Here is a 178,280-nt window from a genome sequence, read left to right as displayed (position 1 = left end):
GCAGTGAAACGATGCATCGCCGATGGTAGTGTGGGGTTTCCCCATGTGAGAGTAGGTCATCGTCAAGATTAAATTCCAAAACCCCAATTGCGAAAGCAGTTGGGGTTTTGTTTTGGGCGCTCGAAAAGTGTCCACCTTGTCCCCGTACACCTGTGCGCCCCAACCTCCGACCTGACTGCCCCGACAAATTTGCACAGTTATTTCTGAGCGACACCACTAGAATAGCCACCTAACCATTTTTAGAGTCAGAGCCCTATCTATGCCCGATCCGGTTGATGCCCGCGAGGTATCGGATTTACCGCTGGACGATCTGGTGGCATGCCATGAGTGCGACTTGCTGATGCGCAAACCAACGCTCGCCCTCGGCGAAAAAGCCCAATGCCCACGCTGCGGCTACGAGCTATACGCTCACCGTCACAATGTGGTCGAGCGCAGTCTCGCCTTGGTACTGGCTGCACTGCTGTTGTACGTCCCCGCGAACTTTTTGCCCATCATGCAGCTCAATCTACTCGGGCAGTCTTCGGAGGACACCGTGTGGAGCGGCGTCGTTGGCCTGTTCGATACGGGTATGCAAGGCGTTGCCGCGGTGGTGTTCCTGTGCAGCATGGGCATCCCCTTGCTCAAGCTCCTGTGCCAATTGGCAGTGCTGCTCAGTATTCGCTGGAACATAGGGCGCAATTACGGGCTGCTGCTATATCGCATCTACCACCACATGAAGGACTGGGGGATGTTGGAGGTCTACTTGATGGGTGTGCTAGTGGCGATCGTAAAGCTCGCCGACATGGCCTCCATCACAATTGGCCTGGGTCTGGTCTGCTTCGTCAGTCTATTAATGGTTCAAGTTCTGCTTGAGGTGGTGATGTCGCCCCATCAGATCTGGCAAGCGCTGTCAGGAGAGGATGACCATGCGGGCGATTGATGCAGGTATTCTGATTTGTACCGAATGCCATGAGTTGAACAAGCAGGAAGCGGATAGCGAGGAGCAACTCTGCACCCGTTGCGGTGCGTTGATCCATGCTCGTCGCCCCAATAGCCTCACACGTACCTGGGCGCTGTTGATCACCGCGGCGATCCTGTATATCCCCGCTAACCTGTTACCCATCATGACGGTCAACTCCCTCGGCCAAGGCGACCCCAGCACCATCATGTCGGGTGTCATCCAGCTGGTGCAGCACGGGATGTTTCCTATCGCTGCCGTGGTGTTCATCGCTAGTATCCTGGTACCGACCTTCAAGTTGGTCGGCATTGGCCTGCTGCTGTTCTCGGTGCAGCGTCACCAACCGCTGTCCGCGCAACAACGCATTGTGATGTATCGCTTTATCGAGTTCATTGGGCGTTGGTCCATGCTGGATATCTTCGTGATCGCCATCCTGGTGGCGCTCGTTAACTTTGGGCGGCTAGCCAGTATCGAGGCCAACCTCGGCGCTGCGGCGTTCGCCAGTGTGGTGATCTTGACGATGTTTGCCGCAGTAACTTTCGATCCCCGACTGATTTGGGATAACACGGAGTCGGACGACGACCATGAGTGATTTGCCTAAAGCTAAGACCCGCCCAGCCTCTAACTGGTCGGCCATTTGGGTGCTGCCCCTGATTGCCCTGATCATCGGTGGCTGGCTGGGGTGGCGTGCCTATTCCCAGCAAGGTATCGAGATTCAAGTTCGCTTTGAAAGCGGCGAAGGTATTCAGGTCAACAAGACCGAAGTGGTCTACAAAGGCATGACCGTGGGCAAGGTCAAAACCCTGGCCCTGGATGACGAAGGCAGCAATCGCGGGGTGATCGCCACCATCGAGATGAACAAGGACGTGGAGCAGTACCTCAAGACCAACACCCGCTTCTGGTTGGTCAAGCCCAGCGTCAGCCTTGCCGGTATCACCGGCCTGGAAACCCTGGTTTCAGGTAACTACATCGCCGCCAGCCCCGGTGATGGCGAGCCCACGCGCAAGTTCAAGGCGCTCTCCGAAGAGCCGCCGTTATCCGACGCCAAGCCCGGCTTGCACCTGACCCTCAAGGCCGATCGCCTGGGCTCGTTGAACCGTGGCAGTCCGGTGTTCTACAAGCAGATTCAGGTCGGCCAAGTTAAAAGCTACCTGCTGTCTGAAGACCAGAGTACCGTCGAGGTCAAGGTCTATATCGAGCCAACCTACGCCAACCTGGTGCGCAAGCACACGCGTTTCTGGAATGCCAGCGGCATCAGTATCGACGCCAACCTTTCCGGCTTGAAAGTGCGCAGCGAATCCCTCTCCAGCATTGTCGCCGGAGGTATCGCCTTCGCCACTCCTGAAAACCGCAAAGACAGCCCGCCCACCGACCCGAGCCTGCCTTTCCGCCTATACGAAGATTTCGATGCCGCCGCAGCGGGGATCAAGGTCAAGGTCAAGCTCACCGACTTTGAAGGCCTGCAGGCCGGGCGTACGCCGGTCATGTACAAAGGCATCCAGGTCGGTAGCCTGAAAACCCTGAAGATCGACCCGGACCTGTCCAGTGCCAGCGCCGAGCTGACCCTCGATCCATTGGCCGAAGACTACCTGGTCGAGGACACGCAATTCTGGGTGGTCAAACCGTCCATCTCCCTGGCGGGCATCACCGGCCTGGAGGCTTTGGTCAAGGGCAACTACATCGCGATTCGCCCAGGCGACAAAGGCACCCCGCCACAACGCGAATACGTAGCCCGCGCCAAGGCGCCACCTTTGGACCTGCGTTCCCCGGGCCTGCACATGGTGTTGCTCACCGACAGCCTGGGCTCGTTGGATGTCGGCAGCCCGATTCTGTACAAACAGGTCAAAGTCGGTTCGGTGCAGAGCTACCAGTTTTCACGCAAGAAAAAACAACTGGTGATCGGCGTTCATATCGAGAAGGAATACGAAAGCCTGGTCAACGGCTCGACGCGCTTCTGGAATGCCAGCGGCGTCACCCTCACGGGCGGGCTCACCGGCGGTATCCAGGTCAAAAGCGAATCCCTGGCCAGCCTGATGGCGGGCGGTATCGCCTTCGAAACGCCGGAACCGAACGTGCCATTGAAACATCGCATCCCGCGCTTTCGCCTGTATGCAGACCGTGATGCCGCCAACCAGCACGGCACTCTGGTGACCATCAAAGTCGACCGAGCCGACGGCCTGAGCGCCGGCACACCGGTGCGCTTCAAGGGGCTGGATGTGGGCAAGATCGAGAGTGTCGACCTCAGTGCTGACATGCAGTCGGTGCTGCTCAAGGCGCGTATCACTCAGGTCGCGGACCGCATTGCGCGTACGGGTAGCCAGTTCTGGGTGGTCAAGCCGGAACTTGGGCTGATGAAGACGGCTAACCTGGAGACCCTGGTCACCGGCCAATACATCGAAGTGCAACCGGCCGCGAAAAACGCTGGCCCGCAGAAGAGCTTTGTCGCCCTGGCCCAGCCGCCTGAAACCGTGCATCAGGAAGCTGGCCTGAGCCTCACACTCAGCGCCGCCCGCCGTGGCTCGTTGAAGGAAGGGGTACCGGTGACCTACCGTGAAGTGACGGTCGGCAAAGTCACCGGCTATGAGCTGGGCCAGACCGCCGACCGTGTGTTGGTGCACATCCTGATCGAGCCCAAGTACGCACCTCTGGTACGCAGTGGCAGCCGCTTCTGGAACACTAGCGGCTTTGGCCTCGACTTCGGCTTGTTCAAGGGCGCGACCGTGCGTACCGAGTCTCTGGAGACGCTGGTGGCCGGCGGGATCGCCTTTGCCACGCCGGATGGCGACCGCATGGGTAACCCGGCACGGCCGCAGCAGACGTTCCCGTTGTTCGACAAGTTTGAGGATGAATGGCTGACCTGGGCGCCCAAGATTCCACTCGGTAAATAAACCGAGGCGCGGCTATCGCGGGCAAGCCCGGCTCCCACAGGGATATGCATTTTCAGCAAGTATGCATTCCAACTGTGGGAGCCGGGCTTGCCCGCGATGAGGCCCACAAACACAGCGCAAATCCCAAGCCGAAAAAAAGGCCGCGATCCCAAAAGATCGCGGCCTTTTTGCCTTTCAGTACAGCCCGTCAGACTTCATCCAGCTCCGGCTCGTCCGCCTGCACATTCATCGTCGCCTTCACCACATCATGGCGACGGATGTACTTCCAGTCCGCCTCATCAATGTAGATCCCGTTCGGCCCGCTGCCGCCTTCCAGGTCGATCGCCACCTGGGCGGACACCTGCGGCTTCACACTGGCCAGAATCGGTACAAAGCCCAATTGCAGGCTGGTTTCCAACAGCGCAGCCTGGTTTTTCTCATCGATGTCTGCCGCTTCATCGAGGTAGTACGGCAACCGCACGCGACCGGCCTGGTCGCGGTCCATCAGGTGCAGCAACAAGTACATGTTGGTCAGCGCCTTGATGGTCATGGTGGTGCCGTTGGACGCAGCGCCGTCGATGTCGGTATGGATCACCGGCTGGCCGTTGACCTTGGTGATTTCGAACGCCAATTCGAACAAGTCCTTGAGGCCCAACTGGTTATGGTTGGCGGCTACCAGACGAGCCAGGTATTCCTTGGCTTCTTCGTTCTTGTTGTCCTGTTCGGCGCTCTGGCTGAGGTCGAACACCGAGAGGGTCTCGCCTTCTTCATACTGACCGGCACTGTGGATGATCTGGTCGATATGCTTGAGCGCTTCCTTGTTCGGCGCCAGTACGATGCGGAAGCTTTGCAGGTTGGAGACCTGGCGCTTGTTGATCTCGCGGTTGAACAACGCCAACTGGTGTTCCAGGCTGTCGTAGTCACTACGGATGTTGCGCAGGGTACGGGCGATGTCGGTGACCGCTGCACGGCGCGCCTTGCCGAGGGTCAGCGCCTCGTCGGTACGGTGCGCATAGGCGTTGATCAGCAGTTGCAGACGACGCTCGACATCATCCTCACTGTCGAACTTGGCCACGCCCTTGAGACGCACCTGGGCGTACAGCGCTTCGATCTGGCCATCGGCGCGCAGCAAACCCTGCCAGCTGTCCTGATAGTCATTGAGCAGCGGCAGCAGGTTGTCCATGGAGTCGTCGACCGGGTCCATGAAAGGCGTACCGAACGGCAGGTCCGCCGGCAACAGCTGACGACGGCGCAACGCGTCATCCAGCGTGCGTTGCTTGGCTTCCATATCGCCGATCTGACGGCCGACCAGTTGCAGCTTGGCCGACAGTTGCTGGACACGCTCGGTAAAGGCATCGCTGGAACGCTTCAACTCGTCCTGGGCGGCTTCCATCTGCGCCAGGTTTTCCAGCTTCTCGCCTTCTTCGGCGCTCAGGGTCTGGGTGCGGCGGAAGTCTTCCAGGGCCTTCTGGGCATCCAGTACCTGCTGGTACAGCGCTTCGGTCTGGGTCTTGCTTGCGGCGCGGTCGGACGCCACGGCCTGCTGGGTTTTCAGTTGCTTGAGCTCTTTTTCCAGGCGCTCTTTCTGGTCACGCAACGCGGCGCGATCGGCCAGGGCTTGCAGTGCCGGCGGCTCGATGTGCGAGATGTCGATGGACAGCCCCGGCACCTCAAAGCGCTCGCCCTTGAAGCCATCGAGAATCTGTTCCAGGGATTTGACCCACTGGCCGTCCTCGTCCAGCGTGATGCCATGTTCGCCCAGCGGCAGGCTGAACAGCGAGCTGTTGAACAGGCGCATCAGGCGCTCGACATCCTGCTGCGAAAATTCTTCGCGCAGCTTGGCGTAGCTGTTGTTGTCCGCGTGATCGAGCTGCTGCTTGACCGACTTCAAGCGCTTTTCCAGGTCGCGCAGGCGTTCTTCCAAGTCCTCTGCGCTGAACTGCCGCGACTGCGCCAAGGCGCCCGCCAGTTCATCATGGGCATCCTTGGCTGCGAGCAATTGCTGCTCCAGCATCTTGACGTCATCCACCAGGGCAAAGCGGTGCTTGAGCACCGACAACTCGCCCAACCAACGCTGGATGCCACTGATTTCCCGCTCCAGGCGCATCAGCTCCTGGGTGCCGCCGCGCTGGTCGTTTTGCAGCGCGTCCTGCTCGTTGCGGTAGTGTTCGGCCTGGATGGTCAGCTCTTCCTTGCGCGCACTGGCGTAGTCCGACCAGGTGCCCAGCAACGAATCCAGCAGCGGCGACAGGCGATGCAGTTTGCCGCGCAGGGCGTCGCGCTGTTTCACGCCATTGGCCAGGGCTTCAACCAAGGGGCCGGCAGCCACCAGCGAGTTGTAGTCCTGCTCCATGCGTCGCACATCACGGAAGGCTTCTTCACAGGCCGCGATGTAGTCGACACTGCCCGAACGCAGGCTGTGTTCGAAGGCATCAAGGAACAGTTGCTTGAGCTTGGCCGCGGTGATTTCGCGCATGTGCAGCAGGTTGATAAACAGCGCGCGGAACGTCTTCAGGCTCTGCTCGCTCGTGGAGCGCAGCGGAATCAGCGTCAGGTCCAGCGGGACCGACGTATGCCCGCCCACCAGCAAGCGCCGCAGTTCATCGGGCTTGAGCTCGTAGGCTTTCAGGCCCTCGCGCTCAAGGTTGGTGAACAGCTCTTTCTGGCGCAGGCAGGTGTCGTTTTTCTGGTAGTGGGCAAGGTCCAGCTTGCCGGCGTAGGCAAAGAACTGGTGACCAAAGCCGCCGCCCGGGCCGCGGCCGACCACGCCGATAACGTGCGGGCCGTGGGGCAGAGAGACTTCTACCAGGATGTAGCTGGTGTCGGTGGCAAAGTAGAAACGCCGCGATTGTTCCAGGGTGTACTTGCCGAAGCTCATGTCCGACATGCGTGCCAGGATCGGGAATTGCAAGGCGTTGATCGAGGCGGATTTACCCAGGTTGTTGGCGCCGTACACCGACAGCGGTTCTTCCAGCGGGAACAAGCCCAGGCTGTAACCGGCGGTGTTCAATAGGGCGAAGCGGCGGATGCCGTAGCGTTCCTTACTCATGCGTCGGTCTCCTGTTCTTCGGCAATGGCACGGGCCAGGGCATCTTCTTCGCTTTCTTCGGTGAAGGCGCTCAGATCCAGCGGGTCATCGGTCTTCAGCAGTTTCTCGTCGCTGTCCTCGTCGATAATCACCGGTGCCGGCAGCGGCAGTACGCTGTGTACGCTGGCGGCAAGGTCGCGGTCCTGCTGCACCGACAGGCACACATCCAGGAAGCGGTGCATCGGCGGCAGGAAGCGGTAGATACCGTTGTCTTCGCTGGCAAAACCCAGTTGGGTCATGCGGCGCATGATTTTTTCTTCGAGCTCTTCCTGGGTCTGCACCTCGGCCTGGATAAACAGGTCACGGTATTTCTCCAGCAACGAAGGCAATTCATCACGGCCCAGGCTGCCGCCGTCGAGTACCGCAATCGGGTCGCGACCCTGGTCGGCCAGGTGTTCGACGATGATGAAGGTGAACAGGGCCAGACGCTGGGCGGTTTTGTTCACCTGCGCGGCAGCCACGGCAGTGTCCGGCACGAAGTAATAGAAGCCGCGGGTATCGCACACCAGCTCAAAGCCCAGGGCCTTGAACAGCGTGCGGTACTGGTCCTGGAAGTTCGACAATTGCGCGTACAGCTCCGGGTCGCGACGGCTGACGTGGTAACCCTTGAACAGCTCGCGAAAAATCGGCGCCAGCTGGGACAGTTCGGATAGATCAAGATGCATAAGGCGTGCTCGCAGAATTCTCGGTGGCATCGACGCCGGCCGGGAGCAGGGCGAAGGAGCGCAGGCTGACCTGGTGCTCGTGGGTGTGGTAATCGCGACGTTCCAGGCGCTCGCGCTTGAAGCGTTTTTCCCGGGACAGGCGCGAGAACCAGTACAGCAATTCATCGGTGGCGCCGTCCGGTTCCTGCTCCAGCAGCCAGGTCATCAGGTCGGGCATCGGCAGCGCGTCTTCGCAGCGTTCGAGCATTTCCTTGACCGTACGCGGTGCGCGCGGGGCTTCGCCTTTGTGGGACTTGTGCGCCTTGGGGAAACGCGCCGGCTTGGGCTCGAAATTGGCCAGGGCATACACATAGGCCTCGACCTGGCTCGCACTGCCCAAAAAGGTACTTTGCGGCCGGGTGAACATCGGCATCGCCGCTTGCGGCACCGCGTCCAGGCCTTTGCGGCGAATCGCCGACAGGGCCAGCGCCGCACCGCGAGTCACGGCGTTATGCCGGCGTGCTTCTTCACGCAGCGGCAGCAGCAACTCCCGCGCATGGCGCAAGGTCAACTGGGCGCTGGTTTGCATCTCGAGGATGCGCGCATGGGTGCGCAGCAGCATGTCGTCATCTACCAGGTGGCCAAGACGCTGTTGCTCGGTGAGCATGCGCAGCAGCACGTTTTCCACCTTGCGTACGCCTTGCTCGAAGGCGCCGTCGGCGTTCACCAGCTGGATCATCGGCTCGACGTACTCGTCCCAGGTCGCCAATACCTCGGCGTAGCGCTGGCGCAACGGGATCTGGCGGTCGCTGGTCTTGGCGCGGTCAGCGACGGCGGCGAGGGCCTGTTCGTCGTTGGCGAGTTTTTTCAGCACGTCGCGCACGCGCATATCCAGCAGGCGCAGTTGCCGGGCCAGGTCGTGGCCGTCACGGATGTCGAAGGCATCCTGGATATAACCGGCCAGACGCTCCAGGTGGCGCAGGTAGGCTTCGATTTCCAGGCACAGGCCAAGCCGGTGCTCCTTGCGAAGATAGGCGAGGAAGTCGTGGATCTGCGCGTTGAGCTCGAAACGGTTCGGGCTCTTGGCGACAGGCACCAGGATATCCAGGCGAATCCACACGTCCAGCAGGCTGGTGATGTCCTGGGGCGTGCTGTCCAGTTGTTGGGCGGCCAACTGTGCGCGCAGCTCGGCCAGGCTCAGGGTGCCTTGGTCGAAGTGTTCGCACAGAGGCTCAAGTAAGGCCCAGTGTTCGGCGAGGGCGCGCAGGACGCGCTTGGGTTCGATCATGGGAATGGCCGGCTGGTTGGCGATTAAAAGTCGCGATTGTACTGCATCAGGCGCGGGATTTATCCACAGCCGGTCAGTGCGCAGTGGGCGATTGTTGCCGAACAGCGGTAGAATCCCCACTCTTTACTTATCCACAAGTGGCCGAGCTGTGCTTATCGAGTCCCGACGTCGCGCTTACTTGACCGCCATGCAGGTGGTCAACTGGCTGCCCCGCACCGAACTGCCGTTTGCCGCGCCGTCGCGGCCTGAGCTGTTGCAGGCGCTTGAGCCTTATGAGGCGTTCGAGTCGTCGGGGGAAGAAGCGGCCGCGCCCGTGGCGGTGGTCAAGCCCACCCCCGAGACGCGCCCGGTGGTCGAGCGGGCCAAGATCGAAGTGCCGCGCCCTGCGCCGGTGACCAAGGCTGCCAAGGTGGTGGAGGAGGCTGCGCCGGTGGCCAAGACGCCAGTGGTGCCGCCGCCACGCTTTGCCCTGCAATTGCTGCGGGCCGGGCGTTGCCTGTTGCTGGTGGAACTGCCGACCGGCGAACGTTTCCAGTCCCGCGACCCGGCCTACCTGTTGCTCAAGGACATGCTACGCGCCGCCGGCCTGCCCGACAGCCCGCAAATCGTCGGTGAGCCGGTGCGCTGGCCGCTGCTGGTGCGCGGCACCATGGACCAGGGCCCCGAGGCCGCACGAGATTTCGTCCAGGGGTTTGTCTCGGCGCGCCTGGAAGACGAGCCTTGCGTGTGCCTGTGGCTGATCGGCCTGCCCGCTGTGCGGTTTGCCGGTGAAGCCAACGCCGAGGCCTGGTACCGCGAGCTGCAGGTTGAAGGCCTGGGTTCGGTGTGGGCCCTGCCGGGCCTGGAATTATTAATGGAAGAGCCACAGCGTAAGGCTGATGTCTGGCAAGCCATGCGCCGGCTGATGGCGCGCTGGAAAACAACTGATGAGTGAGGCTTTATCCTTTCGCCCGATGACCGAGGCTGACCTCGACGCCGTGCTGAAAATCGAATACGCGGCGTTCAGCCACCCCTGGACCCGCGGAATTTTTCTCGACGGGCTGGGCAAGTACCAGATCTGGCTGATGTTCGAAGGCGAGCAGCAAGTGGGGCACGGGGTGGTGCAGATCATTCTCGATGAAGCGCACTTGCTGAACATTACCGTGAAGCCGGAAAACCAGGGCCGTGGTTTGGGGCTGGCGCTGCTGGAGCATTTGATGTCGCGTGCCTATGCCGCCAATGCGCGAGAATGCTTCCTCGAAGTGCGGGACAGCAATACCGGCGCGTTTCGCCTGTATGAGCGTTATGGCTTCAACGAGATCGGCCGTCGCCGGGATTACTACCCCGCTGTGGGTGGCCGCGAAGATGCAGTCGTGATGGCGTGCACCCTGGTCGATTAAATACAGAGCCCCCTATGTGCAGAACCTCTGTGGGAGCCGGGCTTGCCCGCGATGCAGGCACCTCGGTCTCTAAGTAACACCGCGGTGATACCATCGCAGGCAAGCCAGCTCCCACAGGCTCAGCGCTTGCCGTTCAGCGGGTCCAGATCAGCCAGTTCCGCCTCATCCAACCCATTCCCGCCACCAATGTCATTTTCTCCCACGACGCTCAAGTCATAGTCGGCGGCGCTATCTTCGCCTTCCTCCTGCGCATCCCGTGCGCCGTCCTCACGGATCAGCGTTTCCGGGCTCATATCGTCATCGGTGGATTCATGATCATCCGTCGAAGCGCCGGTCAGCCCGGCTTCGCGCACCCGTTCGTCGGGCATCAGATGGTCGCGCTCACGGCGGGGCAGCTCGTCGCCGATTTCCGCAGTCTGGTCCTGCTCGTCAAAATCCAGCTCGCGCATCTCACCCATGCGGTCTTCGTTGTCATCGATCGGTTCCGGCTGCGTTGCGCCGTAGGGACGTCGTGATTCAGTCATGGCCAATCCTCATACTGTGGGGCTTATAGTGTGTGGACAGGCATGGCAGCCAAAAAATTCAAGCTAATTAGCGCCTGGCGTGACCTGGACGAGGGCTTGTCAGTCACAAAACTGCGCATCATTCCTGAGGCTTCCCTGATGAACGAACTACAAGACCTGCTTGATAACAACGAACGCTGGGCGGACGCGATCAAACAGGAAGATCCCGAATTCTTCGCCAAGCTCGCCCGCCAGCAGACCCCGGAATACCTGTGGATCGGCTGCTCCGATGCCCGTGTACCGGCCAACGAGATCGTCGGCATGTTACCCGGTGATCTGTTTGTGCATCGCAACGTGGCCAACGTGGTGCTGCACACTGACCTCAACTGCCTGTCGGTGATCCAGTACGCGGTGGACGTGCTCAAGGTCAAACACATCCTCGTCACTGGCCACTACGGCTGTGGCGGCGTGCGTGCGTCGATGCAGGACCGCCAGTTCGGCCTGATCGACGGCTGGCTACGCACCATTCGCGACCTTTACTACGAAAACCGCGATGTGCTGGCCCAGTTGCCGACCGAAGAAGAGCGTGTGGACCGCATGTGCGAGCTCAACGTGATCCAGCAGGTGGCCAACGTCGGCCACACCAGCATTGTGCAAAATGCCTGGCATCGTGGGCAGAGCCTGTCGATCCATGGCTGCATCTATGGCATCAAGGACGGTCGCTGGAAGAGTTTGAACACCACCATCAGTGGCTTCGAGCAACTGCCACCGCAATACCGCCTGCGTCCTTTGGGCGAAGCCTAAGGTCGTTTGTGCTCACGCCACCAGGCCATGAAGGCCTGGCCTTCGGCGTTCAGCGGCTCCTTGCTGCCGGTGATCCAGCCCCGGCAGTTCAGCTCGCCGCAATGGCAAGCGAACTGCCGGGCCAGTGTGTCTTCGGTGGTGGCGTAATCCAGCGTCAGCAAGCTGCCGGCGCCGATGGGTTGCACCGTCCATAGCTCCAGGTACGTCGTGTCTAGAAACACGTTCGGGTTGCAGGAGTGCTGTAACAGGCCGCAGAGCCAACAATCGTACAAGTGGATGCGGGGTGACAGTTGCAGCGTGTACGGGCGCCGTTCGCTCACGGCATAACCGGAAACCTTAGCAATGCGCGTGCGACTCTCAAAGGCCACGCGCGCCGTGACCCTGGCCGCAACCCCTTCAGCCTCTTGCTTGACCTCAAAGTGCTCGGTCGAGGGGTAACCCTGTTCCACGAGCAGCGTCTTGAAGGGATAGAGGCAGTCATTCACAGCCGTTTCAGCCTTATCCATGGCTCGAGTTTTCATCACTCTCCTGAGCGGGGCTGCATGGACCTGCGGGTGTGACAGTCTTGCAGCAAATGGGCGCGGCCCTAGATTCGCCGAAGTGGGATCCGGTTTCTACTGTCAAAGTTGACAGTAGAAACGGTTTCTTCGCCTTAAAGCGCGGGGGCTATGACGGTGGGCGCGGGCGCGGCATTTTTCAACTGTTTCAACTGCGCCTTGATAGGCGCTGTGGCGCACTTGGCGTTGGCCTGCTCGGGCGTCAGGTGGCGCACCGAGGTGTAGAACAATTCACACGTCTGCTCCTTGCGCGTGACTTGCCAAGTGTTCAGGCAGGCCTTGAGCAATACGTTCGCATCGCTGGCGGGTTTCTGGCCCATGCCTGCTTGCCAGCAGGCGGCGCTCAAGTCCTGGCCCATCACTTTCAAACCGGCGTCATCAGCCTTTTGTTCATCACCGTCATAGCTGTCGGGGCTGGCCGCATACCAAATGTAACTTGGGTGGTTGGCGCCCAATACCGCGACGGTTTTGCCAGGCTCCGGGCTGATCTGCGCCAGGCTCAGCACGCCCACGGTTTGTCCGTATTGTTGCTTGATCCAGCTACGCACTGGCGCGCCGAAGGCCACCATCGGCAATGCGCCGCCAGGGCGCAGGCTCAGTTCCTTGACCATGCGGGTCTGGTAGTCGGTGAAATACCCGTAGACGGTTTCCAGGTCTTTGCCGGCATTGGACGGCGCAGCGATGGGCGCGATATCGATGATGGTCTGGTACGCCGGCGTTTCCGTGGCCGGTACGCCATTTTCGCTTAACAAGGTGGCCCAGCGGTCGGTGGTGGCCGATTCCAGGTAATCCTGGGCCTGGGTCAGCGAGTAATCCGGAGGAAAGTGCAACAACTCGATGCTTTTGCGGTTTTCCAGGGCCATGCCCAACGGCAGGAACAGGTACCAGTTGTAGGCCCATTTGCCATCGCTGTTGAGCTGGCTGGCGCTTTGGTAAGCCAGGTCGGCGGTATTGAGCAGCGTGGTCAGTGGCTGGCCGTAACTGTCGGGCACGCCGCTGAAGGTTGCCGTGACCTGACCGTCGTGGGTCTTCACACTGACCTTGGCCCGGCTGTAACCGTCACGTTGCAGGCTCTGGTTCAAATAGTGTTCGGCGGTCTGCTCCAGTGACCATGGCCGGAAGCAGATCACATTGCAGTTGTTGGGGTACGCGAACAACTGGGTAACGCGCTGCGTGCTGCCCAGTGGCACCTCGATGTCGGCCTGTACGACCGCACTCGCCAGTAGTGCGGCGAGGGTGAAGGACAGCCTGGTCGGTTTAAACATAGTCGATTCCTTGTCAGCGAAGCCCGTCTGCGCGGGATGGAAGCCCACCTGCACACAGTAGCGGCTGACCGGGAAAATCGCGTGTTAAATCGCCCGGCATGTCGTTATTGGATAAGCCCCTACAGGCTGAACTGCAAGGCATTGCTCAGATCGCCCATGGGTTTCTGGCCGCGCGCGATCATCGCGTCATCGCGCTGCTTGAGGCCGTCCAGGGTTTCCAACTGGAACACCCGGGTGATCAAACGCAGGATCGATGCCGTGTCGTACACCGTATGGTCCACCGTGCCTTTGCGTGCAAACGGCGACACCACCAGCGCCGGAACCCGCGAGCCGGGGCCCCAGCGGTCACCCTGGGGCGGCGCCACGTGGTCCCACCAGCCGCCGTTTTCATCCACGGTCACCACCACCACCATATTTTTCCACTGCGGGCTTTCTTGCAGCACCTTCAAGGCGCGGGCGATATGGCGGTCGCCCGAGGCTACATCGGCATAGCCGGCGTGCATGTTCAGGTTGCCCTGGGGCTTGTAGAAACTCACCGCGGGCAGCTTGCCGGCCTGGGCGTCGGCGAAGAACCGGTTGGTGCTCGACTCATCACCCAAACCGCCGTCACGCAGGCGCCTGGCACGTTCTGCCGGGTTTTGCGGCCCTTGCTGCTTGAAGTAATTGAATGGCTGGTGGTGGTACTGGAAATTCGGAATCTTGGGGATGCCGCCGGAGTCCTTGAACTGCTCCAGGGTGGCTTGCCACGCACCGGCGTACCAGGCCCAGTCGATGTTCTTCTTCGACAGCTTGTCGCCAATATGCTCGTGGGTTTGCGGCACCAGCACATTGGGCAGGTCGGGCTTGGAATAATCCGGGTTCTGCGGGTCGCGGATCCAGGTGGGCCAGTAGGGTGGGGCCAGGGTGTTTACGCCGTAACCATCGGGTGTCAGTGCGCTGGGGCCGAATTGCGGCGGGCCGGTCATGGCGCTGGCCGGTGACGTGTCCAATGGCTTTAGGCGCGTGCCGCTGGGGTCATCGCTTTGCAGCGTGGCGATCTGCGCTTTGGCCACCGACTGCGCGGCATTGGGATAAAACGGCGCGGTGGCGCTGATCAGGTACTGGTGGTTAAGGAACGAGCCGCCAAACGCGCCCTGGAAGAAGTTATCGCACAGCACAAACTCCTTGGCCACGTCCCACAGGCGCAGGGCATAACGGCTTTGGGCGTAATGGCCCATCACCAGCCCACCGGAATCGCCCCAGGCGACAAAACCATCATTCTTGCCGCCGTTGATCTGCATCTGGTTCTGGTAGAACACGTGCCACAGGTCGCGAGTCACCAGGCTCAATGGCAGGTCTTCGCCCTGCGGGCCTTTGAGGGCGAACGGCGCGTTGGGCAGGTTTTGCTGGAATTGCACTTCGCTGGGGTAAGTCACCCCGTCCACCGTTTGTGGGCCGACCTGCAACACACCGCCCCAGCTTGGTGGCAGGGCAGGCAATACGCTGCCATCGCGGTCGCGCTGCTGGAAGTCCTTGGCGGTTAACGCCGACAGCGGTTTCTCCACCCCGGGGAAATCTGCGAACAGGTTGTTGAAGCTGCGGTTCTCGGCGTAAATCACCACTACGGTTTTCACCTGCTCGCGCAGCGCCTTGTCCAGTTCCTGGGGCGTGAGCGGCCGCGTCACGGGTGGGCTCGGTGCTTCGCTGGTATTGCCGCAGGCACTCAAGGTCGCCCCCACCCCCAACACCGCCGCACCGCCGAGGAAGCGCCGACGGCTGGTGTCTACCGGCGTTTTGGGGGCGCAGTCGTGGGCAGGGTGGTCGTTGTGCTCGTCACTCATTGCGAGGAATCCTTGGCGAGATGTTGCAAGATATTTCTCAGGACGGTAGCAATGGAATGTGACGGAACAAAGACAGGCGTGTGATGGGCGGGGCGTGTCTACACGGCTCAAGCGCTGCTAGACTGCCCTTCTAATGCACATCACTGAGGTGAGTCGTGAGACCTTCAACTGCACTTGATCTGCAACGAACGGCTGTACGAGAAGTGGTCGGACGTTTCCGTATTTCCAATCCCAGAGTATTTGGGTCGGTACTGATGGGGACTGACCAAGAAGGCAGTGATCTTGATTTGCTGGTAGACGCGCCGCCGGGCACAACCCTCTTTGATCTTGGTGGGTTGCAGGTCGAGCTTGAGGACTTGCTCGGCGTTAATGTCGACCTGCTTACGCCTGGCGACTTGCCTTTGAAGTTTCGCGATAAAGTGCTAGCGGAGGCCCGGCCAGTATGACGGAAAGTCGGCTAGGGGATTATCTGGAGCACATAAGGCAAACTGCCACTGACGCGATCACTTTTGTAGAGGGCTTGAGCAAAGAAGAGTTTTTGGAAGACCGGCGAACACAATAAGCTGTGGTCATGAGCCTGATCATCATTGGTGAAGCGTCGACGAAAATCATGGATCAGCATCCGGACTTCGCGGCACGCCATTCACATATTCCTTGGCGCAATATGCGAGCGATGCACAACCGAATCGCTCATGGTTACTTCGATATCAACTTGGATGTTGTTTGGGACACGATACAGAGTGCATTACCTGATCTATTGGCACGCCTTCCTGTAAATCCTTGACCGCAACTGTTCTACCAACAGTTGCGGTCACTCGTTATTCAGGGCATCACAGGCGGCAAATACTTCAACGTCGTCCCCAACGCCCACAGCAAAAACAACACCAGCGGCGTGTGCACCAGCAACTGCACAAACGAAAACCCGATCAGATCCCGCGCCTTCAGGCCCAGCACACCCAGCAACGGCAACATATAAAACGGGTTGATCAAGTTCGGCAGCGCCTCGGCGGCGTTGTAGATCTGCACCGCCCAGCCCAGGTGGTATTGCAGGTCATTGGCCACTTGCATCACATACGGCGCTTCGATGATCCACTTGCCGCCACCCGAGGGGATGAAGAAGCCCAGCACCGCCGAGTACACACCCATCAGCAGGGCGTAGGTGTCGTGGGAGGCGATGGAGGTGAAGAACGTCGAGATATGGTGCGCCAGGGTCTGGCCGTCGCCGCCCTTTACCACCGTCATCAGTGCGGCAATCGAGCCGTACAGCGGGAACTGGATCAGCACGCCGGTGGTGGTCGGCACCGCTCGGGCCACGGCATCGAGGAAGCTGCGCGGGCGCCAGTGCAGCAGCGCGCCCACCATGATGAACAGGAAGTTATAGGTATTGAGCCCCGAGATGGCGCTGATCGCCGGCTTGGTCGAGAACTCATGGAACAGCCAGCCGGCCGCCAGCAACGCCAGCAGAATGGTCAGCAACGGGCTGTGTTCCAGCCATTCACCGGGGCGCGTCGGCGCCTGCGGCTTGGGCAGGTTGAAGGCCGGGTCAATGCCGCAGGCCTTGGCATCCCGGGCGCTGTTGGGGCCAGGCGCGGTGGCGTAGGCGATGATCAGCGACACTACGATCAGCGCCAGCAACAGCACGCCGGATTGCCACAAAAAAATAGTCTCGGTGAACGGGATCATGCCGGTGATCGACAGAATCGACGGCGGCAAGCTGGCCGGGTTGGCCTGCAACTGCGCGGCCGACGACGACAGCCCCAGCGCCCATACGGCCCCCAGGCCCAGGTACGCTGCAGCGCCAGCGGCACGGTAGTCCATGCGCAAATCCGTGCGCCGGGCCAATGCCCGCACCAGCAAACCGCCGAACACCAGGGACAGGCCCCAGTTAAGCAACGACGCGACCATGGAAATCAACGCCACCCAGGCCACGGCCGAACGGCCATTTTTGGGAATGCGCGCCAGGCGGTCGATCAACTTCACTGCGGGTGGTGAGCTGGCGACCACGTAACCGCCGATCACCACAAAGGCCATCTGCATGGTGAACGGGATCAGGCTCCAGAACCCATCGCCAAATGCCTTGGCCGCTTCGGCCGGTGCGGCGCCCATGCCCAGGGTCGCCACGGCGACGATGATCACGGCGAGGGCGGCAAACACCCAGGAGTCAGGAAACCAGCGCTCGGCGAAGTTGGAGCAACGCAGGGCAAATCGGGCATAGCGGCTGTCTTCGATAGCATCGGCCACGAGTCTTTCCTCTTGTAGTTATTATGGGGTTTGGCAGTTTTACGGCATGTTCCTCTACGGCCATTGATTTGGGAATGTTGTTATCTTCAACGATCAATGAGTAAAACAAATATATCCGTCGCGATTGCCATCAATGGGCTCAGCTCATAACCTGCACGCCATTTTGTTTGTCTGCCGAGCCTGCACATGACTGCCACCTTTTCCCCACGGGCGCAGCGTTTTTCCCGCTCCGACTACAAAACCCTGGGCCTGGCCGCCCTCGGCGGCGCCCTGGAAATCTACGACTTCATTATCTTCGTGTTCTTTGCGCTGACCCTCAGCCAACTGTTCTTCCCGCCGGAAATGCCCGAGTGGCTGCGCCTGTTGCAAAGCTTCGGCATTTTCGTCACCGGCTACCTCGCGCGTCCACTGGGCGGCATCCTGATGGCGCACTTTGCCGACCACCTGGGGCGCAAGCGCGTCTTCAGCTTGAGCATCCTCATGATGGCCTTGCCCTGCCTGTTGATCGGCGTCATGCCGACCTACGCGCAAATTGGCTATTTCGCCCCGCTGATCCTGCTGGCGCTGCGCGTGCTGCAAGGCGCAGCGGTGGGCGGCGAAGTGCCCAGCGCCTGGACTTTCGTCGCCGAGCACGCGCCGCGTCACCATCGTGGCTATGCCTTGGGTTTTTTGCAGGCCGGCCTGACCTTCGGTTACCTGCTGGGGGCACTGACCGCCACCTTGCTCGCGCAAATCTTTACCCCCGCCGAAATCCTCGACTACGCCTGGCGCTTCCCCTTCCTGCTCGGCGGCGTATTCGGTGTGATCGGCGTATGGCTGCGCCGCTGGCTCAGCGAGACCCCAGTGTTCCTGGAGATGCAGGCGCGTCGCCAGGCCGCCGCCGAAATGCCCTTGCGCACCGTGCTGCGCGACCATCGCGTCGTGCTGCTGCCGGCGATGATCCTCACCTGCGTGCTGACGTCTGCCGTGGTAGTGCTGGTGGTCATCACCCCGACCATGATGCAGAAAACCTTCGGCATGAGCCCCAGCCACACCTTTGCCCTGAGCGCCCTGGGCATCGTCTTCCTGAATATCGGCTGCGTGCTCGCCGGCCTGCTGGTGGACCGCATCGGCGCGTGGCGCGCCGTATTGGTCTACAGCCTGTTGCTGCCGGTGGGCATTGCGCTGCTGTACGCCAGCCTGATCGCCGGCGGTGTGTGGCTCGGCGCGGCGTATGCGGTGGCGGGCCTGAGTTGCGGCGTGGTGGGCGCGGTGCCGTCGGTGATGGTGGGCCTGTTTCCGGCGCAGGTGCGGGTGTCGGGCATTTCCTTCACCTACAACATCGCCTATGCGCTGTGGGCAAGTACTACGCCGTTGTTGTTGATCGCGCTGATGCCGACCAGTCCGTGGATCTGCGTGGGGTATTGCGTGGTGATGGGGGCGGTGGGGGTGGCGAGTGTGGCGCTGTTTGGCAAGCGCCACAGCCTGGCCGCCTGAGGATCAGGTCAGGAAGTGCCAGAGCAGCAAGGTCCCCACCAACCCAACCACCGAAACAATCGTCTGCAACACCGACCACACCCAGATGGTCTGCTTCAACTGCAAGCCAAAGTACTCACGCACCATCCAGAACCCGGCGTCGTTGACGTGGCAGAAGAACACCGAGCCGGCGCCAATCGCAAGGGCGACCAATGAGCTTTGCGTTGCCGCCAACCCGGCCATCATCGGCGCGAGGATGCCGGCGGTCGTGGTGGTGGCGACGGTGGCCGAGCCGGTGGCCTGGCGCAGGGCCACGGCGATCAGCCAGGCCAGCAGCAGGTAGGGCATGTGCGCGCCTTCGGCGACTTTGCTGATGGTCTGGCTGACGCCGGCGTCCAGTAGGGTTTGCTTGAGGCCGCCGCCGGCGCCGATGGTCAGCAGTAGTACGGCGATGGGCGCCAGGGCTTTGCGCAGGGTGTTGCCGACGTCGGCGCGTGGCATGCCCGCCGCCCAACCCAGGCAGACGACCGCGGCGATTACGGCCAGGCCGAGGGCGACCAGCGGTTCACCGAGGAACTTCAAGGCCAGGGCGAGGGTGCTTTCCGGCGCCAACGCGACTTTAGCCAAGGTGCTGCCGAGCATCAGGATTACCGGCAACAGAATGATCAGCAGCGACACACCGAAGCTCGGCTGGCGCGGGGCCTTGGGCGGTGCGCTGAACAAGGCGCCGATATCGGCCGGCTCATCCACGTGCAGGCGCTTGGACAGCCAGTTGCCATACAGCGGCCCGGCCAGGATCACTGCCGGCACCGCCAGGCAAAAGCCCAGCAACATGGTCAGGCCCAGGTCGGCGTGCAATGCGCCTACGGCAATCAGCGGCCCAGGGTGAGGTGGCATCAAGGCATGCAAGGTGGTCATGCCCGCCAGTGCAGGGATGGCGATCTTCAGCAACGGCTGGTTCGAACGCTTGGCCATCACAAAGATGATCGGCACCATCATCACCAGGCCCACTTCGAAGAACAGCGGCAGGCCGATCACCATGGCGACCAACGCCATCACCCAAGGCAATGACTTGCCTTTGCCCAGCCCGAGCAACGTTGTGGCAATACGGTCGGCCGCGCCGGATTCGGCCATCAGCGCGCCGAGCATCGCACCCAGGGCAATGATGATCCCGGCTTCCCCGAGAATCGCCCCGGCGCCTTTGCTGAACGCCTTTGCCACTTCTTCCGGTGGTAGGCCGGCGCCGACCCCGGCGATAAAGGTGCCGATCAGAATCGACAGGAAGGGCGGCAGTTTGGTCGCGCTGATCAGCACAATGATGCTGGCGATCGCCAACAGGACGCAGAGCATGAGGCGGGTGTCGTGAACCATCCACGCGGCAGTCGATAACTCCAAGACGGAACTCCTTATCGAGCAGGTTGGCTAATATGTTTCTTTTTGTTTCGGCCCGAAAAGCATACCTGATACATCTTCCCCAACGCGTGCATGAACGATTTTGGTGCGCCCGAAGCTAACGACCCTCTGGCGCTCAGATGACAATTTTGCAAACCATGCCCGTGGATCTGGCCTATAGCTCTATGATCCGCCCCATCCCAACCCACGAGGACATTTCATGAGCGCAGGACACAGCCACGCCCAGGTACGCGCCGGCCACGAACGCAAGTTATGGATCGCACTGGGGCTGACCGGCAGCTTCATGCTGGCCGAAGTCATCGGCGCTTTTATCACCGGCAGCCTGGCGCTGTTGTCGGACGCGGCGCACATGATGACCGACGCCCTGGCCCTGGCGATTTCCCTGGTGGCGATCCAGGTCGCCAAGCGCCCGGCAGACCGCAAGCGTACCTTCGGTTATGCGCGCTTCGAGATCCTGGCGGCCGCCTTCAACGCATTGCTGTTGTTCGCCGTGGCGTTCTACATCTTGTACGAGGCTTACCAGAGGCTGCAGGCGCCCGCCGAAATCCAGTCCACCGGCATGCTGGTGATTGCGCTGCTGGGGCTGGTGGTCAACCTGATCTCCATGCGTCTGCTCAGCGCTGCCAGTGGCGAGAGCCTCAACGTCAAGGGTGCCTACCTGGAAGTCTGGAGCGACATGCTGGGCTCCGTCGGCGTGATCATTGCCGCGCTGGTGATCATGTTCACCGGCTGGGGTTGGGTTGACTCCGTGGTCGCGGCCGCCATCGGCTTTTGGGTATTGCCGCGCACCTGGACGTTGCTCAAGGCGAGCATGAACATCCTGCTGCAAGGTGTGCCAGAAGGTGTGGATATCGAGCAGGTAGAGCAGGGCATTCGCGGCGTGCCTGGGGTCAAGGACGTACACGACCTGCATATCTGGGCCCTCACCAGTGGCAAGAACGTGCTGAGTACGCATCTGGTCGCGGATGCGTCCCAAGGCACTGAGCAACAGATCCTCAGCCGAGTGACGGAGTTACTGCACGAACAATTCGATATTTCCCATGCCACGATCCAGGTCGAGGGCGAGGGTTTTCAACATGACGATCACGACGAAGTGCATGCCTGAGCCTGGCTAACGGATTTGTAATCTTTCGCCCACGGCCCTGATAAGTACCGAAAGCTACATTGCCCCCGCTGGGAAACCTCAGCGACTTCATGGGCGTGGAACTCTCGTTATGGCAATTTTCGTTAGAACACTGTTGGGGGCGGCGGCATTGGTAGTGTGGATATCCGCAAACGCCGCCCAGGCACAACCCCTCACCCTCGATGCAGCCTTGCAAACCGCCTTCGCCAACAACCCGGACCTGGCGGCCGCACAATGGGAAATCGACATCGCCCAAGGCGGCCGCCAACAGGCCGGCCTGATCCCCAACCCGGTGGCCTCCTGGGACGCCGAAGACACCCGCCGCAACAGCCGCACCACCAGCATCAAACTCAGCCAGACCCTGGAACTGGGCGGCAAGCGCAGTGCGCGTGTCGAAGTGGCCACCCGCGCCCAGGATGCCGCCGCGCTGACCCTGGAGCAGCGTCGCAACCTGTTGCGCGCCGAGGTCATCGACAGCTACTACGGCGCCCTGCGCGCCCAGGAACGCCTTGACCTGGCGCAACGCTCCATGACGCTTGCCGAGCGCGGCCTGGTGGTCGCCAACGGGCGCGTCACCGCTGGCAAGTCGTCACCCGTGGAAGCCACTCGCGCCCAGGTGCAGGTGTCGCAAATCCGCCTGGAATTGAACCGCGCCCAGATCGGCCTCACTGACGCCTACCGTCGCCTCGCCACCAGCACCGGCAGCGCCGCCACCGACTTCCAGGCCGTCGCCACGCCAAGCCCCTCGGTACCGGCGTTACCCGCCGCCGCGCCATTGCTGGCACGCCTTGAGCAAACGGCCGAATTGCGCCTGGCCGAACTCAACATTGTGCAGAACGAAGCCAGCGTGGGCCTGGAAAAAGCCCAGCGCATTCCGGACCTGGACGTGTCCATCGGCAGCCAATACGACGCCAGCGTGCGCGAACGGGTGAACCTGGTGGGCGTGTCGATGCCGATCCCGCTGTTCAACCGCAACCAGGGCAACATCCTCGCGGCCACCCGACGCGCCGACCAGGCCCGCGACCTGCGCAACGCCGCCGAGCTGCGTCTGCGCACCGAAACCCGCCAGGCCCTGGACCTGTGGCAAACGGCAAATACCGAAGTGCGCGCGTTCAACCAGCAGATCCTGCCCGCCGCACAAAGTGCGGTAGACAGCGCCACCCGTGGCTTCGAGATGGGCAAGTTCAACTTCCTCGACGTGCTCGACGCCCAGCGCACCTTGATCGCGGCCCGCACCCAATACCTTGCGGCCACCGCCCAGGCCACCGAGGCCTGGGTACGCATCGAACGCATTTACGGCGACCTCGCCCGCTTTTGATTTTTCCTGGAGTCTCCTGATGAACAAAAAACATGGCATGGCGCTCGCCGTCGCCCTGGGCCTGATGCTTTCCGGCTTCGCCCACGCCGAGGAAGAAGAAGGCAAGCTCGAACTCACCGAGCAGCAGATTCAAGCCGCCGGCATCCAGTTGGCCCAGGCGCAACCGCGTGCCATCAGCACCGTGCTGACGCTGCCGGGCGAGGTGCGTTTTGATGAAGACCGTACTTCCCACATCGTGCCCCGTGCGGCGGGCGTGGTGGAGGCGGTGAAGGTCAACCTGGGCCAGTCGGTGAAGAAGGGTGAGCTGTTGGCGGTGATCGCCAGCCAGCAGATTTCCGACCAGCGCAGCGAATTGGCCGCCAGTGAGCGCCGGGTCGAACTGGCGCGTACCACCTTCCAGCGTGAGCGCCAGTTGTGGCAGGACAAAATCTCTGCCGAACAGGATTACCTGCTGGCGCGGCAGACCCTGCAAGAAGCCGAAATCGCCCTGAACAATGCGCGGCAAAAAATGACTGCCCTCAGCGGCAGCGCGGTACTGGCCGGCGGCAATCGTTATGAACTGCGTGCGCCCTTCGCCGGTGTGGTGGTGGAAAAACACCTGGGGGTGGGCGAGGTGGTCAGTGAAACCAGTAATGCCTTCACCCTCTCGGATCTGTCCCAGGTGTGGGTCACCTTCGGCGTATTTCCCAAGGACTTGAACAAGGTTCGCGTGGGCAAACCGGTGAAAGTCAGCTCGACGGAAATGGGCACCGAAGTGCTGGGCACCGTGGCTTATGTGGGCAACTTGCTCGGTGAGCAGACGCGCACCGCTACCGTGCGCGTGACGGTCCCCAACCCCGACGACGCCTGGCGCCCGGGCTTGTTCGTGGCCGTGCAAGTGGCTACCGATACTTATCAGGCCAAGGTGGCCGTGCCGCAAACCGCTATCCAGACCGTCGAGGACAAACCCTCGGTGTTTGTGCGCACCGCGGACGGCTTTATCACCCGCCATCTTGAACTGGGCGTCAGTGAAAACGGCTACGTCGAAGTGCGTAAAGGCCTGGAAGCCGGCGCGCAGGTGGCGACGGCTGGCAGCTTCATCCTCAAGTCCGAACTGGGCAAAGGCTCGGCCGAACACGCCCATTGATCCTGCGAGTGATTCCCCATGTTTGAGCGCCTTATCCAATTCGCCATCGAGCAGCGCATCATCGTGTTGCTGGCGGTGCTGTTGATGGCCGGTGTCGGCATCGCCAGCTATCAGAAACTACCCATCGACGCGGTGCCTGACATCACCAACGTACAGGTGCAGATCAACTCGGCGGCGGCCGGTTTTTCGCCGCTGGAAACCGAGCAGCGCGTCACCTTTCCCATCGAAACCGCCATGGCCGGCCTGCCGGGCCTGCAGCAGACGCGATCGCTGTCGCGTTCCGGTCTGTCCCAGGTCACGGTGATCTTCAAGGACGGCACCGACCTGTTCTTTGCCCGCCAATTGGTCAACGAACGCCTGCAAGTGGCCCGTGAGCAATTGCCTGACGGCATCGAAACCGCGATGGGGCCGATTTCCACTGGCCTTGGGGAAATTTTCCTGTGGACCGTCGAAGCCGAGGACGGTGTGCGCAAAGAGGACGGTACGCCTTACACCCCCACCGACCTGCGGGTGATCCAGGACTGGATCATCAAACCGCAGTTGCGCAACGTGCCAGGCGTGGCCGAGATCAATACCATCGGCGGCTTCGCCAAGGAATATCAGATTGCGCCAGACCCCAAGCGCCTGGCCGCTTACAACCTGACCCTCAACGATCTGGTCACGGCGCTGGAGCGCAACAACGCCAACGTCGGCGCCGGTTACATCGAGCGCAGCGGCGAACAGTTGTTGATCCGCGCGCCGGGCCAGGTGGCGTCTATCGACGACATCGCCAACATTGTCATCACCACCTCGGACGGCACGCCGATCCGCGTGCGCAATGTGGCCCAGGTCGACATTGGTCGTGAGCTGCGTACCGGCGCTGCCACCGAAAACGGCCGTGAGGTGGTGCTGGGCACGGTGTTCATGTTGATCGGCGAGAACAGCCGCAGCGTGTCCCAGGCGGTGGCGAAAAAGCTTGAGGAGATCAACCGCTCGCTGCCCGAAGGCGTGGTGGCGGTCACTGTTTACGACCGCACCAACCTGGTGGAAAAAGCCATCGCCACGGTGAAGAAAAACCTCTTCGAAGGTGCGTTGCTGGTGGTGGCGGTGTTGTTCCTGTTTCTGGGCAACATCCGTGCGGCGCTGATCACGGCAATGGTGATTCCGCTGGCGATGCTGTTCACCTTCACCGGCATGTTCACCAACAAAGTCAGCGCCAACCTGATGAGCCTGGGCGCGCTGGACTTCGGCATTATCGTTGACGGTGCGGTGGTGATTGTCGAGAACGCCATTCGCCGTCTGGCCCACGCACAGCAGCGCCACGGCCGGTTGCTGACCCGCAGTGAACGCCTGCACGAAGTGTTCGCCGCGGCCAAGGAGGCGCGACGCGCGTTGATCTTCGGGCAGTTGATCATCATGGTGGTGTACCTGCCGATCTTCGCTCTCACGGGCGTGGCCGGAAAGATGTTCCACCCCATGGCCTTCACGGTGGTGATTGCCTTGCTCGGCGCGATGATTCTGTCGGTGACCTTCGTACCGGCGGCGATTGCGTTGTTCGTCACCGGCAAGGTCAAGGAAGAAGAAAACTTCGTCATGCGCAGTGCGCGCCGGGTGTATGACCCGGTGCTCAACTGGGTGATGGTGCGTCGGCCCCTGGTGTTCGGCCTGGCCGCACTGACGATCGTCGTCTCGGGCCTGGTCGCCAGCCGCATGGGCAGTGAATTTATCCCCAGCCTCAGCGAAGGCGACTTTGCCCAACAGGCGCTGCGTGTGCCTGGCACCAGCCTGACCCAATCGGTGCAGATGCAGCAGCAACTGGAAAAAACCTTACTGGCCCAAGTGCCGGAAATCGAGCGGGTGTTTGCGCGCACCGGTACGGCGGAAATTGCGTCCGACCCGATGCCGCCGAATATCTCCGACAGCTACGTGATGCTCAAACCCAAGGACCAATGGCCAGACCCGAAGAAGTCCCGCGAGGCAATTATCGCTGACATCCAACGGGCCAGCGCGATTGTGCCGGGCAGCGTGTATGAGCTGTCGCAGCCGATCCAGTTGCGCTTCAACGAGCTGATTTCCGGAGTGCGCAGCGATGTGGCGGTGAAGGTGTTCGGCGATGATATGGCGGTGCTCAACCAGACTGCCGGGGAAATTGCCGAGACCTTGCAGAAGCTCAACGGCGCCTCGGAAGTGAAGGTGGAACAGACCTCCGGCCTGCCGGTGCTGACCATCAATATTGACCGCGACAAGGCCGCTCGCTTTGGCCTGAATGTGGGTGATGTGCAGGACACCATCGCCGTCGCTGTCGGTGGGCGCCAGGCCGGTACGCTGTACGAGGGTGATCGGCGTTTTGACATGGTGGTGCGCTTGTCCGACACGTTGCGCACCGATATCGATGGCTTGTCACGGCTGTTGATCCCTGTGCCGGCGCTGGCGAGTAGTACCTCGGGGCAGTTGGGCTTTATCGCCTTGTCCCAGGTTGCCAGCCTCGACCTGGTGCTGGGCCCCAACCAGATCAGCCGCGAGAACGGCAAGCGCCTGGTGATCGTCAGCGCCAACGTGCGTGGGCGCGATATCGGCTCGTTTGTCGAGGAGGCCGAAGCCGCCATCACTACCCAGGTGAAAGTCCCTGCCGGTTACTGGACCACCTGGGGCGGCCAGTTCGAACAGTTGAAGGAGGCTTCTGAACGCTTGCGTATCGTGGTGCCGGTGGCGTTGCTGTTGGTGTTCGGGTTGCTGTTCATGATGTTCAACAACCTCAAGGATGGGCTGCTGGTGTTTACCGGCATCCCCTTCGCGCTCACCGGCGGGATCATGGCCTTGTGGCTGCGTGATATTCCGCTGTCGATTTCGGCGGGTGTGGGCTTTATCGCCTTGTCGGGCGTGGCGGTGCTTAATGGCCTGGTGATGATCGCGTTCATCCGAAACCTGCGCGAGGAAGGCCGCTCGTTATCGGTGGCGATCCACGAAGGCGCGTTGACCCGCTTGCGCCCGGTGCTGATGACCGCGCTGGTGGCGTCCCTCGGATTTATCCCCATGGCACTCGCCACCGGCACCGGCGCCGAAGTGCAGCGCCCATTGGCGACGGTGGTGATTGGTGGGATTATTTCTTCGACCTTGCTGACCTTGCTGGTGCTGCCGGCGTTGTATCAGTGGGCTCATCGTCGCGAAGAAGAGCCCGCCTGACAACCGTGAAAACGCCGCAACCCCCTGTGGGAGCGGGCTTGCTCGCGAATGCGCCGGGTCAGTCGATACCTTTGCTGACTGATACACCGCCTTCGCGAGCAAGCCCGCTCCCACAGGGGGACAGCGGTGCTTCCAGCGTCAGGGGAAAGGCCAGGCTGAACCGCGTAAAACGCCCAGGCTGGCTGGTGACATGAGCATGCCCCTGATGCAAATGCATGATCGATTTCACGATGGCCAGTCCCAGCCCGGTGCCGCCCTCGGCACGGGTACGGCTGCTGTCGGCGCGGTAGAAGCGTTCGAACAGGTGCGGCAGGTGGTGCGCTTCAATGCCTCGCCCCGGGTTGCCCACCGACAGCGATACGCTCTGCTCGTAGGTCTCCACCAACAGCAACACGGTAGAGGCCTCGGGTGTGTGGCGAATGGCATTGGAGAGCAAGTTGGAAATCGCCCGCTGGATCATCAGGCGGTCGCCGGTCACCCAGGCATCGCCGCGCAGGCTCAGGGTGACGCCTTTATCTTCGGCACTCAGGGCAAACAACTCCATCACGCGCTGGGCTTCCTGCGCCAGGGACACCTCGGTGAATGAGGCCCGCGCCGCCGGGTGGCTGACCTGCGCCAGAAACAGCATGTCGCTGACAATCCGCGCCAGGCGTTCGAGCTCTTCGGTGTTGGATTCCAGCACCGCCTTGTATTCCTGCGGCGGGCGCTGGCGCGACAGGGTCAACTGGGCCTTGCCCATCAGGTTGGTCAAGGGCGCGCGCAGTTCGTGGGCCAGGTCATCGGAGAATTGCGAGAGTTGCTGCACCCCGGCATCCAGGCGGTCGAGCATCACGTTGATGCCGTGGGCGAGTTCACCCAGTTCGTGGGGCAGGTTGTCCACGGACAAGCGATGGGTGAGGTCTTGGGTGGTGACTTTCGCCGCCACCTGGCTGAACTGCTTCAACGGTGCCAGGCCCCGTTGCACCAGCCACCATGCGCCCATGCCAATCAGTATCAGCAGTAGCGGCAGCGCAACGAGCGTGGCGCGCAGGTAGGCACTGAGCAATGCCTGGTCGTCCATGCGGTCCAGGGATAGCAGCACCCGCACACGTTCACCGTTGGCCAGGCGCATCAAGCTGGAGGCACTGAGTACCTGGTTGCCGTAGCTGTCGACCCAATTGAGGTAGCCCAGGGTTTCCCGTGGCTTGAAGTCGGTGAGCAGTGGTTCCTGGGGCTTGCTGCCGACGTTCAGCAGCACGCTGTTATCGGGTGCGGTGCCGACGATGGTCAGGTGGAAATTGTCGTGGCCGATCACCAGGTCCATCAGCGAGTGCGGGCGGGCGCGGATGGCATGGGCGTCCAGGCCCAGGGCCAGGCTGTGCTGGATCTGTTCCATCTTGCTTTCCAGGTTTTTTCGCGCGAGTTTTTCCAGCTCATGGGTGAGGGCCAGGTAGGCCAGGGTCGCCAGCAGCAACACCAGGCCCGCGCCCATCAGGCTGACCGTCAAGCCCAGGCGCATCGACAGGCTGCCGGTCTTCATGGGCGCGCTTCCAGCACGTAGCCCACGCCGCGAATCGTGTGGATCAGCTTGACCTCGCTCTGGTCATCCACCTTGGCGCGCAGGCGGCTGATGGAGACTTCGACCACGTTGGTGTCGCAGTCGAAATTCATGTCCCACACCAGGGAAATAATCTGCGTACGGGTCAGCACTTCGCCGGCCTGGCGCATCAGCACTTGCAACAGCGCGAACTCCTTGGTGGTCAGGTCGATGCGCCGGGCGCCGCGATAAGCGCGGTGGCGGCGCGGGTCCAGTTCCAGGTCCGAGACGCGGAACACTTCCGGCTGTGGAATGTGCTCGCTGCGACGCATCAGGGTGCGCACGCGGGCCAGCAGTTCGGGAAACTCGAACGGCTTGACCAGATAATCGTCGGCGCCCATGTCCAGGCCCTTGATCTTGTCAGCCAGCCGGCCACGGGCGGTGAGCATCATCACGCGCTGGGTGCCGTTGCGGCGCAATTGTTCCAGTACTTGCCAGCCATCCTTGCCCGGCAGGTTCACGTCCAGAATCACCAGTTCATAGGCGTGTTGCCCGGCCAGGTGCAGGCCGTCGATACCATTGGCGGCGCAGTCGACCACGTAGCCACTTTCGTTCAGGCCCTGTTGCAGGTAGTCGGCGGTTTTCTGCTCGTCTTCAACCACAAGAATACGCATGGGGGTTACCTCTTGAATTAGGGGAGAGAAGGCGCCCATGTCCCTATGGCGGCGGGTTCGGAAGTGGGAAAAGTCTGAAGGCTAAAGTAGCTTTAGGGTCAACTGCGACCGTCGGTCGCATGTGTCGCAGGCAAAAAAAACGCCCCAAGCGGGGCGTTAAAAATTCATCTCTTTCCAAAGGAGCTACACAAAAGCTTCAGAGATGAATGTGCTCGGGTGAATAAGTTGAAGCGAGTATAGAAAGTTCCACTTAACGAGAAGCTGAGGCCAATATTACAATTTTGATAACTGGCTATTTGTGAACAGATGTTAGTTAATCGCGAGCGAATGTAAGGGCTACAGCACGACCAATGGGTATTCGGCAATCAGACGAACTTCCTCCAGGTCTGATTCAAACGTACTGGAGCGCACGGTGGCCTGGCGCAAGCGCAGGGACAAATCCTTCAAACGCCCACTTTGCACCACGTATTTGGCCTCGATATCCCGTTCCCAGCGGCGTTGATCGGTCAAGGGGTTACCCGCTGCATCGCGGCGCATATACACGGCATTGGCGTTGCTATAGTCGGCGCCGGTGCCTTTGCCGTAGCGGGTCATGAACGACAGGCCGGGAATGCCGAACGCTTGCATGTCCAGGTCGTAGCGCACCATCCATGAGCGCTCCTTGGGCGCGTTGAAGTCGCTGTACTGGATCGAGTTATTGAGGAAGATCGAGTCTGATTGGCGCAGGTAGTCGAAGTCATCGTCGCCGTTGTTACGCTGGTGCGACACGGCCACGCTGTGGGCACCGACCTTGACCCCGAGCCTGGCGCTCCAGATGTTGTTGTCGAACTCGCCGAGCCGTTTCTGGCCTTCGTCCACGGCCTTGTAGTAGTTGAAGTCGCCGAACAATGACACGTCGTCGGTCAATGCGTAATTGGCATTGCTGCCGAAGTAGTACTGGTCCCAGGCGTCCTTCAAGCGGCTGCTGTACAGGCTAAAGCCCAGATGGCTGTTGAGCTGGTAGTCACCGCCGAAGTAGGCGATCCAGGGCGAGTCGACCTTGCCTGCATAGAAGGTGGCAAAGCCTTTGTTCATGCCGCTTTCACTGGGCTGGCTCATGCCGCTCAGGCGCCCGCCTTGCAGGCTCAAGCCTTCCAGGCTGGTGTTTTGCAGGGTGACGCCGCGAAAGCTCTCGGGCAACAGGCGAGAGTCGCCGTAGGCTACCACGGGGGTGAGGGGGAACACGTCGCCGGCCTTGATTACCGTGTCCAGCACGCGCAGTTTCGCCGCGCCGCCGATTTTGCTGTAGCTGTTTTCCGGCTGGTTGTCGCTGTTCACCGGCAGCACGCCGAACGAGCCTTTGCCGCCGCTGCGGCCGCTGCCCGAGTCAAGTGTAAGGCCGTACATGGCGAATGCGTCCAGGCCAAAACCCACGGTGCCCTGGGTAAAGCCGGATTCGAATTTGCCAATAAAGCCCTGGGCCCAGGCTTCGGAGTAACCATTGCCAGTGGGGCTGGACTGGCCTTTGCGGTCATCGCGGTTGAAGTAGAAATTGCGTGCCAGCACGTTGATACGGCTGCCCTCGATAAAACCCTCGGGTGTGTCTTCCACCGCCACCGCGGCCAGGGGCAACGCGGCCATCAATGAAAAGGGAAGGGTGTAATGACGAATGCTCATGATGCGCTCCTCGGTGATGGCAGTTATCAGCTTCTTATAGAGGCGGGCGTTTTTATTGATATGGCCCTGGCTGATAGTTGCAAACGGTGGGTAACAGCCGCATGGCGCGAAGATTACAATTCTGGAAACTAACGGCCATCTAACAAATAAGTAATGTTCTAGTGAACCTGCCGTCAGGGTGGGTTGGTTAATCTCGACACTGAACTTTTCAGTCGAGGAAACCGCGATGAACTTTTATAAAGCAGGTTTGGCTGTATTAACGGCTGTGTTGTCATTTGGCGCACTGGCCGAAGGGGGCGGGGATCGCACTTTTGCCCTGATGATGGAGCGCAATGAGAAAGCCATGGCCGCGTACGCCATCAAAAAAGGCAAGCCGGTGCCTGAGGTCCAGGCGTACCGCTATGGCATGGACCTGGACATTGCCAAGGTCGTCAACGTGACGCCGCCGATCCGCTCGTGCAACGCCGTGCCGTCGCGCATGACCTATGAAGACTCCAGCGGCAAGCTCAATACCCTGGAATATCAGGTCATGGGCGTATGCCGTAACAATGGCGGTTGAAAATATAGTTCGGCCCAGGGCTCAAGCGCTCTTCAGAAAACCCCGACAGCGCCGATGCAAGTAAGTACACCCACCTCACTTGCCTAACGGTGCCCCATGTTCAATACCCGCCTGAAGCAGGAGCTGACCGCTCTGCGCGAAGAATTGTCGAGCTTGCTCCAGGTGAAAGAGAGCCTGGAAAACGAGATGCTCTGCCTGACACTGGACCCTGAAGGCCGTGTTGAGTGGGCCAATGCCAACTTCCTGCAGGAACTGGCTTATTCGCTGGGCGAGATTGTCGGGCGCGCGATCGAAGACCTGGTGCCGGCCCACGTGCGCCAGGACGAGTTCCAGCTGCGCTTCAAGCACGCGCTGGCCCGCGGCGAACACTTTGCCGGCGCCGTACGCCTGATGCGCGGCAATGGCAAGGAAGCCTGGTTGCGCTCAATCGTGCAGCCGGTGCGCAGTTCGGAGGGGCGCATCAAGCAGTTTTCGATTTTTTCTAGCGACCTTACCCGCACCATCGAGAGCTCGCGTGAACATGAAAACCTGATCACTGCACTGATGCGTTCCACCGCGTTGATCGAGTTCGACCTGGAGGGGCATGTACTCACCGCCAATGACCGCTTTCTCGGCGCCATGGGATACAGCCTGGCGCAGATCGAAGGCAAGCATCACCGTATGTTCTGTGAGCCACAGGAATACAACAGTGCCGAATACCAACAGTTCTGGAAGCGCCTGAACGCCGGTGAGTTCGTCGCCGCGCGCTTCAAACGTGTGGACAGCCACGGCCGCCTGGTGTGGTTGGAGGCCACCTACAACCCGGTGCTGGACGCCAATGAGCGGCTGTACAAAGTGGTCAAGTTCGCCACGGTCATTACCGACCAGGTCAACCGCGAGCAGGCAGTGGCCGAGGCCGCCAATATTGCCTACAGCACCTCTTTGCAAACCGACGACAGCGCCCAGCGCGGCACCACCGTGGTCACCCAGGCCGTGGACGTGATGCGCGACCTGGCCCAGCACATGCAACAGGCCGGTGAAGGCATCGAGGCGTTGAATGCCCAGTCCCAAGTGATCGGCAGCATCGTCAAGACCATCAGCGGCATTGCCGAGCAAACCAACCTGCTGGCGCTCAACGCCGCCATCGAAGCGGCGCGTGCCGGTGAGCAGGGGCGTGGCTTTGCGGTGGTGGCCGATGAAGTAAGGCAATTGGCGTCACGTACCAGCAAAGCCACCGAGGAAATTGTTGGTGTGGTGCGCCAGAACCAGGACATGGCCCGCGACGCGGTGGCCTTGATGGCCGACGGTCGTGCGCAAGCCGAGCAGGGCCTGGCCCTGGCGGCCGAGGCGGGTACCGTGATCGTCGAGATTCAGGACGGTGCGCAGAAGGTTGTGAGTGCGGTCGGGCAGTTTGCCAATCAGCTGTCGAGCTAAAGAGAACGTTCGGACGCCAAACCCGCTTTTGAATACAACAGAGCCCAATTGTGGGAGCTGGCTTGCCTGCGATGGCCATAGGTATCTACACAACTTCGGCACGACGCTAAATCTGTGGCGAGGGAGCTTGCTCCCGTGACGGCCTGGCAGCCGACACAGATATAACTGATGCCCCGCGATCCAATGTGGGAGCTGGCTTGCCTGCGAAGACGGCCTGACAGTCAACACAGTTGGACCGTGTAGATATCCATTCCTGCGGTAACGGCCACTTAGGGTTCCGCCCTGACGGCGGCTCACTTTCGAAAAGCCGGAATGCCGGCCCAGACAAAAGTAAGCAAAGCGCTCTTGCCCCACCACTCGGCACCTCGCTTAGGCTCGGTGTGCCCGTAATCCGCCAGTGATTTGGGGGGCCGCCGCCACGCGCCATCCATGGCGCGGGGCGGCTAAACCGGCATCCCTGCCGGTTTCCCCCCCAAATCCCTGTCGAATTCCGGCCAGCGTGGTTTAACGGGGCGCCTAAGATCAAGATCAAGAGCGGCTCGCTTCGCATCGTGGTTACCGTTGAGCTAACAGAGTTATGTAGATACCTATGCTGCGATGGCATCACCTCGGTGTATCTGATGTACCGAGGTGTCTGCATCGCAGGCAAGCCAGCTCCCACAGTTTGAACGTATTCCAACCCGGCACTCAGCGTCCGAGCATTTTCACCCAGCGCGATGGCGGCATGCCGTAGGTGCTGCGAAATTGGCGGGTCATGTGGCTTTGGTCGGTGAAGCCTGCGGTCATGGCCGCATTCACCAGCGATTGGCCCTGGGCCAACAAGTGGCGCACCAGGTCCAGCCGGCGCATGGTCAGGTAGCGGTAGGGGCTGGTGCCGAACAACAGACGAAAATCCCGCGATAACGCCCAGCGGTCGCGGCCGGCGTGGTCGGCTATTTCATCCAGGGTAATGCTGTGGCCCAAGGCGCTATGGATAAATTCACGGGCGCGTTCGGCCGCCACGTAGTCGAAGGATTTACGGCGAATGAGTGCCCCGGACGCAGCGCTCAGCGCGTGGGCCAGGTCGAACATTGCGTCTTGCTCTTGCATCGGGTCTATCGGGCAATCCAGGCTTTGTAGCAACACTTCGCTGGCGCGGTGCAGCCGTGGGTCGGTGGACAAGCCGCCGGGGATAAACGGCAACGGCTGCCCACCGAGGATCTGCTGGATCAGCGCCGGCTCCACATAGATCATCCGGTACTTGAAGCCTTCATCGCTGCCGGCACGGCCGTCATGGGTTTCATCGGGGTGGATCACCATGGTGGTGCCGGGCAGGCTGTGGGTTGTGCCGCCGCGATAATGAAAACTCTGTACGCCGAACAACGTGCGCCCGATGGCGTACGTGTCATGGCGATGAGGGTCGAAGGCGAAGCCGGCAAAGTACGCCTCGATACGGTCAAGGCCACTGGCGTGGGGCGCGCGGTGCAGCCAGTCGAGGGAGTGGATGGGGTTGCCCATGGTGACTTGTCACAAAAGGAAGTGGAAACACGTTAACTGAGTCTGCACCGGTTGTCTGCTGGGGTCTTGTACGATTGTGCAGGTGTTGGGCGAGGCCTATGATCCCTGTTCGTATACTGCGCTGGTGGTGCTCCTCATGGATGTTTTCAACCCTGCCTATGTGGCGCCGCTGGTCTCGCTCGCGCTGCTGTGGACGGTCGCCGTGGTGACCCCCGGTCCCAACTTCTTCAATACGGCGCAGTTGGCCGCCAGCTGTTCGCGGCGTCACGGTGTGGTGGCGTCGGCGGGCGTGGCGACCGGCACGATTATCTGGGGGTTGGCTGGTGGCTTGGGCATCAAGTCGCTGTTTACCGCCGCGCCCATGTTGTACCTGGCGTTCAAGATCATCGGCGGCTGCTACCTGATCTATCTTGGGCTGAGGCTGTTCAAACGCTCGGCGCCGAGCACGGGGCAGACGGTGTTGCCCGATGAGCCGCGACGGTCACTATTTTCCGCATGGCGTTTCGGTTTACTGGGCAACTTGTCCAACCCCAAGGCAGCTCTGTTCGTCGCCACGGCCTTTGCCTCGACGATGCCACCGTCACCCTCGCCGGCGCTGTTGACGCTGGCGGTCATCACCATGGCTACCTTGTCGTTCAGTTGGTATTGCAGCGTCGCCCTGGTGTTTTCCAGCGAGCACATGGCCAACCTCTACAGCCGTTCGCGCAAATGGCTCGACCGCTTTGCTGGTAGTTGCTACCTGTTGTTCGGTGCACATCTGGTAGCGAATCGCTGACCGCCCGTGGTAAGAAGCCTTACTTTCAATAGTGAGGTCGGGTCATGAGCAAGGTGCGGGTAGGGATTATTTTTGGGGGCCGTTCGGCTGAGCATGAAGTCTCGCTGCAATCGGCGCGCAACATCGTCGACGCCCTCGACCGCTCGCGCTTTGAGCCCGTGCTGATCGGTATCGACAAGGCCGGTCACTGGCACCTTAATGACACCTCGAACTTCCTGCTCAACCAGGAAAACCCGGCGCTCATCGCCCTCAACCAGTCCAACCGTGAATTGGCCGTGGTGCCCGGCAAGGCCAGCCAGCAAGTGGTGGAAACCTCCGGGCAGGGCGTGCTGGAACACATCGACGTGATCTTCCCGATTGTTCACGGCACCCTCGGTGAAGACGGTTGCCTGCAAGGCTTGCTGCGTATGGCGGACTTGCCCTTCGTCGGTTCCGACGTACTCGGCTCGGCGGTGTGCATGGACAAAGACATCAGCAAGCGCTTGTTGCGCGACGCGGGTATTGCGGTCACGCCGTTCATCACCCTTACGCGAGCTAATGCGGCGCGCACCTCTTTTGAAACGGCCGCTGGCAAGCTCGGTGTGCCGATGTTCGTCAAGCCCGCCAACCAGGGTTCGTCGGTGGGGGTAAGCAAAGTCGGCAGCGAAGCCGAGTACCGCGCTGCCGTTGAACTGGCGTTGGGGTTTGATGAGAAGGTGCTGGTGGAGTCCGCCGTCCAGGGCCGTGAGATCGAATGCGCCGTGCTGGGCAATGACGAGCCCATCGCCAGCGGTTGTGGCGAGATCGTGGTGAGCAGTGGTTTCTATTCCTACGACAGCAAATACATCGATGGCCAGGCTGCTCAGGTGGTGGTGCCGGCGGCGATCAGTCACGAAGCCAGCGAACGGATTCGCAGCCTGGCCATTGAGGCGTTTGAAGCGTTGGGCTGCGCCGGGTTGGCGCGGGTGGATGTGTTCCTGACGCAGGACGGCGAAGTGCTGATCAACGAGATCAACTCACTGCCCGGTTTTACCCGCATCAGCATGTACCCCAAGCTGTGGCAGGCGGCAGGCATGAGCTACAGCGAACTTGTCAGCCGGTTGATCGAGCTGGCGCTGGAGCGGCATGCGGGGCGCAAAGGGTTGAAGATCAGCCGCTGATTTTTGCGGGTACTCGGCTCAAAGGCTGGTCACCCACTGTGGCGAGGGAGCTTGCTCCCGTTGGGGGGCGAAGCGTCCCTAGCCCCAACCACCTCAGTCGCCCAACGCCTCACCTTCACGCCGAGGATCAGCGCCACCACTGAGCGTCACCTTGCCCTGGGCATCCCGTGTGCGCACGATGGCCTGCACGCCGCTGGTCATCTCGATCTCGCTCAGGGCGTGGCCCTTGTCCTTGAGCACCTGTTTCAGCGCCGGGCTGAACAGCCCCGTTTCCAACTCGGTAGCACCATTGCGACTGCCGAAGTTAGGCAGGCTGATTGCCGCCTGCGGGTCGAGCTTCCAGTCGAGCATGGCCACCAGGGATTTACTCACGTACTCGATGATCTGCGAGCCGCCGGGGGAGCCGACGGTAGCCAGCAGTTCGCCTGTCTTGCGGTCGAACACCAGGGTCGGCGCCATGGCCGAGCGTGGGCGTTTACCCGGTTGTACGCGGTTGGCCACAGGCTGGCCGTTTTCTGCGGGGATGAACGAGAAGTCGGTCATCTGGTTGTTGAGCAAAAAGCCCTGGACCATCACGTGAGAGCCGAATGCTGCTTCAACCGTGGTGGTCATCGACACGGCGCCGCCCTGGTCGTCCACCGCCACCACCTGTGAGGTGGAGATGCGCAGCGGCGAGCGGTCTGGTGCGTACGCCACCTGAATACCGGCGGGTTGGCCGGGCTTGGCGATGCCCATGCTGCGCTCGCCGATCAGCGTGGCGCGTTGTGCCAGGTAACCTGGCGCGACAAGACCGGTAACCGGGACGGGGGTGAAGTCTGCATCGGCCACGTACAGCGCGCGGTCGGCAAAGGCCAGGCGCCCGGCTTCGGCGAGCAGGTGCACGGCCTCGGGTGTCGGCTCAAGCCCGGCCGGCGAAACACTCTTGACCGGTGTCATGGGGGCGATGGCCAGGCGCGGGTCGCGGGTTTCCAGCGCCTGCAATGTCCCCAGGATCTGCGCCACGGCAATCCCGCCCGAGGACGGCGGTGGCATGCCGCAGACCTTCCATTGTTTGTAGTCGGTGCACAGCGGTGCGCGCTGCTTGGCGGTGTAGCCCTTGAGGTCGGCCTGGGACAGGCTGCCGGCATTGCGATGGCCCTGTACCTTGCGTGCGATTTCATCGGCAATCGGGCCTTGGTACAGCGCATCCGGCCCTTCCTTGGCGATGCGCTTGAACACCGCGGCCAGTGCCGGGTTTTTCAATCGTGTACCGGTTGCTTTTGGCGAGCCGTCGGCATTCAGGAAGTACGCCGCCATGTCGGATGATTGCGCGATAAAGCGGTCAGCGGCGATCAAGCTGTGCAAGCGTGGGGAAATGGCAAAGCCTTGCTCCGACAGGCGAATCGCCGGCTCGAACAGCTTGGCCCATTGCAGGTGGCCGCTCTTTTTGTGCGCCATCTCCAAGGCGCGCAGTACGCCCGGCGTGCCCACCGAGCGCCCGCCAATCTGCGCATCCGTGAACGCCATCGGCGTATCGTCGGCCTTCAGGAACAGACGCTCTGTCGCCCCGGCCGGTGCTGTTTCGCGGCCGTCATAAGCCTGCACCTGTTGTCCATCCCATAGCATGATGAACGCACCGCCGCCGATGCCGGACGACTGCGGTTCCACCAGAGTCAATACCGCTTGCATGGCAATCGCCGCATCAATGGCTGAACCGCCTTGACGCAGCATTTCACGCCCGGCTTCAGCGGCCAGTGGGTTGGCGGCGGCGGCCATATGGCGCTCGGCGTGGCGGGTGCTCAGGTCGGTGCGATAGCCCGAGCCCAGCTCTGGCGCCGCAGGCTGTTCGTTGACGGGCGTGTGGCAGGCTGCGAGGGCCAGGGTTGCGGCGATGACTGTCAGGCTGCGGCGGGAAATCAAAAACACGCGCTGAACTCCGTTCATGTTGAGAGGGGGCTGTGGTCCTTGGGCTACTGCGTTTTTTTTACAGGTAAATCGTGCCTTGCATGTACAGCACGGCCTTGCTGGAAATAATCACCCGGTCACCCTGGAGTTCACAGCGCAACTGGCCCTTACGCTGGCCGCCTTGTTCGGCGCTCAATTGCGACTTGCCCAGGCGCTCGGCCCAGAACGGTGCCAGCGAGGTGTGCGCCGAGCCGGTAACCGGGTCTTCATTGACGCCCACATTCGGGCCGAACCAGCGCGAGACAAAATCAAACCGCGTGCTCTTGGCGGTAACCGCAATGCCGCGTTTAGGCAGGCCTTTGAGTCGCGCAAAGTCCGGTGCCAGGGCCGCTACCTGCGCTTCATCCTCCACCAGAACTATATAGTCGTCGGTGCCAAACACTTCGGCGGTTTCAAGCCCCAGGGCACTCAACATGCCGTGGGGCGGCTCGCAGCGTTCAGGTTTCTTTGCCGGAAAATCCATCGCTAGCTCATCGCCGTTGCGCGTTACCCGCAACTCGCCGCTACGGGTGGCAAAGCGCAGAACCTGCGGGGCGTCCGCCAACTTGTGGATCAATACCCACGCGGCGGCCAACGTGGCATGGCCGCACAGGTCCACCTCAACTTCCGGCGTGAGCCAGCGCAACTCATAGAACTCGCCACGGGGTACAAAGAATGCGGTTTCCGAAAGATTATTCTCGGCCGCAATCTGCTGCAGTTGCTCGTCGGGCAGCCACTCGGTGAGCGGGCACACTGCTGCCGGGTTGCCGCCGAAGGGATGGTGGCTGAAAGCGTCGACTTGGTAGATGTCCAGTTGCATCGGGGCACTCCGTGTTCAGGGGAGGCTGGACACTAACAGTGGGGTAGGGGGGCGTCAAAATACAGTTAGGGAGTTTTTTGCGCGCATAAAAAAACGGCCTACCTTTCGGTAAGCCGTTTTTAGTACTTGGTGGCTACACAGGGACTTGAACCCCGGACCCCAGCATTATGAATGCTATGCTCTAACCAACTGAGCTATGTAGCCAAGTGGCGCGCATTATTCGCTTGGAACGGCAATGCGTCAAGCGTTTTTGTAGAATTTTTTTCTACGCTTTCAACTGTTTAAGCCAAAGCACTGGTTTTGGCGACGGGCGGTGACGAATGCGCTGTCGATGAGGGGAGTGGAAGCGCTTGGCGTCTTCGAAGGTTTACTCGCAGGCCATGTCCGACAGTGTTGGGCAGATATCCCTGTCGCCCAACACTAGACTGGCTAACTCAACTTACCGATGCAGTGGGGGGTGGGTGACGCGCTTGAGCTGTTCGCGGGCCCGTGACAAGCGCGAGCGCACGGTGCCGATAGGAATGTCCAGTACGTCGGCGGTGTCCTGGTAACTGCCGTCGGTTTCCAGCGAGGCGTAAAGTGTTCTGCGCATCTCGGTCGGCAAGTGGTCAATCGCACTCAGGGTATTTTCCAAGCGCCGGTTGACTTCGAACTCCCAGTCCAGGCTGTGGTTTTCTTCATGGCCATGCCACAGCGACTCGTCGAATTCGCAATGCGCAGGCTTGGCATACAGGCGTCGGAAGTGATTGCGGATCAGGTTCTGCGCGATGCCGCACATCCAGGTACTGAGTGTCGCGGTACCACTGAAACGTTCGCGATTGCGCCAGGCCTCCAGGTAAGTCAATTGCAAAAGATCATCCGCGTCTTCCGGGTTCAGGACCCGTTTGTGAATGAAACGGCGAAGTTTTTTCTGTTGATCGTCTGTCAGATGGAGCATGAATTGAGGCGAACTGCCACCAAGGTGAACGAGGGCTTCAATAGGGATATTCATGATTTTTCCTTAAGGTAGACGCAGTCGAAATAGTTTCGGCGGCTACCTCTTTTGCACTGCCTGTGCCAAAGGAGAATCATCATGTAACTATCTGATTTATATAAATAAATACGTTATGGTTGCGGTGGTTTTGTGCAGTAATTTGCAAAAGGCACCAGGGACCTGTGCGGGTTTTTTCATCTTGTTGGATGAGTGAGTTTCAGTGGAACCATCTGGGCGGGCCTGACCACATATGGACACTCTCTTCCTGTACTGGCCTGCCCATGAAAGTCGAATCTACCAACGAAGTGCCAATGACCCCGCGGGTGGAACTCCCCACCGCTAGCCCGGCCGCCAAACCTGAGCTAGGCCAAGGTGTCGATGATCTTTCTCTGCACTTCAGTCAGGAGGTGGAATCCAGCAGTCGTACGTTGGATAAGCGTGTAATTGACGTGCGTGTGCCTCCTGTCCAGGTGCTCGCGCAGCTCTATGAGCAGTTGGGGCATCCGGCCCAGGAAAGCTTTGCCGCGGTAGTACGTCGAATCAGGCAGAAATTACTCACGCAACCCAGCACCGATACATTGCTGGGGCTCACTGGCGGTGATCCGGCACGCACCTTCGTAGTACTCAAGGCGGTGTGCGGGCAGGCCGAGGCCGACGTGCGCAACTCCGAAGCCGACCTGGCGCGGGATGCAATTGCCAAGCTGGAGATCCGCTTCAAAGGGGAGATCCAGGCGGGCCTGAATATTGCCATGGCCTTGCATAAGAAGAGTGGCGATCCAGAAGAGCTCCAGGCGCTGCGCGCGCTCTATTACGCCAGTGTGGTGACACGGCAATCCCTGGCGACCATGATGCACGCGCTGCTCGGCATCTACAGTGACGACCGTTTTGCACATGGGTTGAAAATGATGTCCAGCGCCCTGACGGCCGACATTGCCGCCCATGTGTCCTCCGTCCCTACGGCAATGTTGCGCACCTTGCTGACAGGACTGGGCAAATGCGGCGCATTGAGCGGGGTGTTATGCAGCTGTCGTGAGCTGATTCAGAACCTTGCGATCGAAATGCATGCGGTGAGCCTGCTGCGACGCATGCTGGGTTATGCAGACACCGGCATCGTGACAAATGAAGTCATGCGCCTGGCTGAAGAAATGGGGGCCAGCACATCAAAACTCGTGTCTCTCAATGCGCTTTATAAGCTGTTTCAAAAGTTGCCCGAGGCCTTGTGGCCGGATAGCAAATCACGCCAAGAGGCGCTGCACAATTTTCTGCTGGTGATGGACGAACTTGCCCGCCTCGAAGGCATACGCCCTGGTTTTCCTAATTCGACTATCCTGGCGTGAGCGTGCTGTCCACCCTCAACGGTGTACTGCTCAAGGTGGCGCAGCGTGCCGAGGTCTTGGGCGCGGTGGTGATCATGGCCATTGTGTTCATTTTCATCGTGCCGCTGCCTACCTGGCTGGTGGACATTCTGATTGCGCTGAATATCTGTATTGCCTGCCTGTTGATCATGCTGGCGCTTTACTTGCCCGGGCCTTTGGCGTTCTCTTCCTTCCCGTCGATTTTGTTGCTGACCACCATGTTCCGCCTGGCGTTGTCGATCGCAACGACGCGCTTGATCCTGCTCGAACAGGACGCCGGCGATATCGTTGAGGCCTTCGGCAATTTCGTAGTGGGCGGCAACCTGGCTGTTGGGATGGTGATCTTTCTGATCCTGACCCTGGTCAACTTTCTGGTGATCACCAAAGGCTCTGAACGGGTTGCCGAAGTGGCGGCGCGCTTCAGCCTGGACGCAATGCCGGGCAAGCAGATGTCCATCGACAGTGACTTGCGTGCCGGCTTGATTGACGGCGTGCAAGCGCGGGACAAGCGTGAACAGTTGTCCCGCGAGAGTCAGTTGTTCGGGGCCATGGATGGTGCCATGAAATTCGTCAAGGGGGATGCCATCGCGGGGTTGATCATCGTTGTGGTCAACCTGTTGGGCGGCTTCTCCACAGGTATGTTCCAGCACGGCTTGAGCGCCGCCGATTCAATGGCGCTGTATTCGGTGCTGACGATTGGCGATGGTCTGATTGCGCAGATTCCGGCGCTGTTGATCTCTCTCACCGCCGGCATGATCATTACCCGCGTGGCACCGGAAGGGCGCAAGGGCATCACGAACATGGGCGCCGAGATCGCACGCCAGATGACCAGTGAGCCCAAGAGCTGGATGATCGCCTCGGTGGCCATGCTGGTGTTTGCGATCGTGCCTGGTATGCCGACCCTGGTGTTTATTCTGCTGGCGATGATGACCGGCGCCTTGGGTTATTACCTCGACCGTCGGCGCCGACGTGAAGCGCAGCCAGAAGCCGAAGCCGTCGAAGCCGTGCGGCCTGAAGAAAATGGCAAAGAGGATCTGCGCGGGTTTGATCCGTCCCGGCCTTATCTGCTGCAGTTTCCCTCGGCTTTGCGCGGCACGCCTGAGGTGACCGATCTTATTCACGGAATCCGTCAGGTACGAAATTCCCTGGTTGCCAATATTGGCCTGACATTGCCGCCGTTTGAGGTCGAGATCGATGACTCGCTGGACGATGATGAAATGCGCTTCTGCGTCCATGAGGTACCCATGGTCAAGGCGTCGGTGGTCCAGCACGTTGCCGTGGAGCGCAGCGCCCTGACGGTTGAGCCTGAGCATGGCGTACCGGGATTGGCCGAGCGCAATGAACAGGATTGGCTCTGGCTGCCACCCGACGACCCACTGCTCAATGATGCGCAGTTGGAGCGCTTCACCGCGACGAGCCTGATCGTCGACCGCATGAAGAAGGCGATGATGCTCAGCGGGCCGCAATTCCTGGGGATTCAGGAGAGCAAGTCGATCCTCAGTTGGCTTGAGAACAATCAACCCGAACTGGTGCAGGAACTGCAACGCATCATGCCAATTTCGCGCTTTTCGGCGGTGCTGCAACGCCTGGCCAGCGAAGGGGTTCCGCTGCGCGCCGTGAGGTTGATTGTCGAATCGCTGATCGAATACGGCCAGCACGAACGCGAGCCGGAAGCACTGGCTGACTATGCGCGCATTGCCCTCAAGTCGCAGATCTACCACCAGTACAGCGAGGCCGATGGGCTGCATGCCTGGCTGTTGTCACCGCATACCGAAAATATCCTGCGCGAGGCACTGCGCCAGACCCAGACCGGGGTGTTCTTTGCACTCGACGGCGATAATAGCGCTGCGCTGGTCAACCTGCTCAACCAGGCCTTCAGCGCACGGGCAAAAATAAAAAGTGTGTTGTTGGTGGCGCAGGATTTGCGCAGCCCCTTGCGAACCTTGTTGCTTGAAGAGTTCAACCATGTGCCGGTGTTGTCTTTCGCCGAGCTGGGGAGCACTTCCAAGGTCAAGGTGCTGGGGCGTTTTGACCTTGGCCAGGATGAGTTGATGCACGGGACATTGGCATGAACACAGCGCTACTTGCAGAGTACGGGGGGACGTACTGATGTTCGAACTCCGAGTCTTGGATGGTTTGCATCAAGGGGCTGCGCTGCCCCTGTTTGGTGAGCAGTGGAGCCTTGGCGCCAACGCGGACGCTGATCTCTTGCTGGATGATCCCGGTATCGCCGAGCACCACGCGCGCCTGCTATTGCTCGAAGGGCGCTGGTCGGTGCAGGCTGAAGCGGGGCTGCTGAAAAACGGCGATGGGCAAATGTTGGCGCAGATCGGCGATCTGGCACTCAACACGCCGTTTATGATTGGCCCCGTCAGTTTGTGTGTCTGCCCTGCCGATCATCCTTGGCGGCAGGCATCGGTGCTCAAGCCGCCCCGGCCGGCAACGGAGCCCTTGCCCCAGGCGCCATTGCCGCTGACGCTGTCTTCCATTCCCTTGTTGCAGCAAAAACGCTTGGTCAGCCTGGTTCTGCTATGCGCCGTGATCATCGCTGCGGTCGGCATTATCTTCAGCGGTGAGCGTGAGGCCCAGGCATCGCTGATGCCGGCGGTCATTCAGAAACCCGGGTTGGACTCACCCGCTGAGGTGCGTCAGCAACTCATGAAGATGCTCAACGAGCGTGAATTGCTCCAGCGCGTCAGCTTGCAGATCGTCAATGGTCAGATTGCCCTCAATGGTGTTGTTTCCCAGGATGAAGTGGAACTGATTGCGCGCATGCTCGACCGTTTTGCCGAGCAATTCGACACTGTGGTGCCGGTGATCAGTCGCGTACGGGTACGCGAAGGCAAGTTACCGTTCAAGATCTCGCAGATAGTGGGTGGCCCGAATGGCCACGTGGTGCTGGAGGAAGGAAGCCGCTTATTCGTGGGTGATGAAGTGGATGGCCTGCGCCTGGTTTTGATCGATAACAGCAAAGTGGTTTTTGACGGCGAGCAACGTTATGAGGTGGGCTGGTGAAGGGGTCGCTGCAGGAGCGTCTGGAGGCCTGGCAACTGAACCAGTCACAGGCATTGAGCAGTTTCGCACCGGTGACAATGCTCGGTCGTATCCAGCGCGTGAACGGCATGCTGCTGCAGTGCCGGTTGCCGCAGGCCCGTATTGGTGACCTATGCAAAGTCGAAAAAGGGCCGGGCGACTACATGCTCGCCGAGATCATCGGGTTCGATCAGCGCGATGCGGTGCTCAGTGCCCTGGGCAACCTTGAAGGCGTGCGTGTAGGCGCCAGCGTCGAGCGGTTGGGGGTTCCGCATCAGGTCCGGGTCGGTGATGAGTTGTTGGGGCAGGTGCTGGATGGTTTTGGCCGCCCGATTGCGGGCGATGGTGTGAGCGCGTTCGTGGAAGCGGACACCCCTGGGGCGACCACAGTGTTATGCGAGGCGCCTCTTCCTACCGAACGGCCGCGGATCAACCGCGCACTGGCTACGGGGGTGCGCTCGATTGATGGCCTGATGACCCTGGGGGAGGGCCAGCGTGTCGGGCTGTTTGCCGGAGCCGGTTGTGGCAAGACCACCTTGTTGGCCGAAATCGCCCGTAACGTGGAGTGCGATGTGATCGTATTCGGTCTCATCGGGGAGCGGGGCCGGGAACTGCGCGAGTTTCTCGATCATGAACTGGATGAGCAGTTGCGTGCCAAGGCCGTGTTGGTGTGTGCAACCTCCGACCGCTCAAGCATGGAGCGCGCGCGTGCCGCGTTCACGGCAACTGCGCTGGCCGAAGGTTTCCGGCGCAAGGGCCAGCGGGTGCTGTTGCTGATTGACTCTCTGACCCGTTTTGCCAGGGCCCAACGTGAAATCGGCCTGGCTGCCGGTGAACCCTTGGGGCGCGGTGGTCTGCCGCCGTCGGTCTACAGTTTGCTGCCACGTCTGGTGGAGCGTGCCGGCTTGACCCGTGAAGGCGTGATCACGGCCATCTATACAGTGTTGATCGAACAGGACTCCATGAACGATCCGGTAGCGGATGAGGTGCGCTCTCTGCTCGACGGTCATATCGTCCTGTCGCGCAAGCTGGCCGAGCGCGGCCATTACCCGGCGGTCGATGTCCTGGCCAGCCTTTCACGGATTCTAAGCAATGTTGCCGAGCCCGTGCATATCCGTGCCGGTACGGCGCTACGACGCTTGCTGTCGGCTTACCAGCAGATCGAGCTGATGCTCAAATTGGGGGAATATCAGCCCGGCAACGATGCACTCACCGACCTGGCAGTTGACAGTCGGCAGGCGGTAGATGGCTTTCTGCGCCAGGACTTGCGCGAACCTTCGCCGCTTGCCGCCACCATGGATCAATTGGCTGAGCTGACCGCCCATGTCCCATTCTGAAGTGTTACCGGGTGAAATCGATACCCTGCAACGTTTGCGCCGACACCGTGCAGACCGCGCCGAGCGTGCGCTGCGTGAGGCAAAACGGGCGCAGCAAGCGCTGGTCGCGCATATCCGGGAGGCGCAGGAAATCCTCGAGCAAACCCGCCTGGAAGAGGCCCGGCAATGCGCGCAGCTGTTGAGTCAGCACCAGGGGCAGGTGGTGACGTTCAAGGCGCTGAAAAACTGGAGTGCCAAGGAGCGGCAATTATCGGCGGGTACCCGGCGTGAAGAAGGCCAATTGGTGCAACTCCAAGAGCAGCAGCAAGAGCGGGCTGCACAGGTCGGCCAGGCGCAGAAACATGTCACCTTGTGCTTGCGCCAGGTAGAAAAAATACAAGAGTTATCTGAGTTACTGAGGCAGGAGCCGATATGAAACAGGTTTCAGTTAATCCGCCTGAACGTCAGCGTCCGCGCGAGTCTCGCGATGATCGTGCACCTGAATTCGGTGCCCTGGTGCCTTGGGAGCAAGGGCGATTGTTCGCCCGGTTGTTTGACGATGGGGGCCAGGACAGCGGGGGATACGGAGCGTCTCTGAACGGAATCAAAGCCTCGGGCGATGTCGCCATGATCGGGGCACTGACCGAGCAGTTGGCGCCGCGAATGCTCGTTGGTTCGCAATGGCCGTTGATGGCTGTTTTTCACCTGGGCCGCCTGGGGCGGATCAACGCCAGTATCCGCCGGGAGCAGGGGGGCTGGAATGTCGAGCTGCACGCAGAGCAAGACAATACGGTGCACTGGCTCAGTGGTGTACGCCAACAATGTGAGCAACGGTTGGCGCAGAGCCTGCGCCAGCCTGTCAGTTTGTATCTGGCAAAATCGACGTAGGCATGATGCTGCCACCTTTGATACTTCCCAGATTCAAAACCGATATTGCGGTTGCCCGGCAGCGGTTGGGGCAAGGGTTGTGTATGCCGTTCGAGGTCGCTGGGTCGAGTGGCGAGTTGAGAATGGAGCCGGGTACTGCTCCTGTGGGCATCCAGCCGCTCTGCTTCGAAACCGCCTGTGGCGTCTTGGCCTTCAGTGAGCCAGGACCACAGTTCAGCTTGATGGGTGAATGCCCCGTGACGCTCGAGCCGGCCGGGAATGATCCGGACGCCTGGTTCTGGGAGTTGTTCCAGCATCATCTGAGCCCTCAGGTGCAGGCGTTGTTTGGGTACCTGCGTTTGCTGCCAGGCGCTCGCCCCATGAACTTTGGTTGTCGACTCTGCGTGACGCTTGGGGCCTCTCGCGTGGCGGGCTATCTGTGGCTGTCTGTCGAGAGCTTTCTGGCGCTATGCAAGGCGGGGCCGTGGCGATCCAGGGCTGAGCCGATGCCGGCGCAGTTTCGGCTGGCGGTTGACGTAACGCTTGGGCACCTGCGGTTGTCCATGCACCAGCTGCGCGGCTTGCGGGCTGGAGACGTGCTGGTGCTTGAGCGAGCCTTTTTCAGTGCGTCGGGAGCCGGCCACGTGCAGGTTGGCAAACAGCGCCTGGTGGGCTGGATCGACGCTGAATCCGGGCCGATGCGCCTGACCCTTACTTCTATCGAGGATATGTTTGTGGATGAGGATTTTGCAACACAGCCCTACTCAGAGCACGAGGATGAAACAGCGGTGATGGATGTGTTCGGGCATGAACCATTCGACGAGCTCAGTATGGCGCTCAATGTACGGTGCGGTACGTTGAACCTGACCCTCGGCGAATTGCGCAACCTTGCGCCCGGCGCGGTGTTGGGGGTCGCCGGCTATGCTCCCGGCACTGCCGGTCTCTACTACGGCGACCGCCCCCTCGGCCTGGGCCAGTTGGTTGAAGTGGACGGGCGGCTGGGGCTGCAGATGTCTCGCGTGATCTTTTCTCGATGAATAGTTTCCAGGGAATAGATCCGGTCGTCCTGGCAATATTTCTTGGGGCATTGTCGTTGATGCCCATGCTGCTGGTCGTCTGCACGGCGTTCCTGAAGATCGTGATTGTGCTGATGATTACCCGCAATGCCATCGGTGTGCAGCAGGTGCCTCCGGGCATGGCCATCAATGGTATTGCCCTGGCGGCAACCCTGTTCATCATGGCGCCTGTAGGCTATGAGATGGCGGAGATCGTCAAGGTGTCGCCCCTGGACCTGACCAGCGTAGGCGCACTCCAACAGACGGGAGTGGAGGCGATCAAACCATTGCGCACCTTCATGCTGCGCAACAGTGACCCGGATATTCTTACCCACCTGTTGGAAAATGCCATGCGCATGTGGCCGGCGCAGATGGCGCAGGAGGTCCAACGTGAGGACCTGATCCTGCTGGCGCCGGCCTTTGTGCTGTCACAGTTGCAGGCGGGGTTCGAAATCGGCTTTCTGATCTATATCCCTTTCATCGTGATTGACCTGATTGTTTCCAATCTCCTCTTGGCGTTGGGTATGCAAATGGTCTCGCCCATGACCATTTCCCTGCCGCTCAAATTGCTCTTGTTCGTGATGGTCTCCGGGTGGTCGCGGTTGCTCGACAGCCTGTTCTTTTCCTATCTCTGAGTGACCTATGGAACCCATCGTACTGTTCAAGCAGGGCATGTTGCTGGTAGTCATGCTGACGGCGCCGCCGCTGATCGTGGCGGTGGTGGTGGGGGTCATGACCTCCCTGGTGCAGGCACTGATGCAGGTCCAGGACCAGACGTTGCCCTTCGGTATCAAGCTGGTGGCAGTGGGGATCACCCTGATCATGACCGGTCGCTGGATCGGTGTGGAGTTGATCCAGTTGATGAACTTGACCTTTGACATGATCGGTCGATCGGCCCTGCACTGAGGTCTGCCTGTGCTGTTATATCTTGAATATTTGCCCACCCTGCTGGTCGCCATGGCACGTATCTACCCCTGCGCTTTCCTCGTGGCGGCATTCTGTTTTCAACATATACGCGGCATGCTGCGGCATACCATTGTGGTGGTCATGGCACTGCTGCCTGCACCTGCCATTCATGTCATGCTGGAGGGCCAGGAACACTCGGCGCTGATGCTCGCAGGGCTGGTCCTCAAAGAGTTGGCCCTGGGGTTATTGCTGGGCGTGTTGCTGTCGATGCCGTTCTGGCTGTTCGAGTCGGTCGGGGCGTTGCTGGATAACCAGCGGGGCGCTTTGGCCGGTGGTCAGCTCAACCCCTCGCTTGGGCCAGACGCGACGCCGGCCGGGCATCTATTCAAGCAATTGGCGATTTTTTTGCTGATGGCCAGTATGGGCCTCGGGGCGTTGACGCAGGTGATCTGGGACAGCTATCTGCTCTGGCCACCGACGGTTTGGTTTCCACTGCCCGCTGCCGATGGGTTCGATGTATTTGTCGGCCTGCTTGGCGATACCTTCACGCACATGATGCTCTACGCTGCCCCCTTTATTGCAGTGCTGCTGTTGCTGGAGTTCGGCATCGCGCTGCTGGGGGTCTACAGTCAGCAATTGCAAGTGAGTACGCTGGCGCCGCCCCTCAAGAGCCTGGCGGGTATCGGTGTGCTGTTGTTGTATTTTGCGTTGCTGCAGGACCTGATCGTCGGGCGCATGGGCTTGCTTAAAGACCTCAAGCACTCCCTGGGCGTGTTCTTCAAGGTCTCGCTGTCATGAGTGATTCGGGGGAAAAGAAGCACCCCGCATCAGCCAAGAAGCTGCGTGATCAGCGTAAGAAAGGCCAAGTCGCCCAAAGCCAGGATGTGGGTAAGCTACTGGTGCTGACAGCCATCAGCGAAATCGCCTTGTTCACCGCCGAGAGCAGCCTGCAACGTTTCCAGCAGTTGATGCTGCTGCCGATCACGCGTCTGTCCTTGCCTTTCCCGCAGGCGCTGGAAGAAGTGATGGTCGAAGGTTTGATGTTGTTTTTCTCCTTCGCCCTGTTGATGGCCGCGGTGGCGATTATCACGAAGCTGGTCAGCAGTTGGATGCAGTTCGGGATTCTGTTCGCGCCGGACGCCTTGAAGCTCGACTTCAATCGTCTCAACCCGCTCAGCCAACTCAAGCAAATGTTTTCTGCCCAGTCGGTAATGAACCTGTTGATGAGCATCGTCAAGGCCACACTGCTGGGCCTGATCCTGTACGTGGTGATCTGGCCTTCCCTGGGGGCTTTGATCAATATGGCCACCAGCGATCTGCAAAGCTACCTCCTGGGATTGATCGCCCTGTTCCGCTATCTGCTGCATGCCTGTCTCGGGTTATTGCTGGTGCTGGCGCTTATCGACCTGGCGATGCAGAAATACTTCTTTGCCAAGCGCATGCGCATGACCCAGGTCGAGGTCATGAAAGAGTACAAGGACATGGAGGGCGATCCCCACGTGAAGGGGCAGCGCCGCGCCCTGGCGCAGCAATTGGCCCAGGAGGAGCCGAAGGTCAAGCTGCCCAAGCTGGAGGAGTCCGATATGCTGGTGGTCAACCCGACGCACTTTGCCGTGGCCTTGTATTACCGCCCCGGCAAAACGCCGCTGCCCCTGCTGGTGAGCAAAGGGACTGATGATGACGCCCGTGCGTTGATCGCTCGCGCCAAAGCGGCTGATGTACCGGTGATCCAGTGCGTGTGGCTGGCCCGTACGCTGTATACGAACAAGCTGGGGGCGACAATTCCTCGTGAAACCCTGCAGGCCGTGGCATTGATCTACCGCACCCTGCGCGAGCTTGATGATGAGGCCAAGCGTGAAACCCTGGAATTGCCGGAGCTTGATCTGCGTTGATCAGCGCCGGGTACGCGCATCCAGGGTTTCAAGGTTGGCCAACGACAACATTCGGCTGAGGAGCCTGTCGAGCAGGTTGGGCTGTGGGGGCAGTGCATGCCAGATCACCAGCGCGTCCTGTGCGTCAATGTAGATAAAGCAGCCATCGAATGCCACGGCCTGCTCGAAGCGCCGCTCCAGCGCGTTCTGCAATTGTGAAGCTTGCAGCGCCTCGCGAGCCACGTGCAGGGCCAGACCCTGACGGGTTCCGGCTTGCATGTTGCTGGCTGTTACCCCCGGGCCAAGCGTCAGGTGGGCGGCAGAGCCGCCCACCAGGCTGTCGAGGAAGACCTGGCGTTCATCGGCCGGGGTTCCCTGGGCGCTCATCGTTCCAGCGACACCGTCTGATAGTCCGGACGTTCTCCGGCAGGGCCGGGTTCTACGCGCGTTTGTGAGGGCCACCAAATCACCAGCTTGTCCTTGGACGATTGCGGACGTGAGCAGGAGGCGCCCTTGCAGGTGGGCGTACAACCGGCGACGAGCAGCGCCGCGCCGATCAGGGTGACGTACAGCGAGCGATGTTTCATGGCTTGGCCTTTTGAGTTGGAGTGATCAGGGAGGGACGGGGCACGCTGATGTGTTCATCCTTGACCACCGGGCGCATGGCGATAAACACTTCTGCTTCCTCGCCCGGCTTGAGCCAGGCGCGGGGCCAGACACTCACGGCCAGGGTTTGCGAAGTACTGCATTCCTTTTCGTCGATGCGCACATTGCGATTGAACTGGTTGCGCAGCACCACCACGGCTACGTTGTACTGCGGGCCGGCGTACCACTGGCTGCGCTCGGTGTTCAGCGCCAGCAAGTTGCGGGTACTGCACAAGGTGTTCAGCCCCAGGGGCATCGGCGCTACCTTGAAGGCTTTGGGCACTTGCCCGGTGACCAGGTGCGCCAGGGTACTGATAATGTCGCTGCGCTTGATCACTGGCTGGTGAGGGTCATAGCGCCTGGCCAGGGGGGTGAGAGCGGCTTGCAATTCGACCTGGTCTGCCTGGGGCAGGTAGCGTGACGGGTCGGTCTGGTCGCCGATAACGCGGGGCGTGAGGATGAATAGACGTTCGCGCCGATTGTTCTGTCGTTCAGTCGAGGAAAACAACGCCTTGCCCAACAGCGGAATATCCCCCAGCAGGGGTGCTTTGCTGTGCTTGTCGGTGCTTTCGGTGACGTGGAAACCACCGACCACGAGCGAACGTTTTTCGGCCATGATGGCTTGGGTGCTGACTTTGCCTCGGCGTACATCGAAGCTGCCGGGAGTAGGGTTGGCCTCTTCGAAGTTACCGTCCTCGATATCGACCAACAGCTGAATCTGATGGCCACCACGGCTCGTGATGACGCGGGGCACGACCTGGAAGCTGGTACCCACGGTGATCGGTAAAATCGTAGCGTTCTGCCGACCGCGAGTCAGGTATTGGGTCCGGTTGAAATCAATGACCGCTGGCTGGTTTTCCAGTGTCAGGACTGACGGATTGGACACCATGGTTGCCAGGCCCTTGGCTTCCAGCGCGCGTATCTCCGCGTCGAAACGACCGCGGTTTTCAATTGTCAGTTGAGCGTTGCCGGAAATCATGTTGGCTGCGCCACTGAAGCGACTGTTCTGAAAGCCCCATCTCACCCCGAATTCGCGCAGTTGCGTGCGCTCGATGTCGAGGATGATGGCATCGATTTCCACCAGTTTGCGTGCCACGTCGAGCTGGGTGATCAGTTCGCGATACATTGCCTGCCGTTCCGGCACGTCATAAATCAGGATGGCGTTATTGCGCAAGTCGGCTTCGACGCGGATACGGGCAGGGCTGAGGGGGCCCCGCCGGGTGATTGACATGCCCGTATCGGTCGAGTCGTTCAACCCGGTTGTCGCCGTGGAGCCGAGCATTTGCCCCAGCAACGGGTTGCTCAAGCGTGGCACCACCGGAGTGATGAACGGCGGCTGGGTGATGGAGCGTTGAGACTGCGCCGAAGACGTTGAGGGTGAGCGCGGTTCCAGGAGCCCTCTTAGCATGGTGGCTACACCGGGGATGATGATTTTTTCGTTGCGGTATTCCATTTGGCGATCCGCCGCGCTGGCGAATTTCAGTGGATAGCTCAGCACGCTCTGTTTTTCATCCATAGAACGGCGCTGGCTGCTGAAGCGCTTGATCTGTTCGATATAAACCTTCGGGCCGGAGACCAGCACAACACCGTCTTCCGGCAACTCGCCCCAGCCGAAACGACTGTCGAGCAAGCCTATATCGGTCAGCGCTTGTTTGAGGTCCGCGATGGTCTCGGAGGAGACTTCCAGGCGCGCGGATTCTTGCTGGTCCAGGGTGCTGATATAGAGGGTGTTGTTATACATATACCATTGGAAACGGTGTTCGACCCCCAACCGGTCGAGCAATGATTGCGGCGTATTTGCGCGTATCTTGCCGTTGACGTTACCTTCGAGCAGGCCCTCGACCTGGAGCTGAGTACCAAATGTCTGGGCAAAATCCTCCAGCACTTCGCGCACTGGCTTGTGCTGGGCTTCATAAGCGTAGGCCGTGTTCTTCCACTCAGGAGGTATTGCGGCCAGCGCGCTATCCAGTGGTAGCAGCCACCCGGGCAGCATAATGAGCCAACACCAGGCGGCCCGGGGAGTAAAAGCAGGTACGTGAGGGCGCAAGCGTTTGTGCTTGTCGTTTTTATCAGGCATGGGAAAGTCTCTGGTTAGTACGGTGTCGAGCGCAGCGACGTGGATATGAATGTGCGTACAGGCCGCGCCTGGCGCGCGACGACGGCGCGCCAGGTGTCGCGTTGGTTGAGGAGGGACTCGAGGCACTTCGCCAGCGCTTCGCCGTGCCCCCTCTCCACGCATTGAATAAGCCAAAGCGCACCGGTGGTCGGCGCCAATGCAACTGCACCTTGAAAATAGCTCAGGCTAGGGCCTCCCAAGCGCATCCAAGTGCGCAACTGGGCTTTGTGGTCACCCGCCTGGGTCAACTGGACCTTTACCAGCAGTCTGTTCGAAACGCGTTGAAAGATGATTTCGTCGTCGCTCTCAAACAAGGTGAGCTGCTCTTCGTGGCCGTTCAGCCAACCGGCAAGGAGTGCTTGCAACTTATTGCACGCCATCCAGCGCTGTTTTGAGCAGTGTATGTCTGGAGCGCGTGTGTTCGTTGAACGCGATGACAGAGAGCTTCTGTTGTTTCATGAGGTTGCTGAAGTAATCGATATCTGCATCGAGCGCTTCCGGATCTTTATAGGCCGTATTCACCCGCTTGATATCAGCCTGAACTTGCCTCAATAGATGGTTTTTCAGGTTTCCGTGAAAGTCCATGATTTTTGCTCCAGATGTGTCTGAACTGTGTGGCGGGTTGTTTGCCACCAGTTCCATCGGAAGAAATTTTTTTAAAGATATCGCCTGCCTCTACCGCTATGTCCCTACACGTTTGTAAACAATATTTCTCGCATCGAGGCCCAGTCGATCCGAAAATCGCCTTCATCTGTTTCCAGTAGCAGCGATTGAGGTTTGACCTGGTCATCGGGGCGAAGCTTCCAAGGTGTAGAGCCCAGCTGGACCAAGGCTTGGGCTATCTGCTCATGTTCGAGCGGGTTGCAAACCAAGGTGGCCTTCATAGGTGGAATTTGCGTCGTTACCAACTGTTTGACCAATGCCGAAAGGCGCTTTGGGGGAGGCACTTCCTCCAACAGGCAGTGGAAGGCTCGGTTGGCGATGGATGTTGCGTAGTGTTCGAGGTTGTCACACATCGCCTTGCGTTGGCGCTCCCACGCACTGAGTTGCGCGTGGGCGCGTGACCAGAAGTCGAGGCGGGCCTGCTCAAGCATTTCTTCACGATGCTCAACCGCCTGGCGCAGCAGCTCTTCAGCTTGTGCCCGTGCGCTATCTAGCAACTGCGCGGACTGAAAGCAATCGGCGAGCATCTCCCGGGTAATCAGTACTTTTGGCTGCCCGGAAGCACCGTCGTGCAATTCGATTTTGCGTTGGGTCAACATAGACAATGCTCTGGTGTGTTGCCGTTAACGACGAGTTGTTTCACTGCCCGTTGCGTCGATACGCCAGACAATCGCCTGCCACAGCGTATTGAGCCGGCCATGCGCATCGTCAAGTGGCAGGTGTGTGGTTTCAAGTGCCTGCACCCGGTCAGGCGGCAAGCGCAGACGAAGACGTTGCCAGACAGCAGGCTCGACCCAGGCCCTCAGCAATTGCATTGGATCATCCTCCGGCTGCAACAGGGCGTCAGGGTGCAGCGCCTTGGCAAGGCGCTCACACCACTTGCGGTGTTCATCGCACAAGGGGCTGTCGAGGTTGGGATGGCACGTAAGCTCCAGCAGTGCTATCGCTAGATCGAACTGCTCCCGTGAAGCCAGGGCCAAACCAAGCACCGTTGCACAGGGAGGGGGAGGCAGACATGGCTCGATGCCCAACGCTGCGCACGCCAGCGCGGGTTGGCTGCGGCACAAGGCGGGTAATGCGTGGTAGGCGTGAGCGCTGGTCGCGTCCGGGTGCGAAAACTGCCACGGACTGGCCCACCATTGGGCCCAGGCCAGATGATCACTCATTCGCTAGAGGCGTTGGGGCGACAGGTTCCTGCCTTGATCGTTGGCTTCGTATGCGCCAGAACAGCGCTACGACGAGTGTCAGCATCGCGCCGATAACCAGAGAGCTCATAGCGGTACGCCAAAAACCGATGTCTTCCTCGGGGATCAGGAACGGACCGAAGTAGCTCAGGCGTTGTTGTTCCTGGTAAGCCGTTGCCGGTACAAAAACCACCGTGAGCTTCTGAGCGTTATCCAGTGCAGTGGTCATGCCAGGAATACTACTGGATACCATCCTGCGTACGCGCGCGCGGATGCTGTCGGGCTCCAGTCGTGGGTCATGTTTGATGAACACGGAGGCGGAGGCGGGTTGGACGGGCTCACCGGGAGCCACGCGTTCGGGCAGCACCACGTGCACACGAGCGACGATGACCCCATCGATGTTTGACAGGGTCGCCTCCAACTCCTGGGACAGGGCATAGATATACCGGGCACGCTCTTCCAGTGGCGTAGAGATGACGCCCTCCTTGCGGAAGGTGTCTCCCATCGTGGCACGGGCGACCTTGGGCAATCCGACCGCTTCCAGTGTGCGAACGGCGCGGCTGATATCGGCTGCATTGACACGCACCACGACGCCGTCCTTGGCAGGCACTTTTTGTGCGCGTATGTGTTTGTCAGCCAGTTCCGCGATGACCTCATTGGCATCCTGCTCGGAGAGTTGGCGATGCAGTTCGACACTTTCGCCGCAGCCGCCCAGCATCAGCGCCAGCGAGAAAACTAATCCGACGGATAGAAAACGAGTCATTTTTTCCTACTGCAGGTTGCTGATTTTTTCTAGGCATTGCGCGCCCTTGCCGACGCACTTCACCAGGGTTTGGGTCAGTAGAATGGAGTCTGAAAGATTGGGGGTGTAGTTGAGCCGATTTTTTTCTTTGAACTCATTGTTGAAGTCCTTGAGACCTCGACTCATACCACTTTTAGCCTTGTCCAAATACTGCAAAGCGTCGGTCAGTGCGTTCGAGGATGGCGTGGCGGTAACCCGTTGCATCGAGGGGGCCAATAACGCGCTGAAAAAGCTCGCATCTTCGCTGTGGTGCGTAGGTTGGGTAGGGGACCTGTGGGCTGTAAGGCCGTTTTGATATTCGCGTAATACGTCGACTTCTTCTATTTGCATATGGACCTCTAAGGGGAAACCCGCCCTTTGATGACCAAGGGCGGTGAAGCTATTTAACGCAGCGCGTCGTTGTTCTTTTTCTGCTCACTGATCCTGAACGCCTCATTGCTTTCTTTCATGGATTCGCGAAGCAGTTGCTTCCTTTCTGCCTTAAGGTCTGCGTTTTCGCCACCGGTGACCGGGGGGTGGTAGCTTTGCGGGTTGATGCCAGAAATACTCATAGTGATGCTCCGCTATCTAAGAAATGACATTTGAGCCTTGATGCGTAGTTGCAATAGTGTTGCTGCCGATAGGCACTAAATATATCAGGCTCATCCTTGTGTGGTTCAGGCTCGAATATGGTTCCCGCTTTTACTTAAAGGGTGTGTCTGAAGGTGTCTTGGGTGTCGGCTGAGCAGCGGGCTACTGTATATCTAGTTGTTTCATTCGGTAGTAAAGCGTTCTCTTTGCCATGCCCAACTCTACAGCCACCTCGTCCACACAGTAGGTATGACGCCGCAGCGACTCTTCAATCAGAGCTTTCTCGATTTGTTGCAGGCGTTCTTTCAGGTTGGTGGGTTGGTTTGTAGCGTTCGAGGGCGAGCTTGATAATGGCGCCAGACCCAGCACGAAACGTTTGGCAGTCGAGCGCAGTTCACGCACATTCCCCAGCCATGGATGGCACAGCAACTGTTGGACGAGCTCGCTGCAAGGGTTTGGGGCGAGACACTTATAGTGCTCGGCTTCCTCTTGAATCATATTCAGGAACAACGGGACGATTCGGTCACGGCGATTGCGCAGCGCAGGCAGATTGATATTTACGACGTTCAGGCGGAAATACAGGTCGCGCCTGAACTTTCCCTGCTCGACCATCTCATGCAGGGATTGTTGCGCAGAGGCGATGACTCGCATGTCCACCGGGATAAACCGGGTTGAGCCCAGGCGTTCGACGCCGCGTGACTCCAGCACACGTAGCAGTTTGGCCTGCATGGAAAGCGGCATGCTGTCGATTTCATCCAGATACAAGGTGCCCAGGTGTGCGGTTTCGATAAAACCCGCACGTGATTGCACTGCTCCTGTATAGGCGCCGCTGTTGACGCCGAACAGTTGGCTCTCTGCGAGGCTTTCCGGGATGGCGGCGCAGTTCACGGCGACAAAATGACCTCGTCGCCCCGACAAACGATGGATCCGTTGGGCCAGGGTATCCTTGCCAGTACCCGTCTCCCCCAATAACAAAATATCGATATCGAGCGCTGCAGTACTCTTGAGCGTACGTTCGATATCCAAGGTTTCAACAGAAGGGAAGTATGTCTCATTTGTTGTCTTGTAAGAGGCTGACATAGTCAGGGTGCTCCACTATCGCTATCGCTATCACTTCACTGTTGATAGAACGCTGTTGGCGTGCGGTCAGTAGAGCGCAAATAATCAAAAATGTCATCGTGCTTATTAGTATGAAAATACTGCGCGAGAGCGTGTCAAATATTAACTATGTCAGGGCGCTGTATTGTTCAAGTGCATTCTTGATGGTTGTTGAATGTTTAGTGTAGGAGAAGACTTAAGGCTTGAGGGATTCATCGTTTAAATCGATCAAGGGTTATGAGTGATTAAGTTTTCTATGTGTGGGGCTTTTAGTTGGGTGGCAGGTAGAAACAGGAGGCAATAAAAAACCGACGCAATGCGTCGGTTTTTTTGTATCGGGCAGAGGTTCAGCTAACGCTTACACGTTGAAACGGAAGTGCATCACATCGCCATCTTTGACAATGTAATCCTTACCTTCCAGGCGCCACTTACCGGCTTCCTTGGCACCGGCTTCACCCTTGAACTGGATGAAGTCGTTGTAAGCGATCACCTCAGCGCGGATAAAGCCTTTCTCAAAGTCGGTGTGGATCACGCCAGCCGCCTGTGGCGCGGTAGCACCGACCTTGACGGTCCAGGCGCGGACTTCTTCGACACCGGCGGTGAAGTAGGTCTGCAGGTTGAGCATTTCGTAGCCGGCGCGGATCACGCGGTTCAGGCCAGGCTCTTCCAGGCCCAGGGCTTCGAGGAACATGTCCTTTTCTTCGCCGTCATCGAGCTCGGCGATTTCCGCTTCGATCTTGTTGCACACCGGAACAACGATGGCGCCTTCTTCGTCGGCAATGGCCTTGACCACGTCGAGCAGCGGGTTGTTCTCGAAGCCGTCTTCGGCAACGTTGGCGATGTACATCACAGGCTTGGTGGTCAGCAGGTGGAAGCCCTTGATCACGGCCTTCTCATCGGCTCCCATATTCTTCATCAGGCTGCGCGCCGGTTTGCCTTCGGTAAAGTGCGCGATCAACTGCTCCAGCAGGCCCTTCTGGACCACTGCATCCTTGTCGCCGCCCTTGGCGTTACGCGCGACTTTCTGCAGTTGCTTTTCGCAGCTGTCGAGGTCGGCGAAGATCAGTTCCAGGTCGATGATCTCGATGTCGCGCTTGGGGTCTACGCTGTTGGAGACGTGAATCACGTTCTCGTCTTCAAAGCAGCGGACCACGTGGGCGATAGCATCGGTTTCGCGGATGTTGGCCAGGAACTTGTTGCCCAGGCCTTCACCTTTCGAGGCGCCGGCGACGAGGCCCGCGATGTCGACGAATTCCATGGTGGTCGGCAGGATGCGCTTGGGATTGACGATGGCCGCCAGTGCGTCAAGACGCGGGTCCGGCATCGGTACGATGCCGCTGTTGGGTTCGATGGTGCAGAAGGGGAAGTTCTCCGCCGCAATACCGGACTTGGTCAGGGCGTTGAACAGGGTGGACTTGCCGACGTTGGGCAGGCCGACGATGCCGCAATTGAATCCCATGGTGTTTCCCCTCGGATAAGAGTCAAGCCTTCTGGCTGTGCAGGTTTTTCATCGCACGGTTCCATTCACCGGCGAAGATATCCGGCAGCACGCCGAGGGCAAAGTCGATGCTGGCATCGAGTTTTTCCTGTTCGGCGCGTGGCGCACGACCCAGGACGAAATTTGAAACCATACTGGCAACGCCTGGGTGGCCAATGCCGAGCCGCAGACGGTAAAAATTATTCTGATTGCCCAACTGCGCGATGATGTCACGCAGGCCATTGTGCCCACCATGCCCGCCGCCGAGCTTGAGCTTGGCTACGCCGGGTGGCAGGTCCAGTTCGTCATGGGCCACCAGGATTTCTTCGGGTTTGATCCGGAAGAAGCCCGCAAGCGCCGCGACAGCCTGGCCGCTGCGGTTCATGTAGGTGGTGGGAATCAACAGACGAACATCCTGACCCTGATGCGAGAAGCGCCCGGTCAGGCCAAAATATTTGCGATCGGCCACCAGATTGATGCCTTGGGCGTGGGCGATACGCTCAACAAAAAGGGCCCCCGCGTTATGCCGGGTCTGTTCGTATTCGGCGCCTGGATTTCCCAGGCCAACGATCAGTTTAATGGCAGTCACGACAGGGGCCCTTCCTTTGGAGTTGTGGATAACATCGCCGTACCCAGGTGCGGCGAAAGTGGACGACACTACATCATTTACTCAAGAGTAAACGCCGCGTTATCGCCCGCTTTCTCGCTACGTTTCGGTCCGCGATGTTTCCTCAAGCTCCGGCAATACAGAGTGAATTACTCTGCAGCGCCTTCTTCAGCTTCTTCTGGAGCAACGCGTGGAGCGTGAACGTTGGCAACAGCTTTGTCATCACCGTGAGCCAGTGCAACAAACTCAACGCCTTTAGGGGCCTTGAGGTCGGACAGGTGAACGATGGCGCCGATTTCCAGAGCCGACAGGTCGACTTCGATGAACTCAGGCAGGTCTTTCGGCAGGCAGGTCACTTCGATTTCGTTCAGGACGTGAGAGATCTCGCCGCCTTTCTTGACCGGAGCTTCTTCACCCACAAAGTGCACAGGCACGATGGCGGTCAGTTTCTGGCCAGCTACAACGCGAACGAAGTCAGCGTGCATGATGAACTGCTTGGAAGGGTGACGCTGCATTGCTTTAACGATGACGTTCTGCTTGGCGCCGTCGACGTTCAGCTCGATAACGTGGCTGTAGGCAGCTTCGTTTTCGAACAGCTTGGCGATTTCCTTGGCCAGGATGGTCACGGATTCAGCAGGCTTGTTACCACCGTAGACAACGGCTGGGATGTTGGCGGCGTGACGCAGGCGGCGGCTCGCACCTTTCCCCAGGTCAGTACGCGCTTGGGCGTTCAGAGTAAATTCGTTCATGTTGTATCTCCAAAATAGCCATCATCGAGGGGCGTTTGCGACCAGCGCCGAACTCGATATGGGCAAAAAAGCCCCGCCCCAGCGGAATGCTGGGGCGGGGCGCTTTTCGTCAGTGAGGTGATCCGTTGGTTTGACCCTTAACGGAACATCGCGCTGATCGATTCTTCATTGCTGATGCGGCGAACCGCTTCGGCAACGACCGGTGCAATATCCAGTTGGCGGATACGTGCACAGGCTTGAGCTGCGGCGGACAACGGGATGGTGTTAGTCACCACCAGTTCGTCCAGCACGGAGTTCTCGATGTTCTCGATCGCTCGGCCCGACAGCACAGGGTGTGTGCAGTAGGCGAAGACTTTTGCTGCACCGTGCTCTTTCAAGGCTTTCGCCGCGTGGCACAGGGTGCCGGCGGTGTCGACCATGTCATCAACCAGAATACAGGTGCGCCCTTCGACATCACCGATGATATGCATCACTTCAGAGTGATTGGCTTTCTCACGGCGTTTGTCGATGATCCCGAGGTCCACGCCCAGGGATTTGGCAACAGCCCGTGCACGCACGACGCCACCAATGTCCGGGGACACGATCATCAGGTTTTCAAAGCGCTGGTCTTCGATGTCATCCACCAGGACGGGGGAGCCGTAGATGTTATCTACCGGAATATCGAAGAACCCCTGGATTTGGTCAGCGTGCAGGTCAACCGTGAGCACACGGTCGATACCTACCACGGTCAGCATGTCAGCAACGACTTTCGCGCTGATAGCTACACGTGCGGAGCGCGGACGGCGATCCTGACGGGCATAACCAAAGTAAGGGATTACAGCTGTGATTCGAGTCGCTGAGGAGCGGCGGAAGGCATCAGCCATCACGACGAGTTCCATCAGGTTATCGTTGGTCGGAGCGCAGGTCGGCTGAATAATGAAGACGTCTTTACCGCGGACATTTTCATTGATCTCGGCTGTAATTTCGCCGTCGGAGAATTTACCGACAGAGATGTCACCGAGAGGAATATGCAGCTGACGTACGACACGTCGAGCCAGATCGGGGTTGGCATTCCCCGTAAAGACCATCATCTTGGACACGCGCAGTACCTAGAGGCTGAGGGTAACCTGGATGAGTATTAGAAAATGGCAGGGGCGGCTGGATTCGAACCAACGCATGGCAGGATCAAAACCTGCTGCCTTACCGCTTGGCGACGCCCCTGTATCTGTTGCAACGAGTGCCTAACACTCGGTTCCTTTTAGAGCAGACTTTGCAGCTTGCGATGCAACATCGAAACGTTGCTTCCTTTTGCTACAAACCCTGTAAGGGTCTCTGTAAGAAGGGCCGAGACTTTATCAGCTTCAGCTTTGCTTGGGAAGCCCCCAAACACACAACTTCCAGTTCCGGTTAATTTTGCTTCGGTAAATTTACCTAACAAATTCAAAGCGTTACGTACCTCCGGATAACGCCTTGCTACAACCGGTAAGCAGTCATTTCGACTGTTTCCCTTGGGAACGGGGCGCACTTTAATGGGAGAAGAGTTACGTGTCAACAACGGATCTGAAAAAATTTCTGCTGTACTTACAGATACTTGCGGCACCAGCACGACATACCAAGGTTCTTCGGGCTCTACAGGGGTGAGTTTTTCCCCGACGCCTTCAGCAAATGCGGCGTGCCCCCGCACGAAAACCGGGACGTCGGCGCCCAGCGTGAGGCCCAGCGCAGCAAGGCGATCGTGGTCCCAGCCCAGTTGCCATAAGTGATTGAGGCCCAACAAAGTGGTCGCGGCATTTGAGCTGCCGCCACCGATACCACCGCCCATGGGCAGGATTTTGTCGATCCAGATATCAATGCCAAGTGGGCAGCCGGATTGTTCCTGAAGTTTTCTGGCCGCCCGCACAATCAGATTGCTGTCGTGGGGCACACCGTCGAATTCGGTGTGCAACTGAACCACGCCATCGTCACGCACGGCAAAGGTGAGCTCATCGCCGTAGTCGAGAAATTGAAACAGCGTCTGCAACTCGTGGTAGCCATCTTCACGGCGGCCAAGGATGTGCAGCATCAGGTTGAGCTTGGCCGGGGAGGGCAGGGTCAATTTTTGTACGGACACGTTATTGCCCCAGCTTGCGCGGTTGCCAGTCCTTGATCACCAGCGTGACATCAAGGTCGGTGCCATGCAGCTTGATACGTTCGGGCAGCCAATAACCGCTTTGCTCCACGTAGCTCAAATATTCGACCTGCCAGCCATCCTGCTCCAGGGTGGCGAGGCGGCTGTCGCCATTGAGGCTCAGACGGCTCTTGCTGTCAGGTGCCGGCAGACCGCGCACCCACCAGACCAGATGCGAGACGGGCAACTTCCAGCCAATCTGCTGCTCCAGCAGTTCTTCCGGGGAGGTTGCCTCGTAGCGGCCCTGATTGGCCACTTCCAGGCTCACTTGCCCTGGCCGGCCAGTCAGGCGGGCCGCGCCACGGCCCAGGGGGCCCGAGAGGCGAATGTCGTAATAGTCCTGGCGCTGCAGCCAGAACAGCGTGCCGCTGCCAGAGTCTTTCGGCGCACGCACCCCGACCTTGCCCTCGATCTGCCAGCCATCAATGCTGCTGAGCTGGTCCTTGTGTTGTTTCCATTGTGCCGGGTTGCCCTGGCCTTCAACGGATTCACGGCTGCCGATGCCCGCGCAACCGGCGAGCAGGGCGATGAAACTGAAAACGATAACGTGGCGCAAGAACATAAGCTTAAAGGGTCTCGGATCCGGTCAGGCGCTTGATGGTGCTGCGCAGGATGGGGCTGTCGGGTTGTTCCTTGAGGAATTTTTCCCAGATTTGTCGGGCTTCGCGCTGCTTGCCATTGGCCCAGAGCACTTCGCCCAGGTGTGCGGCAACTTCCTGGTCCGGGAAACGCTCCAGGGCCTGGCGCAGCAAGCGCTCGGCCTCGTCGAGGTTGCCCAGGCGGTAATTCACCCAGCCCAGACTGTCGAGCACGGCAGGGTCTTCCGGGTTGAGCGCATGGGCTTGTTCGATCAGCGCCTTGGCTTCGGCGTAGCGCGTGGTGCGGTCGGACAAGGTGTAGCCCAGGGCGTTAAGTGCCATGGCGTTGTCCGGGTCGCGCTTGATGATCAGGCGCAGGTCTTTTTCCAGCTGCGCCAGGTCATTGCGTTTTTCCGCCTGCATGGCGCGGGTGTACAGCAGGTTCAAATCGTCGGGGTATTGCTGCAACGCCTGTTGCAATAGTTTCCAGGCGCGTTCGCCCTGTTTGTTGGCCGATAAGGTCTCGGCCTGGATCAGGTACAGCTGGATGGCGTAGTCCGGTTCGGCATCGCGGGCCGCGGCCAGGCGTTTTTCCGCTTCGTCGGTGCGGCCGTTGCTCATCAGGATATCGGCCTGGCGCAATTGCGCTGGCAGATAATCATTGCCAGGGCCGACCTGGGCGTATTCAAGCAGGGCCGCCTGCGGGTCGTTGCGCTCTTCAGCGATGCGGCCCAGGTTCAGGTGCGCCGAGTCCACGTGGCTGTCACGTTCGATCAGCTCTTGCAGGTAGCCCTTGGCCTCGTCCCAGGCTTTGGCTTCCAGGCACACCAATGCCAGGGAATAACGCAGTTCGTCGTCGTCCGGGTATTGCTGGACCAGGTTGGCGAACTGCACTTTGGCGTCTTCCATACGGTCCTGCTCAACCAGCATACGTGCATAGGTCAGGAGCAGGCGCTTGTCGCCGGGGTATTTCTTGATGCTTTTTTCCAGCAGCGGAATCGCTTCCTTGCCGCGGTTAAGGCTTTGCAGCAGGCGTGCACGCAACAGGATGGGCGCGATTTCACCTTCTTCCGGCGGGTTCTGCTCCAGCAGCTTGAGCGCGGCGTCGGCTTCATCGTCCTGTTGCAGCAGCAGGGCCTTGCCGAAAATCAACTGGCTGTTCTTCGGGTGCTTTTGCAGCAGGCGATCGAAACTCTTCATCAGGCCGTTGCGCGTGTCCTGGTCGGTGTCGGCGGCCGACAGCGCAAGAAAGTCAAAATGTGTGTCGCCTTTGCCCTGCAGGACCTTCTCCATATAAACCATGGAGTCGTCATAGCGCCCGGCACGCGCCAGTTGCACGGCTGCGGCGCGCTGGGCTTCCAGATCATCCGGGGCATTTTTGGCCCAGATCAGCGAGGTGTCCAGCGCTGCCTGGTCGGCGCCCAGGTATTCGGCGATGCGAAACGCTCGCTCGGAAATCCCGGGGTCCTGGGTGTTGATGGCCTGGGTCACGTAATTATCCAGCGCAATATCAAAGCGATTGCGCTGGCCGGCCAGTTCAGCGGTCAGCAGGCTGTAGATCGTTTCTTCACTGAACGAGGAATAAACCTTGGGTTTTTCAGGGGCGGGAGTGCTGTCTTCCACCGGCGACGTAGCGTCCGGCGACACGGGTGCCATGGCCTGGCAGCCGCTGAGGAAGACAAAAGCGAGGAGCAACGCGGAAGATCTATTCATATAGGAAGAGGACGACTAACCTGCGGTCGGATCATCATGACACAAGCCTTCGGCCAAACATAACCGGGGCACTCGGAATACGACTATTGCTGCTTTTTGCCTTTCCTTTGTGGGAGCGAGCTTGCTCGCGAAAAACCTGAGAGCGCCGCTGGGCGCCAGGCTTACCGCGTTATCGTTGACGATTTTCGCGAGCAAGCTCGCTCCTATAAAAGTGCATTGATAGGCATAAGGTATAGGGACAATAGACGACGGTGGTTGTTCTGAATCTTTCGAAGTAGGACAATTGTCGGCTTCCCGACATCATCAGCGATATTGAATGGCCTTCCTCGCACTCGGTATTAACCACAAGACTGCCTCCGTAGACGTGCGCGAGCGCGTGGCGTTTACGCCAGAGCAGTTGGTTGAGGCCTTGCAGCAGCTCTGCCGGCTCACCGACAGCCGCGAAGCTGCGATCCTTTCGACCTGCAATCGCAGCGAGCTCTATATAGAGCAGGAACATCTCTCGGCGGATGTGGTGCTGCGCTGGCTGGCCGATTATCACCATTTGAGCCTCGATGACCTGCGTGCCAGCGCTTATGTGCATGAAGAGGATGCGGCAGTTCGTCACATGATGCGCGTGGCGGCCGGTCTCGACTCGCTGGTGTTGGGTGAACCGCAGATTCTCGGCCAGATGAAGTCTGCCTACGCCGTGGCGCGTGAGGCCGGCACCGTCGGCCCATTGCTGGGCCGCCTGTTCCAGGCCACCTTTAATTCAGCCAAGCAAGTGCGTACCGATACGGCCATCGGCGAAAACCCGGTGTCCGTGGCCTTTGCCGCTGTGAGCCTGGCCAAGCAGATTTTCAGCGACTTGCAGCGCAGCCAGGCCCTGCTGATCGGCGCTGGTGAAACCATCACCCTGGTGGCCCGTCACCTGCACGATCTTGGCGTGAAGCGCATCGTGGTCGCCAACCGCACCCTGGAGCGCGCCAGCATTCTGGCCGAGCAGTTCGGTGCCCATGCGGTGCTGCTGTCGGACATTCCCGCTGAACTGGTGCGCAGTGATATCGTCATCAGTTCCACCGCCAGCCAATTGCCGATTCTGGGCAAGGGCGCGGTCGAGAGCGCGTTGAAGCTGCGCAAGCACAAGCCGATCTTCATGGTAGATATCGCCGTTCCACGGGATATCGAACCCGAAGTCGGCGAGTTGGACGACGTTTACCTTTATAGCGTCGATGATCTGCATGAAGTGGTCGCTGAAAACCTCAAGAGCCGTCAGGGTGCCGCCCAGGCGGCCGAGGAAATGGTCAGCACCGGCGCCGAAGATTTCATGGTGCGCCTGCGTGAACTGGCGGCAGTGGATGTGCTCAAGGCGTATCGTCAGCAGGGTGAACGCCTGCGTGATGAAGAGTTGCTCAAGGCCCAGCGCATGCTGGCCAACGGCAGCGGCGCCGAGGAAGTGCTGATGCAATTGGCCCGTGGCCTGACCAACAAACTGCTTCACGCGCCTAGCGTCCAGTTGAAAAAGCTTACCGCCGAAGGCCGCCTCGATGCGCTGGCCATGGCTCAGGAACTCTTTGCCCTCGGTGAGGGCGCGTCAGACAGCTCTTCGGATAAAAAACCGCAATGAAAGCGTCACTGCTCAATAAACTGGACGTGCTCCAGGACCGTTTCGAAGAACTGACCGCCTTGCTCGGCGATGGCGAGGTCATTTCCGATCAAACCAAATTCCGTGCTTATTCCAAGGAATACGCCGAAGTTGAGCCCATTGTGGCCACTTATAAACACCTGCTGAAAGTCCAGGCCGACCTCGAAGGCGCTCAGGCCCTGCTCAAGGACAGCGACCCGGACATGCGCGAAATGGCCGTGGAAGAAGTCCGCGAAGCCAAGGAAAAACTCGCTGAGCTTGAGGGTGACCTGCAACGCATGCTGCTGCCCAAGGACCCTAACGACGGACGCAACGTTTTCCTCGAAATCCGCGCTGGTACCGGTGGCGACGAGGCGGCGATTTTTTCCGGTGACCTGTTCCGCATGTATTCGCGCTATGCCGAGCGTCGCGGCTGGCGCGTGGAGATCCTCTCCGAGAACGAGGGCGAGCACGGTGGCTATAAAGAAGTCATCGCCCGGGTTGAAGGCGACAACGTCTACGGCAAGCTGAAGTTCGAATCCGGTGCGCACCGCGTGCAACGGGTGCCTGCGACCGAATCCCAAGGCCGTATCCACACCTCGGCGTGCACCGTCGCGGTGTTGCCTGAGCCGGACGAACAGGAAGCCATCGAGATCAACCCGGCGGACTTGCGTGTCGACACTTACCGCTCATCCGGCGCGGGTGGCCAGCACGTTAACAAGACCGACTCGGCGATCCGTATCACACACTTGCCGTCGGGCATTGTGGTGGAGTGCCAGGAAGAACGTTCCCAGCACAAGAACCGTGCGCGGGCCATGTCCTGGTTGTCGGCCAAGTTGAACGACCAGCAGACTAGTGCCGCGGCCAACGCAATTGCCAGCGAACGCAAGCTGCTGGTGGGCTCCGGCGACCGCTCCGAGCGTATCCGCACCTACAACTTTGCCCAGGGCCGGGTTACCGACCATCGGGTCAACCTCACCCTGTACTCCCTCGACGAGATTCTCGCCGGTGGCGTGGATGCGGTGATCGAGCCGTTGCTCGCCGAATACCAGGCCGATCAACTGGCGGCGATAGGTGACTAAATGACCATCATTGCCAGCCTGCTGCGCGCCGCTGACCTGCCCGACTCGCCGACGGCGCGCCTGGACGTGGAGTTGCTGCTGGCCGCTGCCCTGGGCAAATCGCGCAGCTATCTGCATACCTGGCCGGAAAAGATCGTCAGCAGCGAAGACGCCCTGACCTTTTCCGGCTACCTGCAGCGCCGCCGCAGCGGCGAGCCGGTGGCCTATATCCTCGGCCAGCAAGGCTTCTGGAAACTCGACCTGGAAGTCGCACCGCACACTTTGATCCCGCGCCCGGAAACTGAATTGCTGGTGGAAGCTGCCCTGGAATTGCTGCCCGCCACGCCGGCCCAGGTCCTGGACCTGGGCACCGGTAGCGGCGCCATCGCCTTGGCCTTGGCCAGCGAACGCCCGGCCTGGCAGGTCACGGCGGTCGACCGTGTGCTGGAGGCCGTGGCCCTGGCCGAGCGCAATCGTCAACGCCTGCACCTCACTAACGCCACGGTGCTCAACAGCCACTGGTTCAGCGCCCTGCAAGGCCAGCGCTTCGACCTGATCATCAGCAACCCGCCCTATATTGCCGACAATGACCCGCACCTGGTGGCCGGCGATGTGCGCTTCGAACCGGCCAGTGCGCTGGTGGCGGGGCACGATGGCCTGAACGACTTGCGCCTGATCATTGCAGAGTCTCCTGACCACCTGAACGACGGAGGCTGGCTGTTGCTTGAGCACGGTTACGACCAGGCCCAGGCCGTGCGCGATTTGTTACTCAACCAAGGCTTTGACGGCGTACACAGCCGCATCGACCTCGGCGGTCACGAACGCATCACCTTGGGGCGCCGCCCGTGCTGACCGATCAGGAGCTGTTGCGCTATAGCCGACAGATTCTGTTGCAGCATGTCGACATCGATGGCCAATTACGCCTGAAACAGAGCCGCGCGTTGATCGTCGGCCTGGGTGGCCTGGGCGCTCCGGTGGCGCTTTACCTGGCCGCTGCTGGGGTGGGCGAACTGCACCTGGCGGATTTCGATACGGTCGATTTGACCAACCTGCAACGCCAGATCATCCATGACACCGACAGCGTGGGGCAGACCAAGGTCGATTCGGCCATGGGGCGCCTGAGGGCGATCAACCCTGAGGTCACCCTGGTCGCCCATCGTGCTGCGCTGGATGCCGACTCGCTGGCCGCTGCGGTCAACGCAGTGGACCTGGTGCTCGATTGCAGCGACAACTTCTCTACCCGAGAGGCGGTCAACGTAGCCTGCGTCGCCGCCGGCAAACCGCTGGTCAGTGGCGCGGCCATTCGCCTTGAGGGGCAATTGTCGGTATTCGACCCCCGCCGCGCTGACAGCCCCTGTTACCACTGTTTGTACGGGCACGGCAGCGACACTGAACTGACCTGCAGCGAAGCCGGCGTTGTCGGGCCGTTGGTGGGGGTGGTTGGCAGCCTGCAAGCGCTGGAAGCCTTGAAGCTGTTGGCCGGTTTTGGTGAGCCGTTGGTGGGGCGCCTGTTGTTGATCGATGCGCTGACCACGCGTTTTCGCGAGTTGCGCGTCAAGCGTGACCCAGGCTGCAGCGTCTGCGGGGCAAAGCATGGTTAAGGGCGCGCCTGTTGGTGTGTTCGATTCCGGCATCGGCGGCCTGACGGTGCTGGAAGAAATCCAGCAGTTGTTGCCCCACGAGTCACTGCTGTACGTGGCGGACTGCGGGCACATTCCCTATGGCGAGAAAACGCCCGCGTTCATTCTTGAGCGTTCTCGCTCGGTCGCTGAGTTTTTCCGCGAGCGGGGCGCCAAGGCCTTTGTGATTGCCTGCAACACGGCCACGGTCGCCGCGGTGGCCGATTTGCGCCAAGACTATCCCGACTGGCCGCTGGTAGGCATGGAGCCTGCGGTAAAACCTGCTGCCGCGGCCACGCGCAGTGGTGTGGTGGGTGTGCTCGCCACTACGGGCACACTGCAAAGCGCCAAGTTCGCCGCCTTGCTCGACCGTTTTGCCACCGATGTGCGGGTGATTACCCAGCCGTGCCCGGGCCTGGTGGAGCTGATTGAAGCCGGCGACCTCAACAGCCCCGTCTTGCACACGCTGCTGCAAGGCTATATTGAGCCGCTGCTCAGCGCCGGTTGCGACACCATCATCCTGGGTTGCACTCATTATCCCTTCCTCAAGCCACTCCTGGCGCAGATGCTGCCCCCCAGCATCATCCTCATTGATACCGGCGCCGCCGTGGCGCGCCAGCTCAAGCGCTTGCTGGGTGAGCGCGACCTGCTGGCCGTTGGCGAACCTGAACCTGCACAGTTCTGGACCAGCGGCGATCTGTGTCACCTAGGAAATATCCTACCGACACTTTGGAAACATCCTGGAGTTGTGCGAAGCTTTGGCTCGTGAAAATTTCGTGAAATCAGCCTGAAAAAAGCTGAACTTCTGGCTATGCGTCGGCTTCTATAGCCCGTTAGCCTGTACACAACCCAAATTATTCCGTTTGCAAAGGACGTTTCACATGAAGCGCTTGTTCTGTTTGGCTGCGATTGCGGCCGCTATGTTGGGACACTCTGTTTCAGCCCAGGCCGCCGGCCTGGAGTTCGGCTTGGGTAGCACCAGCGATTCGACGCTGACCTACCGCCTGGGCCTGACCTCTGATTGGGACAAAAGCTGGATGCAGAGCAATGTCGGCCGACTGACCGGCTACTGGAGCGGCGCCTATACCTATTGGGAAGGGGATGACCGTGCGGGCGCCAGCAGCCTGTCGTTCTCGCCGGTGTTTGTGTATGAGTTTGCCGGCGAGTCGGTCAAGCCCTACATCGAAGCCGGTATCGGCGTGGCGTTGTTCTCTCGCACTCGGCTGGAAGACAACAACATCGGCCAGTCCTTCCAGTTCGAAGACCGCCTGGGTTTCGGCCTGCGGTTCAACGGCGGGCATGAAGTGGGCATTCGTGCCACGCACTATTCCAATGCCGGCATCAGCAGCAATAACGATGGGGTAGAGAGCTACTCGCTGCACTACACCATGCCGCTGTAATGCACTGTAGGAGCGAGCTTGCTCGCGAAGAACCTCAACGATAACGCAGCGAATCAGGTTTAACGCGGCGTTCTCAGGTTTTTCGCGAGCAAGCTCGCTCCTACAGAATCAGCGGTAGGCCGTGGTAATACCTTCGCGCTCTTCAAGGCATTCCGACGCCCCCATCTCGAACTCCCGGCAAATCAACGGCCGAAGCTCATAGATCGTGCACATCATCGTGTCGCGGTCCAGCGCTGCGCACCAGCCGTCGTCCAGGCGCAGCATCACCTCACCCCCCCAATCGTCGGTATCGATAAAGCGTTGTGGCACGCCGGTGTCGGTGATCAGCATGACTTCCAGCTGGCAGCAACAAGCCGCGCACGTCGAGCACGTGACGGGTTCGGTGATTTGAATGTGAGGGATGTTGGTCATAGGCGCGCAGTGTAAGGCAAGTGCGCTAGACGCGTATGAATGCTCTGACGGGCGTCAGTGTTCCAGCCTCTGCGCAACCCCGTGTAACAGCGGAAAGAGCATGGCCCATAACAGCGCCAGGCCGATCAGTGTTGGGGTGGTGCCGTACGCAAAACTCACGCCTGCCAATTGACTGCCGGCGTAATAAGACAACGGCCCGCCCACCGCGCCTAGCAGGCTGGCCAGCCACCATGGCCGTGCGCTCCAGGCCAGGCAATGGCGCAAGGTGGTGGCCAGCAAGGCCCATAACAGTATCAGCCACAGCGGAATCAGTGGCCCCGGCGTATTGAACTCAAACACGCCAAGCCCTCGCAGCGCCGTATCGACCAGTGTTCCCAGCACCGTCACGGCCAGAATCACTTGCCTCTCCCTGGCCCAGGAACTTATCCACAGCAGGTGCGCGCCCAGCGCCGCGATGCCGATCAGCAGCCAACGGCTATCGCCGCCGAGCACGCAGGCAAACCAGCCGCACTGAAACAGCACGGCATTGGCCAGGGATTTAAGCACTGAAACGCCCGAGCAGCGGCGGATTGATGGCCGCCGGTTTGGCCAGCAGCAACTGCGCGGTGCCGATGGTGCGCTCCATAAAGCCGCCTTCGCAGTAGCACAGGTAAAACTCCCACAGGCGCAGGAAGTATTCGTCATAACCGAGTTCCGCAAGACGGCCATGGGCGCGGCGAAAGTTTTCATGCCACAGGCGCAGGGTGCGGGCGTAGTGCAGGCCGAAGTCTTCCATGTGCAGCAGGTTCATGTCGGTGTCGCGGCTGACGATCTGCAGCATGTTTTGTACACAGGGCAGCGCGCCACCAGGGAAGATGTAGCGCTGGATAAAGTCGACGCTGCGTTTGGCCTGCTCAAAGCGTTGTTCACGAATAGTGATGGCTTGCAGCAGCATCAGGCCGTCGGGCTTGAGCAACTGGGCACATTGTTTGAAATAGGTGGGCAGGAAACGATGGCCCACCGCTTCAATCATTTCGATCGAAACCAGCTTGTCGTACTCACCGGTGAGGTCGCGGTAATCGCTCAGCAGCACGGTCACACGTTCTTGCAGGCCCGCCGCCTGGATACGCTGCGCGGTGTAGGCGAACTGCTCCTTGGACAGGGTCGTGGTGGTGACCCGGCAGCCGTAATGCTGCGCCGCATACAGCGCCATGCTGCCCCAGCCGGTACCGATTTCCAGCAGATGGTCGCTGGGCTTGAGCGCCAGTTTCTGGCAGATGCGCGCTAATTTGTTCAGTTGTGCCTGTTCCAGGGTGTCATCGGGGGTCAGGAACTGCGCCGCCGAGTACATCATCGTGGGGTCGAGAAATTCTTCGAACAGGTCGTTGCCCAGGTCGTAATGGGCGGCGATGTTTTTTTGCGAGCCTTTGCGTGTGTTGCGGTTGAGCCAGTGCAGGCCCTGAGTGAACGGCCGCGCCAGGCGTGCCAGGCCACCTTCCATGGCGTCGAGCACCTCCAGGTTGCTGACCATCACCCGCACGACGGCGGTGAGGTCGGGGCTGGTCCAGTAACCATGGATAAACGCTTCGCCAGCGCCGATCGAGCCATTGGCCGCCACCAGCCCCCATACCGCCGCGTCGAGAATCTGGATCTCGCCCAGCAGGTGCGCTTCCCGTGCGCCGAAGACTTGCCGCTCGCCATCCTCGATGATGACCAACTGGCCATGGCGCAATTGGCTGAGCTGGCGCAACACGCCTTTGCGCAATAGCGCAGCGGTCATGCCGTTGACGTTCAGGCGGTTAGCCTTGACCGATAAGCTAGGGGATTTCATGGTGGCGATCCTTGGTATACCCGACTGCGGTGCGAGAGGCGCCATCGGCGGCCTGGTGGGAAAAAATCGGAGTGCGTTTGAGCAGCAGGCGCAAGGCTTGCCAGTAGATCGCAAGGCCGGTCTTGGCGGTCATCCAGGGAAAGCGCCACAAATAGCGATGCAGGCTGGCGCGGCTCAGTGCCTGTTTTTCCAGGCTCAAGGTGGCGTCGAAGACTTTTTGCGTGCCCTGCCAATCGGCCATATGCACGCCGAGCCTGGCGGCGGGCGGGCTGAAACTCATGCGGTATTCCAGCTCGCGAGGCAAAAACGGCGACACATGGAAGGCCTTGGCCACGGCGAAATGCTGGTGCTCATCGGCGCCCAGTGCCTGGGCGGGCAGCACGTAGTGATAGCGCTCGCGCCATGGGGTGTTGGTCACTTCACACAGGATCGCGGCCAGTTGCCCGTCAGCCTCGAAGCAGTAGAAGAAACTCACCGGGTTAAAAGCCAGGCCCCAACTGCGGGCCTGGGTCAGCAGGCAGATAGCGCCCTGGGGCGTATGCCCTAGGGCCTTGCCGACTTCCTGGCGCACGGCATCGCTCAGGCTCATGCCGTGGCGTGTGAATTCACGCAGGTAATCCTGCTGGCGGAAACCGAAGGGCGCCAGGCGCCCCGTGCCGGCCAGCGGCGAGAGCCCCAGTACTTCGTCCTCTTCGCTGAGGTCCAGGTACAGCAGGCCGATGCGGTAGCGAAAGGCGTGGGCCTTGGGCGTAAACCGCCGATGGGCGATCCAGCCGCTGTAGAGGGCGCTGTTCACAGGGTTTCCCCAAACGCCTGGGCCACGCGCAGAGCGCTGACCACGCCGTCTTCGTGAAAGCCGTTGGCCCAGTAGGCCCCGCAGTAAAAGGTATTGCGCACGCCGTTCAATTCTTCCCAGCGTGCCTGTGCGGCGACTGCGCCCAGGCTGTATTGCGGATGGGCGTAGGTGTAGCGCGCCAGTATCTTCAGCGGGTTGATCATCGGCGTCTGGTTGAGGCTGACGCAAAAGGTAGTGGCGCTGTCGATGCCTTGCAGGATGTTCATGTCATAGGTGACGGCGGCCTGTTGTTGCACGTTGCCCGTCAGCCGATAGTTCCAGCTAGCCCAGGCCAGTTTGCGGTCGGGCAGCAGGCGTGTATCGGTGTGCAGCACCACGTCGTTGTCGGCGTAGGGCAGGGCACCGAGGATCTGCTGTTCGGCCTGGCTGGGGTCATCGAGCAAGGCCAGGGCCTGATCGCTGTGGCAGGCGAACACCACGCGGTCGAAGGTTTCGCTGCCGGACGGGCTGTGGATAACCACACCCTCGTCGCTGCGTTGCACCTTATGCACAGGGCTGTTGAGCCGTATCTGTTCGCGAAAGCTGCGGGTCAGCGGCTCGATATAACAGCTGGAGCCGCCCTCGATAACACACCATTGCGGGCGGTTGCTCACCGAGAGCAAGCCGTGGTTCTTGAAGAAGCGCACAAAAAACTGCAGCGGAAACTTGAGCATATCGGCCAGGGACATCGACCAGATGGCCGCACCCATCGGCACGATGTAATGCCGGATAAACCTGGGGCCATAACCGCCGGCGATGAGGTAATCGCCCAGGGTCATGTCGGCGCTGATGCGCTGCTCTTGCAAGTCCAGGGGCGCCTGGCGATTGAAGCGCAGGATATCGCGCAACATGCCCCAGAACCCCGGCGACAGAATATTGCGGCGCTGGGCAAACAGGCTGTTGAGGTTGTTGCCGTTGTACTCAAAGCCTGTGCTTTGGTCGTACACCGAAAAACTCATCTCGGTGGGTTTGAACCTGACCCCGATCTGCTCCAGCAGACGGATGAAGTTGGGGTAGGTCCAGTCGTTGAACACAATGAAGCCCGTGTCCACCGCATAGCTTTTGCCGTCGACCGTCACGTTGGCCGTGTGTGTATGCCCGCCAATGCAGTCATTGGCCTCGAACAGCGTAATGTCGTGGCGACGGCTGAGCAGGTAGGCGCTGGTCAGCCCGGCGATACCGCTGCCGATAATGGCGATCTTCACAGGTCGTCCTTCTTCGGTGGCGGGCTGCGCAGCATGCGTTTGCCGATGATCAGTTGCGCGCGGTTGGGCAGCTTCGACAGTGGCCACAAGGTGGCAATGAACAGGGCCGGAAAGGCGATTTCCAGCGGGCGTTTTTCCAGCTTGGCGAAGATGTGCTTCGCGGCTTTGTCCGCCGGCCAGCTCAGGGGCATCGGGAAATCATTGCGCTCGGTCAGCGGCGTGTCGACAAAGCCTGGGCTGATCACCGTGACATCGATGTTTTCCGGGGACAGGCCGATACGCAGGGATTCGAACAAGTAACGCAGGCCGGCCTTGGACGCCCCGTAGGCTTCGGCGCGAGGCATGGGCAGGTAGGTCACGGCACTGGCCACGCCCACCAGGTGCGGGGTGCGCCCTGCGCGCAACAGTGGCAGCGCGGCCTCGATGCAATAACTGCTGGCCAGCAGGTTGGTACGCACAACGTGCTCGATGATCGAGGCGTCAAATTGCCGGGCGTCGACGTATTCACAGGTGCCGGCGTTGAGGATCACCGTGTCCAGCGAACCCCAGACCTCGCTGATACGCTCGCCGATCTCGCGCACGGTCTGGCTGTTGGTCAGGTCGCCGGCCACCACCAGAACCTGGCCTGGATATCGAAGGGCGAGGGCATCCAGCGGGCCTTGGGTGCGGGAACTCAGGGCCACGTGGGCGCCGCTGGCGAGCAACTCCACGGCCAGCGCCGCACCGATACCACTGCTGGCGCCGGTCAGCCAATAACGACGGGGCGGTGTAAGGCTCATCCCATTCTCCTTTTCAGCCAACGAATAACGCGACCCAGTAGGGGGACATGTTCATAGAGCAGGGCGCCGGCATCGAAATAGTCGCGATGGCGGTAAACCTTGTCGTGCCACATCAAATGAGAACAGCCTGGCACCTCGATCACCTGGCCGCCGGCCAGGCGTGGGTGGCGAAAACGCATAGTCCAGCGCAGGTAGCCCTCGCCTTCGGCCACGGTATCGAAACCGTGGAAGTCAAAATGCAGCTCGCTGACGTTGCTGTACAAGTCGGCAAAGTAACGCCGCAACGTTGGCAGGCCCTGTACTTCATGCAGGGGGTCGGCAAAGGTGATGTCCTCGCTGTACAGGCGGCCGAGCAGGTGCAGGTTGTGCTTGTCCAGCGTGGCGAAGGTGTGGGCAAACTGGTGCAGGAAGTCACTCATGTTCGGCCATCTCCTGACGCGAAGGCAGCCGGCGAAATGCGGCCAAGGCGCGCTCGCGAGACTGTTTCAAATCGACGATGGCACGCGGGTAATCCGCCACGCCGAACAGGCCCCCAGCCGCTTCGGGGTTGTGCACTTGTTTTTTATTCAGCGCGGCCAGTTCCGGGAGCCAGCGTTTGATGAACACGCCGTCACCGTCGAATTTTTCCGATTGGCTCAGCGGGCTGAATATCCGGAAATACGGCGCCGAGTCGGTGCCGGTGGACGAACTCCATTGCCAGCCGCCGTTGTTGGCCGCCAGATCACCGTCGATCAGGTGGCGCATAAAGAAGCGCTCGCCTTCGCGCCAGTCGATCAGCAGGTTTTTGGTCAGGAACATCGCCACCACCATGCGCAGGCGATTGTGCATCCAGCCGGTTTCCAGCAATTGGCGCATGGCCGCGTCGATGATCGGCAAGCCGGTGCGCGCCTGTTGCCAGGCGGCCAGGTCTTCGGGTGCCTTGCGCCAAGCCAGCGCTTCGGTTTCCGGGCGAAACGCGCGGTGGCGGGAAACCCGTGGGTAGCCGACCAGGATGTGCTTGTAGAACTCGCGCCACAGCAGCTCGTTGATCCAGGTGATGGCGCCGATGTCGCCGCTTTCGAACTCGCCCTGGTTGGTTTGCAGCGCGGCGTGCAAGCACTGGCGCGGCGAAACCACTCCGGCGGCCAGGTAGGCAGAAAGCTGACTGGTGCCGGGCTTGGCCGGGAAGTCGCGTTCATCCTTGTAATAGCTGATCTGCTGATCGGCGAAGGCATCGAGGCGACGGCGCGCCTCGTCTTCGCCAGCGGGCCAGAGCGCACGCAAGGTTTCGCTGGGTGTCTGGAACCCTTCGACTGCCGTCGGCACAGGGTCGCTTTTCACGCCAGGCTCGGCCTGGGCCTTTGGCGTCGGCACCACGCGGGGCAGGGCGCTGTGCAGGCGGCTGTAGCAGACCTTGCGGAACTGGCTGAACACCTGGAAGTAGGTGCCGGTCTTGGTCAGCACACTACCCGGCTGGAAAAACAGTTGGTCCAGGTAGCTGTGGAAGGTCACGCCGTCAGCTTCCAGGGCCTGGGCCACGGCGCTGTCGCGGCGGCTCTCGTGAATGCCATATTCCTCGTTGACGTGTACCGACTCCACCGACAGCTCGCGGCACAGTTGGCTGAGTACCGTCGGCGCCTGGTCCCAGGTCGCGGCGTGGCGTATTAACAGCGGGATGTTGAGGTTGCCCAGTGCCTGGCTCAGGTGCTGCAAGTTGCGCAGCCAGAAATCGACTTTGCACGGCGCGTCATCATGCGCCTGCCATTGCTCGGGCGTGATCAGGTAAACAGCCGCGACGGGGCCGCGCTGGCACGCGGCCGCCAGGGCAGTGTTGTCGTGCAGGCGCAAGTCGGTGCGCAGCCAGATCAGATGCATTTAGACAATTCCACGCTGGATCAATAATTGATGGGCCGCCAACAGGTCCTCGGCCACGAACAACTCAGGGATGTCCTGGGTTAATACGCCCAACTCGGCGTGGTGGATGCACACCGTTGGTCCGGCAATCACGGTTGGGCAATGGATGCCCCCCAGCAGTTTGCTGAGTGCCGGCACTTGCAACGCCTTGCTCGAATACAGCAGCACCGCACGGGGTTGCAGGTGTTCCACCGCCAGGGCCAGTTCGCCGACCGGCAGTGGCCAATCGAATACTTCCACCGGGCAATCGGCACTGCTGGCCAGCCAGGCGCTGAGCCACAGGTGGGGTTCCAGGGGCAGGTCGGAATGATTGACCAGCAACAGGGGCGCGCCGTGGAGTTGACGATTGTTGTGATAGATCCGTGCGCCGAACTTGCTGCGCAACCAGGACAGGAAGAACACCCGCTCCATCTGCGCGCCGAACTGGCCCTGCCAGCGTTGTTCCAGCTCGTTGAGCAGCGGTAGCATCAATTGCTCGCACAACGTGCGTGGCGGGTAGAGCGCCATGGCCTGGTTGAACGCGTCATCGACCCGACGCTCGGCCAGTTCACTGATGGCACTCACCAAATGCTGGCGCAGGCTCTGCCACTCGTTTTCCATCGGCTCCGGGCTGCCTTGTGCGGAGTCGATCAGCCCTTTGACCTGGCTGACCGGCACGCCGCGATTGAGCCAGGTGAGGATGGCCTGGATGCGTTGCACATGTTCGGCGCTGAACAACCGATGCCCTTTGGGCGTGCGCTGGGGCACGATGAGGCCGTAGCGGCGCTCCCACGCGCGCAGCGTCACCGCATTCACGCCGGTCTGGCGCGCCACCTCGCGGATCGGCAGCCAGCCGTTTTCCAGGGCCAGGGCGAGGTCTTCGCCGGGTTCGTCGAGCAGGGCAGGTTTCATGGGTTAGATCGCATTACGCAGGCTGAGGTTTTCCGGGTGCGGTTGCAGGTACGCCTGCTGCGCGATGTAGCGGTCCGGGTGTTGGCGAAAGTGGTGTTTGAGCAGGGTCAGCGGCACTACCAGTGGCACGATGCCGTGGCGGTATTGGCCGATGACGGTCTGCATTTCCTGTTTGTCATCGGCACTGATGGCTTGCTTGAGATAGCCACTGATGTGTTGCAGCACATTGGTATGGGTACCGCGAGTCGCGCATTTTTTCAGGCCCGCCATCAGTTCGCTGAAATAGCCGTCGGCCAAAGCTTGCAAGTCAATGCCCTTGCCCATGCTGCCGAGCAAATGGCCCAGGCTTTTGTAATGCGCCGGGCTGTGGGCCATCAGCAGGTACTTGTAGCGCGAGTGAAACGTCAGCAAGCGGTGACGGGTAAGGCCGTCGGCCAACAGTTGCTGCCAACTGGCGTACACGAATACGCGGGTGAGGAAGTTTTCCCGCAGCACCGGGTCGTTCAGGCGACCGTCTTCCTCCACCGGCAGGTTGGGGTGTCGAGCACAAAACGCCTGGGCGTAAATGCCGCGCCCGCCACCGTCGACGGGCGTGCCGTTGTCGCGGTACACCTTGACCCGCTCCAGGCCGCAGGACGGTGACTTTTGCATGAAGATGTAGCCGCACAGGTCGGTATGTTCCCGGGCCATTTGCTGGCCGTAATCGTCCAGTGGCTGAGTGACATTGAGCGCAGGGTTTACGCTGCCCACGGCCTGCGGTTGGTTGGGGTCCCCGACCAGGCGGATCGCTTGCCGAGGAATGCCCAGGCCGATGGCAACTTCAGGGCACAACGGGACGAAATCGAAATAGTCACTGAGGGTCTGGCTGCATAACAGGGACTGTTTATGACCGCCATTGAAGCGCACGTTCTCACCCAGAAGGCAGGCGCTGATGGCGATCTTCGGTTTCACACGGCTGGACATAAGCAAACCTCTGCAAGAATCCTGTACAAGCTACAAATCTTGTACAACTAAATCTCATCATAGGCTCGATGTTGTACAAGTCAAATAATTTGTACAGGTTTGTGCCGCCGCGTTATTTCCAGCCGATTTTCCAGTCTTCAGCGTTTTTCAGGGTTTGCCAGGGCAGGCGTTCGGCGCGCCGGGTGAGGATGGCCTGCAGTTCGATGTCCAGCACCGTGCCCTCGTCGTCACGGAACAATTCGGTGACCAGGAAGTGTTTTTCCTTGTGGCGGGGATGAGCTGCCGTCCATTTTGACAGCAGCAGTTTGGCGGGGTTGATGCGGTTCATTGCAGGTGCTCAATCAAACGTCGCGCCGCTTCCTGGCCACTGAGCCAGGCACCCTCCACCCGGCCGGAGAGGCACCAGTCGCCGCAGACGAACAAGCCCAGGTCGGCGTCGGCCAGCACCCCGAACTCATGGCTGCTGGATGGACGTGCGTAGAGCCAGCGATGCGCCAGGCTGAATGACGGCGCAGGCATGGCGCTGTGCAGCAATTCGGCAAAGGCGCCGTGCAGGTGTTCGATCACCGCTTCCTTGGGCAGGTCCAGGTGGGCCTTGCTCCAGGCGCTGGTGGCGTGCAGCACCCAGGTGTCGAGGGTGGTATCGCGCCCGGGCTTGCTGCGGTTGCGCGCCAGCCAGTCGAGGGGGCTGTCTTGCACGAAGCAGCCCTCCATCGGCGTATCCAGGGGCTTGTCGAACGCCAGGGCGATGGCCCAGGTCGGGTCCATTTTCACTCCGGCGGCGGCGCTCGCCAGCTTGGGCGCGGCGGCCAGCAGGGCGGTGGCTTGGGGCGCCGGCGTGGCAATGATCACGTGACTGAAAGGGCCGTGATTGCCGCCGTCCGCGTCGAGCAGGTTCCAGTGCTGTGTGCCCTGGAACACCTCGGTGATGCGGCAACCAAACTCCACCGGCAAGTCGTCGAGCAGGGCGCGGGTGATGGCGCTCATGCGCGGCGTGCCCACCCAGCGGATCTGCTCATCAGGGGAAGGCGTCAGTTGCCCGGACTTGAAGTTATACAGCTGGGGCTTCCACTGCTCGGCCCAGCCGTTGCTTTGCCAGCGCTGCACTTCGTTGACGAAGCGTCGGTCGCGAGCGGTGAAGTATTGCGCGCCCATATCCAGCGCGCCGGCGTCGCTGCGCTTGCTGGACATGCGGCCACCGCTGCCGCGGCTTTTATCGAAGAGTTGCACTGCATGCCCAGCGTCTTGTAACGCTCTGGCGGCGGAGAGACCGGCGATGCCGGTACCAATGATCGCGATGGGAACAGTCATGGGAGGCCTCGTTTTACCGTTGGGTACAGACTACGCCGACACCAATAGCTGTACAATATTGTTTTTTGGTATAAGTTTTGGCGTGCCTGATTGTGTGGCGTGACCTATGGTTAAGCTAAGGCTTGAACCCCCGTCACGCTCAATTATCAAATTGATCCCTGCTTATAAAATAGACCAGTGAGCGGCGGCGAACGTTACATGAGGAGAGTCCCATGCATATTTTGCTGACCGGCGGTACCGGCTTGATCGGGCGTCAACTCTGCAAGCACTGGCTCGCGCAAGGCCATCACCTGACGGTGTGGAGCCGGCAACCGGAAACGGTCGCCCGGGTGTGCGGTGCGCAGGTGCTCGGAGTGGCTCGCCTACAAGAGGTGATTGGCACGGTGGACGCGGTGGTCAACCTGGCAGGCGCGCCTATCGCCGACCGGCCTTGGACCCACAAGCGCAAGGCATTGCTGTGGAACAGTCGCATTCACCTCACCGAAACCTTGCTGGCCTGGATGGAAAGCCTGGAGCAAAAACCGGCGGTGCTGATCTCCGGTTCTGCGGTGGGTTGGTACGGCGACGGCGGCGAGCGCGAACTGACCGAAGCCAGCGGCCCGGTGCTGGACGATTTCCCCAGCCAGTTGTGTATCGCCTGGGAGGAAACCGCCCAGCGTGCCGAAGCCTTGGGCATTCGCGTGGTGCTGGTGCGTACGGGGTTGGTGCTGTCTGCCGAGGGCGGCTTTTTGTCGCGCCTGCTGCTGCCTTTCAAACTGGCGCTGGGTGGGCCGATTGGCAATGGACGGCAGTGGATGCCCTGGGTGCATATCAAGGATCAAATCGCCCTGATTGATTTTCTTCTGCACAAGCAAGACGCCAACGGTCCTTATAATGCCTGCGCGCCACACCCGGTGCGCAACCGCGAATTCGCCAAGACCCTGGGCCAGGTGCTGCACCGCCCGGCGTTCATGCCGATGCCGGCATTTGCGTTGAAGGTTGGCCTGGGTGAGTTGTCCGGCTTGTTGCTGGGCGGGCAAAAGGCTTTGCCTGAACGGCTGCAGGCCGCAGGTTTCACTTTCCAGTTCACTGAGTTGCGTGCGGCTCTGGACGACTTGTCCAGCCGCCTCTAAAGATAGGATGTTGCATGACCGATCACGCGTTGTTACTGGTCAACCTAGGTTCGCCAAAGTCCACTTCGGTGGCCGATGTGCGCAGCTACCTCAATCAGTTCCTGATGGACCCTTATGTGATCGACTTGCCGTGGCCGGTGCGGCGCTTGCTGGTATCGCTGATCCTGATCAAGCGCCCCGAGCAATCGGCCCATGCCTATGCGTCGATCTGGTGGGATGAGGGTTCGCCGTTGGTGGTGCTGAGCCGCCGCCTGCAGCAGCAGATGACCGCGCAGTGGACCCAGGGCCCGGTGGAATTGGCGATGCGTTACGGCGAGCCGTCCCTGGAAACGGTCCTGACGCGCCTGGCCGCCCAGGGTATTCAAAAAATCACACTGGCGCCGTTGTACCCGCAGTTTGCCGACAGCACCGTCACCACGGTGATAGAGGAAGCCAAGCGAGTGGTGCGCGACAAGCAACTGAATGTGCAGTTTTCGATCCTGCAACCGTTCTACGATCAGCCTGAGTACCTCGATGCGCTGGCGGCGAGTGTGCGCTCTTATGTGGAGCAGGATTACGATCACTTGCTGCTAAGTTTCCATGGCTTGCCTGAGCGTCATCTGACCAAGCTCGACCCCACGGGCCAGCACTGCTTCAAGGATGCGGACTGCTGCAAGAACGCATCCCCTGAAGTGCTTGCCACCTGTTACCGCGCGCAGTGCTTCAGCGTGGCGCGGGATGTGGCCGAGCGGCTGGGTTTGCCGGAGGGCAAATGGTCGGTGGCGTTCCAGTCCCGCCTGGGCCGGGCCAAGTGGATCGAACCCTACACCGAGGCACGCCTTGAGGCATTGGCCCAGCAAGGCGTGAAGAAGTTGCTGGTGATGTGCCCGGCGTTCGTCGCCGACTGTATTGAAACGTTGGAGGAAATTGGCGATCGCGGTCGCGAGCAATTTCGTGAAGCGGGGGGTGAGGAGTTGGTGTTGGTGCCTTGCCTGAATGACGAGCCGCAGTGGGCGGCGGCCCTTAATACCCTGTGCGAACGAGCGCCGACGACGCTGTAACCCGGGCCGGATTAAGATCAAAATGTGGGAGGGGGCAAGCCCCCTCCCACATTTAGTCCTATGTTTGTCAGAGGTTGAGGGTCAGGCTAACCGTGAAGTTGCGCGGCTCACCCGGGTTGACCCAATAGTTGCTGTAGGACCGCTCGTAGTACTTTTCATTGAACAGGTTGTTGAGGTTCAGCCCCACCGTCACATTCTGCGTAGCCTTGTAATGGGCCAGCAAATCCACGGTGTGGTAGGCGGGCAGTTCGAAACCCGTGCCGGCTTCGCCTGAGCGGTCACCTACATAGGTGAACGCTGCGCCCAGGTCTGAGCCACGCAACGCGCCGTCCTGGAATTCGTACACGCCCAACACACTGCCGCTGCGCTTGGCCACGCCCAGAATGCGGCTGCCCGTAGGAATGGTTTTGTCGCCCTTGGTCACTTCGGCGTCGATGTAGGCCAAGGCGCCGATCACGCGGACTGCGTCGGTCACTTGCCCGGTTACTTGCAGGTCGAACCCCTGGCTGCGGGCCTTGCCCATTGCGCGGTTGAGGTTGGTCGCCGGGTCCAGGGTCAGCACGTTTTCCTTTTCGATATGAAAGGCCGCCAGGGTAGCGCTGAGGCGGTCATCAAACAGCTCGCTCTTGACCCCCACCTCATAACCCACGCCTTCTTCGGGCTTGAAGGACTTGCCACCGGCATCCAGGCCGCTATTGGGCTTGAACGACGTGGAGGCGTTGGCAAACACGCCGACTTCTGGCGTGAGCTGGTAGAGCAGGCCGGCGCGCTGAGTGAAGGCGTCGTGGGTTTGGCGGCCCTTGGCGTGGTTGCGGGTGAAGTCGTCGGTGCTTTGTTTGAAGTGTTCGAAGCGCGCACCGATCATGCCGCGCAGGCGGTCGGTGAAGATGATCTGGTCTTGCAGGTTCAGTGCGTGGCTTTTGGTCTGTTCGAAGAAGTCGGTGCCGGAGCGTTTGCCGTTGGGTTTGAGCTGGCCGTACACCGGCTTGTAGATGTCGATGGGATAGTCGCCAGCGATCGCCGTCACACGCTCTTTCTTACGGTAATCCTCGTATTCGGTACCGATCAACAGTTCATGTTGCCAACTGCCTATATCGAACACCCCGCGCAGTTCCAGCTGGGTGATGCTGTCATGCCAACCGGTGGAGCGTTCACGGTAGCGGCGATTGACGCTGTGGCCGTCTGCGTTCAACGCTCGGCTTTCCGAAGCATCGCCCCACAGGCTGCCTTGCTTGTAATGGCTGGCCAGGCGCAGTTTCCAGGCGTCGTTGAGGTGGTGTTCCAACGCCGCCTGAATGCGGTTGTTGTGGTTGCGGATATTGCCGTCGTTGGGCTCGCCGAGGAAGGTGGAATGGGACATGCCGGTATTGGCGACGATGCCTCGGTCGAAGGTGGAACTGTGGCGCACGAACTCACTTTCCACCAGCAGGGTGGTGTCCGGGTCCAGTTGCCAGCTGAAGGAGGGCGCAACAAACACACGCTTGGCGTCGACGTGATCGCGAAAGCTGTGGTTGTCTTCAACGGCCAGGTTCACTCGCGTCAGCACGCGCCCCTCGCTGTCCAGCGGCGTATTCACATCCAGCGCCGTGCGGTAGCGGTCCCAACTGCCGGCGCTGGTTTGCAGCGTGGTGAAGGCCTCGGGCTGGGGTTTCTTGGTGACGATATTTACCGTGCCGCCGGGATCGCCACGCCCATACAGGCTGGCGGCGGGGCCCTTGAGCACTTCAATGCGCTCGATATTCGCCGCGTCCGGGGTACTGGGGTAACCACGGTTGGCGCTGAAACCATCCTGGTAGAACTCGGACGTGGTGAAGCCGCGCACACTGTATTCGTAGAGAGTCAGGCCGCCGAAGTTGTTTTGCTTGGATACGCCGCCGGCGAATTCCAGGGCGCGCTCCACGCTGGTACTGCCCAGGTCTTTGAGTACCGTGGCCGGAATCACGCTGATCGATTGCGGGATGTCGCGCAAGGCCGTGTCGGTCTTGGTCGCACTGGCGGAGCGGGTGGCGCGGTAGCCGTCGACCGGGCCGGTGGCGGATTCATAGGCGTCGGAAGTGACGCTGATGGTGTCCAGTTCCAGGGTGTTTTCTTCGGCGTAGGCAGGGTCGAGCAGCAAACCCAGGGCCAGGCCGGCCAAGGGCACAAACTTTCGAGACGGCATGATAGAGCGTTCCAATAGCAATATTGAAACAATATAACATGCCTAATGAGAATGAATCGCTAAGAAATGTAGCCTTACCAGCGCCCGCGAACGGGCGCTAGGATCGCGACGGTTATTGCTCTTCTTTGACTGGCGCGGTCGCCGGTGGTGGGCGCAGGCCGATTTCCGCCGACAGTTTGATCTCCTTGCCGTTGCGCATCACCAGGATCGCCACCTTGTCGGTCGGCTTGATCCGCGCCACCTGGTTCATCGACTTGCGGCCATCACCCGCCGGGGCGCCGTCGATGCTGAGGATCACATCGCCCAGTTGCAGGCCGGCTTTCTGCGCCGGGCCGTCGCGGAAGATCCCCGCTACCACGATGCCTGGACGCCCGGTCAGGCCAAATGACTCGGCCAGTTCCTTGGTCAAGGGCTGTACTTCAATGCCCAGCCAGCCGCGAATCACCTGGCCGTGCTCGATGATCGACTTCATCACTTCCATCGCCAGCTTCACCGGGATCGCAAACCCAATGCCCTGTGAACCGCCGGACTTGGAGAAAATCGCGGTGTTGATGCCAGTCAGGTTGCCATTGGCGTCCACCAGCGCACCGCCGGAGTTGCCGGGGTTGATCGCCGCGTCGGTCTGGATGAAATCTTCGTAGCTGTTAAGGCCCAACTGGTTACGCCCGGTGGCGCTGATGATGCCCATGGTCACCGTTTGCCCCACCCCGAACGGGTTGCCGATGGCCAGGGCCACATCGCCCACGCGCAAACCGTCGGAGCGGCCGAGGGTGATGGCCGGCAGGTTCTTCAGATCAATTTTGAGTACCGCAAGATCAGTTTCCGGGTCGCTGCCCACCACGCGGGCCAGGGTTTCGCGGCCGTCACGCAGGGCCACCACGATCTGGTCGGCGCCCGTGGTCACATGGTTGTTGGTGAGGATGTAGCCCTCGGGGCTCATGATCACGCCGGAGCCGAGGCTGGATTCCATGCGGCGCTGCTTGGGGCCGTTGTCACCGAAGTAGCGGCGAAATTGCGGGTCTTCAAACAACGGATGCGCGGGCTTGTTGATGACCTTGGTGGTGTACAGGTTGACCACCGCCGGAGCGGCGATGACCACGGCATCGGCATAGGTCACCGGCCCTTGCACCACTGTGTTGGTCTGCGGCGCCTGTTGCAGGTTCACATCCAGTGTGGGCAGGCCCACCCACTGGGGATAACGCTGGATAATCAGCATCGCGATCAGCACGCCAGCCAACAATGGCCATCCAAAAAAACGCAGTGCCTTGAGCATCAAGTAAGTCCTGACAGGTTGCAGGGGGCGGGAGAGCGCCCATAATGTCGCGCATTATACGAGGCTGTGACGCCTGCGAACGGGATATTTAGGAGTCTTTTATGGCCGTGCCCCTTACTACCCTCGTCGAGGAAGCCGACCGCTACCTCGGCAGCGCCAAAATTGCCGATTACTGCCCCAATGGCCTGCAGGTCGAGGGCCGGCCCCAAGTGATGCGCATCGTCAGCGGCGTGACCGCCAGCCAAGCCCTGCTGGACGCCGCCGTCGAAGCCAAGGCCGACCTGGTGCTGGTGCACCACGGTTACTTCTGGAAGGGCGAAAACCCGTGCATCACCGGCATGAAGCAGCGCCGTCTCAAAACCCTGCTCAAGCATGACATCAGCCTGCTGGCCTACCACTTGCCCCTGGACCTGCACGCCGATGTCGGCAACAACGTGCAACTGGCTCGCCACCTGGACATCACCGTCGAAGGCCCGCTGGACCCCGGCAACCCCAAAGTCGTCGGCCTGGTCGGCTCCCTTGCCGAGCCCTTGTCACCTCGTGACTTCGCCCGTCGCGTGCAGGACGTGATGGGTCGCGAACCGCTGCTGATCGAAGGCAGCGAGATGATTCGCCGCGTCGGCTGGTGTACCGGTGGCGGCCAGGGCTACATAGACCAGGCGATCGCCGCGGGTGTCGATTTGTACCTGAGCGGTGAAGCGTCTGAACAGACCTTCCACAGCGCCCGGGAAAACGACATCAGCTTCATCGCCGCCGGCCATCACGCCACCGAACGCTACGGCGTGCAGGCCTTGGGCGACTACCTGGCGCGGCGCTTTGCCCTGGAGCATCTGTTCATCGACTGCCCCAATCCGATCTAAAGCACAGCATTGAACACTGTGGGAGCTGGCTTGCCTGCGATGGCATCACCTCGGTCAGCCTGAATGAGCGCGGCGCCTGTATCGCTAGCAAGCCAGCCCTCCCATTGACCGAATTGAGCGCCAAACTCGGCGGCATATTCATATATCGTTTCGGTCTAGCTGGCGCCCTAAATAGAAGAAGTTGCTGTGCTAGCATGCCTCGCTCGAACACGGCCCGCTGGCCGTCCATAAGATCGTTTTTCCGTGAGTAACCATGGTCGACAAACTGACGCATCTGAAACAGCTGGAGGCGGAAAGCATCCACATCATCCGCGAGGTCGCCGCCGAGTTCGATAACCCGGTGATGCTCTACTCGATCGGTAAAGACTCCGCCGTGATGCTGCACCTGGCACGCAAGGCCTTCTTCCCGGGCAAACTGCCATTTCCGGTGATGCACGTCGACACTCGCTGGAAATTCCAGGAGATGTACAAGTTCCGCGACAAGATGGTCGAGGAGCTGGGCCTGGACCTGATCACCCACATCAACCCCGATGGCGTGGCGCAGAACATCAACCCGTTCACCCACGGCAGTGCCAAGCACACCGATATCATGAAGACCGAGGGCCTCAAGCAGGCGCTGGACAAGCATGGTTTCGACGCAGCATTTGGCGGCGCCCGTCGCGATGAAGAGAAATCCCGTGCCAAAGAGCGCGTGTATTCGTTCCGCGACAGCAAGCACCGTTGGGACCCGAAGAACCAACGCCCGGAGCTGTGGAACGTCTACAACGGCAACGTCAACAAGGGCGAGTCGATCCGCGTGTTCCCGCTGTCCAACTGGACGGAGCTGGACATCTGGCAGTACATCTACCTGGAAGGCATCCCGATCGTGCCGCTGTACTTCGCCGCCGAACGCGACGTGATCGAGAAGAACGGCACGTTGATCATGATCGACGACGACCGCATCCTTGAGCACCTGTCCGACGAAGACAAAGCCCGCATCGTCAAAAAGAAAGTACGTTTCCGCACCCTTGGCTGCTACCCGTTGACGGGCGCGGTGGAGTCCGAAGCCGAGACGCTGACGGACATCATTCAGGAAATGCTCCTGACGCGAACTTCCGAACGCCAGGGCCGTGTCATCGACCACGATGGTGCAGGCTCGATGGAAGATAAAAAACGTCAAGGCTATTTCTAAGGGGCTGTCATGTCGCATGTATCTGATTTGATCAGCGAGGACATCCTCGCCTACCTGGGCCAGCACGAGCGCAAAGAAATGTTGCGCTTCCTGACCTGTGGCAACGTCGACGACGGCAAGAGCACCCTGATCGGGCGCCTGCTGCACGACTCCAAGATGATCTACGAGGATCACCTGGAAGCCATTACCCGCGACTCGAAAAAGTCCGGCACCACCGGTGACGATATCGACCTGGCATTGCTGGTCGATGGCCTGCAGGCCGAGCGTGAGCAGGGCATCACCATTGATGTCGCCTACCGCTATTTCTCCACCGCCAAGCGCAAATTCATCATCGCCGATACCCCCGGCCATGAGCAGTACACCCGCAACATGGCCACCGGTGCGTCCACCTGTGATCTGGCGATCATCTTGATTGACGCTCGCTACGGCGTGCAGACCCAGACCCGTCGCCACAGCTATATCGCTTCGTTGCTGGGTATCAAACACATCGTGGTGGCCATCAACAAGATGGACATCAACGGCTTTGACCAAAGCGTATTCGAGTCGATCAAGGCCGATTATCTGAAGTTCGCCGAAGGTATCGCGTTCAAGCCGAGCACCCTGGCCTTCGTGCCGATGTCGGCGCTCAAGGGCGACAACGTGGTGAACAAGAGCGAGCGTTCGCCCTGGTATACCGGCCAGTCGCTGATGGAGATCTTGGAGACTGTCGAGATCGCCAATGATCGCAACTACACCGACCTGCGTTTCCCGGTGCAGTACGTCAACCGCCCGAACCTGAACTTCCGTGGGTTTGCCGGCACCCTGGCGAGTGGCATCGTGCACAAGGGCGACGAAGTGGTGGTATTGCCGTCGGGCAAGAGCAGCCGCGTCAAATCCATCGTCACCTTTGAAGGTGAGCTGGAACACGCAGGCCCAGGCCAGGCCGTGACCTTGACCATGGAAGACGAGATCGACATCTCCCGTGGCGACCTGTTGGTGCATGCCGACAACGTGCCGCAAGTGACCGACGCCTTCGACGCCATGCTGGTGTGGATGGCCGAAGAACCGATGCTGCCGGGCAAGAAATACGACATCAAGCGCGCCACCAGCTACGTGCCGGGTTCCATCACCAGCATCGTGCACCGCGTGGACGTAAACACCCTGGCCGAAGGCCCGGCGAGTTCGCTGCAGCTCAACGAGATTGGCAGGGTCAAGGTCAGCCTGGACGCCGCCATCGCCCTGGACGGTTACGACAGCAACCGCACCACTGGCGCGTTCATCGTGATCGACCGCTTGACCAACGGTACAGTGGCCGCGGGCATGATCATCGCGCCACCGGTGGGTCATGGCGGCGCGGCGCAGCACGGTAGCCTGGCGCATGTCGCCACCGAAGAGCGCGCTCTGCGTTTCGGCCAGCAGCCGGCCACGGTGTTGTTCAGCGGCTTGTCGGGCGCTGGCAAGAGCACTCTGGCCTATGCGGTCGAGCGCAAGCTGTTCGACATGGGCCGGGCGGTGTTCGTACTGGACGGCCAGAACCTGCGTCACGACCTGAACAAGGGCTTGCCCCAGGACCGTGCCGGGCGTACCGAGAACTGGCGTCGTGCGGCTCATGTGGCGCGTCAGTTCAACGAAGCCGGCCTGCTGACCCTGGCGGCTTTCGTTGCGCCGGATGCCGAAGGCCGTGAACAGGCCAAGGCGCTGATTGGTGCGGACCGACTGCTGACCGTCTACGTGCAGGCATCGCCGTTGGTGTGCGCCGAGCGTGACCCGCAAGGTTTGTACGCGGCCGGTGGGGATAACATCCCTGGCGAATCCTTCCCGTATGACGTGCCGCTGAATGCCGACCTTGTGATCGACACCCAGGCGTTGTCGCTGGAAGACAGCGTCAAGCAAGTGCTGGAACTGTTGCGTCAGCGCGGCGCGATCTAAGCTTTATAGCCGCACAAAAAAGCCCGCCACCGAGTGATCGGTGGCGGGCTTTTTACATATTCTCAAATGTGGACTCGGTCAATGTGGGAGCTGGCTTGCTTCCACATGTGATCAGCGGCTGGCCGGAAAGTCTTTGTGAAGCTGCTCCAGCAATGCATCCTTGTCTTGCCACAACTGGTTGATCCAGCCCTGGAACGCCAGCCGATATTCCTCATCCTGCTCATAATTCTTGCCGATGAACTCGGCCGGGATCTGCACCTCTTCAAAGTGCACCACCACGTCCTTCACATTGCCGCACAGCAAATCCCAATAACCTGGGCGCCCGCCGGGGTAGTGGATGGTCACATTGACCAGTGATTTGAGCTGCTCGCCCATGGCATCCAGCACAAACGCAATGCCGCCCGCCTTGGGTTTAAGCAAGTAGCGAAACGGTGACTGTTGCTGCGCATGCTTGCCCGGCGTAAAACGTGTGCCTTCGGCAAAGTTGAAAATCCCCACGGGGTTGTCGCGAAACTTCGCACAGGTCTTGCGTGTGGTTTCCAGGTCTTTGCCTTTCTTCTCCGGGTGCTTCTCCAAATAAGCCTTGCTGTAGCGCTTCATGAAGGGAAAGCCCAGCGCCCACCACGCCAGGCCAATCACCGGTACCCAGATCAGCTCTTGCTTGAGGAAGAACTTCAGCGGGCGAATGCGCCGATTGAGCACGTACTGCAACACCATGATGTCGACCCAGCTCTGATGGTTGCTGGTCACCAGGTACGAGTGCTGGTAGTCCAGGCCCTCGAGGCCAGTCAGGTGCCAGCGTGTGCGCCGCACCAGGTTCATCCAGCCCTTGTTGTTGGTAACCCAGGCTTCGTGGGTGTGGTTCATCAGCCATTCGCTCAAACGCTTGGCGAATGGCAGCGCCTTGAACAGCGCGACGATAAACAGGAACGAACACAGCAGTATCGTGTTCAGCGCCAGCAACAGCGAAGCGATCACCCCGCGCACGGCGGCAGGTAGAAAATCCAGCATTTAGATATCCATGGGTCGGTTGGCGGCTTGGATCGCCGTCAGGGCGATGGTGTACACGATGTCGTCCACCTGGGCGCCACGTGGCAGGTCATTGACCGGTTTGCGCAGGCCCTGAAGCATCGGCCCCAGGCTCACGCAATCGGCGCTGCGTTGTACGGCTTTGTGGGTGGTGTTGCCGGTGTTCAGGTCCGGGAATACAAAGACGGTGGCCTTGCCCGCCACCTGGCTGTTGGGCGCCAGTTGTCGGGCGACGTTTTCGTTGGCGGCGGCGTCGTATTGCAACGGGCCGTCGATCAGCAACGAACTTTGTTGTTCGTGGGCGAGCAGGGTAGCTTCGCGGACTTTTTCCACCTCCTCGCCGCTGGCCGAGTCACCGCTGGAATAGCTGATCATCGCTACCCGTGGCGTGATGCCGAACGCGGCTGCCGAGTCGGCGCTTTGCAGGGCGATTTCCGCCAGTTCCGCAGCGCTTGGGTGCGGGTTCATCACGCAGTCGCCGTACACCAGCACCTGCTCGGGGAACAGCATGAAGAACACCGACGACACCAGGGTGCAGCCCGGCGCGGTCTTGATCAGTTGCAGCGCGGGGCGAATGGTGTTGGCGGTGGAGTGAATCACGCCGGAGACCAGGCCATCCACTTCGTCGAGGGCGAGCATCATGGTGGCGATCACCACGGTGTCTTCCAGTTGTTGCTCGGCCATGGGCGCGTTGAGGCTTTTGCTCTTGCGCAAGGCGACCATTGGCTCCACGTAGCGTTGGCGAATCAGGTCGGGGTCGAGAATCTCCAGGCCTTCGGGCAGGTCGATACCCTGGGCGCGGGCGACTGCCTCCACATCCGCAGGCTTGGCCAACAGCACGCACCGGGCAATGCCCCGGGCCTGGCAGATTGCGGCGGCCTGTACGGTCAGTGGCTCGCTGCCTTCGGGTAACACGATGCGTTTGTTGGCGGCCTGGGCGCGTTGGATCAACTGGTAACGGAACACTGCCGGCGACAGGCGCATCTCCCTTGGCGTGCCGCAGCGCTGGTGCAGCCAGCGCGCATCGAGGTGGCTGGCGACGAAATCGGTGATGATTTCCGCACGCTCGCGGTCATCGATAGGGATTTCCTTGTTGAGGCTATTGAGCTGGTTGGCAGTGTCATAGGAGCCGGTGCTCACCGACAACACCGGCAACCCGGCCTGGAAGGCGCCTCGGCATAGATCCATGATGCGCGGGTCGGGCAGGGTGTCGCTGGTCAGCAGCAGCCCGGCCAGCGGCACGCCATTGATGGCGGCCAGGCTGACGGCGAGGATGATGTCATCGCGATCTCCCGGGGTCACCACCAACACGCCGGGTTTGAGCAGCTCGACAGTGTTACGCATGGTGCGCGCGCAAATGATGATCTTGGTCATGCGCCGGCTTTCGTAGTCACCGGCGTTGAGGATCTGCGCGCCCATCAGGTCGGCCACGTCGCGGGTGCGCGGGGCATTCAGCTCGGGTTGGTAGGGGATGCAGCCGAGCAGCCGGAAATCACCGCTGCGCAACAGCGGCGAATGCTCTTTGAGGCGCGCCGAGAAGGCTTCCATGCTTTCGTCGGTGCGTACCTTGTTGAGGATTACGCCCAGCACTTTCGGGTCTTTGGGGCCGCCAAACAGTTGGGCCTGCAATTCCACACGGCCGGAAAGCTCGGTGAGCACTTCATTTTCCGGCGCCGAGACCAGGATCACTTCCGCGTCCAGGCTCTTGGCCAGGTGCAGGTTGACCCGTGCCGCGTAGCTGGCGCTGCGGGTTGGCACCATCCCTTCGACGATCAGCACGTCTTTGCCTACGGCTGCCTGCTGGTAAAGGGTGATGATCTCTTCGAGCAACTCATCGAGCTGGCCGTCGCCGAGCATGCGCTCTACGTGAGCCAGGCCCAGGGGCTGCGGCGGTTTCAGGCCGTGGGTGCGCGCCACCAGCTCGGTAGAGCGTTCCGGCCCGGTATCGCCAGGGTGTGGCTGGGCAATGGGTTTGAAAAAGCCGACTTTCAGGCCGGCCCGTTCCAGGGTGCGCACCAGCCCAAGGCTGATGGAGGTCAGACCCACACCAAAATCGGTGGGCGCGATAAAAAAAGTCTGCATGCGAATTCTCTGGAGGTGCATGGCTTGGGTGGCGCTCTATGGGTGAGTGCCTACCGCGAATCAGGCGCCAAGGTTATCGTTATTCGTGCCCTTGCGCACACCAGCCGCACGCAAAGGCCTGGCCTATTTTTTCAAGGCGTTGCGCGGGGTCGAGCACCCAGGCGCGCGACTGCCAGGGCGGCTGGTGGCGCAGGTGCTGGGTGTGGCCGCAGGACAGCTCGGCCACCCAGTGCCCATCGTCGTCCTGATGAAAACCTGTGATCGTGACCGTTGATCGGCCCCGTCCGTCCGGGTTCCGTTCGCTTTCGGGCAAATCCTTGTTTAGACTTGTCCGTTCTTCATTCTTATGCAAAAGGTCTCGCCCCATGACGATCGCCGCTAACAAGGCTGTCTCCATCGACTATACCCTGACCAACGACGCTGGTGAGGTCATCGACAGCTCCGCCGGCGGCGCGCCGCTGGTTTACCTGCAAGGCGCAGGCAACATCATCCCGGGCCTGGAAAAGGCTCTGGAAGGCAAGAGCGTCGGTGACGAACTGACTGTCGCCGTAGAACCTGAAGATGCCTACGGCGAATACTCCGCCGAACTGGTCAGCACCTTGAGCCGCAGCATGTTCGAAGGTGTTGATGAGCTGGAAGTGGGCATGCAGTTCCACGCTTCCGCGCCGGACGGCCAAATGCAGATCGTCACCATCCGCGACCTGGACGGCGACGACGTTACCGTTGACGGCAACCACCCTCTGGCTGGCCAGCGCCTGAACTTCCAAGTGAAGATCGTGGCCATCCGCGACGCTTCCCAGGAAGAAGTGGCTCACGGCCACGTCCACGGTGAAGGCGGTCATCACCATTGATTGATGTTTTGATCAGGTGGTAGCAAAAACGCCCCGACTGGTTCGGGGCGTTTTTTTTGCCTTGAGAATATTCCCGATCAACTTTCTGTAGGAGCGAGCTTGCTCGCGAAAAACCTGAGAACCCCGCCGGGCGCCAGGCTTCCCGCGTCATCGTTAACGATCTTCGCGAGCAAGCTCGCTCCTACAGTTTCAGGCACAAACAAAAATGCCCCGGACCTTTCGGTACGGGGCATTTCTTAACTGTTACACAGCCTGAGCTGCGTTGCAGTTGTTACCACTTAGGCTGCAGCAGGAACGCTCAGAGCCTTGATGTGGCCATTCAGGCGGCTCTTATGGCGAGCGGCCTTGTTCTTGTGGATGATGCCTTTATCGGCCATACGGTCGATAACAGGCACAGCCAGAACGTAAGCTGCTTGAGCTTTTTCAGCGTCTTTGGTGTCGATGGCTTTGACTACATTCTTGATGTAGGTGCGAACCATGGAACGCAGGCTGGCGTTGTGGCTGCGACGCTTCTCAGCCTGTTTTGCACGTTTTTTGGCGGAAGGTGTGTTGGCCACCGTCGAGCTCCTCGAAAGACTTTTTAGGAAATAGCAAACAAAATAGGCCGCGAATCATGCCGATGACTTGACGGGTTGTCAAGGGCGGCTGATGCGAACTGCTGAGTGGTCGATCTGAAGAGGCGGGTGATTTATTTCCGGCGCTTGACCTGTAAACTCGCGAGCTTTGGCTCTGTGCTGTTGCAGGCGCGCAGTATCGCATAAGTGGGCGCGTAGTTCGCCTGCTCTTTATCTATAGGCGCAAACTCTTTCAATGAATCTGCTCAAATCGTTGGCTGCCGTCAGCTCTATCACGATGATTTCCCGGGTATTGGGGTTCGTGCGTGACACCCTGCTGGCCCGCATCTTTGGCGCCAGCATGGCCACGGATGCGTTCTTTATTGCCTTTAAGCTGCCCAACCTGTTGCGGCGGATCTTTGCCGAAGGCGCGTTTTCCCAGGCGTTCGTGCCGATTCTGGCCGAATACAAGACCCAGCATGGCGAGGAGGCGACTCGTACGTTCATCGCCTACGTCTCGGGTTTGCTGACGCTGGTGCTGATGCTGGTAACCACCGTCGGGATGCTCGCCGCGCCCTGGGTGATCTGGGCCACGGCGCCCGGTTTTGCCAATACGCCGGAAAAGTTCGCGCTGACCACTGATCTGTTGCGGGTCACCTTTCCTTATATATTGCTGATTTCCCTGTCTTCGCTCGCCGGGGCGATCCTCAATACCTGGAATCGTTTCTCGGTACCGGCCTTTGTGCCGACCTTGCTGAACGTCAGCATGATTATTTTTGCGCTGTTCCTTACCCCGTATTTCGATCCGCCCGTCATGGCGCTGGGCTGGGCGGTCCTGGCCGGCGGCCTGGCACAGTTGCTGTACCAGCTGCCACACCTGAAGAAAATCGGCATGCTTGTACTGCCGCGCTTGAACCTCAAGGATTCCGGCGTCTGGCGCGTGATGCGCAACATGCTGCCGGCGATCCTCGGGGTGTCGGTCAGTCAGATTTCCCTGATCATCAACACCGCGTTCGCCTCGTTGCTGGTATCCGGCTCGGTGTCGTGGATGTACTACGCCGACCGCCTGATGGAATTGCCATCCGGTGTGCTGGGCGTGGCGTTGGGCACCATCCTGCTGCCGACCCTGGCGCGCACCTACGCCAGCAAGGATCGCCAGGAATACTCACGCATACTCGATTGGGGCCTGCGCCTGTGCTTTCTGCTGGTGTTGCCGTGCGCCCTGGCCCTGGGCATCCTCGCCGAGCCGCTGACGGTCTCGCTGTTTCAATACGGGCAGTTCGACGCCCATGACGCGTTGATGACCCAGCATGCGTTGGTCGCCTACTCTGTCGGCCTGCTCGGCATTATCGTGATCAAGGTGCTGGCGCCCGGCTTCTATGCCCAGCAAAACATCCGCACGCCGGTGAAAATCGCGATTTTCACCCTGGTTGTCACGCAACTGCTCAACCTGGTGTTTATCGGCCCGCTGGCCCATGCCGGCCTGGCCTTGGCGATCAGCGCGGGGGCATGCATAAACGCAGGCCTGCTGTTTTACCAATTGCGCAAAAAACAGATGTACCAGCCGCAGCCAGGCTGGGGTGTGTTTGCGCTCAAGCTGCTGGTGGCGGTAGCGGCGATGTCGGTAGTGCTGTTTGGCCTGATGCACATCATGCCGGCCTGGGGCCAGGGCAATATGCTGGAGCGCTTCATGCGCCTGGGCGCGTTGGTAGTGGCGGGCGTGGTGGTGTACTTCGGGATGTTGCTGTTGCAGGGCTTCCGCCTGCGCGATTTCAATCGCAAGTCGCTGGGATAGCGAGTTTGCCGCGATAAAACAGTTGTTTTATCGATTCGACCCATTTGGCCTGCGCTGTTGCCTGTCGTCCGGGGCTGGGTGTGGTTATAATCGACCACTTTATGAGCAAGAAGCGCGTTATGCAGCTGGTTCGAGGTCTCCACAACCTGCGCCCCGAGCATCGGGGCTGCGTCGCCACTATTGGCAACTTTGACGGTGTTCACCGTGGCCACCAGGCTATCCTGGCTCGGCTGCGCGAGCGTGCGGTCGAGTTGGGCGTGCCCAGCTGCGTGGTGATTTTTGAGCCACAACCGCGGGAGTTCTTTACCCCGGAAACGGCGCCGGCACGCTTGGCGCGCTTGCGGGACAAGTTGCAGCTGTTGGCGGAGGAGGGCGTGGACCGTGTCCTCTGTCTGGCTTTCAACCAGCGTTTGCGCAGCCTCAGCGCCGCCGAGTTCGTCGACCGCATCCTGGTCGATGGGCTGGGGGTGCAACATCTGGAGGTCGGCGACGACTTCCATTTCGGTTGTGACCGGGTCGGGGATTTCGATTTCCTGCAACATGCCGGTGTCAATCAGGGTTTCACTGTCGAAGCCGCGCAAACCGTCGAACTGGACGGCCTGCGCGTGAGCAGCACCCAGGTGCGTAACGCCCTGGCCGCCGCCGACTTCGACCTGGCCGAGCGTTTGCTCGGTCGCCCGTTCCGCATTGCCGGACGGGTATTGCACGGCCAGAAGCTGGCGCGCCAATTGGGCACGCCAACCGCCAACGTGCAACTCAAGCGCCGTCGTGTGCCGCTGACCGGGGTTTACCTGGTAAGTGTCGACATCGATGGCCAATCGTGGCCGGGAGTCGCCAATATAGGCGTCAGACCCACGGTTGCAGGTGATGGCAAGGCCCACCTGGAAGTTCACCTTTTGGATTTTGCCGGTGATTTATACGACCGGCGTTTGACGGTGGTTTTCCACCAGAAGCTGCGTGAAGAGCAGCGTTTCGCCTCCCTGGAGGCGTTGAAAACGGCGATCAATGCGGATGTCGCCGCCGCCCGTGCACTAGCCGCACCTAGCGCCCATCGCTAACCGAAGAGCCTTAAATGACCGACTATAAAGCCACGCTAAACCTTCCGGACACCGCCTTCCCAATGAAGGCCGGCCTGCCACAGCGCGAACCGCAGATCCTGCAGCGCTGGGACAGTATTGGCCTGTACGGAAAGTTGCGCGAAATTGGCAAGGATCGTCCGAAATTCGTCCTGCACGACGGCCCTCCTTATGCCAACGGCACGATTCACATCGGTCACGCGCTGAACAAGATTCTCAAGGACATGATCCTGCGCTCCAAGACCCTGTCGGGCTTCGACGCGCCGTATGTCCCGGGCTGGGACTGCCACGGCCTGCCGATCGAGCACAAAGTCGAAGTGACTTACGGCAAGAACCTGGGCGCGGACAAGACCCGCGAACTGTGCCGTGCCTACGCCGCCGAGCAGATCGAAGGGCAGAAGTCTGAATTCATCCGCCTGGGTGTGCTGGGCGAGTGGGACAACCCCTACAAGACCATGAATTTCAAGAACGAGGCCGGTGAAATCCGCGCCTTGGCCGAAATCGTCAAAGGCGGTTTCGTGTTCAAGGGCCTCAAGCCCGTGAACTGGTGCTTCGACTGCGGTTCGGCCCTGGCCGAAGCGGAAGTGGAGTACGAAGACAAGAAGTCCTCGACCATCGACGTGGCCTTCCCGATCGCCGACGACGCCAAGCTAGCCGAGGCTTTCGGCCTGGCAAGCCTGGCCAAGCCGGCCGCCATCGTGATCTGGACTACCACCCCATGGACCATCCCGGCCAACCAGGCGCTGAACGTGCACCCGGAATTCACCTACGCCCTGGTGGACGTTGGTGATCGCCTGCTGGTGCTGGCCGAGGAAATGGTCGAGTCGTGCCTGGCGCGTTACGAGCTGCAAGGTTCGGTGATCGCCACCACCACGGGTTCCGCGCTGGAGCTGATCAACTTCCGTCACCCGTTCTATGACCGTCTGTCGCCGGTGTACCTGGCTGACTACGTGGAGCTGGGCGCCGGCACTGGCATCGTTCACTCTGCGCCCGCCTATGGCGTAGACGACTTCGTGACCTGCAAAGCCTATGGCATGGTCAACGACGACATTCTGAATCCAGTGCAAAGCAATGGCGTGTACGCGCCGTCCCTGGAGTTCTTCGGCGGCCAGTTCATCTTCAAGGCCAACCAGCCGATCATCGACAAGCTCTCGGAAGTCGGTGCGCTGTTGCACACCGAAACCATCAAGCACAGCTACATGCACTGCTGGCGCCACAAGACCCCGCTGATCTACCGCGCCACTGCGCAGTGGTTTATCGGTATGGACAAAGAGCCGACCAGCGGCGATACCCTGCGTAACCGCGCGATCAAGGCCATCGAAGACACCACGTTCGTTCCGGCCTGGGGCCAGGCGCGCCTGCATTCGATGATCGCCAATCGTCCGGACTGGTGCATCTCCCGCCAACGTAACTGGGGCGTGCCGATTCCGTTCTTCCTGAACAAGGAAAGCGGCGAGCTGCACCCTCGCACCGTCGAACTGATGGAGCTTGTGGCCCAGCGTGTCGAGCAGGAAGGTATCGAAGCCTGGTTCAAGCTGGACGCCGCCGAGCTGTTGGGCGATGAAGCGCCGCTGTACGACAAGATCAGCGACACCCTCGACGTGTGGTTCGATTCGGGCACCACCCACTGGCACGTGCTGCGTGGCTCGCACCCGATGGGCCACGAGACCGGCCCGCGTGCCGACCTGTACCTGGAAGGTTCGGACCAACACCGTGGCTGGTTCCACTCGTCGCTGCTGACCGGTTGCGCCATCGACGACCACGCACCGTACCGCGAACTGCTGACCCACGGTTTCACCGTCGACGAGAACGGCCGCAAGATGTCCAAATCCCTGGGCAACGTGATTGCGCCGCAAAAGGTCAATGACACCCTGGGCGCCGACATCATGCGTCTGTGGGTGGCCTCGACTGACTATTCGGGTGAGATGGCTGTTTCGGAGCAGATCCTGCAACGCAGCGCCGACGCCTACCGTCGTATCCGCAATACCGCGCGCTTCATGCTGTCGAATCTGACCGGTTTCAACCCGGCCACCGACCTGCTGCCGGCCGAAGACATGCTCGCGCTGGACCGTTGGGCTGTGGACCGTACCCTGTTGCTGCAGCGTGAGCTGCAAGAGCACTACGGCGAATACCGCTTCTGGAATGTCTACTCCAAGGTCCACAACTTCTGCGTGCAGGAGCTGGGCGGTTTCTACCTCGACATCATCAAGGACCGCCAGTACACCACCGGCGCCAACAGCAAGGCTCGCCGTTCGGCGCAGACCGCGCTGTACCACATCAGCGAAGCGCTGGTGCGCTGGATCGCACCGATCCTGGCGTTCACCGCCGACGAGCTGTGGGAATACCTGCCGGGCGAGCGTAACGAGTCCGTCATGCTCAACACCTGGTACGAAGGCTTGACCGAACTGCCGGCCGACTTCGAACTGGGCCGCGAGTACTGGGCAGGCGTCATGGCCGTCAAGGTTGCGGTGAACAAGGAACTGGAAGTCCAGCGTGCGGCCAAGGCCGTGGGTGGCAACCTGCAAGCCGAAGTCACCCTGTTTGCCGAGGATGGCCTGACTGCCGACCTGGCCAAGCTGAGCAACGAACTGCGCTTCGTACTGATCACCTCCACCGCGAGCCTGGCACCTTTCGCCCAGGCTCCGGCAGATGCCGTGGTCACCGAGGTGCCGGGCCTGAAGCTCAAGGTGGTGAAATCGGCCTTCCCTAAATGCGCCCGTTGCTGGCACTGCCGTGAAGATGTCGGTGTGAACCCTGAGCACCCGGAAATCTGCGGTCGTTGTGTCGATAACATCAGCGGTGAAGGCGAGGTTCGCCACTATGCCTAATGCAGCCAGTCGTTTCGGACGTCTGGGCTGGCTCGTACTGAGCCTGCTGGTGCTGGTCATTGACCAGGTCAGCAAGGCTCACTTCGAGGGCTCCCTGGAAATGTTCCAGCAGATTGTGGTGATCCCGGATTACTTCAGTTGGACCCTGGCCTACAACACTGGCGCCGCCTTCAGCTTCCTCGCTGACGGCGGTGGCTGGCAGCGCTGGCTGTTCGCGGTGATCGCCGTGGTGGTCAGTGCCGTGCTGGTGGTGTGGCTAAAGCGCCTGGGTCGCGACGACACCTGGCTGGCTATCGCGCTGGCCCTGGTGTTGGGCGGCGCGCTGGGTAACCTGTATGACCGCATCGCCCTGGGCCATGTGATCGACTTCATCCTGGTGCACTGGCAGAACCGCCACTACTTCCCGGCGTTCAACTTTGCCGACAGCGCCATCACCGTTGGTGCAATCATGCTGGCGCTGGATATGTTCAAGAGCAAGAAAACCGGAGAAACCGTTAATGACTGATCAGGTATTGGCTGAGCAACGCATCGGCCAGAACACGGAAGTCACTTTGCATTTCGCATTGCGCCTGGAGAATGGCGACACGGTAGACAGCACCTTCGACAAAGCCCCGGCGACCTTCAAGGTTGGCGACGGTAACCTGCTGCCTGGTTTTGAAGCGGCATTGTTCGGGTTCAAGGCGGGCGACAAGCGCAACCTGCAGATCCTGCCGGAAAACGCCTTCGGCCAACCCAACCCGCAAAACGTGCAGATCATCCCGCGTTCGCAGTTCGAGGGTATGGACCTGTCGGAAGGCTTGCTGGTGATCTTCAATGATGCGGCAAATACCGAATTGCCCGGTGTGGTTAAAGCCTTCGATGATGCGCAAGTGACCATCGACTTCAACCATCCGTTGGCCGGTAAAACCTTGACGTTTGATGTTGAAATCATCGACGTTAAAGCGCTCTAACTGACGAAACCGGTTCCTGTGGGGCTGGCTTGTGTGGGAGCTGGCTTGCCTGCGATAGCATCACCTCGTTGTACCTGATACATCGAGACGTTTGCATCGCGGGCAAGCCCGCTCACACAGACGCTTATTCTATAGAGCTGAGTTGATCCAATTTCTTGGCCTGCAAGGCACGAGGCACAGCATGCAAATCAAACTCGCCAACCCCCGTGGCTTCTGCGCTGGCGTGGACCGGGCGATCGAAATCGTCAACCGCGCCCTGGAAGTCTTCGGGCCGCCGATTTATGTGCGCCACGAAGTCGTGCATAACAAGTTCGTGGTCGAAGACCTGCGCGCACGCGGTGCGATCTTTGTCGAAGAACTCGACCAGGTACCCGACGACGTTATCGTCATCTTCAGTGCCCATGGCGTGTCCCAGGCCGTACGTACCGAAGCGGCCGGCCGTGGCCTAAAAGTATTCGATGCCACCTGCCCGCTGGTGACCAAGGTGCACATCGAAGTGGCGCGCTATAGCCGCGACGGTCGCGAATGCATCCTGATCGGCCATGCCGGTCACCCGGAAGTCGAAGGCACCATGGGCCAGTACGACGCCAGCAACGGCGGCGCTATCTACCTGGTTGAAGACGAAAAAGACGTCGCCAACTTGCAGGTGCACAATCCCGACCGCCTGGCTTTCGTTACCCAGACCACCTTGTCCATGGACGATACCAGCCGCGTCATCGATGCCCTGCGCACGCGATTCCCTGCCATTGGCGGCCCACGCAAGGATGACATCTGCTACGCCACGCAAAACCGCCAGGATGCGGTCAAGCAACTGGCGAATGAGTGTGATGTAGTGCTGGTGGTCGGCAGCCCTAACAGTTCCAACTCCAACCGCTTGCGTGAGCTGGCCGAACGCATGGCCACGCCGGCGTACCTGATCGACGGTGCCGAAGACATGCAGCGCAGCTGGTTCGATGGTGTTGAGCGTATCGGCATCACGGCGGGTGCCTCCGCTCCGGAAGTGCTGGTGCGCGGTGTGATCCAACAGTTGCAAGCCTGGGGTGCTACCGGCGCCGATGAGCTGGCGGGTCGTGAAGAAAACATCACGTTCTCGATGCCCAAGGAACTGCGGGTCCGCTCGCTGCTCTGACGGCCAGGGTGCTGGAATAGCCTCGGCATAATGCCTGTTCGGTCTTGTCACTGCGCAGGCTGACGCGCCCGCTGGGGGCCAGCACGATCTGATACACGCTCTGTGCATGGTCCTTGTCACACACATGCACGGTGCCGGCACGAAATCCCCCGCCGGCGAACACTGGCTCCCCCAGGCCGCTGAAGCGCACCTGGCTCGTAACCGGGCCATTACCGGCGACCGGCACGCGCCCATTGCTCTCGCGCTCCAGCAATACCGGATTGTCGTCATCCAGGTGGCCGCGCCCACTCACATCCAGTATCACGCGCCATCCCAGGCTCCAGTCCTCGTCCTTCGCATGAATGACCACCGCCCGGTTGCGCGCGATGGCCTCGGTGCGTGCGTAGCGCAGCCCGGAGGCGAGTGCTTGGGCCGCGCTTTGTCGTTGCTGCGATTCAAGCAAACCCTTGAAACCGGGTACGGCCAGTTGCGCGAGAAAACTGGTGACGATCAGCCCCAGCAACATCTCAATCAGGGTGAATCCTTGTTGTTTCATGTGCGTTCCCTCCATGGGCGCGAGTGGGTTTTCTAGGTATAGCGCTTGGTCCTTGGCGCTGGATGATGGCCTTTATGTCCAAAGTATTTCCCTTTGTTCCGGGAGCAGCGCCGCTCGAAAACCGACGCTAGTCTTGGGTCGCACAGCAGGTTTTGCCTGCTTTTTTTCACCGGCCTTCGACATGGATGACGACGGAAATGCCAGCCTGCCAGAACCGATTCCTGCGCGTTGCGCACTCGCGCCAATCCGGCATGACACTGATCGAGGTGCTGGTAGCGCTGTTGATTTTGGCGATCGGCCTGATGGGCGCTGCGGTGCTGCAACTCAACGCGCTCAAGTACACCAATAGCGCCAGGATGACCAGCCAAGCCAGTTTCATTGCCTATGACATGCTCGACCGCATTCGCACCAATGCTGGCGCCGATTACACATGGGGCAGGGCGGAGCTGGCGCCGCCCAACACTGCCACCGCCAGCGTGCGTGATCTCGACCTGCACGATTTCGAGGCCAATATCACGGGTTTTGCCGGTGAGGATGCCAAAGGTTCAGTGGTGGTGAACGGGCAAGAGGTCACCATCAGCATCAGTTGGGCAGATGCCCGGGCAGCAAACCGTCCAGGTGCGCGGGAAACCTTCACGCTGACCAGCCGCATCGGCACTGAACAGGGAGAGAGGTAATGAAGCGTCTTGGGCGAGGTTTCAGTCTGGTGGAAGTGTTGCTGGCGCTTGCCATCGGGTTGGTTTTGATACTTGGTGCGAGCCAGATACTGATCAGTTCGCGGTTGACCCATGCCAGCCAGCAGGCCGCCATGCTGCTGCAGGATGATGCGCGGTTTGTGCTGAGCAAGATCACCCAGGATATTCGCCAGGCAGGCATGCTGGGGTGTTTGGCCGTGGCCGCTATCGACAATGCTCCGGCAGCCTTTGATCGGCCGATAAGCTGGGAGGCGGCGGGGAGTGCGAAGTCACTGACGCTGGTGACCGCGAATGTCGGCGATGGCGTCAGCAAGACTGACTGGACAGTGTTGTCCGACTGCAAGGAGGCGGCCAGGGCTTATGCAGGCACACCACCCGGAGCCGAACCCGGCCAACTTCGCTTTGGCATACGCCAACTTACCTACACCTACGAATCGGGTCAGTTGAAGATCAGTACCCCGGCAGCACCGGCCAAGGCGGTATTGATGGATAACGTGCGGGCATTCGACGTCAGCTTCGGCATGGCGGCCACCTCGGTATCGACAGTTGTGGTGCGCTATGACAGCCATCCGGCCGATGAGTCGCTGATACGCAGCGTGCGCATTCTCATGACCCTTCAAGATCCCGCTGGGCGGGTGAAGGACCAGACCTATAGTGTCGTTGCGGCACTGCGAAATCGGCTGGGGTAGGGGCAATGACCATGCATGGTGGCATTCGAGCAGGGCAGACCGGCATGGTGCTGCTGATCAGTCTGGTGTTCCTGTTGGTGCTGTCGCAGGTGGGAGTGTCATCAATACAGGCTGCGGTCTCCCAGCAAAAAGTCGCGAGCAGCCTGTGGCATCGCAATCAATCGTTTCAATCTGCCGAAAGCGGCCTGAGGTTGGGGGAGTCGGCCGTGCAAAAGGTTGGCCAGGCGATGCCTGTCTGCCACTCGATCATCCGCTGTGCGCCGCCTGCTGAAGCGTCTTCCTTGACGGCGGCCGGGACGAACCCTGTCTCGGCGGTCACCTGGCTTGCCTTGAAAAATGGGTTTTATGGCATTCAATCCCTCGGGGAGGGTGAAGGGCTGGCTCATTTGCCGCCCCATTCCCTGGCCACGCTTTTTCGGGTCACTTCGGTCGGTCTCGCGGGGCAATCTCGCACGGTGCTGGAGACGGTCTATGCCCGTGTAGAGGAGGGCGGCCGCGTCAGGTTTCGACGGGTCTTATGGCGGCAACTTCAATAAGGAGCAATCGGATGGGCAAGGAGAGCCAGGGTTTTACCCTGATTGAGTTACTGATCGTCGTGGCGATCATCGCGTTGCTGGCCGGGATTGCGTATCCCGGGTACCTCAGCCAGGTGAAGAAGATGTATCGGGCGCAGATCGTCGCGTTGTTGAGCGAACAGGCCCAGCACCTGGAGCGTTCTTATACGAGGAATGGCACTTTTATTGATGCAGGCGACGTCAGCGCGGGCAATGATCATTATAGAATCAGTGCCGTCCTCAACCCTCAGGATTTTGACCTGCTCGCCACACCCGCTGCGGACTCGGTCATGGCGAACGACGCGTGCGCAGCATTCAGCTTGACCAGCACCGGTATGCGCGGCAACCCGGGAGCAGGGCCTGAAATGTCGCCCAAGGTCTGCTGGGGGCAAGGATGAGCGTACTTGAAGCGTGGGCGCCGGGCGCGCCTTTCCCTGTTTATCGGCTGGATCAAATGATGGCTAAGCAACAGCAAGTGGTGATTGTCGGCGGCGGAGTAATCGGTCTGTTGACGGCGTACAACCTCGCCAGTGAGGGCCAGACGGTCACGCTGCTGGAGCGCGGTGGGCTTGGGCAAGAGGCTTCCTGGGCGGGCGGTGGGATTGTCTCGCCGTTGTACCCGTGGCGCTATAGCCAGGCGGTCACTGCCTTGGCCCATTGGTCCCAGGATTTTTACCCGCAACTGGCGCAACGGCTATTTGCTGCTACCGGCGTCGATCCAGAGGTACATACCACGGGTTTGTATTGGCTCGACCTGGATGACGAAGCGCAAGCACTGGCCTGGGCTGTCCGTGAAGGGCGACCGTTGAGCAAGGTGGATGTATCGGCGGCCCATGACGCGGTGCCGGTGCTGGGGGGCGGCTACTCCCAGGCGATCTACATGGCCAACGTGGCCAATATTCGCAACCCGCGCCTGGTCAAATCATTGAAGGCGGCGCTGCTGGCGTTGCCGAACGTGACGATTCGCGAGCAATGCGATGTGTCGGGCTTTGTACTCGGCGGCGGCAGGGTGGTGGGTGTGAATACCGCTACGGGCCACGTTTTGGGGGATCACGTGGTGCTCGCGGCCGGCGCCTGGAGCGGGCAATTGCTGGGTACGCTGGGCTTGGGGCTACCCGTGGAGCCGGTTAAAGGCCAGATGATCCTGTACAAATGCGCGTCCGATTTTTTATCCAGCATGGTCCTGGCCAAGGGGCGTTATGCGATCCCGCGGCGGGATGGGCACATCCTGATCGGCAGCACGTTGGAGCATGAAGGATTCGACAAGACGCCGACCGACACCGCGCTTGAAAGCCTCAAGGCATCTGCGCAGGAACTGATTCCCGCCTTGGCGGACGCCGAGGTGGTCGGGCATTGGGCCGGTTTGCGGCCTGGCTCACCCGAAGGTATACCGTTTATCGGTGAGGTCCCTGGCTTCAGGGGGCTGTGGCTCAATTGTGGGCATTACCGCAATGGTCTGGTACTCGCACCAGCATCTTGCCAGTTGTTCACCGACTTGCTGCTGGCGCGGGCTCCGATCATCGATCCAGTGCCTTACGCCCCCGCAGGTCGCCTCAACGCTGGATAGACTTTGGCCCTTGTTCCAGGTGCGCTTGGGTGCAGTACCATTCCTGACGTGAACTCAGTGCGCGGTCCTGCGGCAGGTGCACGCCACAGTGAGCGCAGCGCACCATCAGGGCTGCATCCGGCTCGGCAGGCCGTTGCTGACGGGAGGCAGGGTTTTTGAATTTGCGCCAGAACCATACCGCGGCAGCAATGACGGCAATCCAGAACAGTAGACGAAGCATGATGGGCAGTTTCTCGACAAGGAATGCGCCAGTTTAGCCAAGGTAGTCATGGGCGCACAGCGCAATAAATACTCGCTCATAAAAAAGGGAGCTCCTTCAGAGCTCCCTTTTGCGTTGCGTCGAACAATCAGTCGAACACACCGAAGGTCATGTAGCTGAACCACGAACGGTCCTGGTTGTCGCCCAGGGCTTGCGGCTCTTCTTCTTCGATCACATCGCCGTTCTCGTCGTGCGGCTTGAGCTCCGAAGGAATGGCGTCCTTGGCGTCCTGGTACTGCTTGATCACGTCCTGGTTGGCGCGGGTTTCACCTGGCGGCAGCGGTGGACGGGACTCGATCAGGCCCAGGGTGTACTTGCTCAGCCACGAACGGTTGTCCGCTTCGTCAACCTGAGGCACGAACTGGCCGTCTTTCAGGCTAGGGTGGTCAGGGTAGTTGAGCTTCAGGGTTTCCAGGCTGGTAGTCGCCAGGGTGTCCAGGTGCAGACGCTGGTAAGCCTCGGTCATCACGGCCAGGCCGTCACCCACGGACGGGGTTTCCTGGAAGTTTTCCACCACGTAGCGGCCACGGTTGGCTGCGGCCACATAAGCCTGACGCGTCAGGTAGTAGTGGGCCACGTGGATCTCGTACGAAGCCAGCAGGTTGCGCAGGTAGATCATGCGCTGCTTGGCGTCCGGCGCATAGCGGCTGTTGGGGTAGCGGCTGGTCAGCTGGGCGAACTCGTTATAGGAGTCGCGGGCAGCACCCGGGTCGCGCTTGGTCATGTCCAGCGGCAGGAAGCGCGCCAGCAGGCCAACATCCTGGTCGAACGAGGTCAGGCCCTTCATGTAGTAGGCGTAGTCCACGTTCGGATGCTGCGGGTGCAGGCGGATGAAACGCTCGGCAGCGGACTTGGCAGCTTCCGGCTCGGCGTTCTTGTAGTTGGCGTAGATCAGCTCAAGCTGGGCCTGGTCGGCATAGCGGCCGAACGGGTAACGCGACTCCAATGCCTTCAGCTTCGCTGTGGCACTGGTGAAGCTATTATTGTCCAAGTCTGTCTGAGCTTGCTGGTACAGCTCGACTTCGCTCAGGTTTTCGTCGACGACGTCCTTTGTTGACGAGCAAGCAGCAGTCATGGCGAGGATGGCGATCAGCAGCAGGTGTTTCACTTGCATGGCGGCTTGCGTCCCTATGACGGCCGCTGTCTTGGGCGGGGCCGTCCTGTTATGATGAGCGCCCCGTTGAAAGCCTCGGGGCAAAAGACGCCGTATTTAACCACAAGCGCGCAGCCGAAACCAAAGGCTACGCCACGCCTAGTCTGAGCATGTCCGATAAAATTGAACTTCGCGCAGAGGTGCCGTCCGAATTGGGCGGCCAACGCCTCGATCAAGTCGCCGCACAATTATTCGCTGAGCACTCGCGCTCGCGCCTTTCCGCCTGGATCAAAGACGGCCGCCTGACTGTGGATGGAGCGGTTATCCGCCCGCGAGACATAGTCCATGGCGGTGCGATTCTTGAGCTGACTGCCGAGCAGGAAGCCCAGGGAGAATGGGTTGCCCAGGACATCGAGCTGGATATCGTCTATGAAGACGACGACATCCTGGTCATCAACAAACCCGCGGGCCTGGTGGTTCACCCGGCCGCCGGGCACGCTGATGGCACCTTGCTCAATGCCCTGTTGCACCACGTGCCGGACATCATCAATGTGCCGCGCTGCGGCATCGTGCACCGTCTGGACAAGGACACCACCGGCCTTATGGTGGTAGCCAAGACCATTCAGGCGCAGACGCAACTGGTTACGCAATTGCAGAGCCGTAGCGTCAGCCGCATCTATGAGTGCATTGTGATCGGCGTCGTTGTGGCCGGTGGCAAGATCAACGCGCCCATTGGTCGTCACGGCCAGCAGCGCCAGCGTATGGCGGTGATGGAGGGCGGCAAGCAGGCCGTCAGCCACTACCGTGTGCTGGAGCGTTTCCGCTCCCACACCCATGTGCGGGTCAAGCTGGAAACCGGGCGTACCCACCAGATTCGCGTGCACATGGCGCACATCAACTTCCCGTTGGTCGGCGACCCAGCCTACGGTGGCCGCTTCCGTATTCCGCCGGCGGCCAGCCAGACCATGGTTGAGTCGCTCAAGACGTTCCCGCGCCAGGCACTGCATGCACGCTTCCTGGAACTGGATCATCCGACGAGCGGTAAGCGCATGAGCTGGGAATCGCCACTGCCAGACGATCTGGTCTGGCTGCTTTCGCTGCTCAAGCAGGATCGCGAGGCGTTTGTCGGATGAATGACTGGCTGATACCTGACTGGCCCGCGCCGGCTCGGGTAAAAGCCTGCGTCACCACCCGTGCGGGCGGCGTCAGCCTGGCGCCGTTCGACAGCCTCAACCTGGGCGATCATGTCGAGGACAGCCTTGAGGCCGTCCTTGAAAATCGTCGTCGCCTGAGTGACGCCTTCGATATCCAGCCTGCCTGGTTGCGTCAAGTCCATGGCACTCAGGTGGTTGAGGCCGATCCGGGCCGTACTGTCGAGGCAGACGGCAGTTGGACCAGCACCGCTGGCATCGCCTGCACATCCATGACCGCCGATTGCCTGCCTGCGCTGTTCTGTAATCGGGCGGGCACCCGGGTTGCCGCAGCCCATGCCGGTTGGCGTGGCTTGGCGGCTGGGATACTGGAGGCCGCGTTCGAAAGCCTGGATACCGCCCCTGAAGACGTTCTGGTCTGGCTCGGCCCTGCCATTGGCCCGCAAGCCTTCGAGGTCGGCCCGGAAGTGCGTGAAGTGTTCATGCAGCAACTGCCGGCCACCGCTGAAGCCTTTGTTCCCAGCCACAACGCTGGCAAGTTCATGGCCGACATCTACCAGCTGGCGCGTCTGCGTCTGGGAGTGCGCGGTGTTTCCGCTGTGTATGGTGGCGGTTTGTGCACTGTGACCGACCCGCGTTTCTTTTCTTATCGCCGCAGCCCGCGTACGGGCCGATTCGCCTCCCTTATCTGGCTTGAACGCTAGACTGTCCTGATCTGTATCAACCGTCCGCCGCTTGAAACGCCCAGAATCCACCCCATCTATAAGGGTATCTGGCAGGTTTCTTCATTCAGGATGTGTTTGTTCATAGCTCCGGCCTGCTCAAAAGGAAGGTGACTAATGCGTATTGATCGTTTAACCAGCAAATTACAGTTGGCCTTGTCCGACTCTCAATCCTTGGCGGTGGGCCTCGACCACCCGGCCATTGAGCCTGCGCACTTGATGCAGGCACTCCTGGAACAGCAAGGTGGTTCTATCAAACCCTTGCTGATGCAGGTGGGCTTTGACGTTAACAGTCTGCGCAAGGAGTTGAGCAAAGAGCTCGACCAACTGCCGAAAATCCAGAATCCCACCGGTGACGTGAATATGTCCCAGGATCTGGCGCGCCTGCTCAACCAGGCCGACCGCCTGGCTCAGCAGAAAGGTGACCAGTTCATCTCCAGCGAACTGGTGCTGCTCGCTGCCATGGACGACAACAGCAAGCTCGGCAAATTGTTGCTGGGCCAGGGCGTGAGCAAGAAAGCCCTGGAAAACGCCATCAACAACCTGCGTGGCGGCGAGGCGGTGAACGACCCTAACCATGAGGAGTCGCGCCAGGCCCTGGACAAATACACCGTCGACCTGACCAAGCGTGCCGAAGAAGGCAAGCTGGACCCGGTGATCGGCCGTGACGACGAGATTCGTCGCACCATCCAGGTGTTGCAACGTCGCACCAAGAACAACCCGGTGTTGATCGGTGAACCTGGCGTGGGTAAAACCGCGATTGCCGAGGGCCTGGCCCAGCGCATCATTAATGGTGAAGTGCCAGACGGCCTCAAAGGCAAGCGCCTGCTGTCTCTGGATATGGGCTCGCTGATTGCCGGTGCCAAGTTCCGGGGGGAGTTCGAAGAGCGCCTCAAATCCTTGCTTAACGAATTGTCGAAGCAGGAAGGGCAGATCATTCTGTTTATCGACGAATTGCACACCATGGTCGGCGCCGGTAAGGGCGAAGGCTCCATGGACGCCGGCAACATGCTCAAGCCCGCCTTGGCGCGGGGTGAGTTGCACTGCGTCGGTGCTACTACGCTCAACGAATACCGTCAGTACATCGAAAAGGACGCAGCCCTTGAGCGTCGCTTCCAGAAAGTACTGGTGGAAGAACCCAGCGAAGAAGACACCATCGCGATCCTGCGTGGTCTGAAAGAGCGCTATGAGGTCCACCATAAGGTGGCGATCACCGACGGTGCGATTATTGCGGCGGCCAAATTGAGCCACCGCTATATCACCGATCGCCAGTTGCCGGACAAGGCTATCGACCTGATCGACGAAGCGGCCAGCCGCATCCGTATGGAGATCGATTCCAAGCCGGAAGTGCTGGATCGCCTGGATCGGCGCCTGATTCAACTGAAAGTCGAATCCCAGGCGTTGAAGAAAGAAGAAGACGAAGCGGCCAAGAAGCGCCTGGAAAAACTCCAGGAAGAAATTGTTCGCCTGGAACGCGAGTATTCGGACCTCGAAGAAATCTGGACCTCGGAAAAAGCCGAAGTACAGGGTTCGGCGCAGATCCAGCAAAAGATCGAGCAGTCCCGTCAGGAACTGGAAGCGGCGCGCCGTAAAGGCGACCTGAACCGCATGGCCGAGTTGCAGTACGGGGTGATCCCGGACCTGGAGCGCAGCCTGCAGATGGTCGATCAGCACGGCAAGCCTGAGAACCAGTTGCTGCGCAGCAAGGTGACCGAGGAAGAAATTGCCGAAGTAGTCTCCAAGTGGACCGGTATTCCCGTGTCTAAGATGCTCGAAGGCGAGCGCGACAAGTTGCTTAAGATGGAAAGCCTGTTGCATCAGCGCGTCATCGGCCAGGAAGAGGCCGTGGTGGCGGTGTCCAACGCGGTACGGCGTTCCCGGGCAGGTTTGTCCGACCCGAACCGTCCAAGCGGCTCGTTCATGTTCCTCGGCCCGACCGGTGTGGGTAAGACCGAGTTGTGCAAGGCCCTGGCCGAGTTCCTCTTTGATACTGAAGAGGCGATGGTGCGGATCGATATGTCCGAATTCATGGAGAAACACTCGGTGGCTCGCCTTATCGGTGCACCGCCAGGCTATGTAGGCTATGAAGAGGGCGGTTATCTGACCGAAGCCGTGCGGCGCAAGCCTTACTCGGTGATCCTGCTGGATGAGGTCGAGAAGGCGCACCCGGATGTGTTCAACATCTTGCTGCAGGTGCTGGAGGATGGTCGCTTGACGGACAGCCACGGGCGTACGGTGGACTTCCGCAATACGGTGATCGTGATGACTTCCAACCTGGGGTCGGCACAGATCCAGGAATTGGTGGGTGATCGTGAAGCTCAGCGTGCGGCGGTGATGGACGCGTTGACCACGCACTTCCGTCCGGAATTCATCAACCGGGTCGATGAAGTGGTGATCTTCGAGCCTCTGGCGCGGGATCAGATCGCGGGCATCACCGAGATTCAGTTGGGCCGCCTGCGTAGCCGCTTGGCTGAGCGCGAGCTGGACCTTGAGCTGAGCGGCGAAGCGTTGGACAAGCTGATCGCGGTCGGTTACGACCCGGTGTATGGCGCACGGCCACTCAAACGTGCGATCCAGCGCTGGATCGAGAACCCACTGGCGCAGCTGATTCTGTCGGGCAGCTTTATGCCTGGCACCCGCGTCACGGCGACGGTGAAAGACGACGAAATCGTCTTCCATTAAGCCCTGCGCTTGGCGCAACCATAGAAGGCCCCGCATTGCGGGGCCTTTTTTTTCGATAGGGCGTTGAACTGTAAGGCAAAGGCTTGTAAAGTGCGCCCCGCAGCAACGTCAGCCCACGGGTTTCTTCTCCCCAAGAAGAAATCAGAAAGAAGCGCAAATCATTGTCTTAAAAGCAATTTAAAGGGTTGACAGGGGTTTTTAAGATTGTAGAATAGCGCGCCTCAGAGACGCTAACGTAGCGATACGGACAGGGTCGAAGAGGAGGCAACACAGCAGTAACTTTGAAATATGTAGTTCCGTGATAGCTCAGTCGGTAGAGCAAATGACTGTTAATCATTGGGTCCCAGGTTCGAGTCCTGGTCACGGAGCCAATTTCAAACCGGGGTATAGCGCAGTCCGGTAGCGCGCCTGCTTTGGGAGCAGGATGTCGGGAGTTCGAATCCCCCTACCCCGACCATATTTGGGTCGTTAGCTCAGTTGGTAGAGCAGTTGGCTTTTAACCAATTGGTCGTAGGTTCGAATCCCACACGACCCACCATTTTTGAGACCAGTTAACGCTGGAATCGAATCTTAAGATCAGAGGCCAAAAGCGCTGATCGAAGAAGGCGACTGAAAGGTCGCCTTTTTATTACCGGGGTATAGCGCAGTCCGGTAGCGCGCCTGCTTTGGGAGCAGGATGTCGGGAGTTCGAATCCCCCTACCCCGACCATATTAAAAATCCTCGTATCGAAAGATACGGGGATTTTTTTTGTGCTCGCAAATTCTGAATTCACCGCAAAATAAAGTGGGAGCGGCGGTGCGAAGATTCGACTTGCTCGCGAATGCGGTGGTTCAGTCACAGATGTACTGACTGACACAGCGCATTCGCGAGCAAGCCCGCTCCCACATTTGCCAGGCCTCCTTCGAGACCAGGTTGTTAATGCAATTTAAGGCGTGGCTCGGTGCCGCGGCCGATCTTGCTGCCCAGCATCAGCATCGCCGTGCGGAAGAACCCATACAGCGCCATCTGGTGCATGCGGTACAGCGACACGTAGAACATCCGCGCCAGCCAGCCTTCCAGCATCACACTGCCCGTCAAATTGCCCATCAGGTTACCCACCGCGGAAAAGCGCGACAGCGAGATCAGCGAGCCGTAGTCGGTGTACGTGTAGGTCGGCAGCTCCTTGCCTTCAATCCTCAGCTTGAGCGATTTGGCCAGCAACGACGCCTGTTGGTGAGCCGCTTGGGCCCGTGGCGGCACATTGCGGTCGGTGCCCGGTTGCGGGCACGCGGCGCAATCACCAAAGGCGAAGATATTTTCGTCGCGGGTGGTTTGCAGAGTTTGCAGGACTTGCAGCTGGTTGATGCGGTTGGTTTCCAGACCGTCGATGTCCTTGAGGAAACCGGGTGCGCGGATACCGGCCGCCCAGACCTTGAGGCTGGCCGGAATCACCTGGCCGGCGCTGGTGATCAAGGCATCGGCAGTTACTTCACTGACCGCCGAGTTGGTCAGTACCGTCACCCCTAGTTTTTCCAGGGTCTTGTGCACTGGCCCACCGATCCGCTCCGGCAGTGCAGGCAATACCCGCGGGCCGGCTTCGATCAGAGTGATGTGCATGTTTTCCGGCTTGATACGATCCAGGCCATAGGCGGCCAGTTCATGGGCGGCGTTATGCAGCTCGGCGGCCAGCTCGACCCCGGTGGCACCGGCGCCCACGATGGCGACGCTGATCTGTTCAACGGCGTCGGTCTGCCCGGCATGGGCGCGCAGGTAGTGGTTGAGCAGTTGCTGATGGAAGCGCTCGGCCTGCTTGCGGGTATCGAGGAACAGGCAATGTTGCGCTGCGCCCTCAGTGCCGAAGTCGTTGGTAGTGCTGCCTACGGCAATCACCAGGCTGTCATAGCCCAGCACGCGGGCAGGCACCAGTTCGCGGCCTTCTTCGTCGAGGGTGGCGGCCAGCTGGATTTTCTTCTGCTCACGGTCAAGCCCGCTCATGCGCCCTAGCTGGAACTCGAAGTGGTTCCATTTCGCCTGGGCAACATAGTTGAGTTCGTCTTCAGATGAGTTTAGTGAGCCGGCCGCGACTTCGTGCAGTAACGGCTTCCAGATGTGGGTCAGGTTGGTGTCGACCAGCGTGATGCTGGCCTTGCCACGCTTGCCCAGAGTCTTACCCAGGCGGGTAGCCAACTCCAGGCCGCCGGCACCGCCGCCGACGATAATAATACGATGGGTCATGGGGATATCTCGCAAGGCTAAAAGAAATCGGAGCAGTTACCCTCGCGAGCGTCAGGCGACTCATAGCGTCAGGTAACTCAATAGGCGGCTCAGCGCACCGAGCCCGATTACCACGACCAGCACCACGCAGAGGAGCAGCCACGGCCGGAAAGGCTTGCGCTCGACTCTGTGCTGGGAAAGTCGCAGGTACTCTTCGACACGCTCTTGGTCATCGGGTTTCAGGCGGCTGGTCATAAAGGCCTCGTCAGGTAGACGTTGCAAAGGGGCGCCACGTTACAGCCAGGGGCATCAAAGGCTGATGCCGACATCAAACACTATGCTGCGGCCCAGATTGTTGCGCAAGAAGTCCGGCGCATCGGGATGTGCAAACAGCACCCTGGCGAAGGTTGGACCCACCAGTGACAGCGAGCGCCAGCCCTGGCGCAGGTATTCGGTCGGCGGCGGAAAATGGCTGTTGAGGTCCAATACTTCGCGCTTGAGGCTGGTAAACGCAATGAGGTCCAACTCCCCCAGGTCCATCCCGCGCTCTTTATAGTTGTGGGCTTTTTTACGCAGTGTGGGGGCCAGGCGCAGGAGGAATTCATGGGCGGGGATTCGCCGTGGCTTGGCTTCGCGCCGTACCAGTTGGCTCAAGGAGAAAGCACTGCGCCTGCGCAGCAACTCATCGCGCCACTCGTCGTTCAGGCGGCGGCCCTCATCCAACACAAAAAAGACCTCGAAGCTGGCGTCGCGAAACAACACGTCGGGCGGCTCCTGGCCCGCTGCGTGGAATTCTTCGACACGGTAGGGCACATTCAAGCCTTGCAACAGGCGCTGGCAGACCCAACGCTCACGCTCCCACTTGCGGGCATTGGACAGAAACGCATTGGCTTGTTCGGCTGCTACGGTGAGCAGGCGCAAATAATCTGAGTCATCCATAGTCGCAGCTTAGCGTTCAAATGATGACCACAGGAAGTCTTGCCTTAAAACCCGGGTGTAGAATGCTTGCGTGAAACAGGCCCAGGGACGAGGTGTGTGATGAGGTTTTTGGTGAAGGCAGAGCATCCGTGATCAGTGCAGCTGTTCTGGCACCCCAGACTCTCGGCTTCGGCTGGCTGGTATATGCGCCAGTGATGATGTGGGCGATCCTGCGCTCGCCATGGGTGGAGATGTTTGCCGACCGTCGGCGCCAGCATTTGCTGTTCGGTACGGTGTTCGCGCTGTTCATGCTGTGGCTGGTGCGACGGGATTTCGATACCGGCGTGTCCTACCACTTTATCGGCATGACCGCCGTGACCTTGCTGCTGGATTGGCCGCTGGCAATCGTCGGAGGCTTTGCCGCCCAGCTTGGCTTGATGTTGCTGGGGCGCCAGGACCTGGCCGCGCTTGGCATCAATGGCCTGCTGCTGATCGTGCTGCCAGTGCTGGTCACCGAAGGGTGCGCGCTGCTGGTAGAACGGGCGCAGCCGAGAAACCCCTTTGTGTATATCTTCTGTTCGGGCTTTTTTGCTGCCGCACTGTCGGCATTGCTGTGCCTGTTGGCCGGCCTGGGCCTGTTGTGGTTAGACGGTCTTTTTGCGATGCCTGAGTGGTTGGAAGATTTTGTCGGTTACCTATGGCTGATCATCTTTCCCGAAGCTTTCATCAACGGCATGGTCATCAGCGCGCTGGTGGTGTTTTGCCCGGAATGGCTGGAGACGTTCAACCGTACCCGCTACCTCTCGGCGCCGTGGAAGGACGACGATTCGCGGCGTTGATCCAGGTCAAATGCCAGGCAGCGGCGCGGGTCCATGCTCTGCAAAATTTTCAGGAGCACGGATCATGAGTGTGTACGAGTGGGCACGGCAGGAGTTGCGCAGAAGCCAGGATGCAGCGCAGGAAATCGGTTTTGACCCCGGCTTGACCTTGCGCGCCATGCTCAGTGCGGTGGTGCAGCAAAGCAAGGGGGTACGCAGTTTTGAAGACCTGGCCGACGAGTTGCAATACCTTGCAGAAAACCTCGACGACCAGCAGGAATATGCCTTTATGCGGCCTTAGTGGCGCGGCGGCAGGTCTTCGGAAAACAGTTCATCTTCGGCGTCAGGGGCCACGGGAATCTTGTGTTCTTCAGCGGCCCAGGCGCCCAGGTCGATAAGCTTGCAACGGTCCGAGCAGAACGGTCGGTTGAGGTTGGTCGCTTTCCATTCCACGGGTGCACCGCAGGTTGGGCAGTCGACGGTCAAGGGTTGGCTCATGATCGGCCTCCACGCAAAGTAAGGTAAAAGTGGTGCAGTCGCTCGACCTCGCCGTGCAGCCAGGCGAGGTCCTTATCGTTGACCAGCACGTCATCGGCATGGTTCAGGCGGTCTTCGCGGCTGGACTGGGCCTTGAGAATCGCCTGCACCTGTTGTTCGCTGATGCCGTCGCGCTGCAGGGTACGCTGAATCTGCAGCGATTGCGGCACGTCGATCACCAGGATGCGCTGGGTCATGCTGTACTGCCCGGACTCGATCAGCAGCGGCGACACCAGGATCGCGTAGGGCGATTGGGCGCGTGCCAGGTGGCTGCGAATTTCCTCGGCGATCAGCGGGTGCAGCAAGGCTTCCAGCCACAGGCGCTCTTGTGGGATCTCAAAGATCAGTTTTCGCAGCGCGGCACGGTCCAGTCGGCCGTCGGGTTGCAGCACGCTGGCGCCGAAATGTTCGGCGATGCGTGCCAGGGCAGGGCGGCCAGGCTCGACCACCCAGCGCGCGGCATGATCGGCATCCACCAGGTCGATGCCCAGCTTGATAAAGTGCTCGGCCGCAGCGCTTTTGCCGCTGCCAATGCCGCCCGTGAGCCCAAGAATCCAGGGTGTTGCAACAGAAGTGGTCATCTGAAACCGACAGACTGCAAATAGAAGTCGGTTATTTGACCACCCCAGAGCAATGCAATCCAGCCGGCAATTGCCAGGCAGGGGCCAAACGGCATTGGCGCTGACACTTGGGCCTTACGCAAACGCAGCAGGATCAGCCCGGCAAACACGCCCAGCAGCGAGGCCATCAGCAGGGTCATCGGCAGAATCTGCCAGCCGCCCCAGGCTCCCAGCAAGGCCAATAACTTGAAGTCGCCATGGCCCATACCGTCTTTGCCGGTGGCCAGCTTGAACAGCCAGAACAGGCACCACAAGCTCATGTAGCCGATGACCGCGCCCCACACTGCATCGGGCAGTGGCGTCAGCAGGTCAGCACTGTTGAGGATCAGCCCCAGCCATAGCAGCGGCAGCACCAGCACATCCGGCAGCAGTTGGTGGTCCAGATCAATCAGGCTCATGCCCAGCAAGCCCCAACTCAACAGCATCACCGCGCCGGCTTGCCAGCCGAAGCCGAAGTGCCAGGCGACAGCGGTTGAGATCAGCGCGCACGCGAGTTCGGTGAGGGGGTAACGCAGGCCGATGGGCTCGCGGCAGTGGGCACAACGCCCCCGGAGCAGCAGGTAGCTGAGCACCGGGATATTTTCCCAAGGCCGAATCGGTTGATTGCAGTGCGGGCAGCAGGAGTTCGGGTGCATCAGGTTATAGGTCGGCCCACCGGGCTCGGCTGGCAAGTCGAGAATCTCACGGGCCTGGGCACGCCATTCCCGCTCGAGCATTTTGGGCAGGCGCCACGCCAGCACATTGAGGAAGCTGCCGACGATCAGGCCCAACACCAGCGCCAGGCCAACAAACGCCAAGGGATGTTCGCTCAGCAGCAGGCTCAAAACGCCGTCCCCAATTGAAACACCGGCAGGTACATGGCGACTACCAGCGCGCCAACAATCCCCCCCAATACGACCATGATCAGCGGCTCCATCAGGCTGGTGAGGTTGTCGACCAAGGTCTCCACGTCTGACTCATAGTGGTTCGCGACTTTTTCCAGCATGTGGTCCAGGGTGCCGGACTCCTCCCCGATTGCGGTCATCTGGATCGCCATGCCTGGGAACAGGCCGCTGTTATGCATCGATTGATTCAACTGCATGCCTGCGGATACATCGTGGCGCATACGTTCGATTGCCTGTTTGAAGGGGCCATTGCCGACGGCGCCGGCCACCGAACCCAATGCCTGTACCAGAGGGACGCCCGCCGCAAAGGTGGTGGAAAGTGTGCGAGCGTAGCGAGCAACCGCAGATTTGTGCAGCAGTTTGCCTGCCACGGGCACTTTCAACAAACCTGCCGCCAACCAATGGCGAAAGCCCGGGTAAGTTCGATAGGCGTGATGCCCAGCGACCATTATGGCGCCCACGCCCAGCGCCAGCATCCACCACGCTTGTTGCAACAGTTCCGACAGTGCAATGACCGCCAGGGTAAACCCGGGCAATTGGCCGTTGACCCCGGCGAACAAGTTCTGGAACTGCGGCACAACGTGAATCAACAGGACTGTGCTCACCCCTGTGGCAATTACCAGTACCGCGACAGGGTAGGTCATGGCTTTCTTGATCCTGGTTTTGAGCCATTGGCTTTTTTCCAGATGAATCGCCACGCGCTCGAGCAAGGTTTCCAGGGCGCCGGCTATTTCGCCAGCTGCTACCAGATTGCAATACAACTCATCGAAGTAGCGGGGATATTGACGCAGGGCAGCGGCCAAGGGGTGGCCGCTGGCAATGTGCTGTTTCAACGCCTTCACCAGTTCGCGCAGCTGCAGGTTTTCGACGCCTTCGCTGATGATGTCGAAGGCTTGCAGCAGCGGGATGCCGGCTTTGAGCAAGGTGGCTAACTGGCGAGTGAACAGGGCAATATCTGCGGGCGTTATTCGCGTCTTGAAGATGTGTAAACCGTAAGATTTCTTGCGCACACGCTCAGGGCAGATCCCTTGCTGGCGCAGTTGTACCTTGATCAGCGCAAGGTTATGCCCGGCGATTTGCCCGGAAACCCGGCGGCCTTTGCGGTTGATGCCTTCCCAGGCATAGATTGTCGACGTGTCGTTCATGTGAGGTTGGCGCACCCAGGTCGTGAAGAATTTATAGCTTAGTCAGGTGGCGAATTCGGGCAGGCTGGCGCTGGGCGATAAAATGTCAGATTGTGCGTCTTGCAGGCGAACGGCTGCGTGGGGATGAGTACACTGGCGCCGTTGCACACTACGGGGCGCAGGATGCGCCTTGTCATGGTTCTATTCTGGAGAGTGAAAGAGATGCGTCAAAAAGGTTTTACCTTGATCGAATTATTGATCGTCGTGGCAATCATCGGCATTTTGGCCACCATCGGTCTGCCCATGTACACCAAGCACCAGGCCAAGGCCAAGTTTACGGCGGGGTTGGCTGAAATCAGCGCGCTAAAGGCCGGCTACGAGGACGCCATCAACCAGGGCACCGTGCCAACCCTGGCCCTCATCGGGGGCACAAGCCCTACCGCCAACTGCACTATCGAAGTGACAGGCGATGTGGCCTCGGGCGCAGGTACCTTGCGTTGTGAAATCCTTGATGCACCCGCGCCCGTGCTGGGCAAGACCATCACCTTGACCCGCAGCGCCACCACCGGCTGGAGCTGTGCCACCACGGTAGAGGCTCAGTATGCTGCCAAGGGCTGCGGCGCCAACGGCGCGTGACAGTCGCCGGGCGGTGAGCGAGTTGGTTGCTGCATGCCCAATGCAGTGCTAGCTTTAGCCCACCGCCCGTGTAGCTCAGCCGGTAGAGCAGCGCACTCGTAACGCGAAGGTCGCAGGTTCGATTCCTGTCTCGGGCACCACAGGCACCACTGTTTCAACGGCAATGTTTTCAGATGATCCCAGAATGGTTCTGAAGGCCAGGTGAGCCGGGCATTTGCCCCCGCTCTTTTGTATCTGCGCAACCTTGAAGACCCAGATGCATTCCCATTCCTCGATCTAAGAGAACAACATGACCACGACTGAGATGACCCAGGAAGCACGGCACGAACAAGCGCTCAAGCACTACCTTGAAGCGACGCCGCAGCTTAAAGAAGAGATCAAGGACCTGAGTGCCGACGATCAGCGCGACCAGATTCAGTGGGCATTCGAAGATGAGGCCGAGAGCCAGGGCTTCCAGCCTTGGGAGCTGACCCTCAAGTACACCTCGACACCCGAAGAGTTCGAGGCCGCGCGGTTGGCCTTGCACAAAGAGGCGGCCGAGGTGCTGGGTGTCGATTGGGACGAGTACTGCGAGATGAATAATCTGGTGGTCTAAGCACGGCGGGCTTGTTGTGGCGAGGGAGCTTGCTCCCGCTGGGCTGCGAAGCAGCCCCAAATTGGGTGATCGAAATACATCAGGTGTACGTCGATGAACGGTTTGGGAGCGCTGCGCACTCCAGCGGGAGCAAGCTCCCTCGCCACAATCGCCCGGCCTGCATGGTTTCCTAGATGCTCAGGCGCATCGACAGATCCACCGCCTTCACATCCTTGGTCATCGCGCCGATGGAGATGTAGTCCACGCCGGTTTCAGCGATAGGCAGCAAGGTGGTTTCATTGATCCCGCCGCTAGCTTCGAGCTTGGCCTTGCCTGCGTTCAGGCGCACGGCTTCGCGCATGTCTTCCAGGCTCAGTTCATCCAGCATGATGATGTCGGCACCCGCCGCCAGGGCCTCGCGTAATTCCTCCAGGCTTTCCACTTCGATTTCCACCGGCTTGCCCGGGGCAATCTTGTGGGCGGCGGTGATCGCTTGGGCAATACCACCGCAGGCGGCGATGTGGTTTTCCTTGATCAGGAACGCGTCATACAGCCCGATACGGTGGTTGTGGCAACCGCCGCAGGTCACCGCATATTTCTGCGCTAAACGCAGGCCGGGCAATGTCTTGCGGGTGTCCAGCAGCTTGACCTGGGTGCTGGCGACAAAGTCCGCCAAAAATTGCGCACGGGTGGCAACCCCTGACAGCAATTGCAGAAAATTCAACGCGCTACGTTCACCACTGAGCAGCGAGCGGGCCGGGCCCTCAAGGTGGAACAACGCCTGGTTGGGGCTCACTCGTTCACCATCAGCCACCTGCCAATGCACAGCAACCCGTGGGTCCAGTTGACGAAACACCGCATCCACCCACGCCGTGCCGGCGATAACAGCCGCCTCACGGGTAATGATCGTGGCCTTGGCCAGCCGTTCGGCCGGGATCAACTGCGCGGTGATGTCGCCACTGCCGATGTCTTCCAGCAGTGCGCGGCGCACGTTGGCTTCGATTTCGGCGGTGAGGTCGGCAAGACGGAGGTTCGGCATAACAGGCTCCACAAACAAAGTGCCTCGATTATAGGGCCAGCGTGCGTTCTAACCCAGGCTCGCCACTCATTTACCGCACAAAGTCAGAGTGTGCTGGCGCAACTGCCCTCGTTTGCAAGATAATCTCGCGCCTTGCAATTGGCGTCATAGCTTTGACGTCCTGGTGGTGATCGGGTGTTTGCAGTGCCTGCCGGGCCTGCGCTCCGTCTCTCCACCGCTCAAAACCGCCGTTTCAGGAGGCCAGGATGCACAATGACGGGAAGGTGGTGCCTATCAACAGGGCACAGGCCACGCCATCGCCGCTCGCGCGCCTGCCGGTGGTGTTGCTGCAGGTGCGTGACAAGGCTGCGCAACAGTTGCAGCAAGGCTTGCAGGAACTGTTCGATAACGCCGACGACACCCTGTTCGAAATGGCCGAAAAGGCCCGTAGCACCGTTGACCATCATATTTTTTTCGAGGCCATGCGCGACCTGCGCCTCAAGCGCAAGAACTTCGAGCGCGTGTTCATGGAGCAGCTGTTTGTGGCGTTTGCCAACCTGGGGCAGGCCCGGTGCAGCGGTGCACACCTGGTGCCGGTGGTGTCTTATGAGGCGGCACCCGGCACCAGCGCGGATGACGTGGAAAAAGCCGTGGCTCTGGAGGCGATGCTCGGTAGGGTGCGGCATCGTGATGGCTTGGCCCTGGGGCAGTTGAACGCACGCTTGAGTGAACTGCTCGGCAGGCGCTTGGAGGACCCTGAAAACCCCTTGGGCCCTGCGCGGCTTTGTGAGTTTTTCCTGCAAGCAGGGCGCAGTCTGGGGGTGGAGATTCGCGTCAAGCTGGTCATGCTCAAGCTGTTTGAGAAATACGTGCTCAGTGATGCCGACCTGTTGTATGGCGAGGCCAACCAATTGCTGATCGCCACCGGCGTATTGCCGCAACTCAAGACGGTCCCGTCCCGTCGAGCTGGCGGGCGCGAGGCCCGGGAGCACCAGCATTACACCCGCCAAGCGGTGGCCGACCCGCCGCGGGATAAAAGCGGCCAGCAAGCGTTCAGTGCCTTGCAAAAGTTACTGGTAGCCGTGCGTGGCAGCGTGGCCCCGACCCTTGAAGCCAGTGCCGAGCCGCAGCCGATTGCCACCCGCGATCTGCTACGGCTATTGTCGCATTTGCAGCAATATGTCCCGGAGCCCGGTGGCGAGGACGATTTCGACCTGCGCAACCAGCTGGAACAGTTGCTGACCCGGGGCAGCGTCAAAAGCGGCAAGTCGAAGGTATTAGAAGAGGCAGACGAAGATGTGATCAATCTGGTCGCCATGCTGTTCGAGTTCATGTTCGATGACAGCAGTGTGCCGGACGTTTTCAAGGCGCTGATCGCTCGCTTGCAGATCCCGCTGCTGAAAGTGGCGGTGCTGGACAAGAGCCTGTTCAGTTGCGCGGAGCATCCGGCGCGGCGCTTGCTCAATGACATCGCGAGTGCCGTCATCGGCTGGAGCCCGCCCCATGACCACCCACGGGACAACCTCTATCTGTGTATCGAGCAACTCGTACAGCGTGTGCTGAATGAGTTCGTCGAAGACCCAGCGATTTTCTCCCAGTTGCTCACCACGTTCAGCGCATTCATAGCCCAAGAGCGCAAGCGCAGCGAGCGACTTGAGCGACATACCCGTGACGCCGAGCAAGAGCGCCTGCAGGTCGAGGTGGCGCGCCAGTGTGTGGCGCACGTGCTCAATCGGCGGCTCGTGGGCAAAACCTTGCCGCCATCGGTGCTGCAATTTGTGCAGCAGGCGTGGAGCCAGGTGCTGTTAGTGGCCGTTCTCAAGCACGGTGAACAATCGCTGCAGTGGCAGGCGGCACTGCGCACCCTGGATGAATTGATCTGGAGCGTCGGCCTGCGTGAAGACACCGAAGCGGGCCGGCGTTTGCTCGAGCAATTACCCGGGCTGCTCAAGGCCTTGCGTGACGGGTTGGCCAGTGCGGCCTTCGATCCTTTCAGTACCCGTGAGTTCTTCCTGCGGTTGCAGGCCATGCATGTTCAGCCGCTCGACGGCGAGGTGCTGGTTGAAGTCCGTGAGCCTTTTATCCTGGGGGCTGGCCCGCCAGGTGCCGACGAACCACTGCCCCATGATGACCCCGACCTGCTCAAAGCCAAGCAGTTGCGAGCCGGTACCTGGGTAGCGCTGCAGCAACATGAAGCCGGTACCCTGCGCTGCAAATTGACCGCCATCATGCCGCCCGCCGATACCTATGTTTTTGTCAGCCGCGCCGGCCTCAAGGTGTTGGAGAAAAGCGCGAGCCAGTTAGCGTTGGCGTTCAAGCAGGGCGTCCTGCACGCCTTGGACGATGGCCCGCTGTTCGAGCGTGCGCTGGCAGCGGTGGTGGGCAACCTGCGGCAACTCAATCGCGGCAAGTGATCGCAACCGCAGGGTGGAACGCGGCATACTGGTCACACCTCTTCTCATTCAAGGAGCCTGTATGCAGTTGGACCCCGCCAGCGGTTGGTGCCAGGGCATTCGTCATTGCCCTTCGCCCAACTTCAACGAGCGCCCTGAAGGCGAAATCTCGCTGTTGGTGGTGCATAACATCAGTTTGCCCCCGGCGCAGTTCAACACCGGCAAGGTGCAGGAATTTTTCCAGAACCGCCTGGATATTTCAGAGCATCCCTATTTTGAAGGGATTGCGAGCCTACGAGTGTCTGCGCATTTTCTGATTGAACGTGACGGCACTGTGACGCAATTTGTTTCGTGCCGCGACCGTGCCTGGCATGCCGGTATTTCCGTCTTTGAAGGGCGCGAGGTCTGCAACGATTTCTCTCTGGGAATCGAGCTGGAAGGCACGGATGACCTACCGTTTACCAATGCCCAGTATGCGGCGCTGATCGACCTGACACGCCAACTGCTGGCCGCATACCCAGATATCACCCGCCAACGTATTTGTGGTCACAGCGACATCGCTCCGGGGCGCAAGACCGACCCGGGCCCCGCTTTTGATTGGGCGCGCTTTCGCAGCGCCCTGCAGGATGGAGGACACGAACGATGAGTTTCCTGGTGTTGGTGCTGGCCGTGTGGATCGAGAAGTTCTCGGCCTTGCGCCTGCGGTTGCAGCGTGACGGTGGATGGCTGCGTGAGCTGGCCAAGCTGGAATCGAGCCCGCGCATGGGCAAGCGCCCCTGGTTGATCCTGCTGATATTGGTGCTGCTGCCGGTGGCATTGCTGGCGTTGTTGTTGCTGGTCCTGGAGCCGGTGGCCTATGGCCTGTTGGCATTGCCGGTGCACTTGCTGGTGGTGATCTACAGCCTGGGCCGTGGCGATCTATTGGCGGGGCTGGGGCCGTTTCGCGACGCCTGGCGGCGCGGTGACCTGCAAGCGGCCGAGCATGTGGCCGAACGTGACCTCAAACTTGGCGCCGACAGTGGCGAGCAATTGCTGGAGCGCGTCCAGGGCTACCTGCTGTGGCAGGCGTATCAAAGCTTTTTCGCGGTGATTTTCTGGTATTTCCTACTGGGCCCGGTGGCCGCCCTGGCCTACCGCCTGTTGGCGCTGGCCAGCGAAAACAGCCAGAACCCGTTGGTGGCCGAGCGCGCCACGCAATTGCGCCACGCGTTTGACTGGTTGCCGGTACGCCTGCTGGCGGCCAGCTTTGCCTTGGTGGGTAATTTCGTCGGGGTCAGCCGTGTGATGCTCCACGAACTGTTGAGCTGGGACATCAGCGCGGCACAGTTGGTGGAAAGAGTCGGCCTGGCCGCCGCGGAAATTCCTGCGCCAGTGGTGGGGGCCGATGGCATCAACAGCCTGGATCGCCTGTGGGAACTGCTGCTGCGTGCGGCGGTGCTGTGGTATGCCGGGTTTGCCATCTGGACGGTGTTGCCCTGAGTGATAGCGGCGGGGGTATCCATCGCTCCCGCCGTTAACCTTACGTTACAAAACTCCCTTTCGAATTGAGCTATACAGATAGAGCGCCAAATAGTGGCTATCTGCCGCCGCCCTGCGCCTCAATAAAAATAAAAGAAGGGGAGGTCACCTGTGAAGAGCTTGCTCTATCCCGCCGTCGCGCTGATGAACCGCCTGAGTTTCGGCATGAAGTTCAGCCTGATCAGTGTGCTGTTCCTGCTGCCGATGCTGGCGACCAACTATTACCTGGTGCGCGACTCCTGGCGTGAATACCAGGGCACCCGGGTCGAACTGCAGAGTCTCGACCTGCTCGGCAGCAGCCTGGCGTTGCGCCGCGACCTTGAAACCCTCAACAACCAGGTCCAGATCAATGCCACCCTTGGCCAGTCCGGCAAAGCAGCAGACCTGGAGACCAGGATCAGCGCCTTGGAAGCCAGCGTGGTGGAGCGCTTGCAGGGCCTGCGCGCCATTGCGACCCAGCCCGAGCAAGTTGCCGTCTTCGACAGTAAGCGCGACGAGTTGATCGCCGCGTTCAAGGCCCAGCAGCAGGAAACCTCGTTGCTCAACAAAGCGGCGTTGATCGGCAAGTTACTCAACCAGGCCCAGATGTTCAGCCAGATCATTGCCAGCCAAGCCGGCTTGAGCCGTGATCCGCAAAGTGACCTGCGCCAGCTCAGCGATCTGGTCACCACCGTCACCCCTCAAGTCACCCAGGCCTTGGGCGAAGGCCGTGCGATGGGCGCGTACTCCCTGGGGCAGGGCTTTATCAATTCATCCTCCAGCACCCGTTTTGACGAACTGCTGCAGCAGCTGGAAAAACTCCACGGGGAATATGGCTTGAAGCTGCAGGACGCGTTGGGCGCCAGCCAGGCCGCGCATGCAGCCCTCGACGTTTCGGCGCAAGCCAGCCGGGCCAGCCTCAAGCAAGGCAGTGAGTTTTTTGAAGAGCAGGTGGTGATGGCCGAGACCCTCGATACGTCTTGGCAGGGTTTTTATGACGGCGTCAGCCAGTTGATGGCCAAGACCTATCAATTGGATGACGCCACCCTGGCGTTCCTCGGGCAGCAGTTGCAGCAGCGGCTGGCGCAAAACCGCCTGCATATGGTGTTGCTGGTCACGGCACTGGCGGCGGTGTTTGCGCTGATTTTCTATCTCTATGCCGGTTTCTTTGTCTCCACCCGCACCACCTTGCGCCGCCTGGGGGCGATGATGGACAAAGTGGCGGCAGGTGACATGACGGTCACCTTCGTTGCCCAAAGCCGCGACGAGCTGGGCGACTTGGGCCAGGTGTTCAATGGCACCGTGGCCAAGATTCATGACCTCATCGAACGTGTTGGGCATACGGTCAGCCAGGTGGAGTTGCAGGCCGGCCAGGTGCAGGCGGTGTCGGCACAGAGTAACCAGGCGGTGTCCGGCCAGCGCAGCCAGATCGAACAAGTGGCGACCGCCATGAACCAGATGTCCGCCACCGCCCAAGAGGTGGCGCGCAGCGCGGCGGCGGCGGTCAGTAGTGCCCAGAGCGTCAATGATGAAACGGTCACCGGGCGTGCGCTGGTGCAATCCCAGCAAGGCGGCATCGCCCGCCTGGCGGCGGAGATCGACGAATCGGTGCGGGTGATCAACCAACTGGCTGCCGACAGCCAGTCCATCAGCAGCGTCCTGGAAGTGATCAAGAGCATTGCCGAGCAGACCAACCTGCTGGCGCTCAACGCGGCCATCGAAGCCGCGCGCGCCGGTGACCAAGGGCGTGGTTTTGCGGTGGTGGCCGACGAGGTGCGCACCCTGGCTCGGCGCACCCAGCACTCCACCGAGGAAATCGAGCAGATGATCAGCCGCTTGCACAGCGGCGTGGGCGCGGCGGTGAAGGCCATGGGCAGCAGCCATGAAATGGCGAATGGCACGGTGGGGCAGTCGGAAAAAGTCCAGCAAGCCCTGGAAAATATCCTGGGGGCAGTTGGGATGATCGTCGATCAGAACCAGCAAATCGCCGCCGCCGTGGAGCAGCAAACGGCGGTCGCCCACGACATCGACCAGAACATTGTCGAAATCAACCGTGCTGGCGAGCATGCAGCGCAAGGCGCCCAGCACACGGAAGCGGCCAGTCGACAACTGGCAACCCAGGTGGTTGAGTTGAAGCAATTGATTGGTGCGTTTCGGGTGTAGGGAGGTTCTGAAGGGCGGAGCCACGGGCCCTGTGGCCCATGTCTTGATTTACCGATGCGTGTTTTATCGGGGCGTGAATAGGTGAAAATTTATTTCATCCGTCACGGTCACGAGGGGACAAAACGATGGCCGCCGCAATCGGTATCAGGGGGCATTGCGCCCAGTGCAACATGACGTTTGAACTCAAGCCTTGGCAACTGAACGCCATCGCCATCGATGTGCCTTTTGACTGTATGTATTGCCACTGCGGGTTGCAGTTGGGCTGCGTCAAGCAGTTGCGCCAGTTCAGAGCCCTGGACCAATGGGCGCTGGTGCGGCCGAGCATGATCATGCTGACGTGCGCGACCTTGCTGGTGGCCTTGGTCGCCGAGTGGCTGGGGCTGCTCAGTGTCATCGCGCAGTTCAACATTTCACTGGTCGCGGTGTTGATCCATCTGCTGGTGGTGCGCTACGCCCGTCATCGCCAGACAATGACCTTGAACTTGCAGGCCATCAGTGCGCTACCAGTTGAACAGCTCGCACGCATTGCGTGTGCTCGCCTCAGCCAGCAATAGAGGGCTGATACCCATGCGCTCGGCCAGGGCCGTGCATATGTCTGGCAGGTGCTGCGGGCTATTGCGCTGGTTGGGGTACATGGCCGGGGCCATATCCGGCGAGTCGGTTTCCAGCACCACGGCGTCGAGGGGCAATTGGGCCAGTACCCGGTGCATGCGCAGGGCCTGGGGCCAGGTGGCAGCGCCACCCAGGCCCAGTTTGAACCCGAGCTTGATGTACTCGCGTGCCTCTTCAACGCTGCCGGCGAACGCATGGATGATGCCGCCTCTGGGCAGGCGGATACGCTTTAGGGTGGCAATTACCGCGGTGTGGCTGCGGCGAACGTGGAGCAAGGCCGGCAGCTGGAAATCCACCGCGAGTTTCAGTTGGGCTTCAAATAGCGGTTGCTGGCGCTCGTGGTCCAACTGTTCAAGAAAGTAATCCAGGCCAATTTCGCCCACGGCGCACAGTTGCCGGTGGCCATGCAGGCGCGTCAACCAGTCGCCCAGCTCCAGCAGGTCGGCGGGGCGATGCTCATCGAGATACACCGGGTGCAAGCCGAAGGCGGCGAACAAGCCTTCGTCCTGTTGCACCAAGTCCCACAGCCGCTGCCAATTTTTCTGGTACACCCCCAGCACCACCAGGCGCCGCACGCCGAGTTCACGGCTGTGGGCGAGGACGTGCGAGCGATCCTGGTCGAAGTCCTCGAAGTCCAGGTGCGTGTGGGTGTCGATCAGCTCCACGCTCAGGCCTCGTGGATACGCTGCTTGAAGGTCCGGCCAATCGCATGCACGCCGGGTTGGTACTGTTCTTCTTCAATGGCGGCCAGGGCCAGGCGCAGGGCGGTCTCGGCAATCAACTGATGTTGCTGGGCCATGGCGTTGACCGGCAGCGGGAGGAAATCCAGCAACTGGGTATCGCCGAAGGTGCCCAGGCGCAGGGGGCGTGACTTGAGAGGGAAGTCATGCAGCGCATCAAACACGCCTTGCAGCAGTACGTAGGAGGTGGTTACCAGCGCGTCCGGCAGATGCCCCAGGCGTTGCAGCAGTTGCTCCATCAGCTCTCGGCCGCAGTCACGACTGAAGGCTTCGCCCTGTTCGATGATCACTTCGCCCGTAAAGCCTTGCAGCGCATCGCGGAAGCCGGCGGTACGCGCCTGGCTGATGCTCAGCTCGGGCCGTGCGCCGATCAGCGCGATCTGCTTGGGCAACGGTTGCAGCAGGCTGCTGGTGAGTTGCTGGCAGGCCTGGTGGTCGTCGCTGACCACGGAGCAGAACTGGTTCGGCTCCATCTCCCGGTCGATGGCAATCACCGGCAGCCCCTTGGCCTGCAGCTCGCGATAGCTGTCATCGCTGGCCGGCAGGCAACTGGCGACGAACAACGCATCGCAACGCCGCGCCCGGAACAGTTGCAGCAGTTGGCGCTCGCTGTCCGCTTCGTCATCGGAGCTGGCGATCAGTAACTGATAGCCCCGCGCCCGTGCACCTTGTTCCAGCAGTTTGGCGATGCGTGCGTAGCTGGGGTTTTCCAGGTCTGGCAGGATGAACCCCAAGGTCCGCGTATGCCGGCTGCGCAGCCCCGCGGCTTGAGGGTTGGGGGTAAAGCCATGGGCTTGGACCACGGCACGCACACGCTCAACGGTGGCGTTGCTGATGCGCTGCTGTTCGGCCTTGCCATTGATGACATAGCTGGCGGTGGTAACGGACACACCGGCCAGGCGTGCGATATCACTGAGTTTCAAACCGGGATTTCCTTGTTTTTTGGCGCTCGCCCCGACATTTTGTCCAATCGTAACCGATTCCTGCATTCGACCAATGTCCCACAGCAAGCGCCGAGTGGCCCTTCAAGCTTGCGTAATTAACGCGTAATCTGCCATAAATTCTAGATTAAACGTTTCAGCAAGCGTATTTTTACGATGTTCGCTACTGAGTGACCACTGCCAATTGACCGCTCAGTCAGTTAATTTTGAACATATTTACCTACAACAATACCTAGTGCGCCCGTCGCACTAACTAGGAGAACGGCATGCTTGAGCTCACTGTAGAGCAGATATCCATGGGCCAGGTCGCTGTGGATAAATCTGCTGCCTTGCACCTGCTCGCTGACAAATTAGTGGCCGATGGCCTGGTTGCCGAAGGTTATCTCAGTGGCTTGCAAGCCCGTGAAGCCCAAGGCTCGACCTTTCTCGGCCAAGGCATTGCTATCCCCCATGGCACGCCAGAAACCCGCGACCAAGTGTTTTCCACCGGTGTGCGCCTGCTGCAGTTCCCCGAAGGAGTGGACTGGGGCGATGGCCAGATCGTCTACCTGGCGATTGGCATCGCGGCTAAATCCGATGAACACCTGCGCCTGTTGCAACTGCTCACCCGTGCCCTCGGTGAAACCGACCTGGGCCAGGCGTTGCGCCGTGCCGGCAGTGCCGAAGCGCTGTTGAAACTGTTGCAAGGCGCGCCCCAGGAACTGGCGCTGGATGCGCAGATGATCAGCCTGGGCGTGTCGGCCGATGATTTTGAAGAGTTGGTGTGGCGCGGTGCGCGCCTGCTGCGCCAGGCCGACTGCGTGAGCAATGGCTTTGCCGCCGTATTGCAGCAAGTCGACGCGCTGCCCCTGGGCGATGGCCTGTGGTGGTTGCACAGCGAGCAGACGGTCAAGCGTCCGGGCCTGGCCTTTGTGACGCCGGACAAACCTATGCGTTACCTCGGCCAGCCCTTGCACGGCCTGTTCTGCCTGGCGAGCCTCGGTGAAGCGCACCAGACCCTGCTTGAACGCCTGTGTGCCTTGCTGATTGAAGGGCGCGGCCAGGAGTTGGGACGCGCCACCAGCAGCCGCGCGGTGCTGGAAGTGCTGGGTGGTGAACTGCCGCCGGACTGGCCCAGCGCCCGTATTACCCTGGCCAACGCCCACGGCCTGCACGCGCGCCCGGCCAAGATCCTGGCGCAATTGGCGAAAAGTTTTGACGGCGATATCCGCGTACGCATCGTCGATGGCGCGGTGGGCGCCGTGTCGGTCAAAAGCCTGAGCAAGTTGCTCAGCCTCGGCGCACGTCGTGGCCAGGTGCTGGAGTTTGTGGCCGAGCCGACGGTGGCCGGCGATGCACTGCCCGCCCTCTTGGCCGCCGTGCAAGAGGGCCTTGGCGAAGAGGTCGAGCCCTTGCCCACGGTGAGCGCACAGCCCGCACAGGTCGATATCGAGCCGGTGCTCAGCGCGCCACTGAGCGGTAGCCAACTCCAGGCCATTGCCGCCGCGCCGGGTATCGCGATCGGCCCGGCCCATATCCAGGTGCCGCAGGTGTTCGATTACCCGCTGCGCGGTGAATCCGCCGCCGCCGAACGCCAGCGCCTGCACACCGCTTTGAGCGACGTGCGCACGGATATCCAGGGCTTGATCGAGCGTAGCCAGGCCAAGGCCATCCGCGAGATTTTCATCACCCACCAGGAAATGCTCGACGACCCGGAACTGACCGACGAAGTCGACACCCGCCTCAAGCAGGGCGAAAGCGCCGAAGCCGCCTGGATGAGCGTGATCGAAGCCGCCGCCAAGCAACAGGAAGCCTTGCAGGATGCCTTGCTGGCCGAGCGTGCTGCCGACTTGCGTGACATCGGCCGCCGCGTGCTGGCCCAGTTGTGCGGCGTCCAGAGCGTGCAGGAACCGAGCGAGCCCTACATTCTGGTGATGGAAGAGGTCGGCCCTTCGGACGTGGCGCGCCTGGACCCGGCCCGCGTTGCCGGCATTCTCACCGCCCGGGGCGGCGCCACCGCTCACAGCGCCATTGTCGCCCGCGCCCTGGGCATTCCGGCCTTGGTCGGCGCTGGCGCTGCGGTGTTATTGCTCAACCCGGGCACGCCACTGTTGCTCGATGGCCAGCGTGGTCGCCTGCATGTGGACCCCGACGCCGCCACCCTGCAACGGGCCACCGTGGAGCGCGACAGCCGCGAACAGCGCTTGCAAGCCGCATCGGCCCAGCGCCATGAAGCGGCGCTGACCCGTGACGGCCACGCCGTGGAAGTGTTCGCCAACATTGGCGAAAGCGCCGGGGTGGCCAGCGCAGTGGAGCAGGGCGCCGAAGGCATTGGCCTGCTGCGCACCGAACTGATTTTCATGGCCCACCCCCAGGCGCCGGACGAGGCCACCCAGGAGGCCGAATACCGGCGCGTACTCGACGGCCTCAATGGTCGCCCGCTGGTGGTGCGCACCCTGGATGTGGGCGGCGACAAGCCTTTGCCCTATTGGCCGATCGCCGAAGAGGAAAACCCCTTCCTGGGTGTGCGCGGCATTCGCCTGACGTTGCAACGCCCGCAGATCATGGAAGCGCAACTGCGCGCATTGCTGCGTGCAGCGGACAATCGCCCGCTGCGCATCATGTTCCCCATGGTCGGCAGCGTGGATGAGTGGCGCGCCGCCCGGGACATGACCGAGCGCCTGCGCCTGGAGATCCCAGTGGCAGACCTGCAACTGGGGATCATGATCGAAGTGCCCTCAGCCGCGCTGCTGGCGCCGGTCCTCGCCAAGGAAGTCGACTTCTTCAGCGTCGGCACCAACGACCTGACCCAGTACACCCTGGCCATCGACCGCGGCCACCCGACCCTGTCGGCCCAGGCCGATGGCTTGCACCCGGCAGTCCTGCAACTGATCGACATCACCGTGCGCGCCGCCCATGCCCACGGCAAATGGGTAGGTGTGTGCGGCGAGTTGGCGGCGGACCCGCTGGCGGTGCCGGTGCTGGTCGGCCTGGGTGTGGATGAGTTGAGCGTGTCGGCCCGCAGCATTCCTGAAGTGAAGGCGCGGGTGCGTGAATTCAGTCTGAGCGAGGCCCAGGGCCTGGCGCAACAAGCACTGGCGGTGGGTTCGCCCGCCGAAGTGCGTGCCCTAGTGGAGGCCGTGTAGATGGCGAATATTCTGACCCTGACGCTGAACCCGGCGTTGGACCTCACGGTACGTCTGGCGCACCTGCAACCCGGTGAGGTCAATCGCAGTGAAGCGATGCTCACCCACGCGGCCGGCAAGGGCGTGAATGTGGCGCAAGTGCTGGCCGACCTGGGCCATTACGTCAGCGTGGGCGGGTTCCTCGGCAGCGCCAACCCCCAGGCTTTCAATGCGCTGATCAAGCGCCGTGGGTTTGGCGATGCCTTCATCCGGGTTCCCGGCGAAACCCGTAGCAACATCAAGATTGCCGAACAGGATGGGCGTGTCACCGACATCAATGCACCGGGGCCGCTGGTGACTGAAGAGGCGCTAAAAGCGCTGCTCAAGATGGTCGCGATGATTGGCCCGGAGTTCGATGCGGTCGTGGTGGCCGGTAGCTTGCCGCGCGGCGTCAGCCCGCAGTGGTTTAAAGGTTTGCTGGAGGCGTTGAAGGACCTCGGTTTGAAAGTCGCCCTGGACACCAGCGGCGAGGCGCTGCGCCTGGGGTTGGAGGTTGGCCCGTGGCTGGTCAAACCCAATACCGAAGAGTTGGCCGAAGCCTTGGGTAACACCACCGATGCCATCAGCCGCCTGCATCAGCAAGGCGTCGAACATGTGGTGGTCTCCGACGGGGCCGCAGGCGTGACCTGGTACCGCCCGGGTGCGGCGCTGCACGCCACGCCGCCCAAGGTGGCAGTGGCCAGTACCGTGGGGGCCGGGGACTCGCTGCTGGCCGGGATGCTCCACGGTTTGCTCAGTGGCGACACGCCGGAGCACACCCTGCGCCGGGCCACGGCGATTGCCGCGATGGCGGTGACACAGATCGGTTTTGGCATCAGCGATGACGCCCAGTTGGCGCATCTCGAAAGCGGCGTTGATGTGCGCACGCTGACAGAACAATAAGAGGGTTTGTGATGAAGTTAGCCATTGTTACCGCCTGCCCGAACGGCATGGTCACCAGTGTGCTGTGCGCCCGCTTGTTGGACGCCGCCGCCCAGCGCATGGGCTTGCACACCAGTGTTGAAGTCGTCGATGTACAGCGCCCGGAGCGCCAGTTGTCCCAGGCGACGATTGATGATGCCGAGTGGGTGCTGCTGGTCAGCAGTACCCCGGTGGATATGCAGCGGTTTGTCGGCAAGCGTGTGTTCCAGAGCACACCGGCCCAGGCGTTGGCGGATGTCGAAGGCGTGCTGCGCCGGGGCGCCGAAGAAGCCCAGGTGTATGTCGCCGACGCCTCCCCGGTGGCGGCCAAGGCTGCGCCGCGTATCGTCGCGATTACCGCGTGCCCCACCGGTGTGGCCCACACGTTCATGGCCGCCGAAGCCTTGCAGCAGACTGCTCAGCGCCTGGGTTATGACCTGCAGGTCGAGACCCAAGGTTCGGTGGGCGCCCGCACGCCGTTGAGCCCGCAAGCGATTGCCGATGCCGATGTGGTGTTGCTGGCGGCCGATATCGAAGTGGCCACCGAGCGTTTCGCCGGCAAGAAGATTTACCGCTGTGGCACCGGCATTGCCCTCAAGCAATCCGAAGTCATCCTCAACAAAGCCCTGGCCGAAGGCGTGGTGGAAAGTGCTGCCGGCGGTGCACCGGCCAAGGCGGAGAAAACCGGCGTCTACAAACACCTGCTCACCGGCGTGTCGTATATGTTGCCGATGGTGGTGGCGGGGGGCTTGCTGATCGCTTTGTCGTTTGTGTTCGGCATCCATGCCTTCGAACAGCCCGGCACCTTGGCGGCGGCGCTCAAGTCCGTGGGTGACCAGGCGTTCCTGTTGATGGTGCCATTGCTGGCGGGCTACATCGCCTACTCGATTGCCGACCGTCCTGGCCTTGCGCCCGGCATGATCGGCGGGCTGCTGGCGGGGACGCTGGGGGCTGGGTTTATCGGCGGCATCCTGGCCGGCTTCGTCGCCGGGTATTGCGTCAAGCTGATCAGCCGGGCAGTGCAACTGCCCCAGAGCCTGGAAGCGCTCAAGCCGATCCTGATTATCCCGTTACTGGCGAGCCTGTTTACCGGCTTGGTGATGATCTACCTGGTGGGCCCACCGGTCGCCCGCTTGCTCACGGGCCTGACGGATTTCCTCAGCACCATGGGCACCACCAACGCGGTGCTGCTGGGCATTCTGCTCGGCGGCATGATGTGCGTGGACTTGGGCGGGCCGATCAACAAGGCGGCCTATGCGTTCTCGGTCGGCCTGCTGGCCGCGTCGAGCGGCGCGCCGATGGCCGCGACCATGGCCGCCGGCATGGTGCCGCCAATTGGCATGGGCATCGCCACGTTGCTGGCCCGGCGTAAGTTCGCCCAGACCGAGCGCGAGGCCGGCAAGGCGGCGATGATCCTGGGGCTGTGCTTTATCTCCGAAGGCGCGATTCCCTTTGCCGCCAAAGACCCGCTGCGCGTCATTCCGGCCAGCATCGCCGGTGGCGCGTTGACCGGTGCGCTGTCGATGTACTTCGGCTGCAAACTCGCCGCGCCCCATGGCGGGTTGTTTGTGTTGGTGATTCCGAATGCGATGAACCATGCGTTGTTGTATTTGTTGGCGATTGTGGCGGGCAGTGTGTTGACCGGCTTGGTGTATGCCGTGCTCAAGCGACGGGAAGCGGCCGAGCTGGCCGTGACTGCCTGACACTGGCAGAAAGTGTGGGAGCTAGACCGTTCTCCTGATCAGTGTCATCTGCGCTTCATCCCGTCATGCTTTAGTGGCCCTTTTGATACTCAAGAGGGCACCTGCATGAGCCACTTCGATCTCGGTCGCCGCCGTGTGATGCAAGCTGTGGGCGCTGGCCTGCTGTTGCCGGGCCTGGCGCCGGCGGTGATCGCTTCGGTGAAGGACCGACCGCAACTCACTGACGGCGTGCAATCAGGCGACCTGCAGGGCGATCGCGCGATGATCTGGAGCCGCAGTGACCGCCCGGCGAAGATGGTGGTTGAGTGGGATACCCGCAGCGTGTTCAGCAACCCGCGCCGATTCGTCTCGCCCCTGGCCGACAGCCGCACCGACTTTACCGCCCGTGTCGAGCTCACCGGGCTGCCGGTCGACCAGGCGATTTTCTACCGCGTGCATTTCGAAGACGCCCAGACCGGCATTGCCAGTGAACCCTGGTTCGGCCACCTGCGTAGCGTGCCGCAACAGCGGCGTGATATTCGTTTTGTGTGGAGCGGCGACACCGTCGGCCAAGGCTTCGGCATCAACCCGGACATCGGTGGCATGCGCATCTATGAAGCCATGCGCCTGCGCCTGCCAGACTTTTTTATCCACAGCGGCGACACCATCTACGCCGACGGCCCGGTACCCGCGCAGCTCACCACTGAAGGCGGGCGCATCTGGCGCAACATCACCACTGAAGCCAAAAGCAAAGTTGCGGAAACCCTCGATGAATATCGCGGCAATTACCGTTACAACCTGCTGGATGAAAACGTACGCCGCTTCAATGCCGAGGTGCCGCAGATCTGGCAGTGGGACGACCACGAGGTGATCAACAACTGGTCATCGAGCAAGCAGTTGGATGAGCGTTACCAGACCCGCGACATCAACACCCTGGTGGGCCGTGCCCGCCAGGCCTGGCTGGAATATTCACCCATGCGCCGACAGAGCGCCGACAGTGGCGGGCGTATTTATCGCAAGCTCAGTTATGGGCCGCTGCTGGATGTGTTTGTGTTGGATATGCGCAGCTATCGCGGGCCCAATGACGACAACCTGGGCGCTGAAAAACCCTTTCTTGGGCGTGAACAGTTGGACTGGCTCAAGCGCGGGCTCAAGGCGTCACAAGCGCAGTGGAAGGTGGTCGCCGCCGACATGCCCATCGGCCTGGGCGTGCCCGACGGTGAGGTCAACCCCGGCGTGGCGCGTTGGGAAGCGATCGCCAATGGCGATCCTGGCCCGGCGCAAGGGCGTGAGCTGGAGATCGCTGAACTGCTGGGGTTCCTGCATGAGCACAAGGTGCGCAACCACCTGTGGCTGACGGCCGATGTGCATTACTGTGCGGCGCATCACTATCACCCTGACCGCGCGGCGTTCCAGGATTTCGAGCCGTTCTGGGAGTTTGTGGCGGGGCCGTTGAATGCCGGGAGTTTCGGGCCCAACCCACTGGATAAAACCTTTGGCCCGCAGGTGGTATTCCAGAAGGCGCCACCGGCACAGAACACCTCGCCGTTTGCGGGCTTTCAGTTTTTTGGTGAAGTGCAGATTGATGGGCAGACGGCGGAGTTGACGGTGATGCTGCGCGATCTCGATGGAGTCTCGGTGTTCGAGCAAAAGCTGCAACCCATCTGATTGGAATACAGTTAAAACTGTGGGAGCTGGCAAGCCAGCTCCCACCTTCGATTTTCTTTGTTCCTGGGGGTCAGTAGACATCCCGACGATAGCGGCCCTGTTCGATCAGGCGCTCCAGCGCCTCATTGCCCAAGATGTCTTTCAGTGCCTGATCCACCCCCGTCGCCATCCCCTGCAAGCTGCCACACACATAAATCGCTGCGCCATCCGCGAGCCATTTGCGCAGCACATCCGCTGACTCGCGCAGGCGATCCTGTACGTAGATCTTCTCCTCTTGATCGCGGGAAAATGCCAGGTCCAGCAGGGCCAGGTCTCCACTGGCGAGCCAGCCTTGCAGTTCGTCCTGGCACAGGTAGTCGTGGGCGATATTGCGCTCGCCGAACAGCAACCAGTTTCGCTGCTGGCCGTCGGCAATGCGTGCTTTGAGCAAGCTGCGCAGGCCCGCAAGCCCGGTGCCGTTGCCCAGCAGAATCAGCGGCACAGGCGCGTCGGGCAAATGGAAGCCGCTGTTGCGCCGCAGGCGCAGGCTGATGGCCGAGCCGACGGCGGCGTGTTCAGTCAGCCAGCCGGAGCCAAGCCCCAGGCTGCCGTCGGGGTGGCGCTCCTGGCGCACAATCAGCTCCAGCACGCCGTCGCTGGCAATCGAGGCGATGGAGTATTCGCGCATGCCCAGGGGGACCAGCGCATCCACCAATGCCTGGGCGTGCAGGCCGACCAGGTGCGTGCGGTTTTCCGGCAGTTGGCGCGTGGCCAGGGCCTGATCAAGGGTGTGGACGACGCCGTCGATCACCACACCGTCGCTACCGACCAAGCCCAGGCCGGCCAGGAAGTGTTCGATGGCCCAGGGGCAATTGCGCGGCAGGACTTCCACCAGGTCGCCGGCCAGCCAGCTGTGCGCAGACGTGGATGTGAGGCCCAGCAGGTAGACGGGCGAGCCGACACTGTCGGGGTTGAGCAGGGTGCGTTGGCTCAGGGTCCAGTTTTCGTACTGGGCCGTCGGCCAGGCCGCTGCCGGCGCATGCCCGGTGAGCTGGCCCAGTTGCTGTTGCCAGGTCTGCAGCGCCAGTGTATCGCCGCTGTCGACTTCCACCGGGGCAAACAGCGGGGTGCCGCCCTGGTTGGTCAGCCAGAAATGCAGGCGCCGGGCAAAGCCGCAAAAATGTTCGTACTGCCGGTCACCCAGGGCCAGCACCGAGTAGTTCAAGCCTTTGAGGGGCAGCGCCTGGCCGAGCACGCTGCGCTCGAACCCACGGGCGCTGTCGGGCGCTTCGCCGTCGCCAAAGGTACTGACCACAAACAGCGCGTTCTGTGATTGGCTGAGGTCGTCGCGGCTGACACTGCCCAGGGGCTGCACCTTCACCGCCAGGCCCGCAGCCTGCAGTTGCCCGGCCGTATGCCAGGCCAGTTGTTCGGCAAAGCCGCTCTGGCTGGCGAAGCCGATCAGCCAGGCCGGGGCATTGCTGTGGTTATCTGTCAGGCCTTTGCGGGCATCGCGGACCTGGCGCTTTTTGCGGCGTCGGTCCAGGTACAGCAGCCAGCCCGTGATGAAAAACAGCGGCATAAGCAGTGAGCTGACGGTGAGGACGATGCGCCCGACCAGGCCGAAATAGCTGCCGGTGTGCAGCGCATACACGCTGGTCAGCAACTGCGCCTTGAGGCTTTTGCTGGCGTAGCGCTCGTGAGATTTGACCTCGCCTGTGGCCGGGTCCAGGTTGATCTGGTTCAGCGCACGGTCATGGGGCGATGAAGTGAGCAGGTAATACACGGTGGCCGGTTGCCCGGCGACCGCGGGCATCCGAATGTTGTAGGCGCTCAAGTCGGGGCCGGCGTTGCTGTAGATGCTGCTCCAGATCGCGTCGTAGTTGGCCACCGGAGCCGGGCCGGTGGGGGCTGGGCCGCGCTTGCGCATGCGCTCGTTCTGCGGCGCGTCGGACAGCAGTTTGGTCACGCCACGGTTGTACCAGTCGTAGGACCAATACAACCCGGTCAGCGCCGCCAACAGATAAAACAGCAGGCACCAGGTGCCGAATACCGAGTGCAGGTCCCAATTGAAGCTGCGGCCTTTTTTGCGCCAGTCCAGGGTCAGCCAGACACGCCAGCTTTTCACCTGGCGCGGCCAGCGCAGGTACAGGCCGGAGAGGCAAAAGAACAGCAGGATCAGGGTGCAGGCGCCGGTGATGTTGCGCCCGGTGTCGCCGATGGCGAGGAAGCGGTGCAGTTGCAGGATAAAACCGAACAGGTCCTGGCCGACCGCGTCGCCCATGTAGCCGCCGGTGTACGGGTCAAAGTAGCGCATCTGGCCACGACGCTCGCCCGGTGGCGGGGTGAAGGACACGCGGCCGGCGTTGCCGCTCTCGCTTTCTACCCACAGCATGGCCACGGTCTTGCCTTCAGCCGCTTCCAATTTGCGTACCAGCTCGGCGGGCGGCAGTACACCGGCCTCGCGTTTCTGCACGCTCAAGACGGTGGGGTTGAGCGCCCGCAGGATCTCGTCCTGGAACGAGTACGCGGCCCCGGTGACCCCCATCAAGGCCAGCACCAGCCCGGCCGTGATGCCGAAGAACCAATGCAACTGGAACAGGGTTTTCTTCAACACGTCGGAGCGCCTCGCTTAGCTGGATATCTGATCACGGCGCGCATTATGCCGTGAGTTGCCGGGAAACACGCAAAAGCCCCACGCATCCGATGTGTGGGGCTCCTGGCTGAACCTTGACCGCTTTTAGAAGTGGAAGCTGGTGGTCAACAATGCCGTACGACCGGCCGCCTGGTTGGCGAAATGCGTGGAGAAGGCCTTGTCGTAGTAGGTCTTGTCGGTCAGGTTCTGCACGTTCAGTTGCAGGTCGACGTTCTTGGTCAGCTTGTAGCTGGCCATGGCGTCGTAGCGGGTGTAGGAGGGTACATACACCGTGTTGCCGACATCACCGTAAACCTCATCGACGTAGAAGGCGCCGCCGCCGACGGTCAGCTTGGGCGTGATCTCGTAGGTGGTCCACAGGCTGAAGGAGTTCTTCGGCGTGTTGGGCATTTGGTTGCCTTTGTTGGAGCCGGCACTGACTACGCCGTTACGCCCGTTGAGGCCGGATTTGACCAGTTCGCTGTCCAGATAGCTGTAGCCCGCAAACACCTGCCATTGTTCGGTAATTTTGCCGCTGGCGGACAATTCGATGCCGTCGACCTGAGATTCCCCTGCGTTCTGGTAGGTGAGCGCATCCACCAGGATGCGGGTGTTTTTCTTCTCGGTGCGGAACACGGCTGCGGTCAGGGACAGGCGGTCGTGGAACAGGTCCCACTTGGTGCCCAGTTCGTAGTTGACGGTTTCTTCTGGCTGCAAGTCGCTGGTGGCGGCACCGGCAGACAGCGGGTTGCCGTCGGATCCTTCGCCTACCAGGCCACCGGCTGGCGTGGCCGATGTGGCGTAAGAGGCGTAGATGCTGGCGTTCTCCACCGGCTTCCACACCAGGCCGGCCTGCCAGTTGAAGAACTGGCTGTCGTCCTTGATCTTGGTGCGCCCGGCGACGGCGTTGGTGTTGGCTTCGGTGTCAAAGGTGTCGTAGCGCAACCCCACGTTCAGCAGCCATTTAGGATCGAGCTCGATGGTGTCGAACACGTACGCGGCGCGGCTGGTGGCCTTGGTGTTGGTACCGTTGTAGTTGCGCGCGATGCTGCCGTTCCAGGCGTCGTCGGGGTTCGGGTTGCTCAGTGAGGTGCACTGGCCGCCCAGGCTGCCCTTGGCCGTTGTGCACACCGGGTTGGCGTTAGGGCTGACGGTGTAGCCGCTGACACGGGTTTCTTCGCCGGTAAATTCCAGGCCGGTGGAGTAAGTGTGCTTGAAGCCCAAGGCCTGGAAGCTGCCAAACAGATCCGTCTGGTTGGTGGTTGTGGTCGTGGTGGAGACACGGCTGTTGGCGCGACGCCAGACAGTGCCGTAGCGGTTGACGTTGAACTTGCTGTCATCCGGCTGAGTGAGCACATAGTCCTGGCCGGTGCTGCCGTGGCGCAGGGTGTTCTTGAGCGTCATGTTGTCGTTCAGGTCGTGCTCGATGGAGAACGTGCTGATGTCCGCGCGGGTCTTGCGGAAGTCACGGCTTTTCAAACCGTAGAAGTTGTTGCTGTCGCCGCCGTCGTTGGGTTTGTCATGCACGTGGGCCGTGGCGGTCGACGAGCCGTAGCCGTAGGGAATCCCCGAATCCGGCAGGTCATCACTTTCCATATGGTAGTAGCTGAGGTTGACACGGGTCGGTGTGCCCAAGCCGAAAGTCAGCGACGGCGCCACGCCCCAACGGTCGTAATTCACCGCGTCGCGGCCAGCCACGTTTTGTTCATGGCTCATCAGGTTCAGGCGGAATGCCGCGCTGTCGTTCAGGAACTGGCGGTTCACGTCGAGCACGTAGCGGCGGGTCTGGTCGGAGCCGTAGGTAAAGCCGCCGTTGGTGAAGTCCCGCGCTTGCGGGGTCTTGCTCACCAGGTTGAGGCTGCCACCGGCCGAGCCACGGCCGCCGAACGAGGAGTTCGGGCCTTTGCTGACTTCGATGGACTCGATGTCGAAGATCTCGCGGCTCTGGCCTCCGGTATCGCGTACGCCATCGAGGTAGGTATCGCCCTGGGCGTCGAAACCACGGATGAACGGGCGGTCGCCCTGAGGGTTACCACCTTCACCGGCGCCGAAGGTGATACCCGGTACGGTGCGCAAGGCGTCCTGCAGCGAGGTGGCGGCGGTGTCCTTGAGTACTTGTTGCGGCACCACAGTGACCGAACGCGGCGTGTCCACCAGCGGCGCGGTGTACTTCTGCGACGAGGCTTTCTCCACCTGGTAGGAGGTGTTGTCCTGCTCCTGGCCGGTGATGTTGGTGGCGCCGAGGGAGATAGGGTTGCGCTCGCCTGTTGGCTCGGTATTTTCAGCCGCCTGAGCCAGGTGGGCGGCGGAGCCGGCACTCAGGGCAACGCCAATGGCGGAGGCCAGCATGCGTGGCGAACGGGCCGGTATTTTTAGAGTAGTGCGCGACATGACGTGTCCCTTCCCCAAGGATGTGAGGCCGCGGAATATAGGGCCAACAAGACTTTGTATCAATTGCGAGATATTGCTATTCGCATCAAATTTACATTCTTTACACTTTTTTGTTACGGATTTTGCGCTCTCGTTCGTCCCCGTGTTTTACAGAGAGGATAAGAATCAATACCATTGACGCCTCTCTGATCCTAGGTATTGCCCCATGTTGCTGCACATTCCCGGCCTGTTCTCTCGCGAGGAGGTGCTGCGCATTCGCCAGGCCCTGGAAGAGACCGAATGGGCTGACGGCAAAATCACCGCCGGTCACCAGTCGGCCAAGGCCAAGCACAACCTGCAATTGCCTGAAGGTCACCCGTTGGCCAAGGAAATTGGCGCAGCCATGCTGGAGCGGTTGTGGAGCAACCCGCTGTTCATGTCGGCCGCGCTGCCGCATAAAGTCTTCCCGCCACTGCTCAACTGCTATACCGCTGGCGGCAGTTTTGACTTTCATATCGACAATGCGGTGCGCCAGCCCAAAGGCAGCCACGAGCGCGTGCGCACCGACCTGTCGTCCACGCTGTTCTTCAGCGATCCCGACGAGTACGACGGCGGCGAACTGGAGATCCAGGACACCTTCGGCCTGCAGCGGGTAAAGCTACCCGCTGGCGACATGGTGCTGTACCCCGGCTCCAGCCTGCACAAAGTCAACGCGGTGACCCGTGGCGCGCGTTATGCCTCGTTCTTCTGGACCCAAAGCCTGGTGCGCGAAGACAGCCAGCGCACCTTGCTGTTCGAGATGGACGGCGCGATCCAGCAACTGACCCGCGACGTGCCCGACCACCCTGCGCTGATCCAGCTCACCGGCACCTACCACAACCTGTTGCGCCGCTGGGTCGAGGTCTGAGCATGGGTTTTTTATTGCGCCACGAAGAAGTGCTCAATGTCGAACAATTGCAGAGCATGCTCGATGACTCCCCGGTGCGCGCCGCCCAGGCCATTCTGATCGCCGCCAAGGCAGGTGTGGTCGAGGCCCAGGCCCTGCTCGGGCAAATCTTGCTGGAAGGGCGCGGCATTGCCCGCGATGAGGCCCTGGCGCTGCGCTGGTTCCAGATTGCCGCGCAGGGCGGGCACCTGATGGCGCGCAATATGATCGGGCGTTGCCGGGAGCATGGCTGGGGCTGCGCTGTCGATGAAGCCGCCGCAGCACGGGAATATCGCCTGGCGGCACACGCCGGGTTGGATTGGGGGCAGTACAACTACGCCAACCTCTTGGCTACCGGCCGTGGCGTTGTTGAAGACCAGGCGCAAGCACTGGCGCTGTATCGCCAGGCTGCCGAACAGGGCCATGCCAAGTCGATGAACCTGCTCGGGCGTTATCTGGAAGACGGGCAGCATTGCCCCAAGGATGTTGAGGTGGCCGTTGAGTGGTACCGCCGCTCAGCCGAGGCAGGGGATTTTCGTGGGCAGTTCAGCCATGCGGCGGTGCTGGCCGACAGCGGCCAGATCGACGCGGCGCTGGAATGGTTGCACAAGGCGCTGGCAGGCGGGAATCTCAAGTTTCTGCGAACGGCGCACAAGGCGCTGGCGCAGGCGGATGACCCGCGGATTCGCGCCATGGCCGAGGCCTACCAACAACGAGCTGCGGCCTTTTCCTGAGCCATAAAAAAACCCATGACAAGTCATGGGCTTCTTCTTGCAGCTTGTCGCTTAAAACTTACCGCTGTTCTTACACGTAAAACGATTTCAGCGGCGGGAACCCATTGAACTCAACCGCGCTGTAGCTGGTGGTGTAGGCACCGGTCGACAACCAGTACAGACGATCACCAATGGCCAGGTTCAATGGCAGGCCGTACTTGTAGTTTTCGTACATGATGTCGGCGCTGTCGCAGGTCGGGCCGGCGATGACCACTTCTTCCATCTCGCCTTTCTTCTCGGTCCAGATCGGGAACTTGATGGCTTCGTCCATGGTTTCGATCAGGCCGGAGAACTTGCCCACATCCGTGTACACCCAGCGCTCGACGGCGGTACGGGACTTGCGCGCCACCAGCACCACTTCGCTGACCAGGATACCGGCGTTGGCGATCAACGAACGGCCTGGTTCCAGGATAATTTCCGGCAGGTCGTCACCGAAGTCTTCCTTGAGGAAGCGGATGATTTCTTCGGCGTAGGTTTCCAGGCTGTTGGTGCGGGTGATGTAGTTGGCCGGGAAGCCGCCGCCCATGTTGATCAGCTTCAGCTCGATGCCATCTTCTTCCTTCAGGCGTTCGAAGATCACCTTGACCTTGGCGATGGCCGCGTCCCACACGCTGATGTCGCGCTGTTGCGAGCCGACGTGGAACGAGATGCCGTAAGGCACCAGGCCCAGGTCGCGGGCGAGGATCAGCAGGTCCATGGCCATGTCGGTCTGGCAGCCGAATTTGCGCGACAACGGCCAGTCAGCAGTGGTCGAGCCTTCAGTGAGGATACGCACATACACTTTCGAACCCGGCGCGGCCTTGGCGATGTTGCGCAGGTCGGCTTCGGAGTCGGTAGAGAACAGGCGCACGCCCTTCTCATAGAAGTAGCGGATGTCCTTGGATTTCTTGATGGTGTTGCCGTAGCTGATACGGTCGGCGCTGACACCGCGGTCCATGACCTTGTCCAGCTCGTAGATCGATGCGATGTCGAAGCTCGAACCCTTGTCTTTCAACAGGTCGATGATCTCGACGGCCGGGTTGGCCTTGACCGCGTAATACACCTTGGCGAATTCGAAACCGGCGCGCAGGTCATCGTAGGCCTGGCTGATCATCGCGGTGTCGATCACCACGAACGGGGTTTCTTGCTTGTCGGCGAACGCCTTCATTTTGTCAAAAGTGGCGCGCGCGAAATAATCTTCGACGTTGATCGACATGCTGGGAACTCCTAAGGGCAAACTAATTTGATCAATGGGTGCAAATGAACGTCCTCCGTATCCCCACTTTGGTTCGCCTACTTCCCAAGGCATGTCGCCGAAAGCAAAAAGGCCATGGGGTAAGCTGCCCTTGGCCTTGCTGTCTCGTCGTCAGTACTTGAGCCGGATGGATCGTTTCCAGCATGGACGTTCGGCGCGAACTTTAGGGCTTGGCGGGCGTGGGATCAACTAAAAATGTCGCGTTTTTGCACGCGTTCGTCGCGCGGCCGCGTGCAGCTACTTATGTAACCGACCGGTGTGACGGATTGATGTTCCCCGGATGGGGCCAATCAGGTGGATTTGCGGTGTATTCATCGCAGGCAAGCCAGCTCCCACAGGGGAATGCATTCCAATATAAGAATGCAGTTCAAATGTGGGAGCTGGCTTGCCTGCGATAGCGGCGGATCAGACCAGCGCGGTCTCGGCTGGAGACACGATACTGGTCTTGCCCCCACGCGATTTGCCAGAGCTCAGGTACTCGGCAATCGACTCCTGGGTCACTTCCCCGAGGAACACCCGCTCCGCATCCATCACCGGCAGCCACGAACGGTTGAACTCGTACATGCGCGACAGCAGGATGCGCAAATGCTCGTCATACGCTGCCGTGGCGTTGAACTCGCGCAGGTACTGGCCGCAGGTGCCGGCCTGGCGGTGCAGGTCGCGACGGCGTACGTAGCCCAGCGCCTTGTTCTCCGAACAGGTGACCACCACATAGCGGCGGTCGTGCTCGTCCATCAATTCCAGTGCATCGGCCACGGGTGTTTCCGGGCTCACCGACGGGGCGTTGTCCGCCGCGTCTTCGGCTTTTACCAGCAGCAGGCGCTTGAGGGTGCTGTCCTGGCCCACGAAATTGCTGACGAACTCGTCGGCCGGGTGCGCCAGCAGCGTGTCCGGGTGGTCGATCTGCAGCAGCTTGCCGGCGCGGAAGATGGCGATCTTGTCACCCAGCTTGATGGCTTCGTCGATGTCGTGGCTGACCATGATCACGGTCTTGTTCAGCGCGCGCTGCATCTCGAAGAATTCGTTCTGGATCATCTCGCGGTTGATCGGGTCGACCGCGCCGAACGGCTCGTCCATCAGCAGCAGCGGCGCATCCGCCGCCAGGGCGCGGATCACACCGATGCGCTGTTGCTGCCCACCCGACAGCTCACGCGGGTAGCGATGCAGGTACTGCTTGGGTTCCAGCTTGATCATGCTCATCAACTCGCGGGCGCGGTCGTGGCATTTCTGCTTGTCCCAGCCGAGCAGCTTGGGCACCACCACGATGTTCTCTTCGATGGTCATGTTGGGGAACAGGCCGATCTGCTGGATCACGTAGCCGATGTTGCGACGCAGGGTCACCTCATCAAGGTCGGTGGTGTCTTCGCCGTTGATCAAAATCTTGCCCGAGGTGGGCTTGATCAAGCGGTTGATCATTTTCAGCGTAGTGCTCTTGCCGCAACCCGAGGGCCCCAGGAATACGCAAATCTCGCCTTCGTTGACGGTCAGGCTCACATCGTTGACGGCGGTGACCGTCTTGCCGTTGCTTTGAAAAGTCTTGGACAGATTTTGAAGTTCGATCATTTGAGCAATCCTTTTGGAGTCAGCGAGCGTTGCAGCCATTGCAGAAGCAGGTCGGCGAAGATGGCCAGGAGACTGACCAGCACGGCGCCGACGATCAGCATCGACATATCGCTGCGGCTGATGGAAGCCAGAATAAGTACACCCAGGCCACCGGCACCGATGGTGGCGGCGATGGTCATCACACCGATGTTCATGACCACGGCGGTACGTACGCCAGCGAGAATCACCGGCACCGCAATCGGCAGTTCGACCATGCGCAGGCGCTGGCCGAAGGTCATGCCGATGCCGCGTGCGGCTTCGCGAATGCCTGGCTCAACGCCGGTGAGGGCCAGGTAGGTGTTACGCATGATTGGCAGCAGGGAGTAAAGGAACACGGCGGTGATCGCCGGCATTGGCCCCAGGCCCTGGCCGAACTTGGAGTAGAACGGCAGCAGCAGGCCGAACAGCGCGATGGATGGCACGGTCAGCAACACTGTGGCGCTGGCTTGCAACGGGCCGGCCAGGGTCGGGAAGCGCGTCATCAGAATGCCCAGGGGCACGCCGATAAAAATCGCGAGGATCACGGCGATGCCGACCAGGGTGATGTGCTGCCAGGTCAGGTGCAGGACCTGGGCCCAATCAAGATGGGAAAAGGCGTTCAAAAATTCCATGTCTTCTCCTTTTTAGTTGATTGGATGTTGGCGCAGGAAATCGGCGGCAACGGCGGACGGGCTTTCATGGTCGACGTCGACGCGTGCATTGAGCTGACGCATGGTTTCATCGTCGAACAAGTTGGCCAAAGGCTTGAGTTCGGCGGCCAGTTGCGGGTGCTGGTCGAGGTATTCCTGACGGATCACCGGGGCTGCGGTGTAGTCGGGGAAGTAGTGCTTGTCGTCTTCGAGCAGCTTCAACTTAAAGGCGTTGAGGCGCCCGTCGGTGGTGTAGACCAGTCCGGCAAACACCTGGCCATTACGCAGCGCGGTGTAGACCAGGCCTGCGTCCATCTGCCGGGTGTTGTTGCGCGTCAGGTTCATGTCGTACAGCTTGACCATGCCCGCCAGGCCGTCGGAGCGGTTGGCGAACTCGGTGTCCAGGGCGACCAGGCGGTGCTCTTTGGTGTCTTCGGCCATGGCTTTGGTGAGATCGCTGATGCTGTTGATCTCGGGATGTTCCTCAGCAACTTTCTCCGGCAGCGCCAGTGCGTAGGTGTTGCTGAAACGCGACGGCGACAGCCAGACCAAGCCTTTTTTCGCATCGAGTTCTTTGACCCGAGCGTAGGACTGTTCGCTGTCGAGTTTCTCGTCGATATGGTTGTAGGCCACCAGCGACACGCCGGTGTATTCCCAGATCAGGTCCAGTTGCCCGCTTTCCTGGGCGCTACGCGCCAGGTTGCTGCCCAGGCCGCCGGTCACACGAGCGTCGTAGCCCTTGGTGCGCAGGTACTGGGAGGTGATTTCGGCGAGCAGGGTCTGCTCAGTGAACACCCGGGCGCCAATGCGGATCACGGGTTTTTCAGCGGCTTGCGCAATACCTGCAAACAGCAGGACGCAGCCTAATATCAAGCTCAGTTTTTTCATGTGAATTCCTTTACCGGGCCTTAAGACGGGCGCAACCCGCGTTCCAGCCAGAGGCGGCTGGCCATGGTCACCAGGCCATCAAGCAGCAATGCCAGCAGCGCGGTACACGCGGCGCCGAGCAACAGTTGCGGCTGGTTGTTCAGGGCGATGCCGGGGAAAATCAGGCTGCCCAGGCTGTTGGCGCCAATCAGGAACGCCAGCGGTGCGGTACCGACGTTGATCGCCAGGGCCACGCGCACACCGCCGATGATGATCGGCACGGCGTTGGGCAGCTCCACGCGAAACAGCACCTGGCGCGGGGTCATGCCGATGCCGGTGGCGGCTTCCTTGAGGGAGCCCTGAACGTTTTTCAGGCCTTCGTAGGTGTTGCGCACGATGGGCAGGAGCGAGGCAAGGAACAGCGCGAAGATGGCCGGGCCGCTGCCGATGCCGAGGACGCCGAGGGCGATGGCCAGTACGGCCAGGGGAGGGACGGTGTTGCCGATGTTGAAGATCTGCATGAAACGTTCTGCACGCCCGACCATGTTGGGTCGGCTGAGCAGGATACCGGCGGGGATGCCCACAATCAGGGCCGCCAGCATGGAGACTAAAACCAGAATCAGATGAGCTTGCAGGTAAAACAACAAATCGTCGCGGTACAGTTCGATCGTGTTGATGCCGATCCAGTGGACCAGCAGGGCCAGGAGAGCGACGACAACCACTGCTCCTATCAGCCCTTTGCCATAGCGAATAGCCACAGGCGGACTCCTTTTTTTCTTTTGTCGGCGAACACATTTCCGAGCGGCAATGCCATTCCTGGCTGCCTCTGATGAGTTCGCGAAAAGCAGCTCGCCGATACTGGCCATGCAGTATGCGATCGAGCCATAAGCGCAGCCTCGTCAGGCTAACTTGCTGATTTTTCAGCCCCTGTTCCGAGTGCGGTAGCAGGGGAGTGGACGTCTCGACCTTTTAAAAGGTTCCACACTTGGGCGCATTTAGCCACCCCCAATGGGCTCAACGGTGGTCCGTACCCTCGCGTTTGCGCTATACTCGCCGCCCTTTTTTGACTCACCTGCCAGGCGATTTCCCATGACCCACCAGGCCGCCGAAGTCGCGAAACGCCGCACTTTCGCCATTATTTCCCACCCCGATGCCGGTAAAACCACCATCACCGAAAAGCTGTTGCTGATGGGCAAGGCGATCGCGGTAGCCGGCACGGTGAAATCGCGCAAATCCGACCGCCATGCCACCTCCGACTGGATGGAAATGGAAAAGCAACGGGGTATTTCCATTACCACGTCGGTCATGCAGTTCCCCTATCGCGAGCACATGATCAACCTGCTCGACACCCCAGGGCACGAAGACTTCTCCGAAGATACCTACCGCACCCTCACCGCGGTGGACTCGGCGCTGATGGTCCTCGACGGCGGTAAAGGCGTCGAGCCACGTACCATTGCGCTGATGGACGTGTGCCGTCTGCGTGACACGCCGATTGTCAGTTTCATCAACAAACTCGACCGCGATATCCGCGACCCCATCGAGCTGCTGGATGAAATCGAAGCCGTCCTGAAGATCAAGGCCGCGCCGATCACTTGGCCGATTGGTTGCTACCGCGACTTCAAGGGCGTGTACCACCTGGCCGACGACTACATCATTGTCTACACCGCTGGCCACGGTCATGAACGCACCGAAACCAAGATCATTGAAAAGCTCGACTCCGACGAAGCCCGCGCCCACTTGGGTGACGAGTACGACCGTTTCGTCGACCAGTTGGAACTGGTGCAGGGCGCCTGCCATGAGTTCAACCAGCAAGAGTTCCTCGACGGTCAGTTGACCCCGGTGTTCTTCGGTACCGCCCTGGGCAACTTCGGCGTCGACCACGTACTGGACGCCGTCGTGGACTGGGCCCCGCGCCCGCTGGCCCGCGTCGCCAACGAGCGCACCGTGGAACCGGTGGAAGAGAAATTCACCGGCTTCGTGTTCAAGATCCAGGCGAACATGGACCCCAAGCACCGCGACCGTATCGCCTTCATGCGTATCTGCTCCGGCCGCTACGAAAAAGGCATGAAGATGCGCCACGTGCGCACCGGCAAGGACGTACGCATCGGCGACGCCCTGACGTTCTTCTCCTCCGAGCGTGAACAGCTCGAAGAAGCCTACGCCGGCGACATCATCGGTTTGCATAACCACGGCACCATCCAGATCGGCGACACCTTCACCGAAGGCGAGGCGCTGGGCTTCACCGGTATCCCGCATTTCGCCCCGGAACTGTTCCGCCGCGTGCGCCTGCGTGACCCGCTCAAGTCCAAGCAATTGCGCCAAGGCTTGCAGCAATTGGCCGAAGAGGGCGCCACCCAGGTGTTCTTCCCCGAGCGCAGCAACGACATCATCCTCGGCGCCGTGGGTGTGCTGCAGTTCGACGTGGTCGCCAGCCGCTTGAAAGAGGAATACAAGGTGGAGTGCTCCTACGAGCCGATCACGGTGTATTCGGCGCGCTGGATTGATTGCAGCGATAAGAAGAAGTTGGAAGAGTTCTCCAACAAGGCCGTGGAAAACCTGGCGATCGACGGCGGTGGTCACCTGACCTACCTGGCACCGACCCGGGTGAACCTGGCGCTGATGGAAGAGCGTTGGCCGGATGTGAAATTCCGTGCGACCCGCGAACACCACTAAGGTTTGAGCGGTTCAGAGAATGTGGGAGGGGGCTTGCCCCCGATAGCGGTGTGTCAGCCAGTGTATTGGGCTCTGACACTCCGCAATCGGGGGCAGGCCCCCTCCCACATTTTGACCTCCAAAAGGCTGGGGATTGGCGGTAATCCGGCATCGCGACTAGCGTAAACGCTGGTGGCAGTTAATGACTGCCGTGCGGGGCCCATTTACTGACTGGACGGAATCGACCATGAGTATTTTTCAACGCGTAGTGCTGTTGATGAAAGTGCTGGTGCTGTTGTCATTGGGGATGTCGACGGCTTGGGCGCATAACCCGGTGCATGGCTCAGCGATGGTGACGAGTAGCCAGGGCTCGGACTTGCAGTTGGCCAAGTCCGAAGCGGAACCCGGCGATAAAGGCCAAGGTGGCGCTGAGGGGGATGATGACTCGACCACCGAAGAGCCCGACAGCGACGACGCAGACGAAGGCGATAGCCAGACGTAGGCTCGCCCAGCAATGTAAAGCGCTTCAAACAATGCCTTGGATGGGGTTTCCAAGGCATTGTTATTACTGGCCGCCCACTTTCCTCAGAACGAAGTGGTCACCGACGCGAAGTAAGCACGGCCCGGCTCATTGTAAGTCTGCGCGCCCGCATCCTCGGCGTTGCCTTTGCGCGACAGGCGCTTGTCCAGCAGGTTGTTGATGCCCACCCGCACGCTAAGGTTTTTGCTGAACTCATAGCCGCTGCTCAGGCCCATCAACCCGTACGGGTCGACGTCCTGCTGGGCGCCGTGATCGTAACTGCTGGCGCTGCGTGAGTTGAGCGTCGGTGCTTCTTGTTTGCCGTAATAGGTGCCGCTGACCTGGAATGACAGCTTGTCAGTGGCTTGCCAGTCCAGCGTGGTGTTGACGGTGTACTTGGGGATGATGCTCAAGGGCTCGCCGGTGTCTTTGTCCTTGGAGTCGATCATATAGGTCAGGTTGGTGTTCAAGTCCAAGTCATCGCGCAGGCTGACGAACAGGTTGCCTTCAACGCCCTGTACCAAGGCTGGGCCGCTGTTTTCCCACTCCAATACACGTCGGCCGTTGCCCAGACGGAACGCCGCCTCGTTACTGGCGTTGATCTTGTTCTTGTAGTCATTACGGAAATACGTCGCACTGGTGCGCCAGGTGCCTTTGTCGAAAGCCAGGCCGATTTCCTTGTTGACGCTGATTTCCGGCTTCAGGTCCCGGTTGCCCACCAGGTAGCAACCGCCCATGTTGGCTTCGCTGGCGTTGCAGCCATTACCGCGGCTGTAGAGCAAGTAGTTCGGGTTGGACTGGTACAGGTTGGGGGTTTTGTAGGCGCGGGCAATGCCGCCCTTGATGCTCAGTTCGTCGGTCAATTGGTGCGAGGCATTGAAGCTGGGGCTCCAGTTGCCGCCGTATTCCTCATGATCGTCGAAGCGCAAGCCAGGCGTGATGACGGTTTTGCTGCCCAACTCGATGTTGTCCTCGGCAAACAAGGCGTAGCTCGAGGCGGTGGTCTTGGTGCTGTTGCGGCTGACGCCCGGGATGGCGGGTACGCCGCCGGTGCCCGGGTCATAGCTTTGCGGGCGCAACGAGCCTGGGTCGTTCATCGACTCGTAGAGGTATTCGCTGCCCAGGGTCAGCACCTGTTCGGCACCGACGCTCAGGGGCAGGTTGACCTCGGCAGTGGCCCGGGTGTTGCGCAAGCGCGACTCGAAACGACCAGCACTGGCGGAGGGCGCGCCTTCGCCGGAACCGGCCAGGCCTTCGTTGAGACGTTCGTTGCGGGTCAGGTCGTGGGTCAACGAGGCCAGGGTCGAACCCCAATCGAATTCGCCGCGGTGCGTGGCTGAAAAGCTGCTGCGCTGAATCACACTGGTTTCCTTGCCCACCAGGCTTTCCACGAATGCGCCACCGCCGTTGAGCATGGTGTCGCCGGCGAAAATATTGCCTTGGCGGCTGTAGCTGGCTTCCAGGTCCAGGGTTTGCTCAGGAGTGAACTGCCAGCTCAGCAAACCATTCACGTCTTTATTGCGCACGCCTTCGCGGCCGGCCACCAGCGAGTCCGGGGTCGCCTGCGCTGCGCGGTTGATATCGGCGTCGTCGGCGTCGGTCTTGCTCAGGCCGCCATAGACGCGGAACGCCAGGGTGTCGGTCAACGGGCCGCTGAGGTTGAAGTTGGTGCGTTTGCTCGCGCCTTCGGCATCGTTTTCGGGGAAGGCGGTGTAGGCGGTCAGCGAGCCGTGCAGTTGGTCGGTGGGGCGTTTGGTGATGATGTTGATCACCCCGCCCATGGCGCCGGAGCCATAACGGGCAGCAGCCGGGCCGCGCAGGATTTCAATGCGTTCGACTTCTTCGGCCGGTACCCAGTTGGTTTCGCCACGGGTATCACGGTCGCCACTCCAGCCATAACGCACGGCGTTGCGCGAGGTAGAGGGTTTGCCATCGATCAAAATCAGGGTGTTTTCCGGGCCCATGCCCCGCAGATCGATCTGACGGTTATTGCCACGGCTGCCGCTGGAACTGTTGCCGGTCAGGTTCACGCCCGGCTCGCGACGGATGATCTCCGACAGGTCGTTGGTGGGCGGGCGCTTCTTGATGTCTTCGGCGGTGATGATCGACACGCCGGGCGCTTGCTTGAGTTCTTCGGCGGCGGTGCCCAGCACGCGCGTCTCGCCCAGCACCAGGGCTTGGCGCGTGCCGTCCACAGGCAGGTCTGTCGCTTCGATCGGCACCTTGTCGCGTTCTTTTTCCACACTCTGCGCCAGCAGCGCGGGGGACGAAAGGGTAGCGATAAACGCCAACGATAGATGGCTGAGCCTGAATTGAGACGACATGTCCACAAAGTCCTTTAGGAGGGGCGATTGAACGAGAGGCGTCTGAATTTTTTCGTGCATCCAGCGCTCTCCATGCGCTGTAATGGTATTGATTCTCAAACAGAAGTAAATTGCATTTACAATCTATACACTTTCCTTAAGGCTCTGCCTCAATGTTTTCAAGGCTGTCGGCTGTGAAGGGCGCGGTTTAATCGGTATGTTCTTTGTTACAAACGAGCAAAAAAAAGCCCCTCCGGCCAGACTGATGCGCAATCTGGCGGGAAGGGCGATGGAACTCATTGAAACCGCGGCCCCTGTAGGAGCGAGGTTGTGTTGCTTCAGGCCACGAATTGCTCCGCGTAGTGGCAAGCCACCTGCCGGTTATCCAAAGGACGCAACAGCGGCTCCTCGCTGCTGCACCGCGCGGTCGCATACGGGCAACGCTTGTGGAACGCGCAGCCAGGCGGCGGGTTCAGTGGGTTGGGCAGTTCGCCGACGATCTTGATCTTCGGCTTGCTCGGGTCCGGGTGAATGGTCGGCGTGGCCGACAGCAGCGCCTGGGTGTAAGGGTGCAGCGGGCGTGCGTAGATGTCTTCCTTGGGGCCCACCTCAACCGGGCGGCCGAGGTACATCACCATCACATCGTCAGCCACGTGCTGCACCACCGCCAGGTTGTGGGAAATGAACACGTAGGCGGTGTTGAATTCCTGCTGCAAATCCATGAACAGGTTGAGCACCTGGGCCTGGATCGACACGTCCAGCGCCGAGGTCGGTTCGTCTGCCACCAGCACCTTGGGTTGCAGCATCATGGCGCGGGCCAACGCGATGCGCTGGCGCTGGCCGCCGGAGAACATGTGCGGGTAGCGCTGATAATGCTCAGGGCGCAGGCCCACTTGCTTCATCATCGCCTGCACTTTCTCGCGGCGTTCGGCGGCGGACAGGTTGGTGTTGATCAGCAGCGGTTCGGCCAGTTGATCACCGACTTTCTGGCGTGGGTTCAGCGAGGCATAGGGGCTCTGGAACACCATCTGCACGTCTTTGCGCAATTGCTTGCGCTGGGCCTTGTCGGCGCCGGCCACTTCTTGCCCGGCGATTTTCAACGAGCCCGACGAGGGCTCTTCAATCAGCGTGAGGGCGCGGGCCAGGGTGGATTTGCCACAGCCCGACTCGCCTACCACGGCGAGGGTTTTGCCGGCTTCCAACTCAAAAGACACACCATTAAGGGCGCGCACGGTGGCGTGGCCCTTGAACAGGCCACGGGACACTTCGTAGTGACGGGTGAGGTCGCGGGCGGTAAGTACGACGGCCATTACGCCACCTCCTGGTTCAGCGGGTAGAAGCAGCGGGCAAGGCTGTTGCTTTTCGGATCAAGGCCCGGCCGCTGGGCGCGACAGGAGTCCTGCACGTAGGGGCAGCGCGGCGACAGCAGGCAACCCTGCGGACGGTCGTAGCGGCCGGGCACGATGCCCGGCAACGTGGCCAGGCGCGTAGCACCGAGGCTGTGCTCGGGAATGGCCTTGAGCAACGCTTCGCTGTACGGGTGTGCCGGAATGTCGAACAGCTGCGGCACCTGGCCGACTTCCACCGCCTGGCCTGCGTACATCACGCACACGCGCTGGGCGGTTTCGGCAACCACCGCGAGGTCGTGAGTGATCAGCACCAGGCCCATGTTCTGCTCTTTTTGCAGGGCCAGCAGCAGTTCCATGATCTGCGCCTGGATGGTCACGTCCAACGCAGTGGTCGGTTCATCGGCGATCAGCAACTTGGGCTCGCCGGCAATCGCCATGGCGATTGCCACGCGTTGGCTCATACCACCGGACAATTGATGCGGGTAGGCATCCATACGGCTGGCAGCGCCTGGGATCTCGACCTTTTCCAGCAGCTCGATGGCGCGTTTGCGTGCTTGTTTGCCGGACATTTTCAGGTGCAGGCGCAGCACTTCTTCGATCTGGAAACCCACGGTGTAGCTGGGGTTCAACGCGGTCATCGGGTCCTGGAACACCATCGCCAGGTCTTTGCCGACGATCTGACGGCGCTGGCGGTTGCTCAACTTGAGCATGTCCTTGCCGTCGAAACTCAGGGCATCGGCAGTGACGATGCCGGGATGCTCGATCAGGCCCATCAGCGCCATCATGGTCACGGATTTACCCGAACCCGACTCGCCAACAATCGCCAGGACTTCGCCTTTGTCGACGGAAATGTCGAGGCCATCGACCACCGGCACGGCGGTCTTGTCGCCGAAACGCACGTTGAGATTCTTGATTTCTAACAGTGACATGGGAATCTCCTCAGGCGGCGTTCTTGAGTTTCGGGTCCAGCGCATCGCGCAGGCCGTCACCCATCAAGTTGATTGCCAGCACGCTGAGCAAAATGGTCAAGCCAGGCAGGCTCACGACCCACCAGGCGCGTTCGATGTAGTCTCGGGCCGAAGCCAGCATGGTGCCCCACTCAGGGGTTGGCGGTTGTACGCCAAGGCCGAGGAAGCCCAGGGCCGCGGCATCGAGAATCGCCGAGGAAAAGCTCAAGGTCGCTTGTACGATCAGCGGTGCCATGCAGTTAGGCAGCACGGTGATGAACATCAGGCGTGGCAGGCCGGCGCCAGCGAGGCGGGCGGCAGTCACGTAGTCGCGGTTCAGTTCGCCCATCACGGCGGCGCGGGTCAGGCGCACATAGGATGGCAACGACACGATGGCGATGGCGATCACAGTGTTGATCAGGCCAGGGCCGAGGATGGCGACAATCGCCACGGCCAGCAGCAGCGATGGCAGGGCCAGCATGATGTCCATCAGACGCATGATGGTTGGGCCGAGCAAGCGCGGGAAGAACCCGGCGAACAGGCCCAGCAGGATACCCGGGATCAGCGACATAACCACCGACGACAAACCGATCAGCAACGATAGACGCGAGCCCTGGATCAGGCGCGAGAGCAAGTCACGGCCCAGTTCGTCGGTGCCCAGCAGAAATTGCATTTGCCCGCCCTCCAACCACGCCGGTGGTGTGAGCAGGAAGTCACGGTATTGCTCGCTGGGGTTATGCGGTGCAACCCACGGGGCGAAGATCGCGCAGAACACGATCAGCAACATGAACAGCAGGCCGGCGACCGCGCCTTTGTTCTTGGAGAAGGCTTGCCAGAATTCTTTGTACGGGGACGGGTACAGCAGGCTCTGATCGACTGCTGACACTTGAGTAGGTGTGGTCATGGTCATGATCTCAGCGCTGGTGACGGATGCGTGGGTTGGCGAAGCCGTAGAGGATATCCACCACGAAGTTCACCAGGATCACCAGGCAGGCGATCAGCAGAATGCCGTTTTGCACCACCGGGTAGTCCCGCGCGCCAATGGCTTCGATCAGCCATTTGCCGATGCCGGGCCACGAGAAGATGGTTTCGGTCAGTACCGCACCGGCCAGCAGCGTGCCGACCTGCAGGCCGACCACGGTGAGCACCGGAATCAGTGCGTTACGCAGGCCGTGCACGAACACTACGCGGGCTGGCGACAGGCCCTTGGCCTTGGCGGTACGGATGTAGTCCTCACGCAGCACTTCGAGCATCGACGAACGGGTCATGCGCGCGATCACCGCCAGCGGGATGGTGCCGAGCACGATGGCGGGCAGGATCAGGTGGTGCAACGCATCCCAGAAAGCGTCCGGCTCGTCGGCCAGCAGGGTGTCGATCAGCATGAAGCCGGTGCGCGGCTCGATGTCATAGAGCAGGTCGATACGTCCGGATACCGGGGTCCAGCCCAGGCTTACCGAGAAGAACATGATCAGGATCAGGCCCCACCAGAAGATTGGCATCGAATACCCCGCCAGGGAGATGCCCATCACCCCATGGTCGAACAGGGATCCTCGCTTGAGTGCCGCGATCACCCCGGCCAACAGGCCCAGGATACCGGCGAACAACAGCGCGGCCATGGACAGCTCCAGGGTCGCGGGGAAAAGGGCGGTGAACTCGGTCCACACGCTGGTGCGGGTGCGCAGCGATTCGCCAAGGTCGCCCTGGGCGAGCTTGCCGACATAGTCCAGGTATTGCGCATACAGCGGCTTGTTAAGGCCAAGGCGCTCCATTGCCTGTGCGTGCATTTCGGGGTCAACCCGTCGCTCGCCCATCATGACTTCTACGGGGTCGCCTGGAATCATGCGAATCAACGCAAAGGTCAGCAACGTGATGCCGAAGAACGTGGGGATCAATAACCCCAGTCGGCGGGCAATAAAACTAAACATCTTGGTGTGTACCTCAATCAGCCGGTTAGGCAGGTCCGGCACCGTCAATGTCGACGGTGCCGAGCGTTTTTCTTATTACTTCACCTGGGTGGTGGCGAAGTTATTGGTGGTCAGAGGGCTTTGGGTATAACCCTCGACGTTCTTGCGCATGGCGGTAAACATTTTCGGGTAGGCCATGGGAATCCACGGTTGGTCCTTCTCGAAAACGGCCAAAGCTTGTTCATAGAGTGCAGCGCGTTCGGCGGGTTCAGCGTCGGCGCGGGCCTTGTCGATCAAGTCTTGAAACTCTTTGTTACACCAGCGGGCGTAGTTTTCGCCGTTTTTCGCTGCATCGCAACTCAGGTTAGGGGTGAGGAAGTTATCCGGGTCGCCGTTATCCCCGGCCCAACCGGCAGAAACCATGTCGTGCTCGCCAGCTTTGGCGCGCTTGAGCATTTCGCCCCATTCCATGACCTTGATATTGACCTTCAGGCCGATCTGGGCCAGATCCGCTTGCATGCGCTGGGCACCGAGCATCGGGTTAGGGTTGGTCGGGCCGCCGCCGTTGCGGGTGAACAGGGTGAATTCGGTGCCTTCCGGCACGCCGGCTTCCTTGAGCAGGGCGCGGGCCTTGTCCAGGTCACGCTCCGGGTTTTTCAGCTTGTCGCTGAAACCCAGCAGGGTCGGCGGGTACGGCCCGGTGGCATCGACGGCGTTGCCTTTGCCGTACAGCGATTCGTTGTAGCCCTTCTTATCGAAGGCAATATTGATCGCGTGACGTACCCGCGCATCGCTCATGTACTTGTGGGTGGTATTCATGGCGGTGTAGCTGGTGGTCATCGCCGCCAGTTCCGCCACTTTCAGGTTGGGATCAGCCTTGGCGCTGGGTACGTCATCGGGCTTGGGATACAGCGCGATCTGGCATTCGTTGGCCTTGAGCTTTTGCAGGCGCACATTGCTATCGGTGGTGATTGCCAGAATAAGCGGGTCGGCCGGCGGCTTGCCACGGAAGTACTCCGGGTTGGCCTTGAAACGCACCTGGGCGTCTTTTGCGTAGCGGTTGAAGATGAACGGCCCGGTGCCGATTGGCTTGGCGTTCAGATCATCGGTCTTGCCGGACTTGAGCAATTGGTCGGCATATTCGGCGGAGTGAATCGAGGAAAACGCCATGGCCAGGTCAGCCAGGAAGGGAGCTTCAGGACGAGTCAGGGTAAAGACAACCGTGTGATCGTCGGTTTTCTCTACGCTCTTGAGCAGTTCCTTGAAGCCCATGCTTTCGAAGTACGGGTAGCCCACGTTGGACTTGTTATGCCACGGGTGATTCGGGTCCAGCTGGCGCTGGAAGCTCCAAAGCACATCATCGGCATTCAGGTTGCGCGTGGGTTTGAAATAGTCGGTGGTGTGGAACTTGATGTCGTCACGCAGGTGGAAGGTGTAGGTCAGGCCATCGGCGCTGATTTCCGGCAGGTCTTTGGCCAGGGCAGGGACCACTTCAGTGGTGCCGGGCTTGAAGTCCACCAGGCGGTTGAACATGGTTTCAGCGGCGGCGTCAGCAGTCACAGCAGTGGTGTACAGGACCGGGTCGAAACCTTCCGGGCTGGCTTCGGTGCAGACCACCAGCGGTTTGGCCGAAACGCCGATCGCCACGCTCAACAGCGCAGCGGCCATGGCGGCTTGTAGTGGGAGCATTTTCATTCAGAGCCCTCTGCAATCGATGGAGCCAGAAAAGCGTAGGCGGCGGGCTCGTCCTGAGCTCGCCGCCTGCCTGGCGCTAATTAAAGGATGTTGAACGGGATGGTGGTAACCAGACGGAACTCTTTGATGCTGCCGTCGGACTGGAACTCGCTGCCACGGTGCTCAACATAGGTTGCGCGCACGGTGGTGGCTTTGAGCGGGCCGCTCTGCAGCGCGTAAGAGGCGCCTACACCGTATTCCTGGTGCTTCTCGCCGTCCTGGGACTGGATGCCGTCATAAGCAAACTTGGCCCGGCCATTGTTGCCGGTGTAGTGGGTACCGTCGATGTCCCAGCCGCGTGCCGAGTAAGCGTTGAACTTCAGGCCGGGTACGCCGTATTCAGCCATGTTGATGGCATAGGCGATCTGGAAGGATTTCTCGTTCGGGCCGTTGAAGTCAGACGTCAGGGAGTTGGCCAGGTAGATACCGTTGGTTTCGTGCAGGTAGTCGAAGTACTCGTTACCGTTCACTTGCTGGTAGCCGAAGGTCAGGCTGTGTGCCTGGTGAGTCAGGCCCAGGGAGAGGGAGAAGGTATCGTTGTCGATTTCCCCCATCTCTTTTTTGCCTTCATCGACAGTCTTGTAGTAGTTGAAGCCGGTGGTCAGGCCCAACTGCTGCGCGTCGCCCAGCTCGTGGGTGGCGCCGAAGTAGTACTGGTTCCAGAAGTCCTTCACGTTGGCGGCGAAGAAGCTGGTTTTCAGGCTTTTCAGCGGCTGGTAGTTCACACCCAGGGTCGACACTTTGTCGGTTTCTGCGCCATTGCCGTACTCGCTACGGAATTTCGACAGGCTCTGCTCGCTACGTGGCGAAACGCGGTCGAACACGCCGCCCTGGAACGACAGGTTGCTGAACTCTTCGCTGTTGAAGCTCACACCCTGGAAGCTCGAAGGCAGAGCACGGTTGCCGATGGTGTCGACGATGCCGCTGCTGAAGTTCTGGCGACCGGCGGTCAGTGTGGTGTTGGACACGCGGAATTGCACGTTGGCCAGGCCCAGTTTGCTCCACTGGTCTACGGCGTCACCGTTGGAGTCGGCCAGGGTACGGTTGGAGCCGCCTTTGATATCACGCTTGCTGCGATCCAGCACCAGGGCGTTGTACACCGCCACTTCAGTCTTGACCCCTACGGTGCCCTGGGTGAAACCCGAGCTGGCGTTGAGGATGGTGCCCTGCACCCAGTTGGTACGGTTGCGATCGGTCAGGGTCTGGCCGTGCTTCTGGTACGAGAAGGTGCCCCCACGGTATTTGCTTTCATGGGAGTACCAGTTACGCGTGGTGCCGCCCAGGCTGAAATCTTCGATAAAGCCTTTGGCCTCGCTTTGGGCGCTGGTGCCGGCCAGGGTGGTAGGAACGAAGTCCTGGCTTTGCGTTTCAGCGTAGGCGGTGGCCGTGATGCTGCTGATGGCCAAGGCCAGAAGCGCTTTGCTGCTCAGTTTCATGGGTGAAGCTCCTTTGGTTCTCTTTTTTAATGCCGGTCTTTTTGGGTGATCCGGCTATTGGGTGTGGAACTCGTTCAAGCTATTGCAAACGTTTGGCGTAGGAAATTTCCCAACAAAAGCCTGCACGTTTGCCGGGGAGCGTATTTCGCTCCCCGCCATCCGGTTATTTTCTTATGGGTTGATGCTGACGCCCGAGAACACGTTGCGGCCGAAGGGGCTTACCTTGAAGCCTTCGACTTTGGCGCTTAACGGCTGGTTGACCGTCGAGTGGGCGATGGGCGTGATCGGCACCTGCTGCTTGAGCAGTTGCTGCGCCTGTTTGTACAGAACAGTCCTTTGTTCGCGGTCGGTCACGACCTTGGCTTGCTTGATCAGCTTGTCGTACGCCGGGTCGCACCACATGGAGTAGTTGTTCCCGCCGATGGCGTCGCAGCTGTAGAGGGTGCCGAGCCAGTTGTCCGGGTCACCGTTGTCGCCGGTCCAACCGATCAGGCTGACATCGTGCTCACCGTTCTTGGTGCGCTTGATGTACTCGCCCCATTCATAGCTGACGATCTTGACCTTGAGGCCGATCTTGGCCCAGTCGTTCTGCAGCATTTCCGCCATCAGCTTGGCGTTGGGGTTGTACGGGCGTTGCACTGGCATGGCCCACAAGGTGATCTCGGTGCCTTCCTTGACCCCGGCGGCCTTGAGCAACTGCTTGGCTTTTTCCGGGTCGTAGGCGGCGTCCTTGATGCTGTCGTCGTAGGACCACTGCGTCGGCGGCATGGCGTTGACCGCCAGTTGCCCGGCGCCCTGGTACACAGCATTGAGGATGCTCTGCTTGTTCACCGCCATGTCCAGCGCCTGGCGTACTTCAAGCTGATCGAATGGCTTGTGGCGCACGTTGTAGGAGATATAGCCCAGGTTAAAGCCCGGCTTGGTCAGCAGTTGCAGGTTCGGGTCGGCCTTGAGGGCCTCGACATCGGCAGGGCGTGGATGCAAGGTCACCTGGCATTCGCCGGCCTTGAGCTTCTGTACGCGTACCGAGGCGTCGGTGTTGATGGCGAAGATCAGTTGGTCCAGCTTGACGCGGCTCGGGTCCCAGTACTGCTTGTTGCCCACGTAGCGGATCTGCGAGTCTTTCTGGTAGCGCTGGAACACGAACGGGCCAGTCCCGATCGGCTTCTGGTTGATGTCGCTGGGCCGGCCTTGCTTGAGCAACTGCTCGGCGTATTCCGCCGAAAGGATCGCGGCAAAGCTCATGGCGATGTTCTGCACGAACGCGGCGTCGACCGTGTTCAGCGTCATCACCACGGTGTACGGGTCGGTTTTCTCGACCTTGGCGATGTTCTTGTTCAGGCTCATCCCGTTGAAGTACGGAAACTCGGTGGGGTAGGCCTTGCGGAACGGGTGCTCGGGGTCAAGCATGCGGTTGAAGGTGAACAGCACGTCGTCGGCGTTGAAGTCCCGTGTCGGCTTGAATTCCTTGTTGCTGTGGAACTTCACCCCTTCACGTAGGTGGAAGGTGTAGGTCAGGCCATCCGGGGAAATGTCCCACTTGGTTGCCAGCCCAGGGACGACGTCGGTCGCGCCCTTTTCGAACTCCACCAAACGGTTATACAAAGGCTCCGCCGCATCGTTGTCGGTAGCGGTGGTGTATTGCGCAGTGTCAAACCCTGCCGGGCTGCCTTCGGAGCAGAACACCAGGCTCTTCTTCTCGGCGGCTTGGCCCATGGTGGCCACGGCCAGCAGGCTGGTGGCAAACAGAGCGGATACAACGGTGGTATGGCGCATGACGATCCCGGTCCTTGTTTGTAGTTATCAACAGCGAGCCTTCCTGCTGGCTTACAGCCAGGCAGGCATCACTGATCCCACACACAGCAAGTGCCCTTCCCAGAGTGATGCCTCTGCTGTCCTACGACCTTATGGGGCGCTGACCTTGCAGTAAATGCGTCAATTCTGACTGACCTTGTAGGCAACGGAGGCACGGGTCGCAGTTCATTGCTGTAAGACGGCAACGCTTGCAAACGTAGTCTGTTTCCTAAGGTCCAGGCGGATGGAATAACGGCGACGTTAGGAAACGTCGCCGTTATTGATCCTTACTTGCCGCTGACGCTAACGCCGTAGAAGGAGTTCAAGCCAAACGGGCTGATCTTGAAGTCCTGCACGGTATTACGCATGGGTTGATACACCGTCGAGTGCGCGATAGGTGTCATCGGGACTGCATCTTTGAGGATATGTTGCGCCTGCTTATACAGCTCGGTGCGTTTGGCGACATCCGAAGTGGCCTTGGCTTCTTTAACGATGCCGTCGAATTTCTTGTCGCACCATTTGGAGAAGTTGTTGCCCGACAGCGAGTCGCAGCCGAACAGCACGTTCAGCCAGTTGTCCGGGTCACCATTGTCGCCGCTCCAGCCAATGATCATGGCCTGGTTCTCGCCGCCTTTGGAGCGCTTGATGTACTCGCCCCACTCGTAGCTGACGATGTTGACCTTCAGGCCGATCTGTTTCCAGTCGTTCTGCAGCATCTCGGCCATCAACTTGGCGTTGGGGTTGTAGGGGCGCTGGACCGGCATGGCCCACAGGGTGATCTCGGTGCCTTCCTTGACGCCAGCGGCCTTGAGCAATTCCTTGGCCTTGGCAGGATCGTACTTGGCATCCTTGATGGTGGTGTCATAGGACCACTGGGTCGGCGGCATGGCGTTGACCGCCAGTTGGCCGGCACCCTGGTACACGGAGTCGATGATCTGCTGCTTGTTCACCGACATGTCCAGGGCTTCACGGACGCGCAGGTCAGCCAGCGGGTTCGCGGCGGTCTGGCCCTTGAGTACAGGCATGACGTTATAGGCGATGTAGCCCAGGTTGAAACCGGCCTGGTGCGGCAGTTTCAGGTCCTTGTCCTCACCCAGCGCCTTGAGGTCGGCCGGACGTGGGAACAGGGTGATCTGGCATTCGTTTTTCTTGAGTTTCTGGATACGCACCGACGGGTCGGTGGTGATAGCGAAGATCAGGTTATCGATCTTCACGTCTTCAGGTTTCCAGTAGTCCTTGTTGCCGGTGTAGCGAATGTTCGAGTCTTTCTGGTAGCTCTTGAACACGAACGGGCCAGTGCCGACCGGCTTCTGGTTGATGTCGGCAGGCTTGCCTTCCTTCAACAACTGCGCAGCGTATTCGGCGGACTGGATCGAGGCGAAGCTCATGGCCAGGTTCTGGATGAACGCGGCGTCCACGGTGCCAAGGGTGAACTTGACGGTGTGGTCATCGATTTTCTCGATGTTCTTGATGTTGGTGTCCATCCCCATGTCCGTGAAGTACGGGAATTCGGTGGGGTAGGCCTTACGGAATGGATCGTCTTTATTGATCATCCGGTTGAAGGTGAACAGTACGTCGTCAGCCGAAAATTCACGAGTTGGCTTGAAGTACGGGGTGGTATGGAACTTGACGCCTTCGCGAAGGTGGAAGGTGTACGTCAGGCCATCCGGGGACACGTCCCAGCTAGTGGCCAGGCCAGGAACGACGGCGGTGCCGCCACGTTCGAACTGGCTCAGGCGGTTGAACATGGTTTCGGCCGAGGCATCGAAGTCTGTTCCGGTGGTGTACTGGCCTGGATCAAAACCGGCCGGGCTCCCTTCGGAGCAGAACACCAGGTTAGTTGCCGCAAGGGCTACGGGGGCTGCGGCCATAAGGCCAGCGCTCACTAATAACGGAAGGACTGCGTGTTTAAGCATGTTGGCCTCATGATTTGTTGTCATTTTTGGTGGTGAGGGCGACCTCGTGAGTCGGCCTGCGGATACTTATGCAGGCGCCATACCCAATGCAAGATGCAGAGCGGTTGCAAAGGGAAAACTGTGGTACGAACGTACAGGAATGTCGCAATTATGAAAGTTTCGACACAAAAGTGCCTGTTTGGAGGGTTTTTTCGGTGCAAATGGCGCACCAAAAAAGCCCAGCCGAGGCGTCTAGCGCACTCGGTTGGGGCGCGGCTGTTACTTATCTAGACCCACACCGTAGAACGGCGTTAGCCCAAACGGGCTGATCTTGAAGTCACGCACTTGCTTGCGCATAGGCTGGAAAACCGTCGAGTTCGCAATAGGCGTTATAGGTACTTGTTCCTTAAGGATTTTCTGTGCCTGCTGATACCACTTGATGCGCTGCTCGCGGTCGCTGCTGACCTTGGCTTGCTGCACCAGCTTGTCATAGGCCGGGTTACACCATTTGGCGTAGTTGCTGCCTTTGACCGCAGCACAACTGTAGAGCACGCCCAGCCAGTTATCGGGGTCGCCGTTGTCGCCGGTCCAGCCATAAATCATTGCATCGTGTTCGCCATTTTTGGCGCGCTTGATGTATTCGCCCCACTCATAGCTGACGATGTTGGCCTTGATGCCGACCTTGGCCCAATCCTGTTGAATCATTTGTGCAGACATCCGCGCATTCGGATTTGAGGCGCGTTGTACGGTCATTGCCCAAAGGTTGATGGTGGTACCTGGTGCAACCCCTGCTTCTTTTAGTAGCAACCTTGCCTTGGTCGGGTCGTAGGGGGCGTCCTGGATTTTCGGGTCATAAGACCACTGCGCGGGAGGCAGTGCGTTCTGCGCCAATTGCCCGGCGCCCTGGTACACGGCCTTGATGATTGCGGGCTTGTCGATGGCCATGTCCAGTGCCTGGCGAACCTTGAGTTGATCCAGCGGCGGGTGAGTCACGTTATAGGCCAGGAAGCCCAGGTTGAAGCCCGCTTGTTGCAGTACGCGCAGGTTGGGGTCTTGCTTCATCACCTCGATATCGGCGGGGCGCGGGTAACCGCTGACCTGGCATTCGCCCGCCTTGAGTTTCTGCAGGCGCGCGGCGGCGTCCGGGGTGATGGCGAACACCAGGTTATCGAGCTTCACATCCTCGGGTTTCCAATACTGTTTATTGGCCACATAACGGATCTGCGAGTCTTTCTGGTAGCGCTTGAACACAAACGGCCCGGTGCCGACCGGTTGCTGGTTGATCTGCTCCGCCTTGCCTTGTTTCAACAACTGGGTGGCGTATTCAGCCGATTGCACAGAGGCGAAGCTCATGGCCAGGTTTTGCACGAACGAAGCATCGACCGTGTTCAGGTTGAACCGCACGCTGTACTCGTCGAGTTTTTCAACGTTCTTGATCGTGGTGTTCAAGCCCATGTCGGCGAAGTAGGGCGACTCTGAGGGGTAGGCCTTGCGAAACGGGCTGTCGGCATCGAGCAGGCGATTAAAAGTGAACAGCACGTCATCGGCGTTGAAGTCGCGAGTCGGGGTGAAGAAGTCGGTGGTATGGAACTTGACGCCTTCACGCAGGTGAAAGGTGTAGGTCAGGCCATCCTTGGAAACATCCCAGCTGGTGGCCAGGCCAGGTTCGACTTCGGTACCGCCGCGCTTGAACTGGGTCAGGCGGTTGAACACGGTTTCGGCGGACGCATCGAAATCGGTGCCGCTGGTGTACTGGCTGGGGTCGAAGCCGGCGGGGCTGGCTTCGGAGCAGTAGACCAGGGTGGTGGCGGCCTGGGTCATTGGTATAAAGGCCAGAAGGCTTGCGGCGAGGAGCAGTGGCTTGACGGCGATTTTTTCCATGGAGACCCCTGAGGCGGCGGGCATCTTAAAGCAGCCCAAACAAAAACGGCGGTCACCGAGGTTACCGCCGTTCAGCTGGCTTAGGTAGGGGATACCTTTATGCGGGGGATACTTCTATACGGGTGGGGGCCGATTTATCGATTGTAACGGGCGGGCCGTCTATTTCATTACTTTCACGAAGGGTGAAAGTCCGAGTGGCTGTTATGTTCACGTCATCGACGAGGGTGGACTCACCTCTAACATCATATTTCAGGTGCCATTGGGTGACTATTGTGACCTCGGTCTCATTTTTTAGAGGGTTGTAGTCGATGAAGTACTGCCGGTTGCCAACGCTGCTGCTATAACCGTCTTTCACTCGCGGAGGTTGCAATTCAAACCACGCAGGAGCGGAAGATCCTTGATGAGCAACCTCTGAAATTGCCGCTCGCATGTCAGGATTGGGCACGGTGCGCTCAAATGTATCGATCCCGTCCCTTACCATACCCTCACGAATTGACCCTCCTAAGTCATCTGGGATGGTCATTCCTGCTAGCTGCCGGGGTACGTTGATCTCAACGTTCTCCAGGCCAGGGCGTCTTATTGTGTAAGGGTTCCGGTCGATGTCTTTGATAAAGTATTCGGAGTAATTGCTGCTACCAAACGAGGAGGGGGAGGCTGTTTCCGATGCAAGTACGGTGAAATCCGCGCTGTCTGCTGTCCAGGAAAAGACAGGACGATTTTCTAAAATACCGTTATTTTCCCTGAAAGTGACGCCATATTTATAGTTCGCTTGCTCTGCAACGTTGAAATACTTGTCGAATAGGTCAGCGCCTTTCATTTTGGTGCCGTCTAACTCAATAAAATTATCCGATACATGTGCAGGCGTTTTTAAATCGTTACTGGGTGTCGGGGACTCAGGACGTTGCCACGGCCACGGCCATTTTATCCCGCCATCGCCCGGTGCCCGGGCCCACTCTCCATTACGCCCGGGTGTGATGACCATCAGCCCCGCGCCGTTATCGTGGTTGATGACTCTGGCAAATGCATCGCCGGTCCGGTAACGCCCCGATATCTCAAATACCTTGCTCGCCCCCGTCTCATCGGTAAGGCGCACGAACTGGCGCAACGCTCCCTGGCTGTCGGTTACTCGATAAACACCCAACGCGTCGCGAGGCGCGTTCTTTATCAGTTGTTCACCCTCCGGGACGGCATATTGCGCCATTGGAATGAGTGAACGGGATCTGGGGAGTGGGGCGTTAATGGAGTCGATAACCGCAGGGGTGCCTGTGGACGGCCCAGGTTGTGGTTCGCGAGCGTTTGCCCTGGGGAGGGGCTGGGGCTTAAGGCTCGGTAGTTCTCTTTCTGCGGGCAGTGCAAAAGGGTCTTCCGGCACAGCACTGGCACCGTAGGAAAACACTGTATTGAGTAAGCCATCGAACGCTTTGGAGGCGCCCTCATCCCGCTCTGTCACGGTGTCGCCAGACGAGGTTTTTTCTGCCCCTAGCGCCACCTCGGTCAACCCGGCCGCCACCGCTGCGGCGGCTACGGGCGCGGCGATGGGCGCGAGTTTGACCAGCAGGCCGGCGGCTACGGTGATGTCGTTCAGCCAGGTATCGCGAATCTCCTCGCTGTTGGACTTGATGACCACATCGGCGTCACTGTTCATCCGCTCTGTGGCGGCCGTCGCCAATGTGGAAAAAACGTCGTCTTTAATGGCAGCGTGGCTGCGGTCAATCGCTGACCCCTTCAACTCACCACTGGCCATTTTCGCCAAGAGGGTGTCCAGGCCATCCTTCTTTTCGCCCACATGGGTGAACCACAGAATGGGCATCAGTACTTTTGCCGCGCGTTCAGCAAAGCTCTTGGTCTGGTCCTGGCGATAGATCATCGGGAAGTGAGCCGCCAGTGCTTCTCGTTTTGCAGGGTCCTTGGCTTGCTCGAGCAGCCACTGATCCAGCTTCTCAATAGAATCAAAGCGCAAGAATGCGGGTTCGGCGCCCGGTATATAGAGCACTTGCCGGCCACCGTCCGCAGCGCTGAATCTCACTATATCGCTGGACGTAACCCCGTGGAGGCTCAGGGCATGCGCTTGAACGTTGCCGTTTGCCGGTGCTTTGGCCTTGAGTTGTTCCACGGTGATCGGGGCGTTTTCATCGAGCGTAAGGTTGGACACAGCCCCCATCACCAAACGGTAGTCGTCACGGGTGAACTGGTGCTCGGGCGCTTGCAAGGAACGTTCAAGAGGGGGTCTGCTCTCGGCGCTTTTCAATTGCTTGCGGGCCTGGAAGATGAATTCACCTTTGATCGTCGTCTCATACTCGTCGTTATGCGTGCTCCAGAAATGGTCGATCTTCTGGGTCATTTGGGTCTGAAAGTCGGTTTTCCAGCTTTCATGCATCACTTGGGAGGGCTTGAGGTCGATTTGATTGTGTTTGCCGTAGCCGCCTTTTTCGCTTTGGCCAGCAGGCTGGGTATACAGCCCCGCTTCCAGGTCCAGGTTGCCGGGCACCCAGTCGTGCTCGGAGAAGTTCTTCAGCAAGGCGTCGGGCAAGCGCAGCGAAGACCAGGGTTCTTGAAAGGTGTGTTCCCAGCCGGTCGCCGTGTCTGCGCTTTCGCCACCTTTGAAACGGTTCAAGTACACGGTGTCGGAGTCGATAGGTTTGCCCGTGAGTTTGAGCAGCAGGTCATCCGCCCACTTTTTGGCCTCTGCCCGCGTGTTGGGCAGGTTGTCGGCGACGTCAACGGCCAGGCGCTTGTAAGCCAAGGCTTGTGGTGCGGTGCTGTAGTAGTTGGCGGCGTTGTGTTTTTGCACCTGCAGCGCCTGTGGCGAGCGGCTGCTGGCAGGGCGCAAGCGGTCATCGGCGGGGATAGGATCGAAGGTGTCTTTGTGTTCCAGGTGCCTTATTTGTGTTCGAGCCTGTGACAGCTTTTGGGGAAGGGGCACACCTTCAAAGTTGGCCACCACTTTTGCGCTGACCTTGATGGAGTCCTTGCCCAGCCTCACACGTAAATCACCGTTATTTCCAGGGGCGATAACTTTTGCGGCGTCCAGCAATGGTCCTGAAATTTGTCCCCAGCCTGATGAATCCGAGAGATGGAAGGTTTTAGTTTTGCCCTCGACCTTGGCGGACAAGGTACCTGTAGACGGGTTGATTGAAAGCAAGGTGTCCGGGGCGAAGTGTTGTTCCTGCAGCCAGCCTTGTACCACGGCGTTTTCCAAATGCATGCGATACAGCCCAAGCCACTGGCCCAGAGTGCTCTGGGGCGGCACGGTTATAAGCCCGGCATTGCCGTGTAACACCTTACGTTGTGCGGCCTCGAGATAGGCCTTGAGCAGTGCTGTTTCGTCGGGTTGGGCGGTTTTTGCAGTGGGCGGTGTCGCCTGCGCTTGAATGGCCGACGTCGGTTTGGCGACTACGAGTGGCAGCGATAACCTGTGGGTTGAGTTGAGTGACAGGGACATAAATTCGGCTCTCATTGTATGAATAATTGCCAGCACATCCCTCCCTGGTAGCTATGGCAGTAATGAGTCGTAGAGGCCGGGCACTTGATTCCTGCGAGATGTACTGCTGGATATGACGTGGCGCAAACGCGCAAAAAAAAGGCGCAAGCCCCGTGGGGTTGCGCCGTTGTCCTGTCTAAAAAAGTTACTGTAAAACTTCGATCACGCCGTCGGCGCTCATGTTGACCTGGCTGGTGCCGGCTTCCACTTCAGGCGTCGGTGCTGAATCGGCCATGGCGGCTTTCATCATCATGCCGCCATTGCGGGCGTAGGGCATCGGGTAGCCATTGGTGTTGAAGTTCAGGTTGACGATCTTGTAGCCCTTGCCACCGAGTGCATCGGTAGCCAGTTGCGCACGCGCCTTGAATGCAGCCACGGCATCTTTGAGCAGCGCATCTTCGCTGGCCTTGCGCGTGGCATCGGCGATGGCGAAGTCCATGCTGTCCATCTTCAGAGTGTTGAGCAGCTCGCCGGTAAGTTTGGACAGTGCCGGGAAGTCCGCGCTTTCCATACGCAGTTCTGCACGTTCGCGCCAGCCAGTGATCTTCTGGTTCTTGCTGTCGTAGATCGGGTAGCTGTTGCGGCTGCCCTGGCGCAAGGTCACGCCTTTGACTTCGCGAGCCTGGCCCAGCGCCTGGTTCAGGGTGGTGGTGATTTCGGCCGCGAGCTTGGCCGGGTCGGCGTTTTGCGATTCGGTGTAAAGGGTGACGATCATCTTGTCGCGGGCCACTTCCTGGCTGACTTCGGCGCGCAGGGAGATCTGGTTGTAATGCAATGCATCGGCGGCCATGGCCGGCAGGCTGGCCAGGGCGCTGGCGCTGAGGGTGAGAACAACTGCACTGCGAGTGAAACGAGACATGGAAGCTCCTGGGGATATTCGTGTTCGGTAAGACTGTAGACGTAGCCTTGGGGTTCGTCGGGTTTACCCAATACAAATAAATTTCAGCGTGGCGTGCGCTACCCTCACGCCACGCGAGGACCCTGTTACAGGGTGGCCCCTTTTGGAGTAAACGTCACAGGCTTGTAGCTGAAATTCCACCATTTGAACGGGTGATCGAAAATCGAATACGGGTTAGTCTTCACCGGCTTGAATTCTTTACCCGAAACGCCATCGTCGGGACTGGGATGATCGAAGGTTACAGGGGGTTTGCCACTTTCGTAGATTGTCTGGTTATCTCCCAGGATCTCTTCAGGGGAGTATCTGGCAGTCAGTTCACCTACATAGCCTTTCACTGGGCGTCCGGTGAGTCGCTGAAATTGAGCGGCGAAGGAGTTCTCGCCCTGCGCCCCGGAGTAACAGCTCAGAATGCGAATATTGTCATAGCTCTCCGGGAAGATGCCATTGCGCTTGAGCGTGTTGTACAACCCCTGCGGGGTGTGTCTGCCGCCTTTGTAATAAATATGGGTGCCATCGCCGTGGCCAATGATGTTGAGGCGATGCTCCAGACCATTTTTATTCATGTCGGTGAAAATGTGCAGGTTGTCTTCGACTTTGACCAGGTTATCCTTGGTGCCCGTGAGGGTGACCAACTTACCGTCCGTCGACAGTGTTTCGGAGACCGGCGCCACAGGTTCCGATTCGGGGAGTAAGGAGGCAAAGTTATTGTCGACGTTAAGGTCGACCGAGGGCTTGCCCGGATGGGCATCAGTCACTGGCTGCCCAACGGGGCGTTGCGAACTGGCCGAGGCCCCTTCTTCCACCACTGTACCGGCCTGGGACAGCACGCGTGTGGCTACAGGCAGCGCGGCATTGAGCACGCCAAAAATCAAATGACCGACGCCGCCGGGTTTGCCCTTGGCCAAATCGTCGGCGCCAATGCCTGCTTCGGTGATACCCGAGGCGATGTACAGCCCATCCAACGCCAAAGCCACTTCGGGCACGGCGATGGCCACCGGGGCAAAGAGCATCGCGATCATGGCTGCCTTGCTGAGGCCAGACAGGATATTGGCTTTGGTGACGTCGGCATCGGAGGTGATCTGCGACTTGGCGTCGTCGAACGACCGATCGTACTGGCGTTGGCCGATCTGTTGAAAGACATCGGCGGTGGCGTCGATATCAGGGCCGGTATTTGAACGCCCGGTGGCGTTGAAGCGCTGGAGGCTCAAGGTCGTTGCAGGAGGCCAGGTACGGTGGTGCGCATATTTGGGCCACACGGCCATCCCTTTGAGCATTTCACGCACGCCGCTTTTGAACGGGCCGCTGTTCAAGTCCTTGAAGGTGAAGTGTCCTTCCAGTGCCTTGAGTTTTTCCGGGTCTGCGGCCTGGCTCGCCAACCACTGCTTCATTTGCTCTACGCTGTCAAAAGCGTGGATTGGCGAAGAGTTGCCCGGGATGACCAGCAGTGTGCGGTTGATCGGTTTGCCATCGGCACCCTGGCGGGTGTTTTTGTCGGTGATCACCATCAGGTCGGTGGATTTGTATTGCCCTACGCTCAACAGGCCTACGTCTAGTCCAGGATCGGGCCGCGTCGGGCGTGTGAGGTCGTTGAACAGCGTATCGGCCCAGGCCAGGGTGTTGCCAGGCAGCCCCGCTGCGCGCAGGACCAGTTGTTTGTCTTCCTGCGTCAGGCTGCCCTCCTGATGTTGCGAGTGTGCAGCTTTGACGAGTGCCGCCTTGGCCACAATAGGGTATTGACGGTCGTGCTTGTCCCAGAAGTCGTTAAGGAACTCGATGTAGGGGCGCTGGAAGTCGGTGGCCCAGACTTGCTCCTTGAAGTCCTTTGGCGACACGGACAGCTGGGTTGAAGGCGCATAGACCTGCGGGGTGCCGGGCGTGGAGGCGGTATAAATGCCTTGGTAGGTGTGGGTAATGTGGGCCGACTCGCGATTGGGGTTGAATCGGTCGGCGAAGTCGAATACGCCTGGTGCAATATGGGGCAGGTGATCGACCAGCCTCACTGCTGGGCCGCCGGCATAATGAGGAACCAGCGCCCCTCTTCCTTCGGGCGTGGTCTGGCTGTTTTTTACCAGGGCGTCCGTCAGCGTAATCTGTTCGACCAGCTTGGCCGGGTAGGGCGGCTTGCCGGTAGTGTTGTAATTGAAAGTCGTCAGATACGTTCTGTCAGGGTCGATGTCCAGGTTCCACTTGTCTTTGAACAGTTGCTTGACCGTCTGCGCGGCATCTTGCGTTACCGACTTGAAGGCCAAGGCCAGGTTCTCGGCATTGCTGGCGCTGTCGATATTGATCCCCACATCCACGGGTACAATTGTTTTGTCATGGGCTCCCACCGTCTTGCCGGGATCGTGGTTCACGCTGACGAGTTCGTAACCGTCACCACCGTTATTGGATAAATCCCTGCGCACGCTTTCCACGAGGTATTGCTCGTTGTTTGGGCTCTGGTCTATCGCACGTCGCTGGCGGCTAAGAGTGGCACCTGATGGCGGTTCAGCGGTGTAGGGCCTTTGAGTGGGGAGTGCGTTATTCATCTGCATGAAAGCGTTCCTGAGTGGCGAGGCATGATGATGCCCATCGGTGGGCGGTAGGCCTCTGGGTGGTCCGATGCTCACCTTGGTTCCTGTAAGTAATGCGCCAAATTATGTGGGCAGGAGAAGGCCGCGCTGTGGCGGTTTGCCGCATAAGCCCTGCCGTCCTCGTGTCTTGGTTATACTCGGTGCGATATACCTGCAGCGCTCATCAGGAGAGCTCATGCTCGCCGCCGTAAAACTGACTTCCGCCACCCGCCAGAACCTTTGGCGCCTGACGTTCATTCGCACCCTGGTATTGGCCGCACAGGCCGGTTCCGTCGGGCTTGCCTATTGGTTCGACCTGCTGCCGCTGCCCTGGCTGCAATTGGCCGTGACCCTGGGCTTCTCCACCGTATTGTGTGTGTTCACCGCCATTCGACTGCGCACCACTTGGCCTGTGACCGAGCTGGAATACGCCCTGCAACTGGCCTGCGACCTGTTTATCCACAGCGTGTTGCTGTACTTCTCCGGTGGTTCTACCAACCCCTTCGTCTCCTACTACCTGGTGCCTTTGACCATCGCTGCCGTCACCCTGCCGTGGCGCTATTCGGTGGTGCTGTCGGGCATTGCGCTGACGCTGTACACCCTGCTGTTGGCGCAGTTCTACCCCTTGCAGACATTCCCCATCGCCCGGGAAAACCTGCAGATCTACGGGATGTGGTTGAGCTTTGCCTTGTCTGCGGCAGTCATTACCTTCTTTGCCGCGCGCATGGCCGAAGAATTGCGCCGCCAGGAAGAACTGCGCGCCATTCGCCGTGAAGAGGGCCTGCGTGACCAGCAACTGCTGGCCGTTGCCACCCAGGCCGCTGGCGCCGCCCATGAGTTGGGCACGCCGCTGGCGACCATGAGCGTGCTGCTCAAGGAAATGACCCAGGACCATCACGACCCGGTCCTGCAGGATGATTTGAGCGTACTGCAGGAGCAGGTCAAACAGTGCAAGCTGACGCTGCAGCAACTGGTGCGCGCCGCCGAAGCCAATCGTCGTCTGGCGGTCGAAATGCAAGACGTCACCCAGTGGCTCGATGAGGCACTCAACCGCTGGCACCTGATGCGTCCCGAAGCCAGTTACCGTTTCAACCTGTTGGGCCAAGGCAGCGTACCGCGCATGGCGCCACCGCCGGACCTGACCCAGGCGCTGCTCAACTTGCTGAACAATGCAGCCGACGCCTGCCCTGAAGGCCTCGGGGTGCAGTTGGACTGGGACGCGGAAAACGTCACCATCAGCATTCGTGACCACGGCGCGGGCGTGCCGCTGGCCATTGCCGAGCAAATCGGCAAACCCTTCTTTACCACCAAGGGCAAAGGCTTCGGCCTGGGCCTGTTTTTGAGCAAGGCTAGCGTGACCCGCGCGGGCGGCTCAGTGAAGCTCTATAGTCATGAGGAAGGTGGCACGCTCACCGAGCTGCGCCTGCCCCGTGTCGCACGAGGAGATATCGATGAGTGACGAGATCCAAGTCGAAGGCGAAGAACTGCCGCACCTGTTGCTGGTAGATGACGACGCGACCTTTACCCGCGTGATGGCGCGCGCCATGAGCCGGCGCGGTTTTCGCGTCAGCACCGCAGGTTCTGCCGAAGAAGGCCTGACCATCGCCCAGGCCGACCTGCCGGACTACGCCGCCCTCGACCTTAAAATGGACGGCGACTCGGGCCTGGTGCTGCTGCCCAAGCTGCTGGAACTCGATCCGGAAATGCGCGTGGTGATCCTCACCGGTTACTCCAGCATCGCCACCGCCGTCGAGGCGATCAAGCGCGGCGCCTGCAACTACCTGTGCAAACCCGCGGATGCCGACGACGTGCTGGCCGCCTTGCTGTCCGAGCATGCCGACCTCGACACCCTGGTGCCGGAAAATCCGATGTCGGTGGACCGCCTGCAGTGGGAACACATCCAGCGCGTGTTGACCGAACACGAAGGCAACATCTCCGCCACCGCCCGCGCCCTGGGCATGCACCGCCGCACGCTGCAACGCAAGTTGCAGAAGCGCCCGGTACGACGCTGAACGGCGACTGAACAACTCACTTCAGGCTGCACGGACGCACGAACCGATCACCTATGATCGGTTCAAACGCCTGTGACTTTTTCCTACCGAGCCTGAACGATGAATCAGAACGCTGAATATCGCGCGGTCAACGACGCGGTGCGTGGGCAATTCTTCCGCCGAACCTGGGCGATGATCACACCCTATTGGCGCAGTGAAGAGAAGGGCAGGGCCTGGCTGCTGCTGGCCGCAGTGATTGGCCTGTCGCTGTTCAGCGTGGCGATCTCCGTGTGGATCAACCACTGGTACAAAGACTTCTACAACGCCCTGGAGAAGAAAGACACCGCGGCCTTCTGGCAACTGATCGGCTATTTCGGCGGGATCGCGGCGGTGGCGATACTCGGCGCGGTGTACCGCCTTTACCTGACCCAGATGCTGACGATCCGCTGGCGCGCCTGGCTCACCGAAAAACACTTCAGCCGTTGGCTGGCCCACAAGAATTATTACCAGCTGGAGCAGGGCGGCTACACCGATAACCCGGACCAGCGGATTTCCGAAGACCTTAACAACTTCACGTCCGGTACCTTGAGCCTGGGCCTTGGGTTGCTGCGTAACGTGGTCAGCCTGGTGTCATTCTCGATCATCCTGTGGGGCGTCTCGGGTAGCATCGAAGTGTTCGGCGTCACCATCCCCGGTTACATGTTCTGGTGTGCGCTGCTGTACGCCGCTGTGGGCAGTTGGCTGACGCACTTGATCGGCCGGCGCTTGATCGGCCTGAGCAATCAACAGCAACGCTTCGAAGCGGACCTGCGTTTTTCCATGGTGCGGGTGCGTGAGAATGCCGAAAGTATTGCCCTGTACAACGGCGAGCCGAATGAAAGGCAACGCCTGAGTTCGCGCTTCGGCAAGGTCTGGCAGAACTTCTGGGACATCATGAAAGTGTCCAAGCGCCTGACCTTTTTCACCGCTGGCTACAGCCAGATCGCGATCATCTTCCCCTTTATCGTCGCCGCGCCGCGCTACTTCACTGGCAAGATCGAGCTGGGCGAGCTGATGCAAATCAACTCGGCGTTCGGCAACGTGCAAGAGAACTTCAGCTGGTTTATCAACGCCTATTCGGAGCTGGCGACATGGCGCGCCACCAGCGACCGTCTGCTGAGTTTCCAGCAGGCCATGAGCGACAACGAGCAACGCACGCCGGCGATCGACGTGCGCCCTGAAGGCGAGCGCCTGGTGATCAAGGACCTGGGCATGGACCTGGCCGACGGCCGCCATTTGCTCACCGACGCCCACATGACCGTGGAGCCTGGCCAGCGCGTCATGCTCAGCGGGCGTTCCGGCAGCGGCAAGAGCACTTTGCTGCGGGCGATGGGGCATCTGTGGCCCGCCGGTCATGGCAGCATTCGCTTGCCGGCGACGCGCTACCTGTTCCTGCCGCAAAAGCCTTACCTGCCGATTGGTACGCTCAAGGCCGTGTTGAGTTATCCACAGGACGACAGTGTCTATTCACCAGAACGTTATGCACAGGTGCTGGAAACCTGTCGCCTGCCCCATCTGGTCAGCCGCCTGGATGAAGCCAACCACTGGCAACGCATGCTCTCGCCCGGCGAGCAACAGCGCCTGGCCTTTGCCCGCGCGTTGTTGTTTGCACCGCGATGGCTGTACATGGATGAGGCTACCTCGGCCATGGATGAAGAAGACGAAGCAACCTTGTACCAGGCGTTGATCGATGAGTTGCCGGGGTTGAGCATCGTCAGCGTCGGCCACCGCAGCAGCCTCAAGCGCTTTCATGGGCGGTATGTGCGCATTGACGGTGGGCGGTTGCAGGAACAACAACTCACTTGAGCGCCTGCTCGCTCAATGTGGGAGCCGGGCTTGCCCGCGATGGCGGAGTGCCTGAGGCAGGTGTGTCAACGGGCACACCGCTATCGCAGGCAAGCCAGCTCCCACAGGGGCATGGTGTTGTCTGATGGTTCAGGCACCCAACAAAAAGCCCGGCTGATCATCGATCAGCCGGGCTTTTTGTTGCTCGAAGATGACTTACTTCTTCAAGCCGTAATGCTCATCCAACATGCCTGGAGCGTTCGGCGTCTTTGGCGCGTAGTCCCGTGGTGGCTCCTGGTTTTCCCGAGGCGGGGTCAGGCGTTCCCGTGGGGTTTGCGGGGCATCGGAATGCAGCGCGGCCAGCAGGCGCTGGCGGGTGATGTCGTCGAGGGCCAGGCGGTTAGCGCCATCGGCGAGGTGATCCTGTACTTCCTGGTAGCTCTGGGTGAGCTTCTTGACCAGGGTCGCGGTGCTGTTGAAGTGGGTAACAACCTCGTTCTGATAACTGTCAAAACGTTCCTGAATGTCATCCAACTGACGCTGCGTGCGGTTAGGCGCGGCATTCGGCAGCAGGCGGGCAACCAGGAAACCAATGGCGACACCGGCAACCAGGGCAAGAGTCGGCAACAACCAAACTAAGAGCGAGTGTTCCACGAGTCCTTCCTCTATAAACGGCTTTGCTTTACGTTAACGGCTCAAACCTGCGCTGTATACCGCGATTAAGCTCGCAATGATGCCATGCACAGACTTTTAGCTAGACGAGTCGACCCCTTGAGAGGTCACGGAGTT

The 178,280-nt window shown here is 60.3% G+C and carries 160 protein-coding genes, 7 tRNA genes and 2 pseudogenes; 81 read left to right on the top strand and 88 right to left on the bottom strand.

The genetic code is table 11. The features are described from left to right. Positions 1-259 precede the first annotated feature (259 nt). Genes JJD66_RS04815 through JJD66_RS04805 form a run of 3 tightly spaced genes read left to right on the top strand, consistent with a single transcriptional unit; the run spans position 260 to position 3,825 of the window. Positions 260-919: a paraquat-inducible protein A gene (locus JJD66_RS04815; RefSeq protein ID WP_056787042.1), complete on the top strand. Its 660-nt coding sequence runs from the start codon at positions 260-262 to the stop codon at positions 917-919. After that, positions 906-1,529, top strand: a complete 624-nt coding sequence (locus tag JJD66_RS04810) for a paraquat-inducible protein A (protein ID WP_105225635.1) — start codon at positions 906-908, stop codon at positions 1,527-1,529. Before JJD66_RS04815 ends, JJD66_RS04810 begins: the two co-directional genes overlap by 14 nt. Further along, entirely contained in the window at positions 1,522-3,825 is a 2,304-nt protein-coding gene (locus JJD66_RS04805) for a PqiB family protein (RefSeq protein ID WP_198716848.1), read from the top strand. Before JJD66_RS04810 ends, JJD66_RS04805 begins: the two co-directional genes overlap by 8 nt. Before the next feature lie 187 nt (positions 3,826-4,012). On the opposite strand, the gene mksF is transcribed toward JJD66_RS04805, so the two are convergent. From mksF to mksB, 3 genes are read right to left on the bottom strand one after another with little or no spacing between them, the layout of a single operon-like run. After that, on the bottom strand, positions 4,013-6,853 hold the full coding sequence (gene mksF, locus JJD66_RS04800; protein WP_057977435.1) for an Mks condensin complex protein MksF: 2,841 nt from the start codon (positions 6,851-6,853) through the stop codon (positions 4,013-4,015). Then, positions 6,850-7,557 carry an Mks condensin complex protein MksE gene (gene mksE / locus JJD66_RS04795; RefSeq protein ID WP_003188281.1) on the bottom strand — a complete coding sequence of 236 codons (708 nt, stop codon included), beginning with the start codon at positions 7,555-7,557 and terminating at the stop codon, positions 6,850-6,852. Before mksE ends, mksF begins: the two co-directional genes overlap by 4 nt. Further along, a complete protein-coding gene (gene mksB, locus JJD66_RS04790; RefSeq protein WP_003188283.1) occupies positions 7,547-8,824 on the bottom strand; it encodes an Mks condensin complex protein MksB in 1,278 nt (425 codons plus the stop codon). Before mksB ends, mksE begins: the two co-directional genes overlap by 11 nt. 187 nt (positions 8,825-9,011) lie before the next feature. On the opposite strand from mksB, the gene JJD66_RS04785 reads away from it, so the two are divergent. Both JJD66_RS04785 and rimI read left to right on the top strand, forming a co-directional pair. Beyond that, the gene (locus tag JJD66_RS04785; protein ID WP_200647673.1) at positions 9,012-9,758 is read left to right on the top strand and encodes an SPOR domain-containing protein; all 747 of its coding nucleotides are present in this window, start codon (positions 9,012-9,014) and stop codon (positions 9,756-9,758) included. After that, complete coding sequence (gene rimI, locus JJD66_RS04780; protein ID WP_003188286.1) at positions 9,751-10,203, top strand: ribosomal protein S18-alanine N-acetyltransferase; 453 nt, start codon at positions 9,751-9,753, stop codon at positions 10,201-10,203. The genes JJD66_RS04785 and rimI overlap by 8 nt, the downstream gene beginning before the upstream one ends. Positions 10,204-10,322: 119 nt before the next feature. Here the strand turns inward: rimI and JJD66_RS04775 are convergent, their stop codons facing one another. After that, positions 10,323-10,727 carry a serine kinase/phosphatase gene (locus tag JJD66_RS04775; protein WP_105225638.1) on the bottom strand — a complete coding sequence of 135 codons (405 nt, stop codon included), beginning with the start codon at positions 10,725-10,727 and terminating at the stop codon, positions 10,323-10,325. A 138-nt stretch (positions 10,728-10,865) separates the two neighbouring features. On the opposite strand from JJD66_RS04775, the gene can reads away from it, so the two are divergent. Continuing rightward, positions 10,866-11,510: a carbonate dehydratase gene (gene can / locus JJD66_RS04770; protein WP_003188288.1), complete on the top strand. Its 645-nt coding sequence runs from the start codon at positions 10,866-10,868 to the stop codon at positions 11,508-11,510. On the opposite strand, the gene JJD66_RS04765 is transcribed toward can, so the two are convergent. From JJD66_RS04765 to acpA, 3 genes are all read right to left on the bottom strand, one after another. Then, positions 11,507-12,031 carry a hypothetical protein gene (locus tag JJD66_RS04765; RefSeq protein ID WP_034128124.1) on the bottom strand — a complete coding sequence of 175 codons (525 nt, stop codon included), beginning with the start codon at positions 12,029-12,031 and terminating at the stop codon, positions 11,507-11,509. The two genes, can and JJD66_RS04765, sit on opposite strands and share 4 nt — an antisense overlap. Before the next feature lie 131 nt (positions 12,032-12,162). Next, entirely contained in the window at positions 12,163-13,332 is a 1,170-nt protein-coding gene (locus JJD66_RS04760; protein WP_200647671.1) for a hypothetical protein, read from the bottom strand. A 119-nt stretch (positions 13,333-13,451) separates the two neighbouring features. Beyond that, positions 13,452-15,152: an acid phosphatase gene (acpA, locus tag JJD66_RS04755; protein WP_200647670.1), complete on the bottom strand. Its 1,701-nt coding sequence runs from the start codon at positions 15,150-15,152 to the stop codon at positions 13,452-13,454. A gap of 155 nt (positions 15,153-15,307) precedes the next feature. Between acpA and JJD66_RS04750 the strand changes: the two genes are divergently transcribed. Both JJD66_RS04750 and JJD66_RS28385 read left to right on the top strand, forming a co-directional pair. Next, on the top strand, positions 15,308-15,598 hold the full coding sequence (locus tag JJD66_RS04750; protein WP_032893707.1) for a nucleotidyltransferase family protein: 291 nt from the start codon (positions 15,308-15,310) through the stop codon (positions 15,596-15,598). Between the two features lie 125 nt (positions 15,599-15,723). Next, positions 15,724-15,936, top strand: coding sequence for a HepT-like ribonuclease domain-containing protein (locus JJD66_RS28385; RefSeq protein WP_200647669.1), 213 nt, complete (start codon positions 15,724-15,726; stop codon positions 15,934-15,936). 38 nt (positions 15,937-15,974) lie between these two features. On the opposite strand, the gene JJD66_RS04740 is transcribed toward JJD66_RS28385, so the two are convergent. Then, entirely contained in the window at positions 15,975-17,393 is a 1,419-nt protein-coding gene (locus tag JJD66_RS04740) for a short-chain fatty acid transporter (RefSeq protein WP_003188294.1), read from the bottom strand. A gap of 186 nt (positions 17,394-17,579) precedes the next feature. On the opposite strand from JJD66_RS04740, the gene JJD66_RS04735 reads away from it, so the two are divergent. Further along, entirely contained in the window at positions 17,580-18,869 is a 1,290-nt protein-coding gene (locus JJD66_RS04735) for an MFS transporter (protein WP_200647668.1), read from the top strand. A 3-nt stretch (positions 18,870-18,872) separates the two neighbouring features. On the opposite strand, the gene JJD66_RS04730 is transcribed toward JJD66_RS04735, so the two are convergent. Further along, on the bottom strand, positions 18,873-20,243 hold the full coding sequence (locus JJD66_RS04730; protein ID WP_105225643.1) for a GntT/GntP/DsdX family permease: 1,371 nt from the start codon (positions 20,241-20,243) through the stop codon (positions 18,873-18,875). Between the two features lie 217 nt (positions 20,244-20,460). On the opposite strand from JJD66_RS04730, the gene JJD66_RS04725 reads away from it, so the two are divergent. From JJD66_RS04725 to JJD66_RS04710, 4 genes are all read left to right on the top strand, one after another. Continuing rightward, the gene (locus JJD66_RS04725; protein ID WP_054921774.1) at positions 20,461-21,366 is read left to right on the top strand and encodes a cation diffusion facilitator family transporter; all 906 of its coding nucleotides are present in this window, start codon (positions 20,461-20,463) and stop codon (positions 21,364-21,366) included. 109 nt (positions 21,367-21,475) lie between these two features. Next, on the top strand, positions 21,476-22,702 hold the full coding sequence (locus JJD66_RS04720; protein ID WP_200647667.1) for a TolC family protein: 1,227 nt from the start codon (positions 21,476-21,478) through the stop codon (positions 22,700-22,702). A gap of 19 nt (positions 22,703-22,721) precedes the next feature. Continuing rightward, on the top strand, positions 22,722-23,828 hold the full coding sequence (locus JJD66_RS04715; protein ID WP_096144137.1) for an efflux RND transporter periplasmic adaptor subunit: 1,107 nt from the start codon (positions 22,722-22,724) through the stop codon (positions 23,826-23,828). 18 nt (positions 23,829-23,846) lie between these two features. Further along, positions 23,847-26,990 (top strand): CusA/CzcA family heavy metal efflux RND transporter, encoded by a 3,144-nt coding sequence (locus tag JJD66_RS04710; RefSeq protein WP_200647666.1) that lies wholly within the window; start codon positions 23,847-23,849, stop codon positions 26,988-26,990. 58 nt (positions 26,991-27,048) lie between these two features. Here JJD66_RS04710 and JJD66_RS04705 read toward each other — a convergent pair whose 3' ends face one another. From JJD66_RS04705 to JJD66_RS04695, 3 genes are all read right to left on the bottom strand, one after another. Then, positions 27,049-28,509, bottom strand: coding sequence for a heavy metal sensor histidine kinase (locus JJD66_RS04705; RefSeq protein ID WP_105225647.1), 1,461 nt, complete (start codon positions 28,507-28,509; stop codon positions 27,049-27,051). Next, complete coding sequence (locus tag JJD66_RS04700; RefSeq protein WP_198716856.1) at positions 28,506-29,180, bottom strand: heavy metal response regulator transcription factor; 675 nt, start codon at positions 29,178-29,180, stop codon at positions 28,506-28,508. Before JJD66_RS04700 ends, JJD66_RS04705 begins: the two co-directional genes overlap by 4 nt. Positions 29,181-29,516: 336 nt before the next feature. Next, positions 29,517-30,836, bottom strand: a complete 1,320-nt coding sequence (locus JJD66_RS04695) for an OprD family porin (RefSeq protein WP_200647665.1) — start codon at positions 30,834-30,836, stop codon at positions 29,517-29,519. Positions 30,837-31,062: 226 nt separating this feature from the next. Between JJD66_RS04695 and JJD66_RS04690 the strand changes: the two genes are divergently transcribed. From JJD66_RS04690 to JJD66_RS28375, 3 genes and pseudogenes are all read left to right on the top strand, one after another. Then, positions 31,063-31,395: a DUF2790 domain-containing protein gene (locus JJD66_RS04690; RefSeq protein ID WP_014716799.1), complete on the top strand. Its 333-nt coding sequence runs from the start codon at positions 31,063-31,065 to the stop codon at positions 31,393-31,395. Positions 31,396-31,491: 96 nt separating this feature from the next. Further along, positions 31,492-32,268 (top strand): annotated as a pseudogene (locus JJD66_RS28380) (PAS domain-containing protein); the annotation flags it as partial. Positions 32,269-32,376: 108 nt separating this feature from the next. Continuing rightward, complete coding sequence (locus JJD66_RS28375) at positions 32,377-32,808, top strand: methyl-accepting chemotaxis protein (RefSeq protein WP_370712620.1); 432 nt, start codon at positions 32,377-32,379, stop codon at positions 32,806-32,808. A 687-nt stretch (positions 32,809-33,495) separates the two neighbouring features. Here JJD66_RS28375 and JJD66_RS04680 read toward each other — a convergent pair. Beyond that, positions 33,496-34,305: an AraC family transcriptional regulator gene (locus JJD66_RS04680; protein WP_200647663.1), complete on the bottom strand. Its 810-nt coding sequence runs from the start codon at positions 34,303-34,305 to the stop codon at positions 33,496-33,498. A gap of 136 nt (positions 34,306-34,441) precedes the next feature. Between JJD66_RS04680 and JJD66_RS04675 the strand changes: the two genes are divergently transcribed. Next, entirely contained in the window at positions 34,442-35,080 is a 639-nt protein-coding gene (locus JJD66_RS04675; protein WP_200647662.1) for a LysE family translocator, read from the top strand. Positions 35,081-35,124: 44 nt separating this feature from the next. After that, positions 35,125-36,219 (top strand): D-alanine--D-alanine ligase, encoded by a 1,095-nt coding sequence (gene ddlA / locus JJD66_RS04670; protein ID WP_200647661.1) that lies wholly within the window; start codon positions 35,125-35,127, stop codon positions 36,217-36,219. Between the two features lie 93 nt (positions 36,220-36,312). On the opposite strand, the gene ggt is transcribed toward ddlA, so the two are convergent. The 4 genes from ggt to JJD66_RS04650 form a co-directional block, all read right to left on the bottom strand. Then, positions 36,313-38,142, bottom strand: a complete 1,830-nt coding sequence (gene ggt, locus JJD66_RS04665; RefSeq protein WP_200647660.1) for a gamma-glutamyltransferase — start codon at positions 38,140-38,142, stop codon at positions 36,313-36,315. Between the two features lie 40 nt (positions 38,143-38,182). Beyond that, on the bottom strand, positions 38,183-38,962 hold the full coding sequence (locus tag JJD66_RS04660; protein ID WP_200647659.1) for a PhzF family phenazine biosynthesis protein: 780 nt from the start codon (positions 38,960-38,962) through the stop codon (positions 38,183-38,185). 127 nt (positions 38,963-39,089) lie between these two features. Then, a tRNA-Met gene (locus JJD66_RS04655) sits at positions 39,090-39,166 on the bottom strand. Between the two features lie 235 nt (positions 39,167-39,401). Then, positions 39,402-39,953: an RNA polymerase sigma factor gene (locus JJD66_RS04650; protein WP_054897146.1), complete on the bottom strand. Its 552-nt coding sequence runs from the start codon at positions 39,951-39,953 to the stop codon at positions 39,402-39,404. A gap of 263 nt (positions 39,954-40,216) precedes the next feature. On the opposite strand from JJD66_RS04650, the gene JJD66_RS04645 reads away from it, so the two are divergent. The 11 genes from JJD66_RS04645 to sctU are packed head-to-tail and all read left to right on the top strand — an operon-like array spanning position 40,217 to position 50,359. Further along, positions 40,217-41,272, top strand: a complete 1,056-nt coding sequence (locus JJD66_RS04645; protein ID WP_200647658.1) for a TyeA family type III secretion system gatekeeper subunit — start codon at positions 40,217-40,219, stop codon at positions 41,270-41,272. Continuing rightward, entirely contained in the window at positions 41,269-43,362 is a 2,094-nt protein-coding gene (gene sctV / locus JJD66_RS04640) for a type III secretion system export apparatus subunit SctV (RefSeq protein ID WP_054921797.1), read from the top strand. Before JJD66_RS04645 ends, sctV begins: the two co-directional genes overlap by 4 nt. A 37-nt stretch (positions 43,363-43,399) precedes the next feature. Then, positions 43,400-44,305 (top strand): FHA domain-containing protein, encoded by a 906-nt coding sequence (locus JJD66_RS04635; RefSeq protein WP_105225656.1) that lies wholly within the window; start codon positions 43,400-43,402, stop codon positions 44,303-44,305. Beyond that, entirely contained in the window at positions 44,302-45,660 is a 1,359-nt protein-coding gene (locus JJD66_RS04630) for a FliI/YscN family ATPase (RefSeq protein WP_034128102.1), read from the top strand. The genes JJD66_RS04635 and JJD66_RS04630 overlap by 4 nt, the downstream gene beginning before the upstream one ends. Beyond that, the gene (sctO, locus tag JJD66_RS04625) at positions 45,647-46,075 is read left to right on the top strand and encodes a type III secretion system stalk subunit SctO (RefSeq protein WP_200647657.1); all 429 of its coding nucleotides are present in this window, start codon (positions 45,647-45,649) and stop codon (positions 46,073-46,075) included. The genes JJD66_RS04630 and sctO overlap by 14 nt, the downstream gene beginning before the upstream one ends. After that, a complete protein-coding gene (locus JJD66_RS04620) occupies positions 46,072-46,527 on the top strand; it encodes a type III secretion system HrpP C-terminal domain-containing protein (RefSeq protein ID WP_105225658.1) in 456 nt (151 codons plus the stop codon). The genes sctO and JJD66_RS04620 overlap by 4 nt, the downstream gene beginning before the upstream one ends. A gap of 2 nt (positions 46,528-46,529) precedes the next feature. Then, positions 46,530-47,543 (top strand): FliM/FliN family flagellar motor switch protein, encoded by a 1,014-nt coding sequence (locus tag JJD66_RS04615; protein ID WP_200647656.1) that lies wholly within the window; start codon positions 46,530-46,532, stop codon positions 47,541-47,543. Beyond that, on the top strand, positions 47,540-48,196 hold the full coding sequence (sctR, locus tag JJD66_RS04610) for a type III secretion system export apparatus subunit SctR (protein WP_200647655.1): 657 nt from the start codon (positions 47,540-47,542) through the stop codon (positions 48,194-48,196). The genes JJD66_RS04615 and sctR overlap by 4 nt, the downstream gene beginning before the upstream one ends. A 7-nt stretch (positions 48,197-48,203) precedes the next feature. After that, positions 48,204-48,467: a type III secretion system export apparatus subunit SctS gene (sctS, locus tag JJD66_RS04605; RefSeq protein WP_034128097.1), complete on the top strand. Its 264-nt coding sequence runs from the start codon at positions 48,204-48,206 to the stop codon at positions 48,465-48,467. Positions 48,468-48,476: 9 nt separating this feature from the next. After that, a complete protein-coding gene (sctT, locus tag JJD66_RS04600) occupies positions 48,477-49,265 on the top strand; it encodes a type III secretion system export apparatus subunit SctT (protein WP_073523870.1) in 789 nt (262 codons plus the stop codon). Next, on the top strand, positions 49,262-50,359 hold the full coding sequence (gene sctU, locus JJD66_RS04595; protein WP_034128095.1) for a type III secretion system export apparatus subunit SctU: 1,098 nt from the start codon (positions 49,262-49,264) through the stop codon (positions 50,357-50,359). Before sctT ends, sctU begins: the two co-directional genes overlap by 4 nt. Here sctU and JJD66_RS04590 read toward each other — a convergent pair whose 3' ends face one another. The 19 genes from JJD66_RS04590 to JJD66_RS04500 all read right to left on the bottom strand — a co-directional run bounded on the left by JJD66_RS04590 (position 50,360) and on the right by JJD66_RS04500 (position 64,686). Next, positions 50,360-50,725, bottom strand: a complete 366-nt coding sequence (locus tag JJD66_RS04590) for a hypothetical protein (protein ID WP_034128094.1) — start codon at positions 50,723-50,725, stop codon at positions 50,360-50,362. Next, on the bottom strand, positions 50,722-50,925 hold the full coding sequence (hrpT, locus tag JJD66_RS04585) for an HrpT family type III secretion system protein (RefSeq protein ID WP_200647654.1): 204 nt from the start codon (positions 50,923-50,925) through the stop codon (positions 50,722-50,724). The genes JJD66_RS04590 and hrpT overlap by 4 nt, the downstream gene beginning before the upstream one ends. Beyond that, the gene (gene sctC, locus JJD66_RS04580; RefSeq protein ID WP_200647653.1) at positions 50,922-53,060 is read right to left on the bottom strand and encodes a type III secretion system outer membrane ring subunit SctC; all 2,139 of its coding nucleotides are present in this window, start codon (positions 53,058-53,060) and stop codon (positions 50,922-50,924) included. The genes hrpT and sctC overlap by 4 nt, the downstream gene beginning before the upstream one ends. A gap of 14 nt (positions 53,061-53,074) precedes the next feature. Next, positions 53,075-53,464 (bottom strand): type III secretion system chaperone, encoded by a 390-nt coding sequence (locus JJD66_RS04575; protein WP_105225664.1) that lies wholly within the window; start codon positions 53,462-53,464, stop codon positions 53,075-53,077. A gap of 1 nt (position 53,465) precedes the next feature. Beyond that, positions 53,466-53,684: a hypothetical protein gene (locus tag JJD66_RS04570; RefSeq protein ID WP_034128090.1), complete on the bottom strand. Its 219-nt coding sequence runs from the start codon at positions 53,682-53,684 to the stop codon at positions 53,466-53,468. Between the two features lie 104 nt (positions 53,685-53,788). Next, positions 53,789-54,361 carry a type III secretion system stator protein SctL gene (sctL, locus tag JJD66_RS04565; RefSeq protein ID WP_034128089.1) on the bottom strand — a complete coding sequence of 191 codons (573 nt, stop codon included), beginning with the start codon at positions 54,359-54,361 and terminating at the stop codon, positions 53,789-53,791. Positions 54,362-54,385: 24 nt separating this feature from the next. Continuing rightward, the gene (locus JJD66_RS04560; protein ID WP_200647652.1) at positions 54,386-54,928 is read right to left on the bottom strand and encodes a type III secretion protein; all 543 of its coding nucleotides are present in this window, start codon (positions 54,926-54,928) and stop codon (positions 54,386-54,388) included. After that, a complete protein-coding gene (sctJ, locus tag JJD66_RS04555; protein WP_200647651.1) occupies positions 54,921-55,709 on the bottom strand; it encodes a type III secretion system inner membrane ring lipoprotein SctJ in 789 nt (262 codons plus the stop codon). The genes JJD66_RS04560 and sctJ overlap by 8 nt, the downstream gene beginning before the upstream one ends. A 6-nt stretch (positions 55,710-55,715) precedes the next feature. Continuing rightward, positions 55,716-56,078 carry a hypothetical protein gene (locus tag JJD66_RS04550; protein ID WP_054897134.1) on the bottom strand — a complete coding sequence of 121 codons (363 nt, stop codon included), beginning with the start codon at positions 56,076-56,078 and terminating at the stop codon, positions 55,716-55,718. A gap of 53 nt (positions 56,079-56,131) precedes the next feature. After that, complete coding sequence (locus JJD66_RS04545; RefSeq protein WP_034128085.1) at positions 56,132-56,299, bottom strand: hypothetical protein; 168 nt, start codon at positions 56,297-56,299, stop codon at positions 56,132-56,134. A gap of 181 nt (positions 56,300-56,480) precedes the next feature. Then, positions 56,481-57,398: a sigma 54-interacting transcriptional regulator gene (locus tag JJD66_RS04540; RefSeq protein ID WP_089041406.1), complete on the bottom strand. Its 918-nt coding sequence runs from the start codon at positions 57,396-57,398 to the stop codon at positions 56,481-56,483. A gap of 376 nt (positions 57,399-57,774) precedes the next feature. Next, positions 57,775-58,875, bottom strand: a complete 1,101-nt coding sequence (gene ychF / locus JJD66_RS04535; RefSeq protein WP_014716830.1) for a redox-regulated ATPase YchF — start codon at positions 58,873-58,875, stop codon at positions 57,775-57,777. 22 nt (positions 58,876-58,897) lie between these two features. Then, positions 58,898-59,482: an aminoacyl-tRNA hydrolase gene (gene pth, locus JJD66_RS04530; protein WP_003188350.1), complete on the bottom strand. Its 585-nt coding sequence runs from the start codon at positions 59,480-59,482 to the stop codon at positions 58,898-58,900. Between the two features lie 167 nt (positions 59,483-59,649). Then, a complete protein-coding gene (locus JJD66_RS04525; RefSeq protein WP_003188351.1) occupies positions 59,650-60,249 on the bottom strand; it encodes a 50S ribosomal protein L25/general stress protein Ctc in 600 nt (199 codons plus the stop codon). 137 nt (positions 60,250-60,386) lie between these two features. After that, the gene (locus JJD66_RS04520; protein ID WP_003171603.1) at positions 60,387-61,328 is read right to left on the bottom strand and encodes a ribose-phosphate pyrophosphokinase; all 942 of its coding nucleotides are present in this window, start codon (positions 61,326-61,328) and stop codon (positions 60,387-60,389) included. Positions 61,329-61,374: 46 nt separating this feature from the next. Continuing rightward, positions 61,375-61,449: transfer RNA gene (locus JJD66_RS04515), tRNA-Gln, on the bottom strand. Between the two features lie 37 nt (positions 61,450-61,486). Continuing rightward, a complete protein-coding gene (ispE, locus tag JJD66_RS04510; RefSeq protein WP_198715286.1) occupies positions 61,487-62,338 on the bottom strand; it encodes a 4-(cytidine 5'-diphospho)-2-C-methyl-D-erythritol kinase in 852 nt (283 codons plus the stop codon). A 1-nt stretch (position 62,339) separates the two neighbouring features. Continuing rightward, positions 62,340-62,957, bottom strand: a complete 618-nt coding sequence (lolB, locus tag JJD66_RS04505) for a lipoprotein insertase outer membrane protein LolB (protein WP_032893661.1) — start codon at positions 62,955-62,957, stop codon at positions 62,340-62,342. Between the two features lie 4 nt (positions 62,958-62,961). Continuing rightward, a complete protein-coding gene (locus JJD66_RS04500; protein ID WP_200647650.1) occupies positions 62,962-64,686 on the bottom strand; it encodes a tetratricopeptide repeat protein in 1,725 nt (574 codons plus the stop codon). 316 nt (positions 64,687-65,002) lie between these two features. On the opposite strand from JJD66_RS04500, the gene hemA reads away from it, so the two are divergent. The 6 genes from hemA to JJD66_RS04470 all read left to right on the top strand — a co-directional run bounded on the left by hemA (position 65,003) and on the right by JJD66_RS04470 (position 70,369). After that, positions 65,003-66,292, top strand: a complete 1,290-nt coding sequence (gene hemA / locus JJD66_RS04495) for a glutamyl-tRNA reductase (protein ID WP_003188356.1) — start codon at positions 65,003-65,005, stop codon at positions 66,290-66,292. Next, entirely contained in the window at positions 66,289-67,371 is a 1,083-nt protein-coding gene (gene prfA, locus JJD66_RS04490) for a peptide chain release factor 1 (RefSeq protein WP_054896862.1), read from the top strand. Before hemA ends, prfA begins: the two co-directional genes overlap by 4 nt. Continuing rightward, the gene (gene prmC, locus JJD66_RS04485; RefSeq protein ID WP_200647649.1) at positions 67,372-68,202 is read left to right on the top strand and encodes a peptide chain release factor N(5)-glutamine methyltransferase; all 831 of its coding nucleotides are present in this window, start codon (positions 67,372-67,374) and stop codon (positions 68,200-68,202) included. Beyond that, positions 68,196-68,951, top strand: a complete 756-nt coding sequence (locus tag JJD66_RS04480) for a molybdopterin-synthase adenylyltransferase MoeB (protein WP_200647648.1) — start codon at positions 68,196-68,198, stop codon at positions 68,949-68,951. The genes prmC and JJD66_RS04480 overlap by 7 nt, the downstream gene beginning before the upstream one ends. Continuing rightward, positions 68,944-69,738 (top strand): glutamate racemase, encoded by a 795-nt coding sequence (gene murI, locus JJD66_RS04475; protein WP_200647647.1) that lies wholly within the window; start codon positions 68,944-68,946, stop codon positions 69,736-69,738. The genes JJD66_RS04480 and murI overlap by 8 nt, the downstream gene beginning before the upstream one ends. A 112-nt stretch (positions 69,739-69,850) precedes the next feature. After that, positions 69,851-70,369 (top strand): acyloxyacyl hydrolase, encoded by a 519-nt coding sequence (locus JJD66_RS04470; RefSeq protein ID WP_014716838.1) that lies wholly within the window; start codon positions 69,851-69,853, stop codon positions 70,367-70,369. Between the two features lie 108 nt (positions 70,370-70,477). Here the strand turns inward: JJD66_RS04470 and JJD66_RS04465 are convergent, their stop codons facing one another. From JJD66_RS04465 to JJD66_RS04410, 12 genes are all read right to left on the bottom strand, one after another. Beyond that, positions 70,478-70,780, bottom strand: a complete 303-nt coding sequence (locus JJD66_RS04465) for a YkgJ family cysteine cluster protein (protein ID WP_200647646.1) — start codon at positions 70,778-70,780, stop codon at positions 70,478-70,480. Between the two features lie 54 nt (positions 70,781-70,834). Next, on the bottom strand, positions 70,835-71,326 hold the full coding sequence (locus tag JJD66_RS04460) for a DUF2878 domain-containing protein (protein WP_200647645.1): 492 nt from the start codon (positions 71,324-71,326) through the stop codon (positions 70,835-70,837). Continuing rightward, positions 71,319-72,590 (bottom strand): SAM-dependent methyltransferase, encoded by a 1,272-nt coding sequence (locus tag JJD66_RS04455; protein WP_198715291.1) that lies wholly within the window; start codon positions 72,588-72,590, stop codon positions 71,319-71,321. Before JJD66_RS04455 ends, JJD66_RS04460 begins: the two co-directional genes overlap by 8 nt. Beyond that, positions 72,577-73,386: a DUF1365 domain-containing protein gene (locus JJD66_RS04450; protein ID WP_200647644.1), complete on the bottom strand. Its 810-nt coding sequence runs from the start codon at positions 73,384-73,386 to the stop codon at positions 72,577-72,579. Before JJD66_RS04450 ends, JJD66_RS04455 begins: the two co-directional genes overlap by 14 nt. Then, positions 73,383-74,630 (bottom strand): NAD(P)/FAD-dependent oxidoreductase, encoded by a 1,248-nt coding sequence (locus JJD66_RS04445; RefSeq protein WP_105225673.1) that lies wholly within the window; start codon positions 74,628-74,630, stop codon positions 73,383-73,385. Before JJD66_RS04445 ends, JJD66_RS04450 begins: the two co-directional genes overlap by 4 nt. Further along, the gene (locus JJD66_RS04440; protein ID WP_105225674.1) at positions 74,627-75,409 is read right to left on the bottom strand and encodes an SDR family NAD(P)-dependent oxidoreductase; all 783 of its coding nucleotides are present in this window, start codon (positions 75,407-75,409) and stop codon (positions 74,627-74,629) included. The genes JJD66_RS04445 and JJD66_RS04440 overlap by 4 nt, the downstream gene beginning before the upstream one ends. Next, entirely contained in the window at positions 75,406-75,828 is a 423-nt protein-coding gene (locus JJD66_RS04435; RefSeq protein WP_198715293.1) for a nuclear transport factor 2 family protein, read from the bottom strand. The genes JJD66_RS04440 and JJD66_RS04435 overlap by 4 nt, the downstream gene beginning before the upstream one ends. Beyond that, entirely contained in the window at positions 75,821-77,263 is a 1,443-nt protein-coding gene (phrB, locus tag JJD66_RS04430; RefSeq protein ID WP_200647643.1) for a deoxyribodipyrimidine photo-lyase, read from the bottom strand. The genes JJD66_RS04435 and phrB overlap by 8 nt, the downstream gene beginning before the upstream one ends. Further along, positions 77,264-78,193 (bottom strand): MerR family transcriptional regulator, encoded by a 930-nt coding sequence (locus JJD66_RS04425; protein ID WP_200647642.1) that lies wholly within the window; start codon positions 78,191-78,193, stop codon positions 77,264-77,266. A 3-nt stretch (positions 78,194-78,196) separates the two neighbouring features. Then, on the bottom strand, positions 78,197-79,156 hold the full coding sequence (locus JJD66_RS04420) for a YbgA family protein (protein ID WP_034128069.1): 960 nt from the start codon (positions 79,154-79,156) through the stop codon (positions 78,197-78,199). A gap of 112 nt (positions 79,157-79,268) precedes the next feature. After that, a complete protein-coding gene (locus tag JJD66_RS04415) occupies positions 79,269-79,484 on the bottom strand; it encodes a TIGR02450 family Trp-rich protein (protein WP_014716848.1) in 216 nt (71 codons plus the stop codon). Further along, positions 79,481-80,467: an NAD(P)/FAD-dependent oxidoreductase gene (locus JJD66_RS04410; protein WP_014716849.1), complete on the bottom strand. Its 987-nt coding sequence runs from the start codon at positions 80,465-80,467 to the stop codon at positions 79,481-79,483. Before JJD66_RS04410 ends, JJD66_RS04415 begins: the two co-directional genes overlap by 4 nt. A gap of 212 nt (positions 80,468-80,679) precedes the next feature. Here JJD66_RS04410 and JJD66_RS04405 point away from each other — a divergent pair, with 212 nt between their 5' ends. Continuing rightward, on the top strand, positions 80,680-81,579 hold the full coding sequence (locus JJD66_RS04405; protein ID WP_200647641.1) for a TIGR01777 family oxidoreductase: 900 nt from the start codon (positions 80,680-80,682) through the stop codon (positions 81,577-81,579). Positions 81,580-81,593: 14 nt separating this feature from the next. Beyond that, the gene (hemH, locus tag JJD66_RS04400) at positions 81,594-82,619 is read left to right on the top strand and encodes a ferrochelatase (RefSeq protein ID WP_057977384.1); all 1,026 of its coding nucleotides are present in this window, start codon (positions 81,594-81,596) and stop codon (positions 82,617-82,619) included. Between the two features lie 67 nt (positions 82,620-82,686). Here hemH and JJD66_RS04395 read toward each other — a convergent pair whose 3' ends face one another. Next, on the bottom strand, positions 82,687-84,780 hold the full coding sequence (locus JJD66_RS04395) for a TonB-dependent siderophore receptor (RefSeq protein ID WP_200647640.1): 2,094 nt from the start codon (positions 84,778-84,780) through the stop codon (positions 82,687-82,689). Between the two features lie 112 nt (positions 84,781-84,892). After that, positions 84,893-86,053 (bottom strand): Do family serine endopeptidase AlgW, encoded by a 1,161-nt coding sequence (gene algW, locus JJD66_RS04390; RefSeq protein ID WP_003188388.1) that lies wholly within the window; start codon positions 86,051-86,053, stop codon positions 84,893-84,895. A gap of 101 nt (positions 86,054-86,154) precedes the next feature. On the opposite strand from algW, the gene JJD66_RS04385 reads away from it, so the two are divergent. The 3 genes from JJD66_RS04385 (at position 86,155) to cysN (ending at position 89,992) form a co-directional block, all read left to right on the top strand. Then, a complete protein-coding gene (locus JJD66_RS04385) occupies positions 86,155-86,913 on the top strand; it encodes a Nif3-like dinuclear metal center hexameric protein (RefSeq protein ID WP_003188389.1) in 759 nt (252 codons plus the stop codon). A gap of 253 nt (positions 86,914-87,166) precedes the next feature. Further along, the gene (gene cysD / locus JJD66_RS04380; RefSeq protein ID WP_003171640.1) at positions 87,167-88,084 is read left to right on the top strand and encodes a sulfate adenylyltransferase subunit CysD; all 918 of its coding nucleotides are present in this window, start codon (positions 87,167-87,169) and stop codon (positions 88,082-88,084) included. Positions 88,085-88,093: 9 nt separating this feature from the next. Then, positions 88,094-89,992, top strand: coding sequence for a sulfate adenylyltransferase subunit CysN (gene cysN, locus JJD66_RS04375; RefSeq protein ID WP_089041399.1), 1,899 nt, complete (start codon positions 88,094-88,096; stop codon positions 89,990-89,992). Positions 89,993-90,103: 111 nt separating this feature from the next. Here cysN and JJD66_RS04370 read toward each other — a convergent pair whose 3' ends face one another. From JJD66_RS04370 to JJD66_RS04360, 3 genes are all read right to left on the bottom strand, one after another. After that, the gene (locus JJD66_RS04370; RefSeq protein ID WP_198715300.1) at positions 90,104-91,003 is read right to left on the bottom strand and encodes an acyltransferase; all 900 of its coding nucleotides are present in this window, start codon (positions 91,001-91,003) and stop codon (positions 90,104-90,106) included. Then, positions 91,004-93,103, bottom strand: coding sequence for a phosphate acetyltransferase (gene pta, locus JJD66_RS04365; RefSeq protein ID WP_003188396.1), 2,100 nt, complete (start codon positions 93,101-93,103; stop codon positions 91,004-91,006). A gap of 79 nt (positions 93,104-93,182) precedes the next feature. After that, complete coding sequence (locus JJD66_RS04360) at positions 93,183-93,470, bottom strand: DUF3565 domain-containing protein (protein ID WP_102666761.1); 288 nt, start codon at positions 93,468-93,470, stop codon at positions 93,183-93,185. Here JJD66_RS04360 and JJD66_RS04355 point away from each other — a divergent pair. Next, the gene (locus tag JJD66_RS04355; RefSeq protein ID WP_027606858.1) at positions 93,469-93,954 is read left to right on the top strand and encodes an FKBP-type peptidyl-prolyl cis-trans isomerase; all 486 of its coding nucleotides are present in this window, start codon (positions 93,469-93,471) and stop codon (positions 93,952-93,954) included. The two genes, JJD66_RS04360 and JJD66_RS04355, sit on opposite strands and share 2 nt — an antisense overlap. A gap of 278 nt (positions 93,955-94,232) precedes the next feature. On the opposite strand, the gene rpsT is transcribed toward JJD66_RS04355, so the two are convergent. Continuing rightward, positions 94,233-94,511: a 30S ribosomal protein S20 gene (gene rpsT, locus JJD66_RS04350; RefSeq protein ID WP_003188401.1), complete on the bottom strand. Its 279-nt coding sequence runs from the start codon at positions 94,509-94,511 to the stop codon at positions 94,233-94,235. Positions 94,512-94,764: 253 nt separating this feature from the next. Between rpsT and murJ the strand changes: the two genes are divergently transcribed. From murJ to ispH, 6 genes are all read left to right on the top strand, one after another. After that, positions 94,765-96,303, top strand: a complete 1,539-nt coding sequence (gene murJ / locus JJD66_RS04345; RefSeq protein ID WP_200647639.1) for a murein biosynthesis integral membrane protein MurJ — start codon at positions 94,765-94,767, stop codon at positions 96,301-96,303. Between the two features lie 119 nt (positions 96,304-96,422). Continuing rightward, entirely contained in the window at positions 96,423-97,361 is a 939-nt protein-coding gene (ribF, locus tag JJD66_RS04340; protein ID WP_003188404.1) for a bifunctional riboflavin kinase/FAD synthetase, read from the top strand. A gap of 14 nt (positions 97,362-97,375) precedes the next feature. Then, on the top strand, positions 97,376-100,207 hold the full coding sequence (gene ileS / locus JJD66_RS04335) for an isoleucine--tRNA ligase (protein WP_105225685.1): 2,832 nt from the start codon (positions 97,376-97,378) through the stop codon (positions 100,205-100,207). Continuing rightward, a complete protein-coding gene (gene lspA / locus JJD66_RS04330; RefSeq protein ID WP_003188406.1) occupies positions 100,200-100,712 on the top strand; it encodes a signal peptidase II in 513 nt (170 codons plus the stop codon). The genes ileS and lspA overlap by 8 nt, the downstream gene beginning before the upstream one ends. Before the next feature lie 7 nt (positions 100,713-100,719). Further along, entirely contained in the window at positions 100,720-101,157 is a 438-nt protein-coding gene (locus JJD66_RS04325) for an FKBP-type peptidyl-prolyl cis-trans isomerase (protein ID WP_169855857.1), read from the top strand. Between the two features lie 181 nt (positions 101,158-101,338). Then, positions 101,339-102,286 carry a 4-hydroxy-3-methylbut-2-enyl diphosphate reductase gene (gene ispH, locus JJD66_RS04320; RefSeq protein WP_032893637.1) on the top strand — a complete coding sequence of 316 codons (948 nt, stop codon included), beginning with the start codon at positions 101,339-101,341 and terminating at the stop codon, positions 102,284-102,286. On the opposite strand, the gene JJD66_RS04315 is transcribed toward ispH, so the two are convergent. Beyond that, positions 102,240-102,821, bottom strand: coding sequence for a GspH/FimT family pseudopilin (locus JJD66_RS04315; protein ID WP_198715303.1), 582 nt, complete (start codon positions 102,819-102,821; stop codon positions 102,240-102,242). The genes ispH and JJD66_RS04315 overlap by 47 nt on opposite strands. Positions 102,822-103,018: 197 nt before the next feature. On the opposite strand from JJD66_RS04315, the gene pilV reads away from it, so the two are divergent. The 5 genes from pilV to thiO are packed head-to-tail and all read left to right on the top strand — an operon-like array spanning position 103,019 to position 106,326. After that, the gene (pilV, locus tag JJD66_RS04310) at positions 103,019-103,498 is read left to right on the top strand and encodes a type IV pilus modification protein PilV (protein ID WP_200647638.1); all 480 of its coding nucleotides are present in this window, start codon (positions 103,019-103,021) and stop codon (positions 103,496-103,498) included. Then, positions 103,498-104,205 carry a PilW family protein gene (locus JJD66_RS04305; RefSeq protein WP_200647637.1) on the top strand — a complete coding sequence of 236 codons (708 nt, stop codon included), beginning with the start codon at positions 103,498-103,500 and terminating at the stop codon, positions 104,203-104,205. The genes pilV and JJD66_RS04305 overlap by 1 nt, the downstream gene beginning before the upstream one ends. Before the next feature lie 5 nt (positions 104,206-104,210). Next, a complete protein-coding gene (locus tag JJD66_RS04300; RefSeq protein ID WP_200647636.1) occupies positions 104,211-104,741 on the top strand; it encodes a pilus assembly PilX family protein in 531 nt (176 codons plus the stop codon). A gap of 11 nt (positions 104,742-104,752) precedes the next feature. After that, entirely contained in the window at positions 104,753-105,157 is a 405-nt protein-coding gene (locus tag JJD66_RS04295) for a type IV pilin protein (RefSeq protein ID WP_198715306.1), read from the top strand. 59 nt (positions 105,158-105,216) lie between these two features. Then, entirely contained in the window at positions 105,217-106,326 is a 1,110-nt protein-coding gene (gene thiO / locus JJD66_RS04290; RefSeq protein ID WP_200647635.1) for a glycine oxidase ThiO, read from the top strand. Here the strand turns inward: thiO and JJD66_RS04285 are convergent. After that, on the bottom strand, positions 106,313-106,546 hold the full coding sequence (locus JJD66_RS04285) for a PP0621 family protein (RefSeq protein WP_034128051.1): 234 nt from the start codon (positions 106,544-106,546) through the stop codon (positions 106,313-106,315). The genes thiO and JJD66_RS04285 overlap by 14 nt on opposite strands. Positions 106,547-106,673: 127 nt before the next feature. After that, entirely contained in the window at positions 106,674-107,699 is a 1,026-nt protein-coding gene (locus JJD66_RS04280) for an outer membrane protein assembly factor BamD (protein ID WP_034128050.1), read from the bottom strand. Between the two features lie 149 nt (positions 107,700-107,848). On the opposite strand from JJD66_RS04280, the gene rluD reads away from it, so the two are divergent. From rluD to JJD66_RS04245, 7 genes are all read left to right on the top strand, one after another. Then, positions 107,849-108,811: a 23S rRNA pseudouridine(1911/1915/1917) synthase RluD gene (gene rluD / locus JJD66_RS04275; RefSeq protein WP_003188422.1), complete on the top strand. Its 963-nt coding sequence runs from the start codon at positions 107,849-107,851 to the stop codon at positions 108,809-108,811. Further along, complete coding sequence (gene pgeF, locus JJD66_RS04270; protein ID WP_198715309.1) at positions 108,808-109,533, top strand: peptidoglycan editing factor PgeF; 726 nt, start codon at positions 108,808-108,810, stop codon at positions 109,531-109,533. The genes rluD and pgeF overlap by 4 nt, the downstream gene beginning before the upstream one ends. Before the next feature lie 135 nt (positions 109,534-109,668). Then, complete coding sequence (gene clpB, locus JJD66_RS04265) at positions 109,669-112,233, top strand: ATP-dependent chaperone ClpB (RefSeq protein ID WP_003188426.1); 2,565 nt, start codon at positions 109,669-109,671, stop codon at positions 112,231-112,233. A gap of 295 nt (positions 112,234-112,528) precedes the next feature. Then, positions 112,529-112,604, top strand: a tRNA-Asn gene (locus JJD66_RS04260). 9 nt (positions 112,605-112,613) lie between these two features. Then, positions 112,614-112,690 (top strand) — tRNA-Pro (locus JJD66_RS04255). A 5-nt stretch (positions 112,691-112,695) separates the two neighbouring features. Continuing rightward, positions 112,696-112,771, top strand: a tRNA-Lys gene (locus JJD66_RS04250). Positions 112,772-112,865: 94 nt separating this feature from the next. Next, a tRNA-Pro gene (locus JJD66_RS04245) sits at positions 112,866-112,942 on the top strand. Positions 112,943-113,149: 207 nt separating this feature from the next. Here the strand turns inward: JJD66_RS04245 and JJD66_RS04240 are convergent. Genes JJD66_RS04240 through JJD66_RS04230 form a run of 3 tightly spaced genes read right to left on the bottom strand, consistent with a single transcriptional unit; the run spans position 113,150 to position 115,366 of the window. Next, on the bottom strand, positions 113,150-114,448 hold the full coding sequence (locus JJD66_RS04240) for an NAD(P)/FAD-dependent oxidoreductase (protein WP_105225692.1): 1,299 nt from the start codon (positions 114,446-114,448) through the stop codon (positions 113,150-113,152). Between the two features lie 60 nt (positions 114,449-114,508). Next, on the bottom strand, positions 114,509-114,682 hold the full coding sequence (locus JJD66_RS04235; protein WP_034126248.1) for a DUF3094 family protein: 174 nt from the start codon (positions 114,680-114,682) through the stop codon (positions 114,509-114,511). Between the two features lie 54 nt (positions 114,683-114,736). Next, the gene (locus JJD66_RS04230; protein WP_003188431.1) at positions 114,737-115,366 is read right to left on the bottom strand and encodes a DUF1780 domain-containing protein; all 630 of its coding nucleotides are present in this window, start codon (positions 115,364-115,366) and stop codon (positions 114,737-114,739) included. Positions 115,367-115,494: 128 nt separating this feature from the next. Between JJD66_RS04230 and JJD66_RS04225 the strand changes: the two genes are divergently transcribed. Then, positions 115,495-116,184 carry an energy-coupling factor ABC transporter permease gene (locus tag JJD66_RS04225; RefSeq protein WP_200647634.1) on the top strand — a complete coding sequence of 230 codons (690 nt, stop codon included), beginning with the start codon at positions 115,495-115,497 and terminating at the stop codon, positions 116,182-116,184. Between the two features lie 64 nt (positions 116,185-116,248). Further along, a complete protein-coding gene (locus tag JJD66_RS04220; protein WP_003171680.1) occupies positions 116,249-116,464 on the top strand; it encodes a hypothetical protein in 216 nt (71 codons plus the stop codon). Here the strand turns inward: JJD66_RS04220 and yacG are convergent. The 4 genes from yacG to JJD66_RS04200 are packed head-to-tail and all read right to left on the bottom strand — an operon-like array spanning position 116,461 to position 119,349. Continuing rightward, positions 116,461-116,661 (bottom strand): DNA gyrase inhibitor YacG, encoded by a 201-nt coding sequence (gene yacG / locus JJD66_RS04215; protein WP_003188437.1) that lies wholly within the window; start codon positions 116,659-116,661, stop codon positions 116,461-116,463. The two genes, JJD66_RS04220 and yacG, sit on opposite strands and share 4 nt — an antisense overlap. Then, positions 116,658-117,281: a dephospho-CoA kinase gene (gene coaE, locus JJD66_RS04210; protein ID WP_200647633.1), complete on the bottom strand. Its 624-nt coding sequence runs from the start codon at positions 117,279-117,281 to the stop codon at positions 116,658-116,660. The genes yacG and coaE overlap by 4 nt, the downstream gene beginning before the upstream one ends. After that, the gene (locus JJD66_RS04205; RefSeq protein ID WP_200647632.1) at positions 117,278-118,144 is read right to left on the bottom strand and encodes a prepilin peptidase; all 867 of its coding nucleotides are present in this window, start codon (positions 118,142-118,144) and stop codon (positions 117,278-117,280) included. The genes coaE and JJD66_RS04205 overlap by 4 nt, the downstream gene beginning before the upstream one ends. Further along, positions 118,141-119,349 carry a type II secretion system F family protein gene (locus JJD66_RS04200; protein WP_200647631.1) on the bottom strand — a complete coding sequence of 403 codons (1,209 nt, stop codon included), beginning with the start codon at positions 119,347-119,349 and terminating at the stop codon, positions 118,141-118,143. The genes JJD66_RS04205 and JJD66_RS04200 overlap by 4 nt, the downstream gene beginning before the upstream one ends. 201 nt (positions 119,350-119,550) lie before the next feature. On the opposite strand from JJD66_RS04200, the gene JJD66_RS04195 reads away from it, so the two are divergent. The 3 genes from JJD66_RS04195 to JJD66_RS04185 all read left to right on the top strand — a co-directional run bounded on the left by JJD66_RS04195 (position 119,551) and on the right by JJD66_RS04185 (position 120,559). Next, positions 119,551-119,964: a pilin gene (locus JJD66_RS04195; protein WP_034126254.1), complete on the top strand. Its 414-nt coding sequence runs from the start codon at positions 119,551-119,553 to the stop codon at positions 119,962-119,964. 64 nt (positions 119,965-120,028) lie between these two features. After that, positions 120,029-120,104, top strand: a tRNA-Thr gene (locus JJD66_RS04190). Between the two features lie 149 nt (positions 120,105-120,253). Continuing rightward, positions 120,254-120,559: a DUF6388 family protein gene (locus JJD66_RS04185; RefSeq protein WP_198862421.1), complete on the top strand. Its 306-nt coding sequence runs from the start codon at positions 120,254-120,256 to the stop codon at positions 120,557-120,559. Positions 120,560-120,728: 169 nt separating this feature from the next. On the opposite strand, the gene nadC is transcribed toward JJD66_RS04185, so the two are convergent. Next, the gene (gene nadC, locus JJD66_RS04180) at positions 120,729-121,577 is read right to left on the bottom strand and encodes a carboxylating nicotinate-nucleotide diphosphorylase (protein WP_034126256.1); all 849 of its coding nucleotides are present in this window, start codon (positions 121,575-121,577) and stop codon (positions 120,729-120,731) included. A 245-nt stretch (positions 121,578-121,822) separates the two neighbouring features. On the opposite strand from nadC, the gene JJD66_RS04175 reads away from it, so the two are divergent. The 6 genes and pseudogenes from JJD66_RS04175 (at position 121,823) to JJD66_RS04155 (ending at position 128,163) form a co-directional block, all read left to right on the top strand. Beyond that, complete coding sequence (locus JJD66_RS04175; protein ID WP_200647630.1) at positions 121,823-123,970, top strand: DUF1631 domain-containing protein; 2,148 nt, start codon at positions 121,823-121,825, stop codon at positions 123,968-123,970. A 61-nt stretch (positions 123,971-124,031) separates the two neighbouring features. Beyond that, the gene (ampD, locus tag JJD66_RS04170) at positions 124,032-124,595 is read left to right on the top strand and encodes a 1,6-anhydro-N-acetylmuramyl-L-alanine amidase AmpD (protein WP_054896894.1); all 564 of its coding nucleotides are present in this window, start codon (positions 124,032-124,034) and stop codon (positions 124,593-124,595) included. After that, positions 124,592-125,428, top strand: a complete 837-nt coding sequence (gene ampE, locus JJD66_RS04165) for a regulatory signaling modulator protein AmpE (RefSeq protein WP_034126259.1) — start codon at positions 124,592-124,594, stop codon at positions 125,426-125,428. The genes ampD and ampE overlap by 4 nt, the downstream gene beginning before the upstream one ends. Positions 125,429-125,611: 183 nt before the next feature. After that, positions 125,612-126,703, top strand: a pseudogene (locus tag JJD66_RS28370) (methyl-accepting chemotaxis protein); the annotation flags it as partial. After that, entirely contained in the window at positions 126,680-127,609 is a 930-nt protein-coding gene (locus JJD66_RS28365) for a methyl-accepting chemotaxis protein (RefSeq protein ID WP_371262625.1), read from the top strand. The pseudogene JJD66_RS28370 and the gene JJD66_RS28365, both read left to right, overlap by 24 nt. 125 nt (positions 127,610-127,734) lie before the next feature. Then, positions 127,735-128,163: a hypothetical protein gene (locus tag JJD66_RS04155; protein ID WP_054896896.1), complete on the top strand. Its 429-nt coding sequence runs from the start codon at positions 127,735-127,737 to the stop codon at positions 128,161-128,163. On the opposite strand, the gene JJD66_RS04150 is transcribed toward JJD66_RS04155, so the two are convergent. Then, on the bottom strand, positions 128,110-128,886 hold the full coding sequence (locus JJD66_RS04150) for a TatD family hydrolase (RefSeq protein ID WP_200647629.1): 777 nt from the start codon (positions 128,884-128,886) through the stop codon (positions 128,110-128,112). The genes JJD66_RS04155 and JJD66_RS04150 overlap by 54 nt on opposite strands. Before the next feature lie 2 nt (positions 128,887-128,888). Beyond that, positions 128,889-129,884 carry a catabolite repressor/activator gene (gene cra, locus JJD66_RS04145; protein ID WP_098949587.1) on the bottom strand — a complete coding sequence of 332 codons (996 nt, stop codon included), beginning with the start codon at positions 129,882-129,884 and terminating at the stop codon, positions 128,889-128,891. A 284-nt stretch (positions 129,885-130,168) separates the two neighbouring features. Here cra and ptsP point away from each other — a divergent pair, with 284 nt between their 5' ends. The 4 genes from ptsP (at position 130,169) to JJD66_RS04125 (ending at position 137,316) form a co-directional block, all read left to right on the top strand. Next, positions 130,169-133,027 (top strand): phosphoenolpyruvate--protein phosphotransferase, encoded by a 2,859-nt coding sequence (ptsP, locus tag JJD66_RS04140; RefSeq protein ID WP_200647628.1) that lies wholly within the window; start codon positions 130,169-130,171, stop codon positions 133,025-133,027. Next, on the top strand, positions 133,028-133,948 hold the full coding sequence (pfkB, locus tag JJD66_RS04135) for a 1-phosphofructokinase (protein WP_200647627.1): 921 nt from the start codon (positions 133,028-133,030) through the stop codon (positions 133,946-133,948). Positions 133,949-133,959: 11 nt separating this feature from the next. Beyond that, positions 133,960-135,669 (top strand): fructose-specific PTS transporter subunit EIIC, encoded by a 1,710-nt coding sequence (locus JJD66_RS04130; protein WP_200647626.1) that lies wholly within the window; start codon positions 133,960-133,962, stop codon positions 135,667-135,669. Between the two features lie 105 nt (positions 135,670-135,774). Next, the gene (locus JJD66_RS04125) at positions 135,775-137,316 is read left to right on the top strand and encodes an alkaline phosphatase D family protein (protein ID WP_200647625.1); all 1,542 of its coding nucleotides are present in this window, start codon (positions 135,775-135,777) and stop codon (positions 137,314-137,316) included. A 70-nt stretch (positions 137,317-137,386) separates the two neighbouring features. Here JJD66_RS04125 and JJD66_RS04120 read toward each other — a convergent pair whose 3' ends face one another. Together JJD66_RS04120 and JJD66_RS04115 are read right to left on the bottom strand one after the other, a co-directional pair. Further along, positions 137,387-139,912, bottom strand: a complete 2,526-nt coding sequence (locus tag JJD66_RS04120) for a PepSY domain-containing protein (protein WP_200647624.1) — start codon at positions 139,910-139,912, stop codon at positions 137,387-137,389. A gap of 123 nt (positions 139,913-140,035) precedes the next feature. Further along, entirely contained in the window at positions 140,036-142,321 is a 2,286-nt protein-coding gene (locus JJD66_RS04115; protein WP_200647623.1) for a TonB-dependent receptor, read from the bottom strand. Between the two features lie 205 nt (positions 142,322-142,526). Between JJD66_RS04115 and JJD66_RS04110 the strand changes: the two genes are divergently transcribed. Both JJD66_RS04110 and JJD66_RS04105 read left to right on the top strand, forming a co-directional pair. Continuing rightward, complete coding sequence (locus JJD66_RS04110) at positions 142,527-143,207, top strand: Fe2+-dependent dioxygenase (protein ID WP_034126270.1); 681 nt, start codon at positions 142,527-142,529, stop codon at positions 143,205-143,207. Positions 143,208-143,209: 2 nt separating this feature from the next. Continuing rightward, a complete protein-coding gene (locus tag JJD66_RS04105; RefSeq protein WP_200647622.1) occupies positions 143,210-143,959 on the top strand; it encodes a tetratricopeptide repeat protein in 750 nt (249 codons plus the stop codon). Positions 143,960-144,029: 70 nt separating this feature from the next. Here the strand turns inward: JJD66_RS04105 and JJD66_RS04100 are convergent, their stop codons facing one another. The 5 genes from JJD66_RS04100 to JJD66_RS04080 all read right to left on the bottom strand — a co-directional run bounded on the left by JJD66_RS04100 (position 144,030) and on the right by JJD66_RS04080 (position 149,088). After that, positions 144,030-145,193, bottom strand: coding sequence for a type III PLP-dependent enzyme (locus JJD66_RS04100; RefSeq protein ID WP_003188470.1), 1,164 nt, complete (start codon positions 145,191-145,193; stop codon positions 144,030-144,032). A 444-nt stretch (positions 145,194-145,637) separates the two neighbouring features. Beyond that, positions 145,638-146,795: an osmoprotectant ABC transporter ATP-binding protein OsmV gene (locus tag JJD66_RS04095; RefSeq protein WP_200647621.1), complete on the bottom strand. Its 1,158-nt coding sequence runs from the start codon at positions 146,793-146,795 to the stop codon at positions 145,638-145,640. After that, entirely contained in the window at positions 146,792-147,445 is a 654-nt protein-coding gene (locus JJD66_RS04090; protein ID WP_003188473.1) for an ABC transporter permease, read from the bottom strand. Before JJD66_RS04090 ends, JJD66_RS04095 begins: the two co-directional genes overlap by 4 nt. 12 nt (positions 147,446-147,457) lie before the next feature. Then, positions 147,458-148,351 carry a glycine betaine ABC transporter substrate-binding protein gene (locus JJD66_RS04085; RefSeq protein ID WP_200647620.1) on the bottom strand — a complete coding sequence of 298 codons (894 nt, stop codon included), beginning with the start codon at positions 148,349-148,351 and terminating at the stop codon, positions 147,458-147,460. 20 nt (positions 148,352-148,371) lie between these two features. Then, positions 148,372-149,088, bottom strand: coding sequence for an ABC transporter permease (locus tag JJD66_RS04080; protein WP_003188475.1), 717 nt, complete (start codon positions 149,086-149,088; stop codon positions 148,372-148,374). A gap of 331 nt (positions 149,089-149,419) precedes the next feature. Here JJD66_RS04080 and JJD66_RS04075 point away from each other — a divergent pair, with 331 nt between their 5' ends. Both JJD66_RS04075 and JJD66_RS04070 read left to right on the top strand, forming a co-directional pair. Then, the gene (locus JJD66_RS04075; RefSeq protein ID WP_034126275.1) at positions 149,420-151,003 is read left to right on the top strand and encodes a peptide chain release factor 3; all 1,584 of its coding nucleotides are present in this window, start codon (positions 149,420-149,422) and stop codon (positions 151,001-151,003) included. Between the two features lie 226 nt (positions 151,004-151,229). Next, positions 151,230-151,484 (top strand): hypothetical protein, encoded by a 255-nt coding sequence (locus tag JJD66_RS04070; protein ID WP_198715996.1) that lies wholly within the window; start codon positions 151,230-151,232, stop codon positions 151,482-151,484. Positions 151,485-151,567: 83 nt separating this feature from the next. Here JJD66_RS04070 and JJD66_RS04065 read toward each other — a convergent pair whose 3' ends face one another. The 13 genes from JJD66_RS04065 to JJD66_RS04005 all read right to left on the bottom strand — a co-directional run bounded on the left by JJD66_RS04065 (position 151,568) and on the right by JJD66_RS04005 (position 173,658). Beyond that, positions 151,568-153,826 carry a TonB-dependent siderophore receptor gene (locus tag JJD66_RS04065; protein ID WP_200647619.1) on the bottom strand — a complete coding sequence of 753 codons (2,259 nt, stop codon included), beginning with the start codon at positions 153,824-153,826 and terminating at the stop codon, positions 151,568-151,570. Between the two features lie 317 nt (positions 153,827-154,143). After that, on the bottom strand, positions 154,144-155,115 hold the full coding sequence (locus JJD66_RS04060; protein WP_003188483.1) for a peptide ABC transporter ATP-binding protein: 972 nt from the start codon (positions 155,113-155,115) through the stop codon (positions 154,144-154,146). Continuing rightward, entirely contained in the window at positions 155,115-156,083 is a 969-nt protein-coding gene (locus JJD66_RS04055; RefSeq protein ID WP_105225760.1) for an ABC transporter ATP-binding protein, read from the bottom strand. The genes JJD66_RS04060 and JJD66_RS04055 overlap by 1 nt, the downstream gene beginning before the upstream one ends. Positions 156,084-156,093: 10 nt before the next feature. Beyond that, positions 156,094-157,005, bottom strand: a complete 912-nt coding sequence (locus JJD66_RS04050; RefSeq protein ID WP_003188486.1) for an ABC transporter permease subunit — start codon at positions 157,003-157,005, stop codon at positions 156,094-156,096. A gap of 10 nt (positions 157,006-157,015) precedes the next feature. Next, positions 157,016-158,026, bottom strand: coding sequence for an ABC transporter permease subunit (locus JJD66_RS04045; protein ID WP_003171721.1), 1,011 nt, complete (start codon positions 158,024-158,026; stop codon positions 157,016-157,018). A gap of 75 nt (positions 158,027-158,101) precedes the next feature. Next, positions 158,102-159,700, bottom strand: coding sequence for an ABC transporter substrate-binding protein (locus JJD66_RS04040; RefSeq protein WP_105225761.1), 1,599 nt, complete (start codon positions 159,698-159,700; stop codon positions 158,102-158,104). A gap of 80 nt (positions 159,701-159,780) precedes the next feature. Continuing rightward, a complete protein-coding gene (locus tag JJD66_RS04035; protein WP_089041380.1) occupies positions 159,781-161,175 on the bottom strand; it encodes an OprD family outer membrane porin in 1,395 nt (464 codons plus the stop codon). Positions 161,176-161,346: 171 nt separating this feature from the next. Further along, positions 161,347-162,891, bottom strand: a complete 1,545-nt coding sequence (locus tag JJD66_RS04030) for an ABC transporter substrate-binding protein (RefSeq protein ID WP_430459295.1) — start codon at positions 162,889-162,891, stop codon at positions 161,347-161,349. A gap of 365 nt (positions 162,892-163,256) precedes the next feature. Further along, on the bottom strand, positions 163,257-164,885 hold the full coding sequence (locus tag JJD66_RS04025; protein WP_034126282.1) for an ABC transporter substrate-binding protein: 1,629 nt from the start codon (positions 164,883-164,885) through the stop codon (positions 163,257-163,259). 258 nt (positions 164,886-165,143) lie between these two features. Continuing rightward, on the bottom strand, positions 165,144-166,745 hold the full coding sequence (locus JJD66_RS04020; RefSeq protein ID WP_200647617.1) for an ABC transporter substrate-binding protein: 1,602 nt from the start codon (positions 166,743-166,745) through the stop codon (positions 165,144-165,146). Positions 166,746-166,842: 97 nt separating this feature from the next. Beyond that, a complete protein-coding gene (locus JJD66_RS04015) occupies positions 166,843-170,187 on the bottom strand; it encodes a dermonecrotic toxin domain-containing protein (RefSeq protein WP_200647616.1) in 3,345 nt (1,114 codons plus the stop codon). A 184-nt stretch (positions 170,188-170,371) separates the two neighbouring features. Continuing rightward, positions 170,372-171,085 (bottom strand): SIMPL domain-containing protein, encoded by a 714-nt coding sequence (locus JJD66_RS04010; RefSeq protein WP_198715654.1) that lies wholly within the window; start codon positions 171,083-171,085, stop codon positions 170,372-170,374. Between the two features lie 125 nt (positions 171,086-171,210). Continuing rightward, entirely contained in the window at positions 171,211-173,658 is a 2,448-nt protein-coding gene (locus tag JJD66_RS04005) for a dermonecrotic toxin domain-containing protein (protein WP_200647615.1), read from the bottom strand. Positions 173,659-173,872: 214 nt separating this feature from the next. On the opposite strand from JJD66_RS04005, the gene JJD66_RS04000 reads away from it, so the two are divergent. The 3 genes from JJD66_RS04000 (at position 173,873) to JJD66_RS03990 (ending at position 177,512) form a co-directional block, all read left to right on the top strand. Next, entirely contained in the window at positions 173,873-175,135 is a 1,263-nt protein-coding gene (locus JJD66_RS04000; protein WP_200647614.1) for an ATP-binding protein, read from the top strand. Continuing rightward, entirely contained in the window at positions 175,128-175,688 is a 561-nt protein-coding gene (locus JJD66_RS03995; protein ID WP_003171731.1) for a response regulator transcription factor, read from the top strand. Before JJD66_RS04000 ends, JJD66_RS03995 begins: the two co-directional genes overlap by 8 nt. A 99-nt stretch (positions 175,689-175,787) precedes the next feature. Further along, positions 175,788-177,512 (top strand): ABC transporter ATP-binding protein/permease, encoded by a 1,725-nt coding sequence (locus JJD66_RS03990; RefSeq protein WP_200647613.1) that lies wholly within the window; start codon positions 175,788-175,790, stop codon positions 177,510-177,512. A gap of 195 nt (positions 177,513-177,707) precedes the next feature. On the opposite strand, the gene JJD66_RS03985 is transcribed toward JJD66_RS03990, so the two are convergent. Then, positions 177,708-178,145, bottom strand: a complete 438-nt coding sequence (locus JJD66_RS03985; protein WP_003171734.1) for a YhcB family protein — start codon at positions 178,143-178,145, stop codon at positions 177,708-177,710. Between the last annotated feature and the right edge of the window lie 135 nt (positions 178,146-178,280).

Origin of the sequence: Pseudomonas sp. MF6751 (genome assembly GCF_016613265.1) — a bacterium.
In the GTDB taxonomy this organism is placed as follows: Bacteria; Pseudomonadota; Gammaproteobacteria; order Pseudomonadales; family Pseudomonadaceae; genus Aquipseudomonas; species Aquipseudomonas fluorescens_BV.
The sequence above is the reverse complement of the archived record's forward strand: the minus strand, read 5'-3'. Positions and strand labels throughout refer to the sequence as shown.

Coding starts and splice junctions, on each gene's coding strand:
- JJD66_RS04815 (WP_056787042.1), top strand. CDS start 260: ATGCCCGATCCGGTTGATGCCCGCGAGGTATCGGATTTACCGCTGGAC.
- JJD66_RS04810 (WP_105225635.1), top strand. CDS start 906: ATGCGGGCGATTGATGCAGGTATTCTGATTTGTACCGAATGCCATGAG.
- JJD66_RS04805 (WP_198716848.1), top strand. CDS start 1,522: ATGAGTGATTTGCCTAAAGCTAAGACCCGCCCAGCCTCTAACTGGTCG.
- mksF (WP_057977435.1), bottom strand. CDS start 6,853: ATGAGTAAGGAACGCTACGGCATCCGCCGCTTCGCCCTATTGAACACC.
- mksE (WP_003188281.1), bottom strand. CDS start 7,557: ATGCATCTTGATCTATCCGAACTGTCCCAGCTGGCGCCGATTTTTCGC.
- mksB (WP_003188283.1), bottom strand. CDS start 8,824: ATGATCGAACCCAAGCGCGTCCTGCGCGCCCTCGCCGAACACTGGGCC.
- JJD66_RS04785 (WP_200647673.1), top strand. CDS start 9,012: ATGCAGGTGGTCAACTGGCTGCCCCGCACCGAACTGCCGTTTGCCGCG.
- rimI (WP_003188286.1), top strand. CDS start 9,751: ATGAGTGAGGCTTTATCCTTTCGCCCGATGACCGAGGCTGACCTCGAC.
- JJD66_RS04775 (WP_105225638.1), bottom strand. CDS start 10,727: ATGACTGAATCACGACGTCCCTACGGCGCAACGCAGCCGGAACCGATC.
- can (WP_003188288.1), top strand. CDS start 10,866: ATGAACGAACTACAAGACCTGCTTGATAACAACGAACGCTGGGCGGAC.
- JJD66_RS04765 (WP_034128124.1), bottom strand. CDS start 12,031: ATGAAAACTCGAGCCATGGATAAGGCTGAAACGGCTGTGAATGACTGC.
- JJD66_RS04760 (WP_200647671.1), bottom strand. CDS start 13,332: ATGTTTAAACCGACCAGGCTGTCCTTCACCCTCGCCGCACTACTGGCG.
- acpA (WP_200647670.1), bottom strand. CDS start 15,152: ATGAGTGACGAGCACAACGACCACCCTGCCCACGACTGCGCCCCCAAA.
- JJD66_RS28385 (WP_200647669.1), top strand. CDS start 15,724: ATGAGCCTGATCATCATTGGTGAAGCGTCGACGAAAATCATGGATCAG.
- JJD66_RS04735 (WP_200647668.1), top strand. CDS start 17,580: ATGACTGCCACCTTTTCCCCACGGGCGCAGCGTTTTTCCCGCTCCGAC.
- JJD66_RS04725 (WP_054921774.1), top strand. CDS start 20,461: ATGAGCGCAGGACACAGCCACGCCCAGGTACGCGCCGGCCACGAACGC.
- JJD66_RS04720 (WP_200647667.1), top strand. CDS start 21,476: ATGGCAATTTTCGTTAGAACACTGTTGGGGGCGGCGGCATTGGTAGTG.
- JJD66_RS04715 (WP_096144137.1), top strand. CDS start 22,722: ATGAACAAAAAACATGGCATGGCGCTCGCCGTCGCCCTGGGCCTGATG.
- JJD66_RS04710 (WP_200647666.1), top strand. CDS start 23,847: ATGTTTGAGCGCCTTATCCAATTCGCCATCGAGCAGCGCATCATCGTG.
- JJD66_RS04705 (WP_105225647.1), bottom strand. CDS start 28,509: ATGAAGACCGGCAGCCTGTCGATGCGCCTGGGCTTGACGGTCAGCCTG.
- JJD66_RS04700 (WP_198716856.1), bottom strand. CDS start 29,180: ATGCGTATTCTTGTGGTTGAAGACGAGCAGAAAACCGCCGACTACCTG.
- JJD66_RS04695 (WP_200647665.1), bottom strand. CDS start 30,836: ATGAGCATTCGTCATTACACCCTTCCCTTTTCATTGATGGCCGCGTTG.
- JJD66_RS04690 (WP_014716799.1), top strand. CDS start 31,063: ATGAACTTTTATAAAGCAGGTTTGGCTGTATTAACGGCTGTGTTGTCA.
- JJD66_RS28375 (WP_370712620.1), top strand. CDS start 32,377: ATGCGCGACCTGGCCCAGCACATGCAACAGGCCGGTGAAGGCATCGAG.
- JJD66_RS04680 (WP_200647663.1), bottom strand. CDS start 34,305: ATGGGCAACCCCATCCACTCCCTCGACTGGCTGCACCGCGCGCCCCAC.
- JJD66_RS04675 (WP_200647662.1), top strand. CDS start 34,442: ATGGATGTTTTCAACCCTGCCTATGTGGCGCCGCTGGTCTCGCTCGCG.
- ddlA (WP_200647661.1), top strand. CDS start 35,125: ATGAGCAAGGTGCGGGTAGGGATTATTTTTGGGGGCCGTTCGGCTGAG.
- ggt (WP_200647660.1), bottom strand. CDS start 38,142: ATGAACGGAGTTCAGCGCGTGTTTTTGATTTCCCGCCGCAGCCTGACA.
- JJD66_RS04660 (WP_200647659.1), bottom strand. CDS start 38,962: ATGCAACTGGACATCTACCAAGTCGACGCTTTCAGCCACCATCCCTTC.
- JJD66_RS04650 (WP_054897146.1), bottom strand. CDS start 39,953: ATGAATATCCCTATTGAAGCCCTCGTTCACCTTGGTGGCAGTTCGCCT.
- JJD66_RS04645 (WP_200647658.1), top strand. CDS start 40,217: ATGAAAGTCGAATCTACCAACGAAGTGCCAATGACCCCGCGGGTGGAA.
- JJD66_RS04635 (WP_105225656.1), top strand. CDS start 43,400: ATGTTCGAACTCCGAGTCTTGGATGGTTTGCATCAAGGGGCTGCGCTG.
- sctO (WP_200647657.1), top strand. CDS start 45,647: ATGTCCCATTCTGAAGTGTTACCGGGTGAAATCGATACCCTGCAACGT.
- JJD66_RS04620 (WP_105225658.1), top strand. CDS start 46,072: ATGAAACAGGTTTCAGTTAATCCGCCTGAACGTCAGCGTCCGCGCGAG.
- JJD66_RS04615 (WP_200647656.1), top strand. CDS start 46,530: ATGATGCTGCCACCTTTGATACTTCCCAGATTCAAAACCGATATTGCG.
- sctR (WP_200647655.1), top strand. CDS start 47,540: ATGAATAGTTTCCAGGGAATAGATCCGGTCGTCCTGGCAATATTTCTT.
- sctS (WP_034128097.1), top strand. CDS start 48,204: ATGGAACCCATCGTACTGTTCAAGCAGGGCATGTTGCTGGTAGTCATG.
- sctU (WP_034128095.1), top strand. CDS start 49,262: ATGAGTGATTCGGGGGAAAAGAAGCACCCCGCATCAGCCAAGAAGCTG.
- JJD66_RS04590 (WP_034128094.1), bottom strand. CDS start 50,725: ATGAGCGCCCAGGGAACCCCGGCCGATGAACGCCAGGTCTTCCTCGAC.
- hrpT (WP_200647654.1), bottom strand. CDS start 50,925: ATGAAACATCGCTCGCTGTACGTCACCCTGATCGGCGCGGCGCTGCTC.
- sctC (WP_200647653.1), bottom strand. CDS start 53,060: ATGCCTGATAAAAACGACAAGCACAAACGCTTGCGCCCTCACGTACCT.
- JJD66_RS04570 (WP_034128090.1), bottom strand. CDS start 53,684: ATGGACTTTCACGGAAACCTGAAAAACCATCTATTGAGGCAAGTTCAG.
- sctL (WP_034128089.1), bottom strand. CDS start 54,361: ATGTTGACCCAACGCAAAATCGAATTGCACGACGGTGCTTCCGGGCAG.
- JJD66_RS04560 (WP_200647652.1), bottom strand. CDS start 54,928: ATGAGTGATCATCTGGCCTGGGCCCAATGGTGGGCCAGTCCGTGGCAG.
- sctJ (WP_200647651.1), bottom strand. CDS start 55,709: ATGACTCGTTTTCTATCCGTCGGATTAGTTTTCTCGCTGGCGCTGATG.
- JJD66_RS04550 (WP_054897134.1), bottom strand. CDS start 56,078: ATGCAAATAGAAGAAGTCGACGTATTACGCGAATATCAAAACGGCCTT.
- JJD66_RS04545 (WP_034128085.1), bottom strand. CDS start 56,299: ATGAGTATTTCTGGCATCAACCCGCAAAGCTACCACCCCCCGGTCACC.
- JJD66_RS04540 (WP_089041406.1), bottom strand. CDS start 57,398: ATGTCAGCCTCTTACAAGACAACAAATGAGACATACTTCCCTTCTGTT.
- ychF (WP_014716830.1), bottom strand. CDS start 58,875: ATGGGATTCAATTGCGGCATCGTCGGCCTGCCCAACGTCGGCAAGTCC.
- JJD66_RS04525 (WP_003188351.1), bottom strand. CDS start 60,249: ATGAACGAATTTACTCTGAACGCCCAAGCGCGTACTGACCTGGGGAAA.
- lolB (WP_032893661.1), bottom strand. CDS start 62,957: ATGTTCTTGCGCCACGTTATCGTTTTCAGTTTCATCGCCCTGCTCGCC.
- JJD66_RS04500 (WP_200647650.1), bottom strand. CDS start 64,686: ATGAATAGATCTTCCGCGTTGCTCCTCGCTTTTGTCTTCCTCAGCGGC.
- hemA (WP_003188356.1), top strand. CDS start 65,003: ATGGCCTTCCTCGCACTCGGTATTAACCACAAGACTGCCTCCGTAGAC.
- prfA (WP_054896862.1), top strand. CDS start 66,289: ATGAAAGCGTCACTGCTCAATAAACTGGACGTGCTCCAGGACCGTTTC.
- prmC (WP_200647649.1), top strand. CDS start 67,372: ATGACCATCATTGCCAGCCTGCTGCGCGCCGCTGACCTGCCCGACTCG.
- murI (WP_200647647.1), top strand. CDS start 68,944: ATGGTTAAGGGCGCGCCTGTTGGTGTGTTCGATTCCGGCATCGGCGGC.
- JJD66_RS04470 (WP_014716838.1), top strand. CDS start 69,851: ATGAAGCGCTTGTTCTGTTTGGCTGCGATTGCGGCCGCTATGTTGGGA.
- JJD66_RS04465 (WP_200647646.1), bottom strand. CDS start 70,780: ATGACCAACATCCCTCACATTCAAATCACCGAACCCGTCACGTGCTCG.
- JJD66_RS04455 (WP_198715291.1), bottom strand. CDS start 72,590: ATGAAATCCCCTAGCTTATCGGTCAAGGCTAACCGCCTGAACGTCAAC.
- JJD66_RS04440 (WP_105225674.1), bottom strand. CDS start 75,409: ATGAGCCTTACACCGCCCCGTCGTTATTGGCTGACCGGCGCCAGCAGT.
- JJD66_RS04435 (WP_198715293.1), bottom strand. CDS start 75,828: ATGAGTGACTTCCTGCACCAGTTTGCCCACACCTTCGCCACGCTGGAC.
- phrB (WP_200647643.1), bottom strand. CDS start 77,263: ATGCATCTGATCTGGCTGCGCACCGACTTGCGCCTGCACGACAACACT.
- JJD66_RS04425 (WP_200647642.1), bottom strand. CDS start 78,193: ATGAAACCTGCCCTGCTCGACGAACCCGGCGAAGACCTCGCCCTGGCC.
- JJD66_RS04420 (WP_034128069.1), bottom strand. CDS start 79,156: ATGTCCAGCCGTGTGAAACCGAAGATCGCCATCAGCGCCTGCCTTCTG.
- JJD66_RS04415 (WP_014716848.1), bottom strand. CDS start 79,484: ATGAACCGCATCAACCCCGCCAAACTGCTGCTGTCAAAATGGACGGCA.
- JJD66_RS04410 (WP_014716849.1), bottom strand. CDS start 80,467: ATGACTGTTCCCATCGCGATCATTGGTACCGGCATCGCCGGTCTCTCC.
- JJD66_RS04405 (WP_200647641.1), top strand. CDS start 80,680: ATGCATATTTTGCTGACCGGCGGTACCGGCTTGATCGGGCGTCAACTC.
- hemH (WP_057977384.1), top strand. CDS start 81,594: ATGACCGATCACGCGTTGTTACTGGTCAACCTAGGTTCGCCAAAGTCC.
- JJD66_RS04395 (WP_200647640.1), bottom strand. CDS start 84,780: ATGCCGTCTCGAAAGTTTGTGCCCTTGGCCGGCCTGGCCCTGGGTTTG.
- algW (WP_003188388.1), bottom strand. CDS start 86,053: ATGCTCAAGGCACTGCGTTTTTTTGGATGGCCATTGTTGGCTGGCGTG.
- JJD66_RS04385 (WP_003188389.1), top strand. CDS start 86,155: ATGGCCGTGCCCCTTACTACCCTCGTCGAGGAAGCCGACCGCTACCTC.
- cysD (WP_003171640.1), top strand. CDS start 87,167: ATGGTCGACAAACTGACGCATCTGAAACAGCTGGAGGCGGAAAGCATC.
- cysN (WP_089041399.1), top strand. CDS start 88,094: ATGTCGCATGTATCTGATTTGATCAGCGAGGACATCCTCGCCTACCTG.
- JJD66_RS04370 (WP_198715300.1), bottom strand. CDS start 91,003: ATGCTGGATTTTCTACCTGCCGCCGTGCGCGGGGTGATCGCTTCGCTG.
- pta (WP_003188396.1), bottom strand. CDS start 93,103: ATGCAGACTTTTTTTATCGCGCCCACCGATTTTGGTGTGGGTCTGACC.
- JJD66_RS04355 (WP_027606858.1), top strand. CDS start 93,469: ATGACGATCGCCGCTAACAAGGCTGTCTCCATCGACTATACCCTGACC.
- JJD66_RS04360 (WP_102666761.1), bottom strand. CDS start 93,470: ATGGGGCGAGACCTTTTGCATAAGAATGAAGAACGGACAAGTCTAAAC.
- murJ (WP_200647639.1), top strand. CDS start 94,765: ATGAATCTGCTCAAATCGTTGGCTGCCGTCAGCTCTATCACGATGATT.
- ribF (WP_003188404.1), top strand. CDS start 96,423: ATGCAGCTGGTTCGAGGTCTCCACAACCTGCGCCCCGAGCATCGGGGC.
- ileS (WP_105225685.1), top strand. CDS start 97,376: ATGACCGACTATAAAGCCACGCTAAACCTTCCGGACACCGCCTTCCCA.
- lspA (WP_003188406.1), top strand. CDS start 100,200: ATGCCTAATGCAGCCAGTCGTTTCGGACGTCTGGGCTGGCTCGTACTG.
- ispH (WP_032893637.1), top strand. CDS start 101,339: ATGCAAATCAAACTCGCCAACCCCCGTGGCTTCTGCGCTGGCGTGGAC.
- JJD66_RS04315 (WP_198715303.1), bottom strand. CDS start 102,821: ATGAAACAACAAGGATTCACCCTGATTGAGATGTTGCTGGGGCTGATC.
- pilV (WP_200647638.1), top strand. CDS start 103,019: ATGCCAGCCTGCCAGAACCGATTCCTGCGCGTTGCGCACTCGCGCCAA.
- JJD66_RS04305 (WP_200647637.1), top strand. CDS start 103,498: ATGAAGCGTCTTGGGCGAGGTTTCAGTCTGGTGGAAGTGTTGCTGGCG.
- JJD66_RS04300 (WP_200647636.1), top strand. CDS start 104,211: ATGACCATGCATGGTGGCATTCGAGCAGGGCAGACCGGCATGGTGCTG.
- JJD66_RS04295 (WP_198715306.1), top strand. CDS start 104,753: ATGGGCAAGGAGAGCCAGGGTTTTACCCTGATTGAGTTACTGATCGTC.
- thiO (WP_200647635.1), top strand. CDS start 105,217: ATGGCTAAGCAACAGCAAGTGGTGATTGTCGGCGGCGGAGTAATCGGT.
- JJD66_RS04285 (WP_034128051.1), bottom strand. CDS start 106,546: ATGCTTCGTCTACTGTTCTGGATTGCCGTCATTGCTGCCGCGGTATGG.
- JJD66_RS04280 (WP_034128050.1), bottom strand. CDS start 107,699: ATGCAAGTGAAACACCTGCTGCTGATCGCCATCCTCGCCATGACTGCT.
- rluD (WP_003188422.1), top strand. CDS start 107,849: ATGTCCGATAAAATTGAACTTCGCGCAGAGGTGCCGTCCGAATTGGGC.
- pgeF (WP_198715309.1), top strand. CDS start 108,808: ATGAATGACTGGCTGATACCTGACTGGCCCGCGCCGGCTCGGGTAAAA.
- clpB (WP_003188426.1), top strand. CDS start 109,669: ATGCGTATTGATCGTTTAACCAGCAAATTACAGTTGGCCTTGTCCGAC.
- JJD66_RS04240 (WP_105225692.1), bottom strand. CDS start 114,448: ATGACCCATCGTATTATTATCGTCGGCGGCGGTGCCGGCGGCCTGGAG.
- JJD66_RS04235 (WP_034126248.1), bottom strand. CDS start 114,682: ATGACCAGCCGCCTGAAACCCGATGACCAAGAGCGTGTCGAAGAGTAC.
- JJD66_RS04230 (WP_003188431.1), bottom strand. CDS start 115,366: ATGGATGACTCAGATTATTTGCGCCTGCTCACCGTAGCAGCCGAACAA.
- JJD66_RS04220 (WP_003171680.1), top strand. CDS start 116,249: ATGAGTGTGTACGAGTGGGCACGGCAGGAGTTGCGCAGAAGCCAGGAT.
- yacG (WP_003188437.1), bottom strand. CDS start 116,661: ATGAGCCAACCCTTGACCGTCGACTGCCCAACCTGCGGTGCACCCGTG.
- coaE (WP_200647633.1), bottom strand. CDS start 117,281: ATGACCACTTCTGTTGCAACACCCTGGATTCTTGGGCTCACGGGCGGC.
- JJD66_RS04200 (WP_200647631.1), bottom strand. CDS start 119,349: ATGAACGACACGTCGACAATCTATGCCTGGGAAGGCATCAACCGCAAA.
- JJD66_RS04195 (WP_034126254.1), top strand. CDS start 119,551: ATGCGTCAAAAAGGTTTTACCTTGATCGAATTATTGATCGTCGTGGCA.
- JJD66_RS04185 (WP_198862421.1), top strand. CDS start 120,254: ATGACCACGACTGAGATGACCCAGGAAGCACGGCACGAACAAGCGCTC.
- nadC (WP_034126256.1), bottom strand. CDS start 121,577: ATGCCGAACCTCCGTCTTGCCGACCTCACCGCCGAAATCGAAGCCAAC.
- JJD66_RS04175 (WP_200647630.1), top strand. CDS start 121,823: ATGCACAATGACGGGAAGGTGGTGCCTATCAACAGGGCACAGGCCACG.
- ampD (WP_054896894.1), top strand. CDS start 124,032: ATGCAGTTGGACCCCGCCAGCGGTTGGTGCCAGGGCATTCGTCATTGC.
- ampE (WP_034126259.1), top strand. CDS start 124,592: ATGAGTTTCCTGGTGTTGGTGCTGGCCGTGTGGATCGAGAAGTTCTCG.
- JJD66_RS28365 (WP_371262625.1), top strand. CDS start 126,680: ATGACGGTCACCTTCGTTGCCCAAAGCCGCGACGAGCTGGGCGACTTG.
- JJD66_RS04155 (WP_054896896.1), top strand. CDS start 127,735: ATGGCCGCCGCAATCGGTATCAGGGGGCATTGCGCCCAGTGCAACATG.
- ptsP (WP_200647628.1), top strand. CDS start 130,169: ATGCTTGAGCTCACTGTAGAGCAGATATCCATGGGCCAGGTCGCTGTG.
- pfkB (WP_200647627.1), top strand. CDS start 133,028: ATGGCGAATATTCTGACCCTGACGCTGAACCCGGCGTTGGACCTCACG.
- JJD66_RS04130 (WP_200647626.1), top strand. CDS start 133,960: ATGAAGTTAGCCATTGTTACCGCCTGCCCGAACGGCATGGTCACCAGT.
- JJD66_RS04125 (WP_200647625.1), top strand. CDS start 135,775: ATGAGCCACTTCGATCTCGGTCGCCGCCGTGTGATGCAAGCTGTGGGC.
- JJD66_RS04115 (WP_200647623.1), bottom strand. CDS start 142,321: ATGTCGCGCACTACTCTAAAAATACCGGCCCGTTCGCCACGCATGCTG.
- JJD66_RS04110 (WP_034126270.1), top strand. CDS start 142,527: ATGTTGCTGCACATTCCCGGCCTGTTCTCTCGCGAGGAGGTGCTGCGC.
- JJD66_RS04105 (WP_200647622.1), top strand. CDS start 143,210: ATGGGTTTTTTATTGCGCCACGAAGAAGTGCTCAATGTCGAACAATTG.
- JJD66_RS04100 (WP_003188470.1), bottom strand. CDS start 145,193: ATGTCGATCAACGTCGAAGATTATTTCGCGCGCGCCACTTTTGACAAA.
- JJD66_RS04095 (WP_200647621.1), bottom strand. CDS start 146,795: ATGATCGAACTTCAAAATCTGTCCAAGACTTTTCAAAGCAACGGCAAG.
- JJD66_RS04090 (WP_003188473.1), bottom strand. CDS start 147,445: ATGGAATTTTTGAACGCCTTTTCCCATCTTGATTGGGCCCAGGTCCTG.
- JJD66_RS04085 (WP_200647620.1), bottom strand. CDS start 148,351: ATGAAAAAACTGAGCTTGATATTAGGCTGCGTCCTGCTGTTTGCAGGT.
- JJD66_RS04075 (WP_034126275.1), top strand. CDS start 149,420: ATGACCCACCAGGCCGCCGAAGTCGCGAAACGCCGCACTTTCGCCATT.
- JJD66_RS04070 (WP_198715996.1), top strand. CDS start 151,230: ATGAGTATTTTTCAACGCGTAGTGCTGTTGATGAAAGTGCTGGTGCTG.
- JJD66_RS04065 (WP_200647619.1), bottom strand. CDS start 153,826: ATGTCGTCTCAATTCAGGCTCAGCCATCTATCGTTGGCGTTTATCGCT.
- JJD66_RS04060 (WP_003188483.1), bottom strand. CDS start 155,115: ATGGCCGTCGTACTTACCGCCCGCGACCTCACCCGTCACTACGAAGTG.
- JJD66_RS04055 (WP_105225760.1), bottom strand. CDS start 156,083: ATGTCACTGTTAGAAATCAAGAATCTCAACGTGCGTTTCGGCGACAAG.
- JJD66_RS04050 (WP_003188486.1), bottom strand. CDS start 157,005: ATGACCACACCTACTCAAGTGTCAGCAGTCGATCAGAGCCTGCTGTAC.
- JJD66_RS04045 (WP_003171721.1), bottom strand. CDS start 158,026: ATGTTTAGTTTTATTGCCCGCCGACTGGGGTTATTGATCCCCACGTTC.
- JJD66_RS04040 (WP_105225761.1), bottom strand. CDS start 159,700: ATGAAAATGCTCCCACTACAAGCCGCCATGGCCGCTGCGCTGTTGAGC.
- JJD66_RS04035 (WP_089041380.1), bottom strand. CDS start 161,175: ATGAAACTGAGCAGCAAAGCGCTTCTGGCCTTGGCCATCAGCAGCATC.
- JJD66_RS04030 (WP_430459295.1), bottom strand. CDS start 162,891: ATGGGCCAAGCCGCCGAGAAGAAGAGCCTGGTGTTCTGCTCCGAAGGC.
- JJD66_RS04025 (WP_034126282.1), bottom strand. CDS start 164,885: ATGCTTAAACACGCAGTCCTTCCGTTATTAGTGAGCGCTGGCCTTATG.
- JJD66_RS04020 (WP_200647617.1), bottom strand. CDS start 166,745: ATGGAAAAAATCGCCGTCAAGCCACTGCTCCTCGCCGCAAGCCTTCTG.
- JJD66_RS04015 (WP_200647616.1), bottom strand. CDS start 170,187: ATGTCCCTGTCACTCAACTCAACCCACAGGTTATCGCTGCCACTCGTA.
- JJD66_RS04010 (WP_198715654.1), bottom strand. CDS start 171,085: ATGTCTCGTTTCACTCGCAGTGCAGTTGTTCTCACCCTCAGCGCCAGC.
- JJD66_RS04005 (WP_200647615.1), bottom strand. CDS start 173,658: ATGCAGATGAATAACGCACTCCCCACTCAAAGGCCCTACACCGCTGAA.
- JJD66_RS04000 (WP_200647614.1), top strand. CDS start 173,873: ATGCTCGCCGCCGTAAAACTGACTTCCGCCACCCGCCAGAACCTTTGG.
- JJD66_RS03995 (WP_003171731.1), top strand. CDS start 175,128: ATGAGTGACGAGATCCAAGTCGAAGGCGAAGAACTGCCGCACCTGTTG.
- JJD66_RS03990 (WP_200647613.1), top strand. CDS start 175,788: ATGAATCAGAACGCTGAATATCGCGCGGTCAACGACGCGGTGCGTGGG.